Below are 183,221 nucleotides of genomic sequence, written 5' to 3'. Positions count from 1 at the left end.
CGCCGCGCCACCGACACCCGCGCCCGCACCGGCGCCGGCTCCAGCACCGGCACCGGCACCAGCTCCTGCGCCGGCCGCCGCCGCGCCCGCCGCGATCCCACCTCCGACGGGCAGCAGCACGCCGAGCGCCCCGAGCCCGAGCAACCCGAGCACCAGGGGCGCGAACACCGCGCGCATGCCGTGGTTGACGTCGCCCAGCTCGAGCACCAGCCCGCGGCACGTCCCGCAGGTGTCGAGGTGCGCCTCGACCTGCGCCGTCTCACGGGTGCCCAGACCGCCGCGCACGTAGGAGCCCAGCTTGCCGGCGACGGACCGGCAGCCGTCGTCGAGCGGGTCCTGCAGGTGCTGCTGGAGGTAGGCCTGCCGCAGGCCCTCGCGCGCGCGGTAAGAGAGCGCGGCGACGCCGTTCGCGCTCAGGCCCAGGATCGGGGCGATCTCGGCGGGGGTCAGCCCCTCGACCTCCGTGTGCCACAGGACCGCCTGCCACCGCTCGGGCAGCGAGTGGAAGGCGCGCGCGACGACCCCCCGCTCGAAGCCCGCGAGCGCCGGGTCCTCGGCGGTGCCGGCCAGCGCGGTCCCGGCCTCGAGGACGGCGATGTCGTCCGTCGGCTGCACGCGGCGGGCCTTCTCGCGCCGCAGCGCGGCCACCCGGCGCACCACGGTGAACAGGTAGGCGCGGAACGCGGTCTCTGGGCCGTTGCCGCGCTGCAGGGCGCCGAAGACGGCCGCGAACGAGTCGGAGACGACGTCATCGGCGTCCGCCGGGGAGTCGGTGTACTGCCGTGCGACCACCCAGGCCGCACCGGAATGGCGTTCGTAGAGCGCGCCGAGGGCAGCAGCGTCACCGGAGCGCGCGGAAGCGATGAGCTCCGCGTCCCCCGTGACCCCGCCGTCGAGCTGCGCGCTTGCTGACACGTAGTGCTCCCGTCGGAATTCCACGTCCGATCGCACAGCCTGCCATATGCGGCGTATCCGCATAACCAGGGTGAAATTCGCCGGGTGAAAAGAACCGGACCCGCGTCATGGCCGACACCTGTCGGCCTCTCAACCGGCGTGACGACGATTCCAGGGCCGAACAGCGCTGCCCTGCCCGCCTTCCCGGGGTCCCCCGGGGACGGCGTCCTGCCCGCGGCGCTCCGCGAGCGGTGGCGCGACGAGAGCGCGCGTTCCGTGTGGCTACGACCCTCCGACTGGTACCACCCGGCCGTCGACGCGCTCGCGACAGCGCTGCTCGCTGCCGGCGACGCGGTGGCCGCCGCCGACGAGCTCGGCCGGGCACGCGGGTACGACGGCGTCGGCATCGGCGAGACCATGGACGACCTCACCTGCCTGTACCGGACCCTCGGCGCCACCGAGCCGCCCATGAACGTCCTGCGTGCGCTCTGCGAGGGCTGGGCCGACGCCCAGGCCGGCACCATCGCGTTCGGCACCGCGCTCGACCCCGAGTCGGGTCTGCCCAGCCGCCAGTACCTGGCCATCCGCCTCGCCGAGACCTACCGCGACGCGGCCCTGCCCACCCAGCGCCGACGGACCGTCACCGACCTCGGGCACCATCTCGTGCTCATCGACGTCGCCGCGGGCAACGTCGATCCGTTCACGCGTGCGGCGCGGTCCGCCGCGGTCGGGGCGGCGATGACGACGACCTACGGCGAGGGTCACCCGATGGCGACGCTCGGCGGCGGGGTGTTCGCCGTGCTCGCGCGGGCCGACGAGGACCCAGGGCCCCCGCTCGAGGTGCTCCACCTCGAGATCGCCCGGCGCTGCGAGCTGCTCGACGTCCGGCCGTCGACCCGCCAGCCTGTCCGGGTGTGGGTCGAACCCCTCCCGGCGACGCACGAACAGGCGCTGGCGACGCTCGAACGGGTCTCCCGGCCCTGATCGGCCGACCTTCTCGACAGGTGTCGATCAGGTAAAGCGCTGGTCAGGCACTTCTTGGTAGTCGACGCGGGACAACCCGGACGAATGCGTCTACCGTCGATCCATGAACTCCGCAGGACTCGTTCCGAGCGGACCCGCGACGCCTTCGGAACCGAGGGCGGCCGGAGCCGCTGAGATTCACCCGCACGACGCTTCCGATGTCCCGACACAGCCCGACCGTCGGTCGACGGTCCACCCCGCGCCGGTCGACCCGGCGCTCGCCGCCTCCGCCGAGCCCGGTCCGCTGCTGGCCTCCGGCGAGACAGCGGACGTGTTCGCGCTCGACGACCACCACGTCCTGCGCCGCTACCGCTCGGGGCGGGACGCCTCCCCCGAGGTCCTGCTCCTGCGCCACGTGGTCGCGCACGGCTTCCCCGCCCCCGACGTGCTGCAGGCGAGCGGGCCGGACCTGGTGATGGAGCGACTGCACGGCCCGACCCTGCTGCAGGCCCTCGGAGCCGGCGAGGTCTCGCTGCCCGACGCCGCCGCGATCCTCACGGACCTGCACGCCCGGCTGCACGCGATCACCCCGCCGGACGGCTGGGGGCCGGACGAGCCCGAGTCGTGGCCGCGCGTCGCGTCCGGGCCGGCGATCGTGCACCTGGACCTGCACCCGGGGAACGTGATCCTCACCGAGAGCCACGGCCCCGCGCTCGTCGACTGGGCCAACGCCCGCACGGGTCCCGCCGAGCTCGACGTCGCGCTCACCGCCCTGATCATCGCCGAGGTCGCCGTCGATGCCGGCGGTGTCTACTCGCAGGCCGCCCGCGCGCTGCTCGCCGCGTTCCTGCAGGCCACCGACCTCGACCCGCTCCCGGCTCTGGACGACGCGGCGGACCTGCGCGCGGCCGACCCGTCCCTGGTGCCCGGCGAGCGCGAGCTGGTGCCGGCCGCCGCAATCCTCATCCGCCACCTGATCGAGGTCGCCGCCCACGGCTGACCCCGGACGCGTCGACGGCCGCCCTGGTCAGCAGGGCGGCCGTCGTCGTGAGAACAGTCAGCGGGCGGCGAAGGTGAGGCAGTCGGCCTCGTCGTGACCCGCACCGATGCGGATCGACGCCGCCGTGCACTCGAGCGAGGAGTTGTGAGAGCACTCGGCGCGCTGGCAGGCGCCGACGTGCGTGATCACCTTGTCGAGGCCGCCCTTGGTGCTCAGCGGGATGAACGTGGTGCACTGCGCGTCACCGGGGGCGCCCCCGATGTTCACAGCGGCCGCGTGGCAGTGCGAGTGGTCGTTGTACGAACAGCCGTCCACCGAACACTCGGCGACGGCGGGCATGTCCATCAGGGTGCTCATGACGACCTCCGTGGGGGCGGGTGGGTGCGTTCCTCTCGACGGTAGACCCGTTCAAGGGACCCTGCCTAGCGCGGACGCCGTGTCCACGCGCAGGTCAGATGCCCAATTCAGGTGAGGCTAGCCTCAGCTCCGGCGGCTGCGGAACTGCCGGAGACGGCTGACGAACGCGCCGATGCTCACGGCCAGCACGACCGCGGCGACCGACGGGAAGAACCAGGACACCGGGTCGCCGGGGTCGGCCGCGGCGGCGACCAGCCCGATCAGCAGCACGACCAGCGAGCTGAGGACCCCGCCGCCCACCGTGACGATCCCGATCACGGACACGACCTCGACGACCGTGTTCGCGGCCCCTCCGTAGTCGGCGTCCCGGCGCGGGGCGTCCGTGACCCCGGGGGGCAGCCACGCCGCCGGCACCATGCCGACCGGGGCCGGAGCGCCGACCGGCGCCGACGGGGTCGACCCGTACGGGGCGATCCCGCCCGGCGCGTCGACAGGACGCGCAGGAGCCTGGTTGCGCACGCCGTCGATCTGGTCGGCCAGGAGCTGTTCGCCGATCCCGGCGATCGCCCCGAGCACCCCGCCTCGTAGCTTCAGCTGGTACGCGGCCTCGACGGCCATCTGCCGCTCGTACTGCTGCTCCAGGTCGCCGGCGGCACCGTGCGCCTGGGCATCCGCGATGACCGCGGCGAGCGGGGAGTCCTTGTAGCGGGGGTCGGTCACCGGCGGGTACGCGTACGTCGGCACCTCACCGGGCGCGCTATAGATGACGCGGAAGCCACCCGGGTTGCCGGCCTGGCCGATGATCTCCTTGCCCGGCCGCGGTGCCGGCTGGACGCTCTGGGTCCAGCGTGCGCCGTCCCACCAGCGCAGCATCCCGTCCGCCTGCGGGTCCGGGTACCAGCTCGGTGGGGGTGTCTCCATCACGACTCCAGGCGATCGGCGCGCACCGACCACGGACGGCCGGTTCCCCGCGTCATCGGTCCGCCGCGACGCCGGGTTGAGCCGCCGCCGCCGCTGCCACCCTCCCGCCACGTTCGAGGCTACGGACGCAGCCGACGCACGCCCGACAGGATCGACGACGACCCTCGCACCGCCTGGCGGATCCCGACGACGACCAGCACGACCCCGACCACCGGGAACAGGCTGAGTAGCAGGAGGATCCCGGCCGACTCCGGCACGCGGGCGTCGCTGGGGTCGGCCGTCGTGTAGATGACACCGATCGACGAGCCCACCGACGGACAGCTGCTCGACGAGTAGTGGGCCTGCGCGCGATAGGAGGTCCCCGCGACGACGAACGTCACCTCCGGGGAGCACATCCGCGTGCCGTCACTGTCCCTCGACTCGTGCAGGTCGACCACCGTGCCGCTGGTCGACGCTTCCCCCGCTCCCGCGCGGGCGGACATGAGCTCGGGGACGAGGAAGAAGACGCTGACCAGGAGGAACACCAGGCCGATGCCGATCGCCTTGAGCCCGTTGGCGACGCCGCCCCCGCGCCGGTTCCCGGCGACGGCCTCCAAGACGTCGGCCACGCCCTGCGCCTGCGGCGAGCCAAAGGCACCGAACGAGACTCCGCCGGCGCCGTAGGGCTGGACGCCGGAGGGGGCGTAGGGCTGGGGTACTGGGGTGCCGTAGGGCTGGGGTACTGGGGCGCCGTACGGCTGCGGTGCGGTGTATCCGTACGTCTGGAGTGTCGCGGCGCCGGCGGGCCGCAATGCCTCGGCGACGTCGGTCTGCTGTGCCGCGGCGCCGGACGGCTGCGCGTCCGTGGGTGCGTGCGGCTGCGGGACGAACGTGCTCCCGGGCTGCGGGCTCGTCGCGACGGCGGCCGGCAGGTACTGCTGGCCGAGCCCACCGATCGCGCCCGCGATCCCGCCGCGCGGCGGCACGGTGTTCGTCGCCTCGAACGCCGCGGCGTACTGCGACACGATCGGCGTGGCCGCCTGCGGCGCCGGCGCATCCGCGACCGTCGGCCGGACGTGACCCGTCCACTGCGCGCCGTCCCACCAACGGTCCGCCCCGGAGGCGTCCGGGCTCGGGTACCAGCCGGGCGGTGCTGTGGTCACATCGGCTCCAGTCGTCGTCGCGCGCGGCGGCGTGGCCTACCCCGCGACCTCGGATCGGCCGTGCCGCGCCCGGAGTTGAGCCGACGGGGGCCGAAACAGCCGAACGGCCGACCCCGAGCGAGCGGCCCTGACGCCGTGGGAATCCGTCGTGCTGCAGTGATGTCCGGCCGTATCCGGAGCAATCCCCCTCCATGGTCGTCAGGCGGCAGTCGGATTCCGCCCTGTGCCCGAGGGCGCGGCATGATGCAGCCCGTGATCGTCCCGGAGCTCCGCGCGTGAGCCTGTCCCTCTGGCTCGCGCTGGTGGGCGCCTGCCTCGTCATCTCGAGCACGCCCGGTGCTGGAGCGGTCAACACGATGTCCAACTCGCTGGGCTCCGGATGGACGCGGTCGATCTGGGGAATCCTCGGGCAGCAGCTGGCGCTCCTGGTGCACATCGCGATCGTGGCCGCCGGCGTGGGTGCGCTGGTCAGCCGCTCGCAGGTCGCGTTCGACGCGATCCGCTACGTCGGCGCCGCCTACCTCGTCTACCTCGGCGTGCGACAGTTCCGGTCGAACGCCGGCGTCGACGGCGTCGCGCAGCTGGTCCGCGAGCCGGCGTGGTCGATGTTCCGTCGCGGGCTCCTCGTGAACCTGACCAACCCCAAGGCGATCGTCTTCTTCCTCGCCTTCCTGCCGCAGTTCGTGCGGCTCGACCGGGCGCTCGTCCCGCAGTACGCCGTCGTCGCGGCAACCGTCGTGGCGGTCGACGTCATGGTCATGTGGTTCCTCTTCGCGAGCGCGGCCCGCGGGCTCGTCCGCCTCACGGCGCAGGAGTCGGGTCGGCGAATGGTGAACCGGGTGTTCGGCGGCCTGTTCGTCGGCGTCGGTATCGCCCTCGCGGTCGTCCACTGACGGAGAGCATGAGCGCGTCGCAGACGCTTGTCGCCGGCGCGCCCCGACACAGCCGAACGGCCGGCCCCCGAGGGGAGCCGGCCGTTCGAGGTGCTGCTGGGCGACGGGATCAGAAGTCCCAGTCGTCGTCCTCGGTGTTGACGGCCTTGCCGATGACGTACGACGAGCCGGACCCGGAGAAGAAGTCGTGGTTCTCGTCGGCGTTCGGGGACAGGGCCGACAGGATCGCCGGGTTCACGTCGGTCTCGTCGCGCGGGAAGAGCGACTCGTAGCCGAGGTTCATCAGCGCCTTGTTGGCGTTGTAGCGCAGGAACTTCTTGACGTCCTCGGTCAGGCCGACGCCGTCGTAGAGGTCCTGCGTGTACTCGACCTCGTTGTCGTACAGCTCGAAGAGGAGCTCGAACGTGTAGTCCTTGAGCTCGGCCTTCTCGGCCGCCGACAGCTTCTCGAGGCCCTTCTGGTACTTGTAGCCGATGTAGTACCCGTGCACGGCCTCGTCGCGGATGATCAGGCGGATGAGGTCGGCCGTGTTGGTCAGCTTGGCGCGGCTGGACCAGTACATCGGCAGGTAGAAGCCCGAGTAGAACAGGAACGACTCGAGCAGCGTGCTCGCGACCTTCCGCTTCAGGGGTGAGTCGCCGCGGTAGTACTCCATGACGATCTCGGCCTTGCGCTGCAGGTTCGGGTTCTCCTCCGACCAGCGGAACGCCTCGTCGATCTCCTTGGTGGAGCACAGCGTCGAGAAGATCGAGCTGTACGACTTGGCGTGCACCGACTCCATGAACGCGATGTTCGTGTAGACGGCCTCCTCGTGCGGCGTGATCGCGTCCGGGATCAGCGAGACCGCGCCGACGGTGCCCTGGATGGTGTCGAGCAGCGTCAGGCCGGTGAAGACGCGCATGGTGAGCGTCTTCTCCTGCTCCGTCAGCGTGGCCCACGACTGCACGTCGTTGGACACCGGGACCTTCTCCGGCAGCCAGAAGTTGCCGACGAGGCGGTCCCAGACGTCCGCGTCCTTGTCGTCGTCGAGCCGGTTCCAGTTGATCGCGGAGACGCGGCTGACGAGCTTGAGCTTCTCGCTCATCGGGTTGCTTCCTTCGTGTCGTTCAGAACCAGGGTCAGAGCATGCACGAGACGCAGCCCTCGACCTCGGTGCCCTCCAGCGCGAGCTGGCGCAGGCGGATGTAGTAGATCGTCTTGATGCCCTTGCGCCAGGCGTAGATCTGCGCCTTGTTCAGGTCACGGGTGGTGGCCGTGTCCTTGAAGAAGAGGGTCAGGGACAGGCCCTGGTCGACGTGCTGCGTCGCCTCGGCGTAGGTGTCGATGACCTTCTCGTAGCCGATCTCGTACGCGTCCTGGTAGTACTCCAGGTTGTCGTTCGTCATGAACGGCGCCGGGTAGTAGACGCGGCCGATCTTGCCTTCCTTGCGGATCTCGATCTTCGACGCGATCGGGTGGATCGAGCTGGTCGAGTGGTTGATGTACGAGATCGACCCGGTGGGCGGCACGGCCTGCAGGTTCTGGTTGTAGATGCCGTGCTCCTTGACCAGCGCGGCCAGCTCGGCCCAGTCCTCCTGGGTCGGGATGTGCACGCCGGCCTCGGCGAACAGCGACTCGATCCGGGCGGTGCGCGGCTTCCAGGCCTTCTCCGTGTACTTCTCGAAGTACTCACCGGTCGCGTACTTCGAGTCCTCGAAGCCGTCGAACGCGCGACCGCGCTCCTGGGCCAGCAGGTTCGACGCACGGATCGCGTGGTACGCCACCGTGTAGAAGTAGATGTTGGTGAAGTCGAGGCCCTCGTCGGACCCGTAGAAGATGCGCTCGCGGGCCAGGTAGCCGTGCAGGTTCATCTGGCCGAGGCCGATGGCGTGGCCGCCGGCGTTCGCGCGCTTGATGGACGGGACCGACTCGATGTCCGTCTGGTCGGAGACGCCGGTCAGGGCGCGGATGGCCACCTCGACCGACTTGCCGAAGTCCGGCGAGTCCATCGACAGCGCGATGTTCATCGAGCCGAGGTTGCAGGAGATGTCGCGGCCCACGTGGCTGTACGAGAGGTCCTCGTTGTAGGTCGACGGCGTCGAGACCTGCAGGATCTCCGAGCACAGGTTCGAGTGCGTGATCTTGCCCTTGATGGGGTTGGCACGGTTGACCGTGTCCTCGAACATCACGTACGGGTAGCCGGACTCGAACTGCAGCTCCGCCAGCGTCTGGAAGAACTCGCGGGCGCTGATCTTGGTCTTCTTGATCCGCGCGTCGTCGACCATCTCGTAGTACTTCTCGGTGACGTTGATGTCCGCGAAGGGCACCCCGTACACGCGCTCGACGTCGTACGGCGAGAACAGGTACATCGGCTCGTTCTTCTTGGCCAGCTCGAACGTGATGTCCGGGATGACGACGCCGAGCGAGAGGGTCTTGATCCGGATCTTCTCGTCCGCGTTCTCGCGCTTGGTGTCGAGGAACCGGTAGATGTCCGGGTGGTGCGCGTGCAGGTACACGGCACCGGCGCCCTGACGCGCACCGAGCTGGTTGGCGTACGAGAACGAGTCCTCGAGAAGCTTCATCACGGGGATGACGCCGGAGCTCTGGTTCTCGATGTGCTTGATGGGCGCGCCGTGCTCGCGGATGTTGCTGAGCAGGAGGGCCACGCCGCCGCCCCGCTTGGACAGCTGCAGGGCGGAGTTGATGCCGCGCGCGATGGACTCCATGTTGTCCTCGATGCGCAGCAGGAAGCAGGACACGGGCTCGCCGCGCTGCGCCTTGCCGAGGTTGAGGAACGTGGGCGTCGCCGGCTGGAAGCGGCCGGAGACGATCTCGTCGACCAGGGAGATCGCGAAGTCCTGGTTCCCCTCGGCGAGCGCGAGGGCGACCATGCAGACCCGGTCCTCGAAGCGCTCGAGGTACCGCTTCCCGTCGAACGTCTTCAGCGTGTACGACGTGTAGTACTTGAACGCGCCGAGGAACGTCTGGAAGCGGAACTTCTTCGAGTACGCGTACTCGAAGAGCGTCTTGATGAAGGCGCGGTCGTACTGCGCGAGGACCTCGGGGTCGTAGTACTTGTTCTCCACGAGGTAGTCGAGCTTCTCGTTCAGGTCGTGGAAGAACACCGTGTTCTGGTTGACGTGCTGCAGGAAGTACGCCCGCGCCGCCTCACGGTCCTTGTCGAACTGGATCTCGCCGTTCGCGCCATAGAGGTTCAGCATGGCGTTGAGGGCGTGGTAATCCAGTCCCGACGTCTCTACGCGGGTATCTGCGACTGTCGCTGCCAAAATCTTCCCAATCCCTCACGGACGGCTGTGACGTCCTCGTTCGTTCCCATGAGCTCGAACCCGTACAGGTAGGGGACGTGGCACTTGGCCGCGATGATGTCCCCCGCGATGCAGTAGGCCTCGCCGAAGTTCGTGTTGCCGGCCGCGATGACTCCGCGGATCAGCGCACGGTTGTCCTCGTCGTTGAGGAACTTGATGACCTGCTTGGGTACTGCCCCACCCTCGTTGCCTCCGCCGTACGTCGGCAGGATCAGCACGTACGGCTCGGAGGCGTGCAGGAACGGGTCTGTCGGCCGCAACGGGATGCGCTGGGCCGCCAGACCGAGCTTCTGCACGAATCGGTGGGTGTTGTCCGAGGCGGAGGAGAAGTAGACCAGGGAGCTCATCGGCCAGGTCCCCTCACTCGGGTCGTGCGGTACGTCTGCGGAGCTGTGCCCGCCGAGCCGGCGCGGCATTCACCAGCGCCGGCCCGGGGAGTCTGCGTGTCAGGCGACCGCGGTCGCCAGACGGTCGGCCAGCGCCTTGATGCGGTCCGGGCGGTAGCCCGACCAGTGCTCGCCGTCGACGATCACGACGGGGGCCTGCAGGTGGCCGAGCGACATGACGTAGTCACGCGCGTCGGCATCCTCGCTGATGTCCACGACCGTGTACTCGGCGTCGAGCTTGTCGAGCGCGCGGTAGGTCGCGTTGCACTGCACGCACGCCGGCTTGCTGTAGACCGTGATCGTCATCGTGGCTCCCCGTTGTCCTGTCTGCGGCACGCTCCCCCCGGAGCGTTCGCGAAGCTTGTTACCTGGTGCTGGTGGGCCCGTCACCGGGCCTGACGGGGTGCTGAACCGGAGATGATCGTCGATGAACTGCCACTGATCCGGTTCCCCACTGCGTCGTGACTAGACACTACACCTAGGGGTCCCGCACGCAATGGACCACTAGGGGTTGTAGTGACACGCGTGTCATTCTTCACCCTGTGGAGAAGTCCCAGCCTACCGGCGACCACTGACAGAGCCCCCGACCAGCGCCGATGCGCGGCCGTGCACAGGCATCCACAAGTGCGCCCTGGGCACCCACAGCCTGTTCCACATGGCAGTCCACACCCGCCCCGCCCGATTCGCCCGGAACGCCCCTCCGGGACACGCCGGAGGACCCGTCGGACATGCACCCGAACGGTCGAGAGGACCCCGCGCGTCCCCCGTGTCGCCGCCGTGCGCGATGCTGTCCCCGTGCAGATCACGACGCTCGGGGCGCTCGCCGTCGACGGCCGCCCCGTCCGCGGCGACCGTCTGGTCGCGCTCGTCGGGGCCCTGCTCGACGCACGCGGTCGCGCCGTGTCGTCCGCCGCGCTGGTCGAGGACGTGTGGGAGGGGATCCCTCCGGACGACGCCGCGGGAGCGGTGCAGGCCCTCGTCTCGCGCGCGCGCCGGCTCGGGTTCGCCGTCGAGGGCGCGCCCGGCGGCTACCGGCTCCCCCTCGACGGCCTGCGGATCGACGTCGTCGACGCCGAGGCGATGCTCGCGGACGGCCGCGAGGCCCTGCGCGTCGGCGACGCGGCGCGCGCCCGAGACCTCGGCCGGGACGCGCGCGGCCTGGTGCCCGCCGTCCCGGACCTGGCGGACACGGCCACCGCGCACCTGCTCACCGACGTGGTGACGCTGCAGGCCGAGGCCGGCCTGGCGCTGGGCCAGGTCGACGACATGGTCGAGGACCTGCGCCGCTGCGCGTTGCGCACCCCGCCCGACGAGCCGTTGGTCGCCCTCCTGGTCCGGGTGCTCGCGGCGCAGGGTCGCGACGCCGAGGCGCTCGCCGTGGTCGAGCAGGTCCGCGACGAGCTGGCCGACCGGTACGGCACGGACCCGTCGCCCGTCGTCGCGCAGGCGCACCTCGCGCTGCTGCGCGGCGAGCTGGCGCCCGGCCCGGTGCGCGCGGCCCCTGTCGCTGCCCCCCGGCGTGCCGTCCTGGCCCTTCCCGCGGCGTGGCGCAGGCCGGCGACCGCGCTGGTCGGCCGTGATGCCGACGTCGCGCAGGTCGAGCAGGCGCTGGCGACGTCCGCGCTGGTCACGATCGTCGCGACCGGCGGCGCCGGCAAGACCCGGCTGGCCGGCGAGGTGGCCCGGCGGGCTGCGGCGTCGGGCCGCTCCGTGCGGGTCATCGAGCTCGCGGGCCTGCGCGCGCCCGCGGAGGTGCTGCCGACGGTCCTCGCGGCGATCGGCGGTTCGGACGTCACGGCGGCCCGCGCGGACATGACCGCCGACCGCCGCCTGCTCACCCCGGAGGACCGCCTGCGCCTCGCCGCCCAGGACCTCGACGGGCTGCTCGTGCTGGACAACTGCGAGCACGTGCTCGACGCCGCCGCCGTGGTGATCGGAGACCTGCTCGCCGTGGCGTCGTCGGACGTCGTCGTCCTCGCGACCAGCCGCGCGCCCCTCGGCCTGGTCGGCGAGTCCGTGCACCGCCTGCGCGCGCTGCCCGACGCCGACGCGCTCGAGCTGCTGGAGACCCGGGCCCGCGCCGGGCGGGCGAGCGTCGGCTGGGACCTTGACCTCGCCCTGCAGCTGTGCCACCGCCTGGACAACCTCCCCCTCGCGCTCGAGCTGGCCGCGGCCCGGCTGCGGGCGATGACGGTCCAGGACGTGCTCGACGGGCTGAGCGACCGGTTCGCGCTGCTGGACGACGCCCTGCGCGGCCTGCCCGAGCGGCACGCGAGCCTGTGGGCGATGGTCGACTGGAGCCGCGAGCTGCTCGACCCCGCCGACCGTGACCTGCTGCAGCGGCTCGCGGTCATCCCGGCGCCGTTCACCGCCGAGACCGCCGTCTCCGTCGCGGGCACGCCGGCCGCGGCCGTCCGCCGAGGGCTGGCCACGCTGGTCGAGCAGTCGCTGCTGACGCTCGATGAGCACGACGACGGCCCGGCCCGCTACCGGATGCTCGAGACAGTGCGCGAGTACGGCGAGGCCCGGCTCGACGCGTCGGGGCACCGCGGCGAGGCGATGCGGGGGCTCGTGCGCTGGTCGGCGGCCGAGGCCGTGCGGCTGGGCGCGATGTTCGTCGGGTCCGCGCAGGTCCGCGCGTTCGACCGGTGCGCGACCGAGCAGGAGACGTTCCTCGCGGCGCTGCGGTGGGCCGTCGAGCACGACGACGCAGCCGGAGCCGTCGACATCAGCGCGGCGCTGTTCCACCTCTGGAGCGTGCGGGGCCTGCACGCCGAGGTCATCGAGTGGGCGCGCCGGGTCCTGCTGGCCGACGCCCCCGCGGCCCGCCGGACGTCAGCGCTGTTCCTCGGGCGCGTCGCCGGTCGGCCGCTGCCCGACGCGGACCGGCTCGCCGCGACCTGCCTGTTCTCGGCCGTCAACGCCGGCGTCTCCGTGTCGATGCGCCTCGTGGCCCTGGCGTGGCGCGCCCTCCGGATCGTCCTCGCCGAGCGGCCCCGCGAGGTCTCGGCCCGCATGACGTCGCTGACCGCGGCGATGCCCGCGCTCGGCTCCACCGACGTCGAGCTCAGCCTGGCCGCGGCCGCCCGGCTCATCGCCAGCGACGACGCGTTCCTGCACGGGCTCGGCCTGTTCATGCGCGCCGCCGTCCGGGAGAACGCCGGGGACCCGGCCATGTCCAGCAGCGACGCACGCGCGGCCTACCAGCAGTTCGAGTCGATCGGCGACCACTGGGGCATGGGGATGGCTGCCCAAGGGGTCGGCCAGTGGGAGGCCGCGCGCGGCTCCGACGACGCCCAGGAGTGGCTGGTCCGCGGCGTGCGCCACCTCGAGCTGGTCGGGGCGATGCAGGACGTCCGGAGCATCCGCGTGATGCTCGACATCCAGTGGGCGCTCGAGGGTGACGAGGAGGCCCTGGTCCGGCTCCGCGAGGTCACCACGTCCTCCCAGGTCGACGACATGGACGCGGCGCAGGCCATGATCGGGCTGGCCCACGTCGCGTGGCAGACCGGGCGCGCGGACGACGCGCTGGCCCATGCGGAGTCCGCGTCCGCGCTCGTGGGGTCGATGTCGATCCCGCTCGCACAGGCCCGCATCGCCTTCCGCGTGGCCACCGCCGTGGTCCACCTGCGGGTGGGCGGACTTCGGGCCGGTCGGGGCGAGGACGCCGTGGCGCACGCCGTCGAGCTCTTCACCGCCGCCGCCCCGGAAGCCCTGGAGACCCAGGACATGCCCGTGCTCGGCTCGTTCGCCCTCGGCCTCGCGGAGCTCGCAGCCCAGCGCGGGGACGCCGACGACGCACGGGAGCTCTGGGCGCTCGGCATGCGGCTCGGCGCCAACCTCGTGATGCTCTTCCAGCTCGGCACGGACGGGCCGCTCGCCGACCTGCTGGGCGACGACGAGGAGCGGGAGCGCCGGCTCTCCGTCTGGCGCGACCAGCCGTCGACCGCGGCCGCCGCCCGGATCCGGGAGCTCACGCCCACCCAGGTCTGACCGTGCGACGGACGCCGAAGGGCGACCCGGCACGTGCCGGGTCGCCCTTCGGGTCGTGCTGGTCCTGTCAGACCTTCTTGCGGTACGCCCGCATGGCCAGCGGCATGAACACCACGACCAGGCCGAGGCACCAGAGCAGCGTGTAGTAGACGCTGTTGCCCATCGGGACCCCGAGGAAGAAGCCACGCATGGCGGCCACCAGGTGCGTCAGCGGGTTCCACGCGACGAAGCTCTGCATCCAGCTGGGCAGCGAGCCCGCGGGCACGAACACGTTCGACGCGAAGCTCAGCGGCATGATGATCAGGAACATGATCCCCTGCACGGCACCCGACGTCCGGACCTTCATCCCGACGAAGACGGACACCCAGCTCAGGGACAGCGCGAAGACGATCGCCAGCAGGCAGCCGGCAAGCGCGCTGAGCGGGTTGGTGAGGATCCGGAAGCCCATCAGGTAGCCGACGAGGAACGTCGACAGGATGACGATGACGTAGCGGACCACATCACCGAACACGGCGCCGACCAGCGGTGCCGACCGGGGGATGGGCAGTGACTTGAACCGGTCGAAGATGCCCTTCTCCATGTCGGTGTTGAGGTTGACGCCGATGGCGATGGCGCCCGTCGCGATGGTCTGCGCCAGGATGCCCGGCAGCAGGAACTGTAGGTACGTCTGGGTGCTCCCCGCGACGGCCCCGCCGAAGATGTAGACGAAGATCACCAGGAAGATCGCCGGCTGCAGCGTGACGTCGATGAGCGCCTCGGGCGTGCGCATCGTCTTGATCAGGCTGCGCTTGGCCAGCTGGAGGGAGTGGCGGACCAGCGGGAACGGCCGCTTCTTGACGACGGCTGCCGGCGACGGGGTGTGGGGTGCGATGGCGCTGCGAGGAGCGGTTGCGGTGGTCATCACGCCACCTCCTTGTCTTCGGTGACGGTCGTGTCGTCCGCGGACGCGGTGCGACCCGTGAGGGTGAAGAACACCTCGTCGAGGCTGGGCAGGTGCAGGGAGAGCTCGGTGACGCCGATGCCGACGCTCGCCAGGCGGGAGACCGTGGCCGTCAGCGCGGAGTCGTCGGCCACCGGGACCGCGAGGACGCCCTTGCGGATCTCCTCGGCCCGGCCGTCGGAGGACACCTGCGCCAGGATGGTCGCGGTCTCCTCGAGGCGGGTCAGGTCGGCGGGGCGGACCTCGAGGGTCTGTCCGCCGACGATCCGCTTGAGACCGTCGGGGGTGTCGTGCGCGATGACGCGGCCGTGGTCGATGACCGTGATCTCGTCGGCCAGCGCGTCGGCCTCCTCCAGGTACTGCGTGGTGAGCAGGACGGTCGAGCCCTCGTTGACCAGGGTGCGGACGACGTCCCACATGTCCTCGCGCTTGGACGGGTCCAGGCCGGTGGTCGGCTCGTCGAGGAAGATGACGTCGGGGCGGCCGACGAGGCTCGCCGCGAGGTCGAGGCGGCGGCGCATGCCACCGGAGTAGGTCTTGGCGGGCCGGTCGGCTGCGGCGGTCAGGTCGAACCACTCGAGCAGCTCGGCGGCGCGGGCGCGGGCGTTGGTCTTGCCCAGGTCCAGCAGCATGCCGAAGAGCTGGAGGTTCTGGCGGCCGGAGAGGTCCTCGTCGACGGACGCGTACTGGCCGGTGAGGCCGATCGACTGGCGGACCTTGACGGCGTCCTTGACGACGTCGAACCCGCCGATCCGGGCCGTGCCGGCATCGGGGGTGAGCAGGGTGGACAGGATGCGGACCGCGGTCGTCTTGCCGGCACCGTTGGGGCCGAGCACACCGAGGACGGTGCCGCGAGCGACGGCGAGGTCGACGCCCTGGAGGGCCTTCGTCTCGCCGAAGTGCTTGACGAGGCCGTGGGCCTCGATCACCAGGTCTTGTGTCATGACGCCAGCCTGACGGACCCGGCTGACAGAGGACCGACATGCCGCTGACACGGGCCGGCGAGGCCCGTGTCAGCGGCGGTCCGTCTGCTCAGCCCGCGGCGGGCAGGGCGATCGTCGGGTCGAGGAACGCGTTGGTGAACAGGTCCGTCGCCGTCAGGCCGTCGGCCGGCGGGGTGCCGTCCTTGGTGAGGATCGGCGTCGCGATGTCGAGGATCTTCTGCACCCGGGCCTCGTCGAAGCTGCCGAACGTGCCGTCCGCGCCGTTGGCGACGATGCCGAGGTCGATCTGCTGGGTCGTGCCGTCGGCCGCCTGCCCGGCGTCGTAGACCCAGCCGGTGTTGAACTTCTCGACGGCCTCGACGACGAGCGCGTTGGCCGTCGTCGGGTCGGCGAAGTAGTCGACCGTCGCCTGCTGCACGACCGGGATGAGCTTCTTCAGGCAGTCGGCCTGCTTCGTGACGTCCTCGGTGCGGACCGAGAGGGCGACGGCGTACAGCGGGTAGCCCGTGTCGGCGATGAGCTGGTAGTCGACCGGCTTGCCCCAGGACGGGAGCTCGTTCTGGTAGACGTACGGCTCGTCGGTGGCGAAGCCCTGCTGCGCGTCCTTGCCCTGCGCGGCGACGAAGTTGGCCGGGGTGCCGTCGTAGGAGCCGTCGATCTGGTCCTCGCGCAGCTGGCCCGAGCCCGTGAGGTACTCCATCCAGGTGGCGCCGGCGAAGTAGCGGACCGTGGCGTCGGTGCTGCTCAGGTCCTTGATCGTCTGCACGTCCGGGTACGTCGCCGGGTCCCACATGATCATCCACGGCGCCTTCTCGAAGGTGGCCAGCACGGCCGTGGTCGGCATCGCGACCGAGTTCTGCACCGCCTCGTCCGTGTTCACCCAGCCGAGCAGCACGTCCTTGTCCGAGTACATCTGCGACGGGACCGGCGTGAAGCCGATCGCGGGGCCGCCGGCGCGGACCTCCACGTCGACGCCCGTGTACTCGCCGCTCGCGTAGAGCGGTCCGCGGACCACCTTGGCGTCGGCGTCGATGGTCGGGTTCGGGCCGAGCAGCTGGTACAGGCCGCCCTGCTCCGCCTGCGGGTTCCAGTCCGTCTGGATCACCACGGTCGCGGGGCAGACGTCGCTGAGGTCGACGGCGCCGATCGCGGCGTCGGTGCTGCTCGGGGTGTCCGCGGACGCGGGGGCGTTGCCGGCGCACGCGGCGACCGAGAGGGTCAGCAGAGCGCCGGTGAGGGCGGCCGCGCCGAGGCGCAGTCGGGAGAGGGCCATGGTTGATTCTCCTTCGGGGGGCGGGAGGGTCAGAGCTGGTGTCAGAGCTGGTCGATGTCGGTCGCCGACACGGGTGTGCCGGCGGCGTCGGAAGCGAGCGAGAAGCGGTCGCCCGTGGTCACGTAGAAGCTGGCGCCGAAGCGGCCTACGGGGTGGAAGTCCTGGAGCATCACGCGCCAGCGGTCGGTGTCGATCAGCCCGGGCGCTGCGTGCAGGTGGCGGATCCGGCCCAGGTAGACCTGGCGGCTGGCGGTGAGGATCCGCTCGTGCACGGTGCACTCGAAGGCGACGGGGGCCTCGGCGATCCGGGGCGGGCGCACGCGATGGGCCGGGGTGGGCGTCAGGCCGACCATCGCCAGCTCGTCGACGTCGGCCGGGTACGACTGACCGCACTGGTGCATGCGCGCGGCCATGGCCTCGTCGGGGATGTGCACGACGAACTCGCCGGTGGCGTCGAGGTTGGCGGCGGTGTCCTTCTGCGCGCCGTCCTCGAGCCGGTTGACGCTGATCATCAGCAGCGGCGGGTCCTCGCCGACCATCCCGAACATGCTGAACGGCGCCGCGTTGACCACACCGTCGGGGCTCGTCGTCGTCACCAGCGCGATGGGGCGGGGCACGATCAGGCTGGCCATGAGCTTGTAGCGCTCGTAGGCGCCGAGCGAGTCGAAGTCGATGTCGAGGCCCTCAGGCATGCGACGCGCCCCACCAGGTCAGCAGGATGTCGCGCAGCGCGGCGCCGTCGTCGTCGGCGTAGCGCGTGCCGTCGCGCACGGCCGCGAGGTGAGCGGCGTCGGCCTCGTCCAGGTCGACGGGCACCTCGACCAGCCGGACCGGGGTCCGCGCGAACGCCGGCTCGTAGTCGGGCACCCGCCGCAGCGCGCGCTCGGTGCGGATGACGGGCTGGCGGAAGTCGGCGGCCGTGCGCTGGGTGGCGTAGCTCTGCAGGGCGGGGACCGCGTCGATCTCCGCCCGGCTGGCCGCGAGCACCTGGACCTTCACGGGGTCGAGCGAGAAGTTGCTGGTGCCCAGGATGTCGTTGCCGCAGATGTTGGGGACCGCCAGCACGTCGACCAGCGCGAGGAGCTCCACGTGGTCGCCCGGGGCGGTCGACTGGCGCAGGATCTCGGGCATGCCGTCGACGACGCGCGTCGCCATGAAGAGGTTGAACGAGTCGTGCACGTCGTCCGGCGTCAGGCCGTACTCGCGCTGGGCCTCCGCCTGGATGTCGGCGCAGTTGGTGTGCTCCGCGAAGCCGTGCATCGACTCGTACATGTTCGCGGAGCACCGCGGGAACAGGGTGTCGTTGATGCCGGCGGTGTCGGTCTGCAGGTACATCAGCGCCCGCTCGCGCGGCGGCGCCGACCACAGGAACGTGCCCGCGCTCGGGTTGGTGCCGTGCAGGGTCCGCGTGCGGCCCACGTGCATGAACTCGCGGTAGTCGTGCAGGTTGAAGACGTTGAGGTCGACGCACTGGTCGCCCGTGACCTGCTCGACCCGCAGGATCTGCCCCGCGCGGACCTCGATCGCCTTGCCGGTCCCGGGCTCGAGCACGAGCTCCTGCAGGATCGCGCGGTCGTCGGGCGCCTCGATCGCGTCCCACCAGCGCCAGGGGGTCCCCGTGGACCGCGGGTGCGGGCGGCCGACGACGGCGGTGGCCGACTCGCGCAGGGCCAGGCGCACCAGCGCCGACGCGTCCTCGGCCTCGCGGGCGTGCAGGGACGCCTCGACCAGCTCGTGCTGCTGGTCGGTGAGGCGAACAGTGATGTGCGGCATGGACTCCCTTTCGTATACAGAGTGAAGGTAGTTGGTATACCGAACACGCTGGTTTCGTATCCGTGAAAGGTGGATTGCGATCGCGTTTCGTCGGCCCATGCCCGTATACGGTGGCGCCATGGACAGCCAGCCCGCCGCGTCGGCGCGACCCGCCGACCGCGCCAACGTCGCCTTCCTGAGCCTGCGGTCCGCCATCGTCGAGGCGGCGCTCCCGCCCGGGACGCGCCTGCCCGAGGACCTGCTCGCGCAGCAGTACGGCGTCAGCCGCACGCTGATCCGCGGCACGCTCGCGCGACTCACCGCGGCCGGGCTCGTGGAGACCGGCAAGGCGAAGTCCGCCCTGGTCGCCGACCCGTCACTGACGGAGGCGAAGGAGACCTTCGAGGTGCGCCGCTGCCTGGAGCGCCAGGCGGTGCGGCGCATCGCGACCGACTGGCAGCCGTCGATGGGCGTGACGCTGAGCGCGCACGTCGACCGGGAGCTGGCGGCCGCCGGGACGCCGCGCCCACAGGTGTCCGGCCGGCTCGGCGCCGAGTTCCACATCCTGCTCGCCGAGCTCAGCGGCAACGCCCTGCTCGAGCGCTACCTCAGCGAGGTCATCTGGCGCTGCGCCCTTATCCTCGCCGTGCACGGGCGCGACCACGACCAGCGCGGGTCCGTCGCCGAGCACCAGCGCCTGGTCGAGCTGCTCGCGGCCGGCGACGCCGACGGGGCCGAGGCGCTCGTCGTGCAGCACATCGCCGCCGTTGAGGAGCGCACCCTGTCCGACGTCGACGACGGCGCACAGCTCGACCTGGCCGCGGTGCTCCGCCGGTACTGAGTCGCCACGCCGGGCTCCCCCACCGGGCGTCCGCAGACCGACGCACCCCGACGCACCACCGTTCCCGCCGGACGTCCGCAGGATCGCGCGTCCCGACGACCGATCGTGCGGACGTCGCGCCGGTCAGCGCAGAGCGGTGAGCAGGCGGTCGAGCTCCTCGTCGGACGTGTAGTAGTGCGGGGACGCACGGACGACCTCGGTCAGGCCGCGGGCACCGAAGTCGAGCTGGGCCGACGAGACGCGCGTGACGCTCACGTTCACGCCCGCCGCCGAGACGCGGGCGCGGACCTCGTCGGCGGACTGCCCGTCGACCGTGAAGGTGACGATGCCCGACCGCCGCACGCCCTTGTCGCGCACGGTGACGCCCGGGCGCCCCGCGAGGTCGTCGCGGAGCCGCTCGGCAAGGGCGGTGACACGCTGCTCGATCGCCGGCAGGCCGAACGAGAGCGCGTAGTCGACGGCCGCGCCCAGTCCGAGGTTGTCCGCGATCGACCGCTCCCAGGTCTCGAAGCGCAGGGCGCCCGGCACGACCTCGTACGTGGTCGGCGACGTCCACCGTGCCGCGCCCAGGCCGAGCACGGGCGGGACCAGCCGCCGCGTGATCTCGCGTGACGCGTAGAGGAACCCGGTGCCGCGGGGGCCGCGCAGGAACTTGCGTCCGGTCGCCGCCAGGAGGTCGCACCCGATCTCCTCGACGTCGACGTGCAGCTGGCCGACCGACTGGCACGCGTCCAGCAGGAACGGGACCCCGGCCCGACGCGTGAGGACGCCGACCTCCGCCGCCGGGTTGATGACGCCGCCGCCGGTCGGGACGTGGGTCAGCGCGACGAGGGCGACGTCCTCGTCGAGCCGGCGCTCCAGCTGGTCGAGGTCCACCTGGCCGTGCTCGTCGTCCTCGATCACCTCGAGGGTCGCGCCCGTGCGCTCGCACGCCTGCAGCAGGCCGATGGCGTTGCTGATGTACTCCGTGCGCGCGGTGAGGACGCGCTGACCGGGCTGGATGCTCAGGGAGGCGAACGCGACGTTCCACGCGGCCGTCGCGCTCTGCACCAGCGCGATCTCGTCGCGGCGGGCGCCGACGAGCGTCGCGACCGAGTCGTAGACCGCCGCGACCCGGTCCTCCGACTCCTCCTCGGCCTCGTAGGGGCCGATCTCCGACTCCCGGCGCAGGTGCGCGACGACCGTGTCCGTCACCACGCTCGGCCGCAGGGCGCCCCCCGCGTTGTTGAGGTGCGCGACGTGGTCGATGCCGGGGGTGTCGCGCCGGGCGCGATCGAGGTCGAGGGCGAGGTCGGCGAGGTCGGCACGGTCGAGGTCGGTCGTCACGGTCCGAGAGTCTAGGCAGGGCGCGTCATCGGCCCCATGGCCACCTGCGAGGAAGTGGCTGCCGGCGTGGACGTCGGACGTCCGCGCGTTCGAGCGCGATGCCGACCGTGAGTGCGGACGCAGGCGTCGCCGTCGCGGCATCGTCCGCTGCCTCGAGCGTAGGACTGCGGGCTCAGCGCGAGCTCGGCCGCCAGAGGACGATGGCGGCGCGGTCGGCCGTCGTGGTCGGGCGGCGGCTGCGGCTGGCCGTGCGGCTGACGGCCTCGACGGCGCCCGTCGGGTCGGCCGTGAAGACGCGGCGGCCCGGCTCGACGAAGGCCCGCAGGTACTCGATCTGGCGGCGCAGGCCCTCGAGCTCCGCCTCGAGCTCGAGGATCCGCTTGATGCCGGCCAGGTTCACGCCCTCGTCCTGCGACAGCCGCTGCACCTCGCGCAGGGTCGCGATGTCCCGCAACGAGTACCGCCGGCCGCGGCCGCTCGCCCGGCTCGGTGTCACCAGCCCGAGCCGGTCGTACTGGCGCAGGGTCTGCGGGTGCATGCCGGCCAGCTCGGCGGCGACCGAGATCACGTAGACCTTGGCGTCCTCGGCGGGCATGGCTACGTCTTCGCCGCGTCGAGCAGGCCGGAGCGCACGTCCTCACCGGACGTCGCGATGCCGAAGGCCTGGACCGCCTCGCGCGCGGCGGGGTTCAGCCGCTGCGGGACGACGACCTGGACGGTGATCAGCAGGTCGCCCTTCGTGCCGGGGACCCCGCGGCCCTTGACGCGCAAGGCGCGGCCGGAGGGCGTGCCCTCGGGCACGCGGACGCGGACCGTGGACCCGTCCAGCGTCGGCACCTCGATCGTCGCGCCCAGCGCGGCCTCGTCGAACGCCACCGGGACGGTGATCCGCAGGTTGTCGCCGTCGAGCGAGAAGACCGGGTGCGGCGTCACGCGGACGGTGATGACCAGGTCGCCCGCCGGACCGCCGCGGTCGCCGGGACGACCCTTGCCGCGCAGGCGGATCTTCTGGCCGTCGCGGACGCCGGCCGGGATGCGCGCGTTCACGGTCCGACCCTCGACGCTCAGCGACACGGTCGAGCCCTCGACCGCCTGCCGGAAGGGCAGGGTCGCGCTCGTTGCCAGGTCGGCGCCCTGCTGCGGGCCGGGCGCGAACCCGCCGGCGCCGCCGTTGCCGAACAGGCCGCCGAGGATGTCCTCGAAGCCGGCGGCGCCGCCGGGAGCGTTGGTGTAGCGGACGCGTCCGCCCTGCTGGCCGCCGCCGAACATGCCGCCGAAGACGTCATCGAAACCCGCACCGCCGCGCCCGCCGGACGTGAACCGGGGGCCGCCGGCCATGGCGCGCAGCTGGTCGTACTGGCCGCGCTGCTCGGTGTCCGACAGCACCGCGTAGGCCTCGCCGACGTCCTTGAACCGGGCCTCCGCCTTGGCGTCGCCGGGGTTGTGGTCCGGGTGCATCTGGCGCGCGAGCTTGCGGTACGCCTTCTTGATGGTCGCGGCGTCGGCATCCTTGGGGACGCCGAGGACCGAGTAGAAGTCCTTCTCGAGCCAGTCCTGTCCGGTCACGCCGCTCCTTCCTTGATCTGGGTGACGTCCGAGCATCTACGGGTGTGGGCCCGTAGATGCTCGGACGCTACTGCGGTTCTTACGCCTCGGGGTCCACGACCGCGACGCGGGCGGCCCGAAGGACCCGGTCGGGGGTGCGGTAGCCGGGCTGCAGCACCATCTGCACGGTCGGCTCCGTGACGTCCGCGGAGTGCGCGTGCATGAGCGCCTCGTGGACCGCGGGGTCGAACGCCTCGCCGACCTCGCCGTAGCGGACCACCCCGAAGCGACCGAGGGTCGCCTCGAGCTTCTCCGCGATGGAGACGAACGGTCCGGTGAGGTCACCGTGCTGGCGGGCCAGCTCGATGTCGTCCAGCACCGGGATCAGCGCCTCGACGATCGCGTGCACCCCACGGTCGTGGGCGGCGAGGGCGTCGGCCTTCGACCGCTTCACGAACCCGGAGTACTGCTGCTCGAGGTTGTAGTACGCCGCCTTGGAGCGCTGGAGCTCGTCCAGCCGCTCCGCCGCGAGCGCCTCGGCCGCCACGAGACCCTCGAGGACGACCTCCTCCTCGGCGCCTGCCGCGATGGACTCGGCGTCGGCGAGAACCTGCTCCTCGGGGGTCAGGTCGTCGCCGGCGTCGTCGGTCCCGGAGGTCACTTGACCGCCTCGTCCTCGTCGTCGACGATCTCGGCGTCCACGACGTCCTCGTCGGACGACGCGTCAGCCGTGGGCTGCTCGTCGGCCGGCGCGTTGGCCGCCATGTTGTCCGCCGAGTAGATCGCCTCGCCGATCTTCTGGCTCACCGCGAGCAGGGCTGAGTGCTTGGCCTTGACCTCGTCGACGTCGGTGCCCGCGAGCGCCGTCTTGAGCTCGGTGACCGCGGTCTGGACCTCGGTCTTCACGTCCTCGGGCAGCTTGTCCGCGTTGTCGACCAGCAGCTTCTCGGTCGAGTAGACCAGCTGCTCGGCCGTGTTGCGGGTCTCGGCCTCCTCGCGACGCGCCTTGTCCTCGGCGGCGTGCTCCTCGGCCTCGCGCACCATGCGCTCGATGTCCTCCTTGGGGAGGGCCGACCCGCCCGTGATCGTCATCGACTGCTCCTTGTTGGTGCCGCGGTCCTTGGCGGACACGTGCACGATGCCGTTCGCGTCGATGTCGAAGGTGACCTCGATCTGCGGCACGCCACGCGGAGCCGGCGCGATGCCGGTCAGCTCGAACGTGCCCAGCGGCTTGTTGTCCCGCGCGAACTCGCGCTCGCCCTGGAACACCTGGATCAGCACGGACGGCTGGTTGTCCTCGGCCGTGGAGAAGATCTCCGACCGCTTGGTGGGGATGGCCGTGTTGCGCTCGATGAGCTTGGTCATCACGCCGCCCTTGGTCTCGATGCCGAGGCTCAGCGGGGTGACGTCGATGAGCAGGACGTCCTTGCGGTCGCCCTTCATGACGCCGGCCTGCAGCGCGGCACCGACGGCGACGACCTCGTCCGGGTTGACGCCCTTGTTGGGCTCCTTGCCGCCCGTGAGCTCCTTGACCACCTCGGTGACCGCGGGCATACGGGTCGAGCCGCCGACGAGGACCACGTGGTCGATGTCCGCGAGCTTGATGCCCGCGTCACGGATGACCGACTGGAACGGCGACTTGGTGCGGTCGAGCAGGTCCTGCGTCATCTGCTGGAACTGTGCGCGCGTGAGCTTGGTGTCCAGGTGGACCGGGCCGTTCTCGCTCATCGACAGGTACTGCAGCGAGATGTTGGTGCTCGTCGCGGACGAGAGCTCCTTCTTGGCCTGCTCCGCCGCCTCGCGCAGACGCTGCACGGCGATCTTGTCCTTGCCCAGGTCGACGCCCGTGGAGTTCTTGACCTCGGAGATCAGGAACTCGACGATGCGCTGGTCCCAGTCGTCGCCGCCGAGGCGGTTGTCACCGGAGGTGGCGCGGACCTCGATCGTCGAGAAGCCGTCGTCGTCCTTGCCCACCTCGAGGAGGGACACGTCGAACGTGCCGCCGCCGAGGTCGAAGACGAGGATGAGCTCGTCCTCCTTGCCGCGCTCCAGGCCGTAGGCCAGGGCCGCCGCGGTGGGCTCGTTGATGATGCGCAGGACGTTCAGGCCCGCGATGGCGCCGGCGTCCTTGGTGGCCTGGCGCTCGGCGTCGTTGAAGTACGCGGGCACCGTGATGACGGCCTCCGTGACGGGCTCGCCCAGGTAGGCCTCCGCGTCACGCTTGAGCTTGGAGAGCACCCGCGCGCTGATCTCCTGCGCGGTGTACTTCTTGTCGTCGATGCTCGTGGACCAGTCCGTGCCCATGTGGCGCTTGACGGACGTGATCGTGCGGTCGACGTTGGTGACGGCCTGGCGCTTGGCGATCTCGCCGACCAGCACCTCACCCGTCTTGGAGAACGCGACCACCGACGGCGTCGTGCGCGACCCCTCGGCGTTGGCGATGACCGTGGGCTCGCCGCCCTCGAGGACAGCGACCACCGAGTTGGTGGTACCGAGGTCGATGCCGACTGCTCGTGCCATGTGTGTGCCTTCTTTCGTGTCGTGCGGGATGAGTCGTCTCGCTCTTGAGTCCGGCTGGCTCAAGTCTGCGTCGGCTTCGGGCCGCGCGCAAACTCGAGAGGACGAACTTGAGTCTGTTGGGCTCAACCTTGCCTAGGGGCGAGGCATTCCCGGACGCGGCGGGGAACGCGGTGGTAGTGACCTCCGCCCGCTAGCGTGGGTCTCCGGTGCAGCCCGCGCCGCAGTCACCACGCGAGCACATGGAGCACGGAGACATGTCGTCCGAGCCCGCGATCACCTTCGTCCGACCTCCGCAGCTGACGGCGAACGCGCCCTACGCCTACGCGGCTGTTGCTGGGCCTGGCCAGCTCGTCTTCACCGCGGGAGCCTGCCCGCTCGACGCCGACGGCAGCACCGTCGCTGTGGGCGACATCGCCGGACAGGCTGCACAGGTCATGGCGAATCTCGTCATCGCACTGCAGGCCGCCGGCGCGCAGCTCACCGACGTCGTCAAGACGACCGTCTACGTAGCGTCGTCGCAGCAGGCCGATCTCGGCATCGCCTGGCGTGTCGTCCGTGGTGCCTTCGGCACCCACGACGCCCCGAGCACCCTGCTCGGCGTCAGCGTCCTGGGCTACGACGACCAGCTGGTCGAGGTCGAGGCGGTCGCGATCCGTCCGACGCCGAGCACGATCTGATGTCGCTGATGCTCACGCTGTAGCCGGCCGGCCAGGAGACCGATGGCGGTTCCAACCGCGCACGTGAGACCCGAGGGGCTCGAGCACGTCACCGAGCTCGCGCGTGGGTGGCGATGTCGACAAGCGTTCGGCGGCAAACTCGGTGCATGACACGTGACCAGGCAGAGTCCGAGACTCCGGGGCGGATGGGCGGCTCACCCGAACGACCTGCGCGCTTCTTCCACGGTCCCGAGGAGTTCGGTGCCTGGCTGGCGCTGCACCACGACACGGAGACGATGCTGTGGATGGGCTTGAGGAACAAGGGCTCGGCTGATCGCGGCCTGACCTGGGAGCAAGCGGTCGTCGAGGCGCTGTGCTGGGGGTGGATCGACTCGGTCGCGCAACGCATCGACAACGAGTCGCGGCGGCAACGCTGGACCCCTCGGAAGAAGACCTCCCACTGGAGCCGGGTCAATCTCGATCTCGTCGAGAGGCTGCGCGCCGAGGGGCGGATGCAGCCGAGCGGGTTGGCGATCTGGGAGCAGCGCACCCGCGAGGAGGCGCCCTACAGTCACGAGCGACCGTGGGCCGGACTGCCGGACTCGTATGCCGAGGAGCTGGCTGCGTCGCCGGCGGCCACCGCCTTCTGGGAGGCGTCGACCGCGACCTACCGCAAGGTCTGCGCCGTCTGGATCACCTCCGCCAAGCAGGACGTCACCCGCGCACGCCGGATGGCACAGCTGATCGAGTGCAGCGCCGAGGGCGAGCTCGTGCCGAACCAACGCTACGGCGACGTTCCGCGGTGGTTGGCGCGGGCCGCGGCTGCCGCGGCAGAAGCACGATGACGTAGTAGAGCCGCGGCCTGCCCGGTCCTCGGTGGCGTCCGGCCGCTTCGGCTCCCACCTCGGGGGCGGCTGGCGGCAGAGCGTCCGCAACGGGCTCATGCGCCTCACCCCGACCAGCGCGATCCTCCGCCGCTCCGACGCCGCGATGGGCTGGACCCCACCGCAGCCGGCGGCGCCGGTCCGCTGAGCCGGGTCTCAGGCCTCGTCGAGCCGCGTGCGGAGCTCGTCGTCGAGGTCGAGGTCGAGCGCGCCCAGCGTCTCGTCGAGCTGCGCGACGGAGCTGGCCCCCACGATCGGGATGACCGGTGTCGGCCCCCCGAGCATCCAGGCCAGGGCGACCTGGTTCGGCGTGGCGCCGAGCTCTCGCGCGACCTCGCGCAGCACCTCGATCCGACGACGGCTGCTCGGGTGGTCGGCGCCGCCGAACAGCGGCTTCTCCGCGCGCGTGTAGGCACCCTGGTGCAGCGGCGAGTACACGGTCACGGCGAGCGGCGGGCGCCCGTCGACACCCGTGGACGCGGCGTAGTCGAGGAGCTCCCCCGACACCCAGTTGGAGCGGAACGGGGTCGGGCCGGGGTACGCGACACCGCCCTGCTGCTGGACGACGCCGTACGGCTCGACGCCGAGGCGGGCAGCGGTCTCGCGCGCCTCGACGACGCGCCACGTCGTGACGTTGGAGATGCCCGGCACGCCGACCACTCCGTCGGCCACGAGCTTGCCGAAGGCGCCGACCGTCTCCTCGAGGGCGGTGTCGCGGTCGTCCACGTGCCCGTAGTAGACGTCGATCCGGTCGACGCCGAGGTGGCGCAGGCTCGTGGCGGCCTCGTGGCGGATCGTCTCGGCGCCCAGGCCCTGGTAGTTCGTCGGAGGGGTGTTGGACAGCGGCAGGGCCGGGTCCTTCTTGCCCGCGCCGCACTTCGTCGCGATGCGCACGCGGTCGCGCAGCCCGCGCGACGCCAGCCAGGCGCCGATCACGTCCTCGCTCTCGTGCCCCTGGCCGCCGGCGTCCCAGGCGTTGTAGTTGTTCGCGGTGTCGAGGAACGTGCCGCCGGCGTCGACGAACCGGTCGAGGACCTCGAAGGCCGTCTCGCGCGGTGTGTGCGTGCCGAAGTTCATGGTGCCCAGGCACAGGACGCTCACGTCCGTGGCGGTTGGGCCGGAGCCGAGGGTGCGGTGCTGCATGAGTGTCCTCCGTCGTCAGAGCTGGGGTGTTGCACTCGACGGTAGGCACGTAGCGGACCGGGAGTACGGTCCATTCCTGTGGAACACGACCAGACCAATCGCTGGGCCGGCGACGCGCTCGTGACCCTCGAGGACGACCGGCCGGCGCACGTCGCCCTCGAGCGGGCGCTGCGCACCGCCATCCGCGAGGGACGGCTCCGCCCCGGTGACCCGGTGCCGCCCAGCCGGGCGCTGGCCCGCGACCTGGGCGTGTCGCGCTGGGTGGTCACGCAGGCGTACGGCGGCCTGGTGGCGGAGGGTGTGCTGGACGCGCGCACCGGTGCCGGCACGCGCGTGGCCTCCACGTCCTGGCCGACGCAGACGGCGGCGCCCACCGACGTCTCCGGCCTCGCAGTCCAGCCCCGGCCCATGTTCGACCTCGGACCCGGTGTGCCCGACCTGCGGCACCTGCCCCTCGCGGCGTGGGTCAGGGCCGTCCGCTCGGCCGTCGCGTCCGCGACACCGGGCGACCTCGCCGCGCCGGACCCTCGCGGTGTGCCCGCTCTGCGCCAGGTGCTCGCCGACCGGCTCGCCGCGACGCGCGCGGTCCTCGTCGAGGCGGACCATGTCGTCGTCACCCACGGTGCAGCAGACGGCATGGCACGCCTCGCACGGTCGCTGCGGGCCGCGGGGCACGAGACGGTGCTCGTGGAGGACCCGAGCTGGCCACGGCTGCGCGACGTCGCCGCAGCCGCCGGGCTGCGGCCCGTTCCGGTTCCCGTCGACGAGGACGGGGTGGACACCGGCGCGCTGGTGGCCGCGGCCGGGCGCACCGGCGCACGGGTGGCGCTCGTGACGCCGGCGCACCAGTTCCCGGTCGGCGCCGCGCTCGGACCTGCGCGACGCGAGGCACTCGTGCGGTGGGCACGCTCGGTCGACGGCGTGATCGTCGAGGACGACTACGACGCCGAGTTCCGGTACGACCGCCGGCCGGTGGCCGCGCTGCGCGCCCTCGCGCCGGACCGCGTCGCCCTGGTGGGCTCGCTCAGCAAGACGCTGGCGAGCGGGTTCGGCATCGGCTGGTTCGTCCCGCCCGACGACGTCCCCGCCGCACGGGCAGGGCTGGACGTCGAGGCGTTCGCGCCGCCGTCGCTGCACCAGCTCGCCTGCGCGGCGCTGCTCGACGAGGGTGGCTACGACCGGCACCTGCGCGCGGCCCGGGCCCGCTACCGACGACGCCGGGCGGCACTGATGGCGGCTCTCGACCGTCGGTTGCCCGGCCTGCCCGTGTCGGGGCTGGCCGCAGGGCTGCACGTCGTGCTCGGGCTGCCGGCCGGTGTCGACGAGGACCTGGTGGCCCGGCGGGCCGCCCGGCACGACGTGCGCGTGGTGCCGGCCGGCCGCTATCGCCTCGGGGATCCGACCGCCCCGGCGCTCGTCCTCGGGTACGGGAACCTGGTCGACGCGCGGGTGGACGAGGCGGTCTCCCGGCTGGCGGCGGTCATCGGCGAGGCGGCCAGGTGACGGCAGCGGATGGGCGCTTGTCGCCGCCTCCGCGTCTCTCGGCTCACACCAGCTCGACGCTGTCGGCCTGCGGTCCCCGATCACTCTGGCGCACCTTGTACCGGACCCGGTCGCCCTCCTGCAGCCCGTCGGCGCCCCGAACGACCGACACGTGCACGAACAGGTCCGCACCCCCGGCATCCGGCGTGATGAAGCCGAACCCGCGCTCCGTGTCGTACCGCGCGACCACGCCCTCGCCGCCGCGCACGGAGTCGCCGTACTCGCTCGGGGGGCCCGACCGACCGCGGCCCGACGCCGCAGGCGCACCACGAACGAGCCGGATGTTGCGCGCCTGGAGTCCCTTCTCGCTGGTGCCGACGTCGTAGGTCACGCGATCGCCCTCGGACAGCTCCGAGACCCCGCCGGGCAGGGCCCGGACGTGAACGAAGAGGTCCTCGGCGCCCGAGTCGGGTGTGACGAACCCGAAGCCCTTCTCGCCGTCGTACCAGGACACGGTGCCGTCCGCGCCGTCGGCCGCCCGGGGTCGACCGAGAGCGTCGGGCCCGAGCGGGAGCAGGTGGTCCGCCTGCGGCCCCTTCTCCCCATCGACGACGAGGAACGCCACCCGCTGCCCGTCCGAGATCACGCCGCCGCCGACGATGGCCGAGCTGTGCACGAAGATCTCCGCACCGCCGCCGTCGGGCGTGATGAAGCCGTAGCCCTTGCCCGGCTCGTACCAGGAGACCGTGCCGAGCACGCCCAGGGGTGCGTCGGGGGCGTGGTCGCCCGTGACCCGGACGCGGCGGGCCTGCGGGCCGCGGTCGCCCTCGCCCAGCTCGAACTCGACGAGCTGCCCTTCTCGGAGCAGCCTCGTCCCGTCGTCGCCGACGATCTCGGACGCGTGCACGAACAGGTCCTCGGTCCCCTCCCCGAGGAAGAGGAAGCCGAACCCCCGCTCGGCGTCGAACCATCGGACAGTTCCCTCGGGCACGGTGGACTCCTCGTCGACGCAGAAAGGTTGCTGTCGCCCAGTCTCCCCCCGACCGGACCCCGTTTCCTCCAGTCGGCGCTTCGTCAGCTCGATCCGTCGAGGCAGGACAGCGCCAGCGCCTGGGCCTGCTGACCACGCGCGAGCCTGTCGCCGGTCCAGGAGACGTCACTCCAGTCGGTGGAGCCCTTGGAGGCGCCGAGCGCACGGCCCACGGCGATCCAGCGACCGGCCCCCGAGTCGTCGGCCGCCGTCGTCAGGAAGGTGACGGGGTTGTACTCACCGCTCTGGCCCCACGCGTCCGAGTACGACCTCGCCGCGACGACCCACCATGTCTCGCTCGGGCTGTCACCGGGTCCGACCTCCACCATCACGGCATCGGACGCGGGCAGGCTGTCGCGCACCCTGCCGTGCAGCCACCCGAGCACCTGCTCGTCGGGTGCCACGCACGTCAGCTCGCCCGCTGCGACGGGGGCAGGGGTTGCCGGTGCAGAGCTCGCGACGGGCGGGCGTGGCACGGCGGGCGCCGTCGGTGCGGGCTCGAGGCCGGCCGTGCACGCGGACAGCAACGCGACGACGAGGACGACGAGCGCGAGCGCGCTGGGAGTACCCCCGCGGCGCTGGTCCACCGTGCACCCCCTCGAACGGCCGAGTTCCACGGCAGATCCTGGCATAGCGTCGGATCCGAGGTGAGTCGTTCGTAGAAGCCGTAAGGGGCCGCCGCCCGCGGCCGCTGGACTAGGGAGTCGTGCGATGAGGCAGTACCTGATCTCGTTCAACGACGGCGCGATGGACCACATCCCCGACGAGGACTGGCCCGACGTCGGCAAGGCCTCGCACGAGGTGGTCTTCGAGGCCATGAAGGCAGGCGTGTGGGTGTTCGGCGGCGGGCTGGAGCGGCAGAGGGCGAGCGTCGTGGGGACGGACGGCCTGGTCACCGACGGCCCCTACCCGGAGACCAAGGAGGTCATCGGCGGGTTCGCGGTCGTCGAGGTGTCGACACGCGACGAGGCGCTGGAGTGGGCAGCCAAGATCGCCGTCGGGTGCCGCTGCGCGCAGGAGGTCCGGGAGCTCATGGCGGACCCCGAGACGGACGAGTGGCTGCGCCAGGCCGGGAGCTAGGTCAGCCGCGCGCCTCGGAGTAGCGCGGACCGGTGTCGCCGGCGCCCATCCAGAAGCTCGAGTTGTCGTAGACCAGCCGGACGCCGTGCGTCAGCTCGCACTCGCGAGCGAGTCGACCGACGGGGTAGCGGGTCCGGCACTCACCGCAGTGCAGCGCCGTGTCGTCCTGGGCCATGGCACACCTCCCACGAGGGTGGCGGCCAGCGGGGCGTCGGGCCGCTTGCCGTTCATGGTGAGACCTGAACGCGCCGCATCGGCAGGAAGGTGAGGCAGATCACCCCGACGCGCGCACCTCCCCGACGAACCGGCGCACTCGCTCCGCCATCGCCTCCGGCACCTCGGCGACGGCGAAGTGACCGCCCTCGGGCAGCCGCTCGAACACCCGCAGATCCCGGTAGAACCCCCGCGCCACCGACTCCGGGTTGTCGTGCTCGTGCTGCTGGACGAAGACGGCGGCCGGCACCTCGACCGGGGTGATCACGGCGTCCGCGCCGTCGAAGTACGGCCGGAACGAGGTGGCGATGCTCTGCGTGGCCCAGTACAGCGTGGCCTCCGTGAGGATGCGGTCGCGTGAGATGCGCCTCTCGACGGCGGTCGGGTCGCCGGCCGGGGTGTCGCTCCACTCGACCAGCTTCTCGGTGATCCACGCGAGCAGGCCGGCCGGGGAGTCGTTGAGGGCCGCGCCGACCGTGTCGGGCCGGGTGCCCTGGAGGTGGGCGTAGCCGGCCTGCTGGTACCAGCCGGCCGACATGCGGTCGTAGAACGCACGCTCGGTCGGGTCGGTCGACGCCTGCTGCTCCTCCTGCGAGAGGAAGTGCGCGTGCGTGACGACGATGCCGGCCACGGCCTCGGGGTGCGTCGCGGCGACGAGGTCGCTCACGTTCGCGGTGAGGTCCTCGCCGTAGGTGAGGTAGCGGGAGTAGCCGAGCACGTCGGTCATGAGCGCGTGCACCAGGTCGGCCAGCCGCTGCTCGGTGATCGGCCCGTCGAGCGGGGGCGAGAACGCGAACCCGGGCAGGCTCACCACCACCACGTCGAGGTCGGGCAGCAGGTCGGCGAAGTCGAGCTGCAGCGCGAACGTGTGCGGCCAGCCGTGCATCACCAGGAGCGCGGGCGCCTCCGGGGCCGACGACCGCAGGTGCGCGACGTGCAGCGTGGTGCCGTCGACGTCGGCGAGGAACTGCGGGTGCTCGTTCAACCAGGCCTCCCGCGCGCGCCAGTCGAACGTCTGCCACGACGAGACGAGGTCCCTCAGGTACGACGCGGTCATTCCCGACTCCGGCCGGCGGGGCGAGTCGTCGAGGAAGCGGGTGCGCGACAGGCGGTCGCGCAGGTCGTCGAGAACCGGTTGCGGCACGTCGACGCGGAACGGTCGGATGCTCATGCGCCCACGGTAGGAACGCCCTCCGACATCCCTGCGTCAGCGTGGGTGCAGGACGCAGAACTCGTTGCCCTCCGGGTCGGCGAGAACCTTCCACGGCGCGTCGCCCTGGCCGACGTCGGCGTCCGTGGCGCCGAGGGACCGCAGCCGGGCGACCTCTGCCGCCTGATCGTCACCGGGGTACGGCAGCAGGTCGAGGTGCACACGGTGGCGCACGGTCGCCACGTCGGGGGTGCGGGCGAGCTCCAGGTACGGGCCGACCCCCGCGGCCGATCGCAGCCTCGCGCGGTCGTCGGTCACGTCGTGCAGGGTCCAGCCCGTCGCCTCGCCCCAGAACGTGGCCAGGGCCCGCGGGTCCGCGCAGTGGACCACCACCGCGGCGATCGGCCCGGTGTCCTGGTCGACCGGGCGGGGTTCGAGCACGCGGAACACGTTGCCCTCCGGATCCGCGAGGACGGTCCACGGCACGTCCCCGTCGCCCTCACCGGCCGGCGTCGCCCCGAGCTCCTGCAGGCGCGCGACCAGCTCGGCGTGGTGGGCGGCGGACGTGGTGGCGAGGTCGAGGTGCGCGCGGTACCGCACCGTCTCCAGGTCCGGGACCGTGACGACGTCGACGCACACCGCCACGGGGTCCGGCCACGCGAACCCGACCGGTTCCACGTTGGTCACGCCGGGTCCCTCGCTGGACACCCCCCAGCCGAGAGCGTCCGCCCAGAACCGGCCGACCGCCGCGTCGTCCCGAGCCTTGATGTTCACCTGGACCAGCTGGAGTGCCATGCTGTCCGACCCTACGAGAGGTCCAGCGGCGGCGCCCACGGCGGACGGCGGATCAGGCAGAACGGGTGCCCGGCCGGGTCGGCGTACACGTGGTCGCCCGCCGCGAGCCGCCGCGCGCCGAGCGCGAGGACGGCGACCTCCCCGGCGTCGAGGTCCTCGACCATCACGTCGAGGTGCATCTGCTGCGGCCGGTGCGGGTCGGGCCAGTCGGGCGGCTCGTGGTCGGGCGCGCGCTGGAACGCGAGGCCGGACGTGTCCGGAGCCGGCGCGACGACGACGAAGTCCGGCGAGCGGTACGTGATCCGCTGCCCGAGCAGGGTTGCGTAGAACTGCGCGAGGAGGTCCGGGTCGGGACAGTCGACGACCAGGTGGTGCAGGCGTCCGAGCATCGCGCTCCGATCCGGGCAGTCGGCCCTCAGGCGCGCGGCCGACGCCAGTCGAGCATGACGAACAGGTCGCGCTCGCCCGGGACCCCTTCGAGGATCGCCCGGGCCAGCGCGGGCTCCCCGGCCTGCTCGCACGACCACAGCTCGAAGTCCATCGTCTGCGACCAGGTGGGCGGCAGGAACCCGAGGACCGTGCCACCGTCGAGGACCTTGACCACGTCGTGCTCGGAACGGGCCAGCACCACGGCGAACCCCCGCTCGGAGCGCCCGGCGCGGCCGGGCGTGGCGTCCTCCAGGAATCCCCGCACGCGCACGGGCACGTGGCCGCCGCTCGCGGGCACGAGGCGGCCGGGCATCCGGGTGGAGGACGACGGGTCCATGCGCGGAAACTACTCCTGTGGACCATGTAGAGGAACGGCGGTCGGCTCCGTCCGACGAGTGATGGTGCCAACCTGGGCACGACGAAGGAGGAGCAACATGGCTAGGTACGTGCTGATCGTGGACTTCCAGAGCGGCCCGGACGACGCCCCCATGTCGGAGTGGACCGACGACGAGGTCGCCGAGCACCTGAACTACTACGGCCGGCTGAACCGCGAGCTGATCGCCAACGGCGAGCTCGTCGGCGGCGAGATCCTCACCGGACCCGACCTGGCCAAGGTCGTCCGCTCCGACGGGGCCACCACGGTGGTCACCGACGGCCCGTTCCAGGAGTTCAAGGAGTGGGTCGCGGGCTACCAGATCGTCGAGACCGAGACCGAGGCGCGCGCGCTGGAGATCGCCGCGCTCGTGTCCGCGGTCCCCGGTCGCGGCGGCGTCCCGACGCAGCAGCCGATCCAGGTGCGCCGGATCATGGAGGACGGACCGTCCGACGTCGAGGAGATGAACGCGTTCCTCGAGACGGCGAGCGACGCGCGCTGAACGTCCCGGGCGGGGTCGAGGACCTGCTGCGCGAGCTCGCGCCGCAGGTCGTCGGCACGCTCGCGCGTCGGTGGGGCGACTTCGACGCCGCGGAGGACGCCGTGCAGGAGGCGCTGCTCGCGGCCGCGACGCACTGGCCGACGGACGGCATCCCGGAGCGCCCGCGGGGCTGGCTGCTGCAGACGGCGTCGCGCCGGATGGTCGACCAGTGGCGCAGCGACGTGTCGCGACGAGACCGCGAGCTGCGCGTCGCCGCCGAGCCCGACGTCGGCGAGGCGACCCACGAGGACGACACGCTCACCGTGCTGTTCCTGTGCTGCCACCCGGTGCTGACGCCGACGTCCGCGATCGCACTCACCCTGCGCGCCGTCGGCGGGCTGACCACCGCGGAGATCGCGCGCGCGTTCCTCGTCGGCGAGGCGACCATGGCGCAGCGCATCAGCCGCGCCAAGCAGCGGGTCGCGGGCGAGCGGTTCTCGATGCCGACGGCCGACGAGCACCCGGCGCGGCTGCGCAGCGTGCTCCGCGTGCTCTACCTGATGTTCAACGAGGGGTACACGGGCAGCTCGGGCGAGGACCTCACGCGCGTCGACCTGTCCGACGAGGCGATCCGGATCGCGCGGCTGGTGCACGCGACGGAGGACGAGCCCGAGGTCGCCGGGCTGCTCGCGCTGATGCTGCTCACGGACGCCCGCCGGCCGGCCCGGATCGACGCGAACGGCGACCCGGTGCCGCTGGCCGACCAGGACCGGAGCCGTTGGGACCGTCGCCGGATCGTCGAGGGGACCGCGCTGCTCGACCGGGCATTCGGCCGCGGCGCGGTCGGCGAGTACCAGCTGCAGGCGGCGATCGCCGCGATCCACGACCGCGCGACCAGCGCCGACGCCACCGACTGGTCGCAGATCCTGGCGCTGTACGAGCTGCTCGACCGGATGACGGGCAACCCCGTCGTGACCCTGAACCGGGCGGTCGCCGCGTCGATGGTCGACGGCCCCGCCGCCGGGCTCGAGATCCTCGACGGCGTCGACGACACGCTCCCGCGCGTCGACCAGCTCCGCGCCTACCTCCACGAGCTCGCGGGCGAGGACGACCTGGCGCTCGCGCACTACCGGCGGGCCGCGGGCCGGGCGACGAACGTGGCGGAGCGTCGGTACCTCGACGCCCAGGTGGCCAGGCTCGCCGGCGGACGGTAGCCCGGCGTTCCCCCGTTCGGGCTAATCGTCGGGCTGCCCTCACTCGGGTGCGAAGCGACCTGTCATCATGTCGCCGTCGCGCGTCGCGCCGCCCGCCGACCTCGAGGGCGTCGCCGCCCACATGCGGCCGAGACAAGGGGTTGTGTTCGTGCGTCGTCCGCATCCGGCTGCTCTGCTCACCGCTCTCGTGAGCGTCGTCGCGCTCCTCTCCGGCTCCGTGACGGCGGCAGCGGCGGTGGCGAGCGCCCCGATCACCGCGCTCACGCTCCAGGGACAGGGCGGCTGGCTGATCAACCACGGCAACGCGGTGTTCACGCCGCCCGGGCGTTTCGAGGTGCAGCGGGACGCCGGGACCCTGGACCACGTGCTCGTGTTCGCCGGCGTCGAGGGGGACGGCGCGGACCTGACCCTCATGGCCCCGCCGAACGCCCCGCACCTGGTGGTGGGCCAGAGCTACACCATCGGCGCCTACCCGAACAACGACCTGGCGCGCCTGACGTTGTCCTACAAGCACAGCGGCTGTGGCACCCCGACGGGGACGTTCGACGTGGTGGGCCTCACCCGGGACGGCGCCGGCCTGCTCACGAGCCTCGCGGTCGACTACAGCCTGACCAAGTGCGACAGCACCCTGTCCAACGTCCGCGGATCGCTGCGCTGGAACTCCGACGTCGCATTCCGGCACACCACCACCACGGGGTTCACCGCGCCGGGCACGGTCGCCGGGTACACGGCACAGGGCTCGATCACGGTGACGAACACGGGCTCCGTGCCGCAGACGTACGGCGCGACGGAGCGGCCCGGCGGGCAGCAGCCGAACGAGGCACCCGTGACGATCGGGCAGGACGGCTGCACCGGCACGACGCTCGCGCCGGGTGCCAGCTGCCAGGTCGCCGTCAGCATCCCGTCCGACGGCACGCACCACTTCCAGGGATACCTGCGCACGCCCGACCAGTCGGCCTGGGGCGCGTCGTACACGTGGGTGACGATGTTCGCGGTCGCGGCTCCCGCGGTCCCCGTCGTGACCGCGACTCCACGGCGCGGCGACGTCCAGCTCTCCACGACGACCTGGAGCTCGGCCTACCGCGTGCTGCGCTCGACCGCGGGAGGGGCCGAGACCGAGGTCGCGCACGACGTGCCGATGCCGTGGACGGACACGAACGTGGTGGAGGGCACCAGCTACACGTACCGCGTCCGAGCGGTGACCTCGGGGGTGGCGAGCGAGCCGTCCTTGCCCGTGACCAGCGGTCCTCTGCACGTGCCCGTCGGCGCCGAGGGCGAGTTCGTGCCCATCGACCCCGTGCGCGTCCTCGACACACGCCTGGGCGTCGGGGGCCACGCCGGCCCCATCGGCCCGGGGCAGACCATCACGTTCGACCCGGCGGCCCACGGCGACATCCCCTCCTCGGGCGTGAGCGCCGTGCTGCTCAACGTCACCGGGACCGAACCGACCGCAGCCACGCACCTGCGGGTGTGGCCGGCCGGCGACCCCGTCCCGGACACGTCGTCCGTCAACCTGGCGCGTGGCCAGAGCCGACCCAACCAGGTCGTCGTCCCCGTGGGGCAGGACGGCCGGATCGCGATCTACAACGCCGTCGGCTCCACGCACGCGATCGTCGACGTCCAGGGCTTCTACTCCGACGCCGGCGGCGAGCAGGGTGGCGGGTACCACCCGGCCGGCCCGTGGCGGGTCTTCGACACCCGGACGGACGCCGACGCCCCGGCGCTCGCCCCGTACGAGGAGCTCTGGATTCCGCTGAACGTGTCCGGCTCGAACAGGGGCGAGGTGACGGCGGTCGACGTGAACCTGACGATCACCGAACCGACCCGGGCCGGTCACCTGATCGCGTGGGCGGGGGACACGGACGCGCCCGTCGTCTCGAACGCCAACTTCGTGCCGGGCCAGACGGTCGCCAACCACGCCGTCGTCCCGGTCAGCTACGACGAGTTCGGCTCCCCGGGGATCGCGTTCCGCAACGGCAGCAACGGCACGGTCCACCTCATCGTCGACCTGCAGGGCTGGTACGACGACGGCGTGCGCACCGACGGTCTGCGGTTCGCGCCGACGACCACCTCACGCGTCGCCGACACCCGCACCGGCCCGGGTCGGCTGGCCGACAGCCAGACGCTCGTCGTCCCGGCCTCGGACCTGCCGCCCGCGGTCGCGCACGTGGTGAACCTGACCGCGACCGGGTCCGTCGGCCCCGGCCACCTGATCGCGTGGAGCGGCGACGGCGCCCTGCCCTCGACCTCCGCGGTCAACTTCGTCGCGGGCGAGGACTCGCCGAACCTGGCGACGCTGCGGACCGCGGCGAACGGTCAGATCGCGGTGACCGCGCGCTCGACGAGCGTGTTCGTGATCGTCGACGACCTCGGGGTCTTCTACTGAGCGACGGCGCCCGGCGTGACGCCGGGTCGCGGCCGACCGGTAGGCCGTCGCGTGTCGGAGGCCGCGCCTACGGTCGGGGCATGCAGACAGTCCTCGTCCCCGGCCTGGCGTGCTCGGCGCGACTGTTCGACTCCCTGGTGCCCGCGCTCTGGGCGCACGGCGCCGTGACGGTCGCGGACACCCGGCGCGACGACTCGACAGGCGGCATGGCCCAGAGGCTGCTCGATGCGGCCCCGGACCGCTTCGCCCTGGTCGGCGTGAGCATGGGCGGCTACGTCGCGCTCGAGGTGGTCCGGCGAGCCCCGGAGCGGGTCGTCGCGCTCGGACTCGTCAGCACCTCCGCCCGACCGGACAGCGTCGAGGAGACGGCCGGACGCCGCAAGCAGGCCGCTGCCACCCGGGACGGTCGCTACCGTGCCGTGGTCGACGCGGCGTTCCCGGTGCTGGTGGACCCGGCCCACCGGGACGACAGCGAGCTCCTCGCCGTCTGGCGGCGCCTGGCGGACGAGGTCGGGCCCGAGGCGTTCGTCCGCCAGCTCCAGGCCTGCGTCGACCGGGTCGACTCGCGACCCCTGCTGCCGACGGTCACCTGCCCGGCCACGGTCGTCCATGGGCTGGGCGACCAGCTGATCCCCGTCGAGATGGCGCGCGAGACGGCGTCGGCAATCCCGGGCGCCAGGCTGGTGCTCGTCGAGGGGGCCGGCCACATGGTGCTCCAGGAGAAGCCCGACGACGTCGCGGCCGCTCTGGGCGCGCTACTCACCCGGGGTTGTCTCGTAGCCCTTCGATGACGTGGGGCCGTTTCCACCCTCGGGGACCGCGCTCGACGCTAGCGTCGAGCCCACGGAGCGGATCCCAGGCGGAGGTCAGGACATGCAGGCCGACAGCGACATCGCGAGCGTCACGCCGACGGACCGTTGGGGACGCTGGGCGCACCGCTGGCTCTCGGTCGGCGGGCTGCTCTGCGCGATCGGCGTCGGCAACCTGATCGCAGCGCTCAACTGGAACGCGATCCTGAAGGGCATGGCCGGCTCCGAGGGGTCGTCCTTCGTCCAAGCGTCAGCCGCGAGCGACCGCTATGCCATCTGGGGCTTCGCCCTGCTGATCATCGGCCAGCAGATGGTGACGCGACGCGCCCTCGTGCAGCCCGGCCGCTGAGTACCCGCGGGTCAGGCCTTCGGGCGGGCCAGGGTCCCGCGCCAGATCGCCGTGATGACGATCGCGCCGACGATCGAGCCGATGATGCCGCTGGGCCGCAGCTCCAGACCGTCGCCGGCGAGGAGGCTGGCCAGCAGGCCGCCGACGAACGAGCCGACGAGGCCCGCGATGATCGCCATGGTCCAGTCGATGCCCTTGCGTCCCTTGCCGAGGATGAGCTGGGCGAGGGCGCCGATGAGCATCCCGAAGAGGATCAGGCCGAGGATGAGCATGGGCCGAGACTAGGGCATATCGCTGCCCCCGGGTCGCGGGACCGCGCGGCTCGACGGGTCAGGGTCGCGGACGCCGGAGGGTCGGCGCGCCGGCGCGACCGAATCGATCCGAGGCGCGGTGTGAAACTTTCGAAGTCGCGCGGGCCCGCCGCAGCCTTCTGAACCTAAACGGTTCGCCGTCCACCTCCGTGTTCCCCGAACCCCGCCCACCGGGGCACACTGCCCGAAAACGTTGTCGATATCGATGTCGGCCGCGTTGATGCGGCCCTGGAGGTCGCCCACCAGCGGCGCACCGGCTCGGCGTGCGCCGCCGGCGTTCCGATCCGCATGACGGCACAAAGGAGTGCACGATGTCCGATAGTTTCGCCACGACCCGGGGCGCACCGGTGCGCCGCCGGTCCCTCCGCGCGCTGGTCGGCTTCCTCGCCGCAGGCGCGCTCGTCGCGGGAGCCCTCGCCGCCGCGACCACAGCCACCGCCGCGACGACGTCGAACTCGACCGGCACCAACAACGGGTTCTACTACTCGTTCTGGACCGACAGCCCGGGCACGGTGTCCATGGACATGGGCGCGGCCGGGCAGTACAGCACGCAGTGGTCCAACACCGGCAACTTCGTCGCCGGCAAGGGCTGGAGCACCGGCGGGCGCAAGACGGTCAGCTACTCCGGCACGTTCAACCCGTCGGGCAACGCCTACCTGGCGCTGTACGGCTGGACCACCAACCCGCTGGTCGAGTACTACGTCGTCGACAGCTGGGGCACCTACCGGCCCACCGGGACGGCGATGGGCACGGTCACCAGCGACGGCGGCACGTACGACCTCTACCGCACCCAGCGCGTCAACCAGCCGTCGATCCAGGGCACCGCGACGTTCTACCAGTACTGGGCCGTGCGCCAGGCGAAGCGGACGGGCGGCACGATCACGACCGGCAACTTCTTCGACGCCTGGGCGTCCAAGGGCATGAACCTCGGCACGCACAGCTACATGATCCTGGCGACCGAGGGGTACCAGTCGAGCGGCAGCTCGAACATCACGGTGAGCGAGGGCAGCGGTGGCGGCACGACCACCCCGCCCCCGGGCGGAGGCAGCAACGGCTGCACCGTGACGGCGACCCGCGGCGACGAGTGGTCCGACCGGTTCAACGTCACCTACGCCGTCAGCGGCAGCAGCGCCTGGGCCGTCAACCTTGCCCTCAACGGCAACCAGAGCGTGCAGAGCAGCTGGAACGCCGACGTCACCGGCAGCGGCTCCACCCGGACCGTCACCCCGAACGGCTCCGGCAACACGTTCGGGGTCACGTTCTACAAGAACGGCAGCACCGCGACGCCGTCGGCGACCTGCACGGCGAGTGGCGGCGGCACGACGACGCCTCCCCCGACGAGCGGGGGCTGGACGGGCAGCTGCTCGGCCGGGTACGTCGGGCTCACGTTCGACGACGGCCCGACAGCGGGCAACACCACCACCCTCCTCAACGTCCTGACCAGCAACGGCGCCACCGCGACGGCGTTCCCCGAGGGTCAGTACGTGCAGGCGCACCCGGAGCTCCTGCAGGCCTACAAGAGCGCGGGGCTGGCCATCGGCAACCACAGCTGGGACCACCCCCACCTGGTCAACCTGAGCCAGGCGGACGTCCAGTCGCAGCTCTCGCGGACGCAGCAGATCATCCAGCAGACCGTCGGCACGGCACCGCGCCTGTTCCGGCCGCCCTACGGCGAGACCAACGCGACCCTCAAGAGCGTCGAGAGCTCGCTCGGCCTGCGGGAGATCATCTGGGACGTCGACTCGCAGGACTGGAACAACGCCAGCGCCGCGTCGATCCGGCAGGCGGCGAGCACGCTGCAGAACGGCCAGGTCATCCTCATGCACGACTGGCCGGCCAACACGGTCGCGGCGCTGCCGGGCATCCTGCAGGACCTCCGGTCGCGCAACCTGTGCCCGGGCGTGGTGTCGCCCGACACCGGCCGCGCGGTCGCGCCGTCCGGGAGCGGCGGCGGCACGACGACGCCTCCGCCGACGGGCGGCACGGGCTCCTGCACCGTCGCGGTCACCCGCGGCGACGAGTGGTCCGACCGGTTCAACGTGACCTACTCGGTCAGCCGCAGCAGCGCCTGGACGGTCACGCTCACCCTGAACGGCGGCCAGAGCGTCCAGAACAGCTGGAACGCCACGGTCACCGGCAGCGGGTCCACCCGCACCGTGAAGCCGAACGGCTCCGGCAACACCTTCGGCGTCACGTTCTACAAGAACGGGAGCACGACGACGCCGTCGGCCACCTGCACGGTCTGACCTGCGCGGGCGAGGGGTGCCGACGACCGTCGGCACCCCTCAGCGCGGCGCCGTCGTCGCCCAGACCCGCTCGACCAGCCGCCAGCGGGACGCCGCGCTCTCGACGAGCGCGAGACCCGCGTCCTCGAGCAGCAGCGACGGGCGCCGGCGGTGGTGCTCCCCGGCCCGCTTCGGGGTGACCAGGTCGAGCACGCGCTGCACCCCCCGGCCCAGGAGTGCCGACGACTCGACGTGGTCGGCCATCAGCAGCCGGCCGCCCGGTCGCAGCACCCGGGCCAGCTCGCGCAGCGCGGCGAGCTCGTCGGGGACGCAGCACATCGCCAGGGTGCAGACGACGGTGTCGAACGAGTCGTCGGGCAGGTCCAGGTCGGCGGCGTCGGACCGGAGCAGGCGGACCGGGACGCCGAGCGACCCCGCCCGGTCCGACGCCGCGGCGAGCATCGCGGGGCTGACGTCGGTGACCGTCAGGTCGGTGGCACGGTCCGCGTAGTAGGGCAGGTTCGCGCCCGTGCCGACAGCGACCTCCAGCGTGCTGCCCGAGACGCGGTCGGCGATCCACCGACGGGCCGGGGCGAACAGCCGCGGCTCCAGGAAGGCGGTCGTGCGGTCGTACGTCGCCGCCTGCTCGTCCCAGTACCCCGCTCCGCCTTTCACGCCAGCGCCTCCTGTGGGCCTTTCGGCCCGGTCCGGTACCCCACCGGGGTGGGACGATGGTCAGGTCGGCGATCCCGACGCTCGAACCAGCACCCACCAGGAGCACGCCATGTCCGCCGCCACCGCCTCCCCCACCCTCTCGCCGATCTCGCTGTCGCGTCGCGTCGCCGACCTGTCCGAGACCGTGCGCTGGGCGCCGGCTCCGCGATGGGGACGTTCGGCCGGCGAGCACGGGCGCTTCGCCGCCTACCTGGGCGGCAGCATGATCGCCTGGACCCTGATCGGCGTGGGCGCGTCGGCTCTGTTCGGGCAGCTGCTCTCGCTGCTGGGCTGATCACCGCCGCTCACCGGTGAGCGGCAGGCTCCAGGAAGACGAGCGGGATCACGCGCGACGTCCGCTCCTGGTACTCGGCGTAGTTCGCGAGCGCGGCGGTGACCCGGGGCCAGAGCTCCTCACGCTCCGTGGGCGTCGCCACCCTCGCCAGCATGGGCGTCGGCCGGCCGCCCGAGACCGCGACCTGCACCTGCGGGTGGTCGCGCAGGTTGAGGAACCACGAGGGGTGACGGTCGTCGCCCCCGGCCGACGCGACGACCACGAGCGCCGGCCCGATCTGCAGCGGCGCCGTCAGCATCGAGACCCGAGCCTTGCCCGAGCGGCGACCGACGGTCGTGAGCTCCAGGGACGGCAACCCGAGCAGGTCGCCGCCGAACCTGCCACGGCTCACCTTCACGAGCGCACGATGCAGCCCGCTGAGCGTCCTCATCACGACGGTGCTGGTCACGCGCGGTTCCTCACCCGCTGACCGTACGCCGGTGCGACGACGGCGAGGACCGCCGCGCCCCCCGTCCCGGCGGCCCGAATCGCCGCAGGGCACTGCCCACCGCCCCCGTCCCGCGCCATGCTGGTCCCCGGGGGGAGGCGGCATGCGCGATCGGGACGAGATCCGTCGGGTGGTGGTGGTCGGCGGCAGCCTCGCCGGCACGCTCGCCGCCGCGGCGCTCGCCGGCGCAGGCCGGACGGTCGTCGTGCTCGAGCGCGACGTGCTGCCCGACGCCCCCGGGCCGCGCAAGGGCGTCCCGCAGGGGCGGCAGCCGCACGTGTTCCTGCACCGCGGGCTGCTCGCGATCGAGGAGCTGCTGCCGGGGGTCGACGCCGACCTGCGGGCGTCCGGTGCCGTGCCGCTGGACACCGGGCACCTGGCCTGGCTGGGCGAGTCGGGGTGGGCGCCGCGCGCGGAGCAGTACGGGATCGTGTCCGCGACCCGGCCGCTGTTCGAGCACGTGGTGCGGCGCCGGGTGCTCGGCCTGCCGGGCGTCGAGGTGCGGGACGGCACGGTGGTGAAGGGGCTGCGCCGGGGTCCGTCCGGCGGGCCGCGGTGGTTCGTCGACACCGAGGACGGCGAACCGGTCCCGGCCGACCTCGTGGTGGACGCGTCGGGTCGGTCCTCGCGGCTCCCACACTGGCTGGAGGCGCTGGGTGTGCGACCTGCGCGGACCACCCAGGTCGACGCGCGCGTGGGATACGCGACGGCGGAGGTGCAGGTGCCGATGGGGACCGTCGTCGTCGACGGGATCGTGGTGCTCCAGACGCCCGAGCGCTCCGGCGGCCTCGCGCTGCCGGTCGAGGGCGACCGTTGGCTCGTCTGCGCGGTCGGGTCCGGTGACCGTCGGCCCGGGCGGGACCACGCGGCATTCGTCGGATCCCTCGCCTCGCTCCCCGACCCGGCCCTGGCCTCCCTCGTCGGCGACCCGTCCGCCGAGGTCGCTCTGCACCGGCAGACCGGGAACCTGCGGCACCACTACGACCGGGTGCGCGGGTGGCCGGACCGCCTGCTGGTCGTCGGCGACGCGCTCTGCGCCTTCAACCCGGTGTACGGCCAGGGCGTGACCATCGCGGCGCTCGAGGCGCTCGCGCTTCGGGAGGCCGTTCGTGGCCGGTGGCACACGCGACGCCTGCTCCGGCGGTTCGCCCGCCTGGTCGACCTCCCCTGGCAGATCGCCACCAGCGAGGACCTGCGCTATCCCGCCGCGGGCGGCCGCGTGCCCCGGTTCTCCGCCCTCTTCTCCCGGTGGACGCGCGAGCTCGGCCGGCTGGGCGCGCACGGCGACGTCCTCGCGCAGGCGTCGATGGCCCGCGTCTACCACCTCATGGGATCGCCGCTGCTGCTCCTGCGGCCGGCGCTCCTGGCACGGGCACTGCGGGCGCGACGACGGGGCTACGGGGAGGAGACGCCGCGGCCTCGGGTGTTCGCCTCGGAGTCCTAGGCGCCGAACCGGCCCCGCGCGTCGAGCGGGATCAGCGGCTTCTCGCCGCGGACCTTGAGCTGCTGCACCGCCCACGAGTTGCCGTCCGGGTCGCTGAACCCGAAGAACGTTCCGCCGTCGCGCTCGTCGAAGACCGTGATCTCCGAGGCCTCGACCCCACGGGAGATCAGCTCCGCGCGGGCGGCCGCGGCGTCGGCGACCACGAGCTGGAGCCCCTTCAGCGAGCCCGGCGCCATCTCGGACTGCGAGGGCAGGTTGCCGATCACGATCGAGCAGCCGGAGCCGCGCGGGGTCAGCTGGGCGACGTGCATGAACTCGTTCACCGTCTCGTGGTCCAGGTCGAACCCGACCTGGTCGCGGTAGAACGCGATGGAGGCGGCGAGGTCGCTCACCGGCACGACGACGACTTCGAGGGTCCAGTCCACGGGAGCTCCTTCGCTCGGATCTGCAGGGAGGGCACCACTATGGCCCCTACGCTGCGCGGATGAACGAGATCGCCCAGCTGCCCGCGACCCACCCGTGGGCGATCGTCGGCGCCGTCGCGGCCGTCCTCGCGCTCGGGTGGTTGCTCCGCCCGCGGGGACGGCGCCCCCGGCCGGGCGAGGTCTGGTTCGCGCTGGTGCCGTTCGAGGACGGGTCAGGCGGCAAGGACCGGCCCGTGCTCGTGCTGGCCGTCGACGGCGGCACGTACGAGGTCGCCCGGTTCACGTCGCAGGACCGCAGCGCGCGCCGCGACCACGTGCGAGTGCCGCAGGGTGTTCCCGGGCTGCCGAAGGCCAGCTGGCTCAACCTGCGTCCGTTGTCCCTGCGCCGGTCCGCCTTCCGCCGATGCTCCGGCGTCCCGGGTGAAGCCTTCGTCGACTGGTACCGCAGCGCGGCCGGGGACCGCGTGTGATGCGTCTGCACGAAGACGAGGTGCACCGCGCTGCATTGTGGTGTCGCCGGGTCGCTCCGGGCGACTAGCGTCTCGGCCTTGTGAGTCAGATCGTCGACGTCGTCGTCCCCCCGCGGCTGGGCACCAGGTTCCGGTGGCTGCTGGCCTCGTCGTGGAGCTCGAACCTCGGCGACGGCATCGTCATCGCCGCCGGGCCGCTGCTCGTCGCGAGCCGGACCGACGACGCCTTCCTGGTCGCCCTGGCCGCGCTGCTGCAGTGGTTGCCGCCGCTGGTGTTCGGCCTGTGGGCCGGGGCGCTGACGGACCGGCTGGACCGGCGGCGGCTGGTGATCCTGGTCGACTCGCTGCGGACCGTCGTGCTGGTGCTGCTGGCGGTCGCCGTGGCCACCGACGTCGCGTCGATCCTGCTGGTGCTGATCGCGATGTTCCTGCTGGGGACGGCCGAGACGTTCGCGGACAACGCGTCGAGCACCCTGGTCCCGATGCTGGTCAAGCGCGACGACCTCGCCCTGGCCAACAGCCGGATCCAGGCCGGGTTCGTCACGGTGAACCAGCTGGTGGGCCCGCCTCTCGGCGCGTTCCTGTTCGCCGCCGGACAGGCGCTCCCGTTCGCCGCCGAGGCGATCCTGGTGGCCGCCGGAGCGGTGCTGATCTCCCGGATCGCGCTCCCGCCGCACCGCAGCGAGCGGCCCGACACCCACATCCGCCACGACATCGCCGAGGGCGTCCGCTGGGTGCGGCACCACGCCGCGGTGCGGACGCTCGTGCTGACCATCCTGATCTTCAACGTGACGTTCGGAGCGGCGTGGTCCGTGCTCGTCCTCTACGCGCGGGAGCACCTCGGGCTCGGCGCGATCGGGTTCGGGCTCATCACGACCGTCGGGGCGCTCGGTGGGCTCGTCGGCACCGTCTCGTACGGGTGGATCACGCGACGGGTCAGCCTGGCGAACCTCATGCGGATCGGGCTCATCGTCGAGACGCTCACCCACCTCGCGCTGGCGCTGACGACCACGGCCTGGTTCGCGCTGCTCGTCTTCTTCGTCTTCGGGGCGCACGCGTTCGTGTGGGGGACCACGTCGGTGACCATCCGGCAGCGGGCGGTGCCGACGGAGCTGCAGGGGCGCGTCGGCAGCGTGAACCTGGTCGGGGTGTTCGGCGGGCTGGTGGTCGGCGCGGCGATCGGTGGGGTGCTCGCACAGCGGTACGGCGTGACGGCGCCGTTCTGGTTCGCGTTCGTGGGGTCCGCCATCTTCGTCGTGCTCATCTGGCACGAGCTGCGGCACGTGGCGCACACCGACGAGCAGGACGCGCCCGCGCCGGCGTGAGGACCGGTCAGGCGGCGTCGGGGATCGGCACCAGGCGGGCGCCGTGGACGCCGGCCCTCTCGAGCTCCTCGACCAGGATCGTCATCATGGTGCGCGCCGCCTCGGGGTAGCCGGCGCCCTGGGTGTCGATGGAGTAGCCGAGGCCGGCGCCGTCGTCGTCGACCCCGCTGACGTAGGCCACGATCAACGTCTCCTCGACCGCGGGGTCCTCGAGCTGCGAGGCCGGGTGCTCCACGCCCTCCGCGTCGACCATGAAGATCCGGGCCGCCGCCGCCTCGAGCCCGGCGCGGACCGCGGCCGGGTCGCCGCCCACCACCTCCACGTCGTTGTCGAGCATCGGCGTCCAGCCCCACTCGTCGGTCCACGGCGCGAAGAGAGCCGGGTCCGCCGTGACGTCGCCCTGGCCGAACTCCGTGGTCACCGCCGTGCCCCACGTGCGCGCGATCCACGCCAGGTCCTCGGGCTCGAGCACGTACTCCATCGCGTGGTACGCGGCGTCGTAGGCCTGGACCCACCGGGCCTCGACGTTGGCGTCGACCCCGGGCGCGCTCGGGGACGCCACGGGCGCGGCCACGGAGGGCGCCTCGGACCGGACGGGCTGGCTCTCGACGTCGAGGGGCCGGCACGCCGACAGCAGCAACGCCGCGGCCACGACGACGCCGGTCCATGCTCCGCGCACTGCACTCCTTCGGCCGCTGGGGTTCATCGACGGATCGGCAGATGCGGCCCGGCACCTGAGCACAGCGTGCACACAGGGGTCGCGCCGAGACTGGTGTGCATGACACGACGCTGGCTCGACGCGCGCGGCCGCGAGCTCGACGAGGACGACCGCGGTCTGGTCTACGACGTGCGCACGCTGATCGACCGTCGGCAGGTGCTCGGGCTGTTCGGCGGCGTCAGCGCCGCGGTGCTGCTGGCGGCGTGCGGGGACAGCCCGACCACCTCGCTGTCCGAGGTTCCCGACGAGACCGCCGGCCCGTTCCCCGGCGACGGGTCGAACGGCGTGAACGTGCTGGACGACTCGGGGATCGTGCGCAGCGACATCCGGTCCAGCTTCGGCTCGTCGAAGGTCACCGCCGAGGGTGTTCCCCTGACCGTCCAGCTCACCGTGCGCGACGCGACGACCGGCGACGCGATGACGGGCGCCGCGGTCTACATCTGGCACTGCGACCGCTCCGGCGCCTACTCGCTGTACGGGGACGGGCTGGCCGACGTGAACTACCTGCGCGGCGTGCAGGCGGTCGACGCCGACGGGACGGCGACGTTCACGTCGATCTTCCCGGCCTGCTACTCGGGCCGGTGGCCGCACATCCACTTCGAGGTCTACGGCAGCATCGACGACGCCGTCGCGAGCGGGCCCATCGTCACGACCTCGCAGATCGCGCTGCCGAAGGAGACGTGCACGGCCGTCTACGCCACCGACGGGTACGAGCAGTCGGTGCAGAACCTCGCGCAGGTGAGCCTCGCGTCGGACATGGTGTTCGGCGACGACGGCGGGATCCACCAGATCGCGTCGATGAGCGGGTCCGCCGGCGAGGGGTACACCGCGGCGCTGACCGTGGGGGTTTGACCGCTGCATCGAAGTAATTCAATATAGGCAGGTGACCGCGACGACAGCCATGAGTGCGCCGGCGGCCGAGGACGTCGCCCGCGCGCTGAAGGCCCTCGCCGACCCGCTCCGCCTGCGCGCCCTGTCGCTCATCGCCGCCAGCCCGACCGGCGAGGCGTGCGTGCTCGACATCAGCGAGCTCACCGCCGTGTCGCAGCCGACGGTCTCGCACCACCTCAAGGTGCTCAAGGACGTCGGGCTGGTCACGTCCGAGCGGCGCGGGACGTGGGTCTGGTACCGGATCGCGCCCGAGCACCGCGACGCCGTGCGGGCGGTGCTGGAGGCGTTCACCGCGGTCGACGCGCGGCCCGCCGAAGCGCTGCCCGACCTCGACCACCGTCTCGACGAGGTCGCCGCCGACCTCGCGCCGCGGTACCCGACGATCGACCCGGCTCGCGTCCGGGACGTCGTCCGCGACTCCGCGACGGCCCTCGCGCGGACCGGCGGCCTGCGGACGCAGCTGGTCGGGCTCACGCAGCGGTTCGCCCGCCAGCGCCTGGACGACCTGGTACGGATCGAGGGCGGGGCGACCGTCCCGCGCGTGCTGTTCGTCTGCGTCGCCAACGCCGGACGGTCGCAGCTGGCCGCCGCCCTGCTCGAGCACCACGCGGGCCCGTCGGTCCTGGCCCGCTCGGCCGGGTCGCGGCCCGCGGCACTCATCCACACCCACGTCCGCCCGGAGCTGGAGGCGCTGGGGGCCGACGGCTTCCCCAAGCCCCTGACCGACGACGCCGTCCGCGCCGCCGACGTCGTCGTGACGATGGGCTGCGGCGACGTCTGCCCGGTCTACCCCGGGATCCGCTACGAGGACTGGGCCGTCGGCGACCCGGCCCTCGCCTCCCCCGACGGCGTCGCGGCGATCCGCGCCGACATCGACACCCGCGTCCGTGCCCTGCTCGAGTCCCTCGACATCCCTGGAGAGTCATGACCAAGCCCAGCGTCCTGTTCGTGTGCGTCCACAACGCCGGCCGGTCCCAGATGGCCGCGGGGTTCCTCACCGCGCTGTCGGGCGGCGCCGTCGAGGTCCGGTCCGCCGGGTCGATGCCCGCCGACAAGGTCAACGCCGTCGCCGTGGACGCCATGGCGGAGGTCGGCATCGACATCCGCGCCGAGCAGCCCAAGGTGCTGACCACCGAGGCGGTGCAGGCCTCCGACGTCGTGGTGACCATGGGCTGCGGCGATGCGTGCCCGTACTTCCCCGGCAAGCGGTACGAGGACTGGGTGCTCGAGGACCCCGCCGGGCAGGGCATCGAGTCCGTGCGCCCGATCCGCGACGAGATCCGCGGCCGGATCCTCGTGCTCCTCGCCGAGCTGGGCGTGACACCCGTCCCCGCGTGACCGCGCTCGTCCGACGGCTCGGGGTTGCCGACGCGGTCGTCGTCGGGCTCGGCGCGATGCTGGGCGCCGGGGTCTTCGCGGCGTTCGGCCCGGCGGCACAGGCCGCGGGATCGGGTCTGCTCATCGGGCTCGGGCTCGCGGCCGTGGTCGCGTTCTGCAACGCCACCTCGTCGGCCCGGCTCGCGGCGGTGCACCCCGAGTCCGGCGGCACCTACGTCTACGCGCGTCGCCGCCTCGGCCCGTTCTGGGGGTTCCAGGCGGGGTGGTCGTTCGTCGTCGGCAAGACGGCCAGCTGTGCGGCGATGGCCCTGACCTTCGCGTCCTACGCGGCGCCCGGGCACGCGCGGCCGGTCGGCATCCTCGCGGTCGTCGCGCTCACCGCCCTCAACTACCGCGGCGTGCAGAAGTCCGTCCTGGTCACGCGGGTGATCGTCGTGCTCACGCTGGCGACCCTGGCGGTCGTCGTCGTGGCCTCGCTGGCCGGGGGCCCCGCCACGCCCGACAACCTGGCCCCGTTCCCCGGCGGCGACCTGCGCGGCATCCTGCAGTCCGCGGGCCTGCTGTTCTTCGCGTTCGCCGGGTACGCACGCATCGCCACGCTCGGCGAGGAGGTGGTCGAGCCGCAGCGCACGATCCCCCGGGCCATCCCGCTCGCGCTCGGCGTCGTCCTGGTCGTCTACCTCGTCGTCGGCGTGAGCGCGCTGCTTGCCGTCGGCGCCGACGGGCTGGCGGCGGCAGCCGCCCCGCTGCGCGCCGTGGTCGAGGCGGGGTCGATGTCGGCGTGGAGCCCGGTCGTGCAGGTCGGCGCGGCCGTCGCGTCCCTCGGCGCCCTGCTCGCGCTGATCCTCGGGGTGTCCCGCACGACCCTGGCGATGGCGCGCGACCGCGAGCTCCCGCCGTTCCTGGCGGCGGTGCACCCCCGGCACGGTGTCCCGTACCGGGCCGAGCTCGCGGTCGCGGCCGTCGTGATCGTCCTCGTCGCCACCCTCGACCTGCGGGGGGCGATCGGGTTCTCGTCGTTCGGCGTGCTGACCTACTACGCGCTGACCAACGCCAGCGCCCTGCGGATGACGGCGGACGAGAGGCGGCCGCCGCGGTGGGTGGCGGTCCTCGGGCTGGCCGGCTGCGTCGTGCTGGCGCTGACCCTGCCGGTCGCGTCCGTGATCGGCGGGGCGGTCGTCGCGCTGGTCGGCGCCGGGGTGTGGGCCGTCCGCCGGTCCGTCAGCTGACGAGTGGCTTGCGGGCCCGGACGACCGCGCCGTGCATGCCGTCCGCGACCTCGTGGGTGAAGGTGACCTCGGCATCGGCGAACCCGGCCGCCGCCAGGCCCTCGAGGTACTCGCTGCGGGACAGCGCACCGGCGATGCACCCGACGAACGAGCCGCGCTCGGCACGCTGCTCCGGCGTGAGGTGGTCCTCGGCGACGACGTCCGAGATGCCGAGCCGACCGCCCGGCACCAGCACGCGGAAGGCCTCGCCGAGGACCGCGGGCTTGTCGGTGGACAGGTTGACGACGCAGTTCGAGATGACGACGTCGACTGCGGCGTCGCCCAGGGGCAGGTCCTCGATGGTCCCGCGGAGGAACTCCACGTTCGTCGCGCCGGCCCGCTCGGCGTTCGCGCGGGCCAGCTCCAGCATCTCGTCGGTCATGTCGACGCCGTAGGCGAAGCCGGTCGGGCCGACCCGCCGGGCGGACAGCAGCACGTCGATGCCACCGCCCGAGCCCAGGTCGAGCACGCGCTCACCGGCCCGCAGCTCGGCGACGGCGAGCGGGTTGCCGCACCCGAGCGACGCCGCGAGCGCCTCCGCCGGGAGGGTCACCGCGTCCTGCGCGTCGTAGAGCCCCGCGCCGAACCTCTCGTCGACCTCGGCCGACCCCGGGGCGCACGAGCCCCCGCCGCAGCACCCCTCGTCGACCACCTGCACCGCCGCCAGGGCGTACCGCTGCCGGACCTGCTCACGCACGTCGTTCATGTCTCTCTCCGCTCATCCATCGACAACCATCAATATGTACGATGGTCCCAGACATCGACACTTGTCAATGTCTGCGGCAGAATGGATGCCATGACCCTCGATCTGCTCCCCGTCCTCCCGAGCTCGCGCGCCTGCTGCACGCCGCAGACGCGCGACGCGATCAGCGAGCCCGCTGCCGCCGGCCTGGCCCAGGTGCTCAAGGCACTGGCGGACCCGACGCGCCTGCGCCTGGTCTCCCTGATCGCCGCGCACGACGGCGCCGAGGCCTGCGTCTGCGACCTCACCGAGCCGGTGGGACTGAGCCAGCCGACGGTCTCCCACCACCTCAAGGTGCTGGTCGACGCGGGCCTGATCACCCGCGACAAGCGCGGCGTCTGGGCGTACTACGCCCTGGTCCCCGGCGCGCTCGACGCCGTCACCCACCAGCTCGGCGTGCACCTGGCCGCGGGCGCCGCCGCATGAGCGCGGTGCGCATCGCCCCGATGACCGCGGAGCACTGGACCGACGTCGACCGGATCTACGCCGCCGGGATCGCCACCGGGCACGCGACCTTCGAGTCCGCGCCGCCGACCTGGGAGGCGTTCGACGTGGGCCGGTTGGCGGACCACCGGCTCGTCGCGCTCGACGAGGACGGGACGGTCGTCGGCTGGGCGGCCGCCTCGGCCGTCTCCGACCGCTGCGCCTACGCCGGCGTCATCGAGCACTCGGTCTACGTCGACCCCGTGGCGCAGGGTCGCGGCATCGGCCGGGTCCTCCTGACGGCGCTGCTCGACGACGCGCGGGAGAAGGGCGTCTGGACCGTGCAGTCGGGGATCTTCCCCGAGAACGCCGGCAGCCTGGCGGTCCACGCGGCGACCGGGTTCCGGGTGGTCGGCACGCGCGAGCGGCTGGGCCGGATGACATACGGCCCCCTGGCGGACCAGTGGCGCGACGTCGTCCTCGTCGAGAAGCGCCTCTGACCTACCGGTGGTGCGGCGGCACCGGGTACAGCGTGTGCTCGGTGTGCTGCAGCACGTTGGTGACCAGCGCGGACACGTGCTCGTTGGCCTGCGAGTAGTAGATCGTCGTGCCGGCGCGCCGGGCCGTCACCAGGTGGCCCGCGCGGAGCTTGGCCAGATGCTGCGAGACGGCGGGGGTCGGCCGGTCGAGCGCCTCGGCGATCGCGCTCACGGACATCTCGGTGCCGTCGAGCATCGCGAGGACCGCGAGCCGCGTGCGGTCGGCGAGCAGGCGCAGGATGTCGACCGCGTGGTCGAGGTCGGCGTCGGGGCGCGTCGTGGACATCGTCGTCATGATGGCAGGATCTCGACCCTGGCCGGCGTCCGCCACAGCGCGGCGCCCACGATCGTGCCCACCGTCGCGACGACCGCGAGCACGAGGGCGGCGGCGGGCAGTCCGGCCGCACCCAGCCAGCCGGCCAGCGGGTAGGTGAGCAACCAGCAGGCGTGCGACAGCGAGAACTGCGCGGCGAACGCGGCGGGGAGGTCGTCCTCGGACACCTCGCGTCGGATCAGGCGCCCGACCGGGGTCTCGACGCACGCCCACCCGACCCCGACGAGCACCCACAGCACGCAGACCGCGACGACGCCGACGTGCAGCGCGAGCGGCACAGCGGCCGTCGCGACGCAGAGCACGACCGCGCCGCCGAGCATGACCGGCCGCTCGGGGAGTAGGCGCAGCACGCGCGGGAGCGAGAGTGCCGCGGCCATCGACCCGAGCCCGTTGGCCGCGAGGACCAACGCGACCGCCCCGTCGCCCAGACCGAACACGCTCCGCACGATCACCACGGTCTGCACCAGCACGAACGCGCCCGCCGCCGCGACGACGAGGTTCAGCGCGAGCACCGGTCGCAGCGCGGGCGTCCGCACGAGGAGCTCCGCGCCGCGCCGGAGCCGCACGCGGAACGGCGTCGGCGAGGTCGGCACGGTCCCCCGCGGAAGCACGGTGGAGCCCACCAGCAGCGCGGAGCCCGCGAACCCGGCGGCAGTGCCGACGAACAGCGCGTTCGCGGGCACGACGAGCAGCAGCGCGGCCGCGAGCACGGGCGAGAGGACCGCCTCGAGGTCGTACGCCAACCGGGACAGCGACAACGCCGAGGTGTAGTCGTCCTCGTCGGGGAGGACCTGCGGGATCACCGACTGGAAGGTCGGCGTGAACGTCGCCGACGCCGCCTGCAGCACGAAGATCAGCACGAACACCTGCCACACCTCGCCGACGAACGGCAGCGCGAGCGCGACGACGAGCCGCAGCACGTCCGAGCCGATCATCACGGCCCGGCGCGGCAGCCGCGCCACGACGACGGCGGCGACCGGGGCGACCAGCACGTAGGCGAGCATCTTGATCGCGAAGGCCGTGCCGAGGACCGCTCCCGCGTCGGCGCCCGCGAGGTCGTAGGCCAGCAGGCCGAGGGCGACGGTTGCCAGGCCGGTGCCCGCCAGCGCGACGACCTGCGCGGCGAAGAGCCGCCGGTACACCGGGTGGGCGAGGGCGCGGATCACGCTCCATCATTGCATGATTACGCAACTAGACAGTAAAAGTTTGCGTGTACTGTCGGTCCATGGCGACGGTCACCCTGACGCACACGGCAGCGCTCGCCCGGCTCGGTCACGCACTGTCCGACGAGACGCGCAGCCGCGTCGTTCTCGCGTTGCGCGAGGCACCGGCCTGCCCGTCCGACCTGGCCGACGCGCTCGGTGTCTCCCGGCAGGTCATGTCCAACCAGCTCGCCTGCCTGCGCGGGTGCGGCCTGGTCGAGGCGATCCCCGACGGGCGGCGCACCTGGTACCGGCTGGCCGACCCGCACCTCGCGCCGGCGCTGGACGACCTGCTGCGGCTCGTCGTCGCCGTCGACCCCACCTGCTGCGGGCCGGGCGCATGCACCTGCTCGTGAGCCGGCGGGCGATCCTGGAGCGACGGATCCGGTGGGTCGTCGGGCTGACCATCACGTACAACGTCGTGGAGGCGGTCGTGGCCCTGTGGGCGGGCCGCGCCGCGTCGTCGTCCGCCCTGGTCGCCTTCGGCCTCGACTCGGTGGTCGAGGTGCTGTCCGCGATGGCCGTCGCCTGGCAGTTCACCGCGCCGGACCCGGAGGTGCGCGAGCGCACGGCCCTGCGGCTCATCGCGGTCTCGTTCTTCGGTCTGGCGCTGTTCGTCTCCGTCGACGCCGTGCGGACGCTGCTGGGCGCCTCCACCCCGGAGCACTCGACCGCGGGCATCGTCCTCGCCGCCGTCAGCCTGGTCGTCATGCCGGCGTTCTCCTGGTTCGAGCGCCGCACGGGCCGCGAGCTCGGCTCGTCGTCGGCGGTCGCGGACTCGAAGCAGACGCTGCTGTGCGCGTACCTCTCGGCGGTGCTGCTGGTCGGCCTGGTGCTCAGCAGCACGCTCGGCTGGACCTGGGCCGACCCGGTGGCGGCGCTCGTCATCGCCGGCTTCGCGGTGCGCGAGGGCCTCGAGGCGTGGCGGGGCGACGCGTGCACCGTTCCCGTGAGCGCTCTGACGCAGAGCGACGACGCCTAGCTCGCCGCGTGCGCCACGATCCGCTTGATCGTCTCCTCGTCGCGCAGGATCCGCCGGTGCCCCAGCCCCTCGCTGACCACCAGCTCCGCGCCGGGCCACGCGCGGGCGATCCGGGCGCCGTCCTCGTGGTCGGCCTCCTTGTCGTCCCGGTCGCTGAGGACGAGCGCCGCGGGCAGCGGGCCGGCCGTGTTCGCCGCGCGGACCGGGATGTCGAGGTCGGCCAGCCGCCGCCCCGCGAGCGCCTCCATCCGGACGACGAACCGGTGCCGGGTCTGCTCGCTGAACCCGAGGGCGTGCGCGAAGCCGACGGTGTAGGTGCTGGGGTCGGCCAGGGGCGTGACCAGGACCAGCCGGTCGGTGACCGTGCCGTCCAGCACCGCCAGCGCGCTCGCGGCTGCCCCCATCGAGTGGCCGACGACCGCGTGCGCCGGACCGTGCGACGCGATCACGGCGTCGAGGGCGGCCATCATCTCGGGCAGGGTGGTCCGGCGACGCCCCAGCGCCCCCGGGCCCGAGTCGCCCTGCGCCGGGGAGTCGTAGGCCACGACCCGGAGGCCGGCGTCGACCAGGGGCTGGACCAGCGGCGCCAGCTGCGCGCGGTGGCCGCCCCAGCCGTGCACCAGGTAGACGGTCGGGCCGGTGCCCCACGCCTGTCCGACGATCGGCCCGACGCGGAACGCGGCGCCGCCGGGGATCGTCGGCCGGTGCTTCGCGCGGGCGGGCCGGCACCACAGGCGCAGAGCGCCGCGCGCGACGAGCTCGGGCGCCACGCGGTCGAGGGCACCGACCGACGCGCGGACGAGGGGCGGGACCGGGGGCAACTGCGTACGAACGGTCGTGCTTTTTTCGGCCGACGACTGGGTCATGGCGAACTCCTTCGGTGCGGATCAGTCCGTGCGCAGGAGCGACTGCATCAGCCGCTCGAAGGCGAACCGGGTGCGGGACTCGGAGGCCGGGTCGTGCAGCAGCCGGTGCGCGTGGAAGTGGGCCAGCAGCAGCCCGTGCATGTCGTGCGCGAACTGCTCGGGGGCCAGGTCGTCGCGGAACGCCCCGTCCTTCGCGCCCGAGCGGTACACCTGCGCGAGCGTGTCCTGCAGGTCCCAGTGGTCGCGGACCAGCTGGTCCCGGACGGGCCCGGGCTGGTCGTCGAACTCGGTCGCGGCCGAGACGAACAGGCAGCCGGCCGCGCCCGACGACGACGTGGTCAGCCAGCGCTCGAACAGCACCCGCACCCGCTGCTCGCCGCGGGGAGCGGCCAGGGCGGGCCGGATCACCTGGTCGACGAAGTGCTCGCGCGCGGCAGCCAGGACGGCGAGCTGGAGCGCCTCCTTGGAGCGGAAGTGGGCGTAGAGACCGCTCTTCGACATGTCGGTCGCGGAGGCGAGGGTGCCGATGGTGAGCCCGGAGACGCCGAGACGCCCGGCGATCTCGACCGCCTGGTCGATCACCGCCTGCCGCGTCGCCTCACCCTTGCTCACGAGACATGAATAGCACGATCGTGCGTCAGAGCGCCATGATGGCGACGCCGAGGGCCGCCGCCCCCAGGCACAGGACGAGAGAGCCCACGGCGTTCACGGTCGCCCGCCGCAGCTCGCCGGCCTGGATCAGGCGGACCGTCTCCACCATCGCGGTGGAGAACGTGGTGTAGCCGCCGCAGAACCCCGTCGCGGCGACCGCCAGCCACGTCGGACCGAGGCCGCGGTAGAGGTGCGCGCCGTTGAGCAGGCCGATGAGGAACGAGCCGGACACGTTGATCAGCAGCGTGGCCAGCGGGAAGACGCGGGTCCACCGGCTGCGCACCGAGCCGTCGACGACGAAGCGGGTCCCCGCACCGACCCCGCCGAGGACCGCGATCAGCAGCAGGGTCATGAGGCGTGCCGCCAGCGGTGGTGGCGCGCGGCCAGCGCGATCCCGGCGATGCAGGCCAGCAGGCCGAGCACGACGCTGAGCACCCCGTACAGCAGACCCATGGTGACCTGGCCGGCGGCGAGCAGCCGCTCCATCTCGATGGCCAGGCTGCTGAACGTGGTGAACCCGCCGAGCACGCCGGTCCCGGCGCCGAGCCGGACCACGCGCCCTCGTCGCGACTCGGACCCGCGGCGCAGCAGCGCCTCGAGCAGCGCGCCGAGCAGGAACGAGCCGAGCAGGTTCTCGACGAACGTCGCGGTCGGCCACCCGGACGCAGACGTGCCCACGGTCTGGGTCAGCGCCCAGCGCGCCGTCGTCCCCACGGCACCGCCGAGCGCGACGACCGCGACGAGGCGCGGGTCGAGGTGCGCCGGTCGGGTCACGAAGGCTCCTCCGGGCTCTGGGGGACGATCGTGACCGGCAGCGACTGGGTGTGCGCGAGGTGCCCGGCGGTCGAGCCGCCGATGAGGTGGTTCATCCAGCCGCCCAGGCCGGGCCGGCGGCTCCCGATGACGAGCAGGACCGCACCCGACCCCGCGGCGACCCGGGCCAGCGCGCGCGACGCCTCGCCGACCGTGTAGACGAACCGCCAGGCGACGTCCGCGCCCTCGAGGCTGCGCTCCAGCTCGGCCGCCAGGGCGGTCTCCGCGACGCCGTCGCCCTCGGTGCTGTCGGCGTGGTCCGGGTCCAGCGGCGTGGTGACCAACGTGCCGTCGGGCTCCTCGGCGACGAAGCTGCGCGCGGGGTCGGACCAGACGCAGAGCAGGTCGGCGCCCATCGACCGCGCCAGCGACGCCGCCCGGTGCACCACCACCGGCTTCTGCGCCGGGATCACGCCGACGACGACGGTCGGGGCACCGGAAACGGGCGTGCCGTGCCACGGGTGCGGTGTGGAACGGGTCACTCGCCGAGGCTACGCGGGAACAGGTACGCCGACGCACAGGTTGCGCTGCCCATGACCACCATCGGATTCATCGGCGCCGGACACATCGGCGGCACCCTGGCCCAGCTCGCGATCGACCACGGCTACGACGTCGTCGTCAGCAACTCCCGCGGGCCGGAGACCCTCACCGACCTCGTCCAGCAGCTGGGCGACCGGGCGCGGGCGGGCACCCCGGCCGAGGCCGCGTCCGCCGGCGACATCGTCGTCGTGACCATCCCGACCAAGAACGTCCCGGACGTCCCCGTGCAGCCCCTCGTCGGCAAGGTCGTCATCGACACCAACAACTACTACCCGCAGCGCGACGGCCAGATCGAGGCCCTCGACAACGAGTCGACCACCGTCTCCGAGCTGCTGCAGAGCCACCTGCCCGCCTCGCACGTGGTCAAGGCGTTCAACAACATCATGTTCAGCGACCTCGGCTCGCAGGGCGTGCCGGCCGGGACCCCGAACCGTCGTGCGCTCTCGATCGCGGGCGACGACACCGACGCCAAGGCGACGGTCTCGGCGCTCATCGACCAGTTCGGCTTCGACGTGGTCGACGCCGGCGAGCTGGCCGAGGGCTGGCGCGCCCAGCGCGACACCGCGGCCTACGTGCAGCCGTACGACGCCGACGGCATGCGCGCGGCGCTGGCGAAGGCGGTCCGCTACCGCGACATGTGAGCCGCTCAGGGCGCGTCGAAGACCTCGTCGCGCTCCGGCGACGGCTCGTCGTGCGGCTCGTGCTCCTGGATCTCGTGGACGACGTCCGCCAGGTGCACGGCCGTGCGACGCGCCCGCCGGACGGAGAGCACCGCGTGCGTGGCCAGCCCGAGGAACACGAGGGCGCACGCGATCGAGCTGATCACGAAGGTCAGCTCGATCCCGTCGGCGGTCGGGTGCAGGTCCGGGCCCAGGTGGCTGGCGATGACGGCACCGGCCACGGCCGCACCCACCGACCCGCCGACGGTCCGCAGCACCTGGTTGAACGAGACCGCGCTGCCCAGCTCCTGCGCGACCACCCCGCGGGCTATGAGGCCCGGCATGGCCGCGTAGGTGGTGCCGATGCCGATCCCGATCAGCAGCATGCCCGCCAGCAGCTCCCACAGCTGGTCGTGCGCGACCAGCAGCAGCACGTTGGCGAGCGTGACGAACGCGGCGCCGATCGGGAGCAGCATCGTGAAGCTCACGCGGTGCGCCTGGGCACGGGCGACGCGGCTGGCCAGCTGGCTGCCGACGGAGATCGGGAGCATGACGAACCCGGCCCAGAACAGCGGCAGCCCGACGCCGTACCCGGTCGATGTCGGCGCCTGCGCGACGAGGCTGATGACCGAGACGCCGATGTACATCGACATGCCGATGCTCAGCGCGGTGGCGTTGGCCAGCAGCACGTCCGGGCGGCGCAGCAGGTCGAGCCGGATGAGGGGGTGGTCCGTGGCGAGCTCGCGCCCGACCCAGACGGCGAGCACGACGATCGCGGCGGCCAGGACTCCCAGCGTCGTGGCCGAGCCCCAGCCCCAGTTCGGCCCCTCGCTGATCCCGAGCAGCAGCGCCGCGAGCCCTACCCCGAGCAGGGCCGCCCCGAGCGTGTCGAACGGTTGCCGGAGCCCGCGGTCGTCGGGCCCGGCCGGCACGGTCACCAGCACGACCACGACGGCCGACACGACGAACGCCGCCGCGAACCAGAACGCCCAGCGCCAGTCGAACGAGTCGGCGATGATCCCGGTCAGCGGGTAGCCCAGGCCGATCCCCGTGGCGACCGTGACGGACAGCGACGCGATCCCCGCCTGGACCTTCTCGGGCGGCGAGTAGCGGCGCGCGAGCGCGATCGTCATCGGGGTGATCGCGTACGAGAGGCCCTGCAGCGCGCGCCCGACGAGCAGCACGCCGAACGACTGCGCCGTCGCCGCCAGCACCGAGCCCACCAGGATCACCCCGAGCGTGACCAGCAGGATCCGCTTCTTGTGGGGTCCGTCGCTCAGCCGCCCGAGGACCGGCGTGGCGATGGCTCCGACCAGCAGGTTGATGGTCAGCGTCCACTGCGCGGTGCTGACCGAGACGCCGAACGCCGCGGCGATCGTGGGGACGAGCAGCAGTCCGAGCGAGCTGATGATCGCGGCCGCGAGCGCGGCGTAGACCAGCGCGGGGACGAGTCGTCTGCCAGCAGCCATGCCCGCCACTCTGGCACTTGCCCCGGTCATCCGAGTAATGGTCTCGCCCGGGCCGCTGCTCGGTCGTAGCGTCCGGCGCATGACCGACGCACTCCGGTACCACGCGATCCGCGAACGCTCCCACCGGATCCTCGACCCGTACACCGACGAGCAGCTGGCGACCCTGGGCCGCGCGCTGCACCTCGAACCCGGCGCGTCCGTGCTCGACCTCGCGTGCGGCAAGGGCGAGCTGCTGTGCACCTGGGCGCGAGACCACGGCACCGTCGGCACGGGCGTGGACCTCAACCCGGCGTTCGTCGAGGCGGCGCGTGCGAGGGCGGTCGCGCTCGGCGTCGACGTGGACGTGGTGCTCGCCGACGCGTCCGACTACACCTCCGCCACGCCGGTCGACGTGGCGTCCTGCGTCGGCGCTACCTGGATCGGCGACGGCGTCGTCGGCACCCTGGCGCTGCTCGGACGGTCGCTGAAGCCGGGCGGGATCGCGCTGGTCGGCGAGCCGTTCTGGCGCTCCGGGACGCCGGCGGAGGCCCGCGCGCTGATCGGCGACTTCGACACGCTGCCCGGCCTGGTCTCGCGGGTGCAGGACGCCGGCTGGGACGTGGTCGAGATGGTGCTCGCCGACGAGGCCAGCTGGGACCGCTACGTGGCCGCGCAGTGGCTCAACGTGCGCCGGTTCCTCGACGAGCACCCCGACGACCCGCTGGCGCCGGCCTTCCGCGAGGAGCTGTCGACGGCTCCCCTGCAGTACGTCACCTACCGGCGGCCGTACCTCGGATGGGGCGTGCTCGCGCTCGCGACGCGGCCGTGATGGACGTCGAGGCGGTCCGGGCGTACTACGCCTCGAAGAGTCAGCACGAGCGCGACAGGCTGCTCTCCGACGAGGGGCTGCTCGAGCGCGTCCTGACCACCCGGCTCCTCGAGCCGCACCTGGGAGCGCCGGGCCGCGCGCTCGACCTGGGCGGAGGCACGGGTCCGTACTCCGTGTGGCTGGCCGAGCTCGGCTGGGACGTCACGCTGGCCGACCTGTCCCCCGAGCTGCTGGCGATCGCGCAGTCGTCGCTGCCGGCCGGCACCGTCCGCGAGGTGGTCGAGATCGACGCGCGCGACCTCTCGCGCTGGGGCGACGGGACGTTCGACGCCGTCCTCTCGCTCGGTCCGATGTACCACCTGACGTCCGCCGACGACCGCGCGCAGGCCGCCTCCGAGCTCGCGCGCGTGACCCGTCCCGGCGGGCTCGTCGCCGTCGCGCTCATGCCGCGGTACGTCTCGGTGCGCCGGCTGCTCTCGCTGGCCGACGAGCGCTGGCAGCTCGCGGACCCCGCGCTCCTGGACCGGCTGCTCGACGAGGGGACCTTCGAGAACGCCGTACCCGGACGCTTCACGCACGTCTACGGCGTCGAGCCGTCCGCCGTGGCGCCCTTCTTCGAGTCGCACGGGCTCGACACCGTGCTCCTGGCGTCGACCCACGGGTTCCTCACCGGCGTCGAGGACGGTGTCGAGGCGCTGCGCGTCGAGCAGCCGACGGCGTACCTGCGGCTGCTCGACCGGCTGGTCGCGCTCGCGGCGGACCCGGGCGTGCTGAGCACCGCCGGCCACCTGCTGTACGTCGGTCGGCGTCCGGCGGGTCCCGCGGTCACGTTGCGACGACCCCGTCCGTCAGTAGCGTGAGAGCGGCCCTGCGGGGCCACGACGAGAAGGAGCACGACCATGACCGATGGCATCAAGACCGTGGTGGTCCCGGTGTCCGACCTTGCCGCGTCGAAGGCGTTCTACACCCTGCTGCTGGGGGTAGAGCCCGCCCACGACGCGCCGTACTACGTCGGGTTCGACGTCGCCGGCCAGCACTTCGGGCTCAACCCGAACGGCGACGTGAGCGCGGGGCCGGTCTACTACTGGCACGTCGCCGACCTTGCGGCCACCCGCGACGCGCTCGTCGCCGCCGGCGCGACGGTGATCCAGGACGCGACGCAGGTGGGCGGCGGCAGGACGATCGCCACCCTCCAGGACATCGACGGTCACACGGTGGGTCTGGCCCAGGACGCCTGAGCGCGCACGACGGGGCGGGCGGAAGATGGTTCCGCCCGCCCTCGTCGTCCCCGGAGGTCCTCATGCCCACCGTCCTGATCACCGGCACCTCCACGGGCATCGGCCTGGAGACCGCGCTCGCCGCCGCCGACGCCGGCTGGACCACCGTCGCGACGATGCGGGACCTCGCGAAAGCCGGCGCTCTCCGCGAGCGCGGGGGCGGCTTCCCGCTCGACATCCGGCAGCTCGACGTGACCGACCATGCGGCGATCGGCCAGGTGGTCGCCGACGTCGTCGCCACGCACGGCTCCCTCGACGCGGTGGTCAACAACGCCGGCGGCGGCCAGGTCGGCACCGCCGAGACGCTCACCATGGACGCGTTCCGGGCGAACATGGAGCTCAACTTCTTCGGCGTCGTCGCGGTCACCCAGGCCGCCATGCCGCACCTGCGCGCGTCGGGCGGCCGGCTGCTGACCATCAGCTCGGTCGGGGGCGTCGTCGGCCAGCCCTTCAACGACGCCTACTGCGCCGCGAAGTTCGCCGTCGAGGGGTTCCTGGAGAGCCTCGCACCGGTGGCCGCCGCGGTCGGGGTGTCCGTCGTCATCGTCGAGCCCGGGGCCGTGGCCAGCGAGTTCGTCGCCAACGTCGGGCGGCCGTCGGAGGGTGACGACGTCTACGGAGCGCTGCTCGCCGCGTACCTCGAGCGGACCGCCGGCGCCTTCGCGAACGCCCAGTCGGCCGACGACGTCGCCGCACTGCTGGTCGAGCTGCTCATGGACGAGGACCCGCCCGTCCGCGTGCAGACGTCGCCGACCGCGAACGCGTTCGCCGGCGTCAAGCTGGCGGACCTGGACGGGTCCGCGGTGCAGGCGATGACACGCGGGTGGATCGCCGCTGGCGCATGATGGTCCCCGTCCCCGTCTCGTCCTTCGAGGAGCACCTGTGTCCCTGACCGTCCCCGCCCTGCTCACCCCCGCCGCCGGCGCCCCCTTCGAGCGCGGCACCGTCGAGCGCCGCGAGCTGGGTGAGCACGACGTCCTCATCGACATCGCCTACGCCGGCATCTGCCACTCCGACATCCACCAGGCCCGCGAGGAGTGGGGCAAGGCGATCTTCCCGATGGTCCCCGGGCACGAGATCGCCGGCGTGATCTCGGCCGTCGGGTCGGCCGTCACCAAGCACGCCGTGGGCGACCGCGCCGGCGTCGGCTGCTTCGTCGACTCCTGCCGCGAGTGCGAGATGTGCCTGGCCGGCGAGGAGCAGTTCTGCCTCCGCGGCAACGTCGGCACCTACAACTCCAAGGCGTACGACGGCACGCCCACCTACGGCGGCTACTCGACGCAGATCGTCGTCGACGAGAGCTATGCGCTGCGCATCCCGGAGGGGATCTCGCTCGACGTCGCCGCGCCCCTGCTCTGTGCCGGCATCACCCTGTACTCGCCGCTCAAGCACTGGGGCGCCGGCCCGGGGTCGAAGGTCGCCATCGTCGGCATGGGCGGGCTCGGGCACATGGGTGTGCAGCTCGCGCACGCGCTCGGCGCCGAGGTCACCGTGCTCAGCCAGTCGCTGTCCAAGCAGGCCGACGGCCTCACGCTGGGCGCCGACCACTACTACGCGACGAGCGACAAGCAGACCTTCCGCGACCTGCGCCGGTCGTTCGACCTGATCATCAGCACGGTCGGCGCGGACATCGACGTCGACGCCTACCTCTCGCTGCTCCGCTTCGAGGGCTCGCTCGTCTTCGTCGGGCTGCCCGAGAACAAGCAGTCGTTCCGCGTGTTCTCGCTCACCGGCGCTCGTCGGAACCTGTCCGGGTCCAACATCGGCGGCATCCGCGAGACGCAGGAGATGCTCGACTTCTGCGCGTCGCACGGGATCGGGTCGCTCGTCGAGACCATCACCGCCGACGACGTCGACAAGGCCTACGACCGCGTGGTGAACAGCGACGTCCGGTACCGCTTCGTCATCGACACGGCGACGATCCCGGCAGGCTGACCCCTCGCCGGGCCGGCGCGGGCGTGGCGCCGAGCTCGGTGCGTCGCGTCGAGCTCGGTGGCTGCAACCGCCGAGCTCGACAGCAACCACCGAGCTCGGCGGCCCGCCCCCGGTCGTGAGTTTCGGGCGACGTCGTGAGTTGTAGCTGACGACTTCGTCGCCAACTCACGACCTCGCCGCCCGCACCCCGGCGCGCGGCGCGCCTACGGTGGCCGGGTGGATCCGATCCGGGCCGTCGCGCCGCCGCTGGTCGGGCGCGTGATCCTCTCGCAGGAGTGGCAGCGGGTCAGCTTCCTGCACTGGCGGGTGGGTGCCGACGCCGTCGCGCCGCTGCTGCCTCCGGGCACGCGGCCCGACGAGCACGACGGCTCGTCGTGGGTCGGCCTGATCGCGTTCCGGATGGCCCGGTTCACGCTCGTCCCTGGGCCGGCGCTGCCGTACATCGGCGACTTCCCCGAGATCAACGTGCGGCTCTACACGGTCGACGACGAGGGCCGGCGGGGGGTGCTGTTTCGGTCGCTCGAGGCGTCGCGGGTGCTCACCGTGCTCGGCGCCCGGACCGTGATGCACGTGCCGTACCAGTGGGCGCGGATGTCCCTCGAGCGCGCGGGCGACGTCGTCGACTACCGCTCGACACGGCTCACGGGGACCCGGCCGTCGTCGCACCTCGTGGTGCGCCCGTCCTCGGAGGTCGTGGCCGACGACCCGCTCGCCGACTTCCTCACCGCGCGCTGGGGCATGCACACGGTCCTGCGCGGTCGGACCCGGTTCGTGCCCAACGAGCATGAGCCGTGGCCACTGCGGCGCGCGTCGCTGGTGTCGCTCGACGACAGGCTGGTCGCCGCCGGCGGGCTGCCGGGCGTCGTGGACCGGCCGCCGGACTCGGTGCTGTACTCGCCGGGCGTGCACGCGCGGTTCGCGATGCCGCTGTAGCCGCCGATCGGGCGAACGTGCGCGGTCGCGGCACCCGCATGAGGAACCATCGACCCATGCTCTCCGCCGACGACGTCCTCAACGCGAGGTTCGCCGCCACGAAGTTCCGGCCCGGGTACGACCAGGACGAGGTCGACGACCTGCTCGACCGGGTGGCGGTCGCCCTGCGGACCGGGGGGAACGTCGGGCTCGACGAGGTCGAGCTCCAGCAGACCCGGTGGCGCGAGGGCTACGACATCGCCGAGGTCGACGCGTTCCTCGACGAGGCCCGCGCGAGCCTGGCCTCCCCGCGGCCGGTCGTGCCCGTCGCGCCCGTCGACGTGGACTCCTCGCCCCGGCCGCCCTGGTACGCGATCGCCGGCGACGTGCTGGCGACGATGGTCGTCGGGGAGAAGCCGGACGACCCGCCCCGGCTGGTGAAGCCGGGCCGGGCGCCCCGGGTCTCGGCCCAGCGCATCACGGTCGCCCGCGACGGCATCTCCTGGCGGTCGCGGGGCCTGCGCACGGGCTGGCTGGCGGTCGGGGACATCGCGCGGGTGGTGACGCTGCGGCTCGAGTACACCGGCACCACCAGCTCGACGGTCGACTACGCCCTGGTCCTCGACCACGCCGGGGGTGTCCGCCTCCGGGTCCGCCTGCGACCGTCGATGCCGCGCGACTTCTGGGAGCCGCTGGGCGTGCCGGTCACGCGCGACCGGTCCATGCTCGGGCGGCCGAAGGACGCGCGCCGGCGCTGGCCCGAGGCGATCTCGTGGGCCCACGCCTACCCGGTCGTGACCACGCTGCTGGCCGCCGCTGGGTGGATGCTCGTCGTGGTGCCGGTGCTCGACCGGATCACCGGCGCGTAGCCGAGCAGCCGAACCCCTCGCCCGCGGGCCGGGACGTCCGGCAGGGTGGTCCCCGTGATCCGACGCCTCGGCCTGCGCACCTCCGACGAGGGGCATCGCGTCACCACCTTCGAGCTGTTCTTCGACCTCGTGTACGTCTACGCGTTCACCCAGGTCAGTCACCTCATGGCCGAGACGCACTCGGGGCTGGGCGTGCTGCAGGCGCTGATCGTGCTCGCGCTCCTCTGGTGGACGTGGACCTCGTACAGCTGGCTCGCCAACCAGTCGCCCGCCGACCAGGGTGTCCTGCGCGTGGGGATGGGGGTCGCCATGGCCGCGATCTTCGTCGCGACCCTGGCCGTGCCCGAGGCGTTCGACGACCTGCCCGGCGGGCTCGACGGACCGCTCGTGCTGGTCGTCGCGTACGCCGTCGTCCGGCTGGTGCACACCTCGCTGTACCTGGTCGCGGGCGCCGGCGACCGGGCGCTGCAGCGGCAGGTGCTGCTGACCCAGGTCGTCGCGATGCTGCCGTCCCTCGTGCTGCTGGTGGTCGGCGCGCTGGTCGGGCCGCCCGCGCAGACCTGGATCTGGCTCGTTGCCCTGGTGTGGGACGTGGGGCTGACGCTCCTGACCGGCTGGGGCGGCGACTGGCGGCTGCACTCCCCGGCGCACTGGGCCGAGCGCTACGGCCTGGTCGTCATCCTGGCGCTGGGCGAGTCGGTGGTCGCGATCGGCGTCGGCGCCTCGCGCCTGCCGGTGGGCGTTCCCGTGATCGCCGGCGCCGTGCTGTGCATCGCGCTCGCCCTGGTCCTGTGGTGGGTCTACTTCCTGCGGACCTCCGACGTCGCCGAGCGCGTCCTCGCCGGGCTCGAGGGCATCCCCCGCGCCGAGTACGGGACCCTCGCGTACACCTACCTGCACTACGTGCTGATCGCGGGCGTGGTCGTCGCGGCCCTCGGGGTCGAGGAGGCGATGGCGGAGGTGGGGTCGTCCGAGGCGTTCGGCACGTTCGGGGCCGCGGCGCTCGCCGGTGGAGTGGCCACGTACCTCGTCGGGACCGCCGTGTTCCTGCGGTCCACCGGGTCCCGCTGGCCGGTCGCCCGACTGCTGGGCGCCGCGCTCACCGTCGGGGTGATCCCGCTGCTCGCGGCCCTCCCGGCTCTCGGCGCGCTCGCCGCGGTGACGGTCGTGGGCTTCGGGTGGGCTCTCGCGGAGCTGCGGACGGGGGCAGCCGCGCTGGTGTCGTGAGGACGACGCGACGAGGCACCCCCGCGATCGCGGGGGTGCCTCGTCGGAATGCGGAGGTCAGTCCTCCGGGGTGGGCTCCGTGGTCGGAGTCGGGTCGCCGGCCAGGATCAGGTACAGGTCCCGGCGCGCGCGGTCGAGGACCTCGAGCGCCTGGGTGGCCTGCTGGTCCGTGCCCGAGCGGGCGACCTGGTGGGCCGCCGCGCCGAGCGCCTCGAGGGCGCCGCGCAGGGCACGACCGGGCGAGGCCGGCCGGCTCGCGGCGTCCTCCCACGGGGTGCCCAGCTGCTCGGCATTCTGCGTGACGTAGGTGCCGCCGGCCTCGGTGAGCGTGGCCATCTTGCGGCCGGACTCGGAGGTGATGGCGATGAGGCCCTCGTCCTCGAGCAGGTTGAGCGCCGGGTAGATGGCGCCCGGGCTGGGCCGCCACGTGCCGCCCGACCGCTCGCCGATCTGCTGGATCAGCTGGTAGCCGTGCATCGGCTCCTCGGCGAGGAGCAGCAGGATCGCGGCGCGGATGTCGCCGCGACCGGCCCGACGGCCGGGGCCGCGGCCACCGGGGCCGAAGCCGCGCGGCCCGCCGGGGCCGAAGCCGGGGCCGCCGAAGCCACGGCCGCCGCGGTGCTCGTGCTCGTGGTGCTCGTGGTGCTCGTGCGGGAAGGCGCCGCGGGGACCGCCGCGCCGGGGGTCGAAGCCCTCCTCGTAGGGGGCGTCGGGGAAGTCGCCGCGGCGGCGGCGGTTGCGACCGCCGCGGGCGGTCGGGTCGGTGGTGTCGAACGCGGGGCCGGCGAAGCGGCCGTCGGGGTGGGTGTGGGGGTGTCGCATGGGGTGTCTCCTTGACGATGTGGGCCGCGGGGCGATGTCGCTCGGCGCGGGTCCGGGAGGTCTCGCGATCTCGACCGGACGACGTAACGATATATCGTCGATCTATCTTTGACAATCCCTAGCGATATGCCGGCGTCAGAGCCGCGCCAGCACCGCCCCACCGTGCACGCCGAGCACCTGCCCGGTGGTCCAGCCCGCGTCCGGCGACGTGAGGTAGGCGACGGCAGCCGCGATCTCCTCGACGGTCCCCGGTCGGCCCATCGGCACGCGCGCGAGCCGCCGGGCGTACTCCGCGTCGTCGAGCCGGCCGCCCCAGAACTCCGTGTCCGGCACGAACCCGGGCGCCACCGCGTTCACGGTGATCCCGTCGGCCGCCACCGCCGCGGCCGTGCCCGTGACCCAGGAGTTGATCGCCGCCTTGGCCGCGCCGTAGGAGCCTGCCCCGCGCAGGGCGGCCACCGAGCTCATGGCGACGATCCGGCCGCCAGGCCTCGGCATCGCGGGCAGCAGCGCCTCGCCCAGCAGCACCGTGGTGAGCACGTTGAGCCTGAACTCCTCGCTCCACAGCCGCGCCGTCGACGCCAGCCCCGGGCCGTCCGCCTCCAGCGACCCGCCCGCGTTGAGCACGAGCACGTCCACCGCCCCGAGCCGGTCCGCGAGCGCCTCGACCTCGTCCGGCTCCCGCAGGTCGGCCACCTCGACCCGCATGGCGCCGGCCGCCGTCCGTTCCAGCACCTCGCGCCGCCGCCCGACGATCACCACGTCGTCCCCGTCGGCCGCCAGCCGCCGCGCCACCGCCGCACCGATGCCTGTCCCGCCGCCCGTCACCACCGCAGTCCTCATCGGTCCACCGAAACACCACCGTGGGACGGTGTCGATCGCAGCGGGTCGCGCGCGTCATGGGGAAAACCGACCAGGAGGACGAGATGACCGCCACCGAGTACATCCTCACGCTGCAGGGCGACCCGACGAACCTGAGCGCCGACGACGCCCCCGACCGCCTCACGGGCCACCGGGCGCACGCCGTGTTCGCGCGCCGCTGCGCCGAGGCGGGCCACGTGATCCACGACGACGCTGAGCTGCACCACTCGCGCGCCATGGTCGTACGGATCGTCGGCGGCCACGTCTCCGTCACCGACGGACCGTTCGCCGAGGGCACCGAGGTCATCGCCGGCTACTACCGGATCTCGACGCCCGACCTCGACCGCCTCGCCCTGCTCGTCGCCGACCTGATCCGGGTCACGGGCGAGACGGCCGTGCTGCGCGAGTCGCTCGCGGCGCCGGTCGGCGTCTGACCAGCGCCGGGCGGGACAGCCCGCGCCGGGCAGGTCAGCCCGCCAGCTGGACGAGGTTGCCGCAGGTGTCGTCGAAGACCGCCGTCGTCACCGGGCCCATCGCGGTCGGCGGCTGCACGAAGTGCACCCCGGCCGCGACCAGCCGCTCGTACTCGGCCTGCACGTCGTCGACCCCGAACGAGGCGAACGGGATGCCGTCCTCGACCAGCGCCGCCTTGAACGGGCCGACGGCGGGGTGGCCGCTGGGCTCGAGGAGCAGCTCGACGCCGTCCGGGGCCGCCGCCGAGACGACCGTCAGCCACCGGTCGCTCCCGCCGAGCGGGACGTCGTGCTTCGGCAGGAAGCCCAGCACGCCCGTGTAGAAGTCGAAGGCCTTCTGCTGGTCGTCGACGAAGACGCTGGTGACGGTGAGGCGGATCATCTCGGTTCTCCTGGGGGCCAGCGCTGGGCGATCTGCCGCAGCGGTCCGGTGTCGAGGTGGTGGTACTTGTAGCGGCCCTCGCGGCGGACGACGACCAGGCCGGCCTCCTCGAGGATCTCGAGGTGCTGGGAGACCGCCTGCCGCGTCGAGCCGAGGCCGTGCCGCATGGTCAGCCGCGAGCAGAGCTCGAAGAGCGACTGCCCGTCCCGGTCCTGGAGCTCGTCGAGGATCGCGCGGCGCGTGGCGTCGGCAAGAGCCTTGAAGACGTCGGCGGCCACGCCTCCTGTATAGGCAAGCATTCACTTGCCTGTCAAGGCCTGTCGATTCTCCGGACCCTCGCGCGTCATGACCCCGACGGGCACAGTGGACCGATGGAGGGAACGACATGAGCGACACGTGGATGGTGCTGCTGTACGGCGACGAGGGCTTCTGGGAGTCCGCGACGCCGGAGATCACCGACCGGATCATGGCCGAGCACCAGGCGTACGGCGCGGCCTGCGCCGAGCAGGGGCACAAGATCGTCGGCGGCGAGGAGCTGAACTTCTCCCGGCACGCCGTGACCGCCCGGCGCGACGACGGCGGACCGGTCACCGTCAGCGAGGGCCCGTACAGCGAGACGGCGGAGTACCTCGGCGGGTACTACCTGATCGAGACGGACGACGTCCAGGCTCTCGCCCGGCTCACCGGCGAGCTCCTGCTGACCGACGGTGGCGGCGCCGAGCTGCGGCCCGTCGTGGTGCACGAGTCATGAGCGAGTACCTGGTCCTGCTGTACCAGGACGAGCGGATCTGGGCCGAGGCGACGGAGGCCGAGTCGGCCGAGTTCTTCCGGCAGCACCGGGAGTACTCCGAGCGGGCGGCCGAGTTCGGGGTCGTGTTCCTGGCGTCCGAGGCCCTGCAGCCCGTCGCGACCGCGGTCACGCTGCGCCGCGCGGGCGAGGACTCGACGGTCGTCGACGGACCCTTCGCCGAGACTGCGGAACAGCTCGGCGGCTTCTACCTGGTCACCGCAGCCGACCGCGAGTCGGTGCTCAAGCACGCGCTGCTGCTCCCCGAGTACACGATCGAGGTCCGCGAGATCATGCAGCTCTAGGTTGTGTCGATGCGACCGCTGCTCGCACGTCACCGGGGCAGCGGACGCGCACGGCGTCCCTTCGACACCCGAGGAGAGCGACATGGCCGAGTTCACCGTGGTCCTGTACCGCGACGAGGCGCGCGACGCCGCGCTGACCGACGACGAGCGCGACCGCGCGTGGGCCGCACACAGCGGGTTCCAGCAGCACTGCGTCGACAACGGCTGGGAGATCGTGGCGACGCGCGCGCTGGGGAACGCCGGCCGGGCGCGCGGGCTGCGGTCCGACGGCCGCGCCGGGATCGTCGTCAGCGACGGCCCGTTCGCCGAGACCGCCGAGCAGGTGGCCGGCTTCTACCTCGTCGCGCGCACGGACCTCGACGCCTTGACCGAGGCCGTCAGCGCGCTGGTGCTCAACGGCGAGACGGTCGAGATCCGGCGGACCGTGCGGTTCGAGAACGGCGTGGCCGTGGAGAGCGGCGACGCGCTGACCGCCTCATGAGGTTCGTCGTCCTCGCCTACGACTCCGCCGCGCTCCCGCCCGGAGGCCTCGCGCTGGGGTCCGTCGACACGGCGACCTCCGTGCAGGACCACGCTCTGCGCGACGGCACCTTCGCCGGGCCCGCGTCGGCACTCACCGGCATCCAGGTGCTGGAGGCGTCGGACCTCGACGCGGTCGTCGGCCAGCTGCCCGACGTCGGGACGTTCGAGGTCCGGCCGGTCGCGTGACTCCTGTCGACCTCGCCCTCGCCGACGCCTGGCGCGCCCACTGGTCACGGCTCATCGGCCTGCTCATCGGCCAGTACGCCCGCCCGGACCTCGCCGAGGACGCCGTGTCCGACGCCTTCGAGGCCGCGGCGCGGCACTGGCCCGTGGACGGGGTGCCGACGAACACCGGCGCCTGGCTGCTCACGGCCGCGCGGCGCCGCGTCCTCGACCGCCTCCGCTCCGAGGCAGTGGCCCGACGGAAGGAGCCGCTGATGGCGGTCGACGACGAGATGCGCGCCGCCGCCGCAGCCGTCGTCGACCCCGGAGCCCACGTGGCCGACGAGCAGCTCCGCCTGATCTTCGCCTGCTGCCACCCGGCCATCGCCCCCGACGACCGCGTCGCCCTGACCCTGAGGTTCGTCGTCGGCCTCACCACCGCCGAGATCGGCCGGCTCCTGCTCGTCCAGGAGTCGACAATGGCCGCCCGGCTCACCCGCGCCAAGAAGCGGCTGGCCTCGTCCGGCATCCCGTTCGCGACACCTCCCGCCGCCCTGCTCGACGAGCGGCTCGACGTCGTCGCCACCGTCGTCTACCTCGCGTTCACGTCCGGCTACCACCCCGGCGTCGGCCCGTCCGTGCTGCGCGTCGACCTGGGCGACGAGGCCATCCGGCTGCTCCGCGTCCTCGACGGACTGCTGCCAGGGCGCGCCGTGGTCCGCTCCCTGCTCGCCCTCCTGCTCCTGCAGCACTCCCGCCGCGACACCCGGCTCGACGCCGCCGGCGCCCTCGTGCTGCTGCCCGACCAGGACCGCTCCCGCTGGCACCGCGACGAGATCGCCGAGGGCGTGGCCCTGCTGGCATCCCTGCCGACGATGCTGACGGCCCCCGGGCCCTCCCCGTCGGCCCGGCCTGCGCCATCCGCGGATCTCACCTCTATCGCGCGGCTCGCCCCCGTGACCGCTCGCACGCCCGCGGCGCCGCCCGCGGCGGCCATCGGCCAGCAGACGCGACTCGCGCAGGAGTACCGCCTGCAGGCACTCATCGCCGCCGAGCACGCGACCGCGGCGTCCGCAGCCGACACCCGCTGGTCCGTGATCGCCGGCCTGTACGCACAGCTCGAGGCCCTGACCGGCTCCCCCGTGGTCCGCCTGGCGCGCGCGGTGGCCGTCGCGGAGGCCTCCGGACCCGAGGCCGGCCTGGCGCTCCTCGACGGCCTCGACGACGCGCTCCCCCGCCACCACCGGGTCCCCGCCGTCCGCGCCGAGCTCCTGGCCCGCGCCGGCCACCCCGAGGCGGCAGCAGCCCAGTTCCGCGCCGCCCTGACCCTGGTGACGAACGAGACGGAACGCACCCACCTGGAGGGCCGCCTGTCGTCGCTGGACGCGCCGTGACGGCGGGTTCCGGCCCCCGCGCCGCTCGCGGCCAGGCGCGAGGTCGTGAGTTTCCGACGCAGTCGTGAGCTTCAACTGACGACTTCGTCGGAAACTCACGACCTGGCGCAGAGCCCCAGGCGCCCACAGCCCGCGAGAGCGCTCTGTGGTCCACGACCCTCGGTCGACGCGACCCGACGTCGATGGGTCGTTGAGACATTGCCGGCATGCCGATGCGCCCTGGTTCCCTCGTGCTCACGAGGAGCCCGTTGCTGCCCGTCGTCCATCTCGCGCGGGACTACCCCGACGAAGTGGTTCGCGACCTTCACCGGTCGGGTCAGTGGGAACGCGTCGGACGCGGCGTCTATCTCCCTGCAAGCGCATCGACGGGTCCGGAGCGCCGGCGAGAGGTGGCCCTTGGTCGGATCGTCGGTCTCAGCCGACGACTCGGAGCTGACCACTGCTTCAGCCATGAGTCGGCGGCGCTGATCTGGGGCCTCTCGCTCTGGCGTTCGCCCGACACGACCCACGTGCTGCAGGAGCATCGCGCTGGCGGCTGTTCGGACCCGCGCGTGACGCGGCACGTGGGCCTACCCGCCGACGCCGAACGGCAGGTTGTGCTCGGCCTTCATGTGACGTCGCTCGAGCGCACGGTCCTCGACTGCGTCGCGAGCCTCCCACCAGCGCACGGCCTCGTCGTGGCTGATGCGGCCGCTCGGGTACCGGCCGACCGCGGGACCCTGGACCGCCTGCTCGCCGCCCGATTCGGGCAACCCGGGAGCGCTCGCGCCCGGGCGGTGCTCGCACTGGCGGACGACGGCGCGGAGTCACCAGGCGAGTCGGCGGCTCGATTCGTCGTGCTCCGCGACGGGTTCGCCGTTCCTCGCACGCAGATGCCGATCGAGACCCGGCTCGGAACGTTCTGGGCCGACCTCGGTTGGGAGGAGTGGAAGCTCGTCCTCGAGTACGACGGCCGCACCAAGTACGTGGGTCAGGAGACAGAGCGCTTCATGCAGGAGAAGCGCCGGCACGACGCGGTGCTCGAGACCGGCTGCCGGATCCTTCGCGTGACCAAGGAGGACCTGACCGGCTCGACCTTGACGCAGCGGATCGTCCAGCTGGTGCCCGCCGGCGCGGCCTCCGCACTGCGCCCACGGCGCGAGCTGATGTCATCGAGGGCCGTCAGATCGTGAGTTTCCGACGCGATCGTCAGCTGCAACTCACGAGTTCGTCGGAATCTCACGACCTCGTCGCCGGCGCCGGCTGGGGCGAGCTTGGGGCGCCTGCCGGCACCGGGCGCCCCTGCTCAGGCCAGGATCAGGAGGGTGATCAGGGTCAGGTTCAGGGCGACCACCAGGGTCACCACCAGCAGGAGGGTCGCGTGGAGCCAGGGGCCGTTGCGGTGCTCGCCCATGACCGAGCGGGAGCGGGTCAGTCGGACCAGGGGGATCACTGCGAACGGGATGCCGAAGCTGAGCACCACCTGCGAGAGCACGAGGGTCCATGTGGCGTCGGCGCCGAGCGCCAGCAGGAGGATCGCCGGGATCAGGGTCACCACGCGGCGGACCAGCAGGGGGACGCGGCGGTGGATCAGGCCCTCCATGATCGTCGCGCCCGCGTAGGCGCCGACCGACGTCGACGCGAGGCCCGACGCCAGCAGGCCGACGGCGAACGCGATGGCGATGCCGGCGCCCAGTGCGGCGGCGATCGCGTCGTAGGCGCCGGGGATGGAGTCGGTGCCGGCGACACCTCGCAGGCCTGACGCCGCGAGGAGCAGCAGGCCGATGTTGACGATGCCCGCGACCATCAGCGCGCCGCCGACGTCCCAGCGGGTCGCGCGCAGGAGGCGGGCGAGCGGGAGCCCCGAGGTGCGGCCGTGCCGGTCGCGGACCAGCGCCGAGTGGACGTAGATCGCGTGGGGCATGACGGTCGCGCCGAGCATCGAGGCGGCGAGCAGGACCGAGTCGGTGCCGTCGAAGTGAGGGACCAGGCCCGACAGGATGCCGGCCGCCGACGGCGGGGACACGAAGAGCCCGGCCAGGAAGCCGATCGAGATGACCGCGAGCAGCGCGACCACCACCAGCTCGAACCGCCGCTGCCCGTACCGGTTCTGGGTGGCCAGCAGCAGGATCGAGACGACGCCGACGATCACCCCGCCGACCGGCAGCGGCACCCCGAACAGCAGCTGGAGCGCGATGGCACCGCCGACGACCTCGGCGATGTCGGTGGCCGCCGCGACCAGCTCCGCCTGCCCCCAGAACGCCAGCCGCGGGCCGCGGCGCATCCGCTGCCCGAGGACCGCCGGCAGCGACTGCCCAGTGACCAGCCCGAGCTTGGCCGACTGGTACTGGACCAGGACCGCCATGGCGTTGGCGACGACGAGCACCCACAGCAGGAGGTACCCGTAGCGCGCGCCGGCGGTGAGGTTGGCCGCGACGTTGCCGGGGTCGACGTAGGCGATGGCCGCGACGAACGCCGGCCCGAGCAAGAGAGGGGCGCGACGGATGCGCGGCGGAGCGACGACCTGCACAGGCCGGTCGACGCTCTCGGCCACGCTCTCGTGCATCGTTCACCTCGAAAAGTTCGGAGACCCGAACTCATGCTAGCGGACGTACGGATCACCGCGGGGCCGGCGCGGCGCGACCGCGGCGGACGGCGAGCGGCCGACCGACATGGGCGCGCGAGAGCGCGGACCGCGTCAGGCGGCCGCCGCCACCTCGCGCTCCCAGCCGTCGGCGGTCTGGTGGAACCCGACCCGCTCGAGGTAGCTGCGCGACTCGCTGACGGGCGCCCCGCCGATCACGAGGCGCCGGAACCCGTGGGCGGCGAACACCCCGCTGTCCCGGTACACGAACTCCCCGGGCGTGAAGTCGCGGTAGCGGGGGGTGACGTAGTCGAGGTCGACGCGGCCGACCCCGGAGCCGGCGGCGCGCACGACGACGGCGCCGACCAGCTCGTCGCCGCGGACGACGACGAAGGACGCGGACGGCGCGGGGTCGACGGCGGCGAACGCGGGGTGGAAGCGGGCGATGTCGGGGGCGTGGGTGTCGAGGAGGTGGAGCAGGACGGCGTCGTCGGACGGGACCTCGAGCACGCCGTACACCTGCTCGTCGTGCCGCTCGCGCAGGAGCCGGACCAGCCAGTAGACGTCGATGACGGCGATGACGGCGTTCATCACGGCGAACGGCCAGATGCCGACGATGGTGTTGTAGACCGTGGCTATCAGTGCCCCGGCGAGGTTCAGCACCCGGAAGCGCAGCACGCGCGCCTGGGCGAGCGAGACGATGACCAGCAGCGAGCCGATCCAGCCGACGACCTCGAGCCACACCATCTCGTGAGACTAGCGACGGGTCGGTAAAGGTCTCGCGCCCCGGACGGCTGCAGGGGGATGGTGGACACATGACGACGTGGTCGATCCGTGAGGTGCCGGTCTCCGACTCGGTGGACGCCCCCGACACGTGGCTGCTGCACGGCTACACGGCGGCGCTGAACGAGGTCCTGCTCGACTCGTGGGGCAACGGCGACTTCGAGCGCACCGCGCAGGAGGTGCTGGGGTCGCTGCACGACCAGCGCTACGACCGCAAGCCGCGCTGGGTTGCCGTGCGCGACGACGACGCCGACACCCCGGACCCCGACCGCGTGCTGGGGTACGCGGCCGCGAACCTGCCGCTGCAGGACAACACGCACACGGCCCACGTCGACTTCGGCGTCCGGCCGGCGCACCGCGGCGCGGGCATCGGCACGGCGTTGTTCGACACGGCGGAGGCGACCGTCCGCGCGGACGGCCGGACCAACCTGACGATCTCGGTGGACCAGCGGGTCGAGCCGCCGGAGGGCCCGGACACGCTGCCCGCCACGACCGGCTCCGGCCGGGTGTCGACCACGTCCCCGGGCACGCAGTTCGCGCTGGAGCGCGGCTTCGAGCTGGCGCAGGTGGCGCGCTACTCGCGGTTCGACCTGCCGTTCGAACCCGCGTTCATCGCGGAGCACCGCGCGCAGGCCGAGGCGAAGGCCGGCCCCGACTACGGCATCGTGACGTGGCGCGGCTCGGCACCGGACGAGTGGGTCGACCAGTTCGCGCTGCTCAACACGCGGATGAGCACGGACGCGCCGCTCGGTGGCCTGGACCTCAAGGAGGACGTCTGGGACGCGGAGCGGATCCGCACGACCGAGAAGCAGTTCGAGGAGCGGGGCATCGAGCTGCTGGTGCTGGCCGCCGAGCACCTGCCGACGCACACGCTCGCCGCGTACACGGCGTTCATGGCGGTGCCCAACACCGACGAGTTCGTGCACCAGCACGACACGCTCGTGCTGAAGGAGCACCGCGGCAGGCGCCTCGGCATGCTGGTCAAGACGGCGAACCTGCAGCGGCTCGCGCAGGAGCTGCCGAAGGTCCGGCGCATCGGCACGTGGAACGCCGAGGAGAACTCCTACATGCTCTCGATCAACGTGGCGCTCGGGTTCCGGCCCGCGGGCGGCGCCGGGGAGTGGCAGCTCAAGCTGACCTGACTCGGTCCGGGTGCGGCATCGCCTGCGACCACCAACGGCCCCACCGCTCCTGCACCTGACCGAACGTGACGTCGTCCAGGCCGTACGTGGACAGGATCGCGTCGACGGTGCCGTGCGGCGGGGTGTGGGCCGCGGGCGTCTCCATGAGCACGAGGTACATCTCGGAGATCCCGTGCAGCCGCAGCCCGATCTGCAGGGGCGTCACGTAGTCGAGGGTGCCGCCGAGCAGGGTGCCGTCGGGCCGCCGAGCCTGCACGTGGCCGCCGATGGGCACCCCGCGGACGCCGACGAGCCCCGCGCGGTCGAGCAGGCGGTCGTCGCGCTCGCCGGCGGGCAGCCCGAAGCTGCTGAGCGTGCGGCGCTCCTGGTCGGGGTGCACGGTGACGGCGAAGCGCAGCTGGTGGGCGAAGGCGATCCAGCCCTCGTCCGCCTCGTCGCGCACCCCGTCGAACGACGAGGTGCCCTCGTGGCTGCGCCGCGTGATGGTCAGGTGGGTGTGCTGGGGCTCGTGCACGGCGGAGCGCAGCGTGAGCGTGTCGTGGTGCGGCCAGTGGAGCTCGTGGATCGTCTCGTCGCCGATGACGTCCTGCCGCTCGGTCGGTCCGTCGGCGAAGATCTCCTGGATCTGCGCGTTCAGCCCGTCGTGGTCCCAGCCGAACCACCGGCGCACCAGGTCCGGCTCGCGCAGGTGCTTCCAGACCGTGCCCAGCGGGACGGCGATGTCGATCGACACGATCTGTCGGAGCTCCAGCGTCATCGCCATCACCTCGGTACTCGCACCACCCGGATGCTTCCGACCGTAGTCCGGCGACGCCCGGCGCGCGATCAGTCGAGCGGCAGCACTGCGAGCGCGTCGGGCTCGACGCCGAGCTCCACCACGTCGCCGACGTTCCACCGCCCGCCCACCGGGCCGAGGGCCGTCACGACGCCGATCCCGTCCACCTCGACGCGCACCTCGGACCGCCCGCGGCGCGACGTCACCGCCCGGACGGCCCCCTTGGCCACCCCGCTGCGGCCGACGACGAACGCCCCCTCGGCGAGGGCGAGGGTGGCCGAGCCAGGGGGCCGACCGAGCGCGTCGCGCAACGGCGCGGCGGCCGGGCTGTCCAGCGGGACGAACGCCTCGTAGCCCAGGAACGAGGCGACCTCACGGGTGGCCGGGCGGGTCCACAGGTCGGCCGGCGCGTCGACCTGGAGCAGGCGGCCCGCGGACATCACGGCGACGCGGTCGGCCACGGCGAAGGCCTCGTCCTGGTCGTGCGTCACGAACACGGCGGTGGTTCCGGTGGCGACGAGGGCCGCGCGCAGGTCGACGGCGAGGCGCTCGCGCAGGGAGCGGTCCAGGGCTGACAGCGGCTCGTCGAGCAGCAGCAGCCGCGGCTCCGGGGCCAGGGCGCGGGCCAGGGCGACGCGCTGGCGCTCACCGCCGGAGAGGGTCGCGACGGCGCGGGACTCGTAGCCGGACAGACCCACCAGCTCGAGCAGCGGCGAGACCGTCGCCCCGCGCGGCAGCCCGTAGGCGACGTTCCCGCCGACCGACCGGTGCGCGAACAGCTGCCCGTCCTGGAACATCAGCCCGAACCCGCGACGGTGCACGGGCACGCCGGCGAGCGAGGACCCGCCCCAGGAGACCGTGCCGGACGCGAGGGGCTCGAGCCCGGCCACCGCGCGCAGCAGCGACGACTTCCCGCAGCCCGACGGGCCGAGCAGGGCGACGACCGACCCGGGGGCGACGTCGAGCGTGACCCGGTCCACCGCGACCGCGCTCCCGTACCGCACCGTGACGTCGTGCAGCGACAGACCGTTCACCACTCACCTCCGGCGCCGGGGGCGCGCAGTCGTTCGCAGGCCGCGACGATCCCCGCGGTGAGCACCGCGAGGACCACCGACGCGGCGAGCGCCATGCCGTACTGGTCCGGGCCCGGCCGCCCGATGAGCCGGAAGATCACGACGGGCAGGGTGGGCCGGTCGGGGCGGGCGAGGAACGACGTGGCGCCGAACTCCCCGAGCGACGCGGCGAACGCGAACCCGAGCGCGAGGCCGAGCGAGCGGGTGGCGATCGAGAGGTCGACGGTCCGCAGCACCCGGCCGGGGCCCGCCCCCAGGGTCGCCGCGGCCTCCCGCAGCCGGGGGTCGACGGCCCGCAGCACGGGCAGCACGGTCCGCACGACGAGGGGCACGGCGACGACAGCCTGCGCGATCGGCACCAGGATCGGGCTGGTCCGCAGGTCGACCGGCAGCCCGAACGGGTGGTGCATGGACAGCAGGAACCCGAACCCGACGGTCACCGCCGAGACGCCCAGCGGCAGCATGAACAGCGCGTCCAGCCCGGCGACGGCGCGCCGACCGACCGCCCGCCGGGGCCGTCGGGACACCACGAGCGCGACGAGCCCGCCGACGACCAGCGCGATCACCGTGGCGTCGAGCGCCACCCGCAGGGAGTTCAGCGTCGCCTGCCAGACGGTCACGGTCAGCGAGCCGCCGGTGGTCCCGAGGGCCGCGTAGTTGTCGAGCCCGAACCCGTCGCGGGTCCGCAGCGACCGGAGCACGAGGTTGACCAGCGGGAGCGCGAGCAGCACGACGACGACCGCGGTCACCGCCGTGGCGGCGAGCGTGAGCGCGTGCCCGTCGCCGGGCGGCATGCCGGCGGGCCGGCGCAGCCGCAGGGGCCGGACCGTGTCCACGTCGGTGCTCAGGGCCAGCGCCCGCTCCCGCGTGGACCGCGCGCGCCCCGCGACGATGAGCGCCCCGGCCACCACGACGAGCTGCACGACGGACAGCACGGCGGCGGCGCGCAGGTCGAGGAACTGCGTCGTCTGCACCCAGATCTCGGTCTCGATGGTGCCGAACTGCAGGCCGCCCAGCACCAGCACGGTCCCGAAGGCGGTCGCGCAGAACAGGAAGGCCAGCGACGCGGCCGACGCGATCGCCGGCGTGAGGGCAGGCAGCGTCACGGTCCGGAACGCGCGCCACGGCGAGGCCCCGAGGGCCCGAGCGGCTTGCTCGGCGCGCGGGTCGAGCCGCTCCCAGAGGCCCCCGACGGCCCGGACGACGACGGCGTAGTTGAAGAAGACCAGCGCGGCGACGATGGCCGCGAACGTGCCGTCGAGGTGCAGGAAGCCCAGCGGCCCGCCGCTGACCAGCAACGACCGGAACGCGACGCCGACGACGACCGTCGGCAGCACGAACGGCACGGTGACCAGCGCGCGGACCAGGGACCGACCCCGGAACGAGTGCCGATACAGCACGTACGCACCGGGTACCCCGAGGGTGACCGACAGCACCGTGCCCAGCACGGCCTGCGCGATCGTCAGCCCGATGATGCGCCAGGTCCGGGGGCGGGAGAACACGTCGGCGAACCCGCTGAGGTCCACGTGCCCGTCGACGACGAAGCCCTTGGAGATCATCACCACGACGGGCCACGCGAAGAACAGCCCGAGGAACAGCAGCGGGACCGCGACGGCCAGCGACCAGAACGCGACGAGGCGCGCCCGACCCGACGCCACGGCAACCGGGGCGTCGGGTCGGACGAGCGTCGTCGTCATCGCAGGGTCAGCCGATCACCGTGTCCGACCACTCGGTCAGCCACGCCTCGCGGTTCTTGGTGATGTCGTCCGGGGCCACCTCGAACGGGTTCGTCGCCAGCGGCGCGAACGTGGCCCAGTCGGCGGGCAGCGTCGCCGTCGTGCTCGCCGGGTACATGTACATGGACACGGGGATGTCGTCCTGGACCTCGTCGGAGAGCAGGAAGTCGAGCAGCTTCTGCGCGCCCGTCGGGTTCGCCGCGCCGGCCAGCACGCCCGCGTACTCGGTCTGCCGGAAGCAGGTGTCCAGCAGCGCGCCGGTGGTGGGCTCGGTGCCGCCCTCGGGGATCGTGTAGGGCGGGGACGACGCGTAGGACAGCACGATCGGGCGCGGGCCGTTCGCGCCGCCACCGGAGAAGTCCGTGTAGTAGGCGTCGGACCAGCCGTCGGCGACCTTGACGCCGTTGGCCTTCAGCGCGGTCCAGTAGGCCTGCCAACCGTCCTCGCCGAACGCCCCGACCGTGGCCAGCAGGAAGGCGAGGCCCGGCGACGACGTCACCGCGTTCGGCACGACCAGCAGGTCCTTGTACTCGGGCTTGGTGAGGTCCTCGAGCGTCACGGGCTCCGCGACGCCGTGGTCCGTGAACCAGGTGTGGTCGACGTTGATGCAGACATCGCCGTAGTCCACGGGGACCAGCGCGCCCTCGAACGCGTCCGTGGACGTGGTCGGCGCGACCACGCCCTCGTCGACGACGCGGGACGCGAACGTGTTGTCGACGCCGTACGCCAGGTCGCCCAGCGGCGCGTCCTTGGTCAGCACCAGCTGGTTGGCCAGCGTTCCGCCGTCGCCCGGCTGGACGACCTCGACCTTCAGGCCGGATTGCTTCTCGAAGTCGGCCAGGATGCCGTCGGACAGCGCGAACGAGTCGTGCGTGACCAGCGTGACGGTGCCGGACGACGAGCTGGGGCCTGGTTCGTCGGAGCCGATGGCCGAGCAGCCTGCCAGGGCCAGGACCCCGAGGACGGCGCCGCTGATGGCACTGGCGGTGAGCGAGTGGATCCTCGCCATGGGTGATGCTCCTCCTCAGTCAGAAAGGAGGGGGTCCGCGCAGGTCGGCGGGCGGACGCCCGACACGCACTGCGAGGACTGAGAAGCCCGACTCCCTACGCCGGTATCAACCGGATCAGGTTCGAGGGTCTGCGGTGGTCCGCACTCTCAGCGTCCAGACCCGTGGGTCCGACGCTCCCCTGTCGTTCGTCCGCGATCCTACGCCCGCGCGGTCGTGCGCGTTCTCCGCATCGACGGCCCGGCAGATGGGGTACCAGCGCGGATGGCCCGGCGCCCCGTTCTTCCTAGCGTCGCCGACATGAACCTTCACCGGATCAGCGGCCTCGCCGCAGCAGCGCTCCTCCTCGTGCCGGCCGGGTGCGCGACGCCCGCAGCAACCACGTCGCGCACGCCGGACGTGGTCACCCTGACGCTCGGGACCAGCGAGCCCGAGGGCCGTCCGACCGACGACGCGATGCAGGACTTCGCCTCCCGGGTCGCCGACCTCTCCCACGGCTCGATCGTCATCGAGCGCCGGTACTCGCTCGCCCCGGCCGACCACGACTGGGACCACGCCTTCGCCCAGGCCTTCCTCGACGGCGAGGTCGATCTCGCGATGGTGCCGGCCCGCGCCTGGGAGACCGTCGGCGTGACGTCGCTCGCCGCGCTCCAAGCGCCGATGCTGGTCAGCACCGACGACCTGCTCGACCACGTGGTCACCGGCGACACGGCGCAGACCATGCTCGACGGCCTCGGAGACGTCGACACGACCGGTCTCGCGCTCCTGCCGATCGGGCTCCGGCACCTCTACTTCTTCGGCACCCCGCCGACGACGGTCGCCGAGATGGCCGGGCGGGGGGTGCGCGGGCCCCAGTCGCCGACGGTCTGGGCGTTCCTGTCCGCCCTCGGCATGGACCCCGCCGACCCCGCGACGAGCAACGACTACGCCGAGGCCGTCCGGGCCGGGACGCTGGGTGCCGCGGAGACCACCTACGACCTCGCGCCGGGCACACCGGCCGCCGCCACGGCCGTCGGCAACCTCGTGCCCTATCCCTACGTGGTCACGCTGGCGGCGAGCGACGCCGCGCTCGCGGGGTTGTCCGGCGAGCAGCGCACGATCCTGGCCGAGGCCGCCGCCGGGACGCGGGACGGCCTGGTCGCGAGCCGGCGCTCCGACGCCGAGGCCGCCGCCGACTACTGCTCGGCGTCGCACCTCGCCGTGGTCGACCTGGGTCCGGACGAGCTGGCCGCCGCACGGCGCGCAGCCGAGCCCGTCTACGCCGGCCTCGAGAAGGACCCGGGCACCAAGGAGACGATCGCCGCGATCCGGTCGATCGACGACGGGCTGGGCAACCCGGGCCCCGACGCCGTCGCGTGCGACGGGCGGGTCGCACCGACGACCGAGCCGAACGTCCCCGCGCAGTTCCCGGAGGGGACCTACACCGCGGACGTCACCCCCGCCTTCCTGCGCTCCCAGGGCGTCGACGGGACGAGCGCCCTGGACAACGCCCAGACCTGGACGATGACCTTCCGGGACGGCACGTACGACGACGGCCAGTGCCCGGGCAGCACCTACACGGTCGACGGCGGCGTCCTCACGGTGACGCTCGGTACCGGCTCCGTCCAGGGCTGCGGGTCGGCGGCGGGGCAGGTGCTGTTCCTCTCGGGCTGGCACCTCGACGGCGACCAGATGACCTTCTCCGGGGCACGGTCGCCCGTCGACACCGGTCCCCTCATCCCGGCGCTGTTCGGCGCGCAGCCGTTCACCAAGATCGACTGATGGGACCTGTCCGAACGGTCGCCGTCGCGCCACGATGGGGTGCGACGGCGACCGGCCGTCACCAGCACGGGGGTCGCGTGGTGAGGTGTGCAGCGGTCGTCGCCGTGGCGCTCGGCCTCGTCCTGTCGACCGCCGCGTGCCAGGCCGCGGACGTGTCCCGCGCCGGTGGGGCGCTGCCGGTCGAGCGCCTGCGGATCGGCGCGCCGGACCCGGCGGGCCGGCTCACCGCGAACGCGGCCCACGTGATGGCGAGTCAGGTCGACCGGTTGACCGACGGCGGCGTGCAGCTGGTGCCCGTCGACGACGCCGTCCAGGACGTCGAGCACGACTTCGACAAGGCCCTGATCGACCGGGTGGTCTCCGGCGACCTCGATCTCGCCGTGGTCCCGACCCGCACGTGGGACCTGGTCGGCGTCACGAGCTTCGAGGCGCTGTCCACGCCGTTCCTCGTGACGTCGGGCCCCCTGCTCGACCGGGTGACGACGGGCCCGATCGCCGCCGACATGCTCGCGGGCCTGGCCGACTCCGGGACCACCGGCCTCACGATCCTGCCCGGCGGACTGCGCCACGTGTTCCGCGCCGAGGACCCGGTGATCGAACCCGAGGACTACGTCGGTCTGGCCGTGCGCACGCCGCACGCCCGCGTTCCCTGGTCGACGTTCTCCGCCCTCGGCGCCGAACCCGTGGACGCCAACGGGACGGTCGCCGCCGGCCTGGCCGACGGGTCGATCGACGCCCTCGAGACGACGTACGCGGTCGCCCAGGAGATCGCGGGGCCGACGACGACCGCCGGTGACGTGACGCCGTTCGCCTCGGCCTACACGGTCGTCATCAACACGGATCGGCTCGGCCGGCTCAGCGCAGAGCGGCGCGCGGCCCTCCAGCAGGCTGCCGACGCCACGCGCGCGTGGGTGGTGAGCACGGCGCCGTCCGACGACGACGAGGCGAGGGCGTTCTGCGCCGCGGGGTCGTCGGTCGTGATCGCCGGGCCGGCGGCGGTCCGGGCCCTGCAGGCCAGCACCGCCCCGGTGGTCGCCACCCTCCGCCGTGACCCCACGACCCGCGACCTCATGGACCGGATCGCGACTGCCGACGTCGCCCTGGGCAGCCCGCGGCCCGAACCGGCGCCGTGCGGCGGTACCCCCGTGACGGCCGGGCATGTCGTGCGCCCGCCCAACACCCCCGAGGCCTTCCCCACCGGCACCTACCGCCGCGAGGTCACGGCCGGGGACCTGGAGGCGATGGGCGCGACCGCGGTCGCCGCGGGGCAGCACGCCGGGGTGTGGACGCTCACGTTCACGCCGGACGGCGCCTACCTCGACGGCCAGTGCCCGGGCAGCACCTACACCACCGACGGCGGGGTGCTGGCGGTGACCCTCGGGCGCGGCTCGGTGACGGGCTGCGGCAGCGCGGCCGGTCAGGTGCTGTTCCGAGCCGGATGGACGCTGGACGGGTCCGACCTGACCTTCACCGGGGTCCGCTCCGGATCTGGGGCCGAGGACATCGTCTCCGCGATCTTCGGCGGCGGTCCCTTCCGGAAGATCGGCTGATGACCACGGTCCTCGTGGTCGACGACGCCGACGCGTTCCGCGACGCGGTGTCCGCGCTGCTCGAGTCCGACGGCTTCGACGTGGTCGGGCAGGCCTCGACGGGCGCCGACGGTGTCCTGCTGGGCGCGAGCCTGCGGCCCGAGATCGTCCTGCTCGACGTCCGGCTCCCTGACACCACGGGCTTCGAGGTGGCCGAGCTGCTCGCGCGGCTGGTCCCGGCACCCCGCGTCGTCCTGGTGTCCAGCGCGGCGCTGACCCGACGGCTCGACCCCACACTGGTGGTCGGCTTCGTGCCGAAGGCGCAGCTCACCCCGGCCCGCGTCCGCGCGCTGCTGGAGGCGGGATGACCGGGCGCGCCCGCGGTGTGCTCGGCGGGCTCCTCGGCGTGCTCCTCGGCGTGGTCGCCGTCCGGGCGTCGACGTCCCCGATGGTCTGGCTGCCCGATGTCGCCGTCGGCGCGGCCTGGTGCGCCGTCGCCGGCTGGGGGATCCCCCGGCACCGGCCGTTCGCCGTCCTCGCCGCGGGGGTCGCGCTCGCCTGGTACGCGGCGGACCTGTGGCCGGCGACCGTCTTCTGGCACCGGGCCGTGCTCGTCGCGCTGCTGCTCACGATGCCGGCCTGGTGGCCGACGACGCGCGTCGCGGGAGCGGCGGTCGTGCTCGTGGGCGCCGCGTCCGCGCTCGTGTCCCCGTGGGACTCGCCGCTCGGGGCCGTCGGCCTGTCCGCCGCGCTCGTGCTCGCCCTCCTGCTGGAGCGTCGGCCGGCACGCGGCCGACGTCGCCACCAGCGCACCACGGCGCTGAGGGCCGGCTGCGTGCTCGCCGTGACGTTCGTCGTGCCGCCCGCGGTGACCGCGCTGAGCACCGCGAGCTCGGCGCTCCCGGCCCTGATCGGGTACGAGGCGGTGCTCGTCGCCACCGCGCCGGTGCTCGCCCGGTCGCTGCGCGCGACGTCGGCCCCGCAGGCCACCGATCTCGTCGTCGAGCTCGGCGAGGCCGGCTCGGGCGTGCTGGTCGACGACCTGCGCCGCGCCCTGCGGGACCCCGACCTGCAGCTGTGGTCGCTCGACGAGGTCCCGGACGCGGACGCCGCGCCGGGTCGTACCCGGACGACCGTCGTCGCCGCCGGTCGGCCGGTCGCGGTGATCGACCACGACACCGAGCTGCTCGCCGAGCCGGCCCTGCTCGCCGCCGTCGACGACGCAGCCCGCCTGACGCTGACGAACGCGATGCTGCAGGCGCAGGTGCAGGCCCAGCTGGACGAGCTCACGCTGTCGCGGCAGCGCCTGATCACGTCCGCCGCGCGCGAGCGGGCGGACGTGCGCACCCAGATCGAGACCGGAAGCGGCGCCCGCATCCGGGAGCTCCTCGCGGAGCTCGCCGACCAGGACGACCCGCACCTGCGGCGCGCCGCGGAGCACCTGCGAGCCACCCGGGACGACCTGCGACGACTGACCCTCGGGCTGTCCCCGTCGGCGGCCTCGGACTCGCTCGACCGGGTCCTGCACGAGCTCGCCTCCGCGTGTCCCGTGCCGACGACGGTCGACGCGACGGACGTCCCGCTCACCGACGCGGTGCGCGCCGCGATCTACCTGATCTGCGCCGAGGCACTGACCAACGTGGCCAAGCACGCGCGGGCCAGCGCGGTCGCGATCGTCGCGCGGGAGCACCCCGGCGGGACGCTCGAGCTGTCGGTCGTCGACGACGGTGCCGGCGGCGCGGCGCGCGACCGGGGTGCCGGGCTCACCGGCGTGTACGACCGGGTGGCCTCGGTCGGCGGGGTGGTCGAGCTCGACTCGCCGACCGGGTCCGGGACCCGGCTCGTCGTCCGCGTGCCGGTGGCGGGGGGTCGGTCGTGACTCGCCGGGTCGTCACCGCCGCGCTCGCACTCGTCGTGGCCGTCGGGACCGCCGGACTGATCCCGGTGGTGGAGCCGCCCGCCGCCGCCGCTCTCTTCGTCGGCGCCGGCCTCGCGCTCGCGGCGGCGGCCCTCTCCGGTGCGCTCGTCACGGACCGCGCCGTGGTGACCGGACCGGCGATCGCCTGCGTCGCGTGGTGCGCCCCGCTGTGGGCCGTGTGGTTCGCCGGCCCGGCCCCGCTGCGCACCGCGGCCACCGTGCTGGCCGCACTGCTGCCGGCGGCGGTGCTCCACCTGGCGGTCGACCTCCGCCGGAGGTCGGGCTCCCGCCGGCTGTGGGCCGTCTACGGCACGCTGGCCGCGGTGTCGCTCGCCCACAGCCTCGTGGCGGACCCGTTCCTCGACCCCGACTGCCGGTCGGCGTGCGACGCCGAGACGTTGCTCCTGACCTCGTCGCCCGCCGCCGCCGGCGCACTGGCCACCGCCTCCCTCGTCCTGGCGGCCCTGGTCTGGATCGGCGCCGTGGCGGTCGCGGTCCGGGGTCTGCGCGGTGCGTCGCGACGCGCGGCGCTCCCGCTCGGGATGGTCGTCGTCGCCGGGGTCGCGGGCCTGGTGCCGCCCGCCCCGACGTGGCTCGCCGTCCAGGCGGCGGCGTTCGTCGTGCTGGGCACGGCGCTCGTCGTGGGATCGGGGCGCCTGGCGCGGCAACGCCGCGACCTGGGGCGGCTCGCGGCGCGCCTGAGCGCCGCGTCCGGCCCCGGGACGGTCGAGGCCGAGCTCCAGCACGTCCTCGGCGCCGGCGTCTCCGTCCGGTACTGGCTCCCCGGGTCCGACCGGTGGGTCCGCGCCGACGGTTCCGAGGCCCCCGGTGAGGCCGGTCCGGGCGCGACGGCGGCGCTGATCACCCGGGCAGGTCAGGTCGTCGCGGCGCTCGACGTCGCGGGCGACCCGCCCGCCGAGCTCGAGATCGGTCCGGCCGCCCGGGTCGCTCTGGACAGCGAACGGTTGCGGGCCGGCATGCTCGCCCAGCTTTCGCAGCTGCGCGAGTCGCGCCAACGCGTCGTCGAGACGGCCGACGCCGCCCGGCGGCAGGTCGAGCGCGACCTCCACGACGGGTCCCAGCAGCGGCTCGTCGCGGCCAGCTACGAGCTGCGACTCGCGCCGCCGTCCGCCCGGACCGCGCGATGGATCGACGGGGTGCTCGATGCCCTCACGGGTCTTCGCGCGCTCGCCCACGGCATCTACCCCGCCGTGCTCGCCGATGCGGGGCTGGCGCCGGCGCTCGAGTCGATCCCGGACGTGCAGCTCGACGCCGTCCCGTCCGGGAGGTTCGCGCCCGAGGTCGAGCTGACCGCCTACCTCCTGGTCGCCCGCACCGCGCAGCCCGGCTCCCGGGCCTCGGTGCAGCTCGACGGCGGCGAGCTGGTGGTGGACGTGGTCGGCGGCAGGCTCACCGACATGGACTCCTTGCGCGACCGCACGGGCGCGCTCGGCGGCAGCATGACGCACGACCGGGACGCGCTGCGGGCGGTGCTGCCGTGCGCGTAGTCGTCGCCGATGACAGCCTGCTGACCCGGGAAGGCATCGTCCACCTGCTGGGCGAGGCGGGCGTGGAGGTCGTGGGCCAGGCGGGCGACGCCGCGCAGCTGCTCGGCCTCGTCGCGACCCTGGTCCCCGACGCCGCGATCGTCGACATGCGGATGCCGCCCACCCACACGGACGAGGGGATCGTCGCCGCCGAGCACATCCTGCGGACCCACCCGTCGGTCGCGGTGCTCGTCCTGTCCCAGTACGTGGAGCCGACGTATGCGCTGCGCCTGGTCGAGGAGCGCCCGGAGGGCGTCGGCTACCTGCTCAAGGAGCGGGTGTTCGACGTCGCCGTCCTGCTGGACGCCCTGCGCCGGCTCACCGACGGCGAGACCGTCATCGACCCCGGGATCGTGTCGCTGCTCCTCGGTCGGCGACGGCCGGCCGACCCGCTCGACGACCTGTCGCCGCGCGAGCGGGAGGTCCTCGCGCTCCTGGCCGAGGGCCTGTCCAACCGAGGGATCGCGGAGCGGCTCGTGGTCAGCGAGCGGACCGTCGAGACCCACGTGACCCGCACGTTCGCGAAGCTCGGCCTGGCCGAGGAGCCCGCCGTCCACCGCCGCGTGCTCGCCGCGCTCACGTACCTGCGGTCGGCTCGCTGACCAGCGGGCTCTTGCGTCGCCGACTACGGTCGAACCAGACCCCGTTCGCCACCCACGGAGGACCCATGTCGGACGACAAGCAGAAGCAGTCCATCGTCGCCAAGCTCATCGGCACCCTCGCCGCGGTCGCCGCCGCATTCGCGGTCCAGCAGGTGCTCAACCTGGCGTGGAAGGCCAAGACCGGCCACAAGCCGCCGAAGGCCGACGACGAGGGCGAGGCGGGGCTGGCGGAGCTCGTCGCCGCGACCGCTCTCACCGGGGCGCTCGTGGCGGTGGCCCGGGTGCTGGCCACGCGCGGGACCGCCAAGTTCACCGCGAGGGTCGACGCGAAGCCGGACCTCGACCCGACCGACTGAGCCCCGCGGGACCGGCGCCGCTTCTCTTGCGGTCATTTAGTCTGTGCGCCTATAGTCGTCGCACGGACTAATGAGAGGACCCGCCATGTGGACCACCGAGCACACCGCCGACACCGCCCTTCCCCGGGAGACCGTCTGGGCCGCCCTGCGAGACCTGCACCGCGGCGCGCTGACCTACGACGGCGCCGACACCTTCGAGATGAAGGGACCGTTCGCGGTGGGCAGCACGGTGCTCGTCACGCCGGTCGGGCAGGGCACGTTCGAGTCGACCATCGTCGACCTGGTCGAGCCGACCACCTACGCCGACCGGACGTCGTTCGGGGACCTCACGCTCATGTTCCGGCACACGCTGGTCGAGCTCGAGGACGGGACCCGGGTCACGCACCGGCTCGAGATCGACGGGCCGTCCGCCGACGAGGTCGGTCCCGAGCTCGGGCCGCAGATCAGCGACGACTTCGACACCTCGATGGCCGCGCTGTTCGAGGCCGCCCGGGCCCGCGCGTGACCCGGTTCGCGGGCGGTCCCGCGCAGAGCCCGGGCTTCCTGCTGTGGCACGCGACCTTGCGCTGGCAGCGGGAGATGGCGGCGGCCCTGGCCCCGCTCGACCTCACGCACGTGCAGTTCGTCCTGCTCGCCTGCGCGTGGTGGGTCGAGACCCACGAGGGTGCGCCGAACCAGGTCCGCGTCGCCGCGCAGGCCGGGACCGACCCGAAGATGACGTCGGACGTCATCGCCCGCCTCGAGGCGAAGGGCCTGGTCCGGCGCGAGGTCTCCGAGCAGGACGCCCGCGCCAAGGTGGTCCGCGTGACGGACCGTGGCGCAGAGCTGGCGCGGCGGGCGATCGACGCGGTCGAGGCGGCCGACGCGGCCTTCTTCGCGGGCGTCGACACCGGCCCGATCGCGACTCTTGCCCGGTACGGGGAGCGCTGAGGCGTCAGGCCGGCGCCAGGCTCGGCATCGACGGGATGCCGAACTCGCGCAGCACCCGCCGCGCCGCGTACCAGCCGCCCAGGCCGTGCACGCCGGGGCCGGGCGGGGTCGAGGCCGAGCAGAGGTACACGCCCGCGCGGCCGGAGAAGTACGGGTCGAGCCGCCGGGTCGGGCGGGCGAACAGCTGGCCGAGGCTGGCGGCCCCGGCGGAGATGTCGCCGTCGACGTAGTTCTCGTTGTGGTCGCTCAGGTGGGCGGCCGGCGTGCAGCGCGACGTGACGACGACGTCCCGGAACCCCGGCGCGTACCGCTCGATGTGCCGGGTGACGGCCTCGGTGACGTCGACGGACGAGCCCTTGGGCACGTGCGCGTAGGTCCAGAGCGGTCGATAGCCACCCGACTCCCGTGAACGGTCCACCACCGTCGGGTCGCTGACCAGCACCATCGGCAGCTGCGCGTGCTCGCCGTGCGCGACCGCCGCCTCGGACCGGGCCATCTCCGCGCGGGTCCCGCCCACGTGCACGGTCCCCGCCAGGCCCACATCGGGCACGGCCCACGGCACCGGGCCGGACAGCACGAAGTCGACCTTGGCCGCGGCGTCGCCGTACCGGAAAGACTCCAAGGCCTCGCGGGAACGCGGCGGAAGCCTGTCGGCCATCACCTCGACCAGCGCGCGCGGCGTCGTGTCGAACACGTAGCAGTGCGCCATCGGCAGGTCCTCGTACCGCCGCACGCGGTGGTCCACCCGGACGGACCCGCCGTGGGCCACCAGGTCCGCCAGCAGCGCGGCCGTGATCGCCCCCGAGCCGCCGCGCGGGATCGGCCAGCCACCCTCCCCGTGCCCGAGCGTCGCCAGCAGCAGCGCGGCGCCGGCCGCGGGGAGCGAGGGCAGCGGGCTGATGGCGTGCGCGGCCACGCCCGTCAGCAGGGCGGGCGCGACGTCGTCGACGAACCGGCGGTCCCACGCCCGCGTGCCCTGCTCGAGCACCCCGAGCCCGAACCGGACGGCCGCGCGGGGGTCGACGCGGGGCACCGAGCGCTTGTCGCCCAGCGCGACCTTCACGACGTCCGCGGCCGACCCGCCGACCAGCGACCGCCAGGCGGGGCCGTCGACCCCGAGCGACGCGACCGTGCGCTCGAGCGAGCGGTAGGCCAGGCCCGCGCGCCCGCCGGGCAGCGGGTGGGCGTAGGACACGGAGGGGACCAGCAGCTCGACGCCGCGCGCCCGCAGGTCGAACGCCTGGAAGAACGGCGACGCCCACGCCATCGGGTGCACGGCCGAGCAGAGGTCGTGCACGATGCCGTCGGCCAGCCCGAGGTCGAGCGTCCTGGCGCCCCCACCGACGGTCGGCTGGGCCTCCAGCACCTCGACCCAGAGCCCCGCGCGGGCCAGCGTCACCGCGGCCGCGAGCCCGTTGGGTCCCGAGCCCACGACGACGACGTCGGGCCTGGTCATCGCTGCGCCGCGGATGCCGCCATCTGCCGAGTCTGCCCTGTCCGCTCCCGCTTGGTCAGTCCCGGGGATCCTCGTCGTCGGGGCGGTCGACGTCCCGGGCGCGCGCCCGCTCGGTGTCGTCGGTCAGCTCGTCCACCACCAGCAGGTCCCGCCTCACCTTGCCGGTCCGGAACCCGGCCCGGCCAACCATGTGCGCGGCGACCGGCGCGGTGAGCATCTGGAAGACGGCCACCAGCACCAGCGCCCACACCGCCCCGCCGGACCGCAGCCGCAGGGCCAGGCCGATGAGCACGAGGACGAGCCCGAGCACCTGCGGCTTCGTGCCCGCGTGCATGCGGGCCAGCAGGTCGGGGAACCGCAGCACGCCGACGCCCGCCGCGAACGCGAGGAACGCGCCCCCGAGCAGGCAGACGGCCGACGCCACGTCCGCGACCGTGGTCCACTGCTCCGGGCTCATCGGACCTCCCCGTCGGCGCCGCCGCCGTGGTGCTCGTCGGCTCCCTCGCGTCGACGCGAGCGACGGCCCTCCTCGGCGTCGTCCTCGGCGTCCATCCGCAGGGCCTCCTGCGCGGCGATCTCCTCGCGCGTGCGCACCCGGCCCTCGCCCTCGGGCTCCACGGACGCGAACCGCGCGATGGTCACCGAGCCGACGAAGCCGACCAGCGAGAGCACCACGAGGATCGGCACGACGTCCGCGCGGCGGTTGACGGCGGCGTACAGCGCGACCGCGGCGATCATCGTGGTCACGACGATGTCGAGCGCGACGGTCCGGTCCAGCATGGACGGACCCTTCTCGGCCCGGATCACGGCCAGCACCGCGCCGACAGTGAGCAGCACCCCGCAGACGACGACGACGGCGGTCATGCGCGCACCCCCAGCCCAGCGGCGTCGAGCTCCTCGTCCGACGCGAACGCCCTGAGCACCCGCTCCTCCTGGTCCAGCACCGACTGCCGCGCGGCCTCGATCCCGCCGCTCTGCCGCACGTCCAGCACGTGCAGGTACAGCATCCCGGTCAGCCGGTGCGCCTCGACCACCAGCGAGCCCGGCACCAGCGACGCCAGCTCGGCGGTCATGGTCAGGTACAGGTCCGAGTGGCTGCGCAGCTGCACGCCGATGACCGCGCCGCGGGGGACGTACCGCGGGCGCAGCGCGATGAGGCTGACCTCGAAGGACGCCTTGACCAGGTCGGTGGCGAAGCGCAGCAGCAGCCTGACCAGCCCGACCGGGCGGATCCGCCCGTGGAACTCGATGGGGGCCATCCGCAGCCCGGTGGTCACGGCCAGCGCGATGAGCAGGCCGGCCAGCACGTTGCCGACCGACAGGTCGCCCCACAGGAACACCCAGACGACGGTCAGCCAGGTGACGGTCGCCCACTGGGTCCGCCAGGCCCGGCGGCGCTGGTGCAGGCTCATGGGTGGTCCTCCGCCACGTCGTCGGACACGCCCTGGCCGCGCTCGCCGTCGGGCAGCACGGCGTCGACGTACGGCGTGCGCTCGGCGAGCGCGACCGCCGCGCGCTCGGTGTAGGCGTACAGCGGGCCGGCGGTGACCGTCAGCAGCAGGCCGATCCCCACCAGCGCGGCCGTCGGGGCGACCATGCCGATCGGGAGCCGCACCGGCGGCCGCGGCGTCTCGGGGGTCTGCCAGAACGCCTTGTTCCAGGCCTTCACCAGCGCGTACAGCGTGAGCAGGGACGTCAGGACGCTGCCGACGACGAGCACGTACGCCAGCGGTGTCCCCACTTGTACACCGGCCTCCAGCAGCCCGACCTTGCCCAGGAACCCGGACAGCGGAGGGATGCCGGCCAGGTTCATGGCGGGCACGAAGAAGAGGATCGCCAGCACCGGCGTCAGCTTGGCCAGGCCGCCCAGCTTGGTCAGCGACGTCGAGCCGCCGGCACGCTCCACCAGGCCCACCACCAGGAACAACGCGGTCTGCACGGTGATGTGGTGCACCACGTAGTAGATGGCGGAGGTGTAGCCCAGGTCGGTGGCCAGGGCGATGCCGAACACCATGAACCCGATGTGGCTGACCAGCGTGAACGAGAGCAGTCGCTTGATGTCGTCCTGCGCGACCGCGCCGAGGATGCCGACCACCATGGTCGCCAGCGCGGCCCACAACAACGCGTCGTCCAGCCGGCCGTCCGGGAACAGCAGGGTCTGCGTGCGGATGATCGCGTACACGCCGACCTTGGTCAGCAGGCCCGCGAACACCGCCGTGACGGGCGCGGGGGCGGTCGGGTACGAGTCCGGCAGCCACGCGGACAGCGGGAAGATGGCGGCCTTGATGGCGAACGCGAGCAGCAGCAGCACCTGCAGGACCAGCCGCACGCCGGGGTCGATCTCGGGCAGCCGCAGAGCCAGCTGAGCCAGGTTCACGGTGCCGCAGGCGGCGTAGATCATCGCGATCGCCACGAGGAACAGCACCGAGCTCAGCAGCGCCACGACGATGTAGATGGTCCCCGCGCGGATGCGCTCGCCGGTGCCGCCGAGCGTGATGAGCACGTAGCTGGCGGCCAGCAGGATCTCGAACCCGACGTAGATGTTGAACAGGTCGCCCGACAGGAACGCGTTGGCGACGCCCGCCGTCAGCACCAGGTACGTCGGGTGGTAGATCGAGACGGGCGCGGACTCCTCGTCGTCCTCGCCACCCTGCGCCAGCGAGTACAGCAGGACGCAGAGGGTCACCGCGCTGGAGATGGTGAGCATGAGCGCGGACAGCCGGTCGGCCACCAGGTCGATGCCCACAGGCGCGGCCCAGCCGCCGACGTCGACCACCAGCGGGCCGTCGTCGGCAAGGATCAGCAGCGCCACGCTGGCCACCAGCACCAGGCTCAGGGCGACCACGGAGACGAACCGCTGGAGGTTCGGCCGGCGGTAGAGGGCGAGCGCGAGGCCGGCCGCGGAGAGCGGGATGACGACCGGCAGCGGGACGATCCAGGTGAAGTCCGTCATGACGACACCCCCGGGGACCTGGCCGGCGCACCCTCGTCGGTCTCGTCGCGCGCCTCGGCGGCCTCCTGGTCCAGCGACTCCGCGGCGACCGCCATGTCCGAGTCCGTCACGGCGAGCTCGTCGCGCGCGGCCAGCCGGGCGATGCGGCGGTCCTCGACGTCGTCCTGCACCTCGTCGTGCCGGTGCAGCTGCCACGAGCGGTAGGCCAGGGCCAGCAGGAACGCGGTCATGCCGAGCGTGATGACGATGGCCGTCAGCACCATGGCCTGCGGCAACGGGTCGCTCATCTGCCCCTCGGGCGTCGCCCCCACGATCGGCGGGCGGCCCGCGGCACCACCGGCCACCAGGAACAGCAGGTTCGCGCCGTTGCCGATGAGGATGACGCCGATGAGCACGCGCGACAGGCTGCGCTCGAGCAGCAGGTAGACGCCGCCGGCGAACAGCACGCCGATGGTGACGACGAGGACGATGTTGGGGCTCATGTCGATCACGGCACGCCCCCGTCCCAGCCGGCGGGCCGGGCGGCCGCGGCCACCCGCTCGGGCAGGTCGGGGTCGTCGGGCACCGGGTCCTCGCCCGTCTCGGCCCGGCGGTCGATCTCCGCCCCGAGGCTGCGCAGGATGTCGAGCACCAGCCCGACGACCACCAGGTACACGCCGATGTCGAAGAACAGCGACGTCACCAGGTGCAGGTCGCCGATCACCGGCAGGTGGATGTCGAGGATCCAGGACTGCAGGACCTCGCCCCCCGCCAGCAGCGCCAGCAGCCCGACGCCGGCCGAGAGGAACAGCCCGAGCCCCAGCAGCAGGCCGGGCTGCACCGGAGCCGCCTCGCCCAGCTCGTACCGACCCCCGGCGAGGTACCGGACGATGAGCGCGATGCCCGTCACCAGTCCCGCCGCGAACCCGCCGCCCGGGGCGTTGTGGCCGCTGAACAGCAGGAACACCGAGTAGACGATCATCGTGTGGAACAGCAGCCGGACCACGACCTCGAAGATGACCGACCGCCGCTGCGGCGCCAGCGTCCGGCCCGCCTGCAGCCACTCCCTGCCGCGGGCGGCGCTCGACGGCACCGCGGACTCGTCGCGGTCGGCGACGATCCCGCCCGCGTCGACCTCGGCCGCGTCGCCGCCCGGCCGACGGAGGGCCGCCATCGGGTCGTCGGACCCGCCCCACACCGCGCGGTCCCGGCGGGCGTCCTGCGCCCGGTAGATCGCGCCGGCTCGACGGGACAGGAAGACCAGGGACGCGACGCCGGTCGCGGCCACCAGCAGCACCGAGATCTCGCCCATCGTGTCCCAGGCGCGGATGTCGACCAGGGTCACGTTGACGATGTTCTTGCCGCCGCCGAACCGGACCGCCTCCTCCGCGAAGTCCTTGGAGACCGGCAGGTGCATCCGGGCTCCGGGCGCGACGAGCGCCACGCCGGCGACGGTCAGCCCGACGGCGAGACCGAGGGCCAGGCGCACCCAGCGGCTCGCGGCCAGGGGCCGGTCGGAGAAGTACGGGGGGAGGCGGCGCAGGACCAGCACGAACACCACGAGGGTCACGGTCTCGACGAGCACCTGCGTCAGCGCCAGGTCGGGGGCGCCGTGCAGCAGGTAGAGGCCCGCCACCGAGTAGCCGCCGATGCCCAGCAGGATCACGGCCTTGAGCCGTCGGCGGGCACGGACCACCAGCAGCGTCGAGGCGATCGTGCCGGCGGCGAACACCAGCTGCGCGGGGTTGTCCCAGACCGTGAGGCTGGTGGGGAACGTGGTGCTGAGCAGCGTGGTCGTGCCCACGGCCAGCACGAACACCACGAGGATCAGGCCGAGGTACAGGGGCAGGGAACCGCGCTGGGTGACCGCCGTGACGTCGGCCGCGACGTCGTCGAGCCGCCGCATGAACCGGCGGTAGACCACGTCCGCCTCGGGCCCGCGGTAGCCGTTGCTCTGCCAGCGCTCGACCCGGTCGCGGACCAAGAACAGCAGTGCGCCGGCCAGCAGGATCGCGAGCGTGAGGACGAACGTCGGCGTGAACCCGGACCAGATCGCGAGGTGTCCGGGCGGCCCCTCCGGATAGGTGTCGGCGTACGGCCGCAGCAGGTGCTCCCCCAGCTGCGGCAGCAGCGCGACGGCCAGGCCCAGGACGGCGAGGATCATCGCCGGCCACACCAGCAGCAACGACGGGTGCGTGATCGAGGCCGGGTGGGCGTCGTCGCGGGCGGCCTCCCCGAGGGACGTCCCCGGCTCCGTCGACTCCTCGAGCGCCTCGGGCACCACGGCCGGCTTCGTCGCGAAGGCCCCCCACCAGAGCCGCAGGCCGTACGCGACCGTGAGCACCGAGCCCACCGACACCGCGACCAGCACGGTCATCCCCACCGCGCTGTCGTCCAGGTGGCCGAGCGCCTCGAGCCCGGCCTCCTTGGCCACGTACCCCGCGAACGGGGGCAGCCCGATCATCGACGCCGTCGCCAGCGCGCCCGCGAGCGCCGTCAGCTTGAGCTCGCGGCCGACGCCGGACAGCCGCCGCAGGTCACGCGTGCCGGTCGCCGCGTCCACGACGCCGACCACCAGGAACAGCGCCGCCTTGAACATCGCGTGCGCGCCCAGCAGCGCCAGCCCCGCGAGCGCCGTCGCCCGCGTGCCCAGCCCGACCAGCAGCACGATGAGTCCCAGCTGGCTGACCGTGCCGAACGCGAGCACCAGCTTGAGGTCGTGCTGCCGCAGCGCCCGGTACCCGCCGAGCAGCATGGTGCCGCAGCCGAGCACGATGACGATCCACTGCCAGGTCGGGTCCGTGGAGTACGCCGGCGCGAACCGCGCGACCAGGTAGACGCCGGCCTTCACCATCGCCGCGGCGTGCAGGTACGCGCTCACGGGGGTCGGCGCCGCCATGGCCGCGGGCAGCCAGAAGTGGAACGGGATCAGCGCCGACTTGGTGACCGCCCCGGCCAGCAGGCAGACGATCGCGACCGTCACCGCCGCCGTCCCCCGCGGGGGGTTCGCGATGACCTCCGACAGCCGGTACGTCCCCGCCGCCTCGCCCAGCAGCACGATCCCGACCAGCATCGCGAGGCCGCCGGCGGTCGTGATGACGATGGCCTGCATGGCCGCCCGCCGACTCGCCTTGCGCTCGGCGTAGTGGCCGATGAGCAGGTACGACGTCACCGTCGTCAGCTCCCAGAACACGAACAGCAGCAGCATGTCGTCGGCGGTGACCAGGCCCAGCATCGCCCCGGAGAACGCGACGAACACGCCGCCGAACCGCCCCAGCCCCGACGCGCTCGTCTTGAAGTACGCCGAGCAGTAGACCAGCACGAGGGCGCCGACCCCGCCGACGATCAGGGTCATCAGCCACGACAGCGTGTCCAGCCGGAACGTCAGCTCCAGCCCCAGCGCGGGGATCCACTCGACCTGCTCGACGGGACCGTTCCCGGCCTGCACCTGCGACGTCCAGGACAGCGCCCAGACGGCCGCGGAGGCCGGCGCGAGGGCCAGCACCCAGAACGCCTTGCGACCCATCCACCGGACGAGCAGGGGCGCGACGACGGCTGCGGCGAGTTGAACGGCGAGCAGCAGCAGCACGTCCGGCTCCGTCCTGTAGGGCGGGTCGACGGGGGTGGGTCTGTTGTAGGCGGTGCAGGTCCGAGCATGCGCGGCGGCTGTCGTCTGCGCCCCCGCGATGCACTGATGATTTGGTCAAGACTGTACCAACCGGATTCCCACACCTCTTCCCACGCCCGCCGCCCGGCGGCTCGGCCCGGGCTCCGCTCCCGGTGTCGTGAGTTTCCGACGAGGTCGTCGGTTGCAGCTCACGACATCGTCGGAAACTCACGACGTCGTCGATAGACCGCGTGCTCGGTGGCCGGCGGCGGCCCGGGCTCCGGGGCACGGGCCCGCTAGCGTGGCGCCCGTGGATGCGCTGCAGGTGGTGTGCCTGGTCCTCGTGATCGTCGCGACCGTGGTCGGGGTCGCGATCTTCGCGCGCGGCGCGGGCGCCATCGTGCGGACGGTCCGGGTCGGGCGGCCCGCGTCGGGGCGCTGGGCGCCCGTGGGTCCGCGGCTGGCGACGCTGGCGCGCGAGGTGCTCGGGCACGGGAGGTTCCAGCACCGGCCGGCGGTCAAGGTGGCGCACTGGGTCGTCATGGTGTCGTTCGCGCTGCTGTTCCTCACGCTGCTGACCGGGTACGGGCAGGTGGTCGACCCGTCCTTCTCCCTGCCGCTGATCGGGCACTTCCCGCCGCTGGAGTGGGCGATCGAGGCGATCGCGTGGGCGTCGCTGGTCGGCATCCTGGCGCTGATCACGCTGCGGGTGCGGCTCGGGTCCCGTGAGCGGGGGTCGCGGTTCTTCGGGTCGAACCAGGGGCAGGCGTTCTTCGTCGAGGCCACCGTGCTCGTGGTCGTGCTGTGCGTCCTCGTGCTGCGCGGGCTGGAGTACTCGCTGGCGCCCACCAGCGCCTGGCACTTCCCGCTGACCGCGTGGTTCGGCTCGTCGTGGACCGGGGTCGCGACGAGCACCCTGGAGACGGCGATCGTCCTCGTCGCGACCGTGAAGATCCTCGTGTCGATGTCGTGGTTCGTCGTCGTCGGGCTGCAGCCGACCATGGGGGTCGCGTGGCACCGGTTCCTCGCGATCGTCAACGTGTACGCGCGCCGCGAGCCCACCGGCGGCGCCGCGCTCGGCCCGCTGCAGCCGCTGACGCTGGACGGCGCGCCCGTCGACCTCGCCGCCCTGGAGGACCTGCCCGACGACGCCCGCCTGGGGGTCGGCGCGATCGAGGACTTCACGTGGAAGGGGCTGCTCGACTTCTCCACCTGCACCGAGTGCGGCCGCTGCCAGGACCAGTGCCCGGCCTGGGCGACCGGCAAGCCCCTCTCGCCGAAGCTCGTCACGCTCGCGCTGCGGGACCACGCCGCGGCGACGGCGCCGTACCTGCAGGCGGGCTCGGTGGACCAGAGCCACGCGGGCATCGACCTCCTCGGGTCCGGCGTCATCGACCCCGACGCCCTGTGGGCCTGCACCACGTGCGGCGCCTGCGTGCAGCAGTGCCCGGTCGACATCGAGCACGTGGACGCCATCGTCGACATGCGGCGCTACCAGGTGCTCATGGAGTCGGCGTTCCCCAAGGAGCTGGGCGGCACGTTCAGCAAGCTCGAGCGGCAGGGCAACCCGTGGGGGCTGCCGGCGCGGAACCGGCTGAACTGGGCGAAGGGTCTGGACTTCGACGTGCCCGTGGTCGGGGTCGACGTGGAGTCCGCCGCCGAGGTCGAGTACCTGTTCTGGGTCGGCTGCGCCGGCGCGTACGAGGACCGCGCGATCCGCACGACGAAAGCCGTCGCGGAGCTGCTGCACACCGCCGGCGTCGCGTTCGCCGTGCTGGGCGACGGCGAGTCCTGCACGGGCGACCCGGCACGGCGGGCGGGCAACGAGCTGCTGTTCCAGATGCTCGCGAGCGCGAACGTGGAGACGCTCAACGAGATCGGTGCCCAGCGGATAGTCGTGACCTGCGCGCACTGCTTCAACACCATCGCCCGCGAGTACCCGCAGCTGGGCGGCCGGTACGAGGTGGTCCACCACACGGAGCTGCTCAACACCCTGGTCGCGGACGGCCGGCTGACCCCGCTGCCCTCGACGGACGAGCGGACCGTGACCTACCACGACCCCTGCTACCTGGGGCGGCACAACCAGATCTACGCGCCGCCGCGCGAGCTGCTCGGCGCGATCCCCGGCCTGGCGCTCGCCGAGATGCCGCGGAACCGCGAGCAGTCGTTCTGCTGCGGCGCGGGCGGCGCGCGCGTGTGGATGGAGGAGTCGATCGGCACGCGGATCGGCACGGTCCGGGCCGACGAGGCGATCGCCACGGGCGCGGACGTCGTCGCGACCGCCTGCCCCTTCTGCACCGTGATGCTCTCCGACGGCGTCGCCGCGTCCCATGCCGTCGGCGTCCCCGAGGTCACCGACATCGCCCTGCTCCTGCTGGACCGCGTGAAGGAGGCACCGTGATCGGCCCGCGCAGCACCGAGCAGCGTCGACAGGACGCCCTCTACCGCCTCGGCCACGACGTCGACGCGTGGGTCGCGACGACCGACACGGCCACCGGCGCACCGCGCCTCACCCCGCTCTCGTTCCTCTGGCACGACGAGGCGCTGGTCTTCTCCACCCTCGGCACGAGCCCGACCGCGCACAACCTCGCGACGAACCCGTCTGTCCAGATCGGCGTCGGGCTCACACGCGACGTCGTGCTGGTCCAGGGGACGGTCGAGGTGCTGCCCGAGGTCTCCGACGAGCTCGGGGACGCCTTCGCCGCCAAGGCCGGCTTCGAGCCGCGGTCGCTGCGGGACCCGTACCCGTACTTCCGGCTCACGCCGCGGACCATCCAGGTCTGGCGCGAGGAGGACGAGCTGGCCGGCCGCTGGATCATGCGCGACGGGGCCTGGCGCTAGCGGGGCTCGGTGCGTCTTCGCGTGAAGACTTCGTTCCGCTGGGCGCGACAAAGTCTTCACGCGAGCGATGGCGACGGGGCCTGGCGCTAGCCGGGCTCCTCCTCGAGCCGGTCCCAGGCGGTGACGACCTCGACGGTCTGCGCCGACGCCCACGTCGCCAGCTGGTCGGTCGCGTGCGGGCTCGCCGGGTGCCCGGACGCGCCGAACGGCACCCCCCACCGGCTGCGCGAGCGGTCGTCGAGGTCCCAGACCCACCGCGCGACCGATCCCCGCCACGACGCGTCGCTCACGCCCGGCACGCTCGCGGTGCAGCGGACGCAGTCGGTGTCGCCGGACAGCGGGACCACGTCGACCGCCGGCCCGGGGAAGCCGAGCAGCACCGGGACCGGCTGCAGCCGGTGGCGCTCGCCCCACGCCTCGTCGGCCGACGCCGCGACCCCTTCCAGCGCCTCGTGCGCCACGGCCACGCCGTCGATCCCGAAGGGCGCGGCCGCCAGGAGCTGCGGCAGCGCGTCCCCGACCCGCCCGGCCACCGTGAGCCACGGGTCGAACAGCGTGCCGCGCCCGTGCGGCTCGTGCAGCCGCGCCAGGGCCGGGTGCGCGGCGACCAGCACGGCCACCCGCGCCCGCCAGGCGGCGAACGCCCCCGCATCGACGCCGTCCGCGGACATGTGCCCGTCCCACGCGAGCAGCCGCCGACGCAGCTCGGCCGCCGCGGGCGAGAGGTCGTCCGCGCGACGCACCCATCCGAGCAGCTCCTCAGCGCTGCCGAGCAACGTGTCGCCGTGGATCGCGCTCATGTCGGCAGGCGTCCGCGGGCGGTCCGCGTCGGCGTCGAGCAGCGCGCGGATCCGTCGGGCGCGGTACGGCGCGACGTAGGCCCGCCCGAGGTCCCGGGAAGCGGCGTCCGGTCGCTCGTTGGCGTCGACGGCGACGTCCTGCACGGGCGTCGGCTCTGCCAGCCGGTGCCACGGCGCGGGACGAGCCGCGTCGGACCAGGCGTCGTGCGGCAGCCGGCGGTCGTCCCACGAGCGCGTGACGACGAGCCCGGCGTCGAGGCTGAGCACCGTCCCGTCGACGTCGGCCGCGAGCACGCGGTTGACCGGGTCGACCCAGCCGGCCAGGGCCGCGGCGACGTCGTCGGCGGTCCGGGCGCGCAGCAGGGGGAGCAGGCACGAGAAGCCGACGTCCGAGGCGACCCGGGCGGGGAACCGCACGCTCAGCCCGTCGAGCACCACCGGCCCGCGCTCGGTCTCCACCACCTCGACCGGCACGTCGGCGGCGCCGCGCACCCGGACCGTCTCGGTGTGTTGGCTCACCGGCGCCCACCCGTCCGGCCCGAGCGCGGTCCGCCCGTCGTCCGACAGCCGCTCCCGGAACACCTCGACGTGGTGCGCGATCGCGTTGGTGATCCCCCAGGCCGCCGACCCGGTGTGGCCGAAGTGCTGCACGCCGGGCACCCCGGGGAACGCCAGGCCGAGCACGTCGAAGTCGTCGCACGCGAGCCTGACCTGCTGGTACACGCCCGGCAGCTCGATCATCCGGTGCGGGTCGCCGGCGAGCAGAGGCTTGCCCGAGAGGGTCCGGGACCCGTGCAGCGCCCAGGCGTTCGAGCCCGACGACGCCGTCCCGTCCGAGTCGAAGAGGTCGATCGCCGGCTCGCCGAGCGTCGCGCGCACGTGCTCGTTCCACACCAGTCGCGGGAACGTCGAGAACAGCGCGTGCTTGACGTGCATGATCCCGAGCGGCACCCAGGACGGCCACGGCTCGTGCGGGGTGGCGGAGCCGAACCGGGCGTCCAGCGCGAGACGTTCCGCAGGCTCGTCGGCCAGGCCCTCGTTCACGCCCTCCACGTAGGCGTCGACGAACGCGCGGTCCTCGTCGCCGAGCGCTGCGTACGCCCGCTGCGCGGTGTCGGCCAGACGCGCGCGGCGCGCGAAGAGGTCCCACGCGACCCCGTCGGGCCCGATCCGCTCCGCCAGCCGTCCCTCGGCCTTCCACCGGTCGACCTCGATCTGCCAGCCGCGGTCGCGCGCCGTCACCAGCCCCTGCTCCCGGGCGAGCCCGAGGACGTCGGCGGCCCGGACGTGGGGCACGCCCAGCGCGTCGCGGAAGACGGTCATGACGGCATCAGCAACGGGCCTGCGGCGCCGGACCGCTCCTCATCCACGCGGAGACCTCCCTCGTCGACGGTGGGCACGCCCCGTGAGAACCCCGGCCACGGTAGCGAACGGCGTATGGCACCGGATCGGCGGCCGTCGCGCGCGCCCCGGTCGAATCGATCCACGAATCTCGCGGAAGGCGCTATCCGTCGAAGGCCTCGGATGTCACGATGGAACCCGTGACCGACAGCCACCACACGAACCTCGCGGTCGTCGACATCGACGGCGCCCACCCGGTCCGCTCGGTGTTCCGACTGCTCGGGGCACACCGGCGCCGGGTCCTGTCGGCCGTGGCGTTCTTCACGCTCAAGGACGTCCCGCTCTGGCTCATGCCGGTCATCACGGGCAAGGTCATCGACGTCGTGGTCGCGGGCGGACCGACGAGCGAGCTGTGGCTGTGGGCGTCCGTCGCGGTCGTCGCGCTGCTGCAGAACTACCCGAACCACGTGCAGTGGACCAAGCTCTTCATGGGCGCGGTCCGGCAGATCGGCGCGGACCTGCGCAACGGGCTCACGGCCCGCCTGCAGAGCCTGTCGATCGGCTTCCACAGCCGGGTGAGCGCCTCGATCGTGCAGACGAAGGTGGTCCGCGACGTCGAGAACGTCGAGGTGATGCTCCAGCAGATCGCGCACCCGCTGCTGAGCGCCACGATGGTCATGCTCGGCGCGATCGTCATGACTGCGATCGCCGTGCCCGAGTTCCTGCCGGTGTACGCGCTGACCATCCCGCTCGCCGTGCTGCTGCGGGCCGTGCTCGCGCAGCGGTCGCGGGAGCGCAACGAGTCGTTCCGGCGCGAGGTCGAGCACTTCTCCGCCCGCGTCGGCGAGATGGCCACCCTGATGCCGATCACCCGCGCACACGGCCTGGAGGCCACGGCCGAGGAGCGGGTCGCGGTCGGCGCCGAGGGGGTGCGCTCCGCCGGCTACCGGCTCGACGTGCTGAACGGCCGGTTCGCGTCGCTCAGCTGGGTCAGCCTGCAGCTGCTCGGGGTCCTCTGCCTGGTGCTGGCCGCCTGGGTGTCGATCACGGGGCTGATCACGATCACCGCCGGCCAGGTGGTGCTGCTCAGCTCGTACTTCGCGCTCATCACCGGCTCGGTGACCAACCTGCTCATGCTCCTGCCCATCGGCGCCAAGGGCCTCGAGTCGGTGCGCTCCATCGCCGAGGTCATGCAGGAGCCCGACCTCGAGGAGAACGCCGGCAAGCGCGTGGTGGACCGCGTCGACGGCCGGCTCACGCTCGAGCACGTGCACTTCCGCTACCCCGACGCCTCCGCCGACGCCCTCGACGGCATCGACCTCACCATCGAGGCGGGCCAGACGGTCGCGTTCGTCGGGCCCTCCGGCTCCGGCAAGTCCACGGTGCTCAACCTCGCCCTCGGCTTCCTGCGGCCGACCGGCGGGCGCCTGCTGCTCGACGGCGTCGACACCGCCCTGCTCGACCTGCGCTCGGTCCGCACCCACGTGTCCGTCGTTCCGCAGGAGTCGGTGCTGTTCGAGGGGTCCATCCGCGACAACGTCGCCTACGGCATGCCCCGGGTGTCGGACGAGCGGGTGCGCCAGGCCCTCGTCGACGCCAACGCCGCCGAGATCGTCGACGCCCTGCCCGACGGCTGGGACACGATCGTCGGCGAGCGCGGCGCCCGGCTGTCGGGCGGACAGCGCCAGCGCATCGCGATCGCCCGCGCGCTGGTCCGCGACCCCCGAATCCTGCTGCTCGACGAGGCGACCTCCGCGCTCGACCCCGAGTCGGAGGCGGCCGTCAAGGAGGCCCTCGCCCGGCTCATGCGCGGACGCACCACGCTGGTCGTCGCGCACCGGCTGTCCACGATCCGCTCCGCGGACCGCATCGTCGTCCTGGACGACGCCCGCGTGGTCGAGGTCGGCACGCACGAGGACCTGCTCGCCGCCGACGGGCGCTACGCGCGGCTCCAGCGCGCCCAGCAGGTGTGAGCGTCAGCGCTCGAACGCCCACGTCCGGTCGGTGAGCATCCGCGCGATGGCCAGCCCGATCGCGAGCGCCGCGACGACGAGGGCCGCCTGCACCCCGTAGTCGAGGGCCTGGACCGTCCGGCCGTTGGAGATGTGGAACACCGACCGGTAGACCAGCACGCCGGGCACCATGATCGTCACGGCGGGGACGTAGACGGTGATGCGCGGGACGTCGAGCCGTGGCGCGACGACGGCGGCGAGCAGGCCGACCACCAGCGCCGCCATCGCCGCGGCGGCCTGCGGGGGCACCGACGCGGCGACCAGGTGGATGCGCGGCACGTTGGCGACCATCCCGACGACGGCGGCCGCGAGCGCGATCCGCCAGGGGCTGTTGAACATCAGCGCGAAGCCGAGCACCCCGAGGAAGCTGGCGACCAGCTGGAGCGCGATCAGCGGGCCCGCGGCGAGCGCCGGCGGGCTGGGCGGGTCCGGGGTGAGGCCGACGACGAGCGAGAGCGCCCAGACCGCGAGACCGGCCGACGTCACGATCATCAGCGCGTAGGTGAGCCGGGCGACCGCCGCCGAGAAGTCGAGCTTGGCCAGGTCGAGGAAGCCGGTGACCAGCGGGAACCCGGGGATGAGGAAGAGGACCGCCGACACGTACCCGACCTCGTGCCGTCCGCCCGTGACCCCCGCCGCCTGCAGCAGAGTGACGAACGCGAGGTAGCCGAGGCACGCCACCGTGGCGGCGAGCATGGTGACGCCGAACTGGTTGAACTTGCGGTGCAGCATCGTGCGTCGCAGCGCCTGCCCCAGGTACGCCCCGACGAAGACGCCGGCGATCTCGACGACGCCCCCGTTGTTGAGGAACGAGAAGGCCGCGCAGGCGAGGGCGGCCCACAACGCGTTGAGCAGCACCGGGTAGAGCGGCGGCTTGGCCGCGATCCGGTCCAGCTCGGTCGTGACCTGCTCGACGGTCGCGGTCCCGGCCGTGTCGAGCCGTCCGGCCAGGTGCTCCAGCCGCGCGAGCCGGTCGACGTCGACCCCGATGCTGCGGACCTCGGTCACCTCGGTGCGGAAGCTCGCTCCCCGGTGCGACGTCGTCGTGATCTCCGTGAGGGTCACGTGCGCCTCGTGCCGCTCGATGCCCAGCGCACGGGCGACCCGCGCCATGGACGCCTTGACCCGGTACGCCCCCGTGCCGGCCGACAGGCTCAGCCGCCCGACCTGCAGCACCACGCCGGAGCGACGGATCAGCTCGAGCTCGTCGTCGTCCGGCGTCGTGGGCACGTCCCCATGATGACGTGCCGGTCGACCCTGGACCGGGCCGATCGTCCCGCTAGGCCTCCGCGACCGACCCGCCGGCGACCACGCGCAGCAACCGCAGCAGCTCCGCCTGGTCCTCCGGGGACAGCCGCCCCAACCGTTCGGCCGCCCCCTCGTGCCGCTGGGCGGAGATCGCGGCGAGCATCGCCCGACCCGACGGCGTGAGCTCGAGCAGCGTCGCGCGCCTGTCGGTCGGGTCCGGGAGCCGCTGGACGAGGCCGTCCGACTCGGCCGCGTCCACCTTGGACGTCACCGACCGCGGCGCGACGTCCAGCGCCGCCGCGAGCTCCCCGAGCCTGCGCGGCCCGTCGCACCTCTCCAGCGTGCGCAGCAGCCGCAGCTGCCCGGGCGTGGTGCCCTGGAGCTCCAGCCGGGCGGCGGCGTCCCGGCGGACGCCGCGCAGCACTCCGTAGAGCAGCTCGAGCAGCTCCCCCGATTCGTCCACGGCGGTGACGCTACCGCATGTTGTGATCCAGGCACATAGTGAGTTAACCTCAGCACCGCCTGAGGGAATCGCCGGGGCACGGCAACCGGTTCTCCCAGGGACGCACCAGAACCCAGGAGGTGGGCATGTCGATGCCCGGCAACCCGAACATGCGCGGCTTCGCCAAGGACCGCTCGGTCCAGGACCACAAGCTGACCCGCGACACGCTGCGCCGCATCCTGGGGTTCGCGCGCCCGTACCGCGCCAAGCTCGCCGTCTTCGTCGGGCTCATCGCCCTCGAGGCCGCCGCCGGCGCGGTGACCCCCCTGCTCTTCAAGACCCTGATCGACGACGGCATCAGCAAGGGCAACACGCAGCTGGTCCTCGGCATCGCCGCCGTCGTCGCCGGCCTGGCCGTCCTGGGCGCCGGGCTCTCGGTCGCCGACCGCTGGGTGTCGTCGCAGGTGGGCGAGGGCCTCATCCTCGACCTGCGCACCGCGGTGTTCGACCACGTGCAGCGCATGCCGCTCGCGTTCTTCAGCCGCGCCAAGACCGGAGCCCTCGTCCAGCGGCTCAACGGCGACGTGCTCGGCGCGCAGCAGGCCTTCACCAGCACCCTGCAGAACGTGGTGAGCAACTCGCTGACCATCGTGTTCGTGCTCGCGGCGATGCTCAGCATGTCGTGGCAGCTGACCCTGCTCAGCCTGGTCCTGCTGCCCGCGTTCGTCTTCCCCGCGCGCTGGTTCGGCAAGAAGATCGCCAAGATCACGCGGGAGAGCTACGAGCTCAACGCGGACGCCGCGCAGATCATGAACGAGCGGTTCAACGTCGCCGGCGCGCACCTGGTCAAGATCTTCGGGGACCCGGAGCGCGAGTCGACCAACTACGCCGCGCACGTCGGCCGCGTCCGCGACATCGGCGTCACGCGCGCCCTGTACTCGACGTGGTTCCGCGTCGGCCTGACCACCCTGGCGAGCGTGGCGGTCGCGATCGTCTACGGCCTGGGCGGCGTGATGGCGATCAACGGGCAGCTGACGGTCGGCGTCGTCGTCGCGCTCACCGCCTACCTCGGGCGCCTCTACGGCCCGCTCACCGCGATGTCCAACGTGCAGGTCGACGTCATGACCGCGCTGGTCAGCTTCGAGCGCGTGCTGGAGGTGCTGGACCTGGAGCCGACGGTCGCGGAGAAGCCGGACGCGATCGACCTGCGGGAGCAGACCGCCGCGCACGGCGCGTCCGTCCGGCTCGACGCCGTCGCCTTCCGCTACCCGGGTGCCGACGAGGTCTCGCTGGCCTCCCTCGAGTCCGTCGCCACCCTGCGCAACGAGCCGATCGAGGACACGCTCCGAGACATCAGCTTCACGGTCCCCGCCGGCCACATGGTCGCCCTCGTCGGCCACTCCGGCGCGGGCAAGACGACGATCTCGCAGCTCGTCACGCGCATGTACGACCCGACGCGCGGCTCGGTGCAGATCGCCGGCGCCGACCTGCGGGACGTCACGCACGCGTCGCTGCGCGCCACGGTCGGCGTGGTCAGCCAGGAGGCCCACCTCTTCCACGACACCATCGCGGAGAACCTGCGCTACGCCCGGCCCGAGGCCACCGACGACGACATCGAGCGCGCGCTGCGTCAGGCCCACATCGCGGACCTCGTCACCAGCCTTCCCGACGGCATCCACACCGTGGTCGGCGACCGCGGCTACCGGCTGTCCGGCGGCGAGCGGCAGCGGCTGGCCATCGCCCGCCTGCTGCTCAAGGCCCCGGACGTCGTGGTGCTCGACGAGGCCACGGCCCACCTCGACTCGGAGTCGGAGGCCGCCGTCCAGGCGGCGCTGGACGAGGCCCTCGTCGGCCGCACCAGCATCGTCATCGCGCACCGCCTGTCGACCATCCGGCAGGCCGACTCGATCGTCGTGATCGAGGCGGGCCGCGTGGTCGACCAGGGCACCCACGCCGACCTGCTCGCCCGCGGGGGCCTCTACGCCGAGCTCTACCGCACCCAGTTCGGCGGGACGATCCCGGCGACGACCGCGGCGTAGCCCGAAACGCGGGACGGGGACGGCCGCGGCCACTACCGTCGCGGCATGATCGGACGCATCGACGAGGTCGTCTTCGACTGCGCGAACCCCCCGGCGCTCGCCCGCTTCTGGGCCGACGTCCTGGGCGGCGAGCCCGCGGGTCGCGACGACGACTGGCACTACGTCGACCCGCCCGGCTGGACCCGTGTCGCCTTCCAGCGCGTGCCCGAGGGCAAGATCGTGAAGAACCGCGTGCACCTCGACGTCGAGGTCGCGGACATCGCCGACGCCACGGCGCAGGCGGAGGCGCTGGGCGCGACGCGGGTCGGCGACATCCACGTCGACACCGCCGGCTCGTTCCAGGTCCTGCTCGACCCCGAGGGCAACGAGTGGTGCGTGGTGAAGCCGGCGTGACGCGCCGGACGTGGCGCTGGATCGTCGGGGTCGTCGCGGGGGTCGTCGTCGCCGTCGTCGTCATCGTCCTGCTGACGCGGCTGGTCCCGCCGCAGGACGTGGTCGGCGGCAGCGGGGACTACCCCTACTACGCGACGACGGCCGACCTCGAGGGCACGGCCGACCTCATCGTCCGCGGCACGTTCTCCTCGATCACCGCCGACGACTCCGAGGGCTTCCCGCAGGAGGTCGCGACCGTCGAGGTCACGGCCGCGGCCAAGGGCTCCGTCGAGCCGGGCAGCACCCTCGAGATCCGCTACACGACCGGCAGCGAGGACCCGCCCGGGGGCCTGGCCGTCGGGGGTGAGTACGTGATCCTGCTCGACGACCTGGCCGACGTGGCGGGCGACGTCCCACCGACCCCGGTCAACGCCGACCAGGGCTTCTACACGGTCGTCGACGGCCACGCGGTCGCGTCCCCGACCAACAAGGTCCTCCTCGCCCCCGCGACCCTGCAGGCGCTCGGCCTCTCCTGATTCTGGTTGCACGGGCCGTCGCCGAGGAGAACCGTCGACCCATGACCGTTCCCGCCCGCCTGGCCCCTCTGCTCGCCGAGTACGACTTCGCCCGCGAACGCCTGCTGGACCGCCTCACCGGCCCGACGATGGACAGCGGCGACGGCGAGCAGGTGGAGGTCCCCCCGCTCACCGACGCCGAGATGCTGTGGGAGCCCGTCCCCGGCAGCTGGTCGGTCCGCCGGCACGCCGACGGACCGGGCGTCGGCGCGACGGTCCTGGTGGGATCGGGCGAGTGGGGTCGCGACGGCGGCCGCCCGCACCCGTGGCCGCCGCCGGTCACCACGATCGCGTGGCGCATCGACCACCTCACCGACATGCTGGCCGGCCGCGCGGACCACACCGACGGCAGCCGCACCCGGACCGAGGAGTTCGACCGGCCGCAGGGCGAGGCGGCGGGCGCGATCGCCGGCCTGCGGGCCGCGTCGGAGGCCTGGCGCGCGACCCTGCTGCGGGCCGACGACGCCGCCCTCGACACCGTCGGCTACAGCGCCTACCCGTACGGCTCCGACCCGGAGGACCGGTTCCTCGACATCGTGTGGTGGGTCAACCAGGAGGTCGTCCACCATGGTGCTGAGGTCGCCCTGCTGCGCGACCTCTACCTCCGGCTAGCGTGACCGCATGAGCTTCTGGATCTGCGCCACGTGCGCCGTCGAGAGTGCCGAGCGGTTCGACGTCTGCGCGATCTGCGCCGACGAACGCCAGTGGGTCCCCGCCACGGGCCAGCGCTGGACCACGCTGGAGGAGCTGCAGTCGCAGGGCTACACGGCGTCGGTCGCGCCCCTGGAGCCGGACCTGTTCGCGGTCACCAGCACACCGGGCGCCGGCATCGGCCAGCAGTCGAAGCTGCTGGTCACCCCCGAGGGCTCGCTCCTCTGGGACCCGATCGGCTTCCTCGACGACGACGTCGTGGCGGCCATCTCCGAGCACGGCCCGGTCCGGTACATCGCCGCCAGCCACCCGCACATGTTCGGCGCACAGGTCGAGTGGAGCCGGGCGCTGGGCGGCGCGGAGGTGCTGGTCGCCGAGGCCGACGCCCGCTGGGTCAACCGCCCGGACCCGGTCATCCGCTTCTGGTCCGGACCGCTGGAGATCCTGCCCGGCGTCACCCTGAGCCAGCCCGGCGGCCACTTCCCCGGCAGCGCGATCGTCCACTGGCCCGCCGGCGCCGGGGGCCGCGGCGTCCTGCTCACGGGCGACACGGTCTTCGCCAACCCCGACCGGAAGTCGGTCGCCTTCATGCGCAGTTACCCCAACCACCTGCCGCTCTCGGGCGCGGTCGCCCGCCGGGTCGCCGACCACCTCGAGACCCTCGAGTTCGACCGGCTCTACGGCAACTTCGCCAACCTCATCGCCGACGACGCCAAGGACGTCGTCCGCCGCTCCGCCGACCGCCACATCGGCTGGGTCGACGGCGCCTTCGACCACCTCACCTGAGCGCGTCCTCCAGCCGGTCGACGAACGCCGCCTGAGCCGTCACGACGAGCCGCCGCGCCTCGTCGGGCGCGAACCAGCCGGCCCGGTCGAGCTCCGGGACGAGCATCGTCCGCCCCGACCGCGGGGGCCAGGCGATCTCCACGAGGTTGCTCGCGATCGCGGACGCGTCGAGGTCCCCCTCCAGCGCCCACGCGGTGACGACCTTGCCGCCGCTCTGCCGCACGTCGCCGAGCGGGACCGGGTCCGACGCGGGTGCCGGCACCCCGAGCTCCTCGGCGAACTCCCGGAGGGCCGTCTCGTACGCGTCCTCCCCGGGAGCGGGCTCGCCCTTCGGGATCGTCCAGGCGCCCGCGTCCTTGCGCGCCCAGAACGGCCCGCCCATGTGCCCGAGCAGCACCTCGAGCCCCGCCGCCCGCCGGAACAGCAGGATCCCCGCACTCGTCCGCACGGTCACACGTCCTCGGGGTCCACCAGGAAGTCGGCCTCGTCGGCGATCTCCCCGCCGATCGCGCCGTGCACCGCGCGGGCGACGGACTGCACCAGCGGGGCGGCGCGCGACCGGGCGACGCGGTGCTCGAACGACGGCCGCTCGGCCTCGAGCTCCTCGATGAACGGGGGCTCCCAGTGCACGCGGTACGCGACGACTCCGCCGACGGTCCACGGCAGGCCGCGCATCAGGGGCGGCAGGGTGGTCTCGGCGCCGGCCTCGACGGAGAGGGTCCCGTCGTGGCCCAGATCCACCAGCACGCCGTAGGCCTCGGGCGCGGGGGGCACGGCGATCATGATCTCGTCGTACGCGTCGGCCTCGTCCATCAGGCGCTTGCGCTCGGTCTCGTCCTCCACGCCGTGCTGCTCGAGCGCGGCGGACAGCCCGCGGCCGCCGGCCTCGGCCACCCACCCGGGACGGCCGCCGGCGTCTCGCCCGACCCCGGGCAGCGGTCCGGTCCAGGTGCCGGTCGCCTCGCTGAGCCGCGCGCGCGGCAGCACGGACTGCACCACGGCCAGCGCCTCGTCGGGCTCGAGCCACGAGTCGGACAGCACGGTCAGGTCGATCGCACTGTCGACGTCGGGGGTCAGGACGGTGCCGTGCTCGCCGATGCGCACGGAGCCGCCCAGCCGGCGGGCGGCGGCGACGAGCCACTGCAGGACGCGCTCCTCCTCGCGGATCGGCATTCCCTCGGGGAACGCGCGCTTGAGCCCGTCGCGGTCACCGCCCGGGTACGGCTTGTCGCCGCGCTCGCGGGGGGCGACCAGCACGTAGGCGAGGGTCGACGTCGTCGGCAGGCCGAGGCTGACCGCGTCGTCGGCCTCCACCCGGTACGGGCCGGTCAGCGTCGACAGCCGCGCGAGCCGCAGGGCGCGGGCCGGGGTCGTCGACGAGCCGACCGCCCGGATGCCGAGCGCCGCCGTCATCGGCCCCATGATCCCGCGGGGCTGGGGCAGGTCGCCGTCCTCCCAGCGCGCCTGCGCAAACCGGCTGATGGCCAGCACCTCGACCTCGTCGGCGCCCACGTCCTCGGGCAGCGCGAGGATGTGGCGGGACCGCAGCGTCGGGTCCTCGGCCCGGAGGCGAGGCAGGCTCGCCATGGCTCAGACGTCCGTCCGGTGGAAGTTCTGCCAGGACCGCGACGCCGTCGGGCCGCGCTGCCCCTGGTACCGCGAGCCGTACTCCGACGAGCCGTACGGGTGCTCGGACGCCGAGGACAGCCGGAAGAAGCACATCTGGCCGATCTTCATGCCGGGCCACAGCAGGATCGGCAGCGTCGCCACGTTGGACAGCTCGAGCGTCACGTGACCCGAGAAGCCGGGGTCGATGAAGCCGGCGGTCGAGTGCGTGAGCAGGCCGAGGCGCCCGAGCGACGACTTGCCCTCGAGCCGGGCGGCGATGTCGTCGGGAAGCGTCACGGCCTCGTAGGTGGACCCGAGCACGAACTCGCCGGGGTGCAGCACGAAGGACTCGCCCGGGGAGACCTCGACCAGTCGCGTGAGGTCCGGCTGGTCGGCCGCGGGGTCGATGAACGGGTACTTGTGGTTGTCGAACAGCCGGAAGTACCGGTCGAGCCGCACGTCGATGCTGGAGGGCTGGAGCATGGCGGGCTCGTAGGGGTCGAGGGCCACGCGGCCCGACTCGAGCTCGGCCCTGATGTCACGGTCGGAGAGCAGCACGGGGCCACGGTAGTCCGCCGGGCCGTGCGTCCCGGGCAGGTCCGGGTCGTGGACCGCGAGGCCGCCCGGACGCGCGTTTTCTCCTCGTCGTCCTGCCCGCCCGTTCCACCATCCGACGCGGGCGGCTATGCTCTCGTCCGGGAGCTGCGTGGGAGCGCTCTCGCATACTGAAATCGCGCCGGAGTCAACGACGCCACACCCGCATCGCAGCGGGAGGACGTCGGGAGCAGCAGGCGCCACTGCCGAGCACTCGAGGGGCAAGTCCATGCGGTACGGCCATTTTGACGACGAGGCACGCGAGTACGTCATCGAGACGCCTCACACGCCCTATCCGTGGATCAACTACCTGGGCTCCGAGCAGTTCTTCTCGCTCATCTCGCACCAGTCCGGCGGGTACTCGTTCTACCGCGACGCCAAGATGCGCCGGCTGACGCGGTACCGCTACAACAACATCCCCGCGGACGCGGGCGGCCGGTACTTCTACGTGAACGACGGCGGCGACGTGTGGACCCCGTCGTGGCTGCCGGTCAAGGCGGACCTCGACCACTTCGAGACGCGCCACGGCCTGGGCTACACGCGCATCACGGGCGAGCGCCGCGGGATCTCGGTCGAGACCCTGTTCTTCGTGCCGATCGGCGAGACGGCGGAGATCCAGAAGGTCACGGTCACCAACACGTCCGACGCGACCAAGACGATCAGCCTCTTCTCGTTCGTCGAGTTCTGCCTCTGGAACGCGCAGGACGACCAGACCAACTACCAGCGCAACCTGTCCATCGGGGAGGTCGAGGTCGAGCAGGACGGCCCCTACGGGTCGGCCATCTTCCACAAGACCGAGTACCGCGAGCGCCGCGACCACTACGCCGTCTACGGCGTGAACACGCACGCCTCGGGCTTCGACACCGACCGCGACACGTTCGTCGGCGCCTACAACGGCCTGGGCGAGGCGACGGTCCCGCGCAGCGGCACGTCCGCCGACTCGGTCGCGTCCGGCTGGTACCCGATCGGCTCGCACTCGGTCGAGCTCACGCTGGAGCCCGGCGAGTCCCGCGCGCTCACCTACGTGCTCGGCTACGTCGAGAACCCGGACGAGCAGAAGTGGGCCGACGACGCCCACCAGATCATCAACAAGGAGCCCGCGCACGCGCTGCTGGGCCGCTTCGCGACGACCGAGCAGACCGACGCCGCGTTCGAGGAGCTGCGCGCGCACTGGACCGGCCTGCTGTCGACGTACTCGGTGACGAGCGACGACGAGAAGCTCGACCGGATGGTCAACATCTGGAACCAGTACCAGTGCATGGTCACGTTCAACATGTCGCGCTCGGCGTCGTTCTTCGAGACCGGCATCGGCCGCGGCATGGGCTTCCGTGACTCCAACCAGGACCTGCTGGGCTTCGTGCACCTCATCCCGGAGCGGGCCCGCGAGCGCATCATCGACATCGCGTCCACGCAGTTCGAGGACGGGTCGGCGTACCACCAGTACCAGCCGCTGACCAAGCGCGGGAACAACGACATCGGCTCGGGCTTCAACGACGACCCGCTGTGGCTCATCGCCGGCGTGGCCGCGTACATCAAGGAGACCGGCGACGTCGCGATCCTGGACGAGCCCGTGCCGTTCGACAACGAGCCCGGGTCCGAGGTGCCGCTCTTCGAGCACCTGGTCCGCTCGTTCCAGTTCACGGTGGACAACCGCGGCCCGCACGGCCTGCCGCTGATCGGCCGTGCCGACTGGAACGACTGCCTCAACCTCAACTGCTTCTCGACCACGCCGGGCGAGTCGTTCCAGACGACGGAGAACCAGGCCGGCGGGCACGCCGAGTCGGTGTTCATCGCCGCACAGTTCGTCCTCTACGGCGCCGAGTTCGCGGAGCTCGCCTCCCGCCGGGGTCTCACCGAGGTCGCCTCGCAGGCCCGCAAGGTCGTCGACGAGGTCCGCGCCGCGGTGCTCGAGCACGGCTGGGACGGCGAGTGGTTCCTGCGCGCCTACGACTACTACGGCAACCCCATCGGCACCGACGCCAAGCCCGAGGGCAAGATCTGGATCGAGCCGCAGGGCTTCGCCGTGATGGCGGGGATCGGCGTGGACGGCACCTCCAAGGACTCCCCGGCCATCAAGGCGCTCGACTCCGTCGGCGAGATGCTGGGCACCCCGCACGGCCTGGTGCTCCAGTACCCCGCGTACACGACGTACCAGATCGAGCTCGGCGAGGTCTCCACCTACCCGCCCGGGTACAAGGAGAACGGCGGGATCTTCTGCCACAACAACCCGTGGGTGATCATCGGCGAGACGGTCGTGGGCCGCGGCGCGAAGGCGTTCGACTACTACAAGCGGATCACGCCGGCGTACCGCGAGGAGATCTCGGACACGCACAAGCTCGAGCCGTACGTGTACGCGCAGATGATCGCGGGCAAGGAGGCGTCGCGCGCCGGTGAGGCCAAGAACTCGTGGCTGACCGGCACGGCGGCGTGGAACTTCGTCGCGGTGTCGCAGTACCTGCTCGGCGTGCGCCCGGACTACGACGGCCTGGTCGTCGACCCGCAGATCGGGCCCGACGTCGCCGACTACACCGTCACGCGCGTCGCCCGCGGCGCCACGTACCAGATCCACGTGACCAACTCCGGGGCGGAGGGTGCCCGTGGGCGCCTGACCGTCGACGGCACGCCGGTCGAGGGCAACCTCGTCCCCTACGCCGCCGCGGGCCAGGTCGTCCGGGTCGAGGTCACCGTCTGACCCCGGCGGGGTCGGGCGAGGAACGTCGATGACGGCTGTCCAGGAGATCGAGGCGCTCGCGCCGGCGCTCGAGCAGAGCGGCCGGGTGGTCACCATCCGCAACGGGTCGTGGGAGCTCGACGTGCTGCCGGCGACGGGCGCGTCGATCGCCGGCGGCAGGATCCGCACGGCCGACGGGGTGTGGCGCGACCTGCTGCGCCCCACCCGCAGGACCGTGCTGGGCGAGGCCGAGAAGTGCTCGAGCTTCCCGATGGTCCCGTGGTCCAACCGGATCAGCGACGGCGTCCTGCCGTTCGGCGGCCGCACCTGGCAGCTGCAGCGCAACGGCGCCGACGGCACCGCGATCCACGGCGCCGCCCGGCACGCCGCCTGGACGGTGGTGGAGCGGTCCGAGTCCCGCGTGGTGCTCGAGCTGGACACCTCCGAGCTGATCGGCGTGAACTTCCCCTGGAAGTTCCGCGCGCAGATCACGTACGGGCTGACCGGCGACAGGCTCACGGTCGGTACGTCCCTGCGCAACATCGACGTCGAGCCCTTCCCGGCCGGCTTCGGGCACCACCCGTACCTGCAGCGGACGCTGTCCCCGGTCGGCGCGCAGTCGCCCCTGACGCCCGGCCAGCCCGTCCTGCAGGTGCCCGCGCAGAAGGGCTACTCGCTGGTCAACGCGCTCGCCAGCGGCCCGGCCGGCACCGTCCCGCGACGCGCCGACTTCCGGGTGGCCCGCCCCCTCGGCTCGGCGTTTGTCGACGACGTGCTCACCGCCTGGGAGCCCGGCGCGCCGGTGCGGATCAGCTACGACGAGCTCGGCGTGAACATCGACCTGCACGCCGACCCCGTGTTCGCGCACCTGGTCGTCTACGCGCCCCGGCGCCGGTCCTACTTCGCGGTCGAGCCGGTGACCAACGTGAACAACGGCTTCTCGCTGCACGCCGCCGGGGTGCCCGGCACCGGCGTGTTCGTCCTGGACCCGGGCGAGGAACGTTCGGGCGCGTTCACCATGACGCTCCGCGGCTGACGCCGGGCAGATCCCGCCAAATCGCTCAAGTCGTCCGTCCGGATGGTCGATGATCCCCTCGTGCCTCCCCGTCTGCGCCCCGTCCTCGCCGTCGCCCTCGGACTGGGTCTGACCCTCGGGCTGGTGCCCTCGGCGGGTGCTGCGGCGCCGGCGCCGATCGACCCGACGACGGGTGAGCGGCCGACCGACCGCGGCCCGTTCGCGGTGGCGGCGGACCCGCAGCCGTCCGAGTCCGACGGGTACGCGCCCGGGCACGTGCTGGTCCGGTTCGCCGACAGCACGACGAGCTCCCAGCAGCGGTCCGCCCTCTCCTCGGTCGGCGGCAGCCGTGAGGGCACGATCGCCGGCACCGGGTTCGTCGAGGTCGCGGTGGGCGACGACGACCCGCAGACCGTCGCGGACGCGCTCGCCGACGACCCGCGCGTGGCCGAGGTGCAGGTGGACCACGTGCGGCACGCGACGGCGTGGACCAACGACCCGCTGCTCTCCTACACCTGGCCCTACACGGACCTGACCCGGATGCCCCGCGCGTGGGACGTGTCCACCGGCTCGGGCATCGTCGTCGCGGTGCTTGACACCGGCGTCTCGGCCACCCACGAGGACCTGACCGGCTCGGTGCTGCCCGGGATCGACCTGGTGGACGGCGACTCCGACGCGACGGACGAGCACGGCCACGGCACGCTCGTCGCCGGGATCGTCGCCGCCCACGGCAACAACGGCAAGGGCATCGCCGGCACCGCCTACGGCGCGAAGATCCTCCCGGTGCGCGTGCTGGACGAGACCGGCAACGGCAACGACGAGACGATCGCTGAGGGGATCAGCTGGGCGGTCGCGCACGGCGCGGACGTCATCAACCTGTCCCTCGGCGGCCCCGAGGTGGCGCCGCTGCTGCGCTCCGCGATCGCCAGCGCGGTCGCCGCGGGCGTCGTCGTGGTGGCCGCCGCCGGCAACGACGGGACCGAGACGCCGTTCTTCCCGGCCGCGTACGCCCCCGACATCGACGGCCTGCTCGCCGTCGGCGCCACCGACGACGACGGCGCCCTGACCTCGTTCTCCAGCTGGGGCGACTGGGTCTCGCTCACGGCCCCGGGCTGGTCCATCGTCGGCCCGGCGCTCGCCGGCGGGTACGCGTCGGGCTCGGGTACGTCCTTCGCCGCCCCGCAGGTCAGCGGCACCGCCGCCCTGGTGCTCGCACATGCCCCGACCCGCACCCCGGCCCAGGTCGAGGCCGCCCTGGTGTCGACCGCCCGGGACGCGGGCCCGCGCGGGGTGGACGACTACTACGGGTCCGGCGTGCTCGACGCGGCCGCGGCCGTGACGGTGAACGACCCGGTCCGCGCCGCCGTGTCCGTCCCGCTCGACCGGGCGGCGAGCGACCCCGGGGGTGGCGACGACAGCGCCGCACGCGCCCGCGCGATGACCGGCGGCTGGGCCGACGGCACGCTGGCGCCCGAGGGCGACGTCGACTGGTACCGCGCCCCGGTGCCCGCTGCCGGGTGGTACGACGTCCGCGTCGACCTGCCGTACGCCGACGAGGACCAGGAGCTCGACCCCGTCCTCGAGGTGCGCGACGCCCAGGGTCAGGTGATCGGCCGGGCCGACGACGCCGGGACCAACGTCAGCGAGCACGTGGTCGTCCCCGCCGCGGCGGCCGGTGCGCTGCTGGTAGGTGTCACCAACGGCACCGGGCACGCCTCGAGCCAGCCCTACGAGGTGTCCGTGACCCTGGCGGACCAGCAGGTCAGGTTCGCGGAGGCCGCCCAGACGGGCGCTGCCGACACGCGCACGATGGCGGTCGGCGACGTCACCGGCGACGGCGTCGTCGACGTGGTCACCACGTCCCCGGGCGCGTCGTTCGCCGTCTACCCGGGCGACGGCGACGGCGCGGGCAGCCTGGCCCCGCCGGAGGAGGTCGCGGTGACCACCGCCACGGGCAACGGCATCGCGACCGCCGACGTCGACGGCGACCACGACCTCGACGTGGTCGTGGCCGTCCGCACCGGCTACCAGCTCTTCCTCCAGGACGCCGGCTCGCTGACGCCCGGCGCCGTGATCCCCACGACGTCGACGACCGGCGGGTCGCTGCTGGTCGCCGCGGACATGGACGGCGACGGCGACACCGACCTGGTGCTGACCGGCTTCGCGGACGACTCCACCCATGTCGCCGTCAACAACGGCGCCGGCGTCTTCACGCTCGGCGTGGCCGTCCCCACGGGCCTGGTCCGGCTGACGGTCGGCGACGCCACCGGCGACGGTCACCCGGACATCGTCACGGCGTCCGACGTGTTCGCGCAGGCCGCGGGCGGCACCTTCGCCGGACCGGCCGCGCTCCCCTACCTCGCGACGACGAACGGCGTGGCCGTCGGCGACGTCACCGGGGACGGTCGGCCCGACGTCGTGCGCACCGACGGCACCGGCTGGCTCTACGTCGAGCCCAAGCTCACGACGGCCGGCTTCGGCACCCAGCGCAAGGTGTGGGCCGGCAGCAACGCGTCCCCCGTGGCACTCGGTGACATCGACGGCGACGGGCGGACGGACGCCCTCGTCGCCAACCAGGGGTGGAGCACCGTCTCGCTGCTGCGCCAGCTGCCCGACGGCACCTTCGACACCCCCGAGGTGGTCGCCCCCCTCACGTCGCAGCCCTGGTTCCAGGAGGGCGCGTTCCGGCTGGCCGACCTCGACGGCGACGGGCTGCTCGACGTGGTCCAGACGCCGAACGGGGTGTACGCCGACCACACGGTCGTCGTCCTGCACCACCTCTCGTTGACGCCCGTCGGCGCCGAGCACGGCTGGTTCGACGACGTCACCCCGACCCCGCACTCCTCGGGCGCCGCGCTGCGTCCGACGGTCAAGGTCGTGGCGGGTCGGCCCCTGTCGCCCGCGTCGCTCACCGCGCAGACCGTCCGGCTGCGCGACGGGCAGACCGGCGCGACCGTCAGCACGGTCCGCGCGTACGACGCAGCGACGAGGACCCTGAGCATCACGCCGACCGCGGACCTCAGCCCTGGCGGACACTACGAGGTCATCGTCCGCGGGGTCACCGACGCCGACGGGTTCGTGCAGGACACCCCGCTGCGCACCTGGTTCACGGTGGCGGCGCACGGCGACCGGTTCACGCCGATGGACCCGCTGCGCGTGCTGGACACCCGCATCGCGCTCGGCGTCCCCACGGCCGCCCGCGTCGCCTCCGGCCAGCCCGTGCGGCTCGACCTGTCCGACGACGTCCCCGCGGGGACCACCGCGGTCGTCCTCAACGTCACGGCGTCGGCCCCCAGCACGCAGGGCAACATCCGCGTGTACCCGACGCCGAGCGGGAGCGGCGGAGCACCCAAGGTCTCCAACCTCAACGTCATGCCGGGCGTCGACCAGCCGAACCTGGTGACCGTGGGCCTGGGTGCCGACGGGTCCGTCACGCTGCTGGCCGAGGCCACCACGACGCACCTGATCGCCGACCTCGCCGGCTACTACAGCCCCGGCGGCGGCACCGCGTTCGAGCCCGTCGCCCCGGTGCGGCTGCTCGACCTGCGCGACGGGACCGGCGGCGTCCCCGCCGGCCGCCTGCAGCCCGGTCACTGGGTGGACCTGCAGGTCGCCGGCAAGGGCGGCGTGCCCGCCGACGCCAGCGCCGTCGTCCTCAACGTCACCGGCACGGGCGTCACCGGCCTGACCCACGTCCGGGTCTACCCGTCCCCGGGCGCCGGCGAGGACCAGACGCCGCCCGACATCTCCAACCTCAACCTCTCGCCGGGCCGCGACCAGCCCAACCTCGTCACGGTCCGCCTGGGCGACGGCGGCCGCGTGCGGTTCTACATCCACACCGCCGCTGCCTACCTGCTGGCCGACCTCGCCGGCTACTACACGGCGACCGGCGACAACGGGTTCGTCCCGCTGACCCCCACGCGCATCGCCGACACCCGCAGCAGCCTCGGCATCCCCCTGCTGCGCTCGGGCGTCGCGTCCCCGCTCAAGGTCGGCGGGGTCTCGGGCGTCCCCTCGACGGCGACGGCCGCCGTCCTCAACATCACCGGCTCGCAGCCCCGCGGCGTCACGCACGTCCGGGCCTTCCCGACGACCGTCCCGGCCACCCTGCCGGACATCTCCACGATCAACCTGGTGCCCGGGCGCGACGAGGCCAACCTGGCGATCGTCCGGCTCGGCGACTCCGGGAGGGTGTCGTTCTACGCGGCGACGGCGGACGTGGACCTGATCGTCGACGTCTCGGGGTACTTCCGGAAGTAGCGGTCAGGCCTTCTGGGACGCCACGAACGCCAGGACGGCCGCCTCGACCGTCGGGAAGACGTGCGCGTTGTCGAAGCCCTCGAGCGTGCCGTACCGCCGGAGGTCGTCCAGCAGCGCGGGATCGGGGGAGGCGAGCGCGAAGACCCCGTGGTCGGCGTGCACCGCCGTGATCAGGCCGGCCAGGGCGAGGCTGGCGGAGTAGTCGACGTCGGTGAGCGAGGAGCAGTCGAGCACCAGCCAGCGGACCTTGTCCGGCGCGCCGGCGATCAGTGCCTGCACGTCGTCGGAGAACCGGTTGGCGTTGGCGTAGAACAGCTCGGCGTCGTACCGGAACACCAGCAGCCCGGGCAGGCTCTGCGCCCCGGGGGCGGCCGGCGTGTACGAGGGGACGCCCTCCTTGTTGACGCCGACCAGGAAGCCCTTGGGCGAGTAGGCCCGCCGGATGATCTCCAGGATCGAGAGCGCGACCGCCAGGACGATGCCCTCCTCGACCCCGACCGAGAAGACGACCACGGCGGTGAGCAGGGCGATGACGAACTCGCTCACCCGGGCCGCCCTGATCCGCCGCAGGCCGGCGACGTCGATGAGCCCGATCCCGATGAGGAACACGATCGCGGCCAGCACGGCCTTCGGCATGTCGGTGAGCAGCCCGGTGAGGAAGAGCACGACCGCGAGCGCGACCAGCGACATCGTCATGTTGGCCACCTGCGTGCGGCCGTGCTGCTCGTCGAGGATCTGGGTCTTGGTGGGGCTGCCGTTGACGACGAACGTGCCGCTGAGCCCGGCGGCGAGGTTCGCGCCGCTCAGCCCGACGATGTCGCGGTTCACGTCGACGCGCTGGTCGTGCTTCATCGCGAAGCTGCGGGACGTCGCGGCGCTCTGCGCGATGATCAGCACGAAGCACGAGAACGCGATCCCGATCACCTTGGGCACGTCGCCCCAGTCGAGGCCGCTGGGCAGCCCGACCGGCGGGAAGCCACCCTGGACCGCACCGATGACGTCGACGCCGTGCGAGGTCGCGTCGAGGCTGCCCGACAGGACGATCGACGCGATCACGGCGATCACCGCCCCGGGCACCCGGGGAGCGAACCGCTTGCAGCCGATGATGATGACCAGCGTCCCGACGGCGAACGCGACGGTCCACGGGTCGGCATCACCGAGGTGCGTGATCGTGTACCACTGCTGCGCGAACCAGTTGCCGCTGCCCTTGGGGATGCCGAGCATCTCCGGCAGCTGCCCCGTGAACACCTGGATGCCCACGCCGGTGAGGAACCCCACCAGCACCGCGGAGCTGAGGAAGTCTCCGAGGAACCCGAGCCGCAGCAGCCGCGCGAGCACGAGCAGCACGCCGCAGACGATCGCCACGAGGCTCGTCCACGCCAGCCACTCCGCCGTGCTCGGCTCCAGCCCAGCGATCCCGAGTCCCGCCAGGCCGGCCGCCAGGATCGCCGCGGTCGCGGAGTCCGCACCCACGACGAGCAGGCGCGACGAGCCGAGCAGGGCGAAGACGAGCGTCGGGAAGATGAGCGTGTAGATGCCGGTGACCACGGGCGTCTGCGCGATCGAGGTGTAGCCCATCGTCTCGGGGATCGCGACGGCGGCCAGCGTCACCCCCGCGACGACGTCCGGCGCGAGCCACGACCTGCGGTAGCCGCGCAGTGTCGCCGGGACCATCGAGCGGGACTCCGCCACCGTCTACCTCCGCTGCTGGGGTGCGGCCAGTGTGGCGCGTGTCCGCGCTGTCCGGGTGGAGTTCGCGGCACCGATCCAGCCGGGTATGCTCTCTGCCGGACCGATCCTGTCGGTCACGCGGGTGTAGTTCAGTGGCAGAACTTCAGCTTCCCAAGCTGATAGCGCGAGTTCGATTCTCGTCACCCGCTCCCAGCTCCAGAAGTCCCCCTCGCAGAACGACCGTCGCGGTACCTTGCGCGCACACGTCGAGGAGGGAGCAGTCGTGCCGCTGACCGTGCGCGAGTCCGTCAGGTCCGGTGCGTCGACCCTGCTCGTCGGGGTCGCGACCGTGGTGCTCCTCGCCGGGTGCGTCGCCGGGACGGACCCGCCCGTGGATGCGGCGACGCCCACCACCTCGCCGACCGTGAGCGCGACGCCGAGCCCGACCGCGACCGCGACCCCCGTTGCGACCGTCACCGCGTCCGCCTCCGCGCAGCCGTCCGCCACGTCGGACGACCCTCGACGCGCGACCGCCGACCGGTTCATCGCCGCATGGCGGACCCGGGACGCGGCGACGATCACGGCGCTGACCGGCTCGCCCGACGACCCGGATGCGCTCGCCGACCTGACACCGTCGAGCGACCCGGACTGCGACGTCGTCGACAGCGCGAGCCCGGACGGCCTGGCCTGCCTCGTCGACGTCGAGGAGGCTGCCGGCGCCGAGATGGGCTACGGCGTGGTCGTCGACGTGACTCCCGGAGCCGACGGAGGCTGGGTCGTCACCTGGGGGATGATCGACTTCGGGTGACGGGTCTCCCCGCCACCCGAGCCGGCTGTCCTCACTTCCGGAAGTACCCGGAGACATCGACGATGAGGTCGGTGTCGGCGGTGAAGGTGAAGAACGAGACCTTCCCGCCGACCCCCAGGCGGGCGATGACCAGGTTGGCCTCGTCACGTCCGGGCACCAGGTTCAGGCTGGACACGTCGGGCAACGTCGCCGGCACGGTGGTCGGGAACACCCGGATGTGCGTGACGTCGCGAGGCCGCGACCCCGTCACGTTCAGCACCGCGGCCGTCGCGTCCGCCGGAACACCCGCCAGGCCGGTGACCTGCAGGTCCTGCACCTTGCCGGCCTTCATCAGCCCGGTGAACCCCTGGGAGAACCGGGTGTCCGCGATGCGCGCCGGGGTCAGCGGCACATACCCGTTGTCCCCCGTCGCGGTGTAGTACCCGGCCAGGTCGGCCAGCAGGTACGTCGCGGCCACCGGGGCGTCGAACCGGATCCGGCCCCCGTCCCCGACCTTGACCGTCACCAGGTTCGGCTGGTCCCGGCCGGCGCGCAGGTTCAGGTTCGACACGTCCGGGCCGCCCTGCGCGTCCCCCGGGCCCGGGGTCGGGTAGACCCGCACATGGGTCGGGGCGGCCGTCTGCGTGCCGGTCACGTTCAGCACCACGGCCACCGCGTCGGCGGGGACCCCGTTACGGCCGGTGACCTGCAGGTCCACGTGCGCACCAGCGGCCAGACGCCCCTGCGGGACCCCACCCGTGCCGTCGCGCAGGTCCATCACCCGCACCGGCGCCAACGGCTCGAACGCCGCCGCGCCACCCGCCGAGTAGTACCCCGAGACGTCCACGATCAGGTGCGTCGAGGTCGCCTCCGGCAGCAGGCTGATCGTGCCGTCCGCCCCAAGAGCCACCGTGACCAGGTTCGGCTGGTCCACCCCCGGGACCACGTTCAGGTTGGACACCGTCGGCGGGATGCCGTTGGCCGGGGTCGGGTAGACCCGCACGTTGCCCTGCCGGGCCACCCCCGTCGCCGTCACGTTCAGCACCACGGCCGTGCCACCCGCGGCGGCCAGGCCGCTCAGGTCCAGCACCAGCTGCTCACCGGACTCGATCGGGAACCCGTAGTCACGGCTGTCGAAGATGCGCACCGGGTCGATCGGGGTGAACCGCGACCCGTTCGCCGCGACGGTGAAGAACGACCGGATCGGCTCGTCCTGCACCGCGTTCGCCGAGTCGGTCAGACCCGCCACGATCACCTCGTAGTGGCTCCCCGGGGACAGGTCCGCGGAAGGCGTCAGGCCGATCGTCTTGGTGCCCGACGTGTACGTCACCGACGCCGGCACGACCGCACCCGTCGCACCGTTGATCAACCGCACCGTCGACGCGCTCGCCGAGCCGGCCTTCAATGCCCGCTCCAACGCCACCGACACCGTCGGACGCACCCCGGCACCGGCGCTGTTCGTCGCCGGCGTCACACCCTTCAGCCACCCGTGCCCGAGCGGAGCCTGGTCGAGCGAGTTCTGCCGGAAGACCGACATCCCGTTGTCCGAGAGCACCAGGTCGTTGTGCCCGTCGCCGTCGACGTCGCCGACCTTGAGGCCGTCCGGCTGGTACCAGGACACGTAGTTGCCCGCGCCGAAGGTGATCGGTGCGCCGAGCGTCCCGTCGCTCTTCTGCGGGAGGACGGTGATGCCCAACCACCCGCTGTTCGTCACGACCACGTCGGTCCTGCCGTCGCCGGTCACGTCGCCCGTCGCGATCACGTCGGGGATCTCGTACGCCGGGTAGGAGTGCGAGGCGGCGAAGGTCTGGTTCGCCTGCATCGAGTCCACCTGGACGAGGCCGTTGTTGGACGCGCTCGGCCGGATCACGTCCGCGAACCCGTCGCCGGTGACGTCGGCGATCGCGAGCGTGCGCCAGAGGCCGAAGCCCGTGCTGGGCAGCGCGACCGGGTCGGCGAACGTACCGTCAGGCTTCTGGGCGAAGTACTGGGAGACGTCGACGATGTCGGGCCGCCCGTCGCGCGTGACATCGCCGACCGCGATCCAGATGGACGACGGGACGACCGCGCCCAGTGTGAACGTTCCGGTGCCGTTGTTCTTCGCCACCTGTGCGCCACCCGCAGTCCAACTGGTGAGCACGAGGTCCTGGTCGCCGTCGCCGTCGATGTCGGCAGCGACGACCTTCTGCGCGTCCGCGAACGAGAGGGACGTCCCGGCGACCAGACCGCCGGCCAGCGGCTGCGTGAACACCTGGACGCCGGTCGTCGTGGCCGCGACCACGTCCATGCGGCCGTCGCCGTTGACGTCGACACCGGCGATGCCCGACCCGTTGAAGGTCCCGCTCGGGAGCGCGACGAGCGTCGGTGCCGCGACGGTGCCGCCCGCCTGCCCGGCGTAGACGTCGAGCGCGGAGCCCTGCAGCGGTGCGCTCACGGCGTCGGCCCGCCCGTCGCCCGTGACGTCACCCACCGCGATCGGACCGTCGTACGTGTCCGGTGGGGTCGACTGGTGGGTCCTGGTGAACGGCGGAGCCGTCCCGGGCGCGGCCGTGATCGTGTAGGTGTCGGTCGAGATCGCGCCGTCGGCCTCGGAGATCTCGACGTAGAAGGTGCCCGCCGCGGGGACGGGGACGAACGCCTGGGCCGTCGGGTTGCCCCCGGTGCTGGCGGAGGCGACGATGTCGCCCGCCGCGTTCCGGACCTCGACGTCGGCGACCAGCTGCACCCCCACACCGGGCGTCGGCGTGATGTCGACCTGCACGACGTACCAGCCGGCGGACGGGGCGTCGACGCGGTACCAGTCGACGTCGCCCTCGGGGCTGAGCGTCGCGGTGCTCCCGCCGCCCGGCAGCGACCGCGCGGTCGCCCGGGTGTCATCGGAGCCGCCCGGGTCCGTGGGCGCGCGGTCCAGCGGCACGCCCGGCGCGGCCGGGTAGGTGTCGGCCGCCGTCACGGCGGCGGCCGCGTCGAGCACCCCGCGGCCGTAGTACGGGTCGATCCCGCGCGGGCCGGCGTCGGTGGCCGTGGAGACCAGCCGCTGCTCCACCGCGGCCGGGGTCAACGCCGGGGAGTGCGCGACCACCAGCGCGGCCGCGCCGCTGACGAACGGTGCGGCGAACGAGGTGCCGGTGCCGGTCGTGTACCAGCCGCTCGCCGACGGACCGACCACCTGGTAGCCCGGTGCCGCCAGGGTGACCCAGTCGCCCCAGCTGCTGAAGTCCGTGAGCGAGCCGTAGTCGTCGGTGGCCGACACCGCGAGCAGCCCGTCGACCTGCGGAGCGTAGGCGGCCGGGTACATCGGGACGTCCGTGCCCTCGTTGCCGGCCGCCGCGACGACGACGACGCCCGCGGCGACGGCACTCTGGATGGCGGTGAGCACGACGGGCGCGGGGTCGGGACCGCCGAGCGAGAGGTTGATGACGTCGGCACCGTGCGAGGTGGCCCAGGTGATCCCGGCCGCCACCGTCGAGTCGGTGCCCGATCCGGTGTCGTCGAGGACCTTGACCGGCAGGATCTTCGCGCCGTACGCGGCACCGGCCGCACCGTCGGCGTTGTTCGCGTGCGCGGCGATGACCCCGGCGACCAGGGTGCCGTGCCCGGCGACGTCCTCGGGGTCCGAGTCGTTCCCGATCAGGTCCGTGCCCGCGAGCACCGAGCCGGCGAGCTCCGGGTGCGTGCCGAAGACGCCCGTGTCCAGCACGGCGACGACCGTGCCCGTGCCCGTGCTGGTGTCCCAGGCCCGCGGCAGGCGCAGCAGGTCGAAGTAGGGCACCGACTGGACGTACGGGTCGTTCGGGACCGCGAAGGCGTGCCGCACGTGGTCCAGCTGCACGTCGGCGACCTGCGGGTCGGCGTCCAGCTTCGCCACGACGGCTGTCGGGTCCTGGTCGCCGACGTCGACCTGCACCCAGCCCGTGCCGTCGACGACGTCCTCGACCTGGGTGCCCAGCGCGGACAGCGACGAGCGCTGCTGGCTCGGCGACGCCGTCGTCGCGAACCGGACCAGCACGTGGTCCGGGGCGTACCCGGCCTCCTCGGGTGCGGCCGGGGTCTGGAGCTCGGGCAGCGGCGGCGCCGTGCGGGGCGCGTGCTCCGGGGGCGCGCTGAACGGCGTCGTGTGCACGTCCGGCGACGGGTCCGCGGGGGAGGGCTCCGGCGCGGCCTGCGCGGGAGCGCCCAGCGCGACCAGCAGCGCGAGGGTGAGGGGCGCGGCGAACCGCAGGGTGTGGCGTCGGCGCAGCACGTGGGCTCCCGGTGTTGGTGTCGGGACCCTGCACCCCTGCAGCCGACCGTCGGGGTCACGGTAGCGACAGCGCGGCCGGGAGTCGTCGCCCGAACGGGTCAAATTCGGACGACCGTCCACCCCCGGCGAGCGACCGTCGTCGCTACCGTTCCCACCATGGACGACGACGCGGCGGCCCGCTCGACCAGGCGCACCTGGGCACTGGTCACCGTCGCCGCGCAGGTCGTCTTCGTCGCGTCCTGGCTGGTCGCGGCGGCGTGGCAGGGCGCCGGCTACAGCGTCCTCGCGCACTCGATCAGCGACATGTATGCGGTCACGGCGCCGCACGCCTGGTTCCTCGTCGTCGTGCTGACGCTGACCGGAGCCGTGACGATCGTCTTCGCGTGGCTCTGCGTCTGGCCGTCGCTGCGGGCCGGTGGCTGGTCCGCGCGGGTCGGCTCGATCCTGCTGGCGCTCTCGGTCTACGGCCTCGGAGACCTGCTGACCCCGTTCGAGCGCCTCGCGTGCCGGATCGCCGACGCCGGCTGCAGCGCGAGCGCCCAGACCGCGAACCTCGGCGGGACGCTCGACACGGTCCTGACCACGGCCGGCTTCACGTTCCTCGTGGGCGCCGGCTTCTTCCTCGCCGCCGCGATGCACAACACGACCGACTGGCAGGGTCGGGCGAGACCGACCCGCTGGTTCACGATCGCGGTGCTCGTGCTCTTCGTGGCGGCCGGGGCGTTCTCGACCTCGCCCGTCGGCGGCCTGCTCGAGCGTCTCGCCGCGGCCCTCGGCGCGGCCGGCATCGCGCTGCTCGCCCTCGACATCGCGCGGCGGAACGAGCGCGCGACGGCGTGATCGTGCGGAAATCGCCCCCGCCGCCCGGTCCCTGGACCTAGGCTCCGAGCACGTCGACCGCGACCCCGAGCAACCGTTCGAGGCACGGTCGTCGTCTGGGACACCGGGGGCAGGTCATGAACCGCCGCATCATCAGCGCCGCGACGGCACTCGGCGTCGGCCTCGCCCTGACCGCCGGCGGCCTCGCCCCGGCAGTCGCCGCCCCCGCGACGCCCACAGCCACGGCCCCCGACCCCACCACCGCCGAGCGTCCGGACGACCGCGGTCCCGTGCCCGAGGCGACGTTCCCCGAGGTCGGCGACGCGACGTACGACCCCGACCACGTGCTGGTGAAGTTCGCCCCCAGCACGACCGGCGCCCAGCAGCGGTCCGCCCTCGAGGCCGTCGGCGGCAGCAGCGAGGGCGACGTCGACGGCACCCCCTACGTGCAGGTCGCGGTCGGCGACGAGGACCCCGTCGACGTCGTCGCCCGGCTCGACAGCGACCCGCGCGTCGCCGAGGCGCAGCTCGACCACGTCCGGCACGCGTACGGGTGGACCGACGACCCGCTGCTCGAGTGGGCCTGGCCGTACATCGACACGCTCCGGCTGCCGCGCGCGTGGGACGCGTCGACCGGCGCCGGCGTGACGATCGCCGTCCTCGACACCGGCGTGAGCGCGCACCCGGACCTGACCGTCCTGCCGGGCATCGACCTCGTCGACCACGACAACGACGCGTCGGACCCCCACGGCCACGGCACGATGGTCGCCGGCATCGCCGCCGCCACGGGCGACAACGGCATCGGGTCCGTCGGGGCCGCGTCCGACGCGAAGATCCTGCCGGTGCGGGTGCTCGACGCCACAGGCGGTGGCGACGACTCGACGATCGCCGCGGGCGTCGCCTGGGCCGCCGGCCACGGCGCCGGGGTCATCAACCTGTCGCTCGGCGGCACGGACCCGTCCCCGGTGCTGCGCGACGCGATCAGCGCGGCCGTCGCGGCCGGCGTCGTGGTCGTGGCCGCCGCCGGGAACGCCGGCACGGAGCAGGCGCAGTACCCGGCCGCGTACGCCCCTCAGATCGCGGGTCTGCTCGCGGTCTCGGCGACCGACGACGACGGCTCCCTCGCCGCGTTCTCCAGCTGGGGCGACTGGGTCTCGCTGGCCGCGCCGGGTGACACGATCATCGGCACCTACAAGGACGGGGGCTACGCCTACGGGTCCGGCACCTCGTTCTCCGCACCCTTCGTCGCCGGCGCCGCAGCCCTCGTCCGGGCGCACGCGACAATGACACCCGCGACGGTCGAGGAGCGGCTCGAGACCACGGCCCGCGACGCCGGGCCCCGTGGCACGGACCCGTACTACGGGTTCGGTGTCCTGGACGCGGCGTCGGCCGTCACGACCGCGGACCCGGTGCCGGCCGCGGTGGCGGTCCCGTTCGACCGGATGCCGGGCGACGGGCTGGACAACGACACCCCCGCGACGGCCGGCCCGCTCGCCCCACAGTCGGTCGGCACCATCGCGCCCGAGGGCGACGTCGACTGGTACCGGGCGACCATCGGGTCGGCCGGCTGGTACCGGGTCGAGGCCGACATCCTTGTCGCGCCGACCGGCGCGCAGGTGCTGGACCTCGCCGTCGAGGTGCGCTCGTCGACGGGCACCGTGCTCGGCACCGCGAGCGTCGCGGAACCCGCCGCCACCGAGAAGGTCGTGTTCCCCATGACCGCCGGTGGCGACGTGCTCATCGGCATCTCGAACGCCAACCCGTCCGCCAGCGACCAGTCCTACCGGGTCATGCTGTTCGCGGAGCCCGGGCCGGTCACGTTCACGTCCACCCAGTACGAGGACCCCGAGTGGGCGTCGTCGGCCGCAGCCGGTGACCTGACCGGTGACGGCATCGCGGACGTCGTCACCACCGACTACGACGAGGCGTTCTTCCGGGTCCAGACGGGCAACGGCGACGGCACGCTCGACAGCCCGGTCGAGGTCGCGATCCCCGCCGGGTACGGCCTCACCGTGACGGGGCTGTCCACCGCCGACGTCGACGGCGACGGGGACCTCGACGTCCTCGTCACCACCGTGAACGGTGTCGGCGTGTTCACGCAGGCCGGCGGCGTCCTCACCGCCCACGGGCTGATCGCCGACACCGGGGCGTGGGACACGATCCCGATCGACGCCGACGGCGACGGCGACCGCGACCTCGTGATCACGGGCTCGCCCATCCTGCTCGCGCTCAACAACGGGACCGGCACGTTCACCGTGCAGCCGGGGGACTTCGGCACCGGGGACCACGTCGACGCCGGCTTCCTGGACGGCGACACCCACGTCGACATCGTCGTCGACGACACGCTCCACCTCGACGCCGACCTCGGCGCGTCCGCCGGGTTGCCCGCCGGCCCGGACCTGCTCAGGTTCGCGATCGGCGACGTCACCGGCGACGGCCGCGCCGACATCGTCAACCTCAGCTTTGACGAGGTCGAGGTCATCCCAGGACGTGGCGACGGCACCTTCGACCCGAAGGTGGTCTACCCGCTCGACAGGGGGGCGTGGGTGGTCCGGATCGCCGACATGGACGGCGACGGCCTGCAGGACGTCGTCGCCCTCGGGGACGCGCCCACCAGCGTGGGACGCCTCACCGTGCTGCGGCAGCAGGCCGGCGGGACCCTCGGCGTCCCGTCCGGCTCCGACCTGCCCGACATCGTGGCCTTCTTCGGACATCCCGGGATCGCACCGGCCGATCTGGACGGCGACGGCGACCTCGACGTCGTCACCTCGGGGCTGTACCTCGTGGTCTCGGTCCAGCGAGAGCTCTCCGACACGGAGGGCCAGGCCTGGGTCCGTGCCGTGACCCCCGCGCCGCACACGACCGGCGCCGCGGCGCGGCAGGTCGTCTCCGTCACGCTCGACCGGCCGCTCAGGACGCCGGTGCCCTCGAGCGTGCGGATCGTCGATGCGGCCGGAGCGAGCGTGGCCGTCAACCGCACCTACAACGCGACCACGAAGACGATCCAGCTGACACCGACCGCCGACCTGACCCCCGGCTCGCACTACGAGGTGATCGTCGACGGCCTGACCGACACCAGCGGTGCGACCCAGTCGGTGCCGGTCCGGACGTGGTTCACGGTGGCGGCGCACGGCGACCGGTACACCCCGGTCGACCCGGTCCGCGTGCTCGACACCCGCACTGGGGTCGGCACCTGGGAGGCCGGACGCGTGCCCGCGGGCAAGGCGCTCGAGGTCGCCCTGTTCGGCCTGCCCGCCGACGCCACCGCGGTCGTCCTGAACGTCACGGCCGTGAACCCGTCGGCAGCCGGCAACGTCCGCGTCTACCCGGAGGGCCTCGGCGCACCCCCGCTGGTCTCCAACATCAACGTCATGCCCGGGGTCGACCAGCCGAACCTGGTCACCGTCGCGCTCGGCCCGGACCACCACACGATCCGGCTCCTCCCCGACGCGACCACCACCGACCTCATCGCCGACATCGCCGGCTACTACAGCCCGGGCGCCGCGACGGCGTTCGAGCCCCTGACCCCCACGCGCGTGATGGACATGCGCGACGGCACCGGCGTCCGCAAGGGCGCCCTGAAGGCCGGCCAGTGGGTCGACCTGTCCGTCGCCGACGGCTCCCTCGTGCCCAAGGACGCGACCGCGGTCGTCCTGAACGTCACCGGCACCCAGGTCACCGGACCCACCCACGTGCGGGTCTACCCGACCCCGGGCTCGGGCGAGGACCAGACCCCGCCGGACATCTCCAACCTCAATCTGCTGCCCGGCCGTGACCAGCCGAACCTCGTGACCGTCAAGGTCGGTGACGGCGGACGCGTCCGGTTCTTCACCCCGATCGCCTCGGAGCTCCTCATCGCCGACGTCGCCGGCTACTACACCGCCACGGGCGACAACGGGTTCGTCCCGATCAGCCCCGTCCGCATCGGCGACACCCGGTTCAAGGACGGGTTCACCGGCAAGCTCATTGCCGGCACGGCACAGGACCTCGCGGTGACCGGCCACGCCGGGGTGCCGTCGAACGCGGTCGCCGCCGTCCTGAACGTCACCGGCGTCCACCCGAGCCTGCCCACCCACGTCCGCGCCTACCCCACCGCACCCGGCACCCCGCCCGACGTGTCCACCATCAACCTGGTCCCCGGCCGCGACGACGCCAACCTCGCCCTGGTCAAGCTCGGCACCGGCGGCAAGGTCTCCTTCTTCACCCCCGTGGGCACCACCGACCTCGTCGTGGACGTCAGCGGATACTTCCGACGCTGAGCCGGCCGGCTCAAGAGAATGCGAGCACCGGCCGATACCACGTGATTGGACACGCGTCCGGATCACCTACGATTCCCAGGCCGACGTGACCCCGGGCAACCGTCCGAGGGCACGGCCGACGCGCGTCACGACCTGACGCCCAGAGGGATCCGAGGACTGCATGTACCGCCGCATCGTCACGACCGCGACGGCCCTCGGCCTCGGTCTCGTCCTCGCAGCCGCCGGGCCCTCACCCGCGGTCGGCGCGTCCGCGACGGCCGAGGCCCCGGACCCGACCTCGACCGACCGCCCTCATGACCGCGGGACCGTCCCCGCGGCGAAGCTCCCCGCGAACGACAACGCGACACCCGCGGCCGACCACGTGCTCGTGAAGTTCGCCCCGAGCACGTCCGGCACGCAGCAGCGGTCGGCGTTGGAGGCCGTCGGGGGGAGCCGCGACGGCTCGGTCCCCGGCACGCCGTACGTCGAGGTCAGCGTCGGTGACGAGAACCCCGCCGACGTCGTCGCGCGGCTCCAGGCCGACCCGCGGGTCGCCGCGGTGCAGCTCGACCACGTCCGCCACGCGTTCGCCTGGACCGACGACCCGCTGCTCGAGGAGGGCTGGCCGTACGTCGACCTGGTCCGGCTGCCGCGCGCCTGGGACGCGTCGACGGGAGCCGGTGTGACGATCGCCGTCCTCGACACCGGCGTCAGCGCACACCCCGACCTCGTCCTGGCGTCCGGCGGCAAGGACTTCGTCGACAACGATGCCGACCCGTCCGACCCGAACGGCCACGGGACACTCGTCGCCGGCGTCGCCGCGGCGCGCGGCAACAACGGTGCCGGCTCGGTCGGTGCCGCATACGACGCGAAGATCCTCCCCGTCCGCGTGCTCGACGCGGACGGCAACGGCAACGACTCGACGATCGCCGCGGGCCTGGCGTGGGCGACGAGCCATGGCGCCTCTGTCATCAACCTCTCGCTCGGCGGCACCGACCCCTCGCCCGTGCTGCGCGATGCGATCGCGACCGCCGTCGCCGCGGGCGCGGTCGTGATCGCTGCGGCGGGGAACGACGGCACGCAGGAGGCGCAATACCCCGCCGCGTACGCACCGCAGATCGAGGGGCTGCTCGCTGTCGCGGCCACCAACGACGACGGCCAGACCACTGCGTTCTCCAGCTTCGGTGACTGGGTCTCGATCTCCGCGCCGGGGTACCAGATCATCGGTCCGAGCAACCGCGGCGGCTACGTCTACGACTCCGGAACCTCCTTCTCCGCGCCGTTCGTCGCGGGTGTCGCGGCCCTGCTGCGAGCCCGTCCGGGCGTGCTGTCCCCGGCCGTCGTCGAGCGGCGTCTGATCGCGGGCGCTCGGGACGCCGGACCGCGCGGTGTGGACCCCTACTACGGCGCGGGGGTGCTGGACGCGGCAACCGCACTCACCTCTGCCGACGCCCTCCCCGCCGCCGTCGCTCCGCCGTTGGACCGCGCTCCGGTCGATCCTGGCGCCTCCGACGACACCCGCGCGACGGCCATGGTCCTCACCGCCGCCGGGGCTACCGGGACGCTCTCGCCCGAGGGCGACGAAGACTGGTACGCCTACGACGCACCTGCGCGCGGCTGGTACAGCGTCGAGGTTCCGGGCGCGAACGGCTACTCCGGCCGGGATCTGGACCCGGTCGTGGAGGTACGGGACGGCGAGGGACGCGTGCTGGCCACCGGACGCGACCTGAGTACGTATGGCGAGGTGGACGTGACCGTGGGTGCGCCGCACGCGATGCGGCTGTACATCCGGGTCACCAACCGGAACGGTTCCGCGAGCGACGTGGACTACCGCGTCTCGGTGAGGAGCTCCTCGACGGACCGGTTCACAGCCACGGCGACGGGGACGAGCGGAAGCTCCTGGGGCTTCTCGTCGAGCCTGGGACTCGCCGACGTCACCGGCGACGGCGTCGTCGACGCACTCAGGGTGTCAGGTGGACGGTACCTCCTGCTGAACCGCGGAGTCGGCGACGGATCGTTTGAGCACGTCGAGCTCGTTGGCCTGAGCAACAGTGACAGCGGTGGCGGATTCGTGGCTGCCGACCTGGACGGCGACGGGCAGACGGACCTCGCAGTCGGCAGCGTCGCGGGCATTGCGTTCTTCGACACCGGGACCGGCGGCATCGTGCCGACGGGGACGCTGCCGATGTCGACCAGCGCGGCCGTGATGGCAGGCGGTGACATCGACGGGGACGGCGACGTGGACCTCGTGGTCGGACGTGAGGCGTCGGACGTCGTGCAGGTGCTGCTCAACGACGGCGGGGGAGGCTTCACACCCGGAGCGAGCGCCACCCGCCCGGAGCCACGCCGCGTGACCCTCGGCGACGTCAACGCCGACCACCGGCCGGACCTGGTGTGGCCGACCGGTGTCAGCCTGCAGAACCCGGACGGCACGTTCGCGCCGGCCATCCCGCTGCCGGCCCTGCAGATGATGGACGGCGACCAACCCGACGTCGCGGTCGCCGATGTCACCGGGGACGGTGTGCCGGACGTGGTCCGCAACTCGCGCGTCGGCAGCGCCGTGCAGGTCGACTCATGGTCGGGCGCCGGATTCGGCCCGTCCGCCCTCTACCCGACCGCGTTCAACGCCATGCCGTACACCGTCGCCGTCGCCGACTTCGACCTCGACGGGCGCCAGGACGTCGTCGCCGCAGGCTTCGGCGTCCTCTCGTACTTCCCGCAGACGAGCGCGGGGACGCTCGGCGCCGCGGAGGTCAGCGTCCTCCGCTCGTCCGGCTCCCTCGCGAACGGGGCGCTGGCAGTGGCCGACCTCGACGCGGACGGCGCGCCGGACGCCGCACTCTCCATCGCCGACGGTGTCATCGCCATGCACCAGAACGCCCTGGACGCCGTGCACCGGTCGCCCATCGCGGCGAGCGCCGTCTCGCCCGCCCCGAACACCGCGGGCGCCGACGTTCGACAGGCGACCACGATCTCGTTCGAGCGCGACATGTCCGCGGCCTCGGCGACGCCCGCGACGGTCCGGCTGGTGGACGGCGCGACGCAGGCCGACATCCCCAGCACAATGACATGGACGTCCGCTCGGACACTGACGATCACGCCGACGTCCGACCTGGGCGTCGGCAACCACTACACGGTCATCGTGGACGGGTTGCAGGACGCGGCTGGGGCGACCCAGCGGACGCCAGTGCGCACGTGGTTCACGGTCGGCGCGAACGGTGAGCGATACACGCCCGTCGATCCGGTACGCGTGCTCGACACCCGAAGTGGGCTCGGCTTGCTGAACTCGGGCCCCGGACCGCGCCAACCCGGCGTGCCACTGCAGCTCCAGATCCTTTCGTTGCCCGCCGACGCGACGGCCGTCGTCCTGAACGTGACGGCCTCGAACCCCTCAGCGCCCGGGAACATCCGGGTCTACCCGACCGGCCCGGGCGCCCCGCCGAGGGTCTCCAACCTCAACGTCATGCCCGGGGTCGACCAGCCGAACCTGGTGACGGTCGCGCTCGGCACCGACCGCTCGGTGACCCTCCTGCCCGAGGCCACCACGACGCACCTCATCGCCGACGTCGCGGGCTACTACAGCCCGGGCGCAGCGACCGCGTTCGAGCCCCTCACCCCCACACGCGTGATGGACATGCGCGACGGCACCGGCGTCCGCAAGGGCGCCCTGAAGGCCGGCCAGTGGGTCGACCTGTCCGTCGCCGACGGCACCCTCGTGCCCAAGGACGCGACCGCCGTCGTCCTGAACGTCACCGGCACCCAGGTCACCGGACCCACCCACGTGCGCGTCTACCCGACCCCCGGCGCGGGCGAGGACCAGACCCCACCCGACATCTCCAACCTCAACCTGCTACCCGGCCGCGACCAGCCCAACCTCGTGACCGTCAAGGTCGGCGACGGCGGACGCGTCCGGTTCTTCACCCCGATCGCCTCGGAGCTCCTCATCGCCGACGTCGCCGGCTACTACACCGCCACCGGCGACAACGGGTTCGTCCCGATCAGCCCCGTCCGCATCGGCGACACCCGGTCCACCAACGGGTTCACCGGCAAGCTCACCGCCGGCACGGCACAGGACCTCGCCGTCACCGGCCACGCCGGGGTCCCGTCGAACGCGGTCGCCGCGGTCCTGAACGTCACCGGCGTCCACCCGAGCCTGCCCACCCACGTCCGCGCCTACCCCACCGCACCCGGCAACCCGCCCGACGTGTCCACCATCAACCTGGTCCCCGGCCGCGACGACGCCAACCTCGCCCTGGTCAAGCTCGGCACCGGCGGCACGGTCTCCTTCTTCACCCCCGTGGGCACCACCGACCTCGTCGTGGACGTCAGCGGATACTTCCGACGCTGAGCCGGCGAGCTCAGCGGGCGAAGTACCCGGCCACGTCCACCACCAGGTCGACGTCGGCGGTGGCCGGGTAGAACGAGACGGCGCCGCCGAGCCCGACCGGGACGACCGCGAGGTTCGCCTCGTCCCTGCCCGGCACCAGGTTGATCGTGGAGATGTCCGGGGGCGCCGCCGACGTCGTCGGGAACGCCCGCACGTGCGTGACGCCGCGCGGCTGGACGCCGGTGACGTTGAGCACGGCCGCGACAGCGCCTGCGGGCACCGACCCGGCGCCGGCGATCTTCACGCTGGACACGGTCCCCTTGTGCAGCGTGGTGGCGATCCCCCGCCCGCTGCGCGTGTCGACGACCCGGGTGGGCGCCACCGGTACGAAGCCGTTGTCGCCCGTGGCGGCGTAGTAGCCGGCGATGTCGGCGATCAGGTCGGCGCGGCCCTGGTGCAGGTAGAACCGGACGCGGCCGGCGTCCCCGATCGGCACGGTGACCAGGTTCGGCTGGTCGCGCCCGGGCGTGAGGTTGAGGTTGGAGATGTCCGGCGGGGTCTGGTCCTCGGAGTCGGCCGGAGCCGGGTAGACGCGCACGTGCGTCAGCTGCGCGACCTGGGTCGCCGTCACGTTGAGCACCACCGCGACCGCGTCGGCGGGCACCCCACCGACCCCGGTCACGCGCAGGTCGACCGACGATCCCCCCACCAGCGGGCCCCGGCGCACCCCGGTCCCGCTGCGCGTGTCGAGAAGCCGCTGCGGCGCGAGCGGCTCGTACGCCGTCGCTCCCCCGGGGGCGTAGTAGCCCTGCAGGTCCGCGATCAGGTGCGTCGACGTCCCGGACGGCAGCAGGTCGACGTAGCCGAAGTCCCCGAGGGGCACGGTGACGAGGTTGGGCTGGTCGATCCCGGGTGCGACGTTGACGTTCGAGACGCCCGGCGGCGTCGCCCCGTAGTGGTACGGGTAGACCCGCACGTTGCCGAAGCCCGCGGGCGACGCCGCGGTCACGTTCAGCACGACGGCCGTGGCGCCACGGTCGGCCAGCTCGTGCAGGTCGAGGACGAGCTGCTCGCCCGACGCGATCCGGTGCGGCGCCGCGTGCATCCCGGTGCCGTCCCGGGTGTCCAGCACCCGCAGGGGCTCGACCGGCGTGTACCGCGACCCGCCGGCGGCCACCGTGAACCAGGACCGGAACGGCTCGTCCTGCGGCACCCCGGAGGCGTTCACCAGCCCGTCGACGACCACCTCGTAGTGGAGGCCGGCCTGCAGGTCCGCCGACGGCGTGAGGCTGATGGTCCGGTCCGCCGCCGAGTACGTCCGCGTCGCGGTGACGGTCGCGCCCGCGGCGTCGACCAGGCGCACCGAGGTGGCAGTGAGCGAGTCGGTGCGCAGCGTGGTGTCGAGCGCGATGCGCACGGTGGGCCGGACGCCGACGCCCGAGGCGTGGACCGCCGGCGTCACGTCCTTGACCCAGGCGACGCCGACGCCTGCCCGGGCGAGGTTGCGGCGCACGACCTCGACGATGGGTGCGCCGTCGATGTCGGTGTGGAGGACGACGATCTCCTGGCTGCCGTCGCCGTCGAGGTCGACGGCTTGAACCGTCTGCGCCGGCGTCGAACCGGAGTACCCGACGAGCCGGTCCCCCGAGTGGTCAGGCCCGAGCGTCCCGTCGGGCAGCTGGGAGGAGACCCGCAGCTCCTGCCATCCGGTGAGGACCCCGACGACGTCCGTGCGACCGTCGTCGTTCGCATCGGTGAGCACGAGCCCGCTGCCGGACGAGTCCGCGGTGCGCAGGTCGATGCCGCCGTCGGCACGCTGCACCCCGACCACCAGCCCGAGCGTGGTCCGGCTCACGGCGTCGGCACGGCCGTCGCCGGTGACGTCCCCGATCCGCACCTCCGCCGCCGCAGGCCGCCCCGACGGTTCGTAGACGACCCCTGCCTCGAACGTCCCGTCACCCCGGCCCCGGAAGACCGAGCGGCCGTCGGCGATGTCCTGCCGCCCGTCACCCGTCACGTCGCCGACGGCGGGCATCTGGCTCGCGATCGCGACCGAGGCGCTGACCAGGCTGAACACGCCGTGCCCGTCGTTGAGCGCCACGCGTCCGCTGTCCCCGGACATCACCGCCGAGAGGAGGACGTCGACGTCGTGGTCACCGTCGAGGTCACCCAGCACGGGCATCAGCAGCCAGCCCGGGATCGCCAGTGCCGTCCCCGGCACGAGCTCGCCGTTGCGCTGCAGGAAGGGGAGCACCCCCGACACGATCCCATCACCGCTTCCCGACCAGGTGCCGGCGAGGACGTCGGTGCGGCCGTCGCCGTCCAGGTCCGCCGTCGCGAGCCGACCGCTGAGCGAGATGCCCGGCGGCGGCTCGACGAGCATCGGCTCGCTCAGTCGCCCGTCCCCGGACCCCGCCAGCACGCCGATGCCGCCGTCCGGCTCGCCGACGAGGACGTCGGGACGACCGTCGCCCGTCACGTCACCGGTCGCGAGCGTCATCGCCCCCGGCCCGGCGTCGTAGATCGCATTGCTCGCGGGCGCGGGGGCCGGCAGCGGACCGACCGAGATCCCGTAGCGGATGTCCGAGGTCGCGGCCGTCTGCATCGTGACCCGTACGAAGAGCGGACCGGCCGCCGGGAGCCAGACGTACTCCTGACCCAGCCCGTCGAACCGCCGGAGCACGGCCCCCGACCCGTCGCGGACCTCGACGACCGGGGACAGCACCCCCTCGAACTCGGCCGTGTCGGTGTCGTCGACCTCGAGCTGGACCGCGGACCACCCCGCGGCGCCGTCGAATCGGTACCAGTCGACGTCCCCCTCGGGGGCGAGCGTGCCGTTGACCTGGAAGCTGGCGGGCGTGGCCGTCCCGCGGGTGTCGTTGGACCGACCGTCGCCGCCGACGCGGTCCAGGGCGACGGCGGGCGCCGCGCGCGCGGCATCGGTCCAGGTGACCGCCGCGGCGGCGTCCAGCAGGCCGGCGCCGTAGAAGGGGTCGGTGCCCCGCGGGCCGGCCTCGCGGGCCGAGTCGACGAGCCGCCGCTCGAGCTGCGCCGGGGTGAGCGCCGGTGAGTGCGCGCTGACCAGCGCCGCCACGCCGCTGACCAGCGGCGCGGCGAAGGACGTCCCCGTCCCGACCTGGTAGCCCGTCCCCGCGGCGGGACCGAGGATCTGGGACCCGGGCGCGGCGAGCGTGACGTCGTCGCCCCACGACGACTCCGGCAGCATCGCTCCGTCGTCGTCGGTCGCCGAGACAGCGACCAGCCCGTCGACGGCCGGCGCGTACGCGGCGGGGTACTGGGGGGTCTGCGTGCCCGAGTCGCCCGCGGCCGCGACGACCACCGAGCCCGCGGTGATCGCGGCGCGGATGGCATCGAGGAGCACCGGCGACGTCGCCGGTCCGGCCAGCGACAGGTTGATGACATCCGCGTGCTGGGCCGCGGCCCACGCGATGCCCGCGGCGATCCGGGAGTCGGGCGCCGCGCCGTCGGCGTCCAGCACCCGCACCGGGAGAACCTTGGCCGCGTAGGCGGCGCCGACCCCGCCGAGCCCGTTGTTGCCGTTCGCTGCGACGAGGCCGGCCACCGTCGTGCCGTGCCCGTTGGGGTCCTGGGGCACGGAGTCCCCGTCGACGAAGTCCTTGCCGGGCAGGAGGCGCCCGGCGAGGTCCTCGTGCGCAGCGTCGACCCCGGTGTCCAGGACGGCGACGACCGCTCCCTGGCCGGCGGTGACGTCCCACGCCCGGGGCAGCCGGACCAGGTCGAGGTACGGCCAGGTCCAGTCGTTGCCGGGGTCGTCGGTCCAGCCGGCGGCGTGCCGGACGTGGTCGAGCTGGACGTCGACCACGCTCGGGTCGTGCGCCAGGCGGTCGAGCACCTCGGCCGCCGACTCCTCGGTCCCGACCCGCACGCGGACGTAGTCAGTGCCGGACACGATCACGCGTCCCGTGGCCCCGGCCCCGTCCAGCGCGGCGCGTTCCCGGACTGCGGAGGTCTGGTCGGCGAACTTCACGAGCAGGTGGTCGACCTCGGCGGCGGCAGGATCGACCGCAGGCCCCGGGACCTGCGGGTACGGACCCCGATCGGTCGGGCGGTCACGTGTCGTCGGGTCGACGCCCCCGCCCTGCCCGCTCGCGCTCGCGCTCGCGCTCACCGGGAGCGCCCCGACGACCAACGCGACGGCCACGAGAAGGGCGGTGGCGAGGCGAGGCATCGACGGCTCCGGTAACTGGTCGGGCGCCCGACCAGCAAGACGTCGTGGCCCGCGCGAGCGTACCGAGTCCCGGACGTCGCGGTCACGGGCTTCGCCCGGACGGGTGAGCGTCGGTCTCGTCCCTGTCACCCCCAACCCGGCTTTGGAACACCTGCTCCGGGTGGGGTTCGCCCACAAGCTCGGCACCGTCTACCCGCCCGTCGGCGCCACCGACCTGGTGGTCGAACGTCAGCGGGCGAAGTACCCCGCGACGTCGACCACCAGGTCGACATCGGCGGTGGCCGGGTAGAACGAGACAGCTCCGCCCAGCCCGACCGGGACGACCGCGAGGTTCGCCTCGTCCCGGCCCGGGACGAGGTTGATCGTCGAGATGTCCGGCGGTGCCGCGGACGTCGTCGGGAAGGCCCGCACGTGGGTGACACCGCGCGGCTGGACCCCGGTCACGTTGAGCACCGCGGCGACCGCCCCCGCGGGGACCGGCCCGGAGCCGGCGATCTTCACGCTCGAGACGGTCCCCTTGCGCAGGGTGGTCGAGATCCCCTGCCCGCTGCGGGTGTCGACGACACGGGTCGGCGCCACCGGCACGAAGCCGTTGTCGCCCGTGGCCGAGTAGTACCCCGCGATGTCCGCGATGAGGTCGGCTCGGCCCTGGTGCAGGTAGAAGCGGACGCGCCCCCCATCTCCGACCGGCACGGTCACCAGGTTCGGCTGGTCCCGCCCGGGCGTCAGGTTGAGGTTGGAGATGTCCGGCGGCGTCTGGTCCTCGGAGTCCGCCGGTGTCGGGTAGACCCGCACGTGGCTCCGCTGTGCCACCTGTGTCGCGGTCACGTTCAGCACGACGGCGAGCGCGTCCCGGGGCACCGAGCCGACGCCCGAGACGCGCAGGTCGACCCAGGAGCCTCCCGTGAGCGAACCGCGGCGCACACCCACGCCGCTCCGGGTGTCCATCAGCCGACGGGGGGCGGTCTGCTCGAACGCCGCGGCACCGGCAGCCGAGTAGTACCCGGCCACGTCGGCGATGAGATGCGTGGACGTCGACTCCGGGAGCAGAGCGACGACGCCGTCGTCGCCGATCGGCACCGTCACGAGGTTGGGCTGGTCGACACCGGGCGCGACGTTGACGTTCGACACCCGCGGGGGCGCGGAACCGGCACGGTACGGGTAGACGCGGACGTTCCCGAAGGTGGTCGGCGAGGCCGCGGTCACGTTGAGCACCACGGCGGTCGCGCCGACAGCCGTCAGGTCGCGCAGGTCGAGCTTGACGACCTCGCCGGACGCGATCTTGTGCGCCGCGACCGTCATACCCCGCCCGGTTCTGGTGTCCAGGACGCGCATCGGGTCGACCGGGGTGTATCGCGCGCCGCCCGCGGCGACCGTGAACCACGAGCGCTCGGTCTCCGTCATCGACCTGCCGTCCACGTACCGCACGCCGGAGACTCGCAGCTGGTAGTGCCCGCCGCCTGAGAGGTCGACGGACGGTACGAGAGAGATCGTTCGCGTCGCGGCGTCGTAGCTGGGCACGGAGGGGACCTCAGCCCCGGTGAGGCCGTCGATCAGGCTCACGGTCGACGGCGAGACCGACGCAGGGTCGACCTCTCCGTCGAAGCCGACCTTCAGGTTCGGTCGGGTGGCGACACCGGACGCCCCCTGTCCCGGCGAGACCGAGCTGACCCACCCCTTCCTCAATGGCGTTCTTCGATCGAGGCGGCACTGTCGGAACGTCGCGGGACCGTCGCGGTGGCCGAGCACGATGTCCGGCCAGCCGTCCCCATCCAGGTCCGACACCTGCAGCGCGTTCGTCAGCGGGGAGTCGAACGGCGCGTCGATGGCCATGCCGGCACCGAGGGTCCCGTCCGGCAGCTGCGGAAGGAGCCAGATGCGAGACCCGCGCCCGTCGGCGAGGAGCACATCGAGCCGTCCGTCCAGGTCCATGTCGCCGATCGCGACCGGCCCACTCGCGCCGCCCGGCGCGTAGTGCGTCCCGTCGCCGAGCCCGCCACCGGCCAGCTGCGGGTCGACGCGGACCCCGTCCCCGTCCGTGCGCACGACGTCGATGCGGCCGTCACCCGTCACGTCGCCCAGCCTGACATCGGGCATGAACACCGACGCCGAGAGCGGAAGGGCGACCGGGGCGCCGAACGTGCCGTCGGGCTGCTGCACCAGCATCGATCTCCCCCCGACGATGTCGGGCCGACCGTCCCCGGTGACGTCCCCGGCCTCCACGTGACCGAGCCATCCGGACACCGTCGACGACGATCGGGTGAACACCCCCGTCCCGTCGTTGAGCCAGACGGCGATGGAGTCGTTGTTCTCGAGGACGAGGTCGGGGTCGCCGTCGCCGTCCATGTCGGCGATCGTCGGGCTCCCGAACGGCGTGCCCAGGATCGATCCGACCTCGAACGAGCCGTGGTCCTGCAGCAGGACCACGGGCCCACCTGCCAGCGACATCGACGCCACGACGTCGACATCGCCGTCGTGGTCGAGGTCGGCGAGGTCGAAGTTGGTGGCGTACCCCAGGCTCATGTCTCGAGGGAGATCGGTCGGCGCGCCGACGTCACCGAACCCGGTCCCGGGGAACACCCAGAGCCCGTCGCTGACGACGTCCGGTATCCCGTCGCCCGTGACATCGCCCACGCGCACGTTGTCAGCCCCGACGTGCGCCCGCGGCGCCATCGTCTCGAACGCCGGGCCGGTGGTCGGAGTCACGGTGAGGCGGTAGTGGTTGTCCATCGCGATGCCCGACGCATTCGTGACCCGCACGAACAGCGGGCCCGCTGCGGCCGCGGAGACGAGCACGGACTCGTCGGACGACGGCCCCCAGCGGTCCGCACGCCCGAGCAGACCGCCCGAGGCGTCCCGCACCTCGATGACGGGGTCCAGCCGGTCGGCGTTGTACCAATGGTCGACAACCTCGACGTCGACCGCGTACCAGCCCCGCTCGGCCGCGGTGTAGCGGAACCAGTCGACATCACCTTCGGGCGAGAGCGTCGCGGTCGCACCGGCGTCGGTCAGAGCGCGGGCCGTCATGCGCGTGTCGTCGTCCGCACCGTCCGACCGCCAAGGCCCGAGAGGGACCGCCACTGCCGCGGGTGCGTCGTCAGACGCGGTGACGGCGGCCGCAGCATCGATGAGCCCGAACCCGTAGAACGGGTCGACCCCTCGCCGACCCACGTCGTTGGCGGTGCGCTCGAGCCGCAGCTCCAGCTCGGCAGGGGAGAGGTCCTCTCGCGCGAGCACCAGCGCCGCAACACCGGCGACGACCGGTGCCGCGTACCACGACCCGTCGCCCGTGGTGTAGCCCCACGTCGGCACCGGTCCGTACAGGCTCACGCCCGGTGCTGCGAGCGACACCGTGTCGCCCCACCGCGAGAGCGGCGCGAGCCGCCCGTCGTTGTCGGTCGCCGTGACGGAGATCAGGCCGGCCACCTCCGGGGCGTAGGCAGCGGGATACGCCGGCGCATCCGTCGCCGTGCCTCCGGCCGGAGCGACGACGAGGGCTCCGGCCGCAACGGCATCCTTGATCGCGGCGAGCAGCACGGGGCTCGGCTCGTCGCCCGACATCGACAGGTCGACGATGTCTGCGCCGTGGTCCACCGCCCACTCGATGCCCTCCGCCACGTCCGAGTCGGCGCTCGTCCCATCGGGGCCGACGACGCGGACCGGCAGGATCATCGCCTGAGGGGCGACACCCGCGGAGCCGACTCCGTTGTCAGCGCTCGCAGCGATGATGCCGGCCATGACCGTCCCACTGCCTGCGGGGTCGTCGGCGTCGTCGTCGTGGTCCACCAGGTCGATCCCGGGAAGAACGCCACCGACCAGGTCCTCGTGGGTCGCCTCGACACCCGTGCCCAGGACGGCCACGACGACGCCGTCGCCCACGGACTCGTCCCACGCCCGCGGCAGCCGGATCAGGTCGAAGTAGGTGGCCGACCAGGGGACGAGCGGGTCGGACGGCCACTGGCTGGTGGTCCGGACGTGGTCGACCTGGGCGTCGTCGACGCCGGCCGACGCCGCGAGCTCCGCAGCGACCTCGACCGGATCGTGGTCCCCAACGGCCAGCTGGACGTACCCCGTGCTCCCCACGTCGCCATCGAGTGCGGCGTCGGCTGCATCGACGACAGCCATCTGCTGAGCCCCCGACGTGCCGGCCGCGAACTTGACGAGCACATGGTCAGCGTCGGCGGAGTCGTCCGACGCTCCCACCAGATCGTCGGCTTGTTTGGCGCTCTGGGCCGACGTCCCGGAGTGGTCGCCATCCTCGAGGGCGCGTGCGGGCGCGGCCGCGAGGGAGAGGGGCACGGCAACGAGAAGCGTCGTGGCGGCGACGAGGAGGCGGGACATCGAGTACTCCAGCTGGGGTCAACTGCCCGACTGGCGTTCATCGAGGCGGGCGCAGCGTACTGACTCCGCGCGCCTCCCTGAAATCCCCGTGTCGCGGACCGGCTGAAGCCACGCAAAAGCCGGCACCGGGCGAGGTATCGAGAGTCGCGAGAGCCCGACCGCACGTGATTCCGCCGGATCGACGAGGGTGCTGGGGCTGACGCGCGCGCAGGGCCGGGTCTCCACCCTCCTGGAGACCCGACCCTGCGACGTCCACCCCAGCGTGCCTCGCCGCCGTCACCGAGTCAAGTGGTCATTGACGATGGTCATATGCACTATCTCGCGTCGGTGAGTCGTCCGCGCGCTCCGCAGTTCCAGACTCCGAGTCCTGAAGGCCGCGCGGAGCGAGCTGAAGAACATCGGCTACGAGATCTTCGTCGGCGTGCTGTCGCTGCTGTCGATCTTCGACCTCGTGCTGATCGGCTTCGCCCGGCGCGGCGGCGATCTCGACCAGGTGCTGCTGGTCATGAACGCGATCTTCAGCGGCACCTCCTCATCGACTTCACCTACCGGCTCGCGACCGCCCCCTCGCGCAGCGCGTACTTCTTCCGGCACTTCGGCTGGGCGGACCTGCTGGCCAGCGTGCCGTTCCCGCAGTTCAAGTTCCTGCGGATCTTCCGCCTGGTGCGGGTGTTCCGGCTGCTGCGCGAGGTGGGCGGTCGGGCCGTCGTACGCAGCCTGCTCCGCGACCGGGCCGAGAGCGCGCTCCTGATCCTGCTGCTCACGGGCATCCTCGTGCTCCAGTTCGGCAGCCTCGAGATGCTCCGCGTCGAGCACGCCGCCCCCGGCGCCAACATCACGACCGCGTCCGACGCGCTCTGGTACACGATCGTCACCATCTCGACCGTCGGCTACGGCGACCAGTACCCCGTGACCAACGCCGGCCGCGTCGTCGGGGTCGTCATCATCGTGGTCGGCGTCGGCATCTTCGGGACGTTCACCGGCTACCTGGCCAACCTCTTCCTGGCTCCCCGCAAGCGGCCGACCGGGACTGTCGACGAGCCCACGCAGCTGGACCGGCTCCGCGCCCTCCTGGCCATGCCCGACGTCACCGTCGCGGACGTCGACCGGCTCCTCGAGCTGCGGGGCGACACGTCGACCGGGGGCGACGCACCCCTCACGTGAGGTCGAGCGTCAGCGTCCGTCCCCAGTCGTGCTGGCTCTCCAGCTCGAACCCGACGCGGTGGTAGAAGGCGACCGCGCCCTGGTTGCGGTCGTCGACGCCCAGGTAGAGGCCCGGTACGCCACGGCCCCGCAGCGCCGCGGACAGCGTCTCGACCAGCCGGCGCCCGAGGCCCTGCCCCTGGGCGCGGGGCAGCAGGTCGATGTGCATGTGCGCCGGGAACCGCTCGAAGAGCGCCTCGTCCGCCCGCGGCCACTCGTGGATCCGCTCGATCAGCACGTGGTCCTCGCTGCCGTCGCGCGGGTCCTCCCGGCGCGGGTAGCGGGCCCGCAGGGCCGGCCACCAGGCCTGCTCGAGCCACTGCTCGAACCGGGCCGTGTCGGCCGTCGCCACGATGTAGCCCACCAGCCCGAGCTCGTCGACGACGACGAACGTCAGGCCGGGGTCGGCGATCGGGTATGGGCCGGCGTAGAGGTGGGGCAGCAGGTCGGGGTCCCCGTACAGCGACGTCGCGTCGCCGCCCACCTCGCCCGTCAGCAGGCAGATGCGGTAGATCGACGGCAGGTCGGACGGGTGGAACGGCCGGATCACAGCGGGCATGACCACGACCTTCTCACGGGCTCACAGGAATCAGGGGTCCAGGATCGGCGTCGACCTGCCGATGACAAGAATGTGACGCTCATCACCGACTCCGCCCCCGACCTGCTGCACCAGGTGCTCGTCGTCGCCGTCGGCAAGTGCGACGACGACGGCAACAGCGTCGGCCCCCTGTACAGCGTGCTCAGCTGCGCCCCCGCCCTGCACCCGGGTGCGGTCGTCGCCACGCCCGACGAGGCGTTCGCGCTCGCGCGGCAGCACATCGGCGCCCAGCCCGACCCCGAGACGTACGAGATCGTCAGCCTGCTGACCTGACGGAGCCTGCTGACAAATCGCCACGACTCAGTCACCCTGAGTCATGGCGACGCCCCCAGCCGGCCCCCGCACCGAGGTCTCGCGCGCCGCCCCCGAGTCGGACGGCGCCCACCGGTCGGCCTTCCCGCCGATCGCCAGCTACGCGTTCCTGTCCGACTGCGAGTCGAACTGCTTGATCTCCCCCGCCGGCGCCGTCGAGTGGATGTGCGTCCCCCGGCCCGACTCGCCCAGCATCTTCGCCTCGATCCTCGACCGCGGCGCCGGGTCCTTCCGCGTGGGTCCGCACGGCATCCGCGTCCCGACGGCCCGCCGCTACCTGCCGGGCACCCTGGTCCTGGAGACCACCTGGCAGACGCCGACGGGCTGGCTGATCGTCCGCGACGCGATGGTGATGGGGCCCTGGCACAACCAGGACGAGCGGTCCGCGACCCACCGCCGCACCCCCACCGACGACGACGCCGAGCACATCCTGCTGCGGACCGTCACCTGCGTGAGCGGCACGGTGGACCTGCAGGTCGAGTGTGCCCCCTCACCGGACTACGGCCGCAGCGAGCCGCACTGGGAGTACGACGGCACCGGCTACAACGCCGTGCACGCGATGTCCCCGGACGGATCGAGCTGCCCGACCCTGCGCCTCACGTCGAGCCTGCGGATGGGCATCGACGGACGGACCGCGTCCGCCCGCACCCGCATGGTCAACGGCGACAAGGCCTACATCGCCCTGTCCTGGTCGCCCCTGCCGGCGCCGGCCACGTGGGAGGCGGCCGCCGACCAGCTGTGGCGCACCCAGGAGTTCTGGCGCGAGTGGATCACGCAGGGCGTGTTCCCCGACCACCCGTGGCGCACCTACCTGCAGCGCAGCGCGCTCACGCTCAAGGGGCTCACCTACGCGCCGACCGGTGCCCTGCTCGCGGCGGCGACGACCTCCCTGCCCGAGACCCCCGGCGGCGAGCGCAACTGGGACTACCGGTACGCCTGGATCCGCGACTCGACGTTCGCCCTCTGGGGCCTGTACACGCTCGGCCTGGACCGCGAGGCCAACGACTTCTTCGCCTTCATCCACGACGTCTGCCGGGACAACAAGGACCTGCAGATCATGTACGGCGTCGGCGGCGAGGAGAAGCTCGAGGAGTTCGAGCTCGGCCACCTCTCGGGCTACGAGGGGGCGATGCCCGTCCGCGTCGGCAACGCGGCCTACGACCAGCGGCAGCACGACGTGTGGGGCGCGGTGCTCGACTCCGTCTACCTGCACACCCGCTCCCGCGAGCAGCTGCCCGAGGCGCTGTGGCCCGTGCTCAAGCGGCAGGTCGAGGCGGCGATCCGGCACTGGCACGAGCCCGACCGCGGCATCTGGGAGGTCCGCGGCGAGCCCCAGCACTTCACGTCCAGCAAGCTCATGTGCTGGGTGGCTCTCGACCGCGGCGCCCGGCTGGCCCGGATGCACGACGAGCACGACTTCGCGGCGCAGTGGAGCAAGCTGGCCGCCGAGATCCACGCGGACATCTGCGCCAACGGCGTCGACGAGCGCGGCGTGTTCGTCCAGCGGTACGGCTCCGACGCCCTCGACGCCTCGCTCCTGCTGGTCCCGCTCCTGCGGTTCCTGCCGCCCGACGACCCCCGCGTGCGCGCCACGGTCCTCGCGATCGCCGACGAGCTCACCACCGACGGCCTCGTCCTGCGCTACCGCGTCGAGGAGACCGACGACGGCCTGTCCGGCGAGGAGGGCACGTTCACCATCTGCTCCTTCTGGCTCGTGTCGGCGCTGGTCGAGATCGGTGAGCTCGACCGCGGCCGCGCCCTCTGCGAGCGTCTCCTCTCGTTCGCCAGCACCCTCAACCTGTACGCCGAGGAGATCGACCCCCGCTCGGGGCGGCACCTGGGCAACTTCCCGCAGGCCTTCACGCACCTGGCCCTGATCAACGCGGTCATGCACGTCATCCGCGCCGAGGAGACGGCCGGTCACGACGGGATCCACTTCGAGCCCCCCAACCGCGGCGGCTGAGGCGGGCGCCGCGGCACTCGCGTGAAGACTCCGTTCCGCTGGACGCAACGAAGTCTTCACGCGAGCCGTACACGGGGTCAGCGGGCGGAAGAACGCGCGCAGGTCGCCGACCAGCAGGTTCGGTGCCTCGAGGGCCGCGAAGTGGCCACCGCGCGTGTGCTCGGTCCAGTGCACGAGCCGGTGCTCGTGGGCGTCGAGGTGCCGGATCGCCGGGTCCGTGGGGAACAGGGCGTGGCCGAACGGGACGTCGTCGGCGACGACCGTCCGCGGCGCCGCCACCCGGTTCTCGTAGTACAGGTGAGTCGACGTCGCGCCGCTGCCGGTGACCCACAGCAGGGTCGCCAGGTCGAGCAGGTGGTCGCGCCCGACGGCCTCGGCGGGGTCGTCGACGGCCGGGTCGGTCCAGTCGTGGACCTTGTCGACGATCCACGCCAGCTGCGCGACGGGCGAGTCGGCCAACCCGTAGGCGAGCGTGTGCGGGCGGGTGGAGTGGATCGCGGCGTAGCCGGTATCGGTCTCGCGACGACGGGACGCCCATGCGAGCCGCTCGCGCTCGGCGTCGGTGCGCGCCTCGTGGGACGGCGGCACGTCGAGGTTGCCGTGCACGTGCACCCCGACCACGCTGCCGAGCGCCACCCGGCCGAGCTCGGGCGACACCACCGACCCCGTGTCCCCGCCGGCGGCGCCGTACCGGTCGTAGCCGAACGACGACATCAGGGCCGCCCAGGCGCGGGCGATCCGGCCGTGGTCCCAGCCCTCGTCGGAGAGCGGGGTCGAGAACCCCACGCCCGGCAGCGACGGGACCACGACGTGGAACGCGTCCGGCCCGGGCGCGGTGAGCGGCGCCAGCAGGTCGAGGTACTCGAGCACCGACCCCGGCCACCCGTGCGTGAGGACCAGCGGCAGCGCGTCGGGGTCGGCGGAGCGGGCGTGCAGGGCGTGGACCATCTGGCCGTCGATCGACGTCCGGACCTGCTCGACGGCGTTCAGCCGGGCCTCGACCCGCCGCCAGTCGTACCCGGAGAGCCAGTGCTCGACCAGCCCCTGCAGGTAGTCGACCGGCACGCCGCGCGACCAGCCGACGGACGTCAGCGTGGCGGGCCAGCGGGTCCGGCGCAGGCGGTCCCGGAGGTCGCCGAGGACCTCGTCGGGCACGTGCACCGTGAACGGCTGCACCGGGTCAGGCGTCCTCCGCCGCCGCGGAGTACGTCTTCTCGGGCCAGTACGCCCACTCCTCGAACAGCTCGGCGCGCCCGTCCGGCCCGAACCGCAGCACCCACAGGTCGCGGTACTCCTGCGGCTTGTCGCCGCCGTACTGCACCTCCACCCGGACCACCGCGTCGCGCCCGTCGGCCGCGACCACGTCCGCCGTCATCTCGAACGGGGTGTCGTCCTTCCAGAAGCCCCGGATCGCCTCGATGCCCTCCAGCGGCTCCGGGTCGTACGGCGACCGCAGGTACCGGGCGTCCTCGTGGAACAGCCGGTCGAGTCCGTCCACGTCCTGGTCCCGCCACGCCTGCTCGTACCGCTCGACCCACCCCGTGACCGCGTCCCTGCCCATCAGCTTCTCCCTGGTCGGTGTCCGTCCAGTCGAGTCTCCACCCGGACACCGACAGGCTCAGGCCCGTTGCAGCGGCGGCAGCCGGTAGGTCCCGTCCCGGAGCGACGGGCCGCCGCCGTACCCGCGGACGACGAGGGTGAACGGACCCTCCGGCGAGGGGATCCAGTTGCTGGTGTCCGCCGGGGCGTCGTGCTGCACCAGGAGGGTCAGCGAGCCGTCCTCGGCGAACGCGATGCCGGGCGTCCGGTCACCGATCGAGTACCGGTCGATCGGGTTGGCGACCAGCAGTCGCTCCGGCAGCCGGTACATGGTGGCCGACCAGAAGAACGCCACGTCCGGCAGCTCGCCCGGGCCGAACGTCACGGTGTACAAGTGTGCTCCGACGGGGTGCTCGCCCGCCGAGTCGACCAGCCACCCGCCGTACCAGGCCTCGGAGGTCGGCAGTCCGAAGATGCCCTTCATCGCCCCGAGGTTGCGCTGGTCGTACCTGCCGGCCATCTCGGCGCGCAGGCCGAACAGTCCCACCGAGGTGGTCGTCCGCTCGGCGTGCTCCGTGAGGGTCGCCGCTCCGTCGGCGAGCCCGGCGAGCAGCTCCGCCTCCCGGCCCGCGGGATCGAACGTGCCCTCACCGGTCAGCCCGATCTCGGCCAGCCGAGCCCGCACCTCGGCGTCCTCGTCGGCGACCGGGGCGAGCTGCAGCAGGAAGTCGAGCAGCGTGAAGAACCCGACGCCGTGCGTGTGCTCCTGCTCGTCCCAGACCGGCCAGTCGATCGCGGGAGCGGGATCGGGCGAGGGGACACCGGCGAAGACGCTCAGGGGCTCGACCTCGTAGGACCGCTGGATCGCCTGGAGCGCGTCGAGGTCGCCGTCGACGGACGCCGTCCTGCCCAGGCAGCCGACGACGTCCGTGGCCGAGCGGACGACGCCGGCGATCCCGTCGGGGACCGTGCCGTCCCAGCCCGGCCCGGCCAGCAGGTACGACCCCGCGCCCTGGCCCGTGGTCACGGCGCCGACGTACCCCGCGTACACGGTGTCGAGCTGGTGGAACGGGAGGATGTAGTACCGGTCGACCGCCGGGACCGACACCACCCACGGCTCGGCCCGTAGGTCGAACCAGCCCCAGGAGTACGGGGTGTCGTTGTTCGGCGTGACGATGTCGGTGTTCTCGGGCCGCGCGGGCGTCGAGTAGTGCCGGTAGTGCCCGAACCCGCCGACGTACCGCGGGTCGTCCGCGTCGACCGCCTGCGCGTAGAGCGTCCGGTAGTTCTCGACCAAGGCGTAGCCGAAGCGGTAGGCCTCGGCGGCGAGCTCGCGGACGTCCGTCATCGATGTCTCCTCACGCGGCAGCGGTCGCAGCCACTCTGGCACGCGACCTCACTGCACGCGCGGGCCGGTCTCGCCCCGCCGCAGCACCGACAGCTCCACCCGGGAGCGCAGCTGCTCGGCGGGCAGGACGTGCGCCAGGTCGGCCAGGACGCGGTCGCAGGCCGACACGACCGCGTCGAGGTCGGAGTCCGGGTCGACCGTCGCCCGCAGGCGCACGACGAGCTCGCCGCGGTCGGCCAGCACGGCTCCGCGCGCGGAGCGGATCAGGGTGTCCTCGGCCAGCACCTCGGCGGCGGTGGCTACCGCGGGTCCGGGGTCGACGACGAGGCGGCCGGACTGCTCGCCGTCCGGCAGCCGCAGCGACCCGACCGTGCGGCGCGGCAGGTGCGCCAGCAGCCACCAGAGGCCGATGACGACGAGCGCGACGCCGACGACCCCGGCGAGGACGGCGTAGCTCGACGCCCCGGTCACCTGTCCCGTGTCGACCTCCACGGACGACGGCACGTCGGGCCACACGTCCGCGAGGAAGCCGACCTGCCAGCCCACGGCTGCCACGCCGAGGACGACGAGCACGAGGCCGAGGAGCAGCAGGAGCACCCGGTCGAACGCCAGGATCGAGCGCCTCATCGCCCGTCACCCCCGGCGTGCAGGCCGGCGGTCACCCTGCCGACCACCTTCACCGACAGGGGCCGCACCAGGGGCGCGAGCCGTTCGGTGACGGCCGCCCGGACCGCGTCGGTGACGTCGTCGCCCTCCAGGGTCGTCACGGTGACCGTGACCGAGCGACGCGTGGCCGAGGCGCGGGCGGACAGCACACGGTCGACGTCGTCGGCCGCCGACGCGGCGAGGCGGGCGGCGTCGCCGATCCCGATCGTCGTGCCCGCCGACGACGTGACGGCCAGGCGCGTGCGGACGCGGCGCCCGAGGGCGATCACGACGAGCCACAGGCCGAGCAGCGCGAGCACCACGCCGACCACGGTGACCAGCGTCGACGGTCCGACTCCGTCCGCGCGGTCCACGACAGGGGCGATCCACGGCTCGCCGTCGACGGTCCCGGCGGCCACGAGCGCGTCGCGGACCACGAGCACGCCGAGCACGACGAGGAGCACGGCGAGCGCGATGCTCCACCAGCCGACGCGGCCGGCACGGGTGGCGGCCGCGGCAGGCGCGAAGCCGCGTGGGGTCTCGACGTGGGTCATCGCACCCTCGCGGCCGGTCGGGCGTCGGAGGCGGCACGCACGACCTCGCGGACGGCGACGCTCACGTGGTCGACGTCCTGGCCCGCCTGACGTTCGAGCTCGCGGCGGACGGCCTCCTGGACGCCGACGGTGACGCGGGCGGCGGACGCGGGCCACGTGATGGCGACCTCGACCTGCACGCGCGCCCGGGTCCCGGCGCGCTGCCACTGGACCCGGGGGTAGCCGCGCCCGAGCCTCCGCTCGATCGTGCCCGCGGAGTCCTCCGGGGCGACTCCGGGCACCTCGAGGGTCACCTGACGGGCGATCCGCGTGAGGGCGCGGTCCGCGATGGTGAGCGTGCCGCGCGCGTCAGCCACGGCGACGTCCCGCGACGAGGCCGGAGACGTCGATGCGGCCCTCCACGACGAGGCCGACGAGCACCCCGACCGCCGCGAGCACGAGGGCGAGCACGAACATGCTGAACCCGCCGACGGCGGCGACGAGCGCGAGCAGCAGGCCGGCGAACAACCCGATGGCGACAGACGACATGGTGGCTCCTCAGACGATGGTGTCGATGTCCTCGACGTGGACGCGGACAGGACGCGGGGCGATCGCGGAGACCGCGCGCTGGACGCGGGCCGCGGTGTCGGGCACGGGGACGAGGTCGGAGACGACGACGTGCACCTCGGTGCCCTCGTCGTCGATCCGGACCCCCGTCACCCGGCGACCCGGCAGGTAGGTGCCCAGCTCGCCGAACCGGCCGCCGTGCAGCCGGACCACGCCGGGCACCGCGAGGACGGCAGCGGCCACCACCTCGGCCGGGGTGAGCGGGTCCGGGGCGACGTCGCCGATGACGACGACCTCGGGCCGGGGCTCGACCAGGTCGAGGGGGGCGACGTCGGGCGCGACCTCCAGCGGCGTGGGCACCGGCGCCTCGTCGGGACCGGTCACTGGACCCGCTGCTCCTGCGGGGCGGCCGGCTGCGCGTCGTCCTGCGGGAGGTGCACGTCGTTGACGGAGACGTTGACCTCGACCACGTGCAGGCCGGTCATCTGCTCGACCGCGCTGATGACGTTGCGCCGGATGCCGTTGGCCAGGTCGGCGATCGAGACGCCGTACTCGGCGACCAGGTCGAGGTCGACGGCGGCCTCGGTCTCCCCGACCTCGACCGACACGCCCTGGGAGTGGTTGGTGCGCGCGCCGGGGATGCGCTCGCGCAGGGTGCCCATGGCCCGGGCGGCGCCGCCGCCGAGGGAGTGGACGCCCGTGACCTCGCTCGCGGCGATGCCGGCGATCTTGCTGACCACCGTGTCGGCGATCGTCGTGCTGCCCTCGGGCGTGACCAGCGCGCTCTGGCGCGAGCGGGTGGCCGGGGCCGTGACGGTGGGCTCGCTCATGGTGACCTTCTCTCGACGTCTGCCCGCGCCGGATCGGCGCGTACCCCTGGTTGGTCGAGGTCGCGCCCGATTCGTCACGCCCAATCTGGTGTGACCTGCGTCACACTCGTCGGGATGCGGTCGTCGACGGCAGGGCACAGAGTGCTCGGGATGGACGAGCGCGAGGTTCCCGACGAGGTGCTCGCCCGGCGGGCCGGGCTCGGTGACCGCAGGGCGTTCGCGGTCGTCGTCGACCGGCACGGCCCCGCGCTCTATCGCTACGCCCGCCGGATGCTCGATGATCCTCGCGACACCGAGGACTGCGTGCAGGAGGCCTTCTCCGCCGCGTGGGCCTCGTTGCCGCACTTCGAGGGCCGGTCGTCGTTGCGCACCTGGTTGTTCGCCATCACGGCGCACAAGGTGCGGTCCCTGCAGCGCAGCCGCCCCCGCACCGCGATGCCCCTGCCGTTCGCCCCGGACGACGAGGAGGATCGTCACGCGGTCGACCCCGAGCGGTCGGCCGAGGCGACGGAGCTGCGCGAGGCGCTCGACGCCGCACTGCGCGAGCTCCCGCCGGGTCCGCGCTCGACGTGGCTGCTCCGGGAGGTGGAAGGTCTGTCCTACGACCAGATCGCCGAGGTCGCCGGCACGACGACGAGCACTGTCCGCGGCCAGCTCCACCGGGCGCGGGCGCACCTGGTCCGGCGGATGGAGGCATGGCGATGAACGGGGACCAGCTCCTCTCGCAGGCCGCCCGGACGCTGCGCGAGCACACCGACGCCGGGTGGGTCGCGCTGCGCGACGACGTCGTCGCCGCGGCCGTCCGCGCCTTCCGCCCCTCGGCGCCGGTCCGCGGTCGGCTGCCGGGGGGCGCGCTGTGGGTGGCGTCGACCGCGCTGGTGGCCCGGGTCCGGGTCGCGCTCGACGACCTCCCGCGTGCCGGTGCCCTGCGGATCACCTGCACGACCACCGCCGACGACGAGCTGGACCGCCTCACCGTCGAGGTCGTCGCGCTGTACGGCACGCCGCTCCTGCCGCTCGCCGACGAGGTCCGCCGTCGGGCCGCGACCGCCGCCGCGGAGACCCTGGGACTCACCGCCCCGCCGCTGACCCGGGTCCGCGTGGACGTCTCCGTCGGGGACGTCACGGCCGACCCGAGGCACCTGTGATCACCGCGGCGTGATGTCCCCCAGCGTCCAGGTGCGGTCGAAGTACGGCTCCAGCGGCCCGTAGAACCGGAAGTACGAGAACCAGTGCTGCCCGGGGATCGTCTGCACCCAGTTGTCGTCCCGACCCTCGGGCGCCGACGGGCCGAACCACAGGTCCACCGACCCGTCGGCGTTGCGCGCCAGCTCGGCATCCCGCGAGCCGCGGTCTCCGCGCTGCTGCGGGTTGTCGACGAGGCACCGCGTCCGGACGTCGTACACGGTGGCGGACCAGAACCCTGCGGCGGGCACGTCGGCCGGTACGTGCAGGGTGTAGTCGCGGCCGCCGTCGAGCCACTCGCCGTCGGACCCCACGTACGCCGCCAGGTACGCCTGCCCCTTGCCGGGCGTCCGGCTCTTCATCGCCTCGGAGAAGCTGACGGCCTGGTAGAACCAGGACGCCCGCTCGAGCAGCTCGTCGTGGTCGGGCCCGCGCTGCGTCGGGCTGCTCAGCGCGAGCGCCTGGTCCCAGGCCCGGTCCGGCCAGTACCTCGACCCCTCGAACCGCTTGGCGAACGTGTTGGCCTGCGCGATGAGCTCGCCCGCCTCGGCACCCTGCGTCAGGATCCGCTGCAGGCGCTCGTCGGGGGCGAACGGCTTGCCCTTCTCGATCCCCAGCTGCCGCATCATCGCGAGGTAGAACCGGTCGCGCTCGTCGACGATCTCGGTCTGGTAGACCGCGTGCAGCCGCTCGAAGTAGTCCAGGCCGCGGGGCTGGTCGCCGTCCCAGCGCCGGCCGTCGGGGGACAGCACCCGGGTGGGCGGCGACGCCATCTCGTCGAGCCGCGTGATCCGCAGGCCGTCGACGATGCCCTGCGCCCGGACCGGGTCCGGGTCCAGGGTCCGGAAGCCGAACATGACGTTCATCCCCGTGGCGCGGTGGACGTAGTAGTCCTCGTCGACCTCCGGCTGCTCGACCCCGGGCGGCAGGACCAGGTGCTTGCCGCCGCCGCCCTCGTCGGGCCCCATCTCGCCCAGGACCGCGAACTCCCGCTGCCAGAAGTCCGACGCGCCACCGGCGACGGGACCGGGCGGTACCTCGACCACCAGCGGGCCGGTCCGGCCCAGGTCGATGAACGAGACCAGGTACGGCGTCGTCGCGTTGGCCGTGATCAGCCCGAGCCGGTCGGCGTAGGTGACGTAGTGGACGATGTCGTAGTCGGTGGCCATGAACACCTCGCGGTGCTGCTGCTGCCACTGGGCGTAGGACACCAGCGGCAGCGCCCAGAGGTACACCTGGGTGGCCAGCTGGTGGTCGAGCGCGTCGAACACGAGGGGCAGGTCGTCCCGGTGCGGGAGCTCGCCGTCGAGGCGCACGCGGCCGAGGTCCCCGGGCAGTGTCATGGCCCGAGTGTGGCCGGGACACGCACGCCCGGCCACCGCAGACGCGCACACCTGCCGCCGTCGTAGGACACACTCCTGTCTGTGACCGACCTGCTCTCGTCCCCCCGCCTGCAGGGCGAGTCGGGGCTGGTCGACCACCGGGCCGACTGGTCGTGGCTGTCGGACCCCACGGACGTGCCCTCCGCACCGGACCTGGCGCGCGCCCGCGAGGAGGCCGAGCGGCTCCTCGCGGACCACGGCGTCACGTACGGCGCGGACCAGGAGGACGGCGAGCACCCCTGGCACCTGGACCCCCTGCCCGTCATCGTCGACGAGCCCGAGTGGGCCCGGCTGGACACGGCGCTGGTGCAGCGCGCGGAGCTGCTGGACGCGATCCTGCAGGACGCCTACGGCCACCGCCGCCTGCTCACCGACAAGCTGCTGCCGCCGACGATCGTCCTGGGGCACCCCGGCTTCGTGCGCGCGGTCGACGGGCTGCGGCTGCCGGGCGGTCGGGAGCTGGTCCTCACGGCCACCGACCTGGTCCGCGACGGGTCCGGCGCGTGGTGCGCGGTGGCGGACCGGACGCAGGCGCCGTCGGGCGTCGGGTACGCGATGGAGGACCGGCGGATCGTCTCGCAGGTGCTGTCGGGGGTGTACCGGCAGGCGTCGATACAGCGGCTCGGGCCGTTCTTCCGCGCGCTGCGGCTGGCGCTGCGGGACGTCGCCCCCGGGCACGCCGAGCAGCCCCGGGTCGTCCTGCTCACCTCGGGCCCGTCCAGCGAGACCGCGTTCGACCAGGCGTACCTGGCCTCCATGCTGGGGCTCCCGCTGGTGGAGGGCTCCGACCTGCTGGTCCGCGACGGCCAGGTGTGGATGCGAGGCGTCGAGGGTCTGGAGCCCGTCGACGTCGTGCTGCGCCGGGTCGACGCCGAGTGGTGCGACCCGTTGGACCTGCGGCAGGGCTCCCGCCTCGGGGTCCCCGGGCTGGTCCGGGCCGTGCGCGCCGGGACCGTCAGCGTGGTCAACCCGCTGGGCAGCTCGGTGCTGGAGAACCCCGCGCTGCTCACGTACCTCCCGCGGCTGGCCAACGCGGTGCTCGACCAGGACCTCGCCCTGGCGTCCGCCCCGACGTGGTGGTGCGGCGAACCGAGGTCCCTGCAGCACGTGGTCAGCCGGCTCGAGCAGCTGGTGATCCTCCCGACGGTCCGCGGCACCGACATCGGCACGATCCTCGGCTGGACGCTCAGCCACCGCGAGCGCGAGCAGCTGGCCGCGCGGATCACCGCCGAGCCGTGGCTGTGGGTCGGGCAGGAGCCGGTCGGACCGGCCGGCCCCACGGTGGACGGCACGCCGGTGGGCGTCGGCAGCGACCTGCCGTCGGCCGAGGGGGTCGGCCCCGCCGACCTCGGGCCGCGCGCCGCGGTGCTGCGGACATACGCCGTGGCGCACCGGTCGAGCTACACGGTCATGGCCGGCGGGCTCGCGCGCGTCGCGGCCGGCCACGTCGTCTCGTCGGCCCTCGGCGCCGCCGCCAAGGACGTGTGGGTGCTCTCGACGCAGCCCGACGCGCCGCTCGAGCCGTGGGTGCCGTCCGACGAGTCCTCGGCCGGCGAGCCGGCGACCCCGCGCCGCCCGGCCACCGGCATCTCGCCGCGCACCGCGGAGAACCTCTACTGGATGGGCCGGTACGCCGAGCGCGCCGAGGGATCGAGCCGGTCCCTGCGCGTGGTCATCGACCGCTGGGACGACTTCCACAAGCGCCCGGCCTCGGCGGGTGGGCAGGCCCTGCACGTGCTGCTCTCGACGCTGACGCCCACCGAGCAGTCGGCACCGGCCTTCCGCGACCTCGTGCTGGACCCCCGGAGCCCCGGCACGGTCGCGCGGTCGGTCCGTCGGCTCGCCGCCTCCGCCGCCGCGGTCCGCGACCAGCTGTCGACGGACACGTTCGGACCGCTGGCCCGGATCGACCGCGCCCTGCGCGACGAGCGGAACAAGACCCGGGGCCGGGCGCACGGGCGCGACTCGCTCGACCTCGGCGTCGTCGGCGGCAGCACCGTGACCGCCGGCCTGCGCCCCGCGCTCGACCGGGTGCTCGAGGGCCTGCTCGCCATCGCGGGGATCACGGCCGAGGGGCTGGTCCGGGACGTCGGGTGGCAGTTCCTCGACGCCGGCCGGCGCATCGAGCGCGCGCAGCACCTGGTGGAGAGCCTGCTGGCCACCGTGGTGCAGCAGCGGCCCGCCGACGTCGACTCGGTGGTCCGGGAGTCCGTGCTGCTGGCGCACGAGTCGGCCATCACGTTCCGCCGCCGGCACCAGACCGGCGCGGGCCTGGCGGAGGTGCTCGAGCTCCTGCTGCTCGACAGCACCAACCCGCGGTCGCTCGCCTACCAGCTGGACCGCCTGCGGGAGTCGCTGGCGCTGGTCCCGCTGGCCGGCCGGGCCCCTGACCAGCGCGATCACCTGCTCGCCGACGTCGTGGACCTCCTGGCCGAGGTCGACCCCGTCGCGATCGCCGGGGCCGTCACCGAGGACGGGCGCCGAGCGCGGCTGGCCGAGACCCTCGAGTCGATGCTCTGGCGCCTGCACTCCGCCGCCGACGAGATCGAGCGCGTCCACTTCGTTCGCCTCGCCCCCAGCCGCGCGCTCGAGGATCCCTGGGACGCCCGGGACGGTGGTGCCGAGTGACCCGCACCTACGACCTCGTGCACCGCACGACGTACACCTACGCGAACGTCGTCACGGACTCGTACGGCCGCACGACGATGACCCCGCGCGACGTGCCGGGCCAGTCGTGCGTGACCACGTCCATCGAGATCGACCCGCTGCCCGCGGACACCAACGTCCACGTCGACTACTTCGGCAACCGCACCACGTACTTCGGCGTCACGACGCCCCACACGAAGCTCGTCGTCACCGCGCGCTCGACCATCGAGGTCAGCCGCCACGCGCCCGACCCGACCGCGCTGCCGTCCGTCGGGTGGCACGAGGTCGCCCGCCGCGTCGCCGCGAGCGAGGTCGGTCGGCTCGACCCGAGCATCGTGGACCTGCGCGAGGCGCTGCTCCCCTCGCCGCACGTCACGTTCGCCGACGAGGTCCGCGCCTGGGCCGCCCCGACGTTCGCGGAGGACCGGCCGGTGGTCGAGGTCCTGGTCGAGCTGGCGCACCGGATCCGCACCGAGCTGGCATACCGCTCCGGCTCGACCACCGTGCACACCACGCAGGCCCAGCTGCTGGCGCAGAAGGCGGGCGTCTGCCAGGACTTCGCGCACCTGATGATCGCGGCGCTGCGGCTGCACGGGCTGCCCGCGCGGTACTCCAGCGGCTACATCGAGACCCGGCCGCCCGCCGGCCGCGAGAAGCTGCGCGGCGCCGACGCCTCGCACGCCTGGGTGTCCGCGTGGGTGCCCGGCGCCGGCTGGGTGGAGGTCGACCCGACCAACGACCAGCTGGTCGACGACCGGTACGTGCTGCTCGGCTGGGGCCGCGACTACGACGACGTGCCGCCCCTGCGTGGCGTCATCTTCACCGAGGGCTCGGGCTCGCGCCTCACGGTGTCGGTCGACCTGGTGCCGAGCGGCAGCGAGCCGTACCTCTAGCGCCGGGCGGTCGCCCGGTCGCGCAGCTCGTCCGGGGGCACGACGAACCCGCCGCTGTCGACGACCGTCCCGCCGACCGCCCGCCACAGGGCCGCAGCGACGCGCGCGACCGACGGCTCGACCCGTGAGCGCGCGATGAGGTGCAGCTGCGAGGGGTGCTCGGCCAGCAGCTCCTCGGGCTGCGGCGGGTGCCAGGTCACGTGGTACGACCACGGCCCGAACTCCCGCCAGTCGAGCCGCGACAGCGCGACGGGGATCTCGCGCGAGCGACCGGTGCGCACCGTGATCGCGCCGTCGTACTCGAACGTGCCGGTCACCGAGAAGGTCGCCGGTCCCTCCCCGGTCGACTGCTGCGGGACGTCCGTCGGTCCCACCCGGGCGCCGGTCAGGGCCGGCCGGACCAGCGGCAGCGCGTCCTGCGCCGACAGCGGGACCGGGGACCACAGGGTGAGGTCGACGGCGGACCCGGGGTCGGGGACCACCAGCCGGGCACGGTCCGCGGGCACGATGGCGCCGGCCGCGCGGCGGGCCGCGGCGGACATCCAGCCGTAGACGAGGTCGAGGGAGGCGTCCGCGCCCGAGGGCACCACGGCGTAGAGATCGACGTCCTGCGGCGTCAGCCCCGCGGCCCGTGCGTCGGCGGCGACCAGCGGCACCGGACCCTCCAGCGAGGCTGACGCGTCCAGGCGCAGAGCCCCGGGGACCGCCTCGACGTCGTCCGTGGCGACGCCCCGGAAGCGCGCCCCGGTCATCGGTCGGGCGCTCGCCGCTGCCTGCGCGGCGCTGACCGGCTCGCGGGTCCACGCGGAGTCCGGGAACCACGCCGTGGCCAGCGCGGCCAGATCGGTCCCGCGCGGGACGACCAGGACGTGGCGACCGTCGAGCACGCTGGGGAGGTCCACCTGCGGCAGGCTCATGCGGGCGCACGGTACACACCCCGTGATGCGGGCGTGTTACATGCCGACCGTCGTCTCGCAGGTCATCGCGTTATCCACAGGAATCGGCGTGTTGCACACGACTGTGGACAGAAGCTGTGGACAACTCTCAGGCGTGGACGTCGTGCAGGTGGTGGACCACGTCGTGCAGGAAGTACTGGCCCAGCGTCAGCACGGTGAACCCGGACCCGTTGGAGCGCCGACCCGTGCGGTCCCACCGGTCGCCGGCCACGCCGTCGAACCGCGCGGCGATGACCTCGGCGGCGTCGACCAGCTCGTCGGCCACCACGGTCGGGTCCTGCAGGTCGTACCGGTCCTCGAGCGCCGTGGCGTCCTGGTCCCAGTTGGCGAACGGCGGGTCGTCCTGCGTGAGCATGAGCTCGAGGCGCCCGTCGAAGACCCGGAACACGTCGCGCACGTGCGCCCCGTACTCGAGCGCCGACCACGTGGTCGGCGCCGGGCGCTCGCGCGCGTCGGGCCGGTGCAGCGCGGAGACCCAGCGCGGCGCGAGGTCGCGCACGGTGCCGCCGATGGCCGGGCCGTCGACGTCCGTCGCCGTGTAGCCGCACTCCGGGCAGCGCTGCGACAGGACCCAGGTCCAGTCCTTGGTGTCGGGCTGGATCTCTTCGTTGCTCGTCATGCACGGCACGCTAGACGACGAGCCCGCCGATCGACCGCCATCGGCCGTGGATGTCCCGCCAACAGCGTGCCGACGACGTCACCACGACCAGGTCCAACCCCGCGAAAACAACACTGGACGCGTTCTGGAGCCTCAGAACGCGTCCCACGTTGTTCTCGCGCGGCCGCGCGACCATGTGCTTGCCGCTCTCATCCGGCCCGAAGGCGGCGGTCACCACATGGTCGTGACGCTGCGCCTCTGGCAGGCGCGGGCGTTTGGTGACAAACCGTGCGATGATGTCACGATGCCCAAGATCATCGGCGGATCGCTGCACGAGCACCGTGAGCAGACCCGCCAGAAGCTCTACGCGGCGCTGTCGAACCTCATGGCCGACCAGGGCTTCGACGCCATCACGCTCGCCGAGATCGCGTCCGCCGCCGGCGTCGGGCGCACGGCGGTCTACAACCACTTCCCCGACAAGGAATCGCTCCTGCTCGGGTTCATCACGCACGAGACCGAGCAGTACGCGGCCACCCTGCAGCGCGCGCTCGACGACATCGACGACCCGACCGAACAGCTGCAGACCTACGTCCGCCAGCAGGCCGAGCTGACCCGCGTGTACCACCTGGCCCCCGGCCCGGAGCTGCGGTCGGTCCTGTCCCGCGGCACCCAGCAGCGCGTCCGCGAGCACGTCGTCGTGGTCGAGCAGATCCTGCGGGGCATCCTCGCCGCGGGGATCGAGTCGGGCGCGTTCCCGGACCAGGACCTCGACGTCACGGTCCCGCTGATCAACGCCTGCCTGTCGGGGCGCGGCGTTCCCCCCGACGGGCCCGAGCGGGAGCGCGCGATCGCGCAGACCGAGGCGTTCGTGCTCCGCGCCGTCGGCGCCGCTGCTGCTGTGCCGGCCTGACCCGGTGGCGCAGCGCGGACGCGGCCGACCCCCCGCCCACCACGGCAGCCACCCCGCCGACCGTCGACCCGGTCGTCGCCCGCCGGCCCGGCGCTCCACCGAGCTCGAGCTGACGTTCCTGCCCGGCCTGGGTTCCCTGGTGGCCGACGAGGCTGCCGGCCTGCTCATGCTCGACGGTTCCCCGGAGCCGGTCCCCGGTCGCGACGACGCCCTCGCGGTCTCCGTCTGGAGCCCGCCGGCCGAGGCCCTCGCCCTGCGCACCGCCGTCGCCGCGTTCCTCGTGCTGCACTTCGACGTCCCGCGCCCCAAGTCGCTGACCAGCGGCGATCACCTCGCCCGCATCGTCGACGCCGTGTACACCTCGCTCCGCGCCGGCGGCTCCTCGAGCTTCCGGTTCGAGGCCGCGGGCAGCGACTCGGCGGTCTTCGAGCGGCTCGCGGCGCTGCTGTCCGAGGCCACCGGCCTGCGCTACGACGATCGCGAGGGCGAGCTCGTCGTCCGCGTCCGCCGCGGCGTCCGCCCGGGACCGTCCGGGGACCCCGGCTGGGACGTCCTGGTCCGGCTCGGGTCGCGCCCGCTGTCCGCCCGCCGCTGGCGCGTCACCGACTACCCGGGTGCAGTCAATGCGACGATCGCGGCGGCGATGGTGCGACTGGGCTCCGTGGACGACGCCGACCGCGTCCTCAACCTCATGTGCGGCTCCGGCACGCTGCTGGTCGAGCGCCTGTCGGCCGGCGCGGCCGCCGACGCCGTCGGCGTGGACCTCTCCGCCGACGCCCTCACCGCCGCGTCCGAGAACCTCACCGCGGCGACGTTCGGCCGCGACGCCCGGCTGCTGAGCGCCGACTGCACGGGCCCCGCGCTGGTCGAGGCCGTCGGCACCGGCTACGACCTCCTGCTCGCGGACCCCCCGTGGGGCACCCTGCACGGCACCCACGCGACCAACGCCGAGGTCCACGCCGGCATGCTCCGGGCGGCCTACGACGCCGCCGCGCCCGGCGCCCGGTTCGTCGTCCTCACGCACGAGATCAAGGTGATGGAGCGCTGCCTGCGCGAGGCCGACGCCCTCTGGCGCGTCCGCTCCGAGACGCGCGTCTTCGCCAAGGGTCACCACCCGCGCATCTACGTCCTGGACCGCACCTGACGACGATTTCCGCGGCCGAAACGGTGTGATGCAGGTCATATCACCCTTCCGGACGTGCCCGATGTACGGATTCACCCTGTTCACCGCTCGACAGGCACGCCAGGCTGAACGCATGGAGAACGAGCTGCGGGTCGAGGTGACCGACCAGGACATCGCGCAGGCACGGCGCGAGTGGAAGCACTCGTGCGAGTCCTGCGCGCCGGCCGAGGTCGTCGCGCACCGCTACTGGCTCCTGCGCCAGCTCGTCCACACCCAGGCGCAGCAGATCGCGGACGACCTGCGGGCGGGACGACGCTGAACCCTGGGTGAGAATGGACCCGTGCGTGAGAGTCGTCTGCCCCGGGTCCGTGCGTCCGAGCTGGTCGGGCGCGGGTGGCTGAACACCGGCGGCCGGGACGTGACCCTGGCCGACCTGCGCGGCAAGATCGTCGTCCTCGACTTCTGGACGTTCTGCTGCATCAACTGCCTGCACGTCCTGGACGAGCTGCGCGAGCTCGAGGAGCAGCACCGCGACGTGCTGGTGATCGTCGGCGTGCACTCGCCCAAGTTCGTGCACGAGGCTGACCCGGTCGCGCTGGCCGCCGCCGTCGAGCGCTACGAGGTCCACCACCCGGTGCTGGACGACCCGGACCTGGTCACGTGGTCGGCGTACACGGCACGCGCGTGGCCGACACTCGTCGTGATCGACCCCGAGGGCTACGTCGTCGCGCAGATGGCGGGCGAGGGGCACAAGAACAACGTCGAGATCCTGGTCCGCGAGCTGATCGCCGAGCACGAGGCCAAGGGCACGCTGCACCGCGGCGACGGCCCCTACGTCCCGCCGGCGCCGAGCGAAGGAACGCTCCGGTTCCCCGCCAAGGCGATCGCCCTTCCCGACGGCCACCTGCTCGTCGCCGATGCCGGGCACCACAGCCTCGCGGAGCTGTCGGAAGACGGCGAGACGCTGGTGCGACGGATCGGGTCGGGTCAGCGAGGGCTGGTGGACGGGGGTCCCGACGAGGCCCGGTTCAGCGAGCCCAACGGCCTGTGCCTGGTGCCCGACGAGCTCCGGCCGTGGCTGGGCTACGACGTCCTGGTCGCCGACACGGTCAACCACGCGCTGCGCGGGGTCCGGCTCGCCGACGGCGTCGTCACCACCGTGGCCGGGACCGGCGAGCAGTACATGGTCGGCGCGGCGGACAACATCCTGGGCGTGGACGGCGCCGACGAGCCCGACGAGGAGCCCGCGTTCGAGCCGGCGATCGGCGAGCCCGGCGACGAGGTGGCGGCGTTCGCGTCGTCGCTGAGCATCACGTCCGACGACGACCGCGCCGCGGCCCGCGGTCGGCACGCGCAGCCCGCGGCGTCGTTCGTGCCCGGCCCTCGTCGCCAGAAGCTCTCCTCTCCGTGGGACGTCGCCTGGTCCCAGCCCCTCGGCGCGTTCGTCGTGGCCATGGCCGGCAACCACACCCTCTGGGCGTTCGACGACAAGCAGGGCTCGATCGAGCTGCTCGGCGGCACCATGAACGAGGGCCTGCTGGACGGCCCGCTGCACGAGGCGTGGTTCGCGCAGCCGTCCGGGCTCGCGGTGGGTGCCGACGACAAGATCTGGCTGGCCGACTCCGAGACCTCGGCCCTGCGCTGGGTGGACCCGGTGGGGCGGACCGTGCACACCGTCGTCGGCGAGGGGCTGTTCGACTTCGGCCACCGCGACGGGCCGGGCGCCGAGGCCCGCCTGCAGCACCCGCTCGGCGTCGCGCTCCTGCCCGACGGCTCGGTCGTCGTCGCGGACACCTACAACGGCGCCGTCCGGCGCTACGCCGACGGGTCCGTGAGCACGCTCGCCACCGACCTCGCGGAGCCCAGCGGGATCGTCGTCCTGGACGGCGGGGCGAGCCTGCTGGTCGTCGAGTCGGCGGCACACCGCCTCACCCGGATCGCGCTGCCGGCCACCCTCGTCGGACAGATCCTCGACTCGGGCAGCCACCGCACCCGGCGGCCGGTCACGGAGCTGGCCCCGGGAGAGGTGCGGCTCGACGTCGTGTTCACGCCCGCCGCCGGCCAGAAGTACGACGACCGCTACGGCCCCTCGACCCGGCTGCAGGTCTCGTCGACCCCGCCCGGGCTGCTGCTCGAGGGCGCCGGCGACGACGTCCCGCTCGACCGCGTGCTGCGGCTCGACCCGTCAGTCCCGGAGGGCGTCCTGCACGTCACCGCGCACGCGGCCTCCTGCGACGCCGACCCGGCGATCGAGTACCCGGCCTGCCACCTCAACGCGCAGGACTGGGGCGTGCCGGTCCGGCTGGTCGAGGGCGCCCCGGCGACCCTGACCCTGCCGCTGCACGGCTAGCGGGCGCCGTACTCGTTGGCGCTACCGCGCCCCCAGCACCGCCACCGAGGCCAGGGCGTCGAGCGACGTCGCCACGACCTCCCCGGTGGCCGCCGTCTTCGACATGCCGATCTCGACCTGCCAGAGGTCGTGGATGACGACCGCGGTCGACGACTCCACGCCGAGCTCCGCCGGGCTCCCGCCGCGCGCCACCGCCGACGGCGGCTGCTCCGGGCTGCGCCGGGTCAGGACCGCCCACGCGGACCCGCCGAGGGTCTCGGTCGCGGCCGCCGCGAACGCGCAGAGCCGCGGCACGACGCCGGGCTGGGCGGCGACGATCGCCGCGGTCCCGGCCACGAGCACGCGCTCGGCGGTCACGGCGGGGTCGGCCGTCGCCGGGACCAGCGAGCGCAACGCTCGGGCGCGGGCCCGCTTGGCCTTGTACTGCGCCGTGTCGGCCTGCCGGAACAGGTGCCGCGCGGACACCGACCCGGTCACCGCCGTCGAGGCGATGCCGTACGAGATGGCGGCGCCGTGCGGCAGCGGGAACTCGGCGATGGTCGCGGCCATCACGTCGGCCACCTCGGCCCGCCGGCGCCCGACGGTCACCAGGCAGAACTCGTCGCCGCCGATGCGTGCCGCGGTCGAGCCGGGCAGCGCGTCGGCCGCGCGGCTGAGCACGTCCGCCACGGAGCGCAGCAGATCGTCGCCGGTGTCGTGGCCGAGCTCGTCGTTCACCCGTTTGAGCCCGTCCACGTCGCACATGACGATGCAGGTCTCGTGCCCCGACTCGAGGGCCGACTCCGCCTCGGCGTCCGCGACACGACGGTTGGCCAGGCCCGTGAGCGGGTCGTCGGCCACCAGGTGGCGCACCTGCGCCTCGAGGTCGACGCGGGCGACGGCACCGGCGACGAGCGCGGCGAGGACCTCGGAGCGGGCGACGTCGTCGACCCGGAACGGTGCCCCGGGACGCGTGCGGACGGCGTAGAGCTGACCCCAGACGCTGCCGTTGACGATGATCGGGGACGACAGGGCGGACGACGCGTCCAGCTCCCGCAGGGTATCCACCTCGACCGGGTCGCCGGCGTCGGGGTCGTCCGGGACGGTCGGCTCGTCGTGCACCGTGCGGGCGTGGGCCACCCAGCTGGAGCGGTCGCGGATGAGGGCGCGCAGCGCCGGGCGGTCGTCGGCGCGGTAGGACGCCCGGGTCATCCAGACCACCCGAGGATCCGTGGGCGGCGGCTCGACCAGCACGATCCGGCAGGTGTCCTGGTCGATGCGGCAGAACGCGGCGCGACGGGCATCCAGCACCTCGACCGCGGTGGCCGCGGCCACGTGCGCGACCTCGTCGATCGACCGGCAGCGGTCCAGGCGGTGGGCGGCCAGGGCCAGCGCGCGCACGCCGACGAGGCCCGCGGCGGACCTGCTGTCCGCGCGCGCACCCTGGGCGGCCGTACCGCGACGCGTCACGTCGCCCATCATCGACCCTGAGCCCCGTCCCAGGCGACGCAGACGGATGAGAGGTCGGTGAGATCACCCGTCTGAACGACGCGAAACCGATCAAGCGTGCGCTAACGGGTCACGCGACGTGGATCGCGCCCAGCTCGCCGAACACGGCGGCGTTGAGCCGGAAGGCCTCACGCGCCTCCTCGACGACGTCCGCACGGGCCGGCTCGTCGAGCTCGAGCGCGTCGAGGCGCTCTCGGTAGACGTCCTTGAACGGCTTCAACCGGTGGATCTGCGGGAAGTCGTAGAACGCGATCCCCTCGGACCCGAACCCGTAGTGCCGCTGCAGCATGCGCCTGATGATCTGGCCGCCGGAGAGGTCGCCGAGGTACCGCGTGTAGGCGTGCGCGGCGTAGTGCGGCAGCGACCCGCCGGTCTCCTCGAGCCGCCGGACGTAGGCCAGCGTCGCCGGCAGCACGCGCACCCGCGAGCGCCAGTCGTCGCCGTAGAGGAACGCGAGGTCCTGCTCGATGGCCGGAACGCGCACCAGCGCCGCGAAGACGAGGCCGCCGTCGTCCTCGAGCCGGGAGCCGGCCCGCTCCAGGGCCGTGTAGATCGCCAGCTGCTGGGCCGCCAGGTCGGCATACGCGGCGCGGTCCAGGGCGCCCGACAGCAGGTGCTCGACGAAGCCCGAGCGTTCGGCCGTCTCGTGCTCGCCCCGGGTGCCCTCACGCAGCGCGAGCGAGAGGGGGACGGCCTGCGGCAGGACGGGCACGGCGGTCATGCGGCTCCTTGGCGGTGCTGACGAGATGTCAGGAAACCGTACCCGCACAGGTTAGGCTTGCCTACTCCTCGTTCACCCGTCCGGATGACGCCGTGTGGAGTCGGTCCGGCGCTCGCGCGATCCTCAGGCGCTCGCGCGTACGGCGCCGACCACGCGGACGTGGACGTGCACGCCGTCGACGGCCCCGGGTACGTCCGCCGTGACGTCGCCGGAGACGTTCACCTGGAGCTGGTAGCCGTCGCCGGACCTCGCGATCCCGATGCCGCGCACGTCCGAGCGGTCCTTCAGCGTGGCGCGCAGGTGCTCCTTCGCCGCGCGTGCCTGCTCGAGGTCCGCCATGGTGTCCGCCTCCCGCCGACCGCGGCGGCCGCGGGGGCGGCGGTCCGACGATCGTCAGACCAGTGTGACCCCGAGCGCGTGCAGAACGGCATCGATCGGGTTGATGTACGTCAACCCGGTGCCATTCTCTCCCCCGGACTCCGACCCCGCAAAGAGCAGACCGAGCGCGACGCCGTCCTCGCGGTAGACCAGCGACCCGGAGTCGCCGCCGCGGGAGAACGGCCCGGTGCCGGTGGACTCGACCTCGATCTGGTTGTCGAAGCTCAGCTCCCCCAGCTCGTCGCCGTACCCGACCACCACGTTGTCGAGCTCGATCGCGGTGACCCGCCCGTGCGTGACCGACGTGGTGCGACCGATCTTGGCCACCTTCTCGTCGCCCAGCGTCACGGCCGTCTTCGTGATGAGGCCGACGGGGTACTCGGGGTCGACCTGCTGGTCGTCGAGCAGCGCGATGGCGCAGTCGACGGTGGCGTCCCCGCCCGGCTCGAGCTCCACGCGGGCGGCCAGCGTGCCGACCTTGTCGCGGGGTGCCTTCCCGCCGTCGGCGGGTCCGGGCTGGACGATCACGTCGCCGACCTGCGCCGACGGCGTGCCCGAGAGCACGTGATAGTTGGACAGCGCGTGGACCGACCCGTTCTTCAGCACGAACGCGCCGAGCGTGCCGGCGGTGACGTCGACGTGGGCGATCGAGATGCCGGGCCGCAGGGGACGGACGCGCCCGGTCTCCCCGAGGGCGCGGGCCGTGATGACCGGCGGACGCGGGCGGACCTTGCGGTCGTCGTCGGACGCCTGCGTCTTGATGCGACCCGTGCGGCGGACGTCGGCGTCCGGGAGCTCGGCGACGACCTTGCGCGCGATGCTGCGCACCGAGGGCAGACCGAGGCGGTAGCGGACCGCGAGCGCGTACGACCCGTCCGGCTGGGGCGCGAGCCCGATGGCCAGCGCCGGGCCGCCGTCGGCGACGTCGGACGGTCGCACCAGGCGCTCCGACAGCTCCCGGGCGAGGTCGACCGCCTGCGCCTTGGTCTCGCGTGCCTCACCGTGGTCCATGCATCCCCCTGCTGATCGGTTCGTCCGGTACCTCCCGGAGCGTCTGCCAGTCTGCCCCGCACCACCCACACGCGCAGGCCGTCAGCGGTAGGCGGCGGCCTGGATCCCGTACAGCTCGGCGTACAGACCACCGCGGGCCACCAGCTCCTCGTGCGAGCCGGTCTCGACGATCCGGTGGTCGGCGACGACGAGGATGAGGTCGGCCATGCGGACCGTCGAGAACCGGTGCGACACCAGCAGCGTGACGGCGCCGGTGGTGGCGCCCACGGCGGCGGCGTGGGCCGCGTACCGCTCGTACAGGTCGTGCTCCGCCTGGGCGTCGAGGGCTGAGGTCGGCTCGTCGAGCACCACGAGCAGCGGCGACTGGCGCATCATCGCCCGACCGAGCGCGAGCTTCTGCCACTGGCCTCCCGACAGCTGCGCACCGTCCGCGTGGCTGGTGCCCAGCTGCGTGTCGAGGCCGTCGTCCAGCCGCGCGAGGACGTCTGACGAGTGCGCCCGGTCGAGGGCCTCCAGCACGGCGTCGTCCGAGTCGATCCGCGGCAGGTCGCCCACGCCGACGTTCTGCCGGGCCAGGAGCTCGAACCGGCAGGAGTCCTGGAACCCGGCCGCGGTCCGGTCCCGCCACGCCACGGGGTCGAGGTCGTCCAGCAGGACCCCATCGACGGTGATCGTGCCGGTGGTGGGCGCGTAGAACCGGCACAGGAGCTTGACCAGCGTCGTCTTGCCGGCCCCGTTCTCGCCGACGATGGCGACGCTCCGGCCGGCCGGGAGGACGAGGTCGACGCCCTCGAGCACCGGCTGCTCGGTGCCGGGATAGGTGAACGAGACGCCCTCGAACCGGATGCCGTCGCTCAGCGTGTCGGGCGCGGGCACCGTGGGTCGCGGCGGGTTCTGCGACCGCACCAGCGCGCGCATCCACGTGAGGTCCGCCATGGTCCGCGCGGCCCGCTGCAGCTGCTGCAGGATGGTCACCGCGGCCGTGACCTGCTGGTTCACCTGCGACGCCAGCGTGATGACGAGCACGACGGCGCCGACGGTCTGCTCCCCGGCGACCGCGTCCCGGAGCACCAGGAGGGTCGCCCCGACGTACGCGACCGCGAACACGAGCTGGCCGGCGGCCCGGAGGGCGTCGGCCCGGACCTCTCCCGCCCAGAGGACGGCGGTCGCCGACTCCCACGAGGTCCGCAGCCGCGTGCGCACCTCGTCGCCGAGCCCGCACGTCCGCAGCTCCTTGGCGGCCGAGGCGTCGAGCGACAGCAGGAACAGGTGCCGGGCGCGGCGGTTGTCGGTGGCTGCGGTCGTGCGCGCGGCACCCAGCACGCCCTCCGCGCGCCGCCCCAGCACGAGCGGGGGGATCGCGGCCAGCGGCAGCAGCAGCAGCCACGGGTTGAGCCCGGCGAGCAGGACGCCGGTGATGACGAGCGCGACCCCGAGGCCGATGGCGGACAGCAGCGCCTGCATGGACCCCCAGCCGGACCGGTCCAGCTCGGAGCGCAGCACCTGCAGCCGGTCGGCGTACTCAGGTCGTTCGTGGTGCTCGATGCCGGGCGAGTCGTGCGACAGGGCGATGAGGTCGCGCTCCAGCTCCATGACCGCGAGGTCGCCCAGCTCGAAGTAGAAGATGTGCGCGAAGTGCCCGGCGGTCAGTGCCGCGACCACCAGGACGGCGACGAGCACCGCGGCGACCGAGGCCCGTCGCGCGTCGCCGGCGATCGCGGCGTCGGTCAGGGCCGCCAGGGCGGGGGCCGCGAGCGGCATCGCGACCGACTGGACGACCATGAGCACCGCCGACAGCACGAGCTTGCCGGGGCTGATCCGCCCCGCGAGGCGCAGCAGCGCCCAGCTGCCGCGGACGGTCTGGGTCACGGCTCCACCTCGTTCCCGTCGGCATCGAGCCCCGCGGCGAACCGCTCGGCCTGCAGCCGGAACAGCCGCGCGTAGTGCCCGTCGGCCGCCACGAGCTCGTCGTGGGTGCCCTGCTCGACCACTCGACCGGCGTCGATGACGACGATCCGGTCCGCGCGCCGCACGCTGGAGAACCGGTGCGAGATGAGCACCGACGTCACCCCGCGGGTGAGGTCCACGAAGCTGTCGAAGAACGCCGCCTCGGCCCGGACGTCGAGCGCGGAGGTCGGCTCGTCGAGCACGAGGACCCGCGCGCCCGCCTCGAGCGCGTACAGCGAGCGGGCGATCGCGATGCGCTGCCACTGGCCGCCGGAGAGGTCGGCGCCGCCCTCGTAGGCGCGGGACAGGGTCGTGTCGAAGCCCGCGGGCAGCGCGTCGACGACGTCGGCGATGCCCGCGCGCTCCGCCGCGTGCCGGACGACGGCAGGGTCCCTCGGGGCGTGCACCGCGCCGACCAAGATGTTGTCCGCCGCCGAGAGCTCGTAGCGCACGAAGTCCTGGAAGACCACGCTCACGTGCCGCCGCCACGCGGCGACGTCGAGCTCCGCGAGGTCCGTCCCGTCGACGGTGAGCCGGCCCGCGGTGGGCTCGTGCAGTCGCGTCAGCAGCTTGACCAGGGTCGTCTTGCCCGCGCCGTTGACGCCGACGACCGCCGTGCAGAGCCCGGCGGGCAGCTCGAGGTCCAGCCCGTCGAGGACCGCGCGGCTGGTGCCCGGGTACGCGAAGTGCACGCCCTCGAACCGCACGGCGGTCGACGGCGCCCCGGCGGGCACGGGCCGCGCGGAACCGACCTGCGGGAGCCGGGACTCGGCGTCGTCCATCCGGGCCTCGAACTCCCCGAGCGCGGCGACGGCCTGCATCCCGTACTGGGTCTGCACGTCGGACTCCGGGTAGTACTCCCCGAGCGCGATCGCGGCGACGACCGACTGGATGCCGAGCGCGAGCGCGGTGAGCGTGATGTCGCCCGCCGAGGCCGACCGCGCGATCGAGACCAGCACGGCGGCGCAGACGACCAGCCCGATCGCCGTGTAGACCAGGTACGGCACGAGGTAGAGCTGGCGGCGGCGCACGGCCACCGGGCCCAGCATCTGCTCGGTCGCGCCGGTGTACTCGTCCGTGAACCAGCCCGCGAGCCCGAACACGCGCATCTCCTTGGCCGCGGCCGGCCCCATCGCCACCTCGCGCAGGTACACGGACCGGCGGCGGAAGCCGATCACGTGCTTCCACACCTCCGAGTACTTGCGCAGCCCGCCGCGCTGCCCGTACCGGAACACCAGCGTGGCCGCGAGGATCGCGAGCGCCGCCGGCCAGGAGGCGACCAGCCCGACGACGACGGCGAACCCGACCAGCTGGACGTACCGAGCGAGGAGCGCGAGCAGGCCGGCGGCGGCCGACCCGGGGCTGCGGAACTCGGCCTCGAACTCGCGGGTGGCCTCCGTCAGCGCCTCGAGGGTCGCCTGGTCCTCCATCGGCGCGATGCTGGTCGAGCGCAGGGCGACCCGCAGCGCCCGGTCCCGCAGCGCCCCGTCGATCCGGCGCTGCATGCGCACGCCGAGGGCGGTCTGCACCGGTGCCAGCACCTGCCGCGCGAGGAACAGGGCCGCCGCCAGCACGAACGTCCGCACCAGGTCGCTCCACGCCGCCGAGCCGGTGCCGCCCTCGACCGCCGCCGGGACCTGGCCGACCACGACGCTGGTGGCCAGCACGAACGCGACCGGCAGCAGCCCGAGCACCAGGTCGAGCACGACGAGCCCCACCACCAGCCCCGCGCCGGCGGTGGGCAGCAGGCGCGCGATGTCCCGTCTCGGCAGGACGGCGCTGCGGTACCAGGCGCGGATCACGTCGCCCTCCTGCGTCGTCGTGTCCCCAAGGAGCCGTTCGGCACGTGCTCTCGGCCGTCTGCCGCCGCCGCGAGCACCGCCGCAGGGAGCAGCAGCATGTCGACGACGGGCGGCACGAGACGCACGCGGACTCCTTCGGCCAGGTGAGAGCGCTCTCAAAGTATTGGGTGAGGCGCACCCACATCCAGCCCTTTCGCCTCGCGGATCGAGAACGTCGTCATCCTCAGTCCGACGCTCTCGCCGATACCGGCCGGGCGTCCGGCGGCGCCTCCCCGACGTCCGCGACAGGCCGCGGCTCGTACACCTCGGGTGTGAGGTCCGCCCGAAGAATCCGTCCGAGCCGGAACCACCGCAGCCCCTGACGGCTCTGGCACCACGCCACCAGGTACCAGGTGCCGCCCGTGCGGGCGAGGACGACGGGCTCGATCCGTCGGCGGCTCACGGTCCCGGACGAGCTGCGGTACTCGATCGCCAGCACCACGTGCCGGCCGAGCGACTCCTCGGCGGCCCGGAGCACCCGTGAGGACGGCCGCTCCGAGGGCGTGTCCGGCCGCGACCACACCCGGGCCGCCAGCTCGTCGGCACGGACGCGGTCGGCCGGCGACAGGGCGTCGAGGACCTTGGCGCGCGCGGCGTCGGCGTCGGCACCGAACGGGCTGCCCGGCGGCAGGGCGCTGACCGCGAGCGCGAGCGCGACCGCCTGCGCGGGCGTGAAGTTCACCGGCGGCAGCGCGACGGACGCGGCCAGCACGTAGCCGCCGCCCAGGCCCGCCTGCGCGACGACGGGAAGGCCGGTCTGCTGCAGCGAGGAGATGTCGCGCTTCACGGTCCGGGGCGACACCTCGAACAGCCGCGCCAGCCGCGTGCTCGTGGTGCCGGCGCGGCCGACGCGGCGCAGCTCCTCGGCGAGGGCGTAGAGACGGTCGGTGCGGTTCACGGTTCCAGCATGGTGACACAAAGGTGACATCCCGGTGTCACCGGACGGGTCGGATGATCGGTGCATGACCACATCACTGGTACTCGTCCCCGGTTTCTGGCTCGGCGCGTGGGCGTGGGACGCCGTCGTCGCAGCCCTCCCCGACGAGCTCGACGCCCGCCCGGTCACCCTGCCAGGCCTCGAGCCCGACGCGGCCCGGGGCAGCATCACGCGCGCCGACCACGTCCAGGCCGTCGTCGACCTCGTCGACAGCCTCGAGGGCGACGTCGTGCTGGTCGGGCACAGCGGCGGCGGCGCTCTCGTCGGCGAGGTCGTCGACAGACGTCCCGACCGCGTGCGGCGCGTGATCTACGTCGACTCCGGACCGCTGGAGGACGGCGCGGCCCTCGACGTCGCGACGACCGAGCCCGTCGAGGTCCCCCTGCCCACCTGGGCCGAGCTCGCCGCCCAGGGGTCCAGCACCGAGGGAATCGACGACGACGGCCTCGCCGAGCTCCGCCGCCGGGCCGTGCCGCATCCCGCGCAGGTCGTGCGGGACCCGGTGCACGTGAGCGACCCGCGCCGCTTCGACGTCCCGGCGACCGCGATCTGCACGAGCCTGCCGTCCGAGGTGCTGAAGACGATGGCGCACGGCGGCCCGCCCTTCCACACCGAGCTGGGCGACATCACGGACCTCACCTACGTCGACCTGCCCACCGGGCACTGGCCGATGTTCTCCCGGCCCGTCGACCTGGCGGGGGCGATCGCCGAGGCCGCCGGCGCGTAGTGCATCCGCGGACGACCCGGCGGCCGAAGAGGGGGTGTCAGCACATCGGCCGCCCGCGCGTACCCCGCCGGGCCAGTCCTCGAAGGACGCACCATGCGCGCACGACTTCTCGCCGGCATCGCCGCCGGAACGCTCGCTCTCCTGACCCTCGCCGCCAACCCGGCCTCCGCCGCCGACACCGCGAAGCTGTCCGTCTTCCACGGCGTGCCCGGCCTCACCGTCGACGTCTGGGTCAACGGAGAGCGCACGCTCGACGACTTCACGCCCGGCTCGATGGCCGGCCCGCTCGACCTGCCCGCGGGCACGTACACGGTCGCCATCACGGCGGCGGACGCTGCCGACGCCAGCTCCCCGGCGATCGGGCCGGTCGACCTCGCGCTCGAGGCCGGCAAGAACTACACGGCGGTCGCCCACCTCGACGCCGCGGGCGCACCGACCGCGACCCTGTTCACCAACGACATCTCCACCACGACGGCCGGGCAGGGCCGGCTCACCGTCCGGCACGTCGCGGCCGCACCCGGCGTGGACATCGTCGCCGGCGGCGCCGCGGTGATCAGCAATCTCACCAACCCGAACGAGAAGGTGCTGAACCTGCCCGCCGGCACCGTCTCGGCCAGCGTGACCGCCACCGGCACGACGACGCCCGCGCTGCTCGGCCCGACCGACGTGCCGATCACCGAGGGCACCAACACGATCGTCTACGCGTGGGGCAGCGCCACAGCCTCGCCCGCGACGCTCGCGCTCGCGGTGCAGACCATCACCGGCCTGCACGGCAACCCGTCCGGCGTGAACGCGGGCGAGGTCGGGCTCGTCGCCGACCCCGGCACCCCCGCGTGGCCGTTCGCGCTCGGCGCGCTCGCCGTCGCCGGTCTGGTCGGGCTCGGCTTCGCCCGCCGCACCGCCCTCCAGCGGGGCTGATCCTGCACATGACCGGTTCGTCGTGGCCCGGGACGGCGCTCGCGCCCTCCCGGGCCTCGGCACGCGTGCTCGCGACCGTCGTCGTCCTCGGCGCGACGCTCGGCCCGCTGACCGCGTGCACCGGCCCGGACCCCGCCTCCGAGCCGGTGGTCGCGGCGTCGTCGTCCCCCACGGCGACGCCGCGACCGACCCCGTCCCGCCCGGTCCCGGTCGTGCCGGTCTACGACGCCGACCTCTCCGCCCAGCAACCCGTCGCGGCGACGCCGCCGCCCGTGCGGCTCGTCGTGCCCGACGTCGGGATCGACATGCCCGTCGACCCCGTCGGCGTCACGGACGACGGCGAGATGCAGATCCCCGAGGATGCCGACCGCGCCGGCTGGTACGAGTTCGGCCCCGCGCCCGCCGACGCCGAGGGCGCGACGGTCCTGGCAGCGCACGTCGACAGCCGGCTGACGGGGATCGGGCAGTTCGCCAGGCTCCGGGAGGTGGCTGTCGGGGCGACGCTCACGGTCACGACGGAGGACGGCAGCGAGCACGCGTACCGGGTCGTCGGCGTCGAGAAGATCCCGAAGGAGGGGGCGCCCGTGGACCAGTGGTTCGACCGGTCCGGCGCGCCGCGACTCGTGCTGGTGACGTGCGGTGGCACCTTTCGCCGTGACATCGGGCACTATACGGACAACGTCGTCGTCACCGCCGAGCCGCTCGGTGGGTAGCCGTGACACTGGTGCACAGCGCTCCTGCGGTCGGGGAGCCGACGAGTGAGGAGTCGTGCGTGAGCGCACCCGGGCCCGGGTCCGCAGACCCGTCGCGCCCGTCGCACCGGCTCGACCCGGACGGCGAGGGTGTCGAGGAGCTCGGCGTGGCGTTCGCCCAGGGCGACGAGACCGCGATCGCCGAGGCGTACCGGCGCTGGTCCTCGCTCGTGCACACCGTCGCGCTGCGCTCGCTGGGCAGCCTGTCGGACGCCGAGGACGTGACGCAGCAGGTGTTCGTCGAGGCCTGGCGCAGCCGCGCGCGGTTCGACCCGGACCGGTCCCGACTGCCGGCCTGGCTGCTCGGGATCGCCCGGCACGTCGTCGCGGACACGCACGAGAAGCGGGCGCGCGACCGGCGACTGCGGGACAGGTCGGTGTCCGAGGCGCTCGAGACGCCGGTCCCCGCCGTGGACGGGCGCGTGGTCGACCGGGTCCTCGTGGCCGACGAGCTCGACCGGCTGGGGGACCCGCAGCGCACCATCCTGCGGCTCGCGTTCTACGACGACCTCACGCACGACCAGATCGCCAGCAGACTGGACCTGCCGCTCGGCACGGTGAAGAGCCACGTCCGGCGCAGCCTCGCCCGGCTGCGGACTCGATGGGAGGTGGACGGTGCCGTTCGATGAGTCGCACGTGGACGACGACGTGCTGGCGCTCCTCGCCCTCGGGGAGCCCGTCGGGTCGACAGCGGACCTCGCTCACATCGAGGAGTGCGAGCGCTGCACCGACGAGCTCACCGCCCTGCGCGACGTGGTCGGGCTCGCGCGCTCCGGCGGCCCCGACGACGCGCTCGTCGCGCCCGCGCCGGCTGTCTGGGGTCGCATCGCCGGCGAGCTCGGCCTCTCGCCCGGCGCGCAGGCGCTGGCGACCGCCGCCGCGCCGGAGCGCACCCCTGCCGAGCCCGCCGAGCCGCTCGCACCCGTCGTCGCGCTCGACGCCCGGCGCGACCGGCCCCGCGCCTGGCGCTGGGTCGCGGCCGCGGCGGTCTCCGGGCTCGTGGTCGGCGGCGGCGGGGCCTGGTGGGTGGCCAACCACGACGACGAGCCCACCGTGCTGGCCACCGCCACCCTCGAGCCGCTGCCCGGCTGGGACGCGTCCGGGTCCGCCGCGGTGGAGACGGCGGCCGACGGGAGCCGCGTGCTCGTCGTCGACCTCGCCGACGACGTGCCGTCCGGGGACGGCTTCCGCGAGGTCTGGCTGCTCAAGCCCGACGTCAGCGGCCTGGTCAGCGTGGGCACCCTCACCGGGACGTCGGGTCGGTTCGACCTGCCCGACGGGCTCGACCTCACCCAGTACTCCGTGGTCGACGTCTCCGAGGAGCAGTTCGACGGGAACCCCGCGCACTCTGGCGACTCGATCGTGCGAGGGCCCCTCAAGGCCTGACACGACGACGCGCCCCCGTTCCCGGGGGCGCGTCGCCGTGCGAGCCGTCAGACCGCGGGCGGGGCCGCGGGCGGCTGCTGCTGGACGGGGACCTGCTGGACCGGCGCCTGCTGGACCGGGGCCACCACCGGCGCGACCGGGGTCGCCGCCGGCGCGGTGGGCGTGCCGCGCTGCTCGATGACCTCGCGGTGCGAGGTGTTGTTGCGCGACGCCTGCAGCGCGACCGCCAGGATGATCGCGATGACTCCGGCACCCATGCAGATGTAGCCGATCACCGCCAGGTTGACGCCGTCGAGCGCGTCGCTGATCCCGAACGAGAGGATCGCGCCGACCACGATGAGGGCGATTCCGCCTCCGATACCCATGTCGGTCCTTCCTTCCGTCGTGCCGGGCATCTGTCGCCCGGCTCCGACCGGCGAGTCTGGTGCCGACCCGGTGACCTCGCACGCCGAGACGGCCCGCTACCCCAGAATCTCGGGATAAACCGGACCTTCCTCACCCGTCCGGGTGAGCACGTGCTCCGCCAGGAACGCCTCGACCACCTGGTACCAGACGATCGCGTGCTGGGGGCTGAGCACCCAGTGGTTCTCGTCGGGGAAGTAGAGGAAGCGGTGGGCGGTCCTCCCGTCGTCGTCGGCAGGCAGGCCGCTCTTGGCCAGCAGCTCGTACCAGAGGCGCAGGCCCTCGCCGACCGGTACCCGGTAGTCCTTGTCGCCGTGCACCACGAGCATGGGCGTGACGATCTTGCCGACGTGCAGGTGCGGCGAGTTCTCGAGCGCCATCTGCTCGGTCATCTCCCGCTCCCAGTAGTAGGCCGCGTCCGTCGTCGGGCCGAACTGGTCCAGCGCCCACAGGCTCGCGTGCGTGACGATCGCACGGAACCGGTCCGTGTGACCCGCCACCCAGTTGGCCATGTAGCCGCCGAACGAGCCGCCCATCGCCGCCGTGCGCGTCTCGTCGATGTCGTCCCGCGCCTCGACGGCGTCCGTGATCGCCAGCAGGTCCGTGTACGGCGCGGCGCCCCAGGCACCCCAGCCGTCCTGGACGAACTGCTGCCCGTATCCGGTGGACAGCGCCGGGTCCGGCAGCAGCACCGCGTACCCCTGGGCGACGAGGATCCACGGGTTCCACCGCCACGACCACGCGTTCCACGAGCCCAGCGGGCCGCCGTGGATCCACAGCAGCAGCGGGACCTTCTCGTCGCCCGCCGGGCGCGCCAGCCAGGCGCGCACGCGGCGGCCGTCCGCGTCCGTCGACTCGACCTCCTCCAGGGTGCCCGGGAGCTCGGGGGTCGCGATCGGGCTGCGGAGCGCGGTCGTCTGCTTGGTCGCGAGGTCGATGCGCACCGGGTGGCTCGGCGCCTCGTACGAGGTCCGCAGCGCGTACGCCGTGGTGCCGTCGGGGCTGATCGACACGTCGGTGAACGTCGCGTCGTCGCTGGTCAGCCGCGTGACCTCGTCCGTGTCGAGGTCGATCCGGAACACCGGCCCGCGGCCGTCGTCGTCGGCGAGCACCAGCAGGCTCTGGCTGTCCGGCGCCCACACCGGGTCGTGCGGCCAGCGGTCCCAACCCTCGGCCAGCGTGCGCGGCTCGCCGCCGGCGGTCGCGACCAGCTGCAGTGTCACCCTCGGGGCCTCGTGCGGGGTCGAGATCGTCTCCCGCGAGTACGCCACCCACCGACCGTCCGGCGAGATGGCCGGCGACCCGAGGTCCGCCGCCGGGTCGTCGACGAGCACCCGGTGCTCACCCGACGCGACGTCGACCGCGACCAACCGGCTGCGCTGGCTCCCGCGCGCCAGCGGCGCGTACCAGCCGGTCACCACCGTGCGGCCGTCCGGGCTGATCGCGGCGCCCTGCTCGACCAGCGCCGACCGCGCCTGCGGGGTCACGTCCGTGAGCTTCAGCTTCGGGTCCCCGGCGCCCGCGAGCGGGGTGGTGACCTCGTCGCCGACCGTCGCGACGAACAGGTGCGGGCTCTCCGGGCCGAGGTCGTGGTCCCAGAACCGGACCGGGTAGCCGTCGTGCAGGATCGCCGCGACCTTCTTCTCCTTGCGGGCCTTGCGCAGCTTCTCGTCCTGCTCGTCGTCCTTGGCGCTGGGCAGCACGTCCGACCCGACGAGCACGACCTCAGCGTCCTTCGCGACGTGCACCCCGCCGAGCCCCGCGGCCCTGCTCGCGACGACCCGCGCCTCGGCGCCGTTCTTCGGCAGCAGCCAGAGGGCCGGCACCGCGTCGTCGTCGTCCGCGTCGCTGTCCGGGTCCGGCCGCGCGCTGGTGAACAGCAGGTCGCCGCCCGGCGTGAACGCGGCGCTGGACTCACCCTTCGCGCTGCGCGTGAGCCGTCGCGCGGGCTCCTCGTTGGCCGGGTCGACCTCCCAGAGGGCCGTGACGTACTTGGTCTTCTTGCCGTTCAGCGTCGCGACGGCCGTCACCAGCCGCGTCCCGTCCGGCGAGAGCACCAGCCCGCTGAGCCGCGGGACGGCGACGTACTGGTCGAGGTCATGAAAGGGCGTCGAAGTCATGCGCTCCGTCCTACCATCTCGCCCGGGTCCCGCGCGCGGCCCGGCCCGCGGCCGGGGCCCGGCCGGGC

173 protein-coding genes, 1 tRNA gene, 1 pseudogene and 1 riboswitch are annotated in these 183,221 nt (G+C 73.2%); of the genes and pseudogenes, 86 read left to right on the top strand and 89 right to left on the bottom strand.

Going from position 1 to position 183,221, the window contains the following annotated elements:
- Window positions 1–939 (bottom strand): sigma-70 family RNA polymerase sigma factor (locus AC1DWH_RS17470; RefSeq protein WP_477094756.1); only part of this gene is annotated, 939 nt, incomplete at its 3' end.
- A 114-nt stretch (window positions 940–1,053) separates the two neighbouring features.
- On the opposite strand from AC1DWH_RS17470, the gene AC1DWH_RS17465 reads away from it, so the two are divergent.
- Complete coding sequence (locus AC1DWH_RS17465; protein ID WP_477094755.1) at window positions 1,054–1,878, top strand: hypothetical protein; 825 nt, start codon at window positions 1,054–1,056, stop codon at window positions 1,876–1,878.
- A 103-nt stretch (window positions 1,879–1,981) separates the two neighbouring features.
- Window positions 1,982–2,857 carry a phosphotransferase gene (locus AC1DWH_RS17460; RefSeq protein WP_477094754.1) on the top strand — a complete coding sequence of 292 codons (876 nt, stop codon included), beginning with the start codon at window positions 1,982–1,984 and terminating at the stop codon, window positions 2,855–2,857.
- Window positions 2,858–2,914: 57 nt separating this feature from the next.
- On the opposite strand, the gene AC1DWH_RS17455 is transcribed toward AC1DWH_RS17460, so the two are convergent.
- The 3 genes from AC1DWH_RS17455 to AC1DWH_RS17445 all read right to left on the bottom strand — a co-directional run bounded on the left by AC1DWH_RS17455 (window position 2,915) and on the right by AC1DWH_RS17445 (window position 5,277).
- Window positions 2,915–3,214, bottom strand: coding sequence for a DUF1540 domain-containing protein (locus tag AC1DWH_RS17455; protein WP_477094753.1), 300 nt, complete (start codon window positions 3,212–3,214; stop codon window positions 2,915–2,917).
- 123 nt (window positions 3,215–3,337) lie between these two features.
- Window positions 3,338–4,135: a DUF2510 domain-containing protein gene (locus AC1DWH_RS17450; RefSeq protein ID WP_477094752.1), complete on the bottom strand. Its 798-nt coding sequence runs from the start codon at window positions 4,133–4,135 to the stop codon at window positions 3,338–3,340.
- A 119-nt stretch (window positions 4,136–4,254) separates the two neighbouring features.
- The gene (locus AC1DWH_RS17445; RefSeq protein ID WP_477094751.1) at window positions 4,255–5,277 is read right to left on the bottom strand and encodes a DUF2510 domain-containing protein; all 1,023 of its coding nucleotides are present in this window, start codon (window positions 5,275–5,277) and stop codon (window positions 4,255–4,257) included.
- A gap of 275 nt (window positions 5,278–5,552) precedes the next feature.
- Between AC1DWH_RS17445 and AC1DWH_RS17440 the strand changes: the two genes are divergently transcribed.
- A complete protein-coding gene (locus AC1DWH_RS17440; protein WP_456846597.1) occupies window positions 5,553–6,170 on the top strand; it encodes a LysE family transporter in 618 nt (205 codons plus the stop codon).
- 109 nt (window positions 6,171–6,279) lie between these two features.
- On the opposite strand, the gene nrdF is transcribed toward AC1DWH_RS17440, so the two are convergent.
- From nrdF to nrdH, 4 genes are all read right to left on the bottom strand, one after another.
- The gene (nrdF, locus tag AC1DWH_RS17435) at window positions 6,280–7,254 is read right to left on the bottom strand and encodes a class 1b ribonucleoside-diphosphate reductase subunit beta (protein WP_307494379.1); all 975 of its coding nucleotides are present in this window, start codon (window positions 7,252–7,254) and stop codon (window positions 6,280–6,282) included.
- Window positions 7,255–7,288: 34 nt separating this feature from the next.
- Window positions 7,289–9,436, bottom strand: a complete 2,148-nt coding sequence (nrdE, locus tag AC1DWH_RS17430; RefSeq protein WP_477094750.1) for a class 1b ribonucleoside-diphosphate reductase subunit alpha — start codon at window positions 9,434–9,436, stop codon at window positions 7,289–7,291.
- The gene (gene nrdI / locus AC1DWH_RS17425) at window positions 9,406–9,822 is read right to left on the bottom strand and encodes a class Ib ribonucleoside-diphosphate reductase assembly flavoprotein NrdI (RefSeq protein ID WP_477094749.1); all 417 of its coding nucleotides are present in this window, start codon (window positions 9,820–9,822) and stop codon (window positions 9,406–9,408) included. Before nrdI ends, nrdE begins: the two co-directional genes overlap by 31 nt.
- Window positions 9,823–9,921: 99 nt before the next feature.
- Window positions 9,922–10,167, bottom strand: a complete 246-nt coding sequence (gene nrdH, locus AC1DWH_RS17420; protein WP_370503192.1) for a glutaredoxin-like protein NrdH — start codon at window positions 10,165–10,167, stop codon at window positions 9,922–9,924.
- A gap of 489 nt (window positions 10,168–10,656) precedes the next feature.
- Here nrdH and AC1DWH_RS17415 point away from each other — a divergent pair, with 489 nt between their 5' ends.
- Window positions 10,657–13,854: a winged helix-turn-helix domain-containing protein gene (locus AC1DWH_RS17415; RefSeq protein ID WP_477094748.1), complete on the top strand. Its 3,198-nt coding sequence runs from the start codon at window positions 10,657–10,659 to the stop codon at window positions 13,852–13,854.
- A gap of 67 nt (window positions 13,855–13,921) precedes the next feature.
- Here the strand turns inward: AC1DWH_RS17415 and AC1DWH_RS17410 are convergent, their stop codons facing one another.
- The 5 genes from AC1DWH_RS17410 to AC1DWH_RS17390 form a co-directional block, all read right to left on the bottom strand.
- Window positions 13,922–14,755: an ABC transporter permease gene (locus AC1DWH_RS17410; RefSeq protein ID WP_456844509.1), complete on the bottom strand. Its 834-nt coding sequence runs from the start codon at window positions 14,753–14,755 to the stop codon at window positions 13,922–13,924.
- Window positions 14,755–15,738, bottom strand: coding sequence for an ATP-binding cassette domain-containing protein (locus tag AC1DWH_RS17405; protein ID WP_456844508.1), 984 nt, complete (start codon window positions 15,736–15,738; stop codon window positions 14,755–14,757). Before AC1DWH_RS17405 ends, AC1DWH_RS17410 begins: the two co-directional genes overlap by 1 nt.
- Window positions 15,739–15,826: 88 nt before the next feature.
- Window positions 15,827–17,011 (bottom strand): ABC transporter substrate-binding protein, encoded by a 1,185-nt coding sequence (locus tag AC1DWH_RS17400; protein WP_456844507.1) that lies wholly within the window; start codon window positions 17,009–17,011, stop codon window positions 15,827–15,829.
- A 41-nt stretch (window positions 17,012–17,052) separates the two neighbouring features.
- Window positions 17,053–17,703 (bottom strand): flavin reductase family protein, encoded by a 651-nt coding sequence (locus AC1DWH_RS17395; protein ID WP_456844506.1) that lies wholly within the window; start codon window positions 17,701–17,703, stop codon window positions 17,053–17,055.
- Window positions 17,696–18,784, bottom strand: a complete 1,089-nt coding sequence (locus AC1DWH_RS17390) for a DUF1989 domain-containing protein (RefSeq protein ID WP_477094747.1) — start codon at window positions 18,782–18,784, stop codon at window positions 17,696–17,698. Before AC1DWH_RS17390 ends, AC1DWH_RS17395 begins: the two co-directional genes overlap by 8 nt.
- Before the next feature lie 118 nt (window positions 18,785–18,902).
- Between AC1DWH_RS17390 and AC1DWH_RS17385 the strand changes: the two genes are divergently transcribed.
- Entirely contained in the window at window positions 18,903–19,604 is a 702-nt protein-coding gene (locus tag AC1DWH_RS17385) for a GntR family transcriptional regulator (RefSeq protein ID WP_477094746.1), read from the top strand.
- A 123-nt stretch (window positions 19,605–19,727) separates the two neighbouring features.
- Here the strand turns inward: AC1DWH_RS17385 and AC1DWH_RS17380 are convergent, their stop codons facing one another.
- From AC1DWH_RS17380 to dnaK, 5 genes are all read right to left on the bottom strand, one after another.
- Window positions 19,728–20,930, bottom strand: coding sequence for an aminotransferase class V-fold PLP-dependent enzyme (locus tag AC1DWH_RS17380; protein ID WP_477094745.1), 1,203 nt, complete (start codon window positions 20,928–20,930; stop codon window positions 19,728–19,730).
- Between the two features lie 172 nt (window positions 20,931–21,102).
- On the bottom strand, window positions 21,103–21,525 hold the full coding sequence (locus AC1DWH_RS17375) for a heat shock protein transcriptional repressor HspR (protein WP_477094744.1): 423 nt from the start codon (window positions 21,523–21,525) through the stop codon (window positions 21,103–21,105).
- A 2-nt stretch (window positions 21,526–21,527) separates the two neighbouring features.
- A complete protein-coding gene (locus tag AC1DWH_RS17370) occupies window positions 21,528–22,496 on the bottom strand; it encodes a DnaJ C-terminal domain-containing protein (protein WP_477094743.1) in 969 nt (322 codons plus the stop codon).
- 79 nt (window positions 22,497–22,575) lie between these two features.
- Window positions 22,576–23,136 (bottom strand): nucleotide exchange factor GrpE, encoded by a 561-nt coding sequence (gene grpE / locus AC1DWH_RS17365; RefSeq protein WP_456844499.1) that lies wholly within the window; start codon window positions 23,134–23,136, stop codon window positions 22,576–22,578.
- Window positions 23,133–24,995 carry a molecular chaperone DnaK gene (gene dnaK, locus AC1DWH_RS17360; protein WP_477094742.1) on the bottom strand — a complete coding sequence of 621 codons (1,863 nt, stop codon included), beginning with the start codon at window positions 24,993–24,995 and terminating at the stop codon, window positions 23,133–23,135. The genes grpE and dnaK overlap by 4 nt, the downstream gene beginning before the upstream one ends.
- A gap of 254 nt (window positions 24,996–25,249) precedes the next feature.
- Between dnaK and AC1DWH_RS17355 the strand changes: the two genes are divergently transcribed.
- The 3 genes from AC1DWH_RS17355 (at window position 25,250) to AC1DWH_RS17345 (ending at window position 26,683) form a co-directional block, all read left to right on the top strand.
- Window positions 25,250–25,672, top strand: coding sequence for a RidA family protein (locus AC1DWH_RS17355; protein WP_477094741.1), 423 nt, complete (start codon window positions 25,250–25,252; stop codon window positions 25,670–25,672).
- 146 nt (window positions 25,673–25,818) lie between these two features.
- Window positions 25,819–26,496: a YdeI/OmpD-associated family protein gene (locus AC1DWH_RS17350; RefSeq protein ID WP_477094740.1), complete on the top strand. Its 678-nt coding sequence runs from the start codon at window positions 25,819–25,821 to the stop codon at window positions 26,494–26,496.
- A 31-nt stretch (window positions 26,497–26,527) separates the two neighbouring features.
- Entirely contained in the window at window positions 26,528–26,683 is a 156-nt protein-coding gene (locus AC1DWH_RS17345; RefSeq protein WP_477094739.1) for a hypothetical protein, read from the top strand.
- An 8-nt stretch (window positions 26,684–26,691) separates the two neighbouring features.
- Here AC1DWH_RS17345 and AC1DWH_RS17340 read toward each other — a convergent pair whose 3' ends face one another.
- The gene (locus tag AC1DWH_RS17340) at window positions 26,692–27,678 is read right to left on the bottom strand and encodes an aldo/keto reductase (protein ID WP_477094738.1); all 987 of its coding nucleotides are present in this window, start codon (window positions 27,676–27,678) and stop codon (window positions 26,692–26,694) included.
- A 78-nt stretch (window positions 27,679–27,756) separates the two neighbouring features.
- On the opposite strand from AC1DWH_RS17340, the gene pdxR reads away from it, so the two are divergent.
- Window positions 27,757–29,181 carry a MocR-like pyridoxine biosynthesis transcription factor PdxR gene (gene pdxR, locus AC1DWH_RS17335; protein ID WP_477094737.1) on the top strand — a complete coding sequence of 475 codons (1,425 nt, stop codon included), beginning with the start codon at window positions 27,757–27,759 and terminating at the stop codon, window positions 29,179–29,181.
- A 43-nt stretch (window positions 29,182–29,224) separates the two neighbouring features.
- On the opposite strand, the gene AC1DWH_RS17330 is transcribed toward pdxR, so the two are convergent.
- Together AC1DWH_RS17330 and AC1DWH_RS17325 are read right to left on the bottom strand one after the other, a co-directional pair.
- Entirely contained in the window at window positions 29,225–30,151 is a 927-nt protein-coding gene (locus AC1DWH_RS17330; RefSeq protein ID WP_477094736.1) for a cold-shock protein, read from the bottom strand.
- Window positions 30,152–30,234: 83 nt separating this feature from the next.
- Window positions 30,235–30,777: a hypothetical protein gene (locus AC1DWH_RS17325; RefSeq protein ID WP_477094735.1), complete on the bottom strand. Its 543-nt coding sequence runs from the start codon at window positions 30,775–30,777 to the stop codon at window positions 30,235–30,237.
- Window positions 30,778–30,901: 124 nt separating this feature from the next.
- On the opposite strand from AC1DWH_RS17325, the gene AC1DWH_RS17320 reads away from it, so the two are divergent.
- Window positions 30,902–31,270, top strand: coding sequence for a YciI family protein (locus tag AC1DWH_RS17320; RefSeq protein WP_477094734.1), 369 nt, complete (start codon window positions 30,902–30,904; stop codon window positions 31,268–31,270).
- A gap of 1 nt (window position 31,271) precedes the next feature.
- Here AC1DWH_RS17320 and AC1DWH_RS17315 read toward each other — a convergent pair whose 3' ends face one another.
- The 5 genes from AC1DWH_RS17315 to AC1DWH_RS17295 all read right to left on the bottom strand — a co-directional run bounded on the left by AC1DWH_RS17315 (window position 31,272) and on the right by AC1DWH_RS17295 (window position 34,194).
- Window positions 31,272–31,445, bottom strand: coding sequence for a hypothetical protein (locus tag AC1DWH_RS17315; RefSeq protein WP_456844489.1), 174 nt, complete (start codon window positions 31,443–31,445; stop codon window positions 31,272–31,274).
- Between the two features lie 99 nt (window positions 31,446–31,544).
- Window positions 31,545–32,654, bottom strand: a complete 1,110-nt coding sequence (locus tag AC1DWH_RS17310; RefSeq protein WP_477094733.1) for an epoxide hydrolase family protein — start codon at window positions 32,652–32,654, stop codon at window positions 31,545–31,547.
- A 36-nt stretch (window positions 32,655–32,690) separates the two neighbouring features.
- Entirely contained in the window at window positions 32,691–33,428 is a 738-nt protein-coding gene (locus AC1DWH_RS17305) for a VOC family protein (RefSeq protein WP_477094732.1), read from the bottom strand.
- Window positions 33,429–33,439: 11 nt separating this feature from the next.
- On the bottom strand, window positions 33,440–33,817 hold the full coding sequence (locus AC1DWH_RS17300; protein WP_477094731.1) for a VOC family protein: 378 nt from the start codon (window positions 33,815–33,817) through the stop codon (window positions 33,440–33,442).
- A gap of 26 nt (window positions 33,818–33,843) precedes the next feature.
- Window positions 33,844–34,194 carry a hypothetical protein gene (locus AC1DWH_RS17295; RefSeq protein ID WP_477094730.1) on the bottom strand — a complete coding sequence of 117 codons (351 nt, stop codon included), beginning with the start codon at window positions 34,192–34,194 and terminating at the stop codon, window positions 33,844–33,846.
- Window positions 34,195–34,291: 97 nt separating this feature from the next.
- Between AC1DWH_RS17295 and AC1DWH_RS17290 the strand changes: the two genes are divergently transcribed.
- From AC1DWH_RS17290 to AC1DWH_RS17270, 5 genes are all read left to right on the top strand, one after another.
- Window positions 34,292–34,732, top strand: coding sequence for a YciI family protein (locus AC1DWH_RS17290; protein WP_456844484.1), 441 nt, complete (start codon window positions 34,292–34,294; stop codon window positions 34,730–34,732).
- Window positions 34,729–35,925 (top strand): RNA polymerase sigma factor, encoded by a 1,197-nt coding sequence (locus AC1DWH_RS17285; protein WP_477094757.1) that lies wholly within the window; start codon window positions 34,729–34,731, stop codon window positions 35,923–35,925. Before AC1DWH_RS17290 ends, AC1DWH_RS17285 begins: the two co-directional genes overlap by 4 nt.
- A gap of 148 nt (window positions 35,926–36,073) precedes the next feature.
- On the top strand, window positions 36,074–38,311 hold the full coding sequence (locus AC1DWH_RS17280; RefSeq protein WP_477094729.1) for a hypothetical protein: 2,238 nt from the start codon (window positions 36,074–36,076) through the stop codon (window positions 38,309–38,311).
- A gap of 80 nt (window positions 38,312–38,391) precedes the next feature.
- Window positions 38,392–39,102, top strand: a complete 711-nt coding sequence (locus AC1DWH_RS17275) for an alpha/beta fold hydrolase (protein WP_477094728.1) — start codon at window positions 38,392–38,394, stop codon at window positions 39,100–39,102.
- A gap of 82 nt (window positions 39,103–39,184) precedes the next feature.
- Entirely contained in the window at window positions 39,185–39,469 is a 285-nt protein-coding gene (locus tag AC1DWH_RS17270) for a hypothetical protein (RefSeq protein WP_477094727.1), read from the top strand.
- Window positions 39,470–39,480: 11 nt separating this feature from the next.
- Here AC1DWH_RS17270 and AC1DWH_RS17265 read toward each other — a convergent pair whose 3' ends face one another.
- On the bottom strand, window positions 39,481–39,741 hold the full coding sequence (locus tag AC1DWH_RS17265) for a GlsB/YeaQ/YmgE family stress response membrane protein (RefSeq protein ID WP_477094726.1): 261 nt from the start codon (window positions 39,739–39,741) through the stop codon (window positions 39,481–39,483).
- A gap of 350 nt (window positions 39,742–40,091) precedes the next feature.
- On the opposite strand from AC1DWH_RS17265, the gene AC1DWH_RS17260 reads away from it, so the two are divergent.
- A complete protein-coding gene (locus AC1DWH_RS17260) occupies window positions 40,092–42,026 on the top strand; it encodes a glycoside hydrolase family 11 protein (RefSeq protein WP_477094725.1) in 1,935 nt (644 codons plus the stop codon).
- A gap of 39 nt (window positions 42,027–42,065) precedes the next feature.
- Here the strand turns inward: AC1DWH_RS17260 and AC1DWH_RS17255 are convergent, their stop codons facing one another.
- Window positions 42,066–42,680, bottom strand: a complete 615-nt coding sequence (locus tag AC1DWH_RS17255) for a class I SAM-dependent methyltransferase (protein WP_477094724.1) — start codon at window positions 42,678–42,680, stop codon at window positions 42,066–42,068.
- A 109-nt stretch (window positions 42,681–42,789) separates the two neighbouring features.
- Here AC1DWH_RS17255 and AC1DWH_RS17250 point away from each other — a divergent pair, with 109 nt between their 5' ends.
- Complete coding sequence (locus tag AC1DWH_RS17250; RefSeq protein ID WP_477094723.1) at window positions 42,790–43,014, top strand: chemotaxis protein CheW; 225 nt, start codon at window positions 42,790–42,792, stop codon at window positions 43,012–43,014.
- A gap of 10 nt (window positions 43,015–43,024) precedes the next feature.
- On the opposite strand, the gene AC1DWH_RS17245 is transcribed toward AC1DWH_RS17250, so the two are convergent.
- Complete coding sequence (locus AC1DWH_RS17245; protein WP_477094722.1) at window positions 43,025–43,462, bottom strand: nitroreductase/quinone reductase family protein; 438 nt, start codon at window positions 43,460–43,462, stop codon at window positions 43,025–43,027.
- Window positions 43,463–43,604: 142 nt separating this feature from the next.
- Here AC1DWH_RS17245 and AC1DWH_RS17240 point away from each other — a divergent pair, with 142 nt between their 5' ends.
- Entirely contained in the window at window positions 43,605–44,945 is a 1,341-nt protein-coding gene (locus AC1DWH_RS17240) for an NAD(P)/FAD-dependent oxidoreductase (protein WP_477094721.1), read from the top strand.
- Here AC1DWH_RS17240 and AC1DWH_RS17235 read toward each other — a convergent pair.
- Window positions 44,942–45,370, bottom strand: coding sequence for a VOC family protein (locus tag AC1DWH_RS17235; protein WP_456844475.1), 429 nt, complete (start codon window positions 45,368–45,370; stop codon window positions 44,942–44,944). The genes AC1DWH_RS17240 and AC1DWH_RS17235 overlap by 4 nt on opposite strands.
- A gap of 59 nt (window positions 45,371–45,429) precedes the next feature.
- On the opposite strand from AC1DWH_RS17235, the gene AC1DWH_RS17230 reads away from it, so the two are divergent.
- Window positions 45,430–45,840, top strand: coding sequence for a type II toxin-antitoxin system PemK/MazF family toxin (locus AC1DWH_RS17230; RefSeq protein WP_456844474.1), 411 nt, complete (start codon window positions 45,430–45,432; stop codon window positions 45,838–45,840).
- An 80-nt stretch (window positions 45,841–45,920) separates the two neighbouring features.
- Window positions 45,921–47,165: an MFS transporter gene (locus AC1DWH_RS17225; RefSeq protein WP_477094720.1), complete on the top strand. Its 1,245-nt coding sequence runs from the start codon at window positions 45,921–45,923 to the stop codon at window positions 47,163–47,165.
- 7 nt (window positions 47,166–47,172) lie between these two features.
- Here AC1DWH_RS17225 and AC1DWH_RS17220 read toward each other — a convergent pair whose 3' ends face one another.
- Window positions 47,173–47,844 (bottom strand): hypothetical protein, encoded by a 672-nt coding sequence (locus AC1DWH_RS17220; RefSeq protein WP_477094719.1) that lies wholly within the window; start codon window positions 47,842–47,844, stop codon window positions 47,173–47,175.
- 99 nt (window positions 47,845–47,943) lie between these two features.
- Here AC1DWH_RS17220 and AC1DWH_RS17215 point away from each other — a divergent pair, with 99 nt between their 5' ends.
- From AC1DWH_RS17215 to AC1DWH_RS17200, 4 genes are read left to right on the top strand one after another with little or no spacing between them, the layout of a single operon-like run.
- The gene (locus tag AC1DWH_RS17215; protein WP_477094718.1) at window positions 47,944–48,735 is read left to right on the top strand and encodes a dioxygenase family protein; all 792 of its coding nucleotides are present in this window, start codon (window positions 47,944–47,946) and stop codon (window positions 48,733–48,735) included.
- 49 nt (window positions 48,736–48,784) lie between these two features.
- Window positions 48,785–49,702 carry a metalloregulator ArsR/SmtB family transcription factor gene (locus AC1DWH_RS17210; protein WP_456844978.1) on the top strand — a complete coding sequence of 306 codons (918 nt, stop codon included), beginning with the start codon at window positions 48,785–48,787 and terminating at the stop codon, window positions 49,700–49,702.
- Window positions 49,699–50,112, top strand: a complete 414-nt coding sequence (locus AC1DWH_RS17205; RefSeq protein ID WP_477094717.1) for an arsenate reductase ArsC — start codon at window positions 49,699–49,701, stop codon at window positions 50,110–50,112. The genes AC1DWH_RS17210 and AC1DWH_RS17205 overlap by 4 nt, the downstream gene beginning before the upstream one ends.
- Window positions 50,109–51,341 carry an APC family permease gene (locus AC1DWH_RS17200; protein ID WP_477094716.1) on the top strand — a complete coding sequence of 411 codons (1,233 nt, stop codon included), beginning with the start codon at window positions 50,109–50,111 and terminating at the stop codon, window positions 51,339–51,341. Before AC1DWH_RS17205 ends, AC1DWH_RS17200 begins: the two co-directional genes overlap by 4 nt.
- Here AC1DWH_RS17200 and arsM read toward each other — a convergent pair.
- Complete coding sequence (arsM, locus tag AC1DWH_RS17195; protein WP_477094715.1) at window positions 51,334–52,086, bottom strand: arsenite methyltransferase; 753 nt, start codon at window positions 52,084–52,086, stop codon at window positions 51,334–51,336. The two genes, AC1DWH_RS17200 and arsM, sit on opposite strands and share 8 nt — an antisense overlap.
- 90 nt (window positions 52,087–52,176) lie before the next feature.
- On the opposite strand from arsM, the gene AC1DWH_RS17190 reads away from it, so the two are divergent.
- Together AC1DWH_RS17190 and AC1DWH_RS17185 are read left to right on the top strand one after the other, a co-directional pair.
- Window positions 52,177–52,548, top strand: coding sequence for an ArsR/SmtB family transcription factor (locus tag AC1DWH_RS17190; RefSeq protein WP_477094714.1), 372 nt, complete (start codon window positions 52,177–52,179; stop codon window positions 52,546–52,548).
- Window positions 52,545–53,045, top strand: coding sequence for an N-acetyltransferase family protein (locus tag AC1DWH_RS17185; protein WP_477094713.1), 501 nt, complete (start codon window positions 52,545–52,547; stop codon window positions 53,043–53,045). Before AC1DWH_RS17190 ends, AC1DWH_RS17185 begins: the two co-directional genes overlap by 4 nt.
- 1 nt (window position 53,046) lies before the next feature.
- On the opposite strand, the gene AC1DWH_RS17180 is transcribed toward AC1DWH_RS17185, so the two are convergent.
- Window positions 53,047–53,370, bottom strand: coding sequence for an ArsR/SmtB family transcription factor (locus AC1DWH_RS17180; RefSeq protein WP_477094712.1), 324 nt, complete (start codon window positions 53,368–53,370; stop codon window positions 53,047–53,049).
- Between the two features lie 5 nt (window positions 53,371–53,375).
- Window positions 53,376–54,584: an MFS transporter gene (locus AC1DWH_RS17175; protein WP_477094711.1), complete on the bottom strand. Its 1,209-nt coding sequence runs from the start codon at window positions 54,582–54,584 to the stop codon at window positions 53,376–53,378.
- A gap of 59 nt (window positions 54,585–54,643) precedes the next feature.
- Between AC1DWH_RS17175 and AC1DWH_RS17170 the strand changes: the two genes are divergently transcribed.
- Entirely contained in the window at window positions 54,644–54,976 is a 333-nt protein-coding gene (locus AC1DWH_RS17170; RefSeq protein WP_477094710.1) for an ArsR/SmtB family transcription factor, read from the top strand.
- Complete coding sequence (locus AC1DWH_RS17165; protein ID WP_477094709.1) at window positions 54,961–55,602, top strand: cation diffusion facilitator family transporter; 642 nt, start codon at window positions 54,961–54,963, stop codon at window positions 55,600–55,602. Before AC1DWH_RS17170 ends, AC1DWH_RS17165 begins: the two co-directional genes overlap by 16 nt.
- Here the strand turns inward: AC1DWH_RS17165 and AC1DWH_RS17160 are convergent.
- Genes AC1DWH_RS17160 through AC1DWH_RS17140 form a run of 5 tightly spaced genes read right to left on the bottom strand, consistent with a single transcriptional unit; the run spans window position 55,599 to window position 58,414 of the window.
- Complete coding sequence (locus AC1DWH_RS17160; RefSeq protein ID WP_477094708.1) at window positions 55,599–56,468, bottom strand: alpha/beta fold hydrolase; 870 nt, start codon at window positions 56,466–56,468, stop codon at window positions 55,599–55,601. The genes AC1DWH_RS17165 and AC1DWH_RS17160 overlap by 4 nt on opposite strands.
- 21 nt (window positions 56,469–56,489) lie before the next feature.
- A complete protein-coding gene (locus tag AC1DWH_RS17155) occupies window positions 56,490–57,080 on the bottom strand; it encodes a TetR/AcrR family transcriptional regulator (RefSeq protein ID WP_477094707.1) in 591 nt (196 codons plus the stop codon).
- A gap of 25 nt (window positions 57,081–57,105) precedes the next feature.
- Window positions 57,106–57,471, bottom strand: a complete 366-nt coding sequence (locus AC1DWH_RS17150) for a fluoride efflux transporter FluC (protein ID WP_477094706.1) — start codon at window positions 57,469–57,471, stop codon at window positions 57,106–57,108.
- Window positions 57,468–57,893 (bottom strand): fluoride efflux transporter FluC, encoded by a 426-nt coding sequence (locus AC1DWH_RS17145; RefSeq protein ID WP_477094705.1) that lies wholly within the window; start codon window positions 57,891–57,893, stop codon window positions 57,468–57,470. The genes AC1DWH_RS17150 and AC1DWH_RS17145 overlap by 4 nt, the downstream gene beginning before the upstream one ends.
- The gene (locus AC1DWH_RS17140; protein WP_477094704.1) at window positions 57,890–58,414 is read right to left on the bottom strand and encodes a universal stress protein; all 525 of its coding nucleotides are present in this window, start codon (window positions 58,412–58,414) and stop codon (window positions 57,890–57,892) included. Before AC1DWH_RS17140 ends, AC1DWH_RS17145 begins: the two co-directional genes overlap by 4 nt.
- 51 nt (window positions 58,415–58,465) lie before the next feature.
- Between AC1DWH_RS17140 and AC1DWH_RS17135 the strand changes: the two genes are divergently transcribed.
- Window positions 58,466–59,113, top strand: a complete 648-nt coding sequence (locus tag AC1DWH_RS17135) for an NADPH-dependent F420 reductase (protein ID WP_477094703.1) — start codon at window positions 58,466–58,468, stop codon at window positions 59,111–59,113.
- Between the two features lie 5 nt (window positions 59,114–59,118).
- Here AC1DWH_RS17135 and AC1DWH_RS17130 read toward each other — a convergent pair whose 3' ends face one another.
- Complete coding sequence (locus tag AC1DWH_RS17130; protein ID WP_477094702.1) at window positions 59,119–60,600, bottom strand: MFS transporter; 1,482 nt, start codon at window positions 60,598–60,600, stop codon at window positions 59,119–59,121.
- A gap of 79 nt (window positions 60,601–60,679) precedes the next feature.
- Here AC1DWH_RS17130 and AC1DWH_RS17125 point away from each other — a divergent pair, with 79 nt between their 5' ends.
- From AC1DWH_RS17125 to AC1DWH_RS17090, 8 genes are all read left to right on the top strand, one after another.
- On the top strand, window positions 60,680–61,408 hold the full coding sequence (locus AC1DWH_RS17125) for a methyltransferase domain-containing protein (RefSeq protein WP_477094701.1): 729 nt from the start codon (window positions 60,680–60,682) through the stop codon (window positions 61,406–61,408).
- Entirely contained in the window at window positions 61,408–62,268 is an 861-nt protein-coding gene (locus AC1DWH_RS17120; RefSeq protein ID WP_477094700.1) for a class I SAM-dependent methyltransferase, read from the top strand. Before AC1DWH_RS17125 ends, AC1DWH_RS17120 begins: the two co-directional genes overlap by 1 nt.
- Before the next feature lie 39 nt (window positions 62,269–62,307).
- Window positions 62,308–62,646 (top strand): VOC family protein, encoded by a 339-nt coding sequence (locus AC1DWH_RS17115; protein ID WP_477094699.1) that lies wholly within the window; start codon window positions 62,308–62,310, stop codon window positions 62,644–62,646.
- 62 nt (window positions 62,647–62,708) lie between these two features.
- Complete coding sequence (locus AC1DWH_RS17110; RefSeq protein WP_477094698.1) at window positions 62,709–63,530, top strand: SDR family NAD(P)-dependent oxidoreductase; 822 nt, start codon at window positions 62,709–62,711, stop codon at window positions 63,528–63,530.
- Between the two features lie 37 nt (window positions 63,531–63,567).
- Window positions 63,568–64,620, top strand: a complete 1,053-nt coding sequence (locus tag AC1DWH_RS17105) for an NAD(P)-dependent alcohol dehydrogenase (RefSeq protein ID WP_477094697.1) — start codon at window positions 63,568–63,570, stop codon at window positions 64,618–64,620.
- 216 nt (window positions 64,621–64,836) lie between these two features.
- Window positions 64,837–65,553 (top strand): YqjF family protein, encoded by a 717-nt coding sequence (locus tag AC1DWH_RS17100; RefSeq protein WP_477094696.1) that lies wholly within the window; start codon window positions 64,837–64,839, stop codon window positions 65,551–65,553.
- A gap of 56 nt (window positions 65,554–65,609) precedes the next feature.
- Entirely contained in the window at window positions 65,610–66,401 is a 792-nt protein-coding gene (locus AC1DWH_RS17095; RefSeq protein ID WP_477094695.1) for a DivIVA domain-containing protein, read from the top strand.
- Between the two features lie 54 nt (window positions 66,402–66,455).
- Window positions 66,456–67,628, top strand: coding sequence for a low temperature requirement protein A (locus AC1DWH_RS17090; RefSeq protein ID WP_477094694.1), 1,173 nt, complete (start codon window positions 66,456–66,458; stop codon window positions 67,626–67,628).
- Between the two features lie 57 nt (window positions 67,629–67,685).
- Here the strand turns inward: AC1DWH_RS17090 and AC1DWH_RS17085 are convergent, their stop codons facing one another.
- Together AC1DWH_RS17085 and AC1DWH_RS17080 are read right to left on the bottom strand one after the other, a co-directional pair.
- Window positions 67,686–68,450: a PadR family transcriptional regulator gene (locus AC1DWH_RS17085; protein WP_477094693.1), complete on the bottom strand. Its 765-nt coding sequence runs from the start codon at window positions 68,448–68,450 to the stop codon at window positions 67,686–67,688.
- 135 nt (window positions 68,451–68,585) lie between these two features.
- Window positions 68,586–69,293, bottom strand: coding sequence for an SDR family NAD(P)-dependent oxidoreductase (locus AC1DWH_RS17080; RefSeq protein WP_477094692.1), 708 nt, complete (start codon window positions 69,291–69,293; stop codon window positions 68,586–68,588).
- A gap of 83 nt (window positions 69,294–69,376) precedes the next feature.
- Here AC1DWH_RS17080 and AC1DWH_RS17075 point away from each other — a divergent pair, with 83 nt between their 5' ends.
- A complete protein-coding gene (locus AC1DWH_RS17075) occupies window positions 69,377–69,745 on the top strand; it encodes a YciI family protein (protein WP_456844948.1) in 369 nt (122 codons plus the stop codon).
- 34 nt (window positions 69,746–69,779) lie between these two features.
- Here AC1DWH_RS17075 and AC1DWH_RS17070 read toward each other — a convergent pair whose 3' ends face one another.
- Entirely contained in the window at window positions 69,780–70,166 is a 387-nt protein-coding gene (locus AC1DWH_RS17070; RefSeq protein ID WP_456844947.1) for a VOC family protein, read from the bottom strand.
- A complete protein-coding gene (locus tag AC1DWH_RS17065) occupies window positions 70,163–70,444 on the bottom strand; it encodes an ArsR/SmtB family transcription factor (RefSeq protein ID WP_477094691.1) in 282 nt (93 codons plus the stop codon). Before AC1DWH_RS17065 ends, AC1DWH_RS17070 begins: the two co-directional genes overlap by 4 nt.
- A gap of 107 nt (window positions 70,445–70,551) precedes the next feature.
- Between AC1DWH_RS17065 and AC1DWH_RS17060 the strand changes: the two genes are divergently transcribed.
- From AC1DWH_RS17060 to AC1DWH_RS17035, 6 genes are all read left to right on the top strand, one after another.
- Window positions 70,552–70,917, top strand: a complete 366-nt coding sequence (locus AC1DWH_RS17060) for a YciI family protein (protein WP_477094690.1) — start codon at window positions 70,552–70,554, stop codon at window positions 70,915–70,917.
- Window positions 70,914–71,258 carry a YciI family protein gene (locus AC1DWH_RS17055; protein WP_456844944.1) on the top strand — a complete coding sequence of 115 codons (345 nt, stop codon included), beginning with the start codon at window positions 70,914–70,916 and terminating at the stop codon, window positions 71,256–71,258. Before AC1DWH_RS17060 ends, AC1DWH_RS17055 begins: the two co-directional genes overlap by 4 nt.
- Before the next feature lie 82 nt (window positions 71,259–71,340).
- Complete coding sequence (locus AC1DWH_RS17050; RefSeq protein ID WP_456844943.1) at window positions 71,341–71,739, top strand: YciI family protein; 399 nt, start codon at window positions 71,341–71,343, stop codon at window positions 71,737–71,739.
- A complete protein-coding gene (locus AC1DWH_RS17045) occupies window positions 71,736–71,966 on the top strand; it encodes a hypothetical protein (protein WP_456844942.1) in 231 nt (76 codons plus the stop codon). The genes AC1DWH_RS17050 and AC1DWH_RS17045 overlap by 4 nt, the downstream gene beginning before the upstream one ends.
- The gene (locus AC1DWH_RS17040) at window positions 71,963–73,336 is read left to right on the top strand and encodes an RNA polymerase sigma factor (RefSeq protein ID WP_477094689.1); all 1,374 of its coding nucleotides are present in this window, start codon (window positions 71,963–71,965) and stop codon (window positions 73,334–73,336) included. Before AC1DWH_RS17045 ends, AC1DWH_RS17040 begins: the two co-directional genes overlap by 4 nt.
- 248 nt (window positions 73,337–73,584) lie before the next feature.
- Window positions 73,585–74,508 carry a hypothetical protein gene (locus tag AC1DWH_RS17035; protein ID WP_477094688.1) on the top strand — a complete coding sequence of 308 codons (924 nt, stop codon included), beginning with the start codon at window positions 73,585–73,587 and terminating at the stop codon, window positions 74,506–74,508.
- Between the two features lie 113 nt (window positions 74,509–74,621).
- Here the strand turns inward: AC1DWH_RS17035 and AC1DWH_RS17030 are convergent, their stop codons facing one another.
- Together AC1DWH_RS17030 and AC1DWH_RS17025 are read right to left on the bottom strand one after the other, a co-directional pair.
- Window positions 74,622–75,881: an Nramp family divalent metal transporter gene (locus tag AC1DWH_RS17030; protein WP_477094687.1), complete on the bottom strand. Its 1,260-nt coding sequence runs from the start codon at window positions 75,879–75,881 to the stop codon at window positions 74,622–74,624.
- Window positions 75,882–76,013: 132 nt separating this feature from the next.
- Window positions 76,014–76,646 carry a hypothetical protein gene (locus AC1DWH_RS17025; RefSeq protein WP_477094686.1) on the bottom strand — a complete coding sequence of 211 codons (633 nt, stop codon included), beginning with the start codon at window positions 76,644–76,646 and terminating at the stop codon, window positions 76,014–76,016.
- Window positions 76,647–76,714: 68 nt separating this feature from the next.
- Between AC1DWH_RS17025 and AC1DWH_RS17020 the strand changes: the two genes are divergently transcribed.
- Window positions 76,715–77,824 (top strand): N-acetyltransferase family protein, encoded by a 1,110-nt coding sequence (locus tag AC1DWH_RS17020; protein WP_477094685.1) that lies wholly within the window; start codon window positions 76,715–76,717, stop codon window positions 77,822–77,824.
- Here the strand turns inward: AC1DWH_RS17020 and AC1DWH_RS17015 are convergent.
- From AC1DWH_RS17015 to AC1DWH_RS17000, 4 genes are all read right to left on the bottom strand, one after another.
- Window positions 77,811–78,581 (bottom strand): hypothetical protein, encoded by a 771-nt coding sequence (locus tag AC1DWH_RS17015; RefSeq protein WP_477094684.1) that lies wholly within the window; start codon window positions 78,579–78,581, stop codon window positions 77,811–77,813. The genes AC1DWH_RS17020 and AC1DWH_RS17015 overlap by 14 nt on opposite strands.
- A gap of 68 nt (window positions 78,582–78,649) precedes the next feature.
- Entirely contained in the window at window positions 78,650–79,633 is a 984-nt protein-coding gene (locus tag AC1DWH_RS17010) for an ABC transporter ATP-binding protein (protein WP_477094683.1), read from the bottom strand.
- Entirely contained in the window at window positions 79,630–81,369 is a 1,740-nt protein-coding gene (locus AC1DWH_RS17005; protein WP_477094682.1) for an ABC transporter permease, read from the bottom strand. The genes AC1DWH_RS17010 and AC1DWH_RS17005 overlap by 4 nt, the downstream gene beginning before the upstream one ends.
- A 7-nt stretch (window positions 81,370–81,376) precedes the next feature.
- On the bottom strand, window positions 81,377–82,417 hold the full coding sequence (locus tag AC1DWH_RS17000; RefSeq protein WP_477094681.1) for a thiamine ABC transporter substrate-binding protein: 1,041 nt from the start codon (window positions 82,415–82,417) through the stop codon (window positions 81,377–81,379).
- 75 nt (window positions 82,418–82,492) lie between these two features.
- A riboswitch (TPP riboswitch) is annotated at window positions 82,493–82,608 on the bottom strand.
- 107 nt (window positions 82,609–82,715) lie between these two features.
- Here AC1DWH_RS17000 and AC1DWH_RS16995 point away from each other — a divergent pair.
- From AC1DWH_RS16995 to AC1DWH_RS16955, 9 genes are all read left to right on the top strand, one after another.
- The gene (locus tag AC1DWH_RS16995) at window positions 82,716–84,176 is read left to right on the top strand and encodes a TRAP transporter substrate-binding protein (protein WP_477094680.1); all 1,461 of its coding nucleotides are present in this window, start codon (window positions 82,716–82,718) and stop codon (window positions 84,174–84,176) included.
- Window positions 84,177–84,256: 80 nt separating this feature from the next.
- On the top strand, window positions 84,257–85,726 hold the full coding sequence (locus tag AC1DWH_RS16990) for a TRAP transporter substrate-binding protein (protein ID WP_477094679.1): 1,470 nt from the start codon (window positions 84,257–84,259) through the stop codon (window positions 85,724–85,726).
- Window positions 85,726–86,073: a response regulator gene (locus AC1DWH_RS16985; RefSeq protein ID WP_477094678.1), complete on the top strand. Its 348-nt coding sequence runs from the start codon at window positions 85,726–85,728 to the stop codon at window positions 86,071–86,073. Before AC1DWH_RS16990 ends, AC1DWH_RS16985 begins: the two co-directional genes overlap by 1 nt.
- Window positions 86,070–87,584: a sensor histidine kinase gene (locus AC1DWH_RS16980; protein WP_477094677.1), complete on the top strand. Its 1,515-nt coding sequence runs from the start codon at window positions 86,070–86,072 to the stop codon at window positions 87,582–87,584. Before AC1DWH_RS16985 ends, AC1DWH_RS16980 begins: the two co-directional genes overlap by 4 nt.
- Window positions 87,581–89,131, top strand: coding sequence for a sensor histidine kinase (locus AC1DWH_RS16975; protein WP_477094676.1), 1,551 nt, complete (start codon window positions 87,581–87,583; stop codon window positions 89,129–89,131). The genes AC1DWH_RS16980 and AC1DWH_RS16975 overlap by 4 nt, the downstream gene beginning before the upstream one ends.
- Entirely contained in the window at window positions 89,122–89,772 is a 651-nt protein-coding gene (locus tag AC1DWH_RS16970) for a response regulator transcription factor (protein WP_477094675.1), read from the top strand. The genes AC1DWH_RS16975 and AC1DWH_RS16970 overlap by 10 nt, the downstream gene beginning before the upstream one ends.
- A gap of 65 nt (window positions 89,773–89,837) precedes the next feature.
- Window positions 89,838–90,128, top strand: a complete 291-nt coding sequence (locus AC1DWH_RS16965) for a DUF4235 domain-containing protein (protein ID WP_477094674.1) — start codon at window positions 89,838–89,840, stop codon at window positions 90,126–90,128.
- An 85-nt stretch (window positions 90,129–90,213) separates the two neighbouring features.
- On the top strand, window positions 90,214–90,633 hold the full coding sequence (locus tag AC1DWH_RS16960) for an SRPBCC family protein (protein ID WP_477094673.1): 420 nt from the start codon (window positions 90,214–90,216) through the stop codon (window positions 90,631–90,633).
- Window positions 90,630–91,058, top strand: coding sequence for a MarR family winged helix-turn-helix transcriptional regulator (locus AC1DWH_RS16955; RefSeq protein WP_477094672.1), 429 nt, complete (start codon window positions 90,630–90,632; stop codon window positions 91,056–91,058). Before AC1DWH_RS16960 ends, AC1DWH_RS16955 begins: the two co-directional genes overlap by 4 nt.
- Window positions 91,059–91,062: 4 nt before the next feature.
- Here the strand turns inward: AC1DWH_RS16955 and AC1DWH_RS16950 are convergent, their stop codons facing one another.
- Genes AC1DWH_RS16950 through AC1DWH_RS16920 form a run of 7 tightly spaced genes read right to left on the bottom strand, consistent with a single transcriptional unit; the run spans window position 91,063 to window position 99,035 of the window.
- Entirely contained in the window at window positions 91,063–92,514 is a 1,452-nt protein-coding gene (locus AC1DWH_RS16950; RefSeq protein ID WP_477094671.1) for a phytoene desaturase family protein, read from the bottom strand.
- A gap of 55 nt (window positions 92,515–92,569) precedes the next feature.
- Entirely contained in the window at window positions 92,570–92,971 is a 402-nt protein-coding gene (mnhG, locus tag AC1DWH_RS16945) for a monovalent cation/H(+) antiporter subunit G (RefSeq protein WP_456845757.1), read from the bottom strand.
- On the bottom strand, window positions 92,968–93,378 hold the full coding sequence (locus tag AC1DWH_RS16940) for an MrpF/PhaF family protein (RefSeq protein ID WP_477094670.1): 411 nt from the start codon (window positions 93,376–93,378) through the stop codon (window positions 92,968–92,970). Before AC1DWH_RS16940 ends, mnhG begins: the two co-directional genes overlap by 4 nt.
- Window positions 93,375–93,926, bottom strand: coding sequence for a Na+/H+ antiporter subunit E (locus AC1DWH_RS16935; protein ID WP_477094669.1), 552 nt, complete (start codon window positions 93,924–93,926; stop codon window positions 93,375–93,377). The genes AC1DWH_RS16940 and AC1DWH_RS16935 overlap by 4 nt, the downstream gene beginning before the upstream one ends.
- Window positions 93,923–95,467, bottom strand: coding sequence for a Na+/H+ antiporter subunit D (locus AC1DWH_RS16930; protein WP_477094668.1), 1,545 nt, complete (start codon window positions 95,465–95,467; stop codon window positions 93,923–93,925). Before AC1DWH_RS16930 ends, AC1DWH_RS16935 begins: the two co-directional genes overlap by 4 nt.
- The gene (locus AC1DWH_RS16925) at window positions 95,464–95,949 is read right to left on the bottom strand and encodes a Na(+)/H(+) antiporter subunit C (protein ID WP_477094667.1); all 486 of its coding nucleotides are present in this window, start codon (window positions 95,947–95,949) and stop codon (window positions 95,464–95,466) included. The genes AC1DWH_RS16930 and AC1DWH_RS16925 overlap by 4 nt, the downstream gene beginning before the upstream one ends.
- Before the next feature lie 5 nt (window positions 95,950–95,954).
- On the bottom strand, window positions 95,955–99,035 hold the full coding sequence (locus tag AC1DWH_RS16920) for a Na+/H+ antiporter subunit A (protein ID WP_477094666.1): 3,081 nt from the start codon (window positions 99,033–99,035) through the stop codon (window positions 95,955–95,957).
- A 328-nt stretch (window positions 99,036–99,363) separates the two neighbouring features.
- Between AC1DWH_RS16920 and AC1DWH_RS16915 the strand changes: the two genes are divergently transcribed.
- Together AC1DWH_RS16915 and AC1DWH_RS16910 are read left to right on the top strand one after the other, a co-directional pair.
- Complete coding sequence (locus AC1DWH_RS16915; RefSeq protein ID WP_477094665.1) at window positions 99,364–101,454, top strand: (Fe-S)-binding protein; 2,091 nt, start codon at window positions 99,364–99,366, stop codon at window positions 101,452–101,454.
- Entirely contained in the window at window positions 101,451–101,894 is a 444-nt protein-coding gene (locus tag AC1DWH_RS16910) for a pyridoxamine 5'-phosphate oxidase family protein (protein ID WP_477094664.1), read from the top strand. Before AC1DWH_RS16915 ends, AC1DWH_RS16910 begins: the two co-directional genes overlap by 4 nt.
- An 86-nt stretch (window positions 101,895–101,980) precedes the next feature.
- On the opposite strand, the gene AC1DWH_RS16905 is transcribed toward AC1DWH_RS16910, so the two are convergent.
- Window positions 101,981–104,017 carry a penicillin acylase family protein gene (locus tag AC1DWH_RS16905; RefSeq protein WP_477094663.1) on the bottom strand — a complete coding sequence of 679 codons (2,037 nt, stop codon included), beginning with the start codon at window positions 104,015–104,017 and terminating at the stop codon, window positions 101,981–101,983.
- A gap of 218 nt (window positions 104,018–104,235) precedes the next feature.
- On the opposite strand from AC1DWH_RS16905, the gene AC1DWH_RS16900 reads away from it, so the two are divergent.
- Window positions 104,236–106,008 carry an ABC transporter ATP-binding protein gene (locus AC1DWH_RS16900; RefSeq protein ID WP_477094662.1) on the top strand — a complete coding sequence of 591 codons (1,773 nt, stop codon included), beginning with the start codon at window positions 104,236–104,238 and terminating at the stop codon, window positions 106,006–106,008.
- A gap of 3 nt (window positions 106,009–106,011) precedes the next feature.
- Here the strand turns inward: AC1DWH_RS16900 and AC1DWH_RS16895 are convergent, their stop codons facing one another.
- Window positions 106,012–107,277, bottom strand: coding sequence for a threonine/serine exporter family protein (locus AC1DWH_RS16895; protein WP_477094661.1), 1,266 nt, complete (start codon window positions 107,275–107,277; stop codon window positions 106,012–106,014).
- Between the two features lie 49 nt (window positions 107,278–107,326).
- Window positions 107,327–107,758 (bottom strand): MarR family winged helix-turn-helix transcriptional regulator, encoded by a 432-nt coding sequence (locus tag AC1DWH_RS16890; protein WP_456845016.1) that lies wholly within the window; start codon window positions 107,756–107,758, stop codon window positions 107,327–107,329.
- 125 nt (window positions 107,759–107,883) lie between these two features.
- Here AC1DWH_RS16890 and AC1DWH_RS16885 point away from each other — a divergent pair, with 125 nt between their 5' ends.
- Genes AC1DWH_RS16885 through AC1DWH_RS16865 form a run of 5 tightly spaced genes read left to right on the top strand, consistent with a single transcriptional unit; the run spans window position 107,884 to window position 112,160 of the window.
- Entirely contained in the window at window positions 107,884–109,776 is a 1,893-nt protein-coding gene (locus AC1DWH_RS16885) for an ABC transporter ATP-binding protein (RefSeq protein ID WP_477094660.1), read from the top strand.
- A gap of 45 nt (window positions 109,777–109,821) precedes the next feature.
- Window positions 109,822–110,169, top strand: a complete 348-nt coding sequence (locus AC1DWH_RS16880; protein ID WP_477094659.1) for a VOC family protein — start codon at window positions 109,822–109,824, stop codon at window positions 110,167–110,169.
- Window positions 110,166–110,684: a hypothetical protein gene (locus AC1DWH_RS16875; RefSeq protein WP_477094658.1), complete on the top strand. Its 519-nt coding sequence runs from the start codon at window positions 110,166–110,168 to the stop codon at window positions 110,682–110,684. The genes AC1DWH_RS16880 and AC1DWH_RS16875 overlap by 4 nt, the downstream gene beginning before the upstream one ends.
- A gap of 41 nt (window positions 110,685–110,725) precedes the next feature.
- Window positions 110,726–111,340, top strand: coding sequence for a DinB family protein (locus AC1DWH_RS16870; RefSeq protein ID WP_477094657.1), 615 nt, complete (start codon window positions 110,726–110,728; stop codon window positions 111,338–111,340).
- 4 nt (window positions 111,341–111,344) lie between these two features.
- Window positions 111,345–112,160, top strand: a complete 816-nt coding sequence (locus AC1DWH_RS16865) for an MBL fold metallo-hydrolase (RefSeq protein WP_477094656.1) — start codon at window positions 111,345–111,347, stop codon at window positions 112,158–112,160.
- Here the strand turns inward: AC1DWH_RS16865 and AC1DWH_RS16860 are convergent.
- The 3 genes from AC1DWH_RS16860 to dcd are packed head-to-tail and all read right to left on the bottom strand — an operon-like array spanning window position 112,153 to window position 114,326.
- The gene (locus AC1DWH_RS16860; RefSeq protein ID WP_477094655.1) at window positions 112,153–112,614 is read right to left on the bottom strand and encodes an NUDIX hydrolase; all 462 of its coding nucleotides are present in this window, start codon (window positions 112,612–112,614) and stop codon (window positions 112,153–112,155) included. The genes AC1DWH_RS16865 and AC1DWH_RS16860 overlap by 8 nt on opposite strands.
- The gene (locus tag AC1DWH_RS16855; protein WP_477094654.1) at window positions 112,611–113,747 is read right to left on the bottom strand and encodes a hypothetical protein; all 1,137 of its coding nucleotides are present in this window, start codon (window positions 113,745–113,747) and stop codon (window positions 112,611–112,613) included. The genes AC1DWH_RS16860 and AC1DWH_RS16855 overlap by 4 nt, the downstream gene beginning before the upstream one ends.
- Before the next feature lie 3 nt (window positions 113,748–113,750).
- Window positions 113,751–114,326, bottom strand: coding sequence for a dCTP deaminase (dcd, locus tag AC1DWH_RS16850; protein ID WP_456845008.1), 576 nt, complete (start codon window positions 114,324–114,326; stop codon window positions 113,751–113,753).
- Window positions 114,327–114,591: 265 nt separating this feature from the next.
- Here dcd and AC1DWH_RS16845 point away from each other — a divergent pair, with 265 nt between their 5' ends.
- From AC1DWH_RS16845 to AC1DWH_RS16835, 3 genes are read left to right on the top strand one after another with little or no spacing between them, the layout of a single operon-like run.
- A complete protein-coding gene (locus AC1DWH_RS16845; protein ID WP_477094653.1) occupies window positions 114,592–117,054 on the top strand; it encodes a glycoside hydrolase family 94 protein in 2,463 nt (820 codons plus the stop codon).
- Between the two features lie 28 nt (window positions 117,055–117,082).
- A complete protein-coding gene (locus tag AC1DWH_RS16840) occupies window positions 117,083–118,069 on the top strand; it encodes an aldose epimerase family protein (RefSeq protein ID WP_477094652.1) in 987 nt (328 codons plus the stop codon).
- Between the two features lie 60 nt (window positions 118,070–118,129).
- Window positions 118,130–122,308, top strand: a complete 4,179-nt coding sequence (locus AC1DWH_RS16835; protein WP_477094651.1) for a S8 family serine peptidase — start codon at window positions 118,130–118,132, stop codon at window positions 122,306–122,308.
- Between the two features lie 3 nt (window positions 122,309–122,311).
- Here AC1DWH_RS16835 and AC1DWH_RS16830 read toward each other — a convergent pair whose 3' ends face one another.
- Window positions 122,312–124,000 (bottom strand): SulP family inorganic anion transporter, encoded by a 1,689-nt coding sequence (locus AC1DWH_RS16830; RefSeq protein WP_477094650.1) that lies wholly within the window; start codon window positions 123,998–124,000, stop codon window positions 122,312–122,314.
- Window positions 124,001–124,117: 117 nt separating this feature from the next.
- Between AC1DWH_RS16830 and AC1DWH_RS16825 the strand changes: the two genes are divergently transcribed.
- A tRNA-Gly gene (locus tag AC1DWH_RS16825) sits at window positions 124,118–124,188 on the top strand.
- A 74-nt stretch (window positions 124,189–124,262) separates the two neighbouring features.
- Window positions 124,263–124,787 (top strand): hypothetical protein, encoded by a 525-nt coding sequence (locus AC1DWH_RS16820; protein WP_477094649.1) that lies wholly within the window; start codon window positions 124,263–124,265, stop codon window positions 124,785–124,787.
- 31 nt (window positions 124,788–124,818) lie between these two features.
- On the opposite strand, the gene AC1DWH_RS16815 is transcribed toward AC1DWH_RS16820, so the two are convergent.
- On the bottom strand, window positions 124,819–129,009 hold the full coding sequence (locus AC1DWH_RS16815) for a S8 family serine peptidase (RefSeq protein WP_477094648.1): 4,191 nt from the start codon (window positions 129,007–129,009) through the stop codon (window positions 124,819–124,821).
- A gap of 156 nt (window positions 129,010–129,165) precedes the next feature.
- Here AC1DWH_RS16815 and AC1DWH_RS16810 point away from each other — a divergent pair, with 156 nt between their 5' ends.
- The 3 genes from AC1DWH_RS16810 to AC1DWH_RS16800 all read left to right on the top strand — a co-directional run bounded on the left by AC1DWH_RS16810 (window position 129,166) and on the right by AC1DWH_RS16800 (window position 138,414).
- Window positions 129,166–129,849, top strand: a complete 684-nt coding sequence (locus tag AC1DWH_RS16810) for a DUF998 domain-containing protein (protein ID WP_477094647.1) — start codon at window positions 129,166–129,168, stop codon at window positions 129,847–129,849.
- 116 nt (window positions 129,850–129,965) lie between these two features.
- Window positions 129,966–134,087 carry a S8 family serine peptidase gene (locus AC1DWH_RS16805; protein ID WP_477094646.1) on the top strand — a complete coding sequence of 1,374 codons (4,122 nt, stop codon included), beginning with the start codon at window positions 129,966–129,968 and terminating at the stop codon, window positions 134,085–134,087.
- A 160-nt stretch (window positions 134,088–134,247) separates the two neighbouring features.
- Window positions 134,248–138,414, top strand: a complete 4,167-nt coding sequence (locus AC1DWH_RS16800) for a S8 family serine peptidase (protein ID WP_477094645.1) — start codon at window positions 134,248–134,250, stop codon at window positions 138,412–138,414.
- A gap of 10 nt (window positions 138,415–138,424) precedes the next feature.
- On the opposite strand, the gene AC1DWH_RS16795 is transcribed toward AC1DWH_RS16800, so the two are convergent.
- Entirely contained in the window at window positions 138,425–142,603 is a 4,179-nt protein-coding gene (locus AC1DWH_RS16795; RefSeq protein ID WP_477094644.1) for a S8 family serine peptidase, read from the bottom strand.
- A 228-nt stretch (window positions 142,604–142,831) separates the two neighbouring features.
- Entirely contained in the window at window positions 142,832–146,944 is a 4,113-nt protein-coding gene (locus tag AC1DWH_RS16790; protein WP_477094643.1) for a S8 family serine peptidase, read from the bottom strand.
- Between the two features lie 621 nt (window positions 146,945–147,565).
- Here AC1DWH_RS16790 and AC1DWH_RS16785 point away from each other — a divergent pair.
- Window positions 147,566–148,108, top strand: a complete 543-nt coding sequence (locus tag AC1DWH_RS16785; protein ID WP_477094642.1) for a potassium channel family protein — start codon at window positions 147,566–147,568, stop codon at window positions 148,106–148,108.
- Here AC1DWH_RS16785 and AC1DWH_RS16780 read toward each other — a convergent pair.
- On the bottom strand, window positions 148,101–148,706 hold the full coding sequence (locus AC1DWH_RS16780) for a GNAT family N-acetyltransferase (RefSeq protein ID WP_456847436.1): 606 nt from the start codon (window positions 148,704–148,706) through the stop codon (window positions 148,101–148,103). The two genes, AC1DWH_RS16785 and AC1DWH_RS16780, sit on opposite strands and share 8 nt — an antisense overlap.
- Window positions 148,707–148,778: 72 nt before the next feature.
- Here AC1DWH_RS16780 and AC1DWH_RS16775 point away from each other — a divergent pair, with 72 nt between their 5' ends.
- Window positions 148,779–149,018: a hypothetical protein gene (locus AC1DWH_RS16775; RefSeq protein WP_477094641.1), complete on the top strand. Its 240-nt coding sequence runs from the start codon at window positions 148,779–148,781 to the stop codon at window positions 149,016–149,018.
- A 43-nt stretch (window positions 149,019–149,061) separates the two neighbouring features.
- A complete protein-coding gene (locus tag AC1DWH_RS16770; protein WP_477094640.1) occupies window positions 149,062–151,020 on the top strand; it encodes a glycoside hydrolase family 15 protein in 1,959 nt (652 codons plus the stop codon).
- Between the two features lie 870 nt (window positions 151,021–151,890).
- Here AC1DWH_RS16770 and AC1DWH_RS16765 read toward each other — a convergent pair.
- The 9 genes and pseudogenes from AC1DWH_RS16765 to AC1DWH_RS16725 form a co-directional block, all read right to left on the bottom strand.
- A pseudogene (locus AC1DWH_RS16765) lies at window positions 151,891–152,196 on the bottom strand (epoxide hydrolase N-terminal domain-containing protein); the annotation flags it as partial.
- A gap of 4 nt (window positions 152,197–152,200) precedes the next feature.
- Complete coding sequence (locus tag AC1DWH_RS16760; RefSeq protein ID WP_477094639.1) at window positions 152,201–152,581, bottom strand: nuclear transport factor 2 family protein; 381 nt, start codon at window positions 152,579–152,581, stop codon at window positions 152,201–152,203.
- Between the two features lie 57 nt (window positions 152,582–152,638).
- On the bottom strand, window positions 152,639–153,907 hold the full coding sequence (locus AC1DWH_RS16755) for a DUF1254 domain-containing protein (protein ID WP_477094638.1): 1,269 nt from the start codon (window positions 153,905–153,907) through the stop codon (window positions 152,639–152,641).
- Window positions 153,908–153,955: 48 nt separating this feature from the next.
- Window positions 153,956–154,534 carry a hypothetical protein gene (locus AC1DWH_RS16750; protein WP_477094637.1) on the bottom strand — a complete coding sequence of 193 codons (579 nt, stop codon included), beginning with the start codon at window positions 154,532–154,534 and terminating at the stop codon, window positions 153,956–153,958.
- Window positions 154,531–155,106 carry a DUF6286 domain-containing protein gene (locus AC1DWH_RS16745; RefSeq protein WP_477094636.1) on the bottom strand — a complete coding sequence of 192 codons (576 nt, stop codon included), beginning with the start codon at window positions 155,104–155,106 and terminating at the stop codon, window positions 154,531–154,533. Before AC1DWH_RS16745 ends, AC1DWH_RS16750 begins: the two co-directional genes overlap by 4 nt.
- On the bottom strand, window positions 155,103–155,462 hold the full coding sequence (locus tag AC1DWH_RS16740; RefSeq protein WP_477094635.1) for an Asp23/Gls24 family envelope stress response protein: 360 nt from the start codon (window positions 155,460–155,462) through the stop codon (window positions 155,103–155,105). Before AC1DWH_RS16740 ends, AC1DWH_RS16745 begins: the two co-directional genes overlap by 4 nt.
- Complete coding sequence (locus AC1DWH_RS16735) at window positions 155,455–155,634, bottom strand: DUF2273 domain-containing protein (protein WP_477094634.1); 180 nt, start codon at window positions 155,632–155,634, stop codon at window positions 155,455–155,457. The genes AC1DWH_RS16740 and AC1DWH_RS16735 overlap by 8 nt, the downstream gene beginning before the upstream one ends.
- A gap of 9 nt (window positions 155,635–155,643) precedes the next feature.
- A complete protein-coding gene (locus tag AC1DWH_RS16730; protein WP_477094633.1) occupies window positions 155,644–156,012 on the bottom strand; it encodes a hypothetical protein in 369 nt (122 codons plus the stop codon).
- Between the two features lie 20 nt (window positions 156,013–156,032).
- Entirely contained in the window at window positions 156,033–156,482 is a 450-nt protein-coding gene (locus AC1DWH_RS16725) for an Asp23/Gls24 family envelope stress response protein (RefSeq protein WP_456844804.1), read from the bottom strand.
- A 150-nt stretch (window positions 156,483–156,632) separates the two neighbouring features.
- Here AC1DWH_RS16725 and AC1DWH_RS16720 point away from each other — a divergent pair, with 150 nt between their 5' ends.
- Together AC1DWH_RS16720 and AC1DWH_RS16715 are read left to right on the top strand one after the other, a co-directional pair.
- The gene (locus AC1DWH_RS16720; protein ID WP_456844803.1) at window positions 156,633–157,187 is read left to right on the top strand and encodes an RNA polymerase sigma factor; all 555 of its coding nucleotides are present in this window, start codon (window positions 156,633–156,635) and stop codon (window positions 157,185–157,187) included.
- Window positions 157,178–157,630, top strand: coding sequence for a hypothetical protein (locus AC1DWH_RS16715; RefSeq protein ID WP_477094632.1), 453 nt, complete (start codon window positions 157,178–157,180; stop codon window positions 157,628–157,630). Before AC1DWH_RS16720 ends, AC1DWH_RS16715 begins: the two co-directional genes overlap by 10 nt.
- On the opposite strand, the gene AC1DWH_RS16710 is transcribed toward AC1DWH_RS16715, so the two are convergent.
- The gene (locus tag AC1DWH_RS16710; RefSeq protein WP_477094631.1) at window positions 157,631–159,010 is read right to left on the bottom strand and encodes a DUF1254 domain-containing protein; all 1,380 of its coding nucleotides are present in this window, start codon (window positions 159,008–159,010) and stop codon (window positions 157,631–157,633) included.
- A gap of 81 nt (window positions 159,011–159,091) precedes the next feature.
- Between AC1DWH_RS16710 and AC1DWH_RS16705 the strand changes: the two genes are divergently transcribed.
- Window positions 159,092–161,677 carry a circularly permuted type 2 ATP-grasp protein gene (locus tag AC1DWH_RS16705; RefSeq protein WP_477094630.1) on the top strand — a complete coding sequence of 862 codons (2,586 nt, stop codon included), beginning with the start codon at window positions 159,092–159,094 and terminating at the stop codon, window positions 161,675–161,677.
- Window positions 161,674–162,588, top strand: coding sequence for a transglutaminase family protein (locus AC1DWH_RS16700; protein ID WP_477094629.1), 915 nt, complete (start codon window positions 161,674–161,676; stop codon window positions 162,586–162,588). Before AC1DWH_RS16705 ends, AC1DWH_RS16700 begins: the two co-directional genes overlap by 4 nt.
- Here the strand turns inward: AC1DWH_RS16700 and AC1DWH_RS16695 are convergent.
- Window positions 162,585–163,505: a hypothetical protein gene (locus tag AC1DWH_RS16695; protein WP_477094628.1), complete on the bottom strand. Its 921-nt coding sequence runs from the start codon at window positions 163,503–163,505 to the stop codon at window positions 162,585–162,587. The genes AC1DWH_RS16700 and AC1DWH_RS16695 overlap by 4 nt on opposite strands.
- A gap of 127 nt (window positions 163,506–163,632) precedes the next feature.
- Window positions 163,633–164,163: a DinB family protein gene (locus AC1DWH_RS16690; protein WP_477094627.1), complete on the bottom strand. Its 531-nt coding sequence runs from the start codon at window positions 164,161–164,163 to the stop codon at window positions 163,633–163,635.
- A 283-nt stretch (window positions 164,164–164,446) separates the two neighbouring features.
- Here AC1DWH_RS16690 and AC1DWH_RS16685 point away from each other — a divergent pair, with 283 nt between their 5' ends.
- From AC1DWH_RS16685 to AC1DWH_RS16670, 4 genes are all read left to right on the top strand, one after another.
- Window positions 164,447–165,052 carry a TetR/AcrR family transcriptional regulator gene (locus AC1DWH_RS16685; RefSeq protein ID WP_456844795.1) on the top strand — a complete coding sequence of 202 codons (606 nt, stop codon included), beginning with the start codon at window positions 164,447–164,449 and terminating at the stop codon, window positions 165,050–165,052.
- A 4-nt stretch (window positions 165,053–165,056) separates the two neighbouring features.
- Window positions 165,057–166,196, top strand: coding sequence for a methyltransferase (locus AC1DWH_RS16680; RefSeq protein WP_477094626.1), 1,140 nt, complete (start codon window positions 165,057–165,059; stop codon window positions 166,194–166,196).
- A gap of 112 nt (window positions 166,197–166,308) precedes the next feature.
- Window positions 166,309–166,494, top strand: coding sequence for a hypothetical protein (locus tag AC1DWH_RS16675; protein ID WP_456844793.1), 186 nt, complete (start codon window positions 166,309–166,311; stop codon window positions 166,492–166,494).
- 21 nt (window positions 166,495–166,515) lie between these two features.
- Window positions 166,516–168,525 (top strand): NHL domain-containing thioredoxin family protein, encoded by a 2,010-nt coding sequence (locus AC1DWH_RS16670; RefSeq protein WP_477094625.1) that lies wholly within the window; start codon window positions 166,516–166,518, stop codon window positions 168,523–168,525.
- A 21-nt stretch (window positions 168,526–168,546) separates the two neighbouring features.
- On the opposite strand, the gene AC1DWH_RS16665 is transcribed toward AC1DWH_RS16670, so the two are convergent.
- The 7 genes from AC1DWH_RS16665 to AC1DWH_RS16635 form a co-directional block, all read right to left on the bottom strand.
- Window positions 168,547–169,983, bottom strand: a complete 1,437-nt coding sequence (locus AC1DWH_RS16665) for a GGDEF domain-containing protein (protein ID WP_456844791.1) — start codon at window positions 169,981–169,983, stop codon at window positions 168,547–168,549.
- Between the two features lie 100 nt (window positions 169,984–170,083).
- Window positions 170,084–170,734, bottom strand: coding sequence for a biliverdin-producing heme oxygenase (locus AC1DWH_RS16660; protein WP_477094624.1), 651 nt, complete (start codon window positions 170,732–170,734; stop codon window positions 170,084–170,086).
- A 123-nt stretch (window positions 170,735–170,857) separates the two neighbouring features.
- Window positions 170,858–171,073: a hypothetical protein gene (locus AC1DWH_RS16655; RefSeq protein ID WP_477094623.1), complete on the bottom strand. Its 216-nt coding sequence runs from the start codon at window positions 171,071–171,073 to the stop codon at window positions 170,858–170,860.
- Window positions 171,074–171,127: 54 nt separating this feature from the next.
- Window positions 171,128–172,123, bottom strand: a complete 996-nt coding sequence (locus AC1DWH_RS16650; RefSeq protein ID WP_477094622.1) for a chymotrypsin family serine protease — start codon at window positions 172,121–172,123, stop codon at window positions 171,128–171,130.
- 81 nt (window positions 172,124–172,204) lie between these two features.
- Window positions 172,205–173,992 (bottom strand): ABC transporter ATP-binding protein, encoded by a 1,788-nt coding sequence (locus tag AC1DWH_RS16645; protein ID WP_477094621.1) that lies wholly within the window; start codon window positions 173,990–173,992, stop codon window positions 172,205–172,207.
- Window positions 173,989–175,872, bottom strand: coding sequence for an ABC transporter ATP-binding protein (locus AC1DWH_RS16640; RefSeq protein ID WP_477094620.1), 1,884 nt, complete (start codon window positions 175,870–175,872; stop codon window positions 173,989–173,991). Before AC1DWH_RS16640 ends, AC1DWH_RS16645 begins: the two co-directional genes overlap by 4 nt.
- A 223-nt stretch (window positions 175,873–176,095) precedes the next feature.
- Window positions 176,096–176,809, bottom strand: coding sequence for a helix-turn-helix transcriptional regulator (locus AC1DWH_RS16635; RefSeq protein ID WP_477094619.1), 714 nt, complete (start codon window positions 176,807–176,809; stop codon window positions 176,096–176,098).
- A gap of 64 nt (window positions 176,810–176,873) precedes the next feature.
- Here AC1DWH_RS16635 and AC1DWH_RS16630 point away from each other — a divergent pair, with 64 nt between their 5' ends.
- The 5 genes from AC1DWH_RS16630 (at window position 176,874) to AC1DWH_RS16610 (ending at window position 180,631) form a co-directional block, all read left to right on the top strand.
- On the top strand, window positions 176,874–177,575 hold the full coding sequence (locus tag AC1DWH_RS16630) for an alpha/beta hydrolase (protein WP_477094618.1): 702 nt from the start codon (window positions 176,874–176,876) through the stop codon (window positions 177,573–177,575).
- Between the two features lie 93 nt (window positions 177,576–177,668).
- On the top strand, window positions 177,669–178,493 hold the full coding sequence (locus AC1DWH_RS16625; RefSeq protein WP_477094617.1) for a DUF4397 domain-containing protein: 825 nt from the start codon (window positions 177,669–177,671) through the stop codon (window positions 178,491–178,493).
- Window positions 178,494–178,501: 8 nt separating this feature from the next.
- Entirely contained in the window at window positions 178,502–179,206 is a 705-nt protein-coding gene (locus AC1DWH_RS16620) for a class F sortase (RefSeq protein ID WP_477094616.1), read from the top strand.
- Window positions 179,207–179,265: 59 nt separating this feature from the next.
- Entirely contained in the window at window positions 179,266–179,874 is a 609-nt protein-coding gene (locus AC1DWH_RS16615; protein WP_456844783.1) for an RNA polymerase sigma factor, read from the top strand.
- On the top strand, window positions 179,861–180,631 hold the full coding sequence (locus AC1DWH_RS16610) for an anti-sigma factor (protein WP_477094615.1): 771 nt from the start codon (window positions 179,861–179,863) through the stop codon (window positions 180,629–180,631). Before AC1DWH_RS16615 ends, AC1DWH_RS16610 begins: the two co-directional genes overlap by 14 nt.
- 47 nt (window positions 180,632–180,678) lie before the next feature.
- Here AC1DWH_RS16610 and AC1DWH_RS16605 read toward each other — a convergent pair whose 3' ends face one another.
- A complete protein-coding gene (locus AC1DWH_RS16605) occupies window positions 180,679–180,996 on the bottom strand; it encodes a DUF6458 family protein (RefSeq protein ID WP_477094614.1) in 318 nt (105 codons plus the stop codon).
- Between the two features lie 96 nt (window positions 180,997–181,092).
- A complete protein-coding gene (locus tag AC1DWH_RS16600) occupies window positions 181,093–183,153 on the bottom strand; it encodes a S9 family peptidase (RefSeq protein ID WP_477094613.1) in 2,061 nt (686 codons plus the stop codon).
- Window positions 183,154–183,221: the final 68 nt, after the last annotated feature.

This window comes from Cellulomonas sp. P2_F12 (assembly GCF_056403775.1).
This window is presented reverse-complemented; position numbering and strand designations above follow the sequence as displayed.

Coding starts and splice junctions, on each gene's coding strand:
- AC1DWH_RS16600 (WP_477094613.1), bottom strand. CDS start 183,153: ATGACTTCGACGCCCTTTCATGACCTCGACCAGTACGTCGCCGTCCCG.
- AC1DWH_RS17045 (WP_456844942.1), top strand. CDS start 71,736: ATGAGGTTCGTCGTCCTCGCCTACGACTCCGCCGCGCTCCCGCCCGGA.
- nrdI (WP_477094749.1), bottom strand. CDS start 9,822: ATGAGCTCCCTGGTCTACTTCTCCTCCGCCTCGGACAACACCCACCGA.
- AC1DWH_RS16630 (WP_477094618.1), top strand. CDS start 176,874: ATGACCACATCACTGGTACTCGTCCCCGGTTTCTGGCTCGGCGCGTGG.
- AC1DWH_RS17055 (WP_456844944.1), top strand. CDS start 70,914: ATGAGCGAGTACCTGGTCCTGCTGTACCAGGACGAGCGGATCTGGGCC.
- AC1DWH_RS16710 (WP_477094631.1), bottom strand. CDS start 159,010: ATGACACTGCCCGGGGACCTCGGCCGCGTGCGCCTCGACGGCGAGCTC.
- nrdH (WP_370503192.1), bottom strand. CDS start 10,167: ATGACGATCACGGTCTACAGCAAGCCGGCGTGCGTGCAGTGCAACGCG.
- AC1DWH_RS17000 (WP_477094681.1), bottom strand. CDS start 82,417: ATGGCGAGGATCCACTCGCTCACCGCCAGTGCCATCAGCGGCGCCGTC.
- AC1DWH_RS16800 (WP_477094645.1), top strand. CDS start 134,248: ATGTACCGCCGCATCGTCACGACCGCGACGGCCCTCGGCCTCGGTCTC.
- AC1DWH_RS16690 (WP_477094627.1), bottom strand. CDS start 164,163: ATGACGAGCAACGAAGAGATCCAGCCCGACACCAAGGACTGGACCTGG.
- AC1DWH_RS17260 (WP_477094725.1), top strand. CDS start 40,092: ATGTCCGATAGTTTCGCCACGACCCGGGGCGCACCGGTGCGCCGCCGG.
- AC1DWH_RS17080 (WP_477094692.1), bottom strand. CDS start 69,293: ATGAGGACTGCGGTGGTGACGGGCGGCGGGACAGGCATCGGTGCGGCG.
- AC1DWH_RS17250 (WP_477094723.1), top strand. CDS start 42,790: ATGTCCGCCGCCACCGCCTCCCCCACCCTCTCGCCGATCTCGCTGTCG.
- AC1DWH_RS16695 (WP_477094628.1), bottom strand. CDS start 163,505: ATGAGCCTGCCGCAGGTGGACCTCCCCAGCGTGCTCGACGGTCGCCAC.
- AC1DWH_RS16720 (WP_456844803.1), top strand. CDS start 156,633: ATGGACGAGCGCGAGGTTCCCGACGAGGTGCTCGCCCGGCGGGCCGGG.
- AC1DWH_RS16995 (WP_477094680.1), top strand. CDS start 82,716: ATGAACCTTCACCGGATCAGCGGCCTCGCCGCAGCAGCGCTCCTCCTC.
- AC1DWH_RS16925 (WP_477094667.1), bottom strand. CDS start 95,949: ATGAGCCCCAACATCGTCCTCGTCGTCACCATCGGCGTGCTGTTCGCC.
- nrdF (WP_307494379.1), bottom strand. CDS start 7,254: ATGAGCGAGAAGCTCAAGCTCGTCAGCCGCGTCTCCGCGATCAACTGG.
- AC1DWH_RS17070 (WP_456844947.1), bottom strand. CDS start 70,166: ATGATCCGCCTCACCGTCACCAGCGTCTTCGTCGACGACCAGCAGAAG.
- AC1DWH_RS17185 (WP_477094713.1), top strand. CDS start 52,545: ATGAGCGCGGTGCGCATCGCCCCGATGACCGCGGAGCACTGGACCGAC.
- AC1DWH_RS17405 (WP_456844508.1), bottom strand. CDS start 15,738: ATGACACAAGACCTGGTGATCGAGGCCCACGGCCTCGTCAAGCACTTC.
- AC1DWH_RS17075 (WP_456844948.1), top strand. CDS start 69,377: ATGACCGCCACCGAGTACATCCTCACGCTGCAGGGCGACCCGACGAAC.
- AC1DWH_RS17385 (WP_477094746.1), top strand. CDS start 18,903: ATGGACAGCCAGCCCGCCGCGTCGGCGCGACCCGCCGACCGCGCCAAC.
- AC1DWH_RS17170 (WP_477094710.1), top strand. CDS start 54,644: ATGGCGACGGTCACCCTGACGCACACGGCAGCGCTCGCCCGGCTCGGT.
- AC1DWH_RS16870 (WP_477094657.1), top strand. CDS start 110,726: ATGACCGTTCCCGCCCGCCTGGCCCCTCTGCTCGCCGAGTACGACTTC.
- AC1DWH_RS16725 (WP_456844804.1), bottom strand. CDS start 156,482: ATGAGCGAGCCCACCGTCACGGCCCCGGCCACCCGCTCGCGCCAGAGC.
- AC1DWH_RS16735 (WP_477094634.1), bottom strand. CDS start 155,634: ATGTCGTCTGTCGCCATCGGGTTGTTCGCCGGCCTGCTGCTCGCGCTC.
- AC1DWH_RS17460 (WP_477094754.1), top strand. CDS start 1,982: ATGAACTCCGCAGGACTCGTTCCGAGCGGACCCGCGACGCCTTCGGAA.
- AC1DWH_RS16605 (WP_477094614.1), bottom strand. CDS start 180,996: ATGGGTATCGGAGGCGGAATCGCCCTCATCGTGGTCGGCGCGATCCTC.
- AC1DWH_RS16950 (WP_477094671.1), bottom strand. CDS start 92,514: ATGACCAGGCCCGACGTCGTCGTCGTGGGCTCGGGACCCAACGGGCTC.
- AC1DWH_RS17315 (WP_456844489.1), bottom strand. CDS start 31,445: ATGGCCCAGGACGACACGGCGCTGCACTGCGGTGAGTGCCGGACCCGC.
- AC1DWH_RS17270 (WP_477094727.1), top strand. CDS start 39,185: ATGCAGGCCGACAGCGACATCGCGAGCGTCACGCCGACGGACCGTTGG.
- AC1DWH_RS17015 (WP_477094684.1), bottom strand. CDS start 78,581: ATGACGCTGGAGCTCCGACAGATCGTGTCGATCGACATCGCCGTCCCG.
- AC1DWH_RS16660 (WP_477094624.1), bottom strand. CDS start 170,734: ATGACCGCCGTGCCCGTCCTGCCGCAGGCCGTCCCCCTCTCGCTCGCG.
- AC1DWH_RS16790 (WP_477094643.1), bottom strand. CDS start 146,944: ATGTCCCGCCTCCTCGTCGCCGCCACGACGCTTCTCGTTGCCGTGCCC.
- AC1DWH_RS17180 (WP_477094712.1), bottom strand. CDS start 53,370: ATGTCCACGACGCGCCCCGACGCCGACCTCGACCACGCGGTCGACATC.
- AC1DWH_RS16880 (WP_477094659.1), top strand. CDS start 109,822: ATGATCGGACGCATCGACGAGGTCGTCTTCGACTGCGCGAACCCCCCG.
- AC1DWH_RS16755 (WP_477094638.1), bottom strand. CDS start 153,907: ATGACGGACGTCCGCGAGCTCGCCGCCGAGGCCTACCGCTTCGGCTAC.
- AC1DWH_RS17135 (WP_477094703.1), top strand. CDS start 58,466: ATGACCACCATCGGATTCATCGGCGCCGGACACATCGGCGGCACCCTG.
- AC1DWH_RS16845 (WP_477094653.1), top strand. CDS start 114,592: ATGCGGTACGGCCATTTTGACGACGAGGCACGCGAGTACGTCATCGAG.
- AC1DWH_RS17275 (WP_477094728.1), top strand. CDS start 38,392: ATGCAGACAGTCCTCGTCCCCGGCCTGGCGTGCTCGGCGCGACTGTTC.
- AC1DWH_RS16745 (WP_477094636.1), bottom strand. CDS start 155,106: ATGACCCACGTCGAGACCCCACGCGGCTTCGCGCCTGCCGCGGCCGCC.
- AC1DWH_RS16780 (WP_456847436.1), bottom strand. CDS start 148,706: ATGCCCGCTGTGATCCGGCCGTTCCACCCGTCCGACCTGCCGTCGATC.
- AC1DWH_RS17165 (WP_477094709.1), top strand. CDS start 54,961: ATGCACCTGCTCGTGAGCCGGCGGGCGATCCTGGAGCGACGGATCCGG.
- AC1DWH_RS17005 (WP_477094682.1), bottom strand. CDS start 81,369: ATGACGACGACGCTCGTCCGACCCGACGCCCCGGTTGCCGTGGCGTCG.
- AC1DWH_RS16885 (WP_477094660.1), top strand. CDS start 107,884: ATGTCGATGCCCGGCAACCCGAACATGCGCGGCTTCGCCAAGGACCGC.
- AC1DWH_RS16980 (WP_477094677.1), top strand. CDS start 86,070: ATGACCGGGCGCGCCCGCGGTGTGCTCGGCGGGCTCCTCGGCGTGCTC.
- AC1DWH_RS17400 (WP_456844507.1), bottom strand. CDS start 17,011: ATGGCCCTCTCCCGACTGCGCCTCGGCGCGGCCGCCCTCACCGGCGCT.
- AC1DWH_RS17265 (WP_477094726.1), bottom strand. CDS start 39,741: ATGCTCATCCTCGGCCTGATCCTCTTCGGGATGCTCATCGGCGCCCTC.
- AC1DWH_RS17410 (WP_456844509.1), bottom strand. CDS start 14,755: ATGACCACCGCAACCGCTCCTCGCAGCGCCATCGCACCCCACACCCCG.
- AC1DWH_RS16965 (WP_477094674.1), top strand. CDS start 89,838: ATGTCGGACGACAAGCAGAAGCAGTCCATCGTCGCCAAGCTCATCGGC.
- AC1DWH_RS17030 (WP_477094687.1), bottom strand. CDS start 75,881: ATGCACGAGAGCGTGGCCGAGAGCGTCGACCGGCCTGTGCAGGTCGTC.
- AC1DWH_RS17320 (WP_477094734.1), top strand. CDS start 30,902: ATGAGGCAGTACCTGATCTCGTTCAACGACGGCGCGATGGACCACATC.
- AC1DWH_RS17395 (WP_456844506.1), bottom strand. CDS start 17,703: ATGCCTGAGGGCCTCGACATCGACTTCGACTCGCTCGGCGCCTACGAG.
- AC1DWH_RS17450 (WP_477094752.1), bottom strand. CDS start 4,135: ATGGAGACACCCCCACCGAGCTGGTACCCGGACCCGCAGGCGGACGGG.
- AC1DWH_RS16650 (WP_477094622.1), bottom strand. CDS start 172,123: ATGGACCACGGTGAGGCACGCGAGACCAAGGCGCAGGCGGTCGACCTC.
- AC1DWH_RS16760 (WP_477094639.1), bottom strand. CDS start 152,581: ATGGGCAGGGACGCGGTCACGGGGTGGGTCGAGCGGTACGAGCAGGCG.
- AC1DWH_RS16940 (WP_477094670.1), bottom strand. CDS start 93,378: ATGACCGCCGTCGTCGTCGTCTGCGGGGTGCTGCTCACTGTCGGCGCG.
- AC1DWH_RS16685 (WP_456844795.1), top strand. CDS start 164,447: ATGCCCAAGATCATCGGCGGATCGCTGCACGAGCACCGTGAGCAGACC.
- AC1DWH_RS16855 (WP_477094654.1), bottom strand. CDS start 113,747: ATGGCGAGCCTGCCTCGCCTCCGGGCCGAGGACCCGACGCTGCGGTCC.
- dnaK (WP_477094742.1), bottom strand. CDS start 24,995: ATGGCACGAGCAGTCGGCATCGACCTCGGTACCACCAACTCGGTGGTC.
- AC1DWH_RS17240 (WP_477094721.1), top strand. CDS start 43,605: ATGCGCGATCGGGACGAGATCCGTCGGGTGGTGGTGGTCGGCGGCAGC.
- AC1DWH_RS17025 (WP_477094686.1), bottom strand. CDS start 76,646: ATGGTGTGGCTCGAGGTCGTCGGCTGGATCGGCTCGCTGCTGGTCATC.
- AC1DWH_RS17060 (WP_477094690.1), top strand. CDS start 70,552: ATGAGCGACACGTGGATGGTGCTGCTGTACGGCGACGAGGGCTTCTGG.
- AC1DWH_RS17205 (WP_477094717.1), top strand. CDS start 49,699: ATGACCAAGCCCAGCGTCCTGTTCGTGTGCGTCCACAACGCCGGCCGG.
- AC1DWH_RS16985 (WP_477094678.1), top strand. CDS start 85,726: ATGACCACGGTCCTCGTGGTCGACGACGCCGACGCGTTCCGCGACGCG.
- AC1DWH_RS16620 (WP_477094616.1), top strand. CDS start 178,502: ATGACCGGTTCGTCGTGGCCCGGGACGGCGCTCGCGCCCTCCCGGGCC.
- AC1DWH_RS16905 (WP_477094663.1), bottom strand. CDS start 104,017: ATGACCGTCTTCCGCGACGCGCTGGGCGTGCCCCACGTCCGGGCCGCC.
- arsM (WP_477094715.1), bottom strand. CDS start 52,086: ATGAACGACGTGCGTGAGCAGGTCCGGCAGCGGTACGCCCTGGCGGCG.
- AC1DWH_RS16675 (WP_456844793.1), top strand. CDS start 166,309: ATGGAGAACGAGCTGCGGGTCGAGGTGACCGACCAGGACATCGCGCAG.
- AC1DWH_RS17110 (WP_477094698.1), top strand. CDS start 62,709: ATGCCCACCGTCCTGATCACCGGCACCTCCACGGGCATCGGCCTGGAG.
- AC1DWH_RS17355 (WP_477094741.1), top strand. CDS start 25,250: ATGTCGTCCGAGCCCGCGATCACCTTCGTCCGACCTCCGCAGCTGACG.
- AC1DWH_RS17150 (WP_477094706.1), bottom strand. CDS start 57,471: ATGACCCTGCTGCTGATCGCGGTCCTCGGCGGGGTCGGTGCGGGGACC.
- AC1DWH_RS16865 (WP_477094656.1), top strand. CDS start 111,345: ATGAGCTTCTGGATCTGCGCCACGTGCGCCGTCGAGAGTGCCGAGCGG.
- AC1DWH_RS17230 (WP_456844474.1), top strand. CDS start 45,430: ATGAACGAGATCGCCCAGCTGCCCGCGACCCACCCGTGGGCGATCGTC.
- AC1DWH_RS16665 (WP_456844791.1), bottom strand. CDS start 169,983: ATGGGCGACGTGACGCGTCGCGGTACGGCCGCCCAGGGTGCGCGCGCG.
- AC1DWH_RS17210 (WP_456844978.1), top strand. CDS start 48,785: ATGAGTGCGCCGGCGGCCGAGGACGTCGCCCGCGCGCTGAAGGCCCTC.
- AC1DWH_RS17125 (WP_477094701.1), top strand. CDS start 60,680: ATGACCGACGCACTCCGGTACCACGCGATCCGCGAACGCTCCCACCGG.
- AC1DWH_RS16930 (WP_477094668.1), bottom strand. CDS start 95,467: ATGACGGACTTCACCTGGATCGTCCCGCTGCCGGTCGTCATCCCGCTC.
- mnhG (WP_456845757.1), bottom strand. CDS start 92,971: ATGAGCCCGGAGCAGTGGACCACGGTCGCGGACGTGGCGTCGGCCGTC.
- AC1DWH_RS17020 (WP_477094685.1), top strand. CDS start 76,715: ATGACGACGTGGTCGATCCGTGAGGTGCCGGTCTCCGACTCGGTGGAC.
- AC1DWH_RS16655 (WP_477094623.1), bottom strand. CDS start 171,073: ATGGCGGACCTCGAGCAGGCACGCGCGGCGAAGGAGCACCTGCGCGCC.
- AC1DWH_RS16770 (WP_477094640.1), top strand. CDS start 149,062: ATGGCGACGCCCCCAGCCGGCCCCCGCACCGAGGTCTCGCGCGCCGCC.
- AC1DWH_RS17290 (WP_456844484.1), top strand. CDS start 34,292: ATGGCTAGGTACGTGCTGATCGTGGACTTCCAGAGCGGCCCGGACGAC.
- AC1DWH_RS17300 (WP_477094731.1), bottom strand. CDS start 33,817: ATGCTCGGACGCCTGCACCACCTGGTCGTCGACTGTCCCGACCCGGAC.
- AC1DWH_RS17120 (WP_477094700.1), top strand. CDS start 61,408: ATGGACGTCGAGGCGGTCCGGGCGTACTACGCCTCGAAGAGTCAGCAC.
- AC1DWH_RS17375 (WP_477094744.1), bottom strand. CDS start 21,525: ATGCCCGCCGAGGACGCCAAGGTCTACGTGATCTCGGTCGCCGCCGAG.
- AC1DWH_RS17295 (WP_477094730.1), bottom strand. CDS start 34,194: ATGGACCCGTCGTCCTCCACCCGGATGCCCGGCCGCCTCGTGCCCGCG.
- AC1DWH_RS16795 (WP_477094644.1), bottom strand. CDS start 142,603: ATGCCTCGCCTCGCCACCGCCCTTCTCGTGGCCGTCGCGTTGGTCGTC.
- AC1DWH_RS16750 (WP_477094637.1), bottom strand. CDS start 154,534: ATGAGGCGCTCGATCCTGGCGTTCGACCGGGTGCTCCTGCTGCTCCTC.
- AC1DWH_RS17310 (WP_477094733.1), bottom strand. CDS start 32,654: ATGAGCATCCGACCGTTCCGCGTCGACGTGCCGCAACCGGTTCTCGAC.
- AC1DWH_RS17305 (WP_477094732.1), bottom strand. CDS start 33,428: ATGGCACTCCAGCTGGTCCAGGTGAACATCAAGGCTCGGGACGACGCG.
- AC1DWH_RS17085 (WP_477094693.1), bottom strand. CDS start 68,450: ATGCGACACCCCCACACCCACCCCGACGGCCGCTTCGCCGGCCCCGCG.
- AC1DWH_RS17095 (WP_477094695.1), top strand. CDS start 65,610: ATGCTCTCCGCCGACGACGTCCTCAACGCGAGGTTCGCCGCCACGAAG.
- AC1DWH_RS17215 (WP_477094718.1), top strand. CDS start 47,944: ATGACACGACGCTGGCTCGACGCGCGCGGCCGCGAGCTCGACGAGGAC.
- AC1DWH_RS16625 (WP_477094617.1), top strand. CDS start 177,669: ATGCGCGCACGACTTCTCGCCGGCATCGCCGCCGGAACGCTCGCTCTC.
- AC1DWH_RS17130 (WP_477094702.1), bottom strand. CDS start 60,600: ATGGCTGCTGGCAGACGACTCGTCCCCGCGCTGGTCTACGCCGCGCTC.
- AC1DWH_RS16810 (WP_477094647.1), top strand. CDS start 129,166: ATGGACGACGACGCGGCGGCCCGCTCGACCAGGCGCACCTGGGCACTG.
- AC1DWH_RS17455 (WP_477094753.1), bottom strand. CDS start 3,214: ATGAGCACCCTGATGGACATGCCCGCCGTCGCCGAGTGTTCGGTGGAC.
- AC1DWH_RS16805 (WP_477094646.1), top strand. CDS start 129,966: ATGAACCGCCGCATCATCAGCGCCGCGACGGCACTCGGCGTCGGCCTC.
- AC1DWH_RS17340 (WP_477094738.1), bottom strand. CDS start 27,678: ATGCAGCACCGCACCCTCGGCTCCGGCCCAACCGCCACGGACGTGAGC.
- AC1DWH_RS17050 (WP_456844943.1), top strand. CDS start 71,341: ATGGCCGAGTTCACCGTGGTCCTGTACCGCGACGAGGCGCGCGACGCC.
- AC1DWH_RS17160 (WP_477094708.1), bottom strand. CDS start 56,468: ATGACCCAGTCGTCGGCCGAAAAAAGCACGACCGTTCGTACGCAGTTG.
- AC1DWH_RS16935 (WP_477094669.1), bottom strand. CDS start 93,926: ATGAGCCTGCACCAGCGCCGCCGGGCCTGGCGGACCCAGTGGGCGACC.
- AC1DWH_RS17190 (WP_477094714.1), top strand. CDS start 52,177: ATGACCCTCGATCTGCTCCCCGTCCTCCCGAGCTCGCGCGCCTGCTGC.
- AC1DWH_RS16715 (WP_477094632.1), top strand. CDS start 157,178: ATGGCGATGAACGGGGACCAGCTCCTCTCGCAGGCCGCCCGGACGCTG.
- AC1DWH_RS17115 (WP_477094699.1), top strand. CDS start 62,308: ATGACCGATGGCATCAAGACCGTGGTGGTCCCGGTGTCCGACCTTGCC.
- AC1DWH_RS16840 (WP_477094652.1), top strand. CDS start 117,083: ATGACGGCTGTCCAGGAGATCGAGGCGCTCGCGCCGGCGCTCGAGCAG.
- AC1DWH_RS17390 (WP_477094747.1), bottom strand. CDS start 18,784: ATGCCGCACATCACTGTTCGCCTCACCGACCAGCAGCACGAGCTGGTC.
- AC1DWH_RS17350 (WP_477094740.1), top strand. CDS start 25,819: ATGACACGTGACCAGGCAGAGTCCGAGACTCCGGGGCGGATGGGCGGC.
- AC1DWH_RS16960 (WP_477094673.1), top strand. CDS start 90,214: ATGTGGACCACCGAGCACACCGCCGACACCGCCCTTCCCCGGGAGACC.